General features: G+C 70.7%; 184 protein-coding genes, 1 tRNA gene and 6 pseudogenes. 80 read left to right on the forward strand and 111 right to left on the reverse strand.

Features of this window, described 5'->3' with window-relative positions:
• Positions 1-143 precede the first annotated feature (143 nt).
• Positions 144-3,200 (reverse strand): excinuclease ABC subunit UvrA, encoded by a 3,057-nt coding sequence (gene uvrA / locus ACFU95_RS08935; protein WP_383823866.1) that lies wholly within the window; start codon positions 3,198-3,200, stop codon positions 144-146.
• A gap of 248 nt (positions 3,201-3,448) precedes the next feature.
• On the opposite strand from uvrA, the gene ACFU95_RS08940 reads away from it, so the two are divergent.
• The 5 genes and pseudogenes from ACFU95_RS08940 to ACFU95_RS08960 all read left to right on the forward strand — a co-directional run bounded on the left by ACFU95_RS08940 (position 3,449) and on the right by ACFU95_RS08960 (position 7,780).
• A complete protein-coding gene (locus tag ACFU95_RS08940; RefSeq protein ID WP_383823869.1) occupies positions 3,449-4,135 on the forward strand; it encodes a maleylpyruvate isomerase family mycothiol-dependent enzyme in 687 nt (228 codons plus the stop codon).
• 104 nt (positions 4,136-4,239) lie between these two features.
• Positions 4,240-4,896: an MBL fold metallo-hydrolase gene (locus tag ACFU95_RS08945; protein WP_383823872.1), complete on the forward strand. Its 657-nt coding sequence runs from the start codon at positions 4,240-4,242 to the stop codon at positions 4,894-4,896.
• Positions 4,897-5,234: 338 nt separating this feature from the next.
• On the forward strand, positions 5,235-6,119 hold the full coding sequence (locus ACFU95_RS08950) for an ABC transporter substrate-binding protein (protein WP_383823874.1): 885 nt from the start codon (positions 5,235-5,237) through the stop codon (positions 6,117-6,119).
• Positions 6,116-7,032, forward strand: a pseudogene (locus ACFU95_RS08955) (amino acid ABC transporter permease). The gene ACFU95_RS08950 and the pseudogene ACFU95_RS08955 overlap by 4 nt, the downstream one beginning before the upstream one ends.
• A gap of 20 nt (positions 7,033-7,052) precedes the next feature.
• Positions 7,053-7,780: pseudogene (locus tag ACFU95_RS08960) on the forward strand (amino acid ABC transporter ATP-binding protein).
• Between the two features lie 54 nt (positions 7,781-7,834).
• On the opposite strand, the gene aroQ reads toward ACFU95_RS08960, so the two are convergent.
• Entirely contained in the window at positions 7,835-8,308 is a 474-nt protein-coding gene (gene aroQ / locus ACFU95_RS08965) for a type II 3-dehydroquinate dehydratase (protein ID WP_048585210.1), read from the reverse strand.
• Positions 8,309-8,410: 102 nt separating this feature from the next.
• On the opposite strand from aroQ, the gene ACFU95_RS08970 reads away from it, so the two are divergent.
• The gene (locus ACFU95_RS08970) at positions 8,411-9,457 is read left to right on the forward strand and encodes a S66 peptidase family protein (protein WP_383823878.1); all 1,047 of its coding nucleotides are present in this window, start codon (positions 8,411-8,413) and stop codon (positions 9,455-9,457) included.
• Between the two features lie 62 nt (positions 9,458-9,519).
• Entirely contained in the window at positions 9,520-10,824 is a 1,305-nt protein-coding gene (locus tag ACFU95_RS08975) for an MFS transporter (protein WP_383823881.1), read from the forward strand.
• Positions 10,825-10,910: 86 nt separating this feature from the next.
• Here ACFU95_RS08975 and ACFU95_RS08980 read toward each other — a convergent pair whose 3' ends face one another.
• The 7 genes from ACFU95_RS08980 to ACFU95_RS09010 all read right to left on the reverse strand — a co-directional run bounded on the left by ACFU95_RS08980 (position 10,911) and on the right by ACFU95_RS09010 (position 19,690).
• The gene (locus tag ACFU95_RS08980; RefSeq protein ID WP_383823884.1) at positions 10,911-12,011 is read right to left on the reverse strand and encodes a calcium:proton antiporter; all 1,101 of its coding nucleotides are present in this window, start codon (positions 12,009-12,011) and stop codon (positions 10,911-10,913) included.
• Between the two features lie 106 nt (positions 12,012-12,117).
• A complete protein-coding gene (locus ACFU95_RS08985; RefSeq protein ID WP_383824342.1) occupies positions 12,118-12,420 on the reverse strand; it encodes a hypothetical protein in 303 nt (100 codons plus the stop codon).
• Between the two features lie 141 nt (positions 12,421-12,561).
• The gene (locus ACFU95_RS08990; protein WP_383823887.1) at positions 12,562-13,563 is read right to left on the reverse strand and encodes a TerC family protein; all 1,002 of its coding nucleotides are present in this window, start codon (positions 13,561-13,563) and stop codon (positions 12,562-12,564) included.
• Between the two features lie 224 nt (positions 13,564-13,787).
• The gene (locus tag ACFU95_RS08995; protein ID WP_383823890.1) at positions 13,788-15,842 is read right to left on the reverse strand and encodes a TerD family protein; all 2,055 of its coding nucleotides are present in this window, start codon (positions 15,840-15,842) and stop codon (positions 13,788-13,790) included.
• Positions 15,843-15,905: 63 nt separating this feature from the next.
• Complete coding sequence (locus ACFU95_RS09000; RefSeq protein ID WP_383823892.1) at positions 15,906-16,484, reverse strand: TerD family protein; 579 nt, start codon at positions 16,482-16,484, stop codon at positions 15,906-15,908.
• Between the two features lie 134 nt (positions 16,485-16,618).
• Positions 16,619-18,784 carry an excinuclease ABC subunit UvrB gene (gene uvrB / locus ACFU95_RS09005; RefSeq protein WP_383823895.1) on the reverse strand — a complete coding sequence of 722 codons (2,166 nt, stop codon included), beginning with the start codon at positions 18,782-18,784 and terminating at the stop codon, positions 16,619-16,621.
• Between the two features lie 39 nt (positions 18,785-18,823).
• Positions 18,824-19,690, reverse strand: a complete 867-nt coding sequence (locus tag ACFU95_RS09010) for an MHYT domain-containing protein (protein ID WP_383823897.1) — start codon at positions 19,688-19,690, stop codon at positions 18,824-18,826.
• A gap of 277 nt (positions 19,691-19,967) precedes the next feature.
• Between ACFU95_RS09010 and ACFU95_RS09015 the strand changes: the two genes are divergently transcribed.
• The 5 genes from ACFU95_RS09015 (at position 19,968) to ACFU95_RS09035 (ending at position 23,363) form a co-directional block, all read left to right on the forward strand.
• Positions 19,968-20,837: a glycerophosphodiester phosphodiesterase gene (locus ACFU95_RS09015; RefSeq protein ID WP_383823899.1), complete on the forward strand. Its 870-nt coding sequence runs from the start codon at positions 19,968-19,970 to the stop codon at positions 20,835-20,837.
• Positions 20,838-20,908: 71 nt separating this feature from the next.
• Complete coding sequence (locus ACFU95_RS09020) at positions 20,909-21,463, forward strand: methylated-DNA--[protein]-cysteine S-methyltransferase (protein ID WP_383823902.1); 555 nt, start codon at positions 20,909-20,911, stop codon at positions 21,461-21,463.
• Between the two features lie 150 nt (positions 21,464-21,613).
• Positions 21,614-22,900: an MFS transporter gene (locus tag ACFU95_RS09025; protein ID WP_383824345.1), complete on the forward strand. Its 1,287-nt coding sequence runs from the start codon at positions 21,614-21,616 to the stop codon at positions 22,898-22,900.
• A 157-nt stretch (positions 22,901-23,057) separates the two neighbouring features.
• Complete coding sequence (locus ACFU95_RS09030; RefSeq protein WP_383823905.1) at positions 23,058-23,210, forward strand: hypothetical protein; 153 nt, start codon at positions 23,058-23,060, stop codon at positions 23,208-23,210.
• 15 nt (positions 23,211-23,225) lie between these two features.
• Positions 23,226-23,363: a hypothetical protein gene (locus ACFU95_RS09035; RefSeq protein WP_383823908.1), complete on the forward strand. Its 138-nt coding sequence runs from the start codon at positions 23,226-23,228 to the stop codon at positions 23,361-23,363.
• On the opposite strand, the gene ACFU95_RS09040 is transcribed toward ACFU95_RS09035, so the two are convergent.
• Complete coding sequence (locus tag ACFU95_RS09040; protein WP_383823911.1) at positions 23,360-23,788, reverse strand: VOC family protein; 429 nt, start codon at positions 23,786-23,788, stop codon at positions 23,360-23,362. The two genes, ACFU95_RS09035 and ACFU95_RS09040, sit on opposite strands and share 4 nt — an antisense overlap.
• Positions 23,789-23,887: 99 nt before the next feature.
• On the opposite strand from ACFU95_RS09040, the gene ACFU95_RS09045 reads away from it, so the two are divergent.
• Together ACFU95_RS09045 and ACFU95_RS09050 are read left to right on the forward strand one after the other, a co-directional pair.
• Positions 23,888-24,796, forward strand: coding sequence for a pseudouridine-5'-phosphate glycosidase (locus ACFU95_RS09045; RefSeq protein ID WP_383823913.1), 909 nt, complete (start codon positions 23,888-23,890; stop codon positions 24,794-24,796).
• Positions 24,793-25,761 carry a carbohydrate kinase family protein gene (locus ACFU95_RS09050; protein ID WP_383823917.1) on the forward strand — a complete coding sequence of 323 codons (969 nt, stop codon included), beginning with the start codon at positions 24,793-24,795 and terminating at the stop codon, positions 25,759-25,761. The genes ACFU95_RS09045 and ACFU95_RS09050 overlap by 4 nt, the downstream gene beginning before the upstream one ends.
• 261 nt (positions 25,762-26,022) lie before the next feature.
• On the opposite strand, the pseudogene ACFU95_RS09055 reads toward ACFU95_RS09050, so the two are convergent.
• Positions 26,023-26,811: pseudogene (locus ACFU95_RS09055) on the reverse strand (methyltransferase); the annotation flags it as partial.
• 398 nt (positions 26,812-27,209) lie between these two features.
• Between ACFU95_RS09055 and corA the strand changes: the two are divergent.
• Positions 27,210-28,337: a magnesium/cobalt transporter CorA gene (gene corA, locus ACFU95_RS09060; RefSeq protein WP_383823919.1), complete on the forward strand. Its 1,128-nt coding sequence runs from the start codon at positions 27,210-27,212 to the stop codon at positions 28,335-28,337.
• 109 nt (positions 28,338-28,446) lie between these two features.
• Here the strand turns inward: corA and ACFU95_RS09065 are convergent, their stop codons facing one another.
• From ACFU95_RS09065 to ACFU95_RS09075, 3 genes are all read right to left on the reverse strand, one after another.
• Positions 28,447-28,884, reverse strand: coding sequence for a CBS domain-containing protein (locus ACFU95_RS09065; protein ID WP_383823922.1), 438 nt, complete (start codon positions 28,882-28,884; stop codon positions 28,447-28,449).
• 239 nt (positions 28,885-29,123) lie between these two features.
• Positions 29,124-29,537 carry a PPOX class F420-dependent oxidoreductase gene (locus tag ACFU95_RS09070; RefSeq protein ID WP_383823925.1) on the reverse strand — a complete coding sequence of 138 codons (414 nt, stop codon included), beginning with the start codon at positions 29,535-29,537 and terminating at the stop codon, positions 29,124-29,126.
• 48 nt (positions 29,538-29,585) lie between these two features.
• A complete protein-coding gene (locus ACFU95_RS09075; RefSeq protein WP_383823928.1) occupies positions 29,586-30,218 on the reverse strand; it encodes a uridine kinase in 633 nt (210 codons plus the stop codon).
• A 216-nt stretch (positions 30,219-30,434) separates the two neighbouring features.
• Here ACFU95_RS09075 and ACFU95_RS09080 point away from each other — a divergent pair, with 216 nt between their 5' ends.
• From ACFU95_RS09080 to ACFU95_RS09090, 3 genes are all read left to right on the forward strand, one after another.
• On the forward strand, positions 30,435-31,130 hold the full coding sequence (locus ACFU95_RS09080) for a DUF2293 domain-containing protein (RefSeq protein WP_383823931.1): 696 nt from the start codon (positions 30,435-30,437) through the stop codon (positions 31,128-31,130).
• A gap of 260 nt (positions 31,131-31,390) precedes the next feature.
• Entirely contained in the window at positions 31,391-31,870 is a 480-nt protein-coding gene (locus tag ACFU95_RS09085) for a DUF1772 domain-containing protein (RefSeq protein WP_383823934.1), read from the forward strand.
• A gap of 142 nt (positions 31,871-32,012) precedes the next feature.
• Positions 32,013-33,500, forward strand: a complete 1,488-nt coding sequence (locus tag ACFU95_RS09090; protein WP_383823937.1) for a glutamate synthase subunit beta — start codon at positions 32,013-32,015, stop codon at positions 33,498-33,500.
• A 21-nt stretch (positions 33,501-33,521) separates the two neighbouring features.
• On the opposite strand, the gene ACFU95_RS09095 is transcribed toward ACFU95_RS09090, so the two are convergent.
• A complete protein-coding gene (locus ACFU95_RS09095) occupies positions 33,522-34,043 on the reverse strand; it encodes a carboxymuconolactone decarboxylase family protein (protein ID WP_383823940.1) in 522 nt (173 codons plus the stop codon).
• Positions 34,044-34,090: 47 nt separating this feature from the next.
• On the opposite strand from ACFU95_RS09095, the gene ACFU95_RS09100 reads away from it, so the two are divergent.
• A complete protein-coding gene (locus ACFU95_RS09100) occupies positions 34,091-35,578 on the forward strand; it encodes a PLP-dependent aminotransferase family protein (protein ID WP_383823942.1) in 1,488 nt (495 codons plus the stop codon).
• A gap of 73 nt (positions 35,579-35,651) precedes the next feature.
• On the opposite strand, the gene ACFU95_RS09105 is transcribed toward ACFU95_RS09100, so the two are convergent.
• The 3 genes from ACFU95_RS09105 to ACFU95_RS09115 all read right to left on the reverse strand — a co-directional run bounded on the left by ACFU95_RS09105 (position 35,652) and on the right by ACFU95_RS09115 (position 37,633).
• Positions 35,652-36,440, reverse strand: coding sequence for an SAM-dependent methyltransferase (locus ACFU95_RS09105; RefSeq protein WP_383823944.1), 789 nt, complete (start codon positions 36,438-36,440; stop codon positions 35,652-35,654).
• Between the two features lie 77 nt (positions 36,441-36,517).
• Entirely contained in the window at positions 36,518-36,772 is a 255-nt protein-coding gene (locus tag ACFU95_RS09110; protein ID WP_030052496.1) for a DUF397 domain-containing protein, read from the reverse strand.
• A complete protein-coding gene (locus ACFU95_RS09115) occupies positions 36,773-37,633 on the reverse strand; it encodes a helix-turn-helix transcriptional regulator (RefSeq protein WP_383823948.1) in 861 nt (286 codons plus the stop codon). It abuts the gene before it with no gap.
• Positions 37,634-37,998: 365 nt separating this feature from the next.
• On the opposite strand from ACFU95_RS09115, the gene ACFU95_RS09120 reads away from it, so the two are divergent.
• The 3 genes from ACFU95_RS09120 to ACFU95_RS09130 all read left to right on the forward strand — a co-directional run bounded on the left by ACFU95_RS09120 (position 37,999) and on the right by ACFU95_RS09130 (position 41,194).
• Positions 37,999-38,637 (forward strand): ATP-binding protein, encoded by a 639-nt coding sequence (locus tag ACFU95_RS09120; RefSeq protein WP_383823951.1) that lies wholly within the window; start codon positions 37,999-38,001, stop codon positions 38,635-38,637.
• Positions 38,628-39,071, forward strand: coding sequence for a hypothetical protein (locus ACFU95_RS09125; RefSeq protein WP_383823953.1), 444 nt, complete (start codon positions 38,628-38,630; stop codon positions 39,069-39,071). The genes ACFU95_RS09120 and ACFU95_RS09125 overlap by 10 nt, the downstream gene beginning before the upstream one ends.
• A gap of 179 nt (positions 39,072-39,250) precedes the next feature.
• Positions 39,251-41,194 carry an ABC transporter ATP-binding protein gene (locus tag ACFU95_RS09130; protein WP_383823964.1) on the forward strand — a complete coding sequence of 648 codons (1,944 nt, stop codon included), beginning with the start codon at positions 39,251-39,253 and terminating at the stop codon, positions 41,192-41,194.
• A gap of 14 nt (positions 41,195-41,208) precedes the next feature.
• Here the strand turns inward: ACFU95_RS09130 and ACFU95_RS09135 are convergent, their stop codons facing one another.
• From ACFU95_RS09135 to ACFU95_RS09155, 5 genes are all read right to left on the reverse strand, one after another.
• Positions 41,209-41,394: a hypothetical protein gene (locus ACFU95_RS09135; protein ID WP_383823966.1), complete on the reverse strand. Its 186-nt coding sequence runs from the start codon at positions 41,392-41,394 to the stop codon at positions 41,209-41,211.
• A gap of 154 nt (positions 41,395-41,548) precedes the next feature.
• A complete protein-coding gene (locus ACFU95_RS09140) occupies positions 41,549-42,238 on the reverse strand; it encodes a DUF899 domain-containing protein (protein WP_383823968.1) in 690 nt (229 codons plus the stop codon).
• A gap of 90 nt (positions 42,239-42,328) precedes the next feature.
• A complete protein-coding gene (locus ACFU95_RS09145; RefSeq protein ID WP_383823970.1) occupies positions 42,329-43,693 on the reverse strand; it encodes an amidohydrolase in 1,365 nt (454 codons plus the stop codon).
• Between the two features lie 139 nt (positions 43,694-43,832).
• Positions 43,833-45,824 carry an FUSC family protein gene (locus tag ACFU95_RS09150; protein WP_383823973.1) on the reverse strand — a complete coding sequence of 664 codons (1,992 nt, stop codon included), beginning with the start codon at positions 45,822-45,824 and terminating at the stop codon, positions 43,833-43,835.
• Between the two features lie 170 nt (positions 45,825-45,994).
• Entirely contained in the window at positions 45,995-46,285 is a 291-nt protein-coding gene (locus ACFU95_RS09155; protein WP_383823976.1) for a response regulator transcription factor, read from the reverse strand.
• 234 nt (positions 46,286-46,519) lie between these two features.
• Between ACFU95_RS09155 and ACFU95_RS09160 the strand changes: the two genes are divergently transcribed.
• On the forward strand, positions 46,520-48,958 hold the full coding sequence (locus tag ACFU95_RS09160; protein ID WP_383823979.1) for a SpoIIE family protein phosphatase: 2,439 nt from the start codon (positions 46,520-46,522) through the stop codon (positions 48,956-48,958).
• A 317-nt stretch (positions 48,959-49,275) separates the two neighbouring features.
• On the opposite strand, the gene ACFU95_RS09165 is transcribed toward ACFU95_RS09160, so the two are convergent.
• From ACFU95_RS09165 to ACFU95_RS09175, 3 genes are all read right to left on the reverse strand, one after another.
• A complete protein-coding gene (locus ACFU95_RS09165) occupies positions 49,276-50,349 on the reverse strand; it encodes a hypothetical protein (protein ID WP_383823982.1) in 1,074 nt (357 codons plus the stop codon).
• A 290-nt stretch (positions 50,350-50,639) separates the two neighbouring features.
• The gene (locus ACFU95_RS09170) at positions 50,640-51,599 is read right to left on the reverse strand and encodes a serine/threonine-protein kinase (protein ID WP_383823984.1); all 960 of its coding nucleotides are present in this window, start codon (positions 51,597-51,599) and stop codon (positions 50,640-50,642) included.
• Between the two features lie 235 nt (positions 51,600-51,834).
• A complete protein-coding gene (locus ACFU95_RS09175; protein ID WP_383823987.1) occupies positions 51,835-52,635 on the reverse strand; it encodes a nucleotidyltransferase domain-containing protein in 801 nt (266 codons plus the stop codon).
• A gap of 279 nt (positions 52,636-52,914) precedes the next feature.
• Here ACFU95_RS09175 and ACFU95_RS09180 point away from each other — a divergent pair, with 279 nt between their 5' ends.
• The 3 genes and pseudogenes from ACFU95_RS09180 to ACFU95_RS09190 all read left to right on the forward strand — a co-directional run.
• Positions 52,915-53,487, forward strand: a complete 573-nt coding sequence (locus ACFU95_RS09180; RefSeq protein ID WP_383823990.1) for a hypothetical protein — start codon at positions 52,915-52,917, stop codon at positions 53,485-53,487.
• A gap of 136 nt (positions 53,488-53,623) precedes the next feature.
• Positions 53,624-54,049, forward strand: a complete 426-nt coding sequence (locus ACFU95_RS09185; RefSeq protein WP_383823993.1) for a RidA family protein — start codon at positions 53,624-53,626, stop codon at positions 54,047-54,049.
• Positions 54,046-54,492, forward strand: a pseudogene (locus ACFU95_RS09190) (GNAT family N-acetyltransferase); the annotation flags it as partial. The gene ACFU95_RS09185 and the pseudogene ACFU95_RS09190, both read left to right, overlap by 4 nt.
• A 63-nt stretch (positions 54,493-54,555) precedes the next feature.
• Here the strand turns inward: ACFU95_RS09190 and ACFU95_RS09195 are convergent.
• Together ACFU95_RS09195 and ACFU95_RS09200 are read right to left on the reverse strand one after the other, a co-directional pair.
• Positions 54,556-55,314, reverse strand: a complete 759-nt coding sequence (locus tag ACFU95_RS09195) for an aspartate/glutamate racemase family protein (protein WP_383823996.1) — start codon at positions 55,312-55,314, stop codon at positions 54,556-54,558.
• A 5-nt stretch (positions 55,315-55,319) separates the two neighbouring features.
• Positions 55,320-56,804: an NCS1 family nucleobase:cation symporter-1 gene (locus ACFU95_RS09200; RefSeq protein WP_383823999.1), complete on the reverse strand. Its 1,485-nt coding sequence runs from the start codon at positions 56,802-56,804 to the stop codon at positions 55,320-55,322.
• A 220-nt stretch (positions 56,805-57,024) separates the two neighbouring features.
• On the opposite strand from ACFU95_RS09200, the gene ACFU95_RS09205 reads away from it, so the two are divergent.
• Complete coding sequence (locus ACFU95_RS09205) at positions 57,025-57,687, forward strand: GntR family transcriptional regulator (protein ID WP_383824002.1); 663 nt, start codon at positions 57,025-57,027, stop codon at positions 57,685-57,687.
• Here ACFU95_RS09205 and ACFU95_RS09210 read toward each other — a convergent pair.
• Together ACFU95_RS09210 and ACFU95_RS09215 are read right to left on the reverse strand one after the other, a co-directional pair.
• Positions 57,684-57,923 (reverse strand): annotated as a pseudogene (locus ACFU95_RS09210) (prolyl aminopeptidase); the annotation flags it as partial. The gene ACFU95_RS09205 and the pseudogene ACFU95_RS09210 sit on opposite strands and share 4 nt — an antisense overlap.
• Positions 57,924-57,985: 62 nt before the next feature.
• Complete coding sequence (locus ACFU95_RS09215; RefSeq protein ID WP_383824004.1) at positions 57,986-58,690, reverse strand: uracil-DNA glycosylase; 705 nt, start codon at positions 58,688-58,690, stop codon at positions 57,986-57,988.
• Between the two features lie 68 nt (positions 58,691-58,758).
• On the opposite strand from ACFU95_RS09215, the gene ACFU95_RS09220 reads away from it, so the two are divergent.
• Positions 58,759-59,301, forward strand: a complete 543-nt coding sequence (locus tag ACFU95_RS09220; RefSeq protein ID WP_383824007.1) for an RNA-binding S4 domain-containing protein — start codon at positions 58,759-58,761, stop codon at positions 59,299-59,301.
• 117 nt (positions 59,302-59,418) lie between these two features.
• On the opposite strand, the gene ACFU95_RS09225 is transcribed toward ACFU95_RS09220, so the two are convergent.
• Positions 59,419-59,862, reverse strand: a complete 444-nt coding sequence (locus ACFU95_RS09225; protein WP_383824009.1) for a DoxX family protein — start codon at positions 59,860-59,862, stop codon at positions 59,419-59,421.
• An 87-nt stretch (positions 59,863-59,949) separates the two neighbouring features.
• A complete protein-coding gene (locus ACFU95_RS09230; protein WP_383824012.1) occupies positions 59,950-60,879 on the reverse strand; it encodes an acyltransferase domain-containing protein in 930 nt (309 codons plus the stop codon).
• A gap of 64 nt (positions 60,880-60,943) precedes the next feature.
• Here ACFU95_RS09230 and ACFU95_RS09235 point away from each other — a divergent pair, with 64 nt between their 5' ends.
• Positions 60,944-61,237: a DUF6343 family protein gene (locus ACFU95_RS09235; protein ID WP_383824013.1), complete on the forward strand. Its 294-nt coding sequence runs from the start codon at positions 60,944-60,946 to the stop codon at positions 61,235-61,237.
• A gap of 52 nt (positions 61,238-61,289) precedes the next feature.
• Here the strand turns inward: ACFU95_RS09235 and ACFU95_RS09240 are convergent, their stop codons facing one another.
• The 4 genes from ACFU95_RS09240 to rpsA form a co-directional block, all read right to left on the reverse strand.
• A complete protein-coding gene (locus ACFU95_RS09240) occupies positions 61,290-61,670 on the reverse strand; it encodes a tetratricopeptide repeat protein (protein ID WP_383824016.1) in 381 nt (126 codons plus the stop codon).
• Between the two features lie 50 nt (positions 61,671-61,720).
• Positions 61,721-62,356, reverse strand: coding sequence for a dephospho-CoA kinase (gene coaE / locus ACFU95_RS09245; RefSeq protein WP_383824019.1), 636 nt, complete (start codon positions 62,354-62,356; stop codon positions 61,721-61,723).
• A gap of 56 nt (positions 62,357-62,412) precedes the next feature.
• Positions 62,413-63,351: a PAC2 family protein gene (locus ACFU95_RS09250; protein WP_383824023.1), complete on the reverse strand. Its 939-nt coding sequence runs from the start codon at positions 63,349-63,351 to the stop codon at positions 62,413-62,415.
• Positions 63,352-63,546: 195 nt separating this feature from the next.
• Positions 63,547-65,046: a 30S ribosomal protein S1 gene (gene rpsA, locus ACFU95_RS09255; protein ID WP_383824026.1), complete on the reverse strand. Its 1,500-nt coding sequence runs from the start codon at positions 65,044-65,046 to the stop codon at positions 63,547-63,549.
• A gap of 403 nt (positions 65,047-65,449) precedes the next feature.
• Here rpsA and ACFU95_RS09260 point away from each other — a divergent pair, with 403 nt between their 5' ends.
• Positions 65,450-66,292, forward strand: coding sequence for a class I SAM-dependent methyltransferase (locus tag ACFU95_RS09260; RefSeq protein WP_383824347.1), 843 nt, complete (start codon positions 65,450-65,452; stop codon positions 66,290-66,292).
• A gap of 4 nt (positions 66,293-66,296) precedes the next feature.
• Positions 66,297-68,774 (forward strand): ATP-dependent helicase HrpB, encoded by a 2,478-nt coding sequence (gene hrpB / locus ACFU95_RS09265; RefSeq protein WP_383824029.1) that lies wholly within the window; start codon positions 66,297-66,299, stop codon positions 68,772-68,774.
• Here hrpB and ACFU95_RS09270 read toward each other — a convergent pair.
• From ACFU95_RS09270 to ACFU95_RS09280, 3 genes are all read right to left on the reverse strand, one after another.
• Positions 68,764-69,756 carry a DUF3068 domain-containing protein gene (locus ACFU95_RS09270; RefSeq protein ID WP_383824032.1) on the reverse strand — a complete coding sequence of 331 codons (993 nt, stop codon included), beginning with the start codon at positions 69,754-69,756 and terminating at the stop codon, positions 68,764-68,766. The two genes, hrpB and ACFU95_RS09270, sit on opposite strands and share 11 nt — an antisense overlap.
• A 25-nt stretch (positions 69,757-69,781) precedes the next feature.
• Positions 69,782-69,916, reverse strand: a complete 135-nt coding sequence (locus ACFU95_RS09275) for an SPW_0924 family protein (protein ID WP_383824035.1) — start codon at positions 69,914-69,916, stop codon at positions 69,782-69,784.
• A gap of 167 nt (positions 69,917-70,083) precedes the next feature.
• Positions 70,084-71,814, reverse strand: a complete 1,731-nt coding sequence (locus tag ACFU95_RS09280; protein WP_383824036.1) for a lytic murein transglycosylase — start codon at positions 71,812-71,814, stop codon at positions 70,084-70,086.
• 343 nt (positions 71,815-72,157) lie between these two features.
• Here ACFU95_RS09280 and ACFU95_RS09285 point away from each other — a divergent pair, with 343 nt between their 5' ends.
• Positions 72,158-73,066: a DUF4184 family protein gene (locus ACFU95_RS09285; RefSeq protein WP_383824039.1), complete on the forward strand. Its 909-nt coding sequence runs from the start codon at positions 72,158-72,160 to the stop codon at positions 73,064-73,066.
• Positions 73,067-73,580: 514 nt separating this feature from the next.
• Here the strand turns inward: ACFU95_RS09285 and polA are convergent.
• Positions 73,581-76,307: a DNA polymerase I gene (polA, locus tag ACFU95_RS09290; protein WP_383824042.1), complete on the reverse strand. Its 2,727-nt coding sequence runs from the start codon at positions 76,305-76,307 to the stop codon at positions 73,581-73,583.
• Between the two features lie 181 nt (positions 76,308-76,488).
• Here polA and ACFU95_RS09295 point away from each other — a divergent pair, with 181 nt between their 5' ends.
• The 8 genes from ACFU95_RS09295 to ACFU95_RS09330 all read left to right on the forward strand — a co-directional run bounded on the left by ACFU95_RS09295 (position 76,489) and on the right by ACFU95_RS09330 (position 86,097).
• Entirely contained in the window at positions 76,489-78,792 is a 2,304-nt protein-coding gene (locus ACFU95_RS09295; protein WP_383824045.1) for an FdhF/YdeP family oxidoreductase, read from the forward strand.
• Positions 78,793-78,861: 69 nt separating this feature from the next.
• The gene (locus ACFU95_RS09300; protein WP_383824048.1) at positions 78,862-79,353 is read left to right on the forward strand and encodes a hotdog fold thioesterase; all 492 of its coding nucleotides are present in this window, start codon (positions 78,862-78,864) and stop codon (positions 79,351-79,353) included.
• A 122-nt stretch (positions 79,354-79,475) separates the two neighbouring features.
• A complete protein-coding gene (locus ACFU95_RS09305) occupies positions 79,476-79,907 on the forward strand; it encodes a hypothetical protein (RefSeq protein WP_383824051.1) in 432 nt (143 codons plus the stop codon).
• 485 nt (positions 79,908-80,392) lie between these two features.
• Entirely contained in the window at positions 80,393-81,625 is a 1,233-nt protein-coding gene (locus ACFU95_RS09310; protein WP_383824055.1) for a branched-chain amino acid ABC transporter substrate-binding protein, read from the forward strand.
• A gap of 116 nt (positions 81,626-81,741) precedes the next feature.
• Positions 81,742-82,671 (forward strand): branched-chain amino acid ABC transporter permease, encoded by a 930-nt coding sequence (locus ACFU95_RS09315; protein ID WP_062719087.1) that lies wholly within the window; start codon positions 81,742-81,744, stop codon positions 82,669-82,671.
• Between the two features lie 23 nt (positions 82,672-82,694).
• Positions 82,695-84,506 carry a branched-chain amino acid ABC transporter permease gene (locus ACFU95_RS09320; RefSeq protein ID WP_383824350.1) on the forward strand — a complete coding sequence of 604 codons (1,812 nt, stop codon included), beginning with the start codon at positions 82,695-82,697 and terminating at the stop codon, positions 84,504-84,506.
• 5 nt (positions 84,507-84,511) lie between these two features.
• On the forward strand, positions 84,512-85,384 hold the full coding sequence (locus ACFU95_RS09325) for an ABC transporter ATP-binding protein (protein ID WP_383824058.1): 873 nt from the start codon (positions 84,512-84,514) through the stop codon (positions 85,382-85,384).
• On the forward strand, positions 85,381-86,097 hold the full coding sequence (locus ACFU95_RS09330; RefSeq protein ID WP_383824060.1) for an ABC transporter ATP-binding protein: 717 nt from the start codon (positions 85,381-85,383) through the stop codon (positions 86,095-86,097). The genes ACFU95_RS09325 and ACFU95_RS09330 overlap by 4 nt, the downstream gene beginning before the upstream one ends.
• 84 nt (positions 86,098-86,181) lie before the next feature.
• On the opposite strand, the gene ACFU95_RS09335 is transcribed toward ACFU95_RS09330, so the two are convergent.
• Positions 86,182-86,838, reverse strand: coding sequence for an ANTAR domain-containing response regulator (locus ACFU95_RS09335; RefSeq protein WP_383824063.1), 657 nt, complete (start codon positions 86,836-86,838; stop codon positions 86,182-86,184).
• A gap of 95 nt (positions 86,839-86,933) precedes the next feature.
• Here ACFU95_RS09335 and ACFU95_RS09340 point away from each other — a divergent pair.
• Positions 86,934-87,016: transfer RNA gene (locus tag ACFU95_RS09340), tRNA-Leu, on the forward strand.
• A gap of 88 nt (positions 87,017-87,104) precedes the next feature.
• Complete coding sequence (locus ACFU95_RS09345) at positions 87,105-87,890, forward strand: helix-turn-helix domain-containing protein (RefSeq protein WP_383824066.1); 786 nt, start codon at positions 87,105-87,107, stop codon at positions 87,888-87,890.
• A gap of 53 nt (positions 87,891-87,943) precedes the next feature.
• Here ACFU95_RS09345 and pyk read toward each other — a convergent pair whose 3' ends face one another.
• Both pyk and ACFU95_RS09355 read right to left on the reverse strand, forming a co-directional pair.
• Positions 87,944-89,380 (reverse strand): pyruvate kinase, encoded by a 1,437-nt coding sequence (pyk, locus tag ACFU95_RS09350; protein WP_383824068.1) that lies wholly within the window; start codon positions 89,378-89,380, stop codon positions 87,944-87,946.
• A gap of 143 nt (positions 89,381-89,523) precedes the next feature.
• On the reverse strand, positions 89,524-90,225 hold the full coding sequence (locus ACFU95_RS09355) for an SIMPL domain-containing protein (RefSeq protein WP_383824071.1): 702 nt from the start codon (positions 90,223-90,225) through the stop codon (positions 89,524-89,526).
• 138 nt (positions 90,226-90,363) lie between these two features.
• On the opposite strand from ACFU95_RS09355, the gene ACFU95_RS09360 reads away from it, so the two are divergent.
• Positions 90,364-92,169, forward strand: a complete 1,806-nt coding sequence (locus ACFU95_RS09360) for a bifunctional metallophosphatase/5'-nucleotidase (protein ID WP_383824074.1) — start codon at positions 90,364-90,366, stop codon at positions 92,167-92,169.
• Between the two features lie 26 nt (positions 92,170-92,195).
• Here the strand turns inward: ACFU95_RS09360 and ACFU95_RS09365 are convergent, their stop codons facing one another.
• From ACFU95_RS09365 to ACFU95_RS09395, 7 genes are all read right to left on the reverse strand, one after another.
• A complete protein-coding gene (locus tag ACFU95_RS09365) occupies positions 92,196-93,881 on the reverse strand; it encodes a SidA/IucD/PvdA family monooxygenase (protein ID WP_383824077.1) in 1,686 nt (561 codons plus the stop codon).
• Positions 93,878-95,278, reverse strand: coding sequence for a pyridoxal phosphate-dependent decarboxylase family protein (locus ACFU95_RS09370; protein WP_383824080.1), 1,401 nt, complete (start codon positions 95,276-95,278; stop codon positions 93,878-93,880). The genes ACFU95_RS09365 and ACFU95_RS09370 overlap by 4 nt, the downstream gene beginning before the upstream one ends.
• Before the next feature lie 202 nt (positions 95,279-95,480).
• Entirely contained in the window at positions 95,481-96,323 is an 843-nt protein-coding gene (locus ACFU95_RS09375) for an NAD(P)H-binding protein (RefSeq protein WP_383824082.1), read from the reverse strand.
• A 111-nt stretch (positions 96,324-96,434) separates the two neighbouring features.
• Entirely contained in the window at positions 96,435-98,930 is a 2,496-nt protein-coding gene (gene pepN, locus ACFU95_RS09380) for an aminopeptidase N (protein ID WP_383824085.1), read from the reverse strand.
• Positions 98,931-98,986: 56 nt separating this feature from the next.
• Positions 98,987-99,529, reverse strand: a complete 543-nt coding sequence (locus tag ACFU95_RS09385) for a two-component system response regulator (protein WP_383824089.1) — start codon at positions 99,527-99,529, stop codon at positions 98,987-98,989.
• A 233-nt stretch (positions 99,530-99,762) separates the two neighbouring features.
• Entirely contained in the window at positions 99,763-100,116 is a 354-nt protein-coding gene (locus ACFU95_RS09390; RefSeq protein ID WP_383824092.1) for a chorismate mutase, read from the reverse strand.
• A gap of 24 nt (positions 100,117-100,140) precedes the next feature.
• Entirely contained in the window at positions 100,141-101,028 is an 888-nt protein-coding gene (locus tag ACFU95_RS09395; RefSeq protein WP_383824095.1) for a helix-turn-helix domain-containing protein, read from the reverse strand.
• A 93-nt stretch (positions 101,029-101,121) separates the two neighbouring features.
• Between ACFU95_RS09395 and ACFU95_RS09400 the strand changes: the two genes are divergently transcribed.
• On the forward strand, positions 101,122-102,897 hold the full coding sequence (locus ACFU95_RS09400; RefSeq protein ID WP_383824098.1) for a beta-galactosidase family protein: 1,776 nt from the start codon (positions 101,122-101,124) through the stop codon (positions 102,895-102,897).
• 23 nt (positions 102,898-102,920) lie between these two features.
• Here ACFU95_RS09400 and ACFU95_RS09405 read toward each other — a convergent pair whose 3' ends face one another.
• Positions 102,921-103,685, reverse strand: coding sequence for a S1 family peptidase (locus tag ACFU95_RS09405; RefSeq protein ID WP_383824101.1), 765 nt, complete (start codon positions 103,683-103,685; stop codon positions 102,921-102,923).
• Positions 103,686-103,878: 193 nt separating this feature from the next.
• Between ACFU95_RS09405 and ACFU95_RS09410 the strand changes: the two genes are divergently transcribed.
• Positions 103,879-104,793: a hypothetical protein gene (locus ACFU95_RS09410; protein WP_383824104.1), complete on the forward strand. Its 915-nt coding sequence runs from the start codon at positions 103,879-103,881 to the stop codon at positions 104,791-104,793.
• Positions 104,794-104,927: 134 nt separating this feature from the next.
• Here ACFU95_RS09410 and ACFU95_RS09415 read toward each other — a convergent pair whose 3' ends face one another.
• Positions 104,928-105,833 carry an SDR family oxidoreductase gene (locus tag ACFU95_RS09415; protein WP_383824107.1) on the reverse strand — a complete coding sequence of 302 codons (906 nt, stop codon included), beginning with the start codon at positions 105,831-105,833 and terminating at the stop codon, positions 104,928-104,930.
• 1 nt (position 105,834) lies between these two features.
• Positions 105,835-106,575: an SDR family oxidoreductase gene (locus tag ACFU95_RS09420; RefSeq protein WP_383824110.1), complete on the reverse strand. Its 741-nt coding sequence runs from the start codon at positions 106,573-106,575 to the stop codon at positions 105,835-105,837.
• 54 nt (positions 106,576-106,629) lie between these two features.
• On the opposite strand from ACFU95_RS09420, the gene ACFU95_RS09425 reads away from it, so the two are divergent.
• Genes ACFU95_RS09425 through ACFU95_RS09440 form a run of 4 tightly spaced genes read left to right on the forward strand, consistent with a single transcriptional unit; the run spans position 106,630 to position 110,013 of the window.
• On the forward strand, positions 106,630-107,394 hold the full coding sequence (locus ACFU95_RS09425; protein WP_383824112.1) for an enoyl-CoA hydratase family protein: 765 nt from the start codon (positions 106,630-106,632) through the stop codon (positions 107,392-107,394).
• Positions 107,391-108,227 (forward strand): CoA transferase subunit A, encoded by an 837-nt coding sequence (locus ACFU95_RS09430; protein WP_383824115.1) that lies wholly within the window; start codon positions 107,391-107,393, stop codon positions 108,225-108,227. Before ACFU95_RS09425 ends, ACFU95_RS09430 begins: the two co-directional genes overlap by 4 nt.
• Positions 108,224-108,967: a CoA-transferase subunit beta gene (locus tag ACFU95_RS09435; protein ID WP_383824118.1), complete on the forward strand. Its 744-nt coding sequence runs from the start codon at positions 108,224-108,226 to the stop codon at positions 108,965-108,967. Before ACFU95_RS09430 ends, ACFU95_RS09435 begins: the two co-directional genes overlap by 4 nt.
• The gene (locus ACFU95_RS09440) at positions 108,967-110,013 is read left to right on the forward strand and encodes an NAD(P)H-dependent flavin oxidoreductase (RefSeq protein WP_383824121.1); all 1,047 of its coding nucleotides are present in this window, start codon (positions 108,967-108,969) and stop codon (positions 110,011-110,013) included. Before ACFU95_RS09435 ends, ACFU95_RS09440 begins: the two co-directional genes overlap by 1 nt.
• A 33-nt stretch (positions 110,014-110,046) precedes the next feature.
• Here the strand turns inward: ACFU95_RS09440 and ACFU95_RS09445 are convergent, their stop codons facing one another.
• The 3 genes from ACFU95_RS09445 to ACFU95_RS09455 are packed head-to-tail and all read right to left on the reverse strand — an operon-like array spanning position 110,047 to position 112,666.
• The gene (locus tag ACFU95_RS09445) at positions 110,047-111,204 is read right to left on the reverse strand and encodes an acetyl-CoA C-acetyltransferase (protein WP_383824123.1); all 1,158 of its coding nucleotides are present in this window, start codon (positions 111,202-111,204) and stop codon (positions 110,047-110,049) included.
• 49 nt (positions 111,205-111,253) lie between these two features.
• The gene (locus ACFU95_RS09450; protein ID WP_383824125.1) at positions 111,254-111,865 is read right to left on the reverse strand and encodes a TetR/AcrR family transcriptional regulator; all 612 of its coding nucleotides are present in this window, start codon (positions 111,863-111,865) and stop codon (positions 111,254-111,256) included.
• A gap of 15 nt (positions 111,866-111,880) precedes the next feature.
• Positions 111,881-112,666 carry an SDR family oxidoreductase gene (locus ACFU95_RS09455; protein ID WP_383824128.1) on the reverse strand — a complete coding sequence of 262 codons (786 nt, stop codon included), beginning with the start codon at positions 112,664-112,666 and terminating at the stop codon, positions 111,881-111,883.
• A gap of 62 nt (positions 112,667-112,728) precedes the next feature.
• Between ACFU95_RS09455 and ACFU95_RS09460 the strand changes: the two genes are divergently transcribed.
• The gene (locus tag ACFU95_RS09460) at positions 112,729-113,868 is read left to right on the forward strand and encodes an acyl-CoA dehydrogenase family protein (RefSeq protein ID WP_383824131.1); all 1,140 of its coding nucleotides are present in this window, start codon (positions 112,729-112,731) and stop codon (positions 113,866-113,868) included.
• Between the two features lie 148 nt (positions 113,869-114,016).
• Positions 114,017-114,997 carry an acyl-CoA dehydrogenase family protein gene (locus tag ACFU95_RS09465; protein WP_383824134.1) on the forward strand — a complete coding sequence of 327 codons (981 nt, stop codon included), beginning with the start codon at positions 114,017-114,019 and terminating at the stop codon, positions 114,995-114,997.
• Here ACFU95_RS09465 and ACFU95_RS09470 read toward each other — a convergent pair.
• Both ACFU95_RS09470 and ACFU95_RS09475 read right to left on the reverse strand, forming a co-directional pair.
• A complete protein-coding gene (locus tag ACFU95_RS09470) occupies positions 114,975-116,621 on the reverse strand; it encodes a cytochrome bc complex cytochrome b subunit (RefSeq protein WP_383824137.1) in 1,647 nt (548 codons plus the stop codon). The genes ACFU95_RS09465 and ACFU95_RS09470 overlap by 23 nt on opposite strands.
• 85 nt (positions 116,622-116,706) lie before the next feature.
• The gene (locus ACFU95_RS09475) at positions 116,707-117,432 is read right to left on the reverse strand and encodes a vWA domain-containing protein (protein ID WP_383824139.1); all 726 of its coding nucleotides are present in this window, start codon (positions 117,430-117,432) and stop codon (positions 116,707-116,709) included.
• A gap of 146 nt (positions 117,433-117,578) precedes the next feature.
• Between ACFU95_RS09475 and ACFU95_RS09480 the strand changes: the two genes are divergently transcribed.
• The 5 genes from ACFU95_RS09480 (at position 117,579) to ACFU95_RS09500 (ending at position 125,416) form a co-directional block, all read left to right on the forward strand.
• On the forward strand, positions 117,579-118,526 hold the full coding sequence (locus ACFU95_RS09480) for a rhomboid family intramembrane serine protease (RefSeq protein WP_383824142.1): 948 nt from the start codon (positions 117,579-117,581) through the stop codon (positions 118,524-118,526).
• On the forward strand, positions 118,523-119,431 hold the full coding sequence (locus ACFU95_RS09485) for a chitosanase (protein WP_383824145.1): 909 nt from the start codon (positions 118,523-118,525) through the stop codon (positions 119,429-119,431). The genes ACFU95_RS09480 and ACFU95_RS09485 overlap by 4 nt, the downstream gene beginning before the upstream one ends.
• A gap of 80 nt (positions 119,432-119,511) precedes the next feature.
• Positions 119,512-124,644 carry a caspase family protein gene (locus tag ACFU95_RS09490; protein WP_383824148.1) on the forward strand — a complete coding sequence of 1,711 codons (5,133 nt, stop codon included), beginning with the start codon at positions 119,512-119,514 and terminating at the stop codon, positions 124,642-124,644.
• Positions 124,641-124,970, forward strand: a complete 330-nt coding sequence (locus ACFU95_RS09495; RefSeq protein WP_383824151.1) for a hypothetical protein — start codon at positions 124,641-124,643, stop codon at positions 124,968-124,970. Before ACFU95_RS09490 ends, ACFU95_RS09495 begins: the two co-directional genes overlap by 4 nt.
• Positions 124,967-125,416, forward strand: coding sequence for a hypothetical protein (locus ACFU95_RS09500; RefSeq protein WP_383824153.1), 450 nt, complete (start codon positions 124,967-124,969; stop codon positions 125,414-125,416). The genes ACFU95_RS09495 and ACFU95_RS09500 overlap by 4 nt, the downstream gene beginning before the upstream one ends.
• A 139-nt stretch (positions 125,417-125,555) precedes the next feature.
• Here ACFU95_RS09500 and ACFU95_RS09505 read toward each other — a convergent pair whose 3' ends face one another.
• The 3 genes from ACFU95_RS09505 to ACFU95_RS09515 all read right to left on the reverse strand — a co-directional run bounded on the left by ACFU95_RS09505 (position 125,556) and on the right by ACFU95_RS09515 (position 132,709).
• Positions 125,556-127,016: a glutamate synthase subunit beta gene (locus ACFU95_RS09505; protein ID WP_383824156.1), complete on the reverse strand. Its 1,461-nt coding sequence runs from the start codon at positions 127,014-127,016 to the stop codon at positions 125,556-125,558.
• Complete coding sequence (gltB, locus tag ACFU95_RS09510) at positions 127,009-131,607, reverse strand: glutamate synthase large subunit (RefSeq protein WP_383824353.1); 4,599 nt, start codon at positions 131,605-131,607, stop codon at positions 127,009-127,011. Before gltB ends, ACFU95_RS09505 begins: the two co-directional genes overlap by 8 nt.
• Before the next feature lie 370 nt (positions 131,608-131,977).
• Entirely contained in the window at positions 131,978-132,709 is a 732-nt protein-coding gene (locus tag ACFU95_RS09515; RefSeq protein ID WP_383824159.1) for a VIT1/CCC1 transporter family protein, read from the reverse strand.
• 271 nt (positions 132,710-132,980) lie between these two features.
• Here ACFU95_RS09515 and ACFU95_RS09520 point away from each other — a divergent pair, with 271 nt between their 5' ends.
• From ACFU95_RS09520 to ACFU95_RS09550, 7 genes are read left to right on the forward strand one after another with little or no spacing between them, the layout of a single operon-like run.
• Complete coding sequence (locus ACFU95_RS09520; RefSeq protein WP_383824161.1) at positions 132,981-134,048, forward strand: ADP-ribosylglycohydrolase family protein; 1,068 nt, start codon at positions 132,981-132,983, stop codon at positions 134,046-134,048.
• Entirely contained in the window at positions 134,045-135,418 is a 1,374-nt protein-coding gene (locus ACFU95_RS09525) for an ADP-ribosylglycohydrolase family protein (protein ID WP_383824164.1), read from the forward strand. Before ACFU95_RS09520 ends, ACFU95_RS09525 begins: the two co-directional genes overlap by 4 nt.
• A 7-nt stretch (positions 135,419-135,425) precedes the next feature.
• Positions 135,426-136,601, forward strand: coding sequence for an ADP-ribosylglycohydrolase family protein (locus ACFU95_RS09530; RefSeq protein ID WP_383824167.1), 1,176 nt, complete (start codon positions 135,426-135,428; stop codon positions 136,599-136,601).
• The gene (locus tag ACFU95_RS09535) at positions 136,589-137,974 is read left to right on the forward strand and encodes an ADP-ribosylglycohydrolase family protein (protein ID WP_383824169.1); all 1,386 of its coding nucleotides are present in this window, start codon (positions 136,589-136,591) and stop codon (positions 137,972-137,974) included. The genes ACFU95_RS09530 and ACFU95_RS09535 overlap by 13 nt, the downstream gene beginning before the upstream one ends.
• Complete coding sequence (rbsK, locus tag ACFU95_RS09540; RefSeq protein ID WP_383824172.1) at positions 137,971-138,864, forward strand: ribokinase; 894 nt, start codon at positions 137,971-137,973, stop codon at positions 138,862-138,864. Before ACFU95_RS09535 ends, rbsK begins: the two co-directional genes overlap by 4 nt.
• The gene (locus ACFU95_RS09545) at positions 138,861-140,060 is read left to right on the forward strand and encodes a CaiB/BaiF CoA transferase family protein (protein ID WP_383824175.1); all 1,200 of its coding nucleotides are present in this window, start codon (positions 138,861-138,863) and stop codon (positions 140,058-140,060) included. Before rbsK ends, ACFU95_RS09545 begins: the two co-directional genes overlap by 4 nt.
• Entirely contained in the window at positions 140,057-140,893 is an 837-nt protein-coding gene (locus tag ACFU95_RS09550) for an HpcH/HpaI aldolase/citrate lyase family protein (protein WP_383824178.1), read from the forward strand. Before ACFU95_RS09545 ends, ACFU95_RS09550 begins: the two co-directional genes overlap by 4 nt.
• A gap of 56 nt (positions 140,894-140,949) precedes the next feature.
• Here ACFU95_RS09550 and lgt read toward each other — a convergent pair whose 3' ends face one another.
• The 11 genes from lgt to hisI all read right to left on the reverse strand — a co-directional run bounded on the left by lgt (position 140,950) and on the right by hisI (position 149,819).
• On the reverse strand, positions 140,950-141,930 hold the full coding sequence (gene lgt / locus ACFU95_RS09555) for a prolipoprotein diacylglyceryl transferase (protein WP_383824181.1): 981 nt from the start codon (positions 141,928-141,930) through the stop codon (positions 140,950-140,952).
• A 97-nt stretch (positions 141,931-142,027) separates the two neighbouring features.
• The gene (locus ACFU95_RS09560) at positions 142,028-142,804 is read right to left on the reverse strand and encodes a DsbA family protein (RefSeq protein WP_383824183.1); all 777 of its coding nucleotides are present in this window, start codon (positions 142,802-142,804) and stop codon (positions 142,028-142,030) included.
• Between the two features lie 117 nt (positions 142,805-142,921).
• Entirely contained in the window at positions 142,922-143,740 is an 819-nt protein-coding gene (trpA, locus tag ACFU95_RS09565; protein ID WP_383824186.1) for a tryptophan synthase subunit alpha, read from the reverse strand.
• Positions 143,737-145,023, reverse strand: coding sequence for a tryptophan synthase subunit beta (gene trpB / locus ACFU95_RS09570; protein WP_383824189.1), 1,287 nt, complete (start codon positions 145,021-145,023; stop codon positions 143,737-143,739). The genes trpA and trpB overlap by 4 nt, the downstream gene beginning before the upstream one ends.
• 108 nt (positions 145,024-145,131) lie before the next feature.
• Positions 145,132-145,299 carry a tryptophan biosynthesis modulator TrpM gene (gene trpM, locus ACFU95_RS09575; protein ID WP_369122750.1) on the reverse strand — a complete coding sequence of 56 codons (168 nt, stop codon included), beginning with the start codon at positions 145,297-145,299 and terminating at the stop codon, positions 145,132-145,134.
• Positions 145,300-145,320: 21 nt separating this feature from the next.
• Positions 145,321-146,130, reverse strand: coding sequence for an indole-3-glycerol phosphate synthase TrpC (gene trpC, locus ACFU95_RS09580; RefSeq protein WP_383824192.1), 810 nt, complete (start codon positions 146,128-146,130; stop codon positions 145,321-145,323).
• A gap of 152 nt (positions 146,131-146,282) precedes the next feature.
• Positions 146,283-146,735 carry a DUF2752 domain-containing protein gene (locus tag ACFU95_RS09585; RefSeq protein WP_383824195.1) on the reverse strand — a complete coding sequence of 151 codons (453 nt, stop codon included), beginning with the start codon at positions 146,733-146,735 and terminating at the stop codon, positions 146,283-146,285.
• A gap of 78 nt (positions 146,736-146,813) precedes the next feature.
• Entirely contained in the window at positions 146,814-147,062 is a 249-nt protein-coding gene (locus ACFU95_RS09590) for an HGxxPAAW family protein (protein WP_383824198.1), read from the reverse strand.
• A gap of 113 nt (positions 147,063-147,175) precedes the next feature.
• Positions 147,176-147,817, reverse strand: coding sequence for a TIGR02234 family membrane protein (locus ACFU95_RS09595; protein WP_383824356.1), 642 nt, complete (start codon positions 147,815-147,817; stop codon positions 147,176-147,178).
• A gap of 104 nt (positions 147,818-147,921) precedes the next feature.
• Positions 147,922-149,409: an anthranilate synthase component I gene (locus ACFU95_RS09600; protein WP_383824200.1), complete on the reverse strand. Its 1,488-nt coding sequence runs from the start codon at positions 149,407-149,409 to the stop codon at positions 147,922-147,924.
• Positions 149,410-149,420: 11 nt separating this feature from the next.
• Entirely contained in the window at positions 149,421-149,819 is a 399-nt protein-coding gene (gene hisI, locus ACFU95_RS09605) for a phosphoribosyl-AMP cyclohydrolase (RefSeq protein WP_383824203.1), read from the reverse strand.
• Between the two features lie 104 nt (positions 149,820-149,923).
• Between hisI and ACFU95_RS09610 the strand changes: the two genes are divergently transcribed.
• Positions 149,924-150,559, forward strand: a complete 636-nt coding sequence (locus ACFU95_RS09610) for a TIGR03085 family metal-binding protein (RefSeq protein ID WP_383824206.1) — start codon at positions 149,924-149,926, stop codon at positions 150,557-150,559.
• Positions 150,560-150,562: 3 nt separating this feature from the next.
• Here the strand turns inward: ACFU95_RS09610 and ACFU95_RS09615 are convergent, their stop codons facing one another.
• The 10 genes from ACFU95_RS09615 to hisD all read right to left on the reverse strand — a co-directional run bounded on the left by ACFU95_RS09615 (position 150,563) and on the right by hisD (position 158,280).
• On the reverse strand, positions 150,563-151,819 hold the full coding sequence (locus tag ACFU95_RS09615; RefSeq protein WP_383824208.1) for an MFS transporter: 1,257 nt from the start codon (positions 151,817-151,819) through the stop codon (positions 150,563-150,565).
• A 10-nt stretch (positions 151,820-151,829) separates the two neighbouring features.
• Complete coding sequence (locus ACFU95_RS09620; protein ID WP_383824211.1) at positions 151,830-152,420, reverse strand: ArsR/SmtB family transcription factor; 591 nt, start codon at positions 152,418-152,420, stop codon at positions 151,830-151,832.
• Positions 152,421-152,538: 118 nt separating this feature from the next.
• Entirely contained in the window at positions 152,539-153,294 is a 756-nt protein-coding gene (gene hisF / locus ACFU95_RS09625; protein WP_383824213.1) for an imidazole glycerol phosphate synthase subunit HisF, read from the reverse strand.
• Positions 153,291-153,695 carry a RidA family protein gene (locus tag ACFU95_RS09630; RefSeq protein ID WP_383824216.1) on the reverse strand — a complete coding sequence of 135 codons (405 nt, stop codon included), beginning with the start codon at positions 153,693-153,695 and terminating at the stop codon, positions 153,291-153,293. The genes hisF and ACFU95_RS09630 overlap by 4 nt, the downstream gene beginning before the upstream one ends.
• Entirely contained in the window at positions 153,692-154,417 is a 726-nt protein-coding gene (priA, locus tag ACFU95_RS09635; RefSeq protein ID WP_383824221.1) for a bifunctional 1-(5-phosphoribosyl)-5-((5-phosphoribosylamino)methylideneamino)imidazole-4-carboxamide isomerase/phosphoribosylanthranilate isomerase PriA, read from the reverse strand. The genes ACFU95_RS09630 and priA overlap by 4 nt, the downstream gene beginning before the upstream one ends.
• A gap of 4 nt (positions 154,418-154,421) precedes the next feature.
• On the reverse strand, positions 154,422-155,072 hold the full coding sequence (gene hisH, locus ACFU95_RS09640; protein WP_383824224.1) for an imidazole glycerol phosphate synthase subunit HisH: 651 nt from the start codon (positions 155,070-155,072) through the stop codon (positions 154,422-154,424).
• On the reverse strand, positions 155,063-155,227 hold the full coding sequence (locus tag ACFU95_RS09645; RefSeq protein ID WP_062719039.1) for a hypothetical protein: 165 nt from the start codon (positions 155,225-155,227) through the stop codon (positions 155,063-155,065). The genes hisH and ACFU95_RS09645 overlap by 10 nt, the downstream gene beginning before the upstream one ends.
• A 4-nt stretch (positions 155,228-155,231) precedes the next feature.
• A complete protein-coding gene (gene hisB, locus ACFU95_RS09650) occupies positions 155,232-155,825 on the reverse strand; it encodes an imidazoleglycerol-phosphate dehydratase HisB (protein WP_030951295.1) in 594 nt (197 codons plus the stop codon).
• Positions 155,822-156,958 carry a histidinol-phosphate transaminase gene (locus ACFU95_RS09655; protein ID WP_383824228.1) on the reverse strand — a complete coding sequence of 379 codons (1,137 nt, stop codon included), beginning with the start codon at positions 156,956-156,958 and terminating at the stop codon, positions 155,822-155,824. Before ACFU95_RS09655 ends, hisB begins: the two co-directional genes overlap by 4 nt.
• Complete coding sequence (gene hisD / locus ACFU95_RS09660; protein ID WP_383824231.1) at positions 156,955-158,280, reverse strand: histidinol dehydrogenase; 1,326 nt, start codon at positions 158,278-158,280, stop codon at positions 156,955-156,957. Before hisD ends, ACFU95_RS09655 begins: the two co-directional genes overlap by 4 nt.
• Before the next feature lie 210 nt (positions 158,281-158,490).
• On the opposite strand from hisD, the gene ACFU95_RS09665 reads away from it, so the two are divergent.
• From ACFU95_RS09665 to ybaK, 4 genes are all read left to right on the forward strand, one after another.
• A complete protein-coding gene (locus tag ACFU95_RS09665) occupies positions 158,491-160,080 on the forward strand; it encodes an oxidoreductase (protein ID WP_383824234.1) in 1,590 nt (529 codons plus the stop codon).
• 171 nt (positions 160,081-160,251) lie between these two features.
• Entirely contained in the window at positions 160,252-161,298 is a 1,047-nt protein-coding gene (locus ACFU95_RS09670) for a hypothetical protein (RefSeq protein WP_383824359.1), read from the forward strand.
• 11 nt (positions 161,299-161,309) lie between these two features.
• The gene (locus ACFU95_RS09675; RefSeq protein WP_383824237.1) at positions 161,310-162,047 is read left to right on the forward strand and encodes an LON peptidase substrate-binding domain-containing protein; all 738 of its coding nucleotides are present in this window, start codon (positions 161,310-161,312) and stop codon (positions 162,045-162,047) included.
• 10 nt (positions 162,048-162,057) lie between these two features.
• Positions 162,058-162,567 carry a Cys-tRNA(Pro) deacylase gene (gene ybaK / locus ACFU95_RS09680; RefSeq protein WP_383824239.1) on the forward strand — a complete coding sequence of 170 codons (510 nt, stop codon included), beginning with the start codon at positions 162,058-162,060 and terminating at the stop codon, positions 162,565-162,567.
• A 157-nt stretch (positions 162,568-162,724) separates the two neighbouring features.
• On the opposite strand, the gene ACFU95_RS09685 is transcribed toward ybaK, so the two are convergent.
• The 4 genes from ACFU95_RS09685 to ACFU95_RS09700 all read right to left on the reverse strand — a co-directional run bounded on the left by ACFU95_RS09685 (position 162,725) and on the right by ACFU95_RS09700 (position 166,868).
• A complete protein-coding gene (locus ACFU95_RS09685; RefSeq protein WP_383824242.1) occupies positions 162,725-163,489 on the reverse strand; it encodes an AAA family ATPase in 765 nt (254 codons plus the stop codon).
• 34 nt (positions 163,490-163,523) lie between these two features.
• Positions 163,524-164,348 carry an ABC transporter permease gene (locus tag ACFU95_RS09690; RefSeq protein WP_383824244.1) on the reverse strand — a complete coding sequence of 275 codons (825 nt, stop codon included), beginning with the start codon at positions 164,346-164,348 and terminating at the stop codon, positions 163,524-163,526.
• A gap of 112 nt (positions 164,349-164,460) precedes the next feature.
• On the reverse strand, positions 164,461-165,435 hold the full coding sequence (locus ACFU95_RS09695) for an ABC transporter ATP-binding protein (protein ID WP_048583425.1): 975 nt from the start codon (positions 165,433-165,435) through the stop codon (positions 164,461-164,463).
• Between the two features lie 215 nt (positions 165,436-165,650).
• Positions 165,651-166,868, reverse strand: a complete 1,218-nt coding sequence (locus tag ACFU95_RS09700; RefSeq protein WP_383824246.1) for an NYN domain-containing protein — start codon at positions 166,866-166,868, stop codon at positions 165,651-165,653.
• A 246-nt stretch (positions 166,869-167,114) separates the two neighbouring features.
• On the opposite strand from ACFU95_RS09700, the gene ACFU95_RS09705 reads away from it, so the two are divergent.
• Complete coding sequence (locus ACFU95_RS09705; RefSeq protein WP_383824248.1) at positions 167,115-167,279, forward strand: hypothetical protein; 165 nt, start codon at positions 167,115-167,117, stop codon at positions 167,277-167,279.
• A gap of 122 nt (positions 167,280-167,401) precedes the next feature.
• On the opposite strand, the gene dnaE is transcribed toward ACFU95_RS09705, so the two are convergent.
• Complete coding sequence (dnaE, locus tag ACFU95_RS09710; protein WP_383824250.1) at positions 167,402-170,941, reverse strand: DNA polymerase III subunit alpha; 3,540 nt, start codon at positions 170,939-170,941, stop codon at positions 167,402-167,404.
• 201 nt (positions 170,942-171,142) lie between these two features.
• Here dnaE and ACFU95_RS09715 point away from each other — a divergent pair, with 201 nt between their 5' ends.
• Complete coding sequence (locus tag ACFU95_RS09715) at positions 171,143-172,468, forward strand: DUF2252 domain-containing protein (RefSeq protein WP_383824253.1); 1,326 nt, start codon at positions 171,143-171,145, stop codon at positions 172,466-172,468.
• A gap of 37 nt (positions 172,469-172,505) precedes the next feature.
• On the opposite strand, the gene ACFU95_RS09720 is transcribed toward ACFU95_RS09715, so the two are convergent.
• Positions 172,506-173,708: an RNA-guided endonuclease InsQ/TnpB family protein gene (locus ACFU95_RS09720; protein ID WP_383824256.1), complete on the reverse strand. Its 1,203-nt coding sequence runs from the start codon at positions 173,706-173,708 to the stop codon at positions 172,506-172,508.
• Between the two features lie 291 nt (positions 173,709-173,999).
• Here ACFU95_RS09720 and ACFU95_RS09725 point away from each other — a divergent pair, with 291 nt between their 5' ends.
• The 4 genes and pseudogenes from ACFU95_RS09725 (at position 174,000) to ACFU95_RS09740 (ending at position 179,023) form a co-directional block, all read left to right on the forward strand.
• A complete protein-coding gene (locus tag ACFU95_RS09725) occupies positions 174,000-174,695 on the forward strand; it encodes a hypothetical protein (RefSeq protein ID WP_383824259.1) in 696 nt (231 codons plus the stop codon).
• Positions 174,696-174,776: 81 nt separating this feature from the next.
• Positions 174,777-175,625, forward strand: a complete 849-nt coding sequence (locus ACFU95_RS09730) for a thioredoxin domain-containing protein (RefSeq protein ID WP_383824362.1) — start codon at positions 174,777-174,779, stop codon at positions 175,623-175,625.
• A gap of 1,426 nt (positions 175,626-177,051) precedes the next feature.
• Positions 177,052-177,261 (forward strand): annotated as a pseudogene (locus ACFU95_RS09735) (thioredoxin domain-containing protein); the annotation flags it as partial.
• A gap of 91 nt (positions 177,262-177,352) precedes the next feature.
• Complete coding sequence (locus ACFU95_RS09740) at positions 177,353-179,023, forward strand: alkaline phosphatase D family protein (protein WP_383824261.1); 1,671 nt, start codon at positions 177,353-177,355, stop codon at positions 179,021-179,023.
• Positions 179,024-179,063: 40 nt separating this feature from the next.
• Here ACFU95_RS09740 and ACFU95_RS09745 read toward each other — a convergent pair whose 3' ends face one another.
• A complete protein-coding gene (locus ACFU95_RS09745; protein WP_383824264.1) occupies positions 179,064-179,633 on the reverse strand; it encodes a dienelactone hydrolase family protein in 570 nt (189 codons plus the stop codon).
• Positions 179,634-179,728: 95 nt separating this feature from the next.
• Here ACFU95_RS09745 and ACFU95_RS09750 point away from each other — a divergent pair, with 95 nt between their 5' ends.
• Positions 179,729-180,859 (forward strand): mechanosensitive ion channel family protein, encoded by a 1,131-nt coding sequence (locus ACFU95_RS09750; protein WP_383824267.1) that lies wholly within the window; start codon positions 179,729-179,731, stop codon positions 180,857-180,859.
• 25 nt (positions 180,860-180,884) lie between these two features.
• On the opposite strand, the gene ACFU95_RS09755 is transcribed toward ACFU95_RS09750, so the two are convergent.
• From ACFU95_RS09755 to ACFU95_RS09780, 6 genes are all read right to left on the reverse strand, one after another.
• The gene (locus ACFU95_RS09755) at positions 180,885-181,625 is read right to left on the reverse strand and encodes an SDR family NAD(P)-dependent oxidoreductase (RefSeq protein ID WP_383824270.1); all 741 of its coding nucleotides are present in this window, start codon (positions 181,623-181,625) and stop codon (positions 180,885-180,887) included.
• Positions 181,626-181,663: 38 nt separating this feature from the next.
• The gene (locus tag ACFU95_RS09760) at positions 181,664-183,250 is read right to left on the reverse strand and encodes a Na+/H+ antiporter (protein WP_383824365.1); all 1,587 of its coding nucleotides are present in this window, start codon (positions 183,248-183,250) and stop codon (positions 181,664-181,666) included.
• An 87-nt stretch (positions 183,251-183,337) separates the two neighbouring features.
• The gene (locus tag ACFU95_RS09765) at positions 183,338-183,754 is read right to left on the reverse strand and encodes a GNAT family N-acetyltransferase (RefSeq protein ID WP_383824368.1); all 417 of its coding nucleotides are present in this window, start codon (positions 183,752-183,754) and stop codon (positions 183,338-183,340) included.
• Between the two features lie 62 nt (positions 183,755-183,816).
• Positions 183,817-184,761: an RluA family pseudouridine synthase gene (locus ACFU95_RS09770; RefSeq protein WP_383824272.1), complete on the reverse strand. Its 945-nt coding sequence runs from the start codon at positions 184,759-184,761 to the stop codon at positions 183,817-183,819.
• Between the two features lie 61 nt (positions 184,762-184,822).
• Positions 184,823-185,419, reverse strand: coding sequence for a signal peptidase II (gene lspA / locus ACFU95_RS09775; protein WP_383824275.1), 597 nt, complete (start codon positions 185,417-185,419; stop codon positions 184,823-184,825).
• Between the two features lie 70 nt (positions 185,420-185,489).
• A complete protein-coding gene (locus tag ACFU95_RS09780; protein WP_383824278.1) occupies positions 185,490-186,827 on the reverse strand; it encodes a TraR/DksA C4-type zinc finger protein in 1,338 nt (445 codons plus the stop codon).
• A 593-nt stretch (positions 186,828-187,420) separates the two neighbouring features.
• On the opposite strand from ACFU95_RS09780, the gene ileS reads away from it, so the two are divergent.
• A complete protein-coding gene (gene ileS, locus ACFU95_RS09785; RefSeq protein ID WP_383824281.1) occupies positions 187,421-190,564 on the forward strand; it encodes an isoleucine--tRNA ligase in 3,144 nt (1,047 codons plus the stop codon).
• A 210-nt stretch (positions 190,565-190,774) separates the two neighbouring features.
• Here ileS and ACFU95_RS09790 read toward each other — a convergent pair whose 3' ends face one another.
• From ACFU95_RS09790 to rsmH, 16 genes are all read right to left on the reverse strand, one after another.
• The gene (locus tag ACFU95_RS09790) at positions 190,775-191,947 is read right to left on the reverse strand and encodes a DivIVA domain-containing protein (RefSeq protein ID WP_383824284.1); all 1,173 of its coding nucleotides are present in this window, start codon (positions 191,945-191,947) and stop codon (positions 190,775-190,777) included.
• 55 nt (positions 191,948-192,002) lie between these two features.
• Positions 192,003-192,290: a YggT family protein gene (locus tag ACFU95_RS09795; protein WP_004001943.1), complete on the reverse strand. Its 288-nt coding sequence runs from the start codon at positions 192,288-192,290 to the stop codon at positions 192,003-192,005.
• 59 nt (positions 192,291-192,349) lie between these two features.
• A complete protein-coding gene (locus ACFU95_RS09800) occupies positions 192,350-192,991 on the reverse strand; it encodes a cell division protein SepF (RefSeq protein WP_328428365.1) in 642 nt (213 codons plus the stop codon).
• Between the two features lie 122 nt (positions 192,992-193,113).
• Entirely contained in the window at positions 193,114-193,833 is a 720-nt protein-coding gene (locus ACFU95_RS09805; protein WP_383824287.1) for a YggS family pyridoxal phosphate-dependent enzyme, read from the reverse strand.
• Between the two features lie 6 nt (positions 193,834-193,839).
• Positions 193,840-194,568, reverse strand: a complete 729-nt coding sequence (gene pgeF / locus ACFU95_RS09810; protein ID WP_383824290.1) for a peptidoglycan editing factor PgeF — start codon at positions 194,566-194,568, stop codon at positions 193,840-193,842.
• A gap of 10 nt (positions 194,569-194,578) precedes the next feature.
• A complete protein-coding gene (ftsZ, locus tag ACFU95_RS09815; RefSeq protein ID WP_383824293.1) occupies positions 194,579-195,793 on the reverse strand; it encodes a cell division protein FtsZ in 1,215 nt (404 codons plus the stop codon).
• A 284-nt stretch (positions 195,794-196,077) separates the two neighbouring features.
• Positions 196,078-196,875 (reverse strand): cell division protein FtsQ/DivIB, encoded by a 798-nt coding sequence (locus tag ACFU95_RS09820; protein WP_383824296.1) that lies wholly within the window; start codon positions 196,873-196,875, stop codon positions 196,078-196,080.
• 25 nt (positions 196,876-196,900) lie between these two features.
• On the reverse strand, positions 196,901-197,992 hold the full coding sequence (gene murG / locus ACFU95_RS09825) for an undecaprenyldiphospho-muramoylpentapeptide beta-N-acetylglucosaminyltransferase (RefSeq protein WP_370256707.1): 1,092 nt from the start codon (positions 197,990-197,992) through the stop codon (positions 196,901-196,903).
• A 6-nt stretch (positions 197,993-197,998) separates the two neighbouring features.
• Positions 197,999-199,363 (reverse strand): putative lipid II flippase FtsW, encoded by a 1,365-nt coding sequence (gene ftsW / locus ACFU95_RS09830; protein WP_383824299.1) that lies wholly within the window; start codon positions 199,361-199,363, stop codon positions 197,999-198,001.
• Positions 199,364-199,466: 103 nt separating this feature from the next.
• Complete coding sequence (murD, locus tag ACFU95_RS09835) at positions 199,467-200,891, reverse strand: UDP-N-acetylmuramoyl-L-alanine--D-glutamate ligase (protein ID WP_383824302.1); 1,425 nt, start codon at positions 200,889-200,891, stop codon at positions 199,467-199,469.
• A complete protein-coding gene (gene mraY / locus ACFU95_RS09840; RefSeq protein ID WP_048583442.1) occupies positions 200,873-201,946 on the reverse strand; it encodes a phospho-N-acetylmuramoyl-pentapeptide-transferase in 1,074 nt (357 codons plus the stop codon). Before mraY ends, murD begins: the two co-directional genes overlap by 19 nt.
• Positions 201,943-203,349, reverse strand: coding sequence for a UDP-N-acetylmuramoyl-tripeptide--D-alanyl-D-alanine ligase (murF, locus tag ACFU95_RS09845; RefSeq protein ID WP_383824306.1), 1,407 nt, complete (start codon positions 203,347-203,349; stop codon positions 201,943-201,945). Before murF ends, mraY begins: the two co-directional genes overlap by 4 nt.
• 4 nt (positions 203,350-203,353) lie before the next feature.
• Complete coding sequence (locus tag ACFU95_RS09850) at positions 203,354-204,883, reverse strand: UDP-N-acetylmuramoyl-L-alanyl-D-glutamate--2,6-diaminopimelate ligase (protein WP_383824309.1); 1,530 nt, start codon at positions 204,881-204,883, stop codon at positions 203,354-203,356.
• Between the two features lie 186 nt (positions 204,884-205,069).
• The gene (locus tag ACFU95_RS09855) at positions 205,070-207,028 is read right to left on the reverse strand and encodes a peptidoglycan D,D-transpeptidase FtsI family protein (RefSeq protein ID WP_383824312.1); all 1,959 of its coding nucleotides are present in this window, start codon (positions 207,026-207,028) and stop codon (positions 205,070-205,072) included.
• A 5-nt stretch (positions 207,029-207,033) separates the two neighbouring features.
• A complete protein-coding gene (locus ACFU95_RS09860) occupies positions 207,034-207,588 on the reverse strand; it encodes a septum formation initiator family protein (protein WP_383824315.1) in 555 nt (184 codons plus the stop codon).
• 78 nt (positions 207,589-207,666) lie between these two features.
• Complete coding sequence (gene rsmH, locus ACFU95_RS09865; protein ID WP_383824317.1) at positions 207,667-208,623, reverse strand: 16S rRNA (cytosine(1402)-N(4))-methyltransferase RsmH; 957 nt, start codon at positions 208,621-208,623, stop codon at positions 207,667-207,669.
• Positions 208,624-209,000: 377 nt separating this feature from the next.
• On the opposite strand from rsmH, the gene ACFU95_RS09870 reads away from it, so the two are divergent.
• The 4 genes from ACFU95_RS09870 to ACFU95_RS09885 form a co-directional block, all read left to right on the forward strand.
• Positions 209,001-209,612 (forward strand): beta-class carbonic anhydrase, encoded by a 612-nt coding sequence (locus ACFU95_RS09870; protein ID WP_383824320.1) that lies wholly within the window; start codon positions 209,001-209,003, stop codon positions 209,610-209,612.
• Between the two features lie 232 nt (positions 209,613-209,844).
• A complete protein-coding gene (locus tag ACFU95_RS09875; protein ID WP_383824323.1) occupies positions 209,845-210,888 on the forward strand; it encodes an AAA family ATPase in 1,044 nt (347 codons plus the stop codon).
• Positions 210,885-212,258: a DUF58 domain-containing protein gene (locus tag ACFU95_RS09880; protein WP_383824326.1), complete on the forward strand. Its 1,374-nt coding sequence runs from the start codon at positions 210,885-210,887 to the stop codon at positions 212,256-212,258. The genes ACFU95_RS09875 and ACFU95_RS09880 overlap by 4 nt, the downstream gene beginning before the upstream one ends.
• Positions 212,255-213,544, forward strand: a 1,290-nt coding sequence (locus tag ACFU95_RS09885) for a DUF3488 domain-containing protein (protein WP_383824329.1), incomplete at its 3' end; no start/stop codon positions are given. The genes ACFU95_RS09880 and ACFU95_RS09885, both read left to right, overlap by 4 nt.

Consider the following 213,544-nt stretch of genomic DNA (forward strand, 5'->3'; position numbering starts at 1 on the left):
CGCTTCCACGCGTGTCGGGCGGGGGGGTTTTTGCCGGAGGCGGGGGGGAGAGGGGGGGCGGAAGATCGCTTTCCCGCCGTCCGCGGCCCCCCCTTCCCCCCCCCCCCACTTCCTGGTTCTGATCGGGCTCGTGCCCGCGGGCATCAGGCCTTGCGGGCCCGTGTCGTCTTCTTCGCGGGTGTCGCCTTCTTCGCGGCCGCAGCCTTCTTGGTGACTCCGGCCGTCTTGTCGGTGGCCTTGCTGTTGGCCGTCTTCGTGGTCCTGGCCGTGGCCGTCTTCTTCGCCGTCGACCCTGCCGCGACCGTCTTCCTGGCCGCTGTCCTGCGCGGGGCCTTCACCGGGGCCGCGTCGCTGATGCGGTCGGCGCCGAGGATCTCCCGCAGGAACTTGCCGGTGTGGCTGGCGGGGACCGCGGCAACCTCCTCTGGCGTGCCCTCGGCGATGACGAGACCACCGCCGGCGCCGCCCTCGGGGCCCATGTCCACTACCCAGTCGGCGGTCTTGATCACGTCGAGGTTGTGCTCGATGACGATGACCGTGTTGCCCTTGTCGACCAGGCCGGAGAGGACCCTCAGCAGCTTGCTGATGTCCTCGAAGTGCAGACCGGTGGTCGGCTCGTCGAGGACGTAGACCGTGCGGCCGGTGGAGCGCTTCTGGAGCTCGCTGGCGAGCTTCACCCGCTGGGCCTCACCACCGGACAGGGTGGTCGCGGACTGGCCGAGCCGGACGTAGCCGAGGCCGACGTCGTTCAGCGTCTTGAGGTGACGGTTGATCGCCGGAACGGCCTCGAAGAAGTCCATGGCTTCCTCGATCGGCATGCTCAGGACCTCGGAGATGGACTTGCCCTTGTAGTGGACCTCCAGGGTCTCCCGGTTGTACCGGGCGCCGTGGCAGACCTCGCACGGGACGTAGACGTCCGGGAGGAAGTTCATCTCGATCTTGATCGTGCCGTCGCCCGCGCAGTTCTCGCAGCGGCCGCCCTTGACGTTGAAGGAGAAGCGGCCCGGCATGTAGCCGCGGACCTTCGCCTCGGTCGTCTCGGCGAACAGCTTGCGGATGTGGTCGAAGACCCCGGTGTACGTCGCCGGGTTCGAGCGCGGTGTGCGGCCGATGGGCGACTGGTCGACGTGCACGACCTTGTCGACGAGGTCGTCGCCGTCCACGCGCGTGTGCCGCCCGGGGACGCTGCGGGCACCGTTGAGCTCGCGGGCCAGGTGCGTGTACAGAATGTCGTTGACCAGCGTCGACTTGCCGGAGCCGGACACGCCGGTGACCGCGGTGAACACACCCAGCGGGAAGGAGACGTCGATGTCCTGGAGGTTGTTCTCACGTGCGCCGTGCACCGTGAGCCGGCGGGACGGGTCCTGCGGGCGACGGATGTCGGGCAGCGGGATGAACTTCTTGCCCGACAGGTACTGACCGGTCTGCGACTCGGCGTTGGCGAGCAGCTCCTTCAAGGAGCCGCTGTGCACGACCTTGCCGCCGTGCTCACCGGCACCGGGGCCGATGTCGACGACCCAGTCGGCGGTCTTGATGGTGTCCTCGTCGTGCTCGACGACGATCAAGGTGTTACCCATGTCGCGCAGCCGGACGAGGGTCTCGATCAGCCGGTGATTGTCACGCTGGTGCAGACCGATGGACGGCTCGTCGAGGACGTACAGCACGCCGACGAGTCCGGAGCCGATCTGGGTGGCCAGGCGAATGCGCTGGGCCTCGCCGCCGGAGAGCGTGCCCGCCGCGCGGTTCAGCGAGAGGTAGTCCAGGCCGACGTCGACCAGGAACCGCAGCCGCTCGTTGACCTCCTTCAGCACGCGCTCGGCGATCTTCTTGTCGCGGGCGTTGAGCTTTAGCTTGCCCAGGAAGTCCGCGCAGTCGCTGATGGACATCGCCGCGACCTCGGCGATCGACTTCTCCATGATCGTGACCGCGAGAACGATCGGCTTCAGGCGGGTGCCCTCACAGGTGGGGCAGGGCACCTCGCGCATGTAGCCCTCGAAGCGCTCGCGGCTGGCGTCGCTCTCGGCCTCGCTGTGCCGGCGCTTCACGAAGGGGACGGCCCCTTCGAACGGCGTCGTGTAGACACGCTCGCGGCCGTACCGGTTGCGGTAGCGGACCTCGATCTGGGTCTTGTGGCCGTGGAGCAGGGCCTTCTTGGCGCGCTGCGGCAGACCCGCGAAGGGGATGTCCGTCCGGAAGCCGAGCGCGTCGGCGAGAGCGCCGATCAGACGGCCGAAGTAGTCCTTGGTGTGGCCGTGCGACCAAGGGTGGACGGCGCCCTCGTCGAGGGACTTGTCCTCGTCCGGGACGATCAGCTCGGGGTCGACCTCCATGCGCGTGCCGATACCGGTGCAGTCGGGGCAGGCGCCGAAGGGCGAGTTGAAGGAGAAGGAGCGGGGCTCCAGCTCCTCGAAGGAGAGGTCGTCGTACGGGCAGTACAGATGCTCCGAGTACATGCGCTCGCGCTCGGGGTCGTCCTCCGGGAGGTCGACGAAGTCGAGCACGACCATGCCGCCGGACAGACCGAGGGCGGTCTCCACGGAGTCGGTGAGCCGGCGCTTGGCGGAGTCCTTCACCGTGAGGCGGTCGACGACCACCTCGATGGTGTGCTTCTCCTGCTTCTTCAGCGTGGGCGGATCGGACAGCTGGATCGTCTCGCCGTCCACACGCGCGCGGGAGTAGCCCTTGGTCTGGAGGTCGGCGAAGAGATCGACGAACTCGCCCTTGCGCTCGCGCACCAGCGGCGACAGCACCTGGAAGCGGCTCCCCTCCGGCAGCTCCAGGACCCTGTCGACGATGGCCTGCGGGGACTGGCGCGAGATCGGGCGAGCGCACTCGGGGCAGTGCGGCTTGCCGATACGTGCGAAGAGCAGACGCAGATAGTCGTAGACCTCGGTGATGGTGCCGACCGTCGAGCGCGGGTTGCGCGAGGTCGACTTCTGGTCGATGGAGACCGCCGGGGACAGTCCCTCGATGAAGTCGACGTCCGGCTTGTCCATCTGGCCGAGGAACTGCCGGGCGTACGACGACAGTGACTCCACGTAGCGCCGCTGTCCCTCGGCGAAGATGGTGTCGAAGGCCAGCGAGGACTTGCCCGACCCCGACAGGCCCGTGAAGACGATGAGCGAGTCGCGCGGCAGGTCGAGCGAGACATTCTTCAGGTTGTGCTCGCGCGCGCCACGGACGATGAGACGGTCGGCCACGCCGGTCCGCACCTTTCTTGAGAGAAGCGACAGGGGTGAGGCCCCCGTGTGTTCTCGGCTTCGAGGTCCCCCTGCTTTCTCAGACTAGGGGGAGCCACTGACAACGCCGGTCGGATTCCGGGATGCATAACAATCCGCGGCCATCCAGCATGCCCGACGCCACGAACGACCCTATAGCACGTGCATTCGATTTACGGCACTCGTTCACCACCTTCACCCAAAGGTGTGGCGGGGCTAATGTCAGCACCATGATTGATCACGCTCGTGACCTGGTGTCTGTACGTGAGGCGACCGAGCGGCTGCTCACCGCAGCAGCCAAGCTGGACAACGCGTCGGTGACCGAGCCGTCACGGCTTCCCGGTTGGAGCCGCGGCCACGTACTCGCCCATCTTGCCCGTAACGCGGACGCCCTGGTGAACGTCCTCCAAGGGCGCCCCATGTACGTCTCCTCCACGGCCCGGGACGCCGACATCGAGCGGGACGCCCCACGCTCCCTCGACGTCCAGCTCCTCGACGTGCGCGAGAGCTCGGCACGCCTCCAGGAGACGGGAGCGACGCCCGCGGACTGGTCCCGCACCGTGGAGCTGTGCAACGGGGTCACCGACGCTGCGGCCCGGGTGCCGTTCCGGCGGTGGGTCGAGGTGGAGCTGCACCACGTGGATCTCGGAATCGGGTACGAGCTGGAGGACGTACCGACGGAGTTCGCCGAGCGGGAGATCGACTTCCTCGCGGAGCGGTTCACCGGGCACCCGGATGTGCCGCCGACCCGTCTCACGGACAGCACGCGCGCGTGGAGCACGGGCCGGGAGGCGGGTGCTCCCGAGATCACCGTCCGAGGCCCTGCGGCCGACCTGCTCGGCTGGCTCGCCGGGCGCCGCGACGGGGCAGCGCTGACCGTGGAAGGCGGCACACTGCCGTCGCTTCCTCCGCTGTAGCCGCCGGACGGCCCCCTGGGGCCTTCTACCGGACGTCCCTGGGTCGTTCTGCCGCGGTGCGCCTGGCCGGCCCCTGGGCCGCTCTCCCGCTATAGGCTGCCGCCATGACGTACAGCGGACAGGTGACGGTCGGTGGCCCCGCCGACGTGCACGAGCTCAAGGACCTGATGATCACCAAGATCGCGGTCGGCCCGATGGACAACAACGCCTATCTGCTGCGCTGCCGGGCCACGGACGAGCAGCTGCTGATCGACGCCGCCAACGACGCGGACACGCTGATCGGCATGATCGGTGACGACGGCATCGCGTCCGTCGTCACCACGCACCAGCACGGCGACCACTGGCAGGCCCTCGCCGCGGTCGTCGAGGCCACAGGCGCGCGCACATACGCCGGCCGGGACGACGCCGACGGCATCCCGGTGCCGACCGATGTCCTGGTCGACGACGGCGACACCATCCGGGTGGGGCACGTCGAGCTGACCGCGCGCCATCTGGTCGGGCACACTCCCGGCTCCATCGCCCTCGTCTACGACGACCCGCACGGACATCCTCATGTGTTCACCGGGGACTGCCTGTTCCCCGGTGGCGTGGGCAACACCCGCAAGGACCCGAAGGCGTTCGCCAGCCTGATCCACGACGTCGAGACGAAGATCTTCGACGCCCTGCCGGACGAGACATGGGTCTACCCGGGGCACGGCAACGACACGTCGCTGGGCGCTGAGCGGCCGCAGCTGCCGGAGTGGCACGCGCGGGGCTGGTGACCGCGGTGCCGTTCACGGCGAAGTCGGTGAACCGCGGACCGGTGAGCACGCGCGCCCTGTGCGCGCCGCGCACGCGCCCCGTGTGAACCCTTCACACGCGCTGGTGCCATGCGCGCGCTCCCGGCGTGCGTAGTTGCGCAGTCAACTGGAAGCAGCCCCGCACAGGATGACGGCTCCTGAGCGGTACGGGCCGCCGGTCTCTCCATCCCCGCCCTCGACCGGCGGCCCCGGCGGCTGCCCGGGCAAGTGTTCACAAAACCGCAACACCCGTTCCCACTATGCGGAAAACGACGGGCGTGACCTCGACAAACACGACGGCGTCCTGTCAATCTCCGGCCATGCCTCTTGCCGCTCGCGCGCTGCGCCACGCCGTCGCCCTCACCACGACAGCTCTGCTCGCCACCGCTCTCGGCTGTGCTCCACAGCCGGAGGAGAACGCCGCCGACACACCGCCGGGGTCGGCCGGAAACAACTGCGCCAAGGGCGAGTTGGCCACCGAGACCTCCGGCAAGCTGACCATCGCCACCGACGAACCGGCGTACGAGCCCTGGTTCAAGGACGACGAACCGGCCAACGGCAAGGGCTTCGAGTCGGCGGTCGCATATGCCGTGGCGAAGCAGCTCGGCTATGACAAGAGCGCCGTCGTCTGGCAGAGCATGCCGTTCAACAAGGCCTTCGCCCCCGGCGAGAAGACCTTCGACTTCGACATCAACCAGGTGTCGATCAGCGACGAGCGCAAGAAGGCCGTGGACTTCTCCTCCGGCTACTACGACGTCCGCCAGGCCGTCGTCGCGCTGAAGGACAGCAAGGCCGCCAAGGCGAAGAGCGTCGCGGACCTGAAGGGCCTCAAGCTCGGCGCCCAGGTCGGCACGACCAGCCTCGCTTACATCGACGACGTGGTGAAGCCGACGCAGGAAGCCGCCGCGTACGCCAAGAACGACCAAGCCAAGTCCGCACTGAAGAACGGCCAGGTCGACGCCATCGTGGTCGACCTGCCGACCGCCTTCTACATCACCGCGGCCGAGGTGACGGACGCGACGATCGTCGGGCAGTTCGAGAACCAGGGCGGCGACGCAGAGCAGTTCGGGCTCGTGCTCGACAAGGGCAGCGCGCTCACCGCGTGCGTGACGGACGCCGTGGACACCCTGCGTGAGGACGGCACCCTGGCCGAGCTGGAGCAGCAGTGGCTGCAGGACGCCGTCGACGCCCCGGTGCTCAAGTGACGGTCACCAAGGAGGAGTCCGGCCACGAAGGCGCCGACGGCAAGGGCAGCATGTCCGGCGGGGTGACGGATACATCCCCTCGCAGCGACGTCTCGACCGCGAGCGCCACCAGCGGGCACGCGCGCGCCGCGCCACGGCGATCGCGGCCCTCTCCACCCTGGTCACGGTCGTCGTTCTCTACCTGGTCGTGGTGAACGCGCCGGGCTGGTCGCGCACCAAGGAGACGTTCTTCAACGCGCAGTACGCGCGCGAGGCGTTCCCCAAGGTCCTCGAAGGGCTCTGGCTCAACGTCCGGCTGCTGCTGATCTGCGGTGCGGCCGTGCTGGTCCTCGGAATGCTGATCGCCGTCGCGCGTACGCTGCGCGGCCCGGTGTTCTTCCCGCTACGGGCGCTGGCGGCGGCGTACACGGACTTCTTCCGGGGCCTGCCGCTCATCATTAACCTCATGATCGTCGTCCTCGGCGTCCCCGCGCTGCGGCTCCAGGGGGTGACCGTCGACCCGGTGCTGCTGGGTGGGACGGCGCTTACGCTGACGTACTCGGCGTACGTCGCCGAGGTGTTCCGCGCGGGCATCGAGTCCGTCCACCCCTCGCAGCGCGCCGCGGCCCGCTCGCTCGGACTCACCAACCGGCAGGCCCTGCGGCATGTCGTCCTGCCCCAGGCCGTTCGCCGTCAGGTGCCGCCCCTGCTGAACGACCTGGTGTCGCTGCAGAAGGACACCGGTCTGGTGTCCATCGGCGGTGCGGTGGACGCCGTGCGGGCCGCGGACATCATCGTGGGCCGCAGCCTCAACTACACGCCGTACATCGTGGCGGGCCTGGTCTTCGTGGCGCTGACCATCCCCATGACCCGCTTCACGGACTGGGTGACGGCCCGGATGGACCGTCGGCGCGCCCAAGGAGGAGCCCTGTGAGCGACGCACCTGTGCTGCGGATGGAGTCCGTCCGCAAGACCTTCGGCGGTTCGGTCGTGCTGCGGGACGTAGACCTGGAGGTCGCCCCGCACACGGTGACCGCGCTGATCGGCGCCTCCGGTTCCGGCAAGTCCACGCTGCTGCGGTGCACGAACCTCCTGGAGGACATCGACGACGGTGCGATCTGGCTGGACGGCGAGGAGATCACCGATCCACGCGTCGACCAGGACGCCGTACGCCGCCGTATCGGCGTGGTGTTCCAGGCGTACAACCTCTTCCCGCACATGACGGTCCTGGAGAACATCACCCTGGCCCCGCGCCGGGTGCACGGCGTGTCCCGTGCGGAGGCCGAGGCACACGCGCGTGAGCTGCTGGAGCGGCTCGGGCTGGCCGAGAAGGCGGGCGAGTACCCCGACCGGCTGAGCGGAGGCCAGCAGCAGCGGGCCGCGATCGTGCGTGCCCTGGCCGTGCGTCCCCGGTTGCTGCTGCTCGACGAGATCACCGCCGCCCTCGACCCGGAGCTGGTGGGCGAGGTCCTCACCGTCGTCCGGGACTTGAAGGCGGACGGAATGACGATGGTGCTGGCCACCCAGAGATGGGGTTCGCGCGCGAGGTCGCCGACCAGGTTTGTTTTCTGGACGGAGGCGTGGTGCTGGAGCGCGGTACGGCCGAGCAGGTCTTCGGCGATCCGCAGCAGGAACGCACGCAGCGCTTCCTGCGGCGGATCGTGGAGGCAGGGCGCCTGTAAGGACCGCTCGCCACGGCGGGCGGTCCTTACACAGGTCAGCCCCTCACCCCCATGTCATGTGTCGGCCTGCCCCGTCCCCGCCAGCGCCGCGACCCGCTCCACTCCGAACGCGTACCCCTGCACACCGCACCCCGCGATGACCCCGTCGGCGCGCAGGGAGACATACGAGTGGTGCCGGAACGACTCACGCTTGTGGATGTTGGAGATGTGGACCTCCAACACCGGAAGGCCGTCACAGGTGTTGAGCGCATCCAGGATCGCCACCGAGGTGTGCGAGTAGGCGCCGGGATTGATCACGATCCCGCAGTGATTCAGCCGCGCCTCGTGGATCCAGTCGACCAACTCACCCTCGTGGTTGGACTGCCGGAAGTCGATCGTGCCGCCGTGCGCGGCCGCCGCCTTGGCGCACAGGGCCTCCACGTCGGCCAGGGTCTCGGAGCCGTAGATCTCCGGCTGGCGCTGGCCGAGCAGGTTCAGGTTGGGGCCGTTGAGGATCATGATCGGGGCGTTGGCCAGGGTGCGGGGCACGGTTCCTCCGGTCCGTTCGGGGTGGGCGGTCCGTCGATGACCGCTGCTCAGACCCGGTTTATCACGGTGCGCAGACCACACCACGCGTCATAGCCTCCGCCCATGACCCTCATCTCGTATCCTCCCAAGCCCTCTCCTGGCGACCGCATCGCCGTCATCTCCCCCGGCGCGGGTCTGCCCGGACTCTTCCCGCGCCCCCACGAACTGGGCCTGGAGCGGCTGCGCAAGGAATACGAGCTCGAACCGGTCGAGTATCCGGCGACCCGCAAGATGGGCTCGACGCCGCAGGAGCGGGCCGACGACATCCACGCCGCGTTCGCGGACCCCGGCATCAAGGCGGTCATCGCGTCCATCGGCGGCGACGACCAGATCACCGTGCTGCCGCTACTGGACCGGGAGTTGATCCGGGCGAACCCCAAGCCGTTCTTCGGGATGAGCGACAACACGAACCTGCTCATGTTCCTGCGCAACACCGGAATCGTCGCCTACCACGGCGCGAGTGTGATGTGCGAGCTGGGCCGTCCCGGTGCCATGAACCCGCGGACCGCCGACTCGCTGCGGGCCGCGCTGTTCACCTCGGGCGAGTACGAGCTGCAGCCGGCCGAGCGCTGGAACGACATCAGCCGCGACTGGGCCGACCCGGCCACCTTCGACGCGGAGCCGCAGATGCGACCCGCCGACGGATGGACCTGGACGAACGCCGACCGGGTGGTCGAAGGCCGCAGTTGGGGCGGTTGTCTGGAGATCGTCGGCTGGCTCCTGATGGCCGACCGCGAGATCGCGCGCGATCTGGCTGAGTACGACGGCGGAGTGCTGCTCCTGGAGACGTCGGAGGAGTTGCCGAGCGCCAACGAGGTCTTCTGGACCCTGCGCAACATGGGCGAGCGCGGGCTGCTTCAGCGGTTCTCGGCGCTGCTGATGGGCCGCGCGAGGACATGGTCCTTCGAGCGCCCCAACGGCCCGGAGGAGGCCGCTCGTTATGCTGCCGAGCAGCGCGAGGCCGTACTGCGGGCCATGAGTGTGTATGCCCCCCACACCACGATCGTCTTCGACGTGGACCTCGGGCACACCGACCCGCAGCTCGTGATCCCCTACGGCGGCACCGTGCGCGTCGACGGTCCCGCCCGGCGCATCACCGTCACGTACTGACAGGGGCCGACCGCCTCCGTGCGCCCCCGTAACCCGTGATCACCGTGGGTAGTTGACGCGGCATGCACGACGTACGCACCGTAAGGGCGCCCTCCATGCTGCGGCTCGCGGCGGCTTCACTCGCCGGCACGGCCATCGAGTTCTACGACTTCTTCGTCTACGGGACCGCGGCCGCGCTGGTCCTGGGACCGCTGTTCTTTCCGACGTTCTCGCCGGTGGCGGGGACCCTGGCCGCCTTCGCGACGTTCGGCGTGGGATTCGTGGCGCGCCCTCTGGGGTCGGTGCTGTTCGGGCACATCGGGGACCGGCACGGACGTCGGCCGGTCCTCGTCGCCTCGCTGCTGCTGACCGGCGCCTCCACGGTCGCGGTCGGCTGCGTACCGACGTACGACACGATCGGTGTGACCGCTCCCCTGCTGCTGCTCGTGCTGCGCTTCCTCCAGGGGCTGGGGCTCGGCGGCGAGTGGGGCGGGGCCGTCCTGCTGACCCTGGAACACGCGCCCGCCGGGCGGCGCGGTCTGTGGTCGAGCTTCCCGCAAGTCGGGCCCGCGCTGGGCTTCCTGCTCGCCAACGGTGTGGTGCTGGGGCTGTCGGCGACACTGTCCGAGGCGCAGTTCGCCGCGTGGGGATGGCGGGTGCCCTTCTGGGCGGCGGGGGTGCTCGCGTTGGTGGGGTTGTGGCTGCGGTCGTCGCTCGCCGAGAGCCCCAGCTTCCTCAAGATCGACGACCACGCGCGCGTGCCGCTCGCCGAGGTTGCCCGCGACCACTGGCGGCTCGTGCTGTTGACGGCCGGCGCGCTGTCGATCGGCTACGCGGTCTTCTACGCCGTGACCACCTGGTCCCTGGCGTACGCCACGGAGCGACTCGGTGTCAGCCGCAGCGTCATGCTGATCTGCATCATGGGCGCGGTGCTGGTGAAAGGCTCGCTCACCCCGGTCGCGGCGCTGCTCGGCGACCGGTACGGGCGGCGGCCGCTGTGCCTGATCGGGTGCACTGCCACCGCCCTGTGGATGTTCCCGATGGTCGCGCTCCTCGCCACGGCCGAGCCGCTGCTGATGTTCCTCGGCTTCCTCGGGGCGATGCTCGCGTTCATCACGATGTTCGCGGTGATCGCCGCGTATCTGCCGGAGCTGTACGAGCCCCGGGTGCGCTGCACCGGCGCCGCGGTGGGCTACAACCTCGGCGGCGTCCTCGGGGGCGCGCTCACGCCGATCGTGGCGACGGCGCTCGTCGAGCAGGGCGGTCGGGTGCCCTGGGGCGTCGGGGCGTATCTGACCGGAGTTGCCCTGCTCAGCCTGGGGTGTTTCGCGCTGCTGCCGGAGACGCGTCCGGTGCCCACCGTGGCGGCGGAGCCCGCCACCGGGTGACGGGCTCCGGAACGCGCAGGGGTCGGCTGCGAATCGACCGTCTACGGATCGGTCGGCTATGGATCGGTCGGCTACAGATCGGTCGGCTACGGATTGATCGCGAGCTCCAGGTACGCCGCGAACAGCACCAGATGGACGCCTCCTTGGAGCGGCGTCGCCCGCCCCGGCACCACCGTCAGCGAGCTCACCACCACCGTCAGGGCGAGCAGCACCATGTGGGTGGGGCCCAGGCCGAGGACGAGCGGGCCCGAGAGCCACAGGGATGCCAGTGCCACCGCCGGGATGGTCAGGCCGATGCTGGCCATCGCCGAGCCGAGCGCGAGGTTCAGACTGGTCTGCACGCGGTCGCGGCGCGCGGAGCGCAGTGCGGCGATCGTCTCGGGGAGCAGTACCAGCAGCGCGATGATCACGCCGACGACGGCTTGGGGCAGGTCGGCGGCCGCCACTCCGGACTCGATGGTGGGCGACACCCCCTTGGCCAGGCCGACCACGCCGATCAGGGCCAGGCCCAGCAACCCCAGACTGATCATCGCGGTGCGGGCGGAGGGCGCGTGGGCGTGGTCGTCCACGGTGATCACCTCGCCCTGCCTGGTGACGGGGAGAAAGTAGTCGCGGTGCCGCACGGTCTGGGTCGTCACGAACAGGCCGTACAGAACCAGCGAGGAGAGCGCGGCGAACGTCAGCTGCACGGTGGAGAACTCCGGGCCGGGCTTGCTGGTGGTGAACGTCGGCAGCACCAGGCTGAGCGTGGCCAGGGTGGCGACGGTCGCGAGCGCTGCGCCGGTGCCCTCGGGGTTGAAGACGGCGGTACGGTGCCGCAGGGAGGCGACAAGGAGGCACAGGCCGACGATGCCGTTGCAGGTGATCATCACGGCCGCGAAGACCGTGTCCCGCGCGAGGGTGGAGCTCTTGTCGCCGCCGTCGGCCATCAGGGTCACGATCAGGGCGACCTCGATGATCGTGACCGCGACCGCCAGGACGAGGGAGCCGAAGGGTTCTCCGACCCGGTGGGCGACCACTTCGGCATGGTGTACGGCGGCCAGGACGGCACCCGCGAGGACCAGCGTGACCAGCGCGACGACCGCGCCGGGCAGGTCTCGTCCCCAGGTGAAGACCAGCAGGACGACCGCCAGCACCGGCACGACGTACGTCCACTGGGTCGTGAGCGGTATGAGCCTGGCGATCATGGAGCGATCGTCGCAGAGGGGTTGGGGGTTCGCATTCCGGTCGTCGGTGTGGTGGTCAGGCGGCCCCGCACCCTCGGGTTGCGGGGCCCCTGTGGGTCGTGTGTCGCTACGCGAAATCGGTCGTCTCCTGAACGTCGCAGTCCGTGAAGGACGGCGGCCTGGTGCACAGCGCGGCCATCTGCTCCGCGAACTTGGTGGTCTCCGGGTCATCGCTGTTGCGCACGGCGTCTTCGTGGGAATCGAACTCGATCACTACGAGATAGCGGTTGGGCAGGCCTCGGTCCTTGAGGACGAGCCGGCGCGTGGGGCCTCCGCTGCGCCCTGACAGCCGTTGTTCCGTCTCGTGGGCCAGCTCGCGCATCTCGTCGATGCGCTCGGTCTCGAAGTCGATGATCTGCACGAACTTCATGGGTGCGTCCACAGGTGCCTCCACCCCCGGCCGTGGTGTCCCCGGCCGGGGACACCCAGCACCCAACGAAGCACCGGGAGCGGTGCTCGGCAATTCGCTGGGCACCACTCCCGGTGTTGGTTCTTCCTACGTCCGACGTGGTCAGACGTCGATGCTGTCCTTCGGAGCGCCTTCGCTCTTGTCCTGCGCCGCCTCGGCCGCCGCCTGCTTCTTGGAGGCCCTCAGGCTGGTGATCGTGGTGACGATCAGGACCGAGCAGATCACGCCGAGCGAGACCGGGATGCTGATCTCGGGGACATGGACGCCGGACTCGTGCAGCGCGTGCAGCACCAGCTTGACGCCGATGAAGCCCAGGATGATCGACAGGCCGTAGCTGAGGTGAACCAGCTTCTTCAGCAGGCCGCCGATGAGGAAGTACAGCTGCCGCAGACCCATCAGCGCGAAGGCGTTGGCCGTGAACACGATGTACGGGTCCTGCGTCAGGCCGAAGATCGCCGGGATGGAGTCGAGCGCGAACAGCACGTCGGTGGTACCGATGGCCAGCATCACGACCAGCATCGGGGTCATGACCCGCTTGCCGTTCTCCTGGATCCACAGCTTGGTGCCGTGGTAGCGGTCGGCGACACCGAACCTGCGCTCGGCCGCCTTCAGCAGCTTGTTCTCCTCGAACTCCTCGTCCTCGTCGCCGGACCGGGCCTCCTGGATGAGCTTCCAGGCGGTCCAGATCAGGAAGGCACCGAAGAGGTAGAACACCCACGCGAAGCTGGCGAGGATGGCGGCACCCGCGGCGATGAAGATGGCCCGCAGCACCAGGGCTATGAGGACACCGACGAGAAGGACTCGCTGCTGGTACTGGGTCGGCACCGCGAACTTCGCCATGATCAGGACGAAGACGAAGAGGTTGTCGACACTCAGCGACTTCTCGGTGATGAAGCCCGCGAAGAACTCTCCGCCGGCTTGTCCGCCGCCGAAGATCAACAGGCCGAGCCCGAAGAGGCCGGCCAGAACGATCCAGACGACCGTCCAGATTCCGGCTTCCTTGATCGATACGTCATGCGGCTTTCGGCCGATGAAGAAATCGACCGCGATCAGGGCGGCAAGGCCCACGATGGTCAGGACCCAAAGGGTCGTCGAGACTTCCACTGCGCCTCCGGCAGTCGTAACGGCAAATGTCAGCGTCGTCGCGCGCCGGAGGTCTCTTCCACCCACGATGGGCCGACGCCCCGGGATCTGGCCTGATCCGTATTGACGGGTACGCCGCAGCAGACAGGGAGTACTCCCCTCCGTGGGACAAACAGTACCCCAATCACCAAGGATTGGTAAAGCGCTTGGCAAAAGAGACGCCAAGTCTGCTGGTCAGAGGGGTTTTACCTGTACTTGGCCCGGGCCGCTGCGACCTGCGCCAGCACCTGCTGGAGGACCTCGCTGCCGGGCGGCACGAGCGAGGGCTCGTAGGTCCAGGCATGCCCCACCCAGGGGTCGGCCAGGTGATCGTCCGGCACCGGCGTCAGTCGCAACAGCGAACGCCACAGCGGGTCGAGCAACGGGCCGTAGGCGGCCGCTTCCTCGCGGTCGGCGACCATCATCAGGTGGACGCCGACGGACGGCCCCTCGTCCGCCAGGTAGCGCAGCTGGTTCACGGCCCGATCGTCGAAGCCGTGCGGGAAGTCGTTGACGATCAGCAGTTGCTGCGAGGTGTCGAAACCGGGCGGCAGGGAATCGGGCGCACCGGCGCGCAGCGCCATCTGCACCAGGTCGACGCGCTGGGTCAGCCGCGCGAGGAAATCCGCGACACCGGCCGCGCCCACCGCGGGCGGGGCCGCGAGCACGCCGGTCTGCACCAGCGGTACAAGTGCCTGACCGCCCGAACCGGCCGGATCGATCACGTGCACGGTGAACTCGCCCGCCGGATAGACGGCGAGCAGCCGGGCCGCGTGCGCCACCGCCGTATCCATCGCGAGGCGCCGCAGGTCATGGGAGTCCGTGAACGAGCCGTCGATCGATGCGCTGCCTCCGCTGTCGATCCACAGACCGCGCTCCAGCGGCAGCCGGACCAGCATCGGGATGCGCACCTCGGCGCTCTCGGGCAGGTGAAGGTCGCCCAGGCGCAGGGCCATGGGGATCTCCATCGGTACGCGGTAGCCGTGCCAGACCGGGTTGTCCCAACCCGCGTAGGCGGGCGGCAGCGCGGGCTCGACGACCTCGACTTCGGCGGTGAGCTGGGAGAGATCGCGATCGAGCGTCGCCCTGGCCTGGTTGACGAGCTGGGCGCGCTTGGTCTGGGCGGCTTCGCGTGCGGCATCGCCCTGTCCGCCGATCCGGCTGCGCGGGTCCGACAGGACCTGGTCGAGCTCCTTCTCCATGCGGGAGTCGGCGAAATCGACCGCGCTACGGTAGGCGGCTGTCGTGCGGGCCAGGTCCTCGAACATGCCCCACACCTGGTTGTAGAGCCGCTCGTCCATGGACCAGCCGGTGGCATCGCCCGCGACGGGCTGAGCGGGCTGTCCGGGCTGGGCCGGGGGTGCGGTCGGCGGGGGCGGCGGCGGAGCCGCGTTCTGCCGGCCCGGGTGGCTGTAGTTGATCGGGCCACCGGGCGTGGGGGCCGACGGCTGGGCGGGATCCGCCGCGCCGCTTCCGCCTTGATACGACGGCTGCGGCGCGGGCTGGCCCGCCATGCCCGGCGTCTGGGTGCCGTAGGGCGACGTGGGCTGCGGTGCTGCGGAGCCGGAACCGCCCTGCGGGGCGGAAGAGCCCTGGGGTGCGGAAGAGCCCTGCGGTGCGGAGCCGCCCTGGTCCGGGCCGAGTGCCGGCGCGGCCGTCTGCCGTGAACGGTCGCCGTCCGTCCGTGTCGGGGGTGCCGGCACCGAGCGGGCCATCCCCTGGCCCACCGCTTCGTTGATGCCGCCGGCGAGTTGGTGGGCCTGGGGCAGGCCCTGGTCGGTGAGGAGGTCGGCGAGACCGCCGGCGTACCCCTGGCCCATCGCGCGTACCTTCCAGGCGCCCTGGCGGCGGTAGAGCTCCAGGGCGACGACGGCCGACTCGGCCTCCAGCCCCGCGATGGTGTAGCTGGCGACCTCGGTGCCGTCGAGGCCAGTGACCGCGACGAAGGGGGTCGCTACGGCGCCGAACCGGGTCGGGCCGCCCCCGGTCGGCAGGGCGAGCAGCACGCTGACGCGGTGGACGGCTTCCGGCATGGCGTCCAGGTCCACCGCGAGGCGATGCTCGGCGGCCGCCTGCCGGGAGACCTCCAGGCCGGGCAGGGTGGGGGCGCCGGGGTGGGCCACCCATTCGACGCCGTGGATCCTGCCCTGCTCGTCGCCGAGCGTGGCGGCGGCCACGACCGGCGTGCCGGCCGAGACCCGGATCTCCAGACGGGCCTGGGAGAGCGGGTGATTCTGCCCCCGCACCAGCTCGGCCGTCATGCCTTCGTCCCCCTGTGTCGCATGTCGTGTCGTGCGCCGCTCCGCCCGGCCGTCCGATCGGTCCTACAGGTGCGGCAGGATCGCCGGCATCAGGTCCTGGAACGTACGGCCGTTGGCCGGGTTACCGAGGGCCGTCATCGTCCAGCTCGCACCCGTGCGGTGCACCTTCGCCATGATCTGGGCGGTGTAGGCGCCGCCGCCCGCGAGCGTGTAGCGGGCGAGCTCCTGGCCGTTGGTCTCGTCGACCAGGCGGCAGAACGCGTTCTGCACCTCCTGGAAGGTCTGGCCCGTGAAGGAGTTCACGGTGAAGACGATCTGGTCGATGTGGACCGGGATGCGCGCGAGGTCGACGAGGATCGCCTCGTCGTCGCCGCCCTGGCCGACACCGCCGACGAGGTTGTCACCGGTGTGGCGCACCGAGCCGTCGTCGCTCACCAGGTGGCGGAAGAAGACGACGTCGACCGGCTGCTTGTCCGCGAACAGAACGGCGGAGGCGTCGAGGTCGACCTCCCGCGTGCGCGTGCCGAACAGGCCCCGCCGGGGAGCCGCCTGCCAGCCGAGACCCATGCGCACCGCCGTCAGGCTGCCGCCGTCGTCCTTCTGCAGACTGATGGCCTGACCCTTGGTCATGTTGACGGTCACGTGCTGTTTCCCCTCTCGAACTGTCCCCTGTTGGCCGCGGACTCCGCGGATGACCAGAACCCTACGCAGGGGCACTGACAGTGCCGTACCCCGGTCCCCACTTTGTGTCGGTCTTGCAACACAGCGAGTGCCCGTCAGGCCAGGCCCGCCTCCTTCATCTGACGCAGCTCCTTCTTCATCTCGGACACCTCGTCACGCAACCGGGCCGCGATCTCGAACTGCAGATCGGCGGCGGCTGCGCGCATACGCTCCGTCAGCTCCTCGATCTGCTCGGCGAGATCCGCCGCCGGACGGTCGGTCGGCACCGTCTCCTTGGCCTTGCCCTTGGCCGCCTTGCCCGCCTTCGCGCCCTTGGCCGCCTTCGCGCCCTTGGCCGCCTTGTCTCCGAGGGAGGGCACGGGGGCCTTGGTGCCCCGGCCGTCCTTCTTCGCGCGGTAGCCCGTGCCGAGCAGCTGCTCCGTGTCGACGTCCTCGCGGGCGATCTGCGCGACGATGTCGTTGATCTTCTTGCGCAGCGGCTGGGGGTCGATGCCGTTCGCCTTGTTGTACGCGACCTGCTTCTCGCGGCGGCGGTTGGTCTCGTCGATGGCCTTCTCCATCGCCGGGGTGATCTTGTCGGCGTACATGTGGACCTGGCCGGAGACATTGCGCGCCGCACGGCCGATGGTCTGGATGAGGGAGGTGCCGGAGCGCAGGAAGCCTTCCTTGTCGGCGTCGAGGATCGCCACCAGGGACACCTCGGGCAGGTCGAGACCCTCACGGAGCAGGTTGATGCCGACGAGGACGTCGAACTCGCCGGCGCGCAGCTCTCGCAGCAGCTCGACCCGGCGCAGGGTGTCGACATCGCTGTGCAGATAGCGCACCTGGATGCCGAGCTCCAGGAAGTAGTCCGTGAGGTCCTCGGCCATCTTCTTGGTGAGGGTGGTGACCAGGACGCGTTCGTCCTTCTCCACCCGCTCCCGGATCTCGTGCACCAGGTCGTCGATCTGGCCCTCGGTCGGCTTGACGACGACCTCCGGATCGACGAGGCCGGTCGGGCGGATGATCTGCTCGACCTGGCCGTCCCCGCGGGAGAGCTCGTACTTGCCGGGGGTCGCGGACAGATAGACCGTCTGCCCGATGCGTCCCTGGAACTCCTCCCACTTCAGGGGCCGGTTGTCGAGGGCCGAGGGCAGACGGAAGCCGTGGTCGACGAGGGTTCGCTTGCGGGAGGCGTCGCCCTCGTACATGGCCCCGATCTGGGGCACCGTGACATGCGACTCGTCGATGACGAGCAGGAAGTCCTCCGGGAAGTAGTCGAGCAGGGTGTTCGGCGCGGAGCCGGGCGAGCGGCCGTCGAAGTGCATCGAGTAGTTCTCGACACCGGAGCAGCTGCCGATCTGACGGAGCATCTCGAGGTCGTACGTCGTACGCATCCGCAGGCGCTGGGCTTCCAGCAGCTTGCCCTGCTTCTCCAGCTCGGCGAGGCGCTCGCCCAGCTCCTTCTCGATGTCGTTGACGGCGCGCTCCATGCGCTCCGGGCCGGCGACGTAGTGGGAGGCCGGGAACACGTACAGCTGCTGGTCGTCGCTGATGATCTCGCCGGTGAGCGGGTGCAGGGTGGACAGCGCCTCGATCTCGTCACCGAACATCTCGATGCGGACGGCGAGCTCCTCGTAGACCGGGAAGATCTCGATGGTGTCGCCCCGCACCCGGAAGGTGCCGCGGGTGAAGGCCAGGTCGTTGCGCGTGTACTGGATGTCGACGAATCGGCGCAGCAGTTGGTCCCGGTCGATCTCGTCGCCGACCCTGAGGGGGACCATGCGGTCCACGTATTCCTGGGGAGTACCGAGGCCGTAGATGCAGGAGACCGAGGCGACCACGACGACGTCACGGCGGGTGAGCAGCGAGTTCGTCGCGGAGTGACGCAACCGCTCGACCTCCTCGTTGATCGAGGAGTCCTTCTCGATGTAGGTGTCCGACTGCGGGACGTAGGCCTCGGGCTGGTAGTAGTCGTAGTACGAGACGAAGTACTCGACCGCGTTGTTCGGCAGGAGCTCGCGGAACTCGTTCGCCAGCTGGGCGGCAAGCGTCTTGTTCGGTGCCATCACCAGGGTGGGCCGCTGGAGCTTCTCGATCATCCACGCGGTGGTCGCGGACTTGCCTGTGCCGGTCGCGCCGAGCAGGACGACGTCCTTCTCGCCGGCCTCGATGCGCCGGGCGAGGTCGGCGATGGCCTGGGGCTGATCGCCGTTGGGCTGGTACGGGCTGACGACCTCGAAAGGCGCCACCGTGCGTTCGATGCTGGAAACGGGCCGCATGGATCCACCGTACGACCCCCCACTGACAACGCGGTCCGATCAGTGGTTCTGCGGGGTGCGGGAAGCCCGCTGGTCCTGGTTGCGGCGCACCCGCAGCTGGGGGCGGCGGGCCTGGTGCGGGACAGAGGTGTGTGCCGGGACGCCCGGCTTGTGCTCGACGGGGGCGGTCGCGGGCTTCCCCATGACCATGTGCGGGTCGAACATCACGACGGCACCGGCGAGGAGCAGGAAGGCGAGCGGGCCGATCAGCATCGGCGCGAGCAGGGTGGCGGGCGAGTCACCCGCGGAGGGGGCCTCGGTGCCGTGGAGATGGACGCTGAGGGCGGCCATGCCGGTGTAGTGCATGCCGCTGACGGCGAGGCCCATGACGAGGCTCGCGCCCACGCTCCACATGAGCCCTCTGACCTGTCCGGCGGCCCACAGGGCCGCGGTGGCCGCCACCATGGCTATGGCGACGGAGGCGGCGACCGTGAACGTGTTGTACTCCAGCTTGCCGTCGAGCCGCAGGCCGGCCATGCCCAGGTAGTGCATCGACGCTATGCCCAGACCGGTGATCGTGCCGCCGGTGAACAGCGCCGTACCGCTGGCGCCCTTGTAGCCGACGATGAAGATCCCCACGCCCACCATGACGATGGCGACGGCCAGGCTCGCGAACGTCATGGGTTTGTCGTAGTGGGTCGGTGTCTCCGCGACCGTGAACCCCATCATCGCGACGAAGTGCATGGTCCATATGCCGGAGCCGATGGCCGCCGATCCCAGGGCGAGCCAGCCGGGGCGCCAGGAGTGCGAGACGAGCATCGATCTTGTGGTGCAGCGCAGGCCCAGCGCACCTCCGAGGCAGGCCATGAGGTAGGCCACCAGCGGTGTGACGAGTCCATAACTGAATCCGTCGATCGTGCCCTGCATGCGCGGCCACCCTTCCCGCCCTCTTACGTCCCGGAATGCTGTGAATGCGCCCCCTCCCAGCACCGCCCGAGCGGTCAGGGTTGAGGCAGAGAGTAACTCCCACCGGAATGGTCGAACGATTCTCCGGCAAAGAAACACGGCCTTGCCCCAGTTGTGCGGCACGAGTGAGCGGGCCCGGGCAACTCCATTCAATCTGTGGCCATTCTGTACTCCCCCGCCGTTGACCCTCTGCTGTCACAGTTGATCTGTCTGTGATCGTTCGACGCGAGGAGTACGCATGCACGCGCGCGCCGTAGCCGCCACGACGACCGCACTCCTGGGAACCGCCGCTCTTCTGCTGCCCGCCTCCCAGGCCCGGGCCGGCGCCGAGCGGCCCACGGTCATCGCTCACCGAGGGGCCTCCACCTATGCCCCCGAGAACACGCTGGCCGCCGTCGACAGGGCCGCCGAACTGGGCATCAGCTGGGTCGAGAACGATGTGCAGCGCACCAAGGACGGCGAGCTCGTCGTCCTGCACGACGACAACCTGCAGCGGACGACCGACGTGGAGAAGGTCTTCCCCGGCCGGGCTCCCTGGAAGGTGAAGGACTTCACCGCCGCCGAGATCGCCCTCCTGGACGCGGGCAGTTGGTTCGCTCCCTCATACGCGGGCGCGCGCGTGCCGACGCTGGAGCAGTACATGGACCGCGTGGAGCTGCACCACCAGAAGCTCCTCCTGGAGATCAAGAATCCCGACCTGTACCCGGGCATCGAGGGGCAGACCCTCAAGACCCTGGCCAATGAGGGCTGGCTCGACCCGGACCACGTGGCGAGCCGACTGATCGTGCAGAGCTTCAGCGCCGACAGCGTACGGACCGTCCACGAGCTGAGGCCGGCCGTGAAGACCGGTTTCCTGGGCACGCCGTCCACGGCGGACCTGTCCGGTTACGCGGCCTTCGCCGACCAGATCAACCCCTCGTACAGCTCCATCTCCACGGACTATGTCGACTCCGTCCACGAGCTGGAGGGACCGCACGGCAGGCCGATGGAGATCTTCACCTGGACCGTGAACGACGCGGACACCGCCCGGCTGGTCGCCGGCTACGGCGTGGACGGCATCATCACCAACAGCCCCGACGTGGTGCGGGACGCCCTGCCCGAGGAGTGAGGCCCGCTCCGGCGGGCGGCGCCGGAGCACACTCACGGGGCGTTGTCAGTGGTGGGTCGTACGGTGGGCGCATGGACAGCCATGGGCAGTACGAGCAGCAGGTCGTGTGGGCCGTCATCGGGACCGACATCGGTCCGCTGATGCTGGCCGCGACCCGCGACGGCCTGGTCAGCGTCGTGTTCCACGTCACGGAGACGGTGCGCGCGACGATGCTCGACCGACTGGCGTCCCGGCTGGGCACCGAGCCGGTCGAGGCGCCCGACTCACCGCTGCTGGCCGAGGCGATACGTCAGATGGAGGAGTACTTCGCGGGCACGCGGCACGACTTCGAGCTGCCGCTGGACTGGTCCCTGATCTCCGGCTTCAACCGGCAGGTGCTGCGCGAACTGGCGTCGGGTGTGCCGTACGGCTCGGTCGTGGGGTACGGCGATCTCGCGGGGCGGGTCGGGCAGCCGGGCGCGGCCCAGGCGGTGGGGACGGCGATGGGCGCCAATCCGCTGCCGGTCGTCGTCCCCTGCCACCGGGTCGTGGAGCGCGACGGCGGCATCGGTGGGTTCGGGGGCGGACTGGAGACCAAGCGGAAGCTGCTCGCGCTGGAAGGAGTCCTGCCGGAGCCGCTGTTCTGAGGGCGTCTTGGCCTGTCCAGGGGTTGGGCAGGCGAGAGATGAGGGGGAGACTGCGCCTGTGACGACACTTTTCACCCACCTGTACGCGGCCGGTCCGGTGTGTTGTCTTCTCTCGGCCGGTCGGACAGACCGTACAGCCGGGTGCGCGTCGTGACCGCCGTGGAGCGGCATGCCGCCTTGTCCGTCCCGCCCGATCGGTTGCCGGCCCTGCGGCGCCGTATCTCGGCCGTGCTGATCACGACGCAGATCCTGGGCGGCCTCGGCGTCGCCACCGGCATCGCGCTCGCGGCCGTTCTGGCCAAGGAGGTCAGCGGAACCGAGTCGCTGTCCGGGCTCGCGCCCACCGCGACCGTCACCGGCACAGCGTTGCTGTCGATGCCGCTGGCCGCGCTGATGACCGCGAGAGGCCGCCGGCCCGGACTGGTCCTGGCCTATCTCATCGGGGCCCTCGGCGCCGGTGTCACGGTGGTGGCCGCCGACATCGGCAGCTTTCCGCTGCTGCTGTGCGGCATGGCCGCGTTCGGCGCGGCGTCGGCGGCGAATCTCCAGGCCCGGTTCGCGGCCGCGGATCTGGCCGAGCCGGAGCGGCGCGCCCGGGCCATCTCGCTCGTCGTGTGGGCGACCACCATCGGCGCGGTCCTCGGCCCGAACATCGCCGCGCCCGCCGGTCGCAGCGTCACGGGCCTCGGGATACCCGCCACCGCGGGTCCGTTCCTGTGGGCGGCGGGGATCTTCCTGATATCCGCGGTCGTGGTGGCCGTACTACTGCGGCCGGATCCGCTGCTGACGGCGCGCGCGCTCGCGCCGGCCGAGGAGCAGTCACCCGCGGCCCGTTCGCTGCGCGCCGGGGTGGCCGCCGTGGCCGCCTCACCGCGGGCGCGGCTCGCGGTGGTGACCGTTGCCGTGGCACACACGGCGATGGTCTCGGTGATGTCGATGACTCCGGTCGACCTCGCGCACCACGGCGCGGGCATCGATCTGATCGGCCTGGTCATCAGCGGGCACATCGCCGGCATGTACGCGTTCGCGCCGCTCATGGGGCGGTTGTCGGACCGGCTGGGGCGGTTGTCCGGGATCGGGCTCGCCGTCGGGCTGCTGGCGTGCGCGGTGTTCGTCGCCGGTACGGCGGGCGGCAGTCACGGGCAGACGGCCATCGGGCTCTTCGTGCTGGGGCTCGGCTGGTCGGCGGGGCTCGTGTCCGGTTCCGCGCTGCTCACGGACTCCGTGCCGCAGCCGGCGCGGGCTGCCGCACAGGGGCTCTCGGACCTGGTCATGAACGCCTGTGCCGGCGTCGGCGGCGCGGTGGCCGGGCTCGTGGTCGCCCAGGCGAGCTATGCCTGGCTGAACTTCACCGCCGCCTGCCTGCTGATCCCGTTGGCGGCGCTGGCGCTGTTCACGCGGCGCGGGCGGGCGAAGGGCGTTCCGGCGGACGGCTGACGCTCCGCCCTCCCTTGCTCGCCCGGTACTGAGGGGGCCGGGTGTTTTCCGGTGCCCGCGCGAGGGCTGGCCGGAGCGCGGTGGCTGGTAGCAGACTCGGCCGTGCGCACAGCCGCTGGCAGGTGTTCGACTCGCTGATGGGCACACGCGCGCGGGCGTGGCCCTCGGCACCCCCGGCCTGTATGGCACGGGCGATCCGGCAAGGATCGACCAGGCCACGAAGTCGGGGACGCTGAAGGTGCGGCTCGGTCTCGGCCGGGCCAAGAGCCACCGCTGCACGACCGGACAGTGCCCGGCGGTCATGCGGTAGTACCACCGGGCCCTGATGGGGGCGATCCTGCACGAGCGCCTGCACATCGCCCAGGTGGTCAACGCGACGGTGATCGGCATCGAGGACGCACCACGGAGCTACGCCGGGTTCGACCGGAGCCACGCGTGCGTGGTCCTCTTCCCGGCGCGCTAGTCGTAGTGCCGGGCCTCGAAGACGTTGCCGTCGGGGTCGCGGAAGTAGAAGCTGCGCTTGGCCTTGCCACGGGCGCCGAAGGAGTCGTACGAGTAGTCCGACACGGGCACGTCCTGCTCCTCCAGGTGGCTGCGCAGCCCGTGGAAGTCGGCGTCCGGCAGGGACAGACAGACGTGATTGACGGGGTGTCCCGCGCTCTCGGCGGCACCGGGGAGCATCTTCATGCGTTCCACCATGGTCATCGGCATGAGGTCGAGGATGGTCTCGTCGTTGACGCGCACGGAGGGGAAAGGCGCCTCGCCCGCGATGAACTCGGTGAGCCTGACGGGCGCCAGGCCGAGTGTCTCCTGGTAGAACGCTGCCGATGCGGCCGGGTCGCGTACCCAGAGGACCACGTGGTCGAGACGGGTCGAGTTGTCGGTCATGCATTCAAGGCTGGTGTCCTCTTCCACAGGCCGCAAGGGTTTGACCCGGTGCGCCGCCCGCCAGAGATGAGGGAAGACCGAACGACAGGAGGCGGGCGCGTGGTGCTGGTGGTGTCGGAAGAGGTGCGGGAGGCGATCAACGCGCGTCGCCCGGTGGTGGCCCTGGAGTCCACGATCATCGCGCACGGGTTGCCCCGCCCGCGCAATCTTCAGGTGGCGCTGGAGCTGGAGGATGTCGTACGGCAGGAGGGTGCCGTTCCGGCGACGATCGCCGTGCTGGACGGGCGGCCCCATGTCGGACTGGACAAGGAGCAGCTGGAGCGGATCGCGAACGAGGACGGGATCCGCAAGCTGGGGCACCGGGATCTGCCGCTCGCGGTGGCCTCCGGGGCGAGCGGAGCGACCACGGTGTCGGCGACGGCTCTGCTGGCGAGCCTCGGGGGCGTACGGGTGTTCGCGACGGGCGGGCTCGGGGGTGTGCACCGGGAGTGGACGGTGACGCAGGACGAGTCGGCCGACCTGGGGCTGCTGGCGCGCACGCGGATCACGGTGGTGTGCGCCGGTGTGAAGTCGATCCTGGACGTCCCGGCCACCCTTCAGCGACTGGAGACGCTCGGTGTCGCCGTCGCCGGCTACCGCACGGAAAGCTTCCCCGGCTTCTACCTGTCCGACTCCGGGCATCCGGTGGACTGGACGCTTCGGTCGCCGGCGGAGGCGGCCGAGGTGATGCGCGCCCAGGACGCGCTGGACGGGCCCGAGTCCGCGCTGATCGTCGCCAATCCGGTGCCGGAGGCGGAACAGCTGGATCCCGAGCTGCACGCGCGTGTGCTCGCCGACGCGCTGCACGCGTGCGAGGAGCAGGAAGTCACCGGTCAGGCGGTCACACCGTTCCTGCTGGACTATCTGGTACGGCACACGGACGGTGCCTCGCTGAGCGCCAATCTCGCGGCGGTGCGCGGCAACGTACGGCTGGCTGGGCGGATCGCGGCGGCCTGGGCCGAGGCGTGAGCGAGCCCGACAAGGGGACGGGGCGTGACGCTGACGGGAACGGGCCCGCCCCGGCCGGCGCGCGCGACGGCGCACTGCTGGTCGTCGGGGACGTGATCACGGACGTCATCGCCCGCCACCGGGGGCCCCTCGCCTCCGGTACGGACACGGCTGCGGCCATCCGGACGGTGCCGGGTGGCGCGGGCGCCAATGTGGCCTGCTGGGCGGCGCGTTGGGGTGCTGCGGAGGTGCGGCTGCTGGGGCGCGTGGGGGCGGACACGGTCAGGTGGCACGAGCGGGAGCTGACCGACAGCGGAGTACAGCCTCTCCTCGTCGTCGATCCGCAGGCGCCGACCGGGACGGTGATCTGCCTGGTCGACACGGGTGCCAACGCCGAGCGGACGTTCCTCACCGACAGCGGTGCGGCCGTGCGGCTCGATCCCGGTGACTGGTCGGACGCGCTGCTCGACGGCGTCGTGTGGCTGCACCTGTCGGGCTACCTGCTGTTCTCCGAGCCGAGCCGGGCCTTGGTGGCGAGGGCTCTCGCGTCGGCACGCGCGCGTGGAGTGCCGGTGAGTCTGGATCCGGCGTCGGCGGGGTTCCTGGTGGAGCTGGGCGTGGACCGTTTCCTCGCGCTGGTGGAGGGATTGGACGTCCTGCTGCCGAGCCGCGACGAGGCATGCCTGCTGACGGGGCTGCCCGATGCCGCTGACGCGGCGGCCAAGTTGAGCCGCCATGTTCCGCTGGTGGTCGCCAAGCAGGGCGCGGACGGTGCGCTGGTGGCCCGGTCGGGCGCGGTGCGGGCCCATGTCCCCGCCGTGCCGACCGCGCCGAGGGACACGACCGGGGCGGGTGACGCCTTCAGCGGCGCCTTTCTCGCGGCCCTGCTCGCGGGCGCCCGGCCCGAGGACGCGGCGCGGGAAGGGTGCCGGGCAGGTGCGCTGGCGGTGGAACGAGTGGGTGGAAGGCCGCCCGCACCGGAGTGACGGGGCGGCGTCGGATCCCGGCCCCCGGGCCCCGGCCCCGGTCCCCTGTCGGCTCCGGACGGCGGGCGTACGGCTCCAGGCGGCACTGCAACCGCGACGCGGACGGCAGCTGATTCGACGTCAGCTCCCGTTCTCCTCGCGCGCCTCAGTCGCCTCCGGCCCCTCAGTCGCCTCCAGCTCTTCCGGCTCTTCCGGCTCTTCCGGCTCCTCAGGCTCTTCCAGTACTTCCCGCACTTCCCGTACTTCCGGCTCCTCCGGCGCCTTGCGGCCCCACGCGGAGATCATCGGGGCGGTGGCCAGGTCCATGCCACCGGCGGCGACGTTGGCGAGGTGGCGGTCGATCTCCTGGTCGGTGGCGATGCCCTCGGCGACAAGCTGATCGCGGATCTGGCGCACGGTGGCGGACTCCAGGGCGTCGCAGGCGGGCGAGGCGAGCGGGAAGTACGCGTCGGCCTCCACTCGGTGCAGCCCTGCCTCACGGAGCAGACGGGGGAGCCTGCGGCCGTAGGAGAGGTCGGCGCCGCGGCCGGCGAGCAGCTTGCGGAAGCCGTGGCGAAGGCGGTTCGCGAGCTGCTGTTCGGGACCGTGCTCGTCAGGGCAGAGCAGGGGTTGCAGAGCGGGGTCGGCGTCCTCGATCAGGAGTCGGCCGCCGGGGCGCAGGGCCTCGATCATCGACCGCAACGCCCGTTCGCGGTCCGGCACATGTACGAGCACGAGCCGGGCGTGCACCAGGTCGAACCCCTCCCCCGGCGGCTCGTCCGCACCCACGTCGTGGACGCGTACCTCGACCGGCGGGCGGGCGGCCGGGGGGAGCAGTGAGGTGTCGATGTCGGTCGCCACAACCCGTCCCGTCGGGCCGACCTTCTTGGCCAGCCAGGACACCACCGAGGTGCCGCCGGCGCCCACCTCCCAGCAGCGCCAGCCTGGTCCGATGCCGAACCGCTCGAGGTGCCGGAACGTCGTGGGGTCGAAGAGGTGGGCGAAGGCGTCGAAGCGCTCGCCCGCCTCGGCCTGCCGGTTGTCGAGGAGATAGCCCTGGGTTCGCGTCATGATGCGATCTTCCCAGTTGCCCGCCTTGTCCGAAGGGGGCGACGCTCGGCGGGGCGGCCATGAAACTCATACGGTCCCCCTCGGTCCGCACCCTGTACGGCGACCTGCTCGCCACCGCGGCGGCGCGTTCGTACGGCCGCCCCCACCCGGCTTCGTAGCCGCCCCCACCCGGCTTCGTACAGCCGCCCCCACTCGGCCCGGCGATGTGACGGCATCCTTCGTCCACAGGCGGGAACCAAGCGGAACCCCCTGTTCCCACAGGCTTACCCACCTCTCACGCCCACCTGGCAAACTGGCGGCCACGGCACAGAGAGCGACGCACCGTGAGCGAGCCGAAGGGGCTGCGACACCCCTGAGGTGAGCGGCGCGTCCAGGGTGATCCACGCAAGGAGATCCAGATGTCCATGGCAGGGAATCTGCGGAAGGTCACGGGCCTAGGCAGGGTCGGCGGCCTCCGCAAGGTGGCACGGCTGGCTCGTCGGCGCCCCCGCGTCGACCTCAGCCATCCCGCCCGGTCCCCGCTGGGCTCCTCGGTGGTGAACTGCGTGACCTACCGTGACGGCGTGCGGGTCCCGGAGGCCGGCGATCTGGTCGACGTGGTGCAGCGGGTACGCAAGCGTGGTGGCGGATTCGTCTGGCTCGGCCTCCATGAACCGACGGACCAGGAGTTCGCGGGCATCGCCGAGTTGTTCGCCCTGCATCCGCTGGCGGTCGAGGACGCGGTCGAAGCGCATCAGCGGCCGAAGCTGGAGCGCTACGACGAGACTCTCTTCGCTGTGTTCAAGACCGTCTGCTATGTCGAGCACGAGGAGCTCACGGCGACGAGCGAGGTCGTGAACACCGGCGAGATCATGGTGTTCGTCGGTCAGGACTTCGTGATCACGGTCCGGCACGGTCGGCACGGCTCGCTGGGCCCGTTGCGCGAGGAGCTGGAGTCGAGCCCCGAGCAGCTCTCCAAGGGGCCCGCGGCGGTGCTGCACGCGATCGCGGACCACGTCGTCGACGACTATCTGAACGTCATCGACTCGGTGCAGGAGGACATCGACGAGGTCGAGACGGAAGTGTTCGCGGAGAACGGCGCACGGGCCGACCCTGGGCGGATCTACCAGCTCAAGCGGGAACTGCTGGAGCTGAAGCGGGCCGTGGTTCCGCTGAGCCGTCCGCTCGAGGAGCTAGCCTCGCTGCCCATCCGGGTCGTCGAGCAGGAGATACAGGCCTACTTCCGCGACGTATCCGACCATCTGCTGCGAGCCAAGGAACAGATATCGGCCTTCGACGAACTGCTGAACTCGATCCTTCAGGCGCACCTGGCACAGGTGACCGTCTCGCAGAACGAGGACATGCGGAAGATCACGGCTTGGGCCGCGATCATCGCCGTGCCGACGATGGTGTGCGGGGTGTACGGGATGAACTTCGAGCACATGCCGGAGTTGCGTTGGACGTTCGGATATCCGTTGGTCCTGGGCGTGATATCCGTCGCGTGCGTGGTGCTGTACCGCGGCTTCCGGCGCAACGGATGGCTCTGACGCGATCTGCCGACGATGGTGCGCCCCCGCCCGGCACGGTGAGCCGGACGAGGACGTCAGAAGGGGCGGAAGGAGTGGAAGGAGTGAGCGGTGGAGCCGATCACCCGGGTCAGTGCGTCGTCGGCGTCCCGGTCCTGGCGTAGACGCTCTCGGCCCACTGGCCGATCTCGTTCTCCCTCAGGTTCAGGGCCAGATCGGCCTCACTGATCATGCCGACCAGGCGCTTGTTCTCGATCACGGGTAGCCGGCGGATCTGGTGCTCCTTCATCTCCCGGAGCACGTCACTGATGTCGGCGTTCGCGTCGATCCAGCGCGGGGTGCCCTGGGCCATCTCGCCGGCGGTGACCTTGCTCGGGTCGCGGCCCATGGCCACGCAGCCGATGACGATGTCGCGGTCGGTGAGGATGCCGCAGAGCCGCTCGTTCTCGTCGCTGATGGGCAGGGCTCCGACGCCCAGTTCGCGCATCAGCTGAGCGGCGCGGTCGAGGGTCTCGTGGGCGGGGATCCACTGGGCGCCACGGTGCATGATGTCTCCGGCAGTGGTCATGAAGTACCTCCCGGTGCCGGACGGCCGGCGCGGCGCGGGACACACCGCTAGTCCCGGCGCCCTTCATTCTCGCCGCGCCACCCGGCCGACGCACCCGGAGCGGGGTGGTAGCGGCCACGGGCTGCGGGCGTGACGTCCACGGGCTGCGAGCGCGACGTCCACGGGCTGGCCGGCGTGACGGCGACTGGCTGCCCGCCTGATCACCACGCGCCCACCCACCCACCCGCAGCGGGCGGCGGTCAGGCTGAGAAGCCCACGATCTTCCGTGGGACGACACGGATGATCACTCGGGTCTCGTCCTCCTTCTCGGCGGGCGGGTCGATGCCCAGGTACTTGTGGGCGAGCTCGAACGGCAACCGCTTGGCCTCGTCCGGGACGATCTCGGCGGTACCGCGGATCTCGACGGAGGTGTACGGGTTGGCGAGGTCGTAGACAGAGACGCTGATGCGGGGGTCACGCCGGAGGTTGCGCACCTTCTGGCGGGCGTCGACGGAGGAGAAGAGCACGGTGTCGCCCTCGCGTTTGATCCAGACCACGGAGTTCTGTGGGGCGCCGTCGGGACCGAGGGTGGCGACGCTGGCGAAGTTCCTGCCGTCGAGCAGCGAGCGGACGGAGTCGTCGAAGGAGATCGGATCACTCGTGGAGGTCGTCATGGCATCAGAGTAATTAAATGCACGCGCATATAAAAGGGGTTTGCCGGATCATCCGCTCCACGCCGGATGCCGTGGGTCGTCCGCGCGCACCAGGACGTCCGCCGTGGCGGCCGGGTCGGCCTCGTGCTCGTAGCGCTCGAAGGCGGGGAGGGTCCAGTGCTCGGCCTCGGGGGTACGGCGGCGCAGCGCACCGGGCGAGAGGAGGACGTGGACGGTCAGGTCGAAGGGGAACCAGTGGCGCAGCAGGAGGGGGCCATGCAGCAACAGGACGCCATCGGGCGGGAGTTGGGCGTAGGGGCTGCGGGTGGCTCGGTCGGTGACCGGGTCCCACAGGTCCGGCAGGACGCGGCCGTCGCCGTCCGGTTCGAGGGGGCCGAAGACCTCGCGCCACAGAGCGCCGGTGTCGAACCAGCCGTCGTAGTAGGCCTCCACGTCCCGGTGGCCGTACTCCAGGCGGACCGAGGCCGGGCGCAGGAAGCCCTGGGTGCCGACGGCGAGGGAGGGGCGGCCACGTATGCGCAGCGCCTCTCCGACCCGCTCGGCGAGATCTCCTGGGCGGGCCGCCGGGGCGCCGTCGAAGGCGACGCGGGGCCACGGGCCGCCGTCGGCCGGCTTCAGGTCGAGGAGTCGCTCCGCCAGCAGGTCGGCGAGACGTTCCCAGGTGATCGCTTCGAGTCGCACACGGCCCATGATGCGCCAGGGCACGGTCAGGGGTGTCGCCCGCCGGGGGCGGGAGGCTCTGCCACGGCCGGAAGGCGTAAGGCGTGCGGGCGCCCGCACGCTGCGGAACTCCCTGCCCCGGGCCTGGTCAGGCGACGTCCCCGCCCCTGCCGGGTGGTTCCCCCAGTTGTTTCCCGGATTGTTCCCCGGACCCGCCCGGAAGGGAATGAACCGCCTATGGCACCTCTCGCAACTCCCCCGCCCCGTACCGGCCTTCTCGTCATCCAGCCCCTCCGGCGGCAGCACTGCGCGGAGTGCCATGCGGGACCGTTGCAGATGCTCGTGCTGGAGGAGGGCGCGCCGCGGTGTCTCGACTGTGCCGACCTCGCGCATCTGGTGTTCCTGCCGCGTGGCGACACGGCGTTGACGCGGCGGTCCCGGGAGGAGAGTGCGCTGTCGGCGGTGGTCGTTCGGTTCAACCGGCGCCGGGGCCGTTACGAGCGGCAGGGCGTCCTGGTGGAGGAGCCTGGGCTGACCCGGGCGGAGCAGCGGTGCCTGGCGGACGCGGAGGCCCGGCGGCGGCGCAGAGAGCGGGACGCGCGGCGGCGGGCACAGGAGGATGTGCGGTTCGCGGAGGCGTTCGCGACGGAGATACGACGGCTGTTTCCGGGGTGTCCGGTGGACCGGGCGCGGGACGTCGCCGCGCATGCGTCGGTGCGGGGCAGCGGGCGGGTGGGGCGCAGTGCCGCGGGGCGGGCGCTGTCCGAGGGGGCGGTGACTTCGGCGGTTGTGGCGTCCGTACGGCACATGGACACGCCGTACGACCAGTTGCTGATGAGCGGCGTGCCGCGACACGAGGCACGGCGACGGATCGCGGAGGCCGTGGAGACGACGTTGCGGGCGTGGCGCGCGCAGGTGTCGGGGGTCGGCTGATGAACGACGGCCGGCGGTGGTCGAGGGACAGCGGTGGTCGAGGGACAGCGGCGGCCGGCGGGAGCGGCCCGGGGCCGATGCAGGACCTAGGCCCGGCTCAGGTCGGCCTGTGCCCGGCCGAGGCGCCCTTCGCCCCCGTGGACGTTCGAGTATGTGCTCGCGCCGCTCGGCCATGGTCACGGTTCTCGTACAGGATTTGACTTGTAGTGACGGATGGGGGCCGGGCAGGGGCTCGGCGGGATGCGGGAGTTGACGTTGACATGATCGATGGGCCGTACTTCGTACTGGTCGTGATCGGTGTGGTCGGGACCGGCCTGGTGGCCGGGGTCTTCTGCGCCTTCTCGACCTTCGTGATGCGCGGGCTGGCCGCGCTGCCGCCCGCGCAGGGCGTCGCCGCGATGAAGGCGATCAATGTGACCGCGCTGATGCCGGCGTTCATGCTGGTGTTCATCGGGTCGGCGGTGCTGTGCACGGTGATCGCCGTGGTGACGTTCGTGCTCTGGCCGGACGAGGGCACGGTGGAGCTGCTGCTGGGCAGCGCGCTGTATCTGTTCGGCTCGTTCGGGGTGACCATGGTGGCGAACGTGCCCCGCAACGAGGCGCTGGCCAAGCTGGAACCGGGCACGCGGGACGCGGCCGCCTACTGGCCGGCGTACGTGCGCGAGTGGACGGCGTGGAACCACGTCCGCACGGTCGCCTCGGCCGCCGCGGCGGTGTCGTATGTGCTGGCCCTCAGCTGACCCGTCACCCCTGGGTCGAGCCGGGGGAGGGCGCTGTCCGCCGCTCTGCGCGGGTGGCCGGTGGGACGTATCGTGGCCGGAAGAGTGCCGCCCGCTGACGCACGGCTCCAGCACGTCACACGCGCACGCGAGGAAGACGGCCATGGCCGATCCCAAGGGTTTCATGACCACCCCCCGCCAGGACTGGCCGCGCCGGCCCGTCGAGGAGCGGGTCGGGGACTGGGACGAGGTGTACGTCCCCGGGGCGCTGCTGCCCATCATCAGCAAGCAGGCGGACCGCTGTATGGACTGCGGCGTACCGTTCTGCCACGACGCCTGCCCGCTGGGCAATCTGATCCCCGAGTGGAACGACCTGGCGTCGCGGGAGGACTGGCGGGCGGCCTCGGACCGTTTGCACGCGACGAACAACTTCCCCGAGTTCACCGGGCGGTTGTGTCCGGCGCCGTGCGAGGCGGGGTGCGTGCTGGCGATCAATCAGCCCGCCGTCACCATAAAGAACGTCGAGTGTGCCATCGCGGACCGTGCCTGGGAGGACGGCTTCACACCGCCGCGGCCGCCGGACCGGCTCTCCGGGCGGACGGTCGCGGTGATCGGGTCGGGGCCCACCGGGCTCGCCGCGGCGCAGCAGCTGACCCGGGCGGGGCACACGGTCGCGGTGTACGAGAAGGACGACCGGATCGGCGGGCTGATGCGGTACGGCATCCCCGCGTTCAAGATGGAGAAGCACCATCTGGAGCGCCGGATCGAGCAGATGCGGGCCGAGGGGACCAGGTTCCGTACGTCGACGGCGGTCGGGCGGGACGTCGGGGCGGCCGAGCTGCGCTCGCGCTACGACGCCGTCGTGATCGCGACCGGGGCGACGGCCTGGCGTGAACTGCCCGTCGCCGGGCGGGAGTTGAGCGGAATCCAGCAGGCGATGGAGTACCTTCCGCTGTCCAACCGGGTGGGTGAGGGGGACCTGGAGGCGTCCCCCATGTCCGCCGCCGGGAAGCACGTCGTGATCGTCGGCGGCGGGGACACGGGGGCCGACTGTCTGGGCACCGCCGTCCGGGAGGGGGCGGCGTCCGTGACCCAACTGGACATCTACGCCCGGCCGGGCGCCGCGCGGGACGAGGACGCCGAGCCCTGGCCGACGTACCCGAAGATCTACCGTCTGTCGGCCGCGCACGAGGAGGCGGGCGAGCTGGAGACGGCGCCCGCGGCGGACGCGGACGCGCGGCTGTTCGCGGCGTCGACGCTCCGCTTCACGGGCGACGCCGACGGGCACGTACGGTCGCTGCACCTGACCGAGGTGGACGCACGGCGCCGCCCCCTGCCGGACACGGGGAGGGAACTGCCGGCCGACCTGGTGCTGCTCGCCCTCGGCTTCTCCGGGCCCGACCGCGGCGACGGGCTGATCGACCAGCTGGGGCTGGGGATGGAGCAGCGCGGCACGATCACGCGCGATGCCGGGTTCGCCACCAACGTCCCGGGTGTCTTCGCCGCCGGGGACGCCGCCCGGGGGCAGTCACTCATCGTGTGGGCGATCGCCGAGGGGCGGGCGGTGGCGGCGGCCGTCGACGGTTATCTGACGGGGAGTTCGCGGTTGCCGGCACCGATATCGCCGTACGACCGGCCCATGACCGTCTGACGGGCGTGGGCACGGGCACCCCTAGCGGCGCTCGTCCGTTCCCGCCACCTTCCCCGTCGCCAACGCCACCCTGTTCCACGTGTTGATCGTGAGGATCAGAGCCAGCACATGCGCGAGCTCCTGATCGTCGAAGTGGGCTGCGGCCTGGGCGTAGACCTCGTCGGGGACCCCTCCGTCGGACACCAGGGTCACCGCCTCCGTCAGGGCCAGGGCCGCCTGTTCCTTCTCGGTGAAGAAGTGCCGGGCCTCGCGCCAGACAGCGACCATGTGGAGCCGGTCCTCGTTCTCGCCGGCCTTGCGGGCGTCGTTGGTGTGCATGTGGAGGCAGTAGGCGCAGTGGTTGAGGTGCGAGGCGCGGATCTGGATCAGTTCGACGAGCGCCGGCTCCAGGCCCTCGCGGGCGGCGGCGTCGAAGCCGACGATGGCGCGGAAGACCTTGGGGGCGGACTTCGCGAAGTCGAGGCGGGTGCGGGCGGCCTCGGCCTCGTTGATGGAGTCGTTGATGGATCCGGCGCGCTCGGTGTCGATCGTGTTCGTCGTCATGTGGATCAATCTACGTGTCGAAAAGACCGGCTGTAGGGTGCATTCCCATGGGGAAATCGTGGGTCAATTCCTGGGTCGACTCCGCGGAGCGGATCGGCGCCGACCTGCATCTGGACCTGTCCGATTCCACCGGGGCATCCGGGGCATCCGGTCCCGGTGGGCGGCGGGCCGCGCTGACCCGTGCGCTGCGTGACGCGGTGCGCGAGGGGCGGCTCGCGCCCGGCACCCGGCTGCCGCCGTACCGCTCGCTCGCCGCCGACCTCGGGGTCGCCCGCAACACCGTGGCCGACGCTTACGCGGAACTGGTCGCCGAGGGCTGGCTCACCGCCCGCCAGGGCTCGGGGACGAGGGTGTCCGAGCGCGCCGAGCCGCTGCGCCGCACCGAGCGAGTGCCCCGCAAGGCGCCGCCACGCACGCGTGGACCCCGCCACGACCTGCGGCAGGGCACGCCGGACGCGTCGGCGTTCCCGCGTGCGGCCTGGCTGGCGTCCTATCGGCGGGCCCTCCAGCAGGCGCCGAACGAGGTCTTCGGGCCAGGTGATCCCGCCGGGCGGGTGGAACTGCGGGAGGCGCTCACCGAGTATCTGGCACGCGCGCGTGGCGTGCGCACCGAGCCGGGCCGGATCGTGATCTGCTCCGGCTTCGCACACGCCCTGCGGCTGCTGTTCGGCCAGGACAAGAGCCGAGGCGGGGCCGCCGTGCTGCGCGGTCCGCTGGCCGTGGAGGCGTACGGGCTCGGCTTCCATCGGGAACTGCTCGCCGCCACGGGCGTACGGACCGTACCGCTCCCCCTCGACGAGGACGGCGTGCGCGGCGACCGGCTGGGGCGCGAGCGGGCCGTACTGCTCACGCCGGCGCACCAGTTCCCGACCGGCGGCCCGCTGCACCCCGAGCGCCGGGCCGCCGTGCTCGACTGGGCACGCGCGCGTGGGAGCGTGATCCTGGAGGACGACTACGACGGGGAGTTCCGCTACGACCGCAAGCCCGTCGGCGCCGTCCAGGGGCTCGACCCCGCGCGGGTGATCTTCATCGGCTCGGTCAGCAAGAGCCTGTCGCCGGCCGTGCGGCTCGGCTGGATGGTGCTACCGGAGCGGTACGTCGACGACGTACTCGCGGCCAAGGGCGAGCGCGAGGCGTGGGCGAGCGTCCTCGATCAGCTGAGCCTCGCCGACCTCATCGCCTCCGGGGCGTACGACCGTCACGTACGGCGGATGCGGCAGCGGTACCGGAGCCGCCGCGACCGCCTGGTGGCCGCTCTCGCCACGCACGCGCCGCACATCGAGGTCACCGGTGTCGCCGCCGGACTCCACGCGGTGCTGCGGCTGCCGCCCGGCACCGAGCGTTCGACGGTCAAGGCGGCCACCTGGCAGGGCATCGCCCTGGACGGCCTCGCCGAGTTCCGGCACCCGGAGGCGACGGAGCCGGAGATGCCGGCCCACGACGGCATCGTCGTCGGCTACGCGACGCCCTCGGAGCATGCGTACGGGGCGGCGCTGGAGGCACTGTGCGGGGTGCTGCCGCCACCGGGTGAGTGACGGGGCGCCCCGCCGCACCGGGGGGGGTGTTCGTGCGCTGCCGCGGACCGAACCTCGGACCGCGGCCGTAGGGCTACGGCTTGCGCCCCACCGCCCCGTAGCCGGGAATGACCCCGTCGTCCTGCCCGGGAACCGGCTCCCCCAGTTCGGGGTGCCAGCGGTGCGGCACCTCGACGCCGGGCTCGACGAGTTCCAGGCCGTCGAAGAAGCGGGTGAACTCCTCGCGGGAGCGCAGGGCCAGCGTGACGCCGGCCGCCTTGAGCTTCTCGGTCGCCGCCTTCGACTCCTCGGGAGTGAAGTCGGCGGTCGCGTGGGTCATCACCAGGTGGCTGCCCGAGGGGAGTTCGGACAGCAGCCGGCGGACCAGTTCGTGCGCGGCGTCCGCGTCCGAGACGAAGTGCAGCAGCGCGATCAGGGACAGGGCAACCGGCCGGTCGAAGTCCAGGACCTTCCTGGCGCCTTCGACGATGGCCTCGGGGCTGCGCACGTCGGCCTGTAGGTACTCCGTCACGCCCTCCTCGGTGCCGCGCAACAGAGCCGCCGCGTGGGCCAGCACGATGGGGTCGTTGTCGCAGTAGACGACGCGTGCGTCGGGGGCGATCTGCTGGGCGATCTGATGGAGGTTCGGCTCGGTCGGGATTCCGGTGCCGATGTCCAGGAACTGGCGTACGCCGTTCTTGGCGAGCCAGCGGGTGGCGCGGTGCATGAACGCGCGGTTGACCCGTGCCATCACCGGGACACGCGGGTCGAGGGCGAGCATCTGCTGCCCCATGGCCTCGTCGACGGGGTAGTTGTCCTTGCCGCCGAGATACCAGTCGTACATCCGCGCGGGGTGGGGCTTGCTGGTGTCGATCTCGGTCACGAGGCACTCCGTAAGACGCAATGGATTATCAAGTAAGCACCAATTCAAGGAAGTTGTACGAGCGGCACGCAAGTGGCTCAGGAAAGGAGGAAGTCCGCCTCCCCCGCCTTGGCGCCCTCGATGAACGCCGTCATCTCGTCCGAGGTGTAGATCAGCGCCGGACCGTCCGGGTCGGTCGACTGACGGACGGCGATCCGGCCGTCGGCGAGCTTCATCGCCTCCAGGCAGTTGCCCCCGTTGCCGCCGCTCCACGGCTTGTGCCAGCCTTCGCTGCCCAAGTCCCGCGCGGGCATGCCGTTGTAGACGTGTATGCGCGGCTTGATGCGATCCATTCACAGCTCCTTGCGGAGATCCCGGAGGATCCCCTTCGTGCGATGTGCCGTAGCGGCGTGCGCCGCCATGCGGTCCATGACCTCCAGGTGGGTCGCCACCTCGGTGCGCGCGTCGAGGTAGACGGCGCCGGTCAGGTACTCGCTGTAGACCATGTCCGGCAGTTCTGACATGGCGAATCGGAACAGCACGAAGGGCCCGTACGTGCCGGGGTGCGGCCCGTTCTCGAAGGGCGCCACCTGAAGGGTCACGTTGGGCAGCTTCGTGGCCTCGAGGAGCCGGTCGATCTGGGCACGCATCACCTCCGGTCCGCCGACCTGGCGGCGCAGCACGGTCTCGTCCATCACGACCCACAGCCGGGGCGCGTCCTCACGGGTGAGCAGTCGCTGGCGCTGCATGCGCAGGGCGACATGGCCCTCGATGTCATCGGGGCTGGTCTGGCCGATGGCGCCCGACCTCAGCACTCCGCGCGCGTAGTCCTCGGTCTGGAGCAGACCGGGCACGAAATGGGGCTCGTACGACCGGATGAGGGCGGCGGCGCCCTCCAGGCTGACGTACATCGAGAACCAGCCAGGCAGGATGTCGTGGAACCGCTGCCACCAACCGGGTTTGTTGGCCTCCTCGGCCAGTTGCACGAAGGCGTCCGCCTCGTCGTCGGAGATGCCGTACGCCTTCAGGAGCAGTTGGAGGTACGGGATCTTGAGCCCGACCTCGGCCATCTCCATGCGGCGGACGGTGGCGGGGGCGACGCGCAGGACGCGGGCGGCCTCCTCACGCTTGAGCCCCGCGCTTTCACGCAGGTCCAGCAGGCGCCGGCCGAGGACGACCTGGCCGACCGTAGGCGCGGACCGCGGCTCGCTCACGCCCCACCTCCACGAAATCAATCCCGATGAATCCCGACAGGCCACCGCACCCGACAGGCCACTGCACCTGGCAGATCACTGAACCCGACAGATCACTGAATCTGGCAGACCACTGGGCCTGATGGGTCGCTGAACCCACCCGACAGGCCGACTGAATCCTGACGGGCTGGCTGAATCCTGACAGGCCGACGGCGCCATTCGAAGACCTATTCGAGAACCTCGGCTGAACCGGCCGATCCTCGGTGATCCCAACTGGCGCCGTTCGACATGCTGTTGCGAGCAGTGTGCCACGGCCTTCCAGAGAGTCACACAGCACTCTGCAATTTCCAGAGTGACACTTGCCAAGTGTTCACGGCGGGGAGATAGTGGCAAGCGTGATTCCGTCCCCGCCCTTAGGAACAGACGCCACCGCGGCCCCCCACGGCCTCGGTGCCGCCCCGGCAGTCGGGCCCCAGCGGGGCGCCGTCGCCGAGCGCCGGTTCCGCTTCGAACTGGCCGCGCATCCGGGTTCTCCCGCGCAGGCCAGACGCCTGACCAGGGCGCGACTGAACGGCTGGGCGGTGTGCGAGGACACCTGCGAGACAGCGGCTCTGGTCGTGACCGAACTCGTCACCAACGCGATCGTGCACACCGCCAGCGAGCACATAGTGTGCGAGCTGCACGATGGCGGCGACCTGGTGCGCATAGCCGTGCGCGACGAGGGGTGCGCGCCCGGTGAACCGCATCCGCTGGCGGCACGCCCCGAGGACGAGCACGGGAGGGGGCTGCTTCTCATCGACGCCCTCTGCCATGCCTGGGGGGCCCATGAGCAGGGGGCCGGACTGGTGGTCTGGGCCGATCTGGCGCGCGCGGCCGGATTCTCCGCCGCTTCCGGCGCCGGCAGCGGGCCGTACAACGACCTCGGATGGGGGTCCCGGCCCAAACCGGGGCCGTCCGGGGGTTCGGGTGACGAGGACGAAGCGCAGACGCGGTACGGCAGGGGAACGGGGTCCGCATGGTGGTAAAGGGCGCGTCCGGCGGCGGTCAGGTACTGAACCTCGACACGCTGGTCCGCCTGCGCAGAGCCCTGCCCGGCCTGCCCACCTCGGCCGCCCCTCGGCGGCTGCCCGTTCCCGACGGGATGACCGCGCCGCTGGGCTGTGACGCGGTGGCGGTGCCCGCGCGTTTCGGGCCGCTGATCATGCCTCGGCTGCCCCGGGTGGGGTGTGTGTACGCCGATGAGGCGCACTGGTGGTGGATCGTGCCCTCCGATTCCGACTACGCGCTGGAATGGCCGGCGGCCGCGCGGTACTCGACGGGGGCTGTGGTCCTGGATACGCCCCGGCTGATCTATCGGCCGGACGGGACGGTGCCGTACACGCCGCCGATTCCCTTGTACCTGGCGTTGTGCCGGGTGATGGGGATTACGCCTTCCTGGTCGCGGCAGATCAGCGCGTAGGGCTCCGCCGGTGGGCCGGTGGATGCGGTGCCGTGGCTGAAGGGTGCCGTCCCTCTGCGTCCCGTACGTAAAAACGCCGGACGGGCTGACAGGACCAGTGGCCGCGTACGCCCGCGCGCATCCCTCCACCTCACTCACGCCCTCCCCGCGGCGCCCCCGCCCCGCCATAGTGGCCCTCCGTGGGGAAGAAGCGTGGTGCCTGTGAGGGCGGGGTTTCCGAGTCGGAGCGGCTGCTCTTCGGAGGGCCGCTGCGGTACGACATGGGGTGGAACCAGCATCGGGACGCGTTTTTGGAGCTGAACTTCCGGGCCATGGTCACGCGGCTGCCCTCGCTGTTGACGTCGAGCTTCCGGCTCGCCTGGCAGGCCGACCGAAGGGCCGCTCGGACGGTGCTGGTGGCCGAGGTGGGGCGCGGACTGGGGCAGGCGGTCGGACTGCTCGCCGTGAACAGTGTGCTGGGGCGGTTGATCGGCGACGGCGCGCTGGAGGAGCGGTTACGGGGCGCCCTCCCCGCTCTCGTCGCGATGGCCGCCGTGATGGTGGTCTCCACACTGCTGCGGGCCGCGTCCACGTATGCCACCGGGCGGCTGGAGCCCAAGGTGGAGCGGGTGGCGACCGAGCTGTACCTGGAGCGGGCCGCGGCGGTGGAGCTGGCCGCGATCGAGGATCACGCCTTCCACAAACTGCTGGACACCGCGCAGTACGGTGCCGGATCCGCCCGTCGCATGATCGCGTACAGCACACGGGTCGTGAACGCGGCCATCTCACTGATCGCCGCGGCGGGCGTGCTCACCGTGCTGCACCCCGCCCTGCTGCCCCTCCTCGCCACGATGACGCTGCCCAGCGCCTGGAGCGCCCTGACCAACGCCCGGCGCCGCTACGAGTCCTTCCACACCTGGGTGCAGCACTCCCGGGCCGGCCATCTGATCAGCGGGCTGCTGACCGAGCCCGCAGCCGCGCCCGAGATCCGCGTCCACGGCGTCGGGCCCTTCCTCCTGCGGCACTACCGGGCGATGTCGGAGACGGCGGAGGCGGAGCAGGCGCGGCTGGCCAGGCTGGCAGCGCGTACCGGGCTCATCGCGGCGGCGTGGACGGGGCTCGCGACCGTCGCGACGTACGCCACGCTGGGCGGGCTGCTGCTGGCCGGGGCCATGGCGCTGTCCGTGGCGGGAACGGCCGTCATCGCGATCCGCACCGGCTCCTCGAGCCTCGACAGCCTCGTCCTGGAGGTCAACGCGCTGCATGAGGAGGCCCTGTTCGTGGGCGATCTCCAGCGGCTGTACGTCGAGGCAGCCGAGCGGGCGATTCCGGTGGGCGGCGCCGCGCTGCCCGAGGATCCGCGGGAGATCCGCTTCGAGAACGTCAGCTTCAGCTACCCCGGTGAATCCGCTCGTCCCGCCCTCGACGACGTCACCCTCACCCTCCCCCTCGGCCGGATCGTCGCGCTGGTCGGCGAGAACGGCTCGGGCAAGACCACGCTGGTGAAGCTGCTGGCGGGGCTCTACACCCCGGACCGGGGCCGCGTCCTCTGGGACGACGTCGACGCGGCGACCGCCGACCGGCACCAGCTCGCCGAGCGGATCGCCATGGTGGCCCAGGACTTCAAGCGCTGGCCGTTCACCGCCCGGGTCAACGTCGCCGTCGGCCGCTCGTCCGCGCCGCTCACCGAGGAACGGCTGGCCTCCTCGGTCACCGAGGCCGGGGCCGAGGAGGTGGTGGCCGATCTGCCGCACGGTCTGGACACCCTGCTGGCCCGGCAGTTCAGCGGCGGGCACGAGCTGTCCGGCGGTCAGTGGCAGCGGCTGGGGATCGCGCGGGCCGCGTACCGGCGCGGTCGCATCCTGATCGTGGACGAACCGACGGCGGCCCTGGACGCACGGGCCGAGCTGGAGGTCTTCGAGAAGATCCGCGCGCTGGCCTCCAGCGGCCAGACGGTCGTCCTCATCACGCACCGGCTGGCGTCCGTACGCCACGCCGATCTGGTGCACGTCCTCGACCAGGGCAGACTCGTGGAGTCCGGCACACCCGACGAACTGCTGGCCACGGGCGGCGTCTACGCGGAGCTGTACTCGCTCCAGGCGGAGCAGTTCACCGCGCGGGTGCCCGCACCGAAGGCGGGCTGATCCTCACCCGCGGCTCACGCGGCCGCGTCTGCCCTGAGGTCACCGCGGACAATCACCAGGAAGGCGTCCGTCGCGAGGTCCATGACGACCTCGGCGGGCAGGCCCTCCATCCGCCGCGCGTGGGCGAACTCCTCCGCCGGCCACGAACCTCGCGGCCCGCCCGCGGGAAAGCGTTCGAGCACTGTTCGCCCGTTCACCATCCTGCACCTCCGATCAGCGTCGTACTTGTAGGAGTTAACGCCTGCCGGAGGTGAAACGCCTCGCTCGGTGACGGGACTGAGACGTAGTTGACACTCGTTCACCGCGATGTGTGAGCGCCCGCTCACTCTCGATCATCCACTGCCACGTTCCGTGTCAGTCCTCGTACTCGTCGTGATAGCGGACGCGCTCACTGCCCGCGGGCGCCCCGAGAACCGACGCGCGTCCCTTGGGCTCCTCCCACTCCTCCTGCCGGCCCAGCGCGGTGAGGTCCAGGAAGCCGGTGGTCGAGCCCAGCCCGTCGAGACCGCGCTCATACGTCGAGTACGTGTGGAAGACGCGGTCCCGCTCGCGCAGGAAGCAGCTGACGCCGGGCCGTTCCACCGGCTCGCCCTCGTGCTCCAGGGTCACCTCGAAGTCATGGTTGAAGTCGCTGCCGTACGACGAGTACCAGGGCACCGTCCAGCCCATGCGCGCCTTGAACGGCAGGATCTTCGTGTACGGCGCCCTGGAGACGGCGACGAGCGTCGTCCCGCGCGCCTTGAGGTGCGCCGGATGCCCGATCTGGTCCAGGAACCCCGAACAGCTGCGGCACCCCGCGTCCCATTCGGGGGCGAACATGAAGTGGTGGACGACGAGTTGGTGCCGCCCCTCGAAGAGGTCGAGCAGGGTGGCCTTGCCGTCGCCGCCCTCGAAGACGTACTCCTCATCGACCTCGACCATGGGCAGTCTGCGCCGCTCGGCGTTGAGCGCGTCACGCGCGCGCGTGGCCGCCTTCTCCTTGACCAGCAGTTCCTCGCGTGCCGCGCGCCACCGCTCGCGCGAGACGATCTCCGGAAGCGACATGGGGCACCCTCCTGTGCAACGGTCCGTTCCAGGTGGTGACCGGCGCGAGGGGCGCAACTCATCGCCCGCCCGGAGAATTTCAGGAGATTTCTATGTGTCGTATTCCTGGATCCGCCGGCCGTGGCCGCGGTCCAGGAGCTCCGGCATGCGTTCCGCCAACTCCCCTACGACAGCGGGCACATCGATCGTCAGCAGTTGCCGGTCGCGCATCAGGACCCGCCCGTCCACGATCGTCGTGCGGACGTCGCAGGAGCGGGCGCTGTGGACCAGGGTGGCGGCGAGGTCGTGGACGGGCTGGGTGTGCGGGCCGGTGAGGTCGACCAGGATGATGTCGGCGCGCCGGCCGGGCGCGATGCTGCCGACCACCTCACCGAGCCCGACGGCGCGGGCGCTCTGGAGCGTGGCGTGGTGCAGGGCCTGACGTGCTGTCAGCCAGCGGGGATCGCCGGTGGTGGACTTCTGGATGAGGGCGGTGAGTGCCATCGACTCCCAGACGTCGAGGGAGTTGTTGGAGGCGGCGCCGTCCGTGGCGAGGCCGACGGGGATGCCGATGTCGTGCAGGGCGCGGACGGGTGTGGTGGTGGGCCAGGCGAACTTGAGGTAGCCGCGGGGCGCGGTGGCGACGGCCGTACGGCCGGAGGCGTTCCGCAGGACCGGCAGGTCGCGGTCGAGGATGCCCGTGCCGTGCGCGATGAGGACGTCGACGTCGAGGATCCCGGTGCGCTGGAGCACCTCGACGGGGGTGACGCCGTGGCGGGCGAGGCTGGTCTCGGCCTGGTCGCGGTTCTCGGAGGCGTGGAGGTGGACGGGCAGGCCGTGCTCGGCGGCGAGCCGGGCGGTCGCGGCCAGGTCCGCGTCGTCGACGGTGTACGGGGCGTGCGGGGCGAGGGTGGTGGTGATACGGCCGCCGGCGCCGCCGCGATGCCGTAGCGCGAACTCCAGTGACTTCTCCCGCCCTTGGGGGCCCTGGGAGGAGAAGTAGGCCTCCCCCAGGTGTGCCCGGATCCCGCACTCCTCCACGACCGTGGCGACGGCGTCCATCGAGAAGTAGTGGTCCGCGAAGCAGGTGACGCCGCCGCGGATCATCTCGGCGCAGGCGAGCCGCGCCCCCAGCTCCACGTGCTTCTCGGTGAGGTTGGACTCGACGGGCCAGACGACGTCGTTGAACCACTCCTCGGTGGGCAGGTCCTCGGCGACCCCGCGCAGGGCCACCATGGGGGCGTGGGTATGGCAGTTGACGAGGCCGGGGAGGGCGACCTGGCCCGGCGCGTGGAGGCGCTCGACGGCGGGCCGGTCGCGTACGGCGGCGGCGGTCGTGACCGTCTCGACGACTCCCCCTCGCAGGACGATGGCGGCGTTCTCCTCGAACCCGATCCGCTCCTGATCGTCGTGCACGAGGACGGTGCATCCGGTGATGATGAGGTCGGCGGGAGCTTCTGCGGGAGAAGGCGTCATCACGCCAACCTACGACGCGGTCGTAGGAGATCGCCGGGAAAGTGGCGGCCGTGGTGACGTCGCAGGGGTTCGCGACGGACGTGCGGACAGCGGCGACCGGCACGGGGGCGGCCTGGTCCGTGTACGGGCCCTGCCGGTCTCAGCCGGCGAGCGGCACCTCGGGGGCCCCGGGACCGCGTAGCCCGACCCGGTCGCGCTCCTGCGCGAGCTCTTGCAGCAACTCGGTGAGCCGGGCGGTGTGCCAGGGCGTGAGCCGGCCCGAGTCGTCGAGGTGCACGGCGCACGCGGTGGTCGTGTCGACGAGCCGTTCGAGCGTGTCGACGACGTCGTCCGCGCCCTCCGTGTGCCGGGCGAGCGCGGGGAGTTCCGCGGCGCCGAGGGCGATGGCGGTACGGGCCTCGGCGAGCGCACGGTAGGCCTCGCGGCGCAGGGTCCAGCGCAGGGCACGGGCGTCGGAGCGGCCCGGGTCATGACCGTTCGGCACGTCATGGACGGGGGATTCGCGCGGGGCCCGGGTGTCGCCGCGGTCGCTGCCCCAGCCGCGCGCGGCCGACGCGTCGTTGTCGGCGCCCGACTCGCGCAGCACATGGGCGAGATAGGCGTACGCGGCCCGGTTGGCCGCGGTGAGCCGCGCCCGTACGCCTCCGCCGCGCTGCCCCGGCATCGGAAGATGCCCCACGACCAGCACGATCGCGCAGGCCAGCAGCGTCTCCCCGATCCGGCTCGCGGAGGCCTGCGGCTCGCCGCCCACCATCACCAGGGCGAGCACGAGCACGGTCACCACGGCCGTCTGGGCGGCGAAGTGCCGGGTGGCCACGGGGATGAGGGCGCCGCTGAGGGCGACGAGCGCGATGAGCCCTTCGGGCCGGGGCAGTACGGCCGCGAACCCGGCGAAGAGCAGGGCTCCCAGCACGGTGCCGGCGGCCCGGCACAGTACCCGCGACACGAGCGGTCCGAGGTCGGGCTTGACGAGGAAGACGGCGGTGGCGGGGAGCCAGTACCAGTGCTCGTGCTGCCCGTACCACTGGGCGTGGTGCAGGGCCTGGGCGATGGCGGCGCTGGCTCCGAACCCGAGGGCGACACGCAGCCCGTACTCCCGCCCGCCGGTCCCGAAGACGGCCCGGACCCGGTCCCTGGCCGTACGGCGCCGGGTGTGCAGGTCGCTGTTGCCCGTCCCCCGGTCGAACGCCTCGGCGGCATGCAGCAGGGCGTCGTCGAGCGCGCGCAGGGCCGGCGCGGAGCGGGAGGGCGCGGGGAGGGGGCCGGTGTGGGTGTTGCCGCGTACGGCCGCGGCGAGCCGGCGCGGCCCTTCGGAAGCCCGCTCGGCCGCGCCCTCCCCCGCCCAGGCCAGCGCGGTGGCGGCCTCGGCGAGGGGCAGGGCGGCGGCGTACTGCGCGTGCAGCCGTCGCTCGGCGGACGAGGAGGCGTACCGCCGCAGCCGGGGCCCGGTCAGGGCGTCCTGCGCGTGGTCGAGGGCTGCGGTGAGCGCGATGCGGCGGGCGGTGGCATGGGGTGTGCCGACGGCATCGAGGAGGTCCGCGACGGCGTCGTACACGTCGCCGACGGCGGCGCGCTCGCCGTCGAACCGGAAGTCTCCGACGAGGGAGCCGGGGGTGGGGAGGGCCAGCCGAAGCCCGAGCAGCCAGGCGGCACCGGCGAGATAGACGAGCGCCCGCTGCCACCCGCTCTCCGGCAACGGCATCCCGGCCCCGATGGCGGCGGCGACGAGGAGCTGCGTACCGGCACCGGAGGCGACGGACCCGACGGCACTGATGCCGCCCGCGATGAGCCCGAGGCCGGTGAGGAGGAGGGTGAGGGGGACGGCACCGAGGTGCTCCCCGGCGTACGTCCCGACCGACAGCCCGGCCGCCCCCGCCAGCGCGGGCACCCCGATCCGCGTGACGGAGACACGGCGGCTGCCGGGGCGGTCGTTGATGCCGGCGAGCATGGCGGCGATGGCGGCCACCACGCCGAGGGAGGTGCGGTCGGCGAGGACCGCGGCGAGGAGGAGGGGCCCGGCGGCCAGGGCTCCTCGGACGACCGCGCTCCAGGGGACGGGTCCGCGCTGGGTGCGCAGGGCGTGACCGAGCCAGGGCGGGAGAGAGAGGGCCGGGAGTGCGGGGCGGGACACGGGGCTCCTGTCGGGGCGAGGGCGGGGGTGTGCCTTCGGGCGACGGTGGCCGGGCGGCGGGCTGTGCTGCCCACCGTAGGTCCAAGTCCTGGAGGGGATGGGACGGTCGTATTTCGAGGATGTGACGATGCCGGGAAAGGCCGCGTTCTTTATGAACGCAAGTGCGGGTGCTACAGACCGAGGGCCATCGCGAGGCGGGTGAGTTCCGCGGTGGTGTTGGCGTCGAACTTGGCTCGGATGCGGCGCAGGTAGGCATCGACGGTGTGCTGGGAGAGCCCCATGTGGCGAGCTGTCTGGAGGTAGGTGCGGCCGGCGGCGATATGGCGCAGGGTCTCCCGCTCGCGGGGGGTGAGGCCGCGGGTCCCGGTGGTGCTCCTGGTGGTGGTCGTGGTGGGGGTTGCGGTGAGGGTGGGATACATGGGGGTGTTCTCCGGCGGGTCGGCGCGGTCGTTTCTGCTCACTCCCTTGGAAGCAGCGGGCAATTCCTGGATGCCTGGATGCCTGTATTCCTGAATGGTTAGGTTTGCCCCTTGTAAAGAGAGTGTTCGGGCTAAGTCATGGCCCGGTCCGCCCGGTGTCACAGGCGGGTCACAGGCCGGGTTCCGTGCCGACGCCGTCTCCGGTTGTGGTTGGTGTGCGCCGGGATCATGCTGGTCAGGGGGCGGTGCCGGATGTGAACGGCGAGAGGAGCGGTGATGGCGCGACCTTCCTCCCCCTCCGGCGAGTGGGCACGGGCGGGTGTCGCGCCGCAGGGTCCGTGCACGGCCACGGTGGATGAGCGCGGCATCGTGACGGGGTGGAGCGAGGAGGCCGGGCGCCTCCTGGGCTACGGGCCGGCGGAGGTGGTGGGGCGCCCGGCGGCGCGGCTGCTGGCCGACGACGTCGGGGAGCGGGTACGACGGGTCGCGGCCGGGGGCCAGGAGTGGAGCGGCTCGGCGGTGCTGCGCCATCGGGACGGTCGGCACCTCCCACGGCGGCTGCTGGCACACCGGCGGCCTTCCGACGGCACGGCCGCCGAGTGGCTGGTGGTGGCGGGCGCGGCCCAGGGGCCGTCGTCACCGGGGACGGATCTGCCGACGGACGGGATGTTCGGGGCATGGGTGTTGCGCCAACTGCCGTGCAGCGTTGGGGTTTTCGACGGGGAACTGCGGCTGGTGGAGGCGAATGCCGGCCTTGAGTCGGCGCTGTCGCTGAGCGCGGAGGAGATGCGCGGGTGGCGCCTGACGGAACTCGCACCGCATCCGTCGAGTGACCGCGCCGAGGCGGCGATGCGACGGGTGCTGGAAAGGGGCGAGGTGCAGCATGTCGCGGATCTGCCGGGCCCTGGAGGTGCGGGTGCGGAGGAGGGCCGGCCGGCGTCGCTGGCCCCACTGAAGGACGCGGAGGGCCAGGTACGTGCGGTGTGCCTGGTCGCGCACCACACGCCGGACGGGGATCCGGTCCGGCAGCGGGTACTGCTCCAGGCCCAGCCCCGCATCGGCACCACCGACGACGCCGAGCGCACGGCACAGGAGCTGACCGAGGTCGCCGTGCCCGCCGTGGCGGACTTCGTCGCCGTCGAGGTACTGGACACCTTTCGACGCGGCGGCGAGACGGACCCCGTCCTGCCGGCCGAGTCGGCGGGGCGGGTGACCTTGAACCGTGTCGCGGTGCGCTCCGTCCTCGACGACGGCGGTGTTCTCCTCGCGCCGGGGGAATCGGTGCGCCACTCGGCCCTCTCGCCGGTGACCCGGTGCCTGGTCGAAGGACAGTCAGCCGTGTACGGGGTGGGTGAGCCGGCCGTCGCCCGGTGGGTCGGGGAGGATCCTCGGGCCGCCTGGATCGGCCGGGCGGGGATGCGTTCGGTGATGGTGGTGCCGTTGCGCACCCGGAGCGGCCTGCTCGGTGCGGTGCTGCTGGGCCGTCACCGCCGCCGAGAGGACTTCACGGCGGACGACGTGTGGCTGGCCGAGCAGCTGGCGGGCACGGCGGCCGAGGCCATTCGCCGAGCCCGGCAGCGCGGCCGGGACCGCACCACCACCATGACCCTCCAGCGCAGCCTGCTACCGCAGACCCTGCCCGACCAGCAGGCCCTGGACATCGCCACCCGTTACCTGCCGGCCGGCGGCCGGGCCGGGGTGGGCGGCGACTGGTTCGACGTGATCCCTCTGTCGGGCGCCCGGGTGGCGCTGGTGGTGGGCGACGTGGTCGGTCACGGCGTGCGCGCGTCGGCCACCATGGGCAGAGTACGTACCGCGGTACGCACCCTGGCCGACGTCGATCTGCCGCCCGACGAACTGCTGACCCACCTCGACGATCTCGTGGTGCACCTGTCCGCCGAGGAGGCCGGGCCGCAGGAGGCCGCCGAGGGTGCCGCGGGGATCGGCACCACCTGTCTGTACGCGGTCTACGACCCCATCTCCCGCCGTCTGGCGCTGGCCCGGGCCGGTCACCCCCCGCCCGCCGTGGTCGCCCCCGACGGTGCCGTGCGCTTTCTCGACGTGCCGCCGGGCCCGCCCCTTGGTCTTGGCGGCCTGCCGTTCGAGACCGTCGAGACCGAGCTGGAGGAGGGCAGCCTGGTCGCGCTGTACACCGACGGTCTGCTCGCGGCGCGCGACCAGGACATCGACGAGGCCCTGGACAAGATGTTCGCCACCCTCGCCCGACCCGCACCGACGCCGGACACGGTCTGCGACCGCCTCCTCGCCGCCATGCTGACGCACCCGCCGGACGACGACATCGCCCTGCTCACCGCCCGCACCCGCTGCCTCGGTGCCGACCGGGTCGCCACCTGGGAGCTGGACTTCGATCCCACGGTCGTCGCCCGGGCCCGCCGGCTGGCCGCCGAGCAGTTGACCGCCTGGAACCTGGAGGAGGCCGGGTTCGTCACCGAACTCGTCGTCAGCGAGCTGGTCACCAACGCCCTGCGTTACGGCCGCCGGCCCGTCCGGCTGCGCCTGATCCACGAAGGCCGCACCCTCATCTGCGAGGTCTTCGACTCCAGCAGCACCGCCCCGCACCTGCGCCGCGCCCGGATCTTCGACGAGGGAGGGCGGGGCCTGCTGCTGGTCGGCCAGCTCGCCCAGCGCTGGGGCACCCGGCACGAGGCGACCGGCAAGACCGTCTGGGCCGAACAGTTCCTCACCCTGAGCTGAGGGGCCCGTCGTCACGCCCGGACGAAAGCCCACGTCAGGGGGGTCACGGGGGTGATGACCAGGTGCGGTGTCCAGGTCGTGCGGGCGTCGGGTCGCGGGCGCCGCGTGGGGGCGGGCGGGGGCAGCGGCCGCACCGGGGGCAGCTGTGCGGGGGGCGACCGTGCGGGGGTGTGCTGTCTGAGCGAGGGAACGCTGCCAGGTCAAGGTGGACATGAGCGCCGGTTCCTTTCGGAGGGGGACGAAGGGCAAAGGGTGACGGGGTGAAGGCTGCTGCCTTCACCCCGTCGTGGTGGGTGTTGTGGCCCACCGTCCGCGACTCACACGGCCGGGGCCGGCTCCTCGGCCGGAGCCTCCGGCGCGAGCTGCTCCGCGGGATCGGGCTGCGCCGGCTCGGCGCCTTCCTCGGTCCCGGTGCCTTCCTCGGTCCCAGTGCCCTCCTCGGTCCCAGTGCCCTCCTCGGTCCCGGTGCCCTCCTCGGTCCCGGTGCCCTCCTCGGTCCCGGTACCTTCCTCGGTCCCGGTGCCTTCCTCGGTCCCAGTGCCTTCCTCGGTCCCGGTGCCCTCCTCGGTCCCAGTGCCTTCCTCGGTCCCGGTGCCTTCCTCGGTCTCCGTACCCTCCTCGGTGCCTTCCTCAGTGCCGTCCTCAGTGCCCTCCTCAGTGCCGTCCTCAGTGCCCTCCTCGGTGCCTTCCTCGGTCCCCTCCTCGGTGCCTTCCTCGGTCCCCTCCTCGGTGCCTTCCTCGGTCCCCTCCTCGGTCCCCTCCTCGGTCCCCTCCTCGGTCTCAGTGCCCTTCTCGTGCTCGTCCTTGACCTCGTCCTCGTCCTTCCAGTGGTCCTCGTCCTCCCAGAAGTCGTCGTGGTGCTTGACCTTCCAGTCGCTGTAGTGCTTCTCGAAGTAGTAGTAGTCCTTATGGCTGTCCCAGAAGTACCGCTTGACGTGCTTGATTACTACGAAGTAGCACTCGTACTTCTGCTCCCAGTAGAACTTCTTGCCGCCCGCCCAGCAGTAGTACTCCTTCTCCCACTTGTCCTTGCCCTTGTGGTCCTTGCCCTTGTGCTTGTCCTTGTCCTTGTGGTCCTTGTCCTTGTCGTCCTTGTGACCCCTGAAGCCCTTGCCGCCCTTGTCGCCCTTGTGGTCCTTGTAGTCCTTGAGACGCTTCTTGTGCTGGTCGCTCCAGCAGTAGTTCTTCTTGTCCTTGTCCTTGTCCTTGTGCTTGTCCTCGCCCTGGGGCGCCATGGTCCCCGCCGACTGGGAGGACATCGGGGCCGCCGTTGCGGCGGTGGCCGGGAGGATGACGCCTCCGGCGACGACCGCGGCCGACACCGCTGCCGTGGCCAGACCCAGCCGGCGCTTGGGGCGGACGTTCTCGCGAGTGCGGGTGGCAGAGTTCATGATTCCTCCTGAAGTGATCGGCACTTGTTGGTGCCCGTCTGCCTCATTTCGTTCCGGTTTGTCCGGTGAGGCGCACTTCCAGTAGGCCCTCCCTGGCCGGCCGGGTCACGTTCCGAGAGCTCGGGACTTGACGGACCTGAAACCGTCAGGTAAAAGCACGGCACCCCCACCCGGGGAGTCACGAGCCCGCCCACCCTCGCAGGACGTACGTAGCGACCGTGCACGGAACTGACAAACCGTCAGATAGCTTTGGCCTACGCCTTGTTCAGCACACGACGCCACACGCCCCGTCAGCGACCGGGACGGCGTTCGAAGACCGGCCGGGCCCACAGGGGCGGATGCGGGAGCGCCCCCACAGCCCGGTCCACCTGGGTCGGCGGATGGGCCGCCGGCTCCGGCACGGGACCCTGCGCCGTGGTGCGCAACGCCGCCACGAACTCCAGGCAGGAGTCGTAACGGTCCTCGGGGACCTTGGCCAGGGCTCGCGCCACGACCTCGTCCATCGCCGGTGGCGCGTCCGGCCGCCTCTCGCTCAGGGCAGGCGGCTGGTCGTACTGGTGCGCCCAGAGCAGTTCCATGCTGTCGTCCCGCTGAAAGGGCGGCCGGCCCGCGATCGTTTCGTAGACGACACAGGCAAGGCTGTACAGATCGCACCGGCCGTCCACCGGGCGGCCCGCGATCTGCTCCGGTGCCACATAGTCGAGGGTGCCGACGAACTCGCCCACGGACGTGAGCCCGGTCAGCGACAGCGACTTCTTCGTCAGCCCGAAATCCGTGAGATAGACATGCTCGGGGTGGTCACTGTCCGTACCCCGGGCCACCAGCACGTTGCCGGGTTTGACGTCCCGGTGCACCAGATCGTGTTCATGAGCCGCGTCCAGGGCGGACGCCACCTGTGCGGCGATACGCAGCGCGGTCTTGACCGGCAGGGGACCGTCCCGGTCGAGCAGGGCCCGCAGATCCAGCCCCGGGACGTACCGCATGGCGATGTACAGGACACCGTTCGTCTCACCGGCCTCGAAGATCGGCACGATGTGCGGATGGTCGAGCGCCGCCGCCGCCCGCTGCTCGTGGGCGAAACGACGGCGGAAGGTGTCGTTGCGGACCATGTCCGGGGTCAGCAGCTTCAACGCCACCGTACGTTCCAGACGCAGATCCCTCGCCCGGTAGACCACGGCCATCCCGCCGCGACCGAGCTCGCACTCCACCTGGTAGCCAGCGATCCGCTCCCCGACCAGTCCCGCGCCCATCACCTACCCCCATCCGCACCTCACCGGCCACCACGCCGCCGACGCCCCACGGGCACCGCATCACTCGATCGACAAAACACCCCATACATACGCAATTGTCCTGCTGATCCACTGGACCGGCCACACCCCTCAAGGGACGGCAGGGACGGCAGGTCAGGGCGGGTGCGGGACGAGTGCGGGACGGGAGCGCGCGGATACGGTGGCCAAGGCGGACCACGGAGTGGCCGCCCGGACGTCACTCGCGCGGCGCCGCCGCCCCCTCGGTCACCCGCTCGAAGAGCCTCTCCGCTTCGGCGACCGCCGAGCTCATCCCATCTCGGCGGGTGCCCAGAGTCCCGATGACGCCATCGATGCCCCGCAGCCCTGCCCGCTCCAGCAGCCGCTTCTCGTTCGTCACCCATTCCCCGCGCGCCGCCAGCACGGCATGCCCGGTCTGTACGGCGGCCACGGCGAGGGAACCCGCGACCTCGGTGAGGCGGTCCGCCGGAGCGTGGTTGGCTCGCGCATAGGCGAGGGTGGCCCGGGCCGTGCCGTACCAGCGCTCACTCGCCGTGCGCCGCAGCCTCTCGGGATAGGCGGCCGGTCTCGGCAGCTCGCCCCGCAGCACCCGGTTGATCGCCAACTCCGCCACCACCAGGTAGCTGGGAATCCCCGCGAGATGGAACAGCAACGGCTCCACCCGGTACCGCCCCTCCTCCGCTTCCGCCAACTCCCGCTCCACCACGTCGAGATCGCGATAGTGGACGTCCACCCGCCGCCCCTCGATCGTCAGCCACGCTCCCCCGTTGAAGACACCGCCACCCCAGCCGCCGACCTCCGACACCTCTCCCTCCCAGCCGAGGGCACGCAGGTCGTCCGGCTCGAAGGGACCTCGGTAGTAGACGGCCAGGTCCCAGTCACTGTCCGGCCTGTGGGTGCCCTGCACCCTGGAGCCGCCGAGGGCGACGGCCCGGACGGCGGGGAGGGAGGCCAGGCGGTCGGCGGTGGCAGCGAGGAAGACGGGATCCGGGAGGGCGGGCTCAGGATGGGCAGGCATACGTGCAGCATATGGAGCCGCGCGCCGTCTCTCCACGCGATTACGAAGGTCGACTCCGCCCGCCCATGGCCCTGACCTGCCGTTTCGTCGCATTGTCAGTGGCGCAGGTTATCAATGAACTCGTCACTCAGCGTAACAGCGACGGGGGAAGCACTGATGGCGACGCACGAGAAGAATCCAGAGCCGGGGAACCGCGACCAGGCGCCACCTCGACCTCCCCAACCACCCCGCACGCACCTCTCCGCAGCCGGACTGCGGTCCCGTGGCTGGACGCCCGGCATGGTGCGCCAACTACTCGGCGAACCCGACCTGTTGCGCACCAACCCGCACCTGCGTTCCGCCCCTCGGACCCGCCTCTACAGCATCGAGCGCGTACAAGCCGTCGAGCGGAGCGAGGAGTTCCGCGCCGCTGCGGCGGTTGCCGCGCGGCGGTCGGCTGCCGCGCGGACCGCCGCTCTGCGCAGGCGGCGCGAGGTGCTGGCACGGATCGCGGCGGAGCCCATCGAGGTGCCGGGACCGGCCCCGGACAGGCTGGCGGCACTGGCGGTCGAGCACCACAACCGCCTGGACGAGGAGCGGGCGTTGTGGCGTGGGGGCCATGTCGCGGATCCCGCCACGGTCGAGGGTGCCGAGCCCCGCGCGCTCGACCGCTGGAAGGTCGATTACCTACGCCATCGAATGGCCCGGTACGACGAGATCCTCGCCGAGTTGTCCGGCCGTACCGGTCGCGCGGCAGCCGAGGAACTGCTGCGCCGCCGCGTCTACGCGGCCATCTCCCAGGCACACCCGGCTCTCGCCCGGGAGTGCGAACGCCGGCTGCGTGAACGCAAGCGCGGTCGACCGCCCGGATGACACCCCCGGGCACGGTCCCCCGGGCACGGTCCGCTGTCACCTCCGAAATTCGGATGCGCGCGCGGGCCGGGGCCCGGATGATCGGCGGGTTGTCGCCGTGCGACACAAGAAGTCTCGGACAGCCCCAGGAGCCCCCATGATCCGGCGCGTCACCTCCCCCGCTCTCTTTCCTCCCCCCACCTACTCCCACGCCTCCGTCGTCGAGGCCGGTACGAGACTCGCCTTCCTCGCCGGTTCCGTGCCCCTGGACGGCGACGGGAACCTCGTCGGCGAAGGCGACCCCGTGCGGCAGGCCGAGCAGGTGATCGCCAACCTCGAGGAGCAACTGCGGGTCGTCGGCAGCGACTTGGCGCACGTCCTGTCGACCGAGGTGTACGTCGTGAGCGGTGACACCGCGGTGCTGTCCGCCGTCTGGGAGGTCGTCGAGGCGTCGGGGCTGAGCACCGGTCCGCACTCGTCGACGCTGCTGGGCGTGGCCTGCCTCGGCTACACGGGGCAGTTGGTGGAGATCACGGCCACCGCCGTCGTTCCCGAGGAGCCGGTGCGAGGGGCACGGCCGTGACCTCTGTCGCGCTCCGCCGCGCCACCGCATCCGACGCCGGGGCCGCCGCCGACGTGTGGCTGCGGTCCTTCGCCGCCGCCCTGCCGACGGTCGTGCGGCCGCGCTCCGACGACGACGTGCGGACCTACTTCCGGGAGGTGGTGGTCCTGCTCAGGGAGACCTGGGTCGCCGAGGCCGCCGACCGCGTCGTCGGCGTCATGGTGCTCGACCGCGACCAGCTGTCCCAGCTCTACCTCGCCCCCGACTGGCGGGGCCGCGGCATAGGCGACCGCTTCGTCGACCTCGCCAAGCAACGCAGACCCGGCGGACTGAGCCTGTGGACCTTCCAGGTCAACAAGCCCGCGCACCGCTTCTACGAGCGCCACGGCTTCGTCGCCGTCGAGTACACGGACGGCAGCGGCAACGAGGAGCGGGAGCCGGACGTGCGGTACGTCTGGCACCCCTCCGTCGTCACCCCGGACCAGACCCTGGTCACCCCGGACCACATCCCGGTCACCCCGGTCAGCTCACGCGCCGCCCCGGACCACACCCTCGTCGCCCCGACCGTCCCCTGACCCCGGCCCCCACACCCGCCGCTTCGGCAGCGGCTTCGCGTAGGTCCCCGCCCGGCTCGTCGTCAGCCCCAACCCCACCAGCGACTCGGCGAGTTTGACGGCCGCCCCCACTCCGTCGACCACCGGAACCCCGAGCTTCTCCCCCACCGTGCGCTGCAACCCGGTCATCCCCGCACAGCCCAGCACCAGGACCTCGGCGCCCGCGTCCCGCGCCCGTTCGGCGGCCGCCAGGAAGGCGGACTCGGTACGCTCGCCGTCCTCCAGCTCCAGCACGCCGAGCCCGGTACCGACCACGGCGACGCAGTTACGGCCCACACCGGCGGTCTCCAGGCTGTCCTCGATCTGCCCGCAGGACCGTTCCAGCGTGGTCACCACGCCGTACCGACGCCCGAGCAGACAGGCCAGGTGCGCGGCCGCCTCCGTGATGTCGACGACCGGTACGTCCACCAGCTCCCGGACGCCCTCCCGCCCGTGCTCCCCGAAGCCGGCCATGACGACCGCGTCGTACTCGGGTCCCTCGTACGTCCGCAGCGCGTCCATCACGGCCGCCGCCGAGAGGTAGCTGTCGAGCCAGCCCTCCGCCGACTCCGGCCCCCACGCGGGGGTCAGTCCGCGCACGGTGGTGCCCGGGCCTGCGGCGGCCCGGGCACCTCGTACGATCTCCTCGGTCATCTCCTGCGTGGTGTTGCAGTTGGTGACGACGATCCGCACGTCCTTCAGACCTCCTGCGTCTTGGAATCGGTACCGGTCTCGATGGCGGCCTCGGCACGCTCACCGCGGCACAGCACCAGGTACAGCCCCGCCGCCATCGCCGTCCCGATGAACCACGAGTACGGCGCCACGTCGCTGAACTTCTTCACCAGCGCCAGCACCCCCGCGACCCCCGCCGCCGGCAGGAACGCCCACAGCGCCTTGGGGTTGACGCCCTTGCGGTAGTAGTAGCGCGAGCCCGGCTCGGCGGAGAACAGCTCGTCGACGTCGACCCGGCCGCGCTTGACGAGGTAGTAGTCGACCATGATCACACCGAACAGCGGGCCCAGGAAGGCACCCAGGCCACCCAGGAAGTAGTTCACGACCGCCGGGTTCTTGAAGAGGTTCCAGGGGGTCACGACGAGCGCCGCCACGGTGCTGATCATGCCGCCGACCTTGAAGGTGATCTTCTGCGGCCAGACGTTGGCCAGGTCGTACGCCGGTGAGACGAAGTTGGCGACGATGTTGACGCCCATCGTGGCGATGGCGAACGTCAGGGCGGCCAGGACCAGGATCCAGGTGTTGCCGACCTTCGCCACCAGCTCCGCTGGATCCGTGAATGCCTCGCCGAACACCTCCAGCGAACCGGCCGTGACGATCACCGAGACGACCACGAACGCCGTCGAGTTGATGGGCAGACCCCAGAAGTTGCCCTTGCGGACCGTGCGGTAGTCGGGCGCGAAGCGCGAGAAGTCGCAGAAGTTGAGCATCAGCGTGCCGTACGTGGCGAGGATCAGGCCGATCGCGCCGAACCACTGCCGCCACTGCTCACCGACGGAGACCGGGTGCGGGGTGCTGGTGAGCGAGATCGTCCAGCCGGCCTTGGCGAGGATCCAGACCGCCAGCGCGATCATCACCACCCAGATCGCGGGACCGCAGAAGTCCTGGAACTTCCGCACCGACTCCATGCCCTGGCTGATGATCAACGCCTGGATGAACCAGAGCGAGAGGAAGGAGACCCAGCCGAGCGCGTGCAGGCCCAGGAAGGAGCTGTGGGTCCAGGACTCCAGGCCCGGCCAGGCGGCCAGCAGCATCACGTTCACGGCGACCGAGGCCAGGTACGTCTGGATGCCGTACCACATGATGGCGATCACGGCCCTGATCAGCGCCGGGATGTTGGCGCCCCAGACGCCGAAGCTGATGCGGCTGACGACGGGGAACGGGACGCCGTGGCGCTGGCCGATCTTCCCCATCCAGTTCATGCCGATGTAGATCAGCACGAAGCCGACCAGCAACGACGTGAAGACCTGCCACACGTTCATGCCGAGGACCAGCAGGCCGGCCGCGAACGTGTAGTTGCCGAGGTTGTGGACGTCGGACATCCACAGGGCGAAGAGGTCGAAGACCTTCCAGTTGCGCTTGCCCGCGGGCGCGAGGTCTTCGTTGGTGAGCCTGGGATCGGGGACGAACGCTGCTGTGCCGGTGACTTCGGCACGGTCGGCGAGGGACACGTGGCCTCCAGGAGCCAGGGGACGGAGGACTGCTTGTGGAGGGGACTGCTTGTGGGGGCCTCCTCGCGGGGGGTGGTCGCGGGGGGACTGCTCGCGAGGGGTGCTCGCGGATTGTTTGGTATACCAAACTGCGGACATGGTCCTCCCGTCAACAGTTCTGACCGATGTCGCTCTTGTTAACGCTCCGTAAAACACACCCCGAGTCGGCCAAAATGGCCCCATGAGCTCCACGACGAAGATCGAACCCATCGGCGCGGTACGGGAACGCGTCCTGGCGACCCTGCGGCAGGACATCATCGCCGGGCGCCTGCGGCCCGGTGACCGGCTGGTCGAGCGCGAACTGGCCGAACGCCTCGGGGTCTCGCGCGTGCCGGTCCGCGAGGCGATCCGGGCGCTGGTCGTCGAGGGTTTCGTCCACTTCGAGTCGGCACGCCGTACGGTCGTACGCCGACTGACCCCGGCCGACGTCAGGGAGCTCTTCGAACTGCGCGAGGCGCTGGAGGTGTACGCGGCCGGACTCGCCGCGTCACGGGCGACACCGCAGGACCTGGCCGAGGTCGAGCGGCTCCTCGACCAGGCGGCCGCCGCGACCGAGGCGCAGGACGCCGAGAGCATCACGGACGTCAACAGCCGACTGCACGACCGCATCATCGCCATGGCCGGCAACAACCTGTTGATCGAGGCCCTGGAACCGGTCGCCGGGCGCCTGCGCTGGATGACCCGACGCAACGAGGAGTGGCCCCAACTCCTCGTGGAACACCGGGAGTTGTACGAGGCGATAGCGTCCGGTGACCCGGCACGGGCGCGGGCGCACGCGCTGGCCCATGTGCAGACCAACTACCGGTCGACGATGCGCCAGCTGTTCGGGGAGGAGGCCGGTTAGCGTCCCGCGTACTTGTCCGTCGCCGCCACCAGCGCGTCCGCCACACCCGGCGCTCCGGCGTTGTGGCCCACGTCGTCGATGACGATCAGCTCACTGCCCGGCCAGGCGTGGTGCAGGCGCCAGACGACGCCGAGGAGATTGCCGGGGTCGAGGCTGCCCTGGACGAGCGTGCCCGGAACACCCGCGAGCAGGGGCGCGTCCCGCAGGACGACGCCCTCCTCATTGCCTTCGCCGAGTAACGAGGCATCCGGGCACCGTAGCGTCCGTACGGCCGCCCGGTCGCCTCATTCGACCCGCCTCAGGTGAGGGAGGCCGCCCGCGCCGCCTCGCTGAGCACCTGCCGCAGCATCACGGGCGTGAGCCTGCCGGTGAAGGTGTTGCGCTGGCTGACGTGAAAGCACCCGAAGAGGTCGAGCCCGCCGCGAGCGTCGACGCCGTCCAGCACGACGTGCGCCCCGTGCCCGAACGCGGGCCGCGGCCGGGGCACGCTCCACCCCGCCTGCGCCAGCGCGGGCAGCGTCGCCTGCCAGCCGAAGGCGCCGAGTACGACGATCGCCCGCACTGTCGGCCGCAGCAGTCCGAGTTCCGCCACGAGCCAGGACCGGCAGGTCTCCCGCTCACCCGGGGTGGGCTTGTTCGCGGGCGGAGCACAGTGCACGGGAGCCGTGACGCGTACGCCGTACAGCTCCAGGCCGTCATCGACGGCGACCGAGGTGGGCTGCGAGGCGAGACCCACGTCGTACAGGGCCTGGTACAGCACGTCACCGGAGCGGTCACCGGTGAACATCCGGCCCGTCCGGTTGCCGCCGTGGGCCGCCGGGGCGAGCCCCACGATCAGCAGCCGGGCGTCCGGCGGGCCGAAGCCAGGCACCGGGCGGCCCCAGTACGTCTGGTCGGCGAAGGCGGCGCGCTTGGTGCGGGCCACCTCCTCACGCCAGTCGACCAGCCGCGGGCAGGCCCGGCAGCCCGCGATCCGCCGGTCGAGGTCAGTGAGGGCATCCACCACTCCACCGTAGTCACCGTCGCACCGGTACAGCCGTCGCGGCCCGGTTCGCGGGCTAAGGTCGAGGCATGGCTTCCGAGGATGACAACGGGGACGACAGGGAGACGGGCGGCGGCACGGCCGAGGGGCAGCCGGGCACGGCCGACACGGAACAGACCGTCGACCCGAGCGTCGCCGCGGCCGTGGCCGCCGCCGAGGCCGCCGGTCCGCGGAGCGGCGAAAGCGTACGCGTCGACAGCTGGATCTGGTCCGTACGCCTGGTCAAGACCCGCTCCATGGGCGCCACCGCCTGCAAGGGCGGGCACGTGCGCGTGAACGGGCACAACGTGAAGCCCTCCCACTCCGTGCGCGTCGGCGACGAGGTACGACTGCGCCAGGAGAACCGGGAGCGGATCGTCGTCGTCAAGCGACTCATCAGCAAGCGGGTCGGCGCACCGGTGGCGGCCCAGTGCTACGTCGACAACTCGCCCCCTCCCCCGCCGCGCGAGGCCGTCGCCCCGGCCGGCCTCCGCGACCGCGGCACGGGCCGACCGACCAAGCGGGACCGGCGCGAGATGGAACGGCTGCGCGGGCTCATGGACGGCGGGGCGGGAGAACCCCGCGGGCGCTGACATACGGCGCTGACATACGGCGATGGCGTCCGGCCCGGGCACTCGGCCCGCCGGACGCCACATTGCCGTACGTCCCCGTCGTCGGTCCTCCCGGTCTCGTCGGTCCCGTCGGTCCCGTCAGTCCCGTCGTCGCACCAACCGCAGCAGCTCCGCGTTCGAGCCTCGCCGCGCCCACGCGATGAGGGCGAGGGGCAGGATCAGGATGACCGGTGTGAGGGCGTACTCACCGCCGAAATAGGCCAGCTGGACGACGAAGGCGCCCACCATCAGTGCGCTCAGCGCGATCGCGGCCACCGACTGGAGCACCGGGATCAACAGGGCGACGGCACCGGCCAGTTCGAGGACGCCGACGGCGTACATGCCCGCGCTGCCCCAGCCCATCTCCTCGAAGCTCTCCAGGGCCGAGGGGTGCGCGATCAGCTTGGGCAGCGCGCTCGCGACCGCGTAGAAGAGAGCGAGCACTATCTGAAGGCCGCGCAGGGCGATACGGGCCCGGCGGCCGCGAGGGGTCGCGGACTCGGCGATGGCGGAGGCAGGTGCGGAGGCGGTGGTCTCGGACATGGGGTCTCCTGTGTGAAGCGGTCCGTCGTGCTGTCACAGAGATAGACCGGGGGTCGCCCCAGAACTCATCGGCGTACGAACGGAGTTTCACACCCTTGCGTCGAACGGGGCGAACGGTTCGAACGGCAGCCACCCGTGCCCGATGTACCAGTGCCCGCCCGCCCGCAGATGGTCCCCGACGGCCCGCTCCACGGCCGTGCGGCGCGGCAGTCCCTCGACGGGCAGCCCAGGGTCGCCGAAGACGAATTGGACCGGCTCGGTGTCGGCCGGCTCCCGTTCCTCGCGGGCGACGCCGAAGCGCTCCTGGAACCGGACGATGTTGGAGTCCCCGGGAAGGTACTTCCTGAGCTGCGGGTCCAGCAGCCAGGAGTGGCAGGTCACCGCCCGGTACCGCTCCCGCGGAAAGTGCAGGGCGAAGAACTCCCGGGCGAGCGCCAGGGACCGGTCGACCGCGGCCGGGGACAGCGGCCCGCGGAAGTCGGGGATGTGCAGGTTGAGGCAGCGCGAGTCCGGCCCCACGTCGAGTCCGGCCGCCGCGAGCCGCGTCCCGGTCCGCTGCCCGAGCCGCGCCCGCTCGAACTGGAGCCGCCCCAGCTGGTACAGCTCGCCGCGGAAGTGATGGACGAGCCACCACGGAGCCTGCACGCCCGCCCGGCCGTACCGCCTGCGGTGCACGGCCATGTTCCGCCCGAGGTCGGCGAGGGTGCGCAGGGTGACGTCGGCCGGAATGCCGTGCTCACGGTGGTACGCGCGCGTGGCCGGCAGCGCCGCGACGAACACGTACACGGGGAAACAGCGCTGCAGGGCGCCCGAGGGCCAGTCCAGGTCGGGCAGGTCGACCGGCCCGCCGACTTCCCCCATCCCCCGGACGAGCTCGCCGACGGTCCGCTCCAGGACCTGGCGCAGCTCCGGGTCGTCCGTCACCCGCCGGGCCATGCGTACGAGGTCGTTGATGTCCTCGTGGGGTACCCCGAGGTCGAGCAGAACTTCGGGCAGTTCATCGGTGTCCGGCAGCACGAGGCCCCCTGCGAGGAGAACACGGAATACGAGGAGTACGTTTCAAGGAGGAGCGGTGATTCCGATGCGTACGGGCAGTGAGCCGACGACGGCGCGCAGTGCACTGCGGGCCCGCCTGTGGCTGTGCGTGTGGGGCCTGGTGTGGGCGATCTTCGGGACCGCGGCCTTCGCGCTGGTGGGACGCCCCGGCTGGGCGGTGGCCTGCGGGGTCCTGTGGCTGGTGATCACGATCGACACGGCCATGGTCCTCCGGCACATCCACCAGGGCCCGCACTACCAGCCCGGCCGCGACATACCGCCGTATCCCCCACCCGAGAACCGTCCCTTCGGGCCGCGCCCGCGGAACCGCCACCCCTAGTCGCACCAGCAGCATCAGCCGCACCGGAGCACCATCACCCCCTGGTCACCGCTCACGCGTCGAACCGAGCCGCCTTCAGGTACTGCGGGTTCGGATCGAGCGCCGCCGCCAGCCGGAAGTGGCGCTTGGCCTGGTCGCCCCGGCCTTGCCGCTCGTAGGTCCGGGCGAGCGCGAAGTGCGCGAACGCGTTGTCCGGCTCACGCTCCAGGACGATGGTGAACTCCAGCTCGGCGGGCCGCAGTTGCGCGGCGGCGAAGAAGGCTCGCGCGCGCAGCAGCCGGGCGGCGGTGTTCTCCGGGTGCACGGCGATGACCCCGTCGAGCAGTTTCACCGCGCCCCGCGGATCCCGCGCGGCGAGCAGCTGCTCGGCGGCGCGGAAGTCGATGACATGCGTCTCCGGAGTACGTCCGGTCGAACCGCTGGTCTCGGGCACGGCAAAGTCCTTCCCTCACTGGACGACTTCAACGCGCAAACGGGCAGCGGCTATTCCTGAGGCACCCGGGACTGCCGGTTCCCCTGTGCCCCATGGGATCGACGCACCAGCTCGTCCCACACCTCGGTCACGCGACGCCGCAGCTCATCCAGCGGTACGTCGTTGTCGATGACGATGTCCGCGATCTCCCGGCGCTTCTCACGCGTCGCCTGCGCGGCCATACGCGCGCGTGCGTCCGCCTCGGTCATGCCGCGCAGCCGGACGAGCCGGTCGAGCTGGGTTGCGGGGGCGGCGTCGACGACCACCACGACGTCGTACAGCGGCGCGAGAGCGTTCTCCGTGAGGAGCGGGACGTCATGCACGACGACGGCGTCCTCGGCGGCGGCCTCTTCGAGCTCACGGGAGCGGGCGCCGACGAGGGGGTGAACGATCGAGTTCAGTACGGTGAGCCGGTCCGGGTCCGCGAAGACGATCGAGCCCAGTTTGGGCCGGTCGAGGCTGCCGTCCTCGGCGAGCACATCCGCGCCGAACGCCTCGACGACGGCGGCGAGACCGGGCGTACCGGGCGCCACGACCTCGCGTGCGATGCGGTCCGCGTCGATCAGCACGGCCCCGTGCTCCACGAGCAGCCGCGACACCTCGCTCTTGCCGGCACCGATGCCGCCGGTCAGTCCCACCTTCAACATGACCGGCAGCTTAGGGCCTGCCGCTGACATCAACACCCGGCAGGCCCGGTCGGCCCTCAGTTGTCGCCCTCCCGCTCCGCGAGGAACCGCTCGAACTCGAGGCCGATCTCGTCGGCCGACGGGATGTCCACCGGCTCGGCGAGCATGTTGCCGCGGGACTCGGCGCCGGCGACGGCGTCGTACTGGTGCTCCAGGCCCTCGACGAGGTTGGTGAGCTCGTCGTCGCCCTCGCGGATCTGGCGGTCGATCTCGTTCTGCGTGCGGTGCGCCTCCGTGCGCAGGGAATGCGCGATGGCGGGCAGGACGAGCCCGGTGGCCCCCGTCACCGCCTCCAGGACGGTCAGCGCCGCGTCCGGGTACGGGGACCGCGCGATGTAGTGCGGGACGTGCGCGGCGATGCCGAGGACGTCGTGCCCGGCCTCCATCAGCCGGTACTCGACCAGGGACTCGGCGCTGCCGGGCACCTGCGCCTCGTCGAAGGGGCTGGTGTGGCCCGGGACGAGGTCGGTGCGGTTGCCGTGCGGGGTGATGCCGACCGGGCGGGTGTGCGGGACGCCCATGGGGATGCCGTGGAAGTTCACCGACATGCGCACGCCGAGCCGCTCCACGATCTCCTGGACGGCCGCGGCGAAGCGCTCCCACTCCACGTCCGGCTCGGGCCCCGACAGCAGCAGGAAGGGCGCCCCGGTGGCGTCCTGCACCAGCCGCACCTCGATGCCGGGCACCTCGTACCCGGCCCAGCGGTCGCGCTTGAACGTCAGCAGCGGGCGGCGGGCGCGGTAGTCCACCAGCCGGTCGTGGTCGAAGCGGGCGACGACCTGGTGGGGCAGCGAGTCCAGGACCCGTTCGACGATCTGGTCGCCGGTCTCCCCCGCGTCGATGTATCCGTCGAAGTGGTAGAGCATGACAAGACCGGCCGACTCCTGCGCAAGCGCCATGTCGACGACAGCCAGGCCCTTCGGCTCCCATGCGTACAAACCCTGCGGATCAAGCACTGTGACCGCTCCTCCTCGTGTCCGTAAGTGACAACACCCTTACGGGCACGGGCATTCCCGAAGGAGAGACCCATGATCATGAGAACGGTCCCACCACGCCGCGCCGTCAGCCGAAGACAACCCACAAAACACTGAGGGGCCGCACCTCGAAAGGTACGGCCCCTCAGTCAAGGGCTAAGCCTCAGCGGCAGGCGTTCAGCTCTGGCCGCCGGCCAGCTTCTCGCGCAGCGCGGCAAGCGCCTCGTCGGACGCCAGCGCACCGGAGGTGTCCGCACCCTCGGAGGAGTACGAACCGCCACCCGCGGCCGGAGCAGCGCCACCCGCAGCGTCGCCACCCTCGGCGGCAGCGGCAGCGTCGGCCTCGCGGCTCTTGATGACCTGCTGCTGGTGCTGCTCGAAGCGCTGCTGCGCCTCGGCGTACTGGTTCTCCCACACCTCACGCTGGGACTCGAAGCCCTCGAGCCAGTCGTTGGTCTCGGGGTCGAAGCCCTCGGGGTAGATGTAGTTGCCCTGGTCGTCGTACGACGCGGCCATGCCGTACAGGGTCGGGTCGAACTCGACCGTGGCCGGGTCGGCACCGAAGGCCTCGTTGGCCTGCTTCAGCGAGAGGCTGATGCGACGACGCTCGAGGTCGATGTCGATGACCTTGACGAAGATCTCGTCGTTGACCTGGACGACCTGCTCCGGGATCTCCACGTGGCGCTCGGCCAGCTCGGAGATGTGGACCAGACCCTCGATGCCCTCGTCCACGCGGACGAACGCACCGAACGGAACCAGCTTCGTGACCTTGCCGGGCACGACCTGACCGATCTGGTGCGTGCGGGCGAACTGCTGCCACGGGTCTTCCTGCGTCGCCTTCAGCGACAGGGAGACACGCTCGCGGTCCATGTCGACGTCGAGGACCTCGACGGTGACTTCCTGGCCGACCTCGACAACCTCGGACGGGTGGTCGATGTGCTTCCAGGAGAGCTCGGAGACGTGGACCAGACCGTCGACGCCACCCAGGTCCACGAAGGCACCGAAGTTGACGATCGAGGAGACGACGCCGGAACGGACCTGACCCTTCTGGAGGGTGGTGAGGAACGTCTGGCGGACCTCGGACTGGGTCTGCTCCAGCCAGGCACGGCGGGACAGGACCACGTTGTTGCGGTTCTTGTCCAGCTCGATGATCTTGGCCTCGAGCTCCTTGCCCACGTAGGGCTGGAGGTCGCGAACGCGGCGCATCTCGACCAGGGAGGCCGGGAGGAAGCCACGGAGGCCGATGTCGAGGATGAGACCACCCTTGACGACCTCGATGACGGTACCGGTGACGATCCCGTCCTCTTCCTTGATCTTCTCGATGGTGCCCCAGGCACGCTCGTACTGGGCGCGCTTCTTCGAGAGGATCAGACGGCCTTCCTTGTCCTCCTTCTGGAGAACAAGGGCTTCGATCTCGTCACCGACGGCGACGACCTCGTTGGGGTCGACGTCGTGCTTGATCGAGAGCTCGCGGCTCGGGATAACGCCTTCGGTCTTGTAACCGATGTCGAGCAGGACCTCGTCCCGGTCGACCTTCACGATGACGCCGTCGACGATGTCGCCGTCGTTGAAGTACTTGATCGTCTCGTCGATCGCGGCGAGGAAGGCTTCCTCGTTACCGATGTCGTTGACCGCTACCTGCGGGGTGGTGGCGGTGGTCTCGGTGCTGCTCGTCATGTGGGAAAGGGCTCCGGTACGGACATTGAAGTCGTAGGTACTGCTACGCCGGGAGCCCGTATCGCTCTGAAGAAGCCGGACAGCCAAGGAAGCGCCCCACGAAATCCGTGGTGGCGCCTCGAAAACCGAGGGGACATACAACAGATGCGAGCGCAGCCTGCTACGTCTGAGGTGCGCAGGCCCGCAGCGCAACTTGTAGCATACGGGGGCAGCCGGACAGGGTCAATGCGCGAAGCCGCACACCCGGGGCGGATCGCCGCATACCCGGCACAAAAGCTGTCTCCTGAGGCCACGCAGGCCCAGGAACACCCCTCACGTGACACCACCGTGAGGGTCCGCGCCATTCAGGTGACGGAAGAGTACGACGAGGGAGCCGATCATCCAAGAGCCCGTATCGTCCGAGATCGCGTCCGGTGCAACACCCGACGTGTCGCCCGACGCCGCCCTCGATCCGGAGGCCACCCGGCGCGACGCCGGTGTCGCGGAGAGTTCCCGCGCCAACCGTGGCTGGTGGGACCGCAACGCGGACGAGTACCAGATCGAGCACGGCACCTTCCTCGGCGACGACCGCTTCGTATGGGGCCCCGAGGGCCTGGACGAGGTGGAGGCCGAGCTGCTCGGCCCGCCGGAGGACCTCAAGGCCAAGGACGTCCTGGAGATCGGTGCCGGCGCGGCCCAGTGCTCGCGCTGGCTGACCGCGCAGGGGGCCCGCCCGGTCGCCCTGGACATCTCCCACCGGCAGCTCCAGCACGCCCTGCGCATCGGGGGCACGTTCCCCCTGGTGTGTGCCGACGCGGGCGCTCTGCCCTTCGCCGACGCCTCCTTCGACCTGGCGTGCTCGGCGTACGGGGCGCTGCCGTTCGTCGCCGACCCGGTGCGGGTGCTGCGGGAGGTGCGGCGGGTGCTGCGTCCGGGCGGGCGCTTCGTCTTCTCCGTCACCCACCCCATCCGCTGGGCGTTCCCGGACGAGCCCGGCCCGGAGGGCCTGTCCGTCTCCGCCTCGTACTTCGACCGCACCCCGTACGTCGAGCAGTACATCGAGAACGGGGAGGGCCGCGCGGTCTACGTCGAGCATCACCGGACGGTCGGCGACCGGGTGCGGGACGTGGTGGCCGCGGGGCTGCGGCTGGTGGACCTGGTCGAGCCGGAGTGGCCGGCCTGGAACTCCTCGGAGTGGGGAGGCTGGTCGCCGCTGCGCGGGAACCTGATCCCGGGGACGGCGATCTTCGTGTGCGTACGGGACTGAGAACGTGATCCGTCACGACGCCCTGGACGCATTGCCCGTACGCGGCGCCCTGCCCGGCCTGAACGACGCCCTGGACGCGCACGGCACCGCGGTGCTCGTCGCGCCGCCCGGCACCGGCAAGACGACCCTGGTGCCGCTGGTCCTGGCAGGGCTGCTCGGCGGGGGACCGGCGCGGCGGGTCGTCGTCGCCGAGCCGCGGCGGATCGCCGCTCGGGCCGCCGCGCGGCGGATGGCGTGGCTGCTGGGCGAGAAGGCCGGCGAGAGCGTCGGCCACACCGTGCGCGGGGAGCGGGTCGTCGGGCCACGCGCGCGTGTGGAGGTCGTCACGACCGGTGTGCTGCTCCAGCGGCTGCAACGCGACCAGGAGCTGGCGGGCGTGGACGTGGTGGTGCTCGACGAGTGCCATGAACGGCATCTGGACGCGGACACGGTGGCGGCGTTCCTGTGGGACGTACGGCAGACGCTGCGGCCGGAGCTGCGGCTGGTGGCCGCGTCGGCGACGACGGACGCGGCGGGCTGGGCGCGGCTGCTGGGCGGCGCGCCCGTGGTCGAGGCCGAGGGCGTCTCGCACCCCGTGGAGGTGGTCTGGTCGCCGCCGGCACGTCCCGTGCGGCCCCCGCACGGCATGCGCGTCGACCCCGTGCTGCTGACGCATGTGGCGTCGGTGGTGCGCCGGGCGCTGGCCGAGCGGGCCGGGGACGTGCTGTGTTTCCTGCCGGGTGTGGGCGAGATCGCGCGCGTGGCCGGGCAGCTGAGGGAGCTCGGGGACGTCGAGGTGCTCCAGGTGCACGGGCGGGCGTCGGCGGCCGTGCAGGACGCGGTGCTGGCCGGCGGGGAGCGGCGCCGGGTGGTCCTGGCGACATCGGTGGCGGAGTCGTCGCTGACGGTTCCCGGGGTGCGGGTGGTCGTCGACTCCGGGCTGGCGCGGGAGCCGCGGGTCGACCACGCGCGCGGGCTGAGCGCGTTGACGACGGTGCGGGCCTCGCAGGCGGCCGGGCGGCAGCGGGCGGGGCGTGCCGGGCGTGAGGCGCCGGGCGCGGTGTACCGCTGCTGGGCGCAGGCCGAGGACGCACGGCTCCCCCGCTTCCCGTCGCCGGAGATCAAGGTGGCCGACCTGACGGCGTTCGCGTTGCAGGTGTCGTGCTGGGGCGATCCGGAGGCGACCGGGCTGGCGTTGCTGGATCCGCCGCCGGGCGGGGCGATGGCGGCGGCGAGGAGCGTACTGACGGCCATCGGCGCGGTGGACTCCCGCGGGCGGGCCACGGCACGAGGCACCGCCTTGGCCCGGCTGGGGTTGCATCCCCGGTTGGGGCGGGCGCTGCTGGACGCGTCCGGTGCGGGCGCCGAGGTGGTCGCGCTGCTGAGCGAGGAGGCTCCGCGGGAGTACGGCGACGACCTGGCCGCCGCGCTGCGGGCGGCTCGGCGGGGTGGTGACGCCTATGCGGGGCGGTGGCGTGCGGAGGTGCGGCGGCTGCGTTCGAGCGGCCAGAGCGCGCCCGCGGGTGACGCGGACGACCGCACCGTGGGCCTGATCGCCGCCCTCGCCTTCCCCGAGCGCGTCGCCAGGGCCGACGGCGGCTCCTACCTCATGGCCTCCGGTACCCGCGCCGAACTCACGGACGGCAGCCCCCTGCGGGGTGCTCGGTGGATCGCCGTGGCCGTCGCGGACCGCCCCGTGGGCAAGGGGCACGCGCGCGTACAGCTCGCCGCGGCGGTGGACGAGGACATGGCCCGGTCGGCGGCGGCCTCGCTGCACCGCGAGAGCCAGGAGGTCCACTGGGCCGACGGGGACGTCGTCGCCCGGCAGGTGGAGCGGCTGGGGGCGATCGAGCTCGCGGTGCGGCCGTTGCGCGACGCCGACCCCGGCCTCGTACGGAACGCGCTGCTCGAAGGGTTGCGGCAGGAGGGGTTCGGCCTGTTGCGCTGGTCCCCCGACGCCGACGTACTGCGCCGGCGGCTCGCTTTTGTGCGTCTGCACCTCGGTGATCCCTGGCCCGACGTCGGCGACGACGCGCTCCACGCGCGCGTGGACGAGTGGCTGGAGCCCGAGCTGGGGCGTGCCCGGCGGCGGAGTGACCTCGGCCGGATCGACGCGGGGCAGGCACTCGCCCGGTTGATGCCGTGGGCCTCCGGTGAGGCGGGGCGGCTCGACGTGTTGGCGCCCGAGCGCATGACCGTACCGAGCGGGTCCAGCATCCGGATCGACTACGGCAACCCCGAACAGCCCGTCCTCGCCGTGAAGTTGCAGGAGATGTTCGGCCTCCACGAGTCGCCGTCCGTCGCCGGGGTGCCGCTGCTGGTCCATCTGCTCTCCCCCGCCGGGCGCCCCGCCGCCGTCACCGCGGACCTGGCCTCGTTCTGGAAGGACGGCTACAAGGGCGTACGGGCGGAGCTGCGCGGTCGCTATCCGAAGCATCCGTGGCCCGAGGACCCCGCCGCCGCCGAACCGACCCGGCACACCAACGCCCGGCTCAGGCGTTGACCGGCTCCGGCTCGGTGTCCTTCGTCGGCCTGGGCTCGCCGGGGCGGCGACCCCGTGCCTCCAGGTAGAGGGAGAGCGCGAGGAGCAGCAGGCCGAGGGCCAGGAAGCCCCACGGGAGGTATGACGTCATCAGCAGGACCAGGGTGCGGTTGGACTTGACCAGGTCCACCGTGGAGTCGATGTAGTCCTCGCGCATCTTCACGTGCCCGGCGAACGCCGTCACCTTGTCTCGGCCGCCGAGCAGGGTGCCGCCGCGGAGTTCCTCCTGGTGGATCTCCTCACCGTAGACGGGCGCCCCGGTGAGGGGTTCGACCCAGAACTTGCGGACGGTGGTGTACCAGCGGGTCGTGCCGGTCTCGGCGACCGACTCCGGGGTGATGCCCTCCACCGGCATGGTCCTGGGGAACTTCACCTTGGTCCACGGGATGGTCTGCTCGAAGTAGTAGACCTCGACGCCGCGGAAGTTCTGCGTCCCCTTGTAGTGGATGGGGGCGGTGACGCGTGCCTGGGCGTCGAAGTACTCGTAGTCCCGTTTCTCCGTCAGGAAGGGCCACTTGAACTCGATGCCCTCCCGTTTCACCGGGTCGCCGTCGACCATCTCGCCGGTGGCATGGACGGGTTCCTGGGTGTGGGCGTCGAAGACGTAGCGCTCGGGGATCTTGGAGACCATCTTGCCGTCGGGGCCGACGACGTACGACAGGCCGTCCCAGACGACGACGTCGCGCCCGGCCGTCTCCTCGATCTTCTCGGACTCCTCGACGTTGCCCTTCAGTGTCTGCACGATGGTGACCTTGGGAACCTTGCGGGCCTTCATCGTGCCGTAGTCGAGGAGGGTCGCGTCTTTCGCCTCCAGGACCATGTCCTGGTACTGGTTCGCCGGGATCTTGGCCAGCCGCGGGAAGGCGTACCAGCGCAGCAGCGGGGACAGCGCCGTGAAGAACACGGCGAGGGCGAGCAGGACCAGGCCGGCCTTGCGGCGCATCTCGGCCTCCCTCCCGGAGGGGCGGTTACGGGTGTGCGGGCACCGTCGTCAGCAGCGGCTCGGGGGATGTTCCGCCGGCCGGGCTGCCGAGCGCGGTGAGGGTGAACACCAGGGCGAGCGCGAGGGCGAGACCGGTCGCGGCGGCGATCAGGGCGCGCATGCGGGCCTCCCGGGATCCCGGAGCGGATACGTCCGATACATCTGATACATCGTCAGGTTTGGCACGGTAGCAACGGGCGGGCGAGATGAGAACACGTTGCGCACACGGACGAGGGGCGCCTGCCCGCCGTGGCGGAAGGGCGCCCCTCGTCCGGATCCCGCGGGGCCTTAAGGGGTCGGGCTCGCCGACGCCGACCCGGATGCCGACTCCGACGGGGCCGGAACGGGCGAGGTGTCGGCCGCGACCGTCAGCTGGACGTTCAGCGTCGCGCCGCCCGCGGTGTTGATGCGGAGCATGAACGTGCCACTGGTGTCGTCGGCGTACAGCTTCGGCAGCTTGAGCAGACCCTTCTCGTCCGTCGTCAGACCGGTCAGGGTGCGGACGGCCTTGCCGTCGGCGTCCTTGAAGTAGGGGCCCTTGTCGTTCTCGGTCGGGTCGAGCACCGACTTGATGAGCGTGGCGGTGGCCGCCACCTTGTCCGCCACGGCGCCGTCGTACGTCGCCTTCACCTCGACCTGGTCGGCGAACTCGCCGCCCGGTGTGCAGGTCAGCGCGGTGTCGGTGGTGCGGGTCAGGGTGTCGGCGGCGCGTTCGGTGACGGTGGCGGTGTAGTCGAGCCCGGTGATGGCACGGCCGACGACGGTGGCGCGGACCACGAACTCGCCGGTGTCCTCGCCCGCCTTCAGCGCGGGCGCCACGACCTCGCCTGCGCTGTCGGTGAGGGCGCTGGCGTACTTCTCGCCGGTACTGAAGGTGGCGTCGGTCTTCCCGGTGATCGTGAAACGGATCCGGACCTTGGCGACGGCCTCGCCCGTCTTGGTCTCGGCGCGGGTGCTGATCTTCTCGGTGAAGGTGTCGCCCGCCATCGCGGTGAGCTTCGCGGTGTCCGCGTCCTCCAGGTGGTGCACCGTGTCGGTGGCGGTGGGCGGAGTCGTGCTCGGCGGGGTGGTGCTGGGCGGGGTGGGGCCCGGCGGAGTCGGCTTGGGGCTGCTCGGCGTCGTCGGTGTGGTGGGAGCGCTGGGCGTGCCGGGGGTGCTGGGCGCCGTCGGTGTCGGGCTCGCGCCCGCCGAGTCGTCGCTGCGGTCGGACGGGAGGGTGCCGGTGCCGTCCGGGATCTCGTGAGTGCCCTTGCGGTAGTAGTCCAGCCACCTCATGACGAGGTTCAGGTAGTCCTGCGAGTTGTTGTAGCTGAGGATCGCGCGGTCGAGGTCGCCCTGGGTGGACAGGTCCCAGCCGAAGCGGCACAGGTAGTGGCCGGCGGCGAGGGCGGCGTCGTAGACGTTGTTGGGGTCCTTCTTGCCGTCGCCGTTGCCGTCGCGGCCGGCCCATTCCCAGGTGGAGGGGATGAACTGCATCGGGCCTACGGCACGGTCGTACGAGCTGTCCCCGTCGTAGACACCGTTGTCGGTGTCACCGATGTTCGCGAAGCCGTTGCCGTTGAGCTGCGGGCCGAGGATCCGGGAGAGCGTGTTGCCGTCCACGTCGACGCGGCCGCCGCGGGCCTGGCCCGACTCGACCTTGCCGATGGCGGCGAGGAGTTCCCAGGGCAGGTTGCAGCCGGGCTTGGCCTGCTGGAGCGCGGTCGCGGCCTTCTTGTAGGCGTCGAGGACGGTCGCGGGGATGCCCGCCTCGCCGGTGCCCGGGGTGACGGGGGTACTGGCGGACGGCGAGGGGTTGGGGCTGTTCAGCGGCGGCAGGTCCGTGTAGTACGGCGAGTTGCCGGTCGCGCTGTCCTCGGCGGCCGCGTCCGGTGCGGGCTGGGTTCCGGTGGCGATCCGTCTGCCGGCGTCGTCGGTGGTCACTCCCGGAGCCTGGGACGCGGCCAGCGCCGCGACCGCGACCGCGGCCACGGTGGTGTTCAGCGCCCCCTTGCGCAGCCTGCCGAATTGCGCCGCCATGTAATGAACCCCTCCTGCGGACGCCCGAGCGCCCGACGCTGTCTGCGGGGCTCGCCATGCCGAGCCCGCCCCTGTTGTGACGATCGACTCGCCGCGACAGTTGCCCTCGCGGCACGATTTCCGCTTCCGTTCACGCGTTCGACCGCATCCCCCGGCGCGGCGACCCAGGCGACCCTACGGCAACTTCCTTTGCAGGGGCACCCGTTGGTGCCCGATTTTTACCGGTTGGCCACATGGGGTCCATCGCGGTCCGCTCCCCGGACCGGCCGGCGCCGTCCCGCATACTGAACTTTCCCGACACCCGGGCCGTGCGGCCCGTCAACCTCCCGCGCAAGGAGCCCCGTTGCCGTTCACGCTCAGCCACGCGGCGGCCGTACTGCCCGCCGTACGCACCGACGGAACCGGCCGAAAGGGGCTCATACCGGCCGTGTTGGTGGCGGGTTCCTTCTCTCCCGACATGACCTACTACGTGGCGAGTGTGCTGCCGGAGGCGATGGAGTTCGGCGAGGTCACGCACTCGCTCGCGGGGGTGTTCACCGTCGACGTGGTGGTCGCCTGGGCGCTGGTGGGCCTGTGGCTCCTGCTGCGCGAGCCCCTGGTGGCGCTCCTGCCGGTGCGACGGCAGGGGCGGCTCGCCACACTGCTGCGCTGCGGGTCGCCACGCGCGCGTGTAGGGCCGTCACTGGCGGCGCGCTGGTACGTGTCGGCCGCGCTCGGCGCGCTGACACATGTCGTGTGGGACGCGTTCACGCATCTCGACCGCTGGGGGATGCGGCTGTTTCCCGTCCTGGGCGAGGAGATCGCGGGGTCGCCGCTCTACTGGTACCTCCAGTACGGCGGCTCGGCGGTCGCCGCGGTCGTCATCGCCGCGTTCGTGACCGTGGCGCTGCGGCGGTCCCCCGCCGTGGCGCCGGCCGGAGTTCCGGTCCTGTCGGGACGGGACCGGTGGCTGGCCGGAGCGGTGATCGGCGGGTTGGCCGTGGTGGCGGCGGTGCAGCGGGCGGCGCGCTGGTGGGCCTACTGGGGGTCCACCGCGAAGTACTGGGAGCTGATTCCGACCCTGTGCTTCGGGGCGGGCGCGGGGCTCGTCCTGGGGCTGCCGCTGTACGCCGTGGGCGTCAGGGTGTGGCGTCCGGTCCGGGCCCCTGGCAGTGCGGGTGCGGATGGCCATCCGGATGCGGATGCGGATGCGGATGCGGATGGGGATGTGGACGGGGCCGGTCGGGAGCCGAGTCGTCCGGCGGCTCGGTGACGGCCCCTGCGGGATCGGGCCGGGAGAGCAGCGCGCGGGCGAGGGCCAGGTAGCCGCGGGCGAGCTCGGCCCACTCAGGTGTCCGGTGGGCGAGGCGGCGGCGCAGGGTGGTCGCCGTCTGGCGCGGGGTGCTCATCAGGTCGGCCGGGATGCGGGCGGTGCTTGCGTCGATGGCGACGACCGGGACCGGCGGATGCGCTGTGAGCGGGGCCTTGCCGTGGTTCGCGTTCGCCTGCGCCGGGGAGTGAACCGTCCGGCGGCGGAGCATGCGTATACCCATGTCCGCATCCTTACGGGCGCGGGTCCGCGGGGGCGCTTCTGCGGGGGCCACGTGGGTGACGGGTCCCTCCGGGGGTGGGGCGGATTCTGGCGTTGTGACCGGTTACGGTGGGTTCGGGAGTGCGGGCGGGTCTGTGCTGGTCACGGGGTTCCCCACGCCCCGCGCCCCTCGGCCGGATGCCGGGGCGGGTGGATGCCCACCCCGGCGTCCGGATGCGGCCCTGCCGCCGGGAGGCTAGTGAGCCGCAGATTCCCAGTCCGGGCCCGCCCCCACCGAGACGCCGAGCGGGACGCTCAGCTGGACGGCGTCGGACATCTCGCGGCGGACCAGTTCCTCTGCGGCCGCTCGTTCGCCCGGGGCGATCTCCAGGACGATTTCGTCGTGGACCTGGAGGAGCATGCGGGAGGTGAGGTTCTCCTCGCGCAGGGCGCGGTCCACGTTGAGCATGGCGATCTTGACGATGTCCGCCGCCGTGCCCTGGATCGGGGCGTTGAGAGCCATGCGCTCGGCCGCCTCGCGGCGCTGGCGGTTGTCGCTGTTGAGGTCGGGGAGGTAGCGGCGGCGGCCGAAGAGCGTCGCCGTGTAGCCCGTCGCCCGGGCCTCGTCGACCGCGCGGCGCAGGTAGTCCCGGACGCCGCCGAAGCGCTCGAAGTAGGCGTCCATCAGGGCGCGGGCTTCTCCCGCGTCGATGTTCAGCTGCTGGGAGAGGCCGAAGGCCGACAGACCGTAGGCCAGGCCGTACGACATCGCCTTGATCTTGCGGCGCATCTCCGCGTCCACCGCGGCGGGTTCCACGGCGAACACCTGTGAGGCGGCCGTGGTGTGCAGGTCCTCACCCGAGGTGAAGGCCTCGATCAGGCCCTCGTCCTCGGACAGGTGGGCCATCACGCGCAGCTCGATCTGGCTGTAGTCCGCGGTCATCAGGGACTCGAAGCCCTCGCCGACCACGAAGCCCCGGCGGATCGCCCTGCCCTCGTCGGTGCGGACCGGGATGTTCTGCAGGTTCGGGTCGGTCGAGGAGAGGCGGCCGGTCGCCGCGACCGTCTGGTTGAAGGTCGTGTGGATACGGCCGTCCGCCGCGATCGTCTTGATCAGGCCCTCGACGGTGACGCGGAGCTTCGCCTGCTCGCGGTGGCGGAGCATGATGACCGGCAGTTCGTTGTCGGTCTGGGTGGCGAGCCAGGCCAGGGCGTCGGCGTCCGTGGTGTACCCGGTCTTCGTCTTCTTCGTCCTGGGCAGGGCGAGTTCGCCGAAGAGGACCTCCTGGAGCTGCTTGGGCGAGCCCAGGTTGAACTCGTGCCCGGCGGCCGCGTGCGCCTCCTTCACGGCCTGCTGCACCGCGCCCGCGAACATCTGCTCCATGGCCTCCAGATGGGCCCGGTCGGCCGCGATGCCGTGCCGCTCCATCCGGGCCAGCAGGGCCGACGTCGGCAGCTCCATGTCACGGAGCAGGTCCGCGGCGCCGACCTCCTCCAGCCGGCTCTCGAAGGCCTCGCCCAGGTCGAGGACCGCGCGGGCCTGGATCATCAGCGCCTCGGCCTCGGCACCGTCGTCCGCGCCGAAGGCCAGCTGGCCGTCGGCCGCGGCGGCGGGCGCCAGCTCACGGTGGAGGTACTCCAGGGACAGCGCGTCCAGGTCGAAGGAGCGGCGGCCCGGCTTGACCAGGTAGGCGGCGAGCGCGGTGTCCATGCGGACGCCGGCGATGCTCCAGCCGTGCTTGGCGAAGACCCGCATCGCGCCCTTGGCGTTGTGGAAGACCTTCGGCCGGTCGGCGTCGGCCAGCCAGGCCGCGAACGCCTTCTCGTCGGCCTCGTCCAGCTGCGACGGGTCGAACCAGCCGGCCGCACCGTCGGCCGCGGCGAGGGCGACCTCGGCGACCGAGCCGGTGCCGAGCGCCCAGGTGTCGACGGTCGCCACGCCGAGCAGCTCCCCGCCGCGCTCGGCCAGCCAGGGGGCCAGCTCGCCGGTGCCGAGCACCGTGCCGTCCAGCTCCACGCCCTCGGTGGCGACCGGGGTCGTCTCGGCCTCCTCGGCTCCGGGGTCGACGCCGAAGAGCCGCTCGCGCAGGGACGGGTTCCGGATCTCCAGGGTGTCCAGGATCATCGCGACGGCCTTGCGGTCGTACGGCACGCGCGCGACCTCGGTGACGGTCTTGGGCAGCTCGACGTTGCGCTCCAGCTCGGTGAGCCGGCGGTTGAGCTTGACCGACTCCAGGTGGTCGCGGAGGTTCTGGCCCGCCTTGCCCTTGACCTCCTCGACGCGCTCGACCAGCTCGGCGAACGAGCCGAACTGGTTGATCCACTTCGCGGCCGTCTTCTCACCGACGCCCGGGATGCCCGGCAGGTTGTCGGACGGGTCGCCGCGCAGGGCCGCGAAGTCGGGGTACTGGGCCGGCGTCAGTCCGTACTTCTCGAGGACCTTCTCCGGGGTGAAGCGGGTCAGCTCGGAGACGCCCTTGGTCGGGTACAGCACCGTCGTGTGCTCACTGACCAACTGGAAGGAGTCCCGGTCGCCGGTGACGATCAGCACGTCGAAGCCGGCGGCCTCGGCCTGGGTGGCGAGCGTGGCGATCACGTCGTCGGCCTCGAAGCCGTCGATCGCGAACCGCGAGACGCGCATGGCGTCGAGCAGCTCGCCGATCAGCTCGACCTGGCCCTTGAACTCGTCCGGGGTCTTGGAGCGGTTCGCCTTGTACTCGGTGAACTCCGCGGAGCGCCAGGTCTTGCGGGACACGTCGAAGGCCACCGCGAAGTGCGTGGGCGCCTCGTCGCGCAGCGTGTTGGCCAGCATCGACGCGAAGCCGTAGATCGCGTTCGTCGGCTGGCCCGTCGCGGTCGTGAAGTTCTCCGCGGGCAGCGCGAAGAACGCACGGTAGGCCAGCGAGTGCCCGTCCATGAGCATCAGGCGCGGCCGGCCGCCGCCGGGGTTGTTGTCGGTCTGCTTCGCTGCTGTCTCTGCCACGCCCCCGATCCTGCCACGCCCCACTGACAGTCGGTCCCCACCGGGGTACGGCCTCGGGGAGGGGGTCGCGGGACGGGGGCGGGCAGGGCCGGACAAGGTCCGGGGCTCCCGCCCGTGTTGTCGGTCCCCCGTGCGAGGATCGGAGACCTAGCTCACACGTGTACACGAAGGAGAGTGCGCGATGGCCACCAAGCCGCCCAAGGGTGATCCGGTCCAGGACGCGCCCCAGGTCGCGGAGCCGCAGCACGCGGCGGCGGGGCTGCCGGCCATCGGGCACACCCTGCGCGTCGCCCAGCGGCAGATGGGCGTGAAGCGGACCATGCTGACGCTGCTGAGCGTCAACCAGAAGAACGGCTTCGACTGCCCGGGATGCGCCTGGCCGGAGCCGGAGCACCGGCACAAGGCGGAGTTCTGTGAGAACGGCGCGAAGGCGGTGGCCGAGGAGGCCACCCTGCGCCGGGTCACCCCGGAGTTCTTCGCCGCGCACCCCGTCGCCGACCTCGCGACGCGCAGCGGGTACTGGCTGGGTCAGCAGGGTCGGCTCACCCACCCAATGTTCCTCCCCGAAGGGGGCACGCACTACGAGCCGGTGAGCTGGGAGCGCGCCTTCGACATCATCGGCGAGGAGATCGCCGCCTGTGACTCCCCCGACGAGTCCGTCTTCTACACCTCCGGCCGCACCAGCAACGAGGCCGCGTTCCTGTACCAGCTCTTCGCGCGCGAGCTCGGCACCAACAACCTGCCGGACTGCTCGAACATGTGCCACGAGTCCTCGGGGTCGGCGCTCTCCGAGACCATCGGCATCGGCAAGGGCAGCGTCCTGCTGGAGGACCTGCACAAGGCCGACCTGATCATCGTCGCCGGCCAGAACCCGGGCACGAACCACCCCCGCATGCTCTCCGCGCTGGAGAAGGCCAAGGCCGGCGGCGCGAAGATCATCAGCGTCAATCCGCTGCCCGAGGCCGGCCTGGAGAAGTTCAAGAACCCGCAGACCCCGCAGGGCATGATCAAGGGCGCCGCGCTCACCGACCTGTTCCTGCAGATCCGCATCGGCGGCGACCAGGCCCTCTTCCGCCTCCTCAACAAGCTGATCCTCGCCGCGCACAACAGCGCCTCCGGCGCGGGCCGGGGCGCGGTCGACGAGGATTTCATCGCCGAACACACCCACGGCTACGAGGAGTTCGCCGCGGCCGCCCGCGCCGCCGACTGGGACGAGACCCTGACGGCGACCGGCCTCACGCGCGCGGACATCGAACAGGCCCTGGATATGGTCCTGGCCTCGCGGCGCACCATCGTCTGCTGGGCCATGGGCCTCACCCAGCACAAGCACTCCGTGCCGACCATCCGCGAGGTCGTCAACTTCCTGCTGCTGCGCGGCAACATCGGCCGCCCGGGCGCGGGCGTGTGCCCGGTGCGCGGTCACTCCAACGTGCAGGGCGACCGCACGATGGGCATCTTCGAGCGGCCCGCCCCGGCCTTCCTGGACGCCCTGGAGAAGGAGTTCGGCTTCGCCCCGCCGCGCGAGCACGGCTACGACGTCGTCCGGGCCATCCACGCGCTGCGCGACGGCAGGGCGAAGGTCTTCTTCGCGATGGGCGGCAACTTCGTGGCCGCCACGCCCGACACGGACGTCACCGAGGCGGCCATGCGGCGGGCCCGGCTCACCGTGCACGTGTCGACCAAGCTCAACCGCAGCCACGCGGTCACCGGGGCCCGCGCGCTGATCCTGCCCACCCTCGGCCGCACCGAGCGCGACCTCCAGGGCGCCGGTGAGCAGTTCGTGACCGTCGAGGACTCCATGGGCATGGTGCACGCCTCCCGGGGCCGTCTGGAGCCCGCGAGCGCGCACCTGCTGTCGGAACCGGCGATCGTGTGCCGACTGGCACGCCGCGTGCTGGGCGAGAACAGCGTCACGCCCTGGGAGGAGTTCGAGAAGGACTACGCGACGATCCGCGACCGCATCGCGCGGGTGATCCCGGGCTTCGAGGACTTCAACGCGCGCGTGGCCCACCCCGGCGGTTTCACACTCCCCCACGCACCGCGCGACGAGCGCCGTTTCCCGACGGCGACGGGCAAGGCCAACTTCACGGCGGCCCCCGTCGAGTACCCGCGGCTGCCGGAGGGCCGGCTGCTGCTCCAGACCCTGCGGTCGCACGACCAGTACAACACCACGATCTACGGCCTCGACGACCGCTACCGGGGGATCAGGAACGGCCGCCGGGTCGTCATGATCAACCCCGCGGACGGGCGGCGCCTCGGCATCGCCGACGGGTCGTACGTCGACCTGGTGAGCGAGTGGAAGGACGGCGTCGAGCGGCGAGCGCCCGGCTTCCGGGTCGCGCACTACCCGACGGCGCCGGGCTGCGCGGCCGCCTACTACCCGGAGACCAACGTCCTCGTCCCGCTGGACGCCACCGCGGACACCAGCAACACCCCGGCCAGCAAGTCCGTCGTCGTACGTCTGGAACAATCGGCCACCGACTGAGCGTTTGCTCAGTCGATGTCACACCGCTGATCACAACACCGACTGATCACGACGAACGGAGCCGGGCCGATGGGCGAGCAGCAGCACGTGAAGTTCCCGCAAGGGGTCATCGACGAGTACGCCGCGCTCGGCGTCGACCTGCCGGCCCTGTTCTCCGCCGGGCACCTCGGGACGCGCATGGGCGTCGAGATCGTGGAGGCGTCCGCGGAGCGGGTCGTGGGGACCATGCCGGTGGAGGGGAACACCCAGCCGTACGGACTGCTGCACGGCGGCGCGTCCGCGGTGCTCGCCGAGACGCTCGGGTCGGTGGGTTCGATGCTGCACGCGGGCAGCTCCAAGATCGCGGTCGGCGTCGATCTCAACTGCACGCACCACCGCGGCGTGCGCGCCGGCCTCGTCACCGGTGTGGCCACGCCCCTGCACCAGGGCCGCTCGACGGCGACGTACGAGATCGTGATCAGTGACGAGGCGGGGCGGCGGGTGTGCAGCGCGCGGCTGACCTGTCTGCTGCGGGACGTGAACCCGGGCGACGGCGAGCACATCCGGACGGCAGCGGGCTGACACCGACGCCGGCCCCTGCGCGTCGGCATCACGACAACTCCCTTACGACGCACGCTCCTTGTGAACAACGCCCGCACCCTCCCGCCGTTGAACCCGGGCGCCCGGCGGCATAACGTCGGGGCATGACGTCGGGAGGAGCCCTCGGGAAGGGGGGAGCGCTCGGACTCGCGCTGCTGGCCGCCGGGTTGGCGGCCGGATGCGGGCACGCGGGCGCCAGGGGCGACGCGACCGGACCCCGGGCCCGCGCCGAATCGCCCTCCCCTGCCCCCTCCCCATCCCCTTCTCCGGAGGCCACCGCGCCCGCGCGGCTGTGCACGCGGATCATCGGGTACTGGTCGCGCCGGACGCTCACCGAGGACACCTACGGGGACTACCAGTCGATGGGCCTGTCCGACGGGCAGTACGAGATCCTCCGCGAGGTCGTGGACGCCGCCCGGGCGGAGCGCGAGCGCTCGGACGCGCGGGCGGCCGACCGGCTGATCGACCGCCGGGCGCGCGAACTGTGCGAGGAGCGGTACCGAAACGGCGAGCCGACCGGAGGGCCATGGGGCTGAGTGACCAAATCCTGGATTCCGCTTTTTCGTGCCCCATACACGAAAATACCGAGGGGTGCCGGACGTCCATTTCCCGGCAGTAACTCTGCGTAATACAACTGCAATACAGGCCCAGAGATCTCCCGCCGTGAGCACCCTCCCCACAAGACCGCGGAGACCCTCGGGTAACGTTCGACAACGATCCGAGTCATCACCAAAACCGGTGAACACTCGTGAAGAAGCTACGCGCGAACGCTGCAAGTTCTCACTATGTGGACAGGGCGAATCGGCTGGAAATCCGCTCTTCCCCCCACGGAGTACCGCTCAGAGTTACCCCGTGTCATAACAAGAGCGTCACAGCCTTGGTCAGAGCCTCCTCCATGTTCCCCGCACGCGCTTAGAGTCACCGCCAGTCACCGAGCTACAGGATTCGAAGTCACTTCGGCCCAGCGCTCGACTCGGCGCGTTCCACGGGGAGCCGCCGTGCCAGGGAAAGGACCTGATTCGTGCGTCAACGTTCGATCATCGCCATAACCGCCGCGCTCGCGGCGGGATCGCTGACACTCACGGCTTGTGGGTCGCGTGACGACAACGGCGGCAGCAGCAGCAACGGCGACAAGACCACTGTGGTGATCGGTGTCGACGCTCCGCTGACCGGCGACCTGTCGGCCCTCGGCCTCGGCATCAAGAACTCCGCCGACCTGGCCGCCAAGACGGCCAACAAGCAGGAGTTCGTCAAGGGCGTCGAGTTCAAGATCGAGGCCCTCGACGACCAGGCGCAGCCCACCGTCGGCCAGCAGAACGCCCAGACGTTCATCAACAACAAGGACATCCTCGGCGTCGTCGGCCCGCTGAACTCCAGCGTCTCGCAGCAGATGCAGAAGCCGTTCAACGACAACGGCCTCACCCAGGTCTCCCCGGCCAACACCGGCACCGAGCTGACCCAGGGCGACGGCTGGAAGACCGGCAAGTCGGTCCGCCAGTTCAAGACGTTCTTCCGCACGGCCACCACGGACGAGATCCAGGGCGCCTTCGCCGCCGACTACCTGTACAACCAGGCGAAGCTCAAGAAGGTCTACCTGATCGACGACCAGAAGACCTACGGCGCGGGCCTGGCAGCCTCCTTCAAGGCGAACTTCACCAAGTTCGGCGGCCAGATCGTCGGCAGCGACCACATCAACCCCGACGACCGTGACTTCAACGCCGTCGTCGCCAAGATCAAGAAGACCGGCGCCCAGGCCCTGTACTACGGCGGCGAGTACCCGGCGGCCGGCCCGCTGAGCCAGCAGCTCAAGGACAGCGGCCAGAACATCCCGCTCATGGGCGGCGACGGCATCTACTCCGGCGAGTTCCCGAAGCTGAACAAGAAGGCCGAGGGCGACCTCGCCACCTCCGTGGGCAAGCCGGTCGAGCAGCTCGACTCCGCCAAGACGTTCATCAAGAACTACAAGGACGCGGGCTACGAGGACGACTACGAGGCCTACGGCGGCCTCACCTACGACGCCACCTGGGCCATCATCGAGGCCGTCAAGATCGCGGTCGAGGGCAACGACGGCAAGGTCCCGTCCGACGGCCGCAAGGCAGTCCTGGACGCCATGGCCAAGGTCAAGTTCGACGGCGTCACCGGCACCATCTCCTTCGACGAGTTCGGTGACACCACGAACCACACGATGACCGCGTACAAGGTCAAGAACAACGCCTGGACGCCCGAGTTCAGCGGCGAACCCAAGCTCGGCTGACGAAGGACGAGTCAGAGAACCCTCCCCACCTCGCACATTGATCCAGGCCGCGCGGGAAGCGCCCACCAGCGCTCCCGCGCGGCGCCATATCCGAACCACTCCACGGAGGCCCTGCGGTGCACGAACTGCCGCAACAGCTGGCCAATGGACTCATCCTCGGCGCGATGTACGGACTCATCGCGATCGGCTACACGATGGTCTACGGCATCGTCCAGCTCATCAACTTCGCCCACGGCGAGATATTCATGGTCGGGGGCTTCGGAGCCCTCACCGTCTGGTTGGTCCTCCCCGAAGGCTTCGGCCTCGGCGCCGCCGTCCCGCTCATGATCATCGGCGGCGTCCTCGTATCGGTCGCCGTCGGTACGGCGGCGGAACGCTTCGCCTACCGGCCACTGCGCTCAGCGCCACGGCTGGCCCCCCTCATCACCGCCATCGGCCTGTCCATCGTCCTCCAGCAGGCCGTGTGGATGTGGTACCCGGACGCGAAGAAGGACCACCCCTTCCCGCAGTTCCACGGCGGCCCCATCGAAATACTCGGCGCCAACATCCAGCGCGGTGACCTCTTCGTCCTCATAGCCGCCCCGCTGTGCATGATCGCCCTCGGCCTGTTCGTCACCAAGACGCGCTCCGGCCGCGGCATGCAGGCCACCGCACAGGACCCCGACACCGCCAAGCTGATGGGCATCAACACCGACCGCATCATCGTCATGGCGTTCGCCATCGGTGCCGCGTTCGCCGCCATCGCCGCGGTCGCCTACGGCCTGAAGAACGGCCAGGTCGGCTTCCGCATGGGCTTCCTGATGGGCCTCAAGGCCTTCACCGCCGCCGTACTCGGCGGCATCGGCAACATCTACGGCGCCATGCTCGGAGGCATCGTCCTCGGCCTGGCCGAGTCCCTCGCCACCGGCTACATCGGCGAGGTCCCCGGCATGGACCTCTTCGGCGGCGGCGCCTGGAAGGACGTATGGGCGTTCGCACTGCTCATCCTCGTCCTCCTGTTCAGGCCACAAGGCCTGCTCGGCGAACGCGTCGCGGATCGGGCGTGATACCCATGACCACCGACATCCCCATGGACAAGAACACCGACACCACCAAGGTGTCCACCGCTGAAGCCACCCCGATCATCCCGCTGCCGCAAGCCGCGGCACGCGGACTGACGGTCGCCGGCTCCGCCTTCGCCTTCATAGGCACCTTCCTCGCCTGGACCTGGACCGACGAGTTCCCCGGCAAACTGACCATCACCGGCTACCCCGGCGGCCTTCAGGTCCTCACCCTCGTCGGCTCCCTGCTGACCCTGGCGTTCGCCCTCTCCGGCTACGGCATCCGCGGCCTCGGCTGGCTCACCCCCGGCGGCAAGAACAGCCCCGTCCTGCTCGCCGCCCTCGGCGTGTTCGGCACCACGGGCTACGCCATGGGCGCCATCAGCCAGGAACTCGGCGGCCTGGTCAACCTGGAGCCCGGCGCCTGGGTCTCCGGCATCGGCGCGCTCGTCGCCGTGATCGGCGCCCTCGGCCTCCCGGTCGACCAGCCCTACGGCGCGGGCGAACCGACCCCGAACCTCTGGGGCCGGATCCGCCACTCGCTCACCGCCCCCGACCCCGGCCGGGCCAAGGAACTGCCCTCCTGGGCGGAGATCCTGATCATCGCCGGAGGCTTCGGCGTCGGCCTGTACGTCTTCGCGTACGGCATCGGCACCGAGTACTCCGAGCTGTTCATCGGCTTCCTGATCGTCGCCGCGTTCGGCTTCACCGCCATCACCCGCGCCGGTCTCCTGAAGCGGCTGTCGGCTCTGACCGCCAAGCACCGCAACGTCACCCTCGGTGCCGCGTTCGCGGCGGCGATCTGCTTCCCCTTCACCCAGACCAACGACCAGTTCGCCCTCATCGGCGCGAACATCCTCATCTTCGCCACGGTCGCCCTGGGCCTCAACGTCGTCGTCGGCCTCGCCGGCCTCCTCGACCTCGGATACGTCGCCTTCCTCGGCGTCGGCGCCTACGCCGCCGCCCTGGTCTCCGGCTCCCCCGCGTCGACCATCGGCGTGGAGTTCCCCTTCTGGGCGGCCGTCCTCACCGGTGCCGCAGCCTCGCTGATCTTCGGCGTGGTCATCGGCGCCCCGACCCTGCGACTGCGCGGCGACTACCTCGCCATCGTGACGCTCGGCTTCGGTGAGATCTTCCGCATCACCATGAACAACCTGAACGGCAACAGCGGCCCAGACGTCACCAACGGCTCCAACGGCATCCCCCAGATCCCCGACCTGGAGATCTTCGGGTTCAACCTCGGAGTCCCGCACGACGTCCTCGGCCACGAACTGACCCGTTCGGCCAACTACTACCTGCTGATGCTGGTGTTCACGGCAGTCGTCGTCATGGTCTTCCGCCGCTCGGCGGAATCCCGCATCGGCCGCGCCTGGGTCGCCATCCGCGAGGACGAGACCGCCGCCACCGCCATGGGCATCAACGGCTTCCGCCTCAAGCTCCTCGCCTTCGCGCTCGGCGCCTCCCTCGCCGGTCTCGCGGGCACCGTGCAGTCCCACGTGTCCTACAGCGTCACCCCCGAGCAGTACCAGTTCGCCGGGTCCGTCCCGCCGAACTCGGCCTTCCTGCTCGCCGCCGTCATCCTCGGCGGCATGGGCACCATCAGCGGCCCCCTCATCGGCGCCGCACTGCTCTACCTCATCCCGGCCAAACTCCAGTTCATGGCGGAATACCAACTGCTCCTCTTCGGCATCGCCCTGATGCTGCTGATGCGCTTCCGCCCCGAAGGCCTGGTCGCCGACCGCAGGAAGCAGCTCGAATTCCACGAGACCGGACAGCTCGACGTACCGGAGGACAAGCCATTGCCCGAAGGCGCGACCGGCGTCGCCAAGGCAGGGGCGTGACCGCCATGACCACCACAACGACCGCACCCACCAGCACCACGGTGCTCGACGCCACCGGCGTCACGATGCGCTTCGGCGGACTCACCGCCGTACGCGACGTGGACCTCACCGTCAACAGCGGCGAGATCGTCGGCCTCATCGGCCCCAACGGCGCCGGCAAGACGACCTTCTTCAACTGCCTCACCGGCCTGTACATCCCCACCGAGGGCAAGGTCTCCTACAAGGGCACCGTCCTGCCGCCCAAGCCGCACCTGGTCACCCAGGCCGGCATCGCCCGTACCTTCCAGAACATCCGGCTCTTCGCCAACATGACCGTTCTGGAGAACGTACTGGTCGGCCGGCACACCCGCACCAAGGAGGGCCTCTGGTCCGCCCTCCTGCGCCTGCCCGGCTTCAAGAAGGCCGAAGAGGCGTCCCGGGCCCGGGCCATGGAACTCCTGGAGTTCACCGGTCTCGCCGCCAAGGCCGACCACCTCGCCCGCAACCTGCCCTACGGCGAGCAGCGCAAGCTGGAGATCGCCCGGGCACTCGCGAGCGAGCCCGGCCTGCTCCTCCTCGACGAGCCCACCGCCGGCATGAACCCGCAGGAGACCCGGGCGGCCGAGGAACTCATCTTCGCCATCCGGGACCAGGGCATCGCCGTCCTCGTCATCGAGCACGACATCCGGTTCATCATGAACCTCTGCGACCGGGTCGCCGTGCTGGTCCAGGGCGAGAAGATCGTCGAGGGCCCCGCCGAAGTCGTCCAGGCCGACGAGCGCGTCATCGCCGCCTACCTGGGTGAGCCCTTCGAGGGCGCGCCCGGCAAGGAGGAAGCCGCCGAAGTCGAGGCTGCGGAGGCCGACGCGCAAAGCACCACGGAAGGGGACGACAAGTGACCGCACTGCTCGAGGTCGAAGACCTCAGGGTCGCTTACGGCAAGATCGAGGCCGTCAAGGGCATCTCGTTCAAGGTGAACGCGGGCGAGGTCGTCACCCTCATCGGCACCAACGGCGCCGGCAAGACCACCACCCTGCGCACCCTCTCCGGTCTCCTCCAGCCCGTCTCCGGCGACATCCGGTTCGACGGCAAATCGCTGAAGAAGATCCCCGCCCACAAGGTCGTCTCACTGGGACTCGCCCACTCCCCCGAGGGGCGGCACATCTTCCCCCGCATGACGATCGAGGACAACCTCCGCCTCGGCGCGTTCCTGCGCAACGACAAGGAGACCATCGAGAAGGACATCCAGCGCGCCTACGACCTGTTCCCCATCCTCGGAGAGCGCAGGAAGCAGGCCGCGGGCACCCTCTCCGGCGGTGAGCAGCAGATGCTCGCCATGGGACGGGCGCTGATGTCCCGGCCCAAGCTGCTCATGCTCGACGAGCCCAGCATGGGCCTCTCCCCGATCATGATGCAGAAGATCATGGCGACCATCCAGGAGCTCAAGTCCCAGGGCACCACCATCCTGCTCATCGAGCAGAACGCCCAGGCCGCGCTCTCCCTGGCCGACCACGGCCATGTCATGGAAGTCGGCAAGATCGTCCTCTCCGGAACCGGACAGGACCTCATGCACGACGAGTCCGTACGCAAGGCGTACCTGGGCGAGGACTGACCGCTCACGCGGTTCCACGCGTACGACGAGGCCCGCGTCCCCTGCTCGGGGGGCGCGGGCCTCGTCGTACGCGCTTCAGACGGGTCAGCCCTTGGCGGACTTCTTCTCGTCGGCGTCCTGGATGACGGCCTCGGCGACCTGCTGCATCGACATCCGGCGGTCCATGGAGGTCTTCTGAATCCAGCGGAACGCGGCCGGCTCGGTCAGCCCGTACTCGGTCTGGAGGATGGACTTCGCCCGGTCCACCAGCTTCCGCGTCTCCAGGCGCAGGGTGAGGTCGGCGACCTCCTTCTCCAGCTCCTTCAGCTCCGTGAAGCGGGACACGGCCATCTCGATCGCCGGCACGACGTCGCTCTTGCTGAACGGCTTGACCAGGTACGCCATGGCACCGGCGTCCCGAGCCCGCTCGACGAGGTCGCGCTGCGAGAACGCGGTCAGCATCAGCACCGGGGCGATGCTCTCCTCGGCGATCTTCTCGGCCGCGGAAATTCCGTCCAGCTTCGGCATCTTCACATCGAGGATGACGAGGTCGGGCCGGTGCTCGCGGGCCAGCTCCACGGCCTGCTCACCGTCACCGGCCTCACCGACGACGCTGTACCCCTCTTCCTCGAGCATCTCTTTGAGGTCGAGCCGGATCAATGCCTCGTCCTCGGCGATGACGACACGGGTCGTCAGCGGAGGCACGTGCGACTTGTCGTCGTCGGGCGCGTCTACGGGCTGGGGCGACTCGGGGGCGGTCACGGGGGCTCCTCGTTCAGGGGCAGGGGTGCTGCTCCCAAGAGCCTACCTAGCTGCGGCTAACGATGATGACCCGGTACACTCCTCGGAAGTACCGAGCCGGGTTGGTGGAACGGTATACACGGAGGTCTCAAACACCTCTGCCTGTGAGGGCTTGCGGGTTCGAATCCCGCACCCGGCACTGCTTGATCAGGAAGCGGATGTCCACGTTCTCGTGAACATCCGCTTTTTGCTGCGCGGTGTCGCGATCACTCACTCAGAGTATCCGTATGTATTTTCACGGTACTGAGGTTCGACAGAGGGTACTCACGCTGTTGCGCGACGGGGCACGGAACGCTGACGTGGCTCGCCAGTTCAATATCCCGCTCGGCACGATCAGTTACTGGAAGCACGCGGACCGGGCGAAACGCGGCGAGTGTCCAGGACGCACTCCCCCGCCCTGCCCCCGATGCGACGGTGTACTGGACTCCCCGGCGTACGCCTACCTGCTCGGCCTCTACCTGGGCGACGGCTACATCATCCAGAACCGCGCGATGCGATCACCCAGCCTGTCCATCACTTGCGACGAGTCACACCCGGGGCTTATGGATGAGTGCGAAACCGCCATGCGATCGGTGTTCCCCAACAATTCGGTCTGCAGGGTCCGCCGAAAGGGCTGCCGAGACCTGAAGCTGTACTCCATGCACTTGTGGTGCCTCTTCCCTCAGCACGGCGCCGGCAAGAAGCACGAGCGCAGGATCGTCCTCGAAGCCTGGCAGCAAGCCATCGTCGACGCGCACCCTTGGGAGTTCATCCGCGGCCTCATCCACTCCGACGGCTGCCGCATCACCAACTGGACGACACGCCTCGTGGCTGGTGAGCGCAAGCGCTATGAGTACCCTCGCTACTTCTTCACCAACAAGTCGGACGACATCAGGAAGCTGTTCACGGACGCGCTCGACAAGGTCGGCGTCGAGTGGACCACCCTCGCCCGCCGCAGCGACCCGTTCAACATCTCCATCGCCCGCAAAGCCTCCGTAGCCCTCATGGACACCCACGTAGGCCCCAAGCACTGACCACACACAACAAAGGGCCCCTCCTCAGGAACTGAAAAGGGGCCCTCCGCCACCTACTTCGGGCTGTCGTCCTCCCCGATGTGATGCACCCGCACCATGTTCGTCGACCCGGAGACCCCCGGAGGCGACCCCGCCGTGATGACCACGACGTCGCCCTTCTTGCAGCGGCCGTACTTCAGCAACAGCTCGTCCACCTGGTCGACCATCGCGTCAGTCGAGTCGACATGCGGACCCAGGAACGTCTCCACACCCCACGTCAGACTCAGCTGCGACCGCGTCGCGGGCTCCGGCGTGAACGCCAGCAGCGGGATCGGCGAGCGGTAGCGGGAGAGGCGGCGGACGGTGTCGCCGGACTGGGTGAAGGCGACCAGGAACTTCGCGCCCAGGAAGTCGCCGATCTCGGCCGCCGCGCGGGCGACCGCGCCGGGCTGGGTGCGGGGCTTGTTGCGTTCGGTCAGGGGCGGGAGGCCCTTGGCGAGGATGTCCTCCTCGGCGGCCTCGACGATCTTCGCCATCGTCCGGACCGTCTCGATCGGGTATTTGCCGACGCTCGTCTCGCCGGACAGCATCACGGCGTCCGTGCCGTCGATGACGGCGTTCGCCACGTCCGACGCCTCCGCCCTGGTCGGGCGCGAGTTGTCGATCATCGAGTCGAGCATCTGGGTGGCTACGATCACTGGCTTGGCGTTGCGCTTGGCCAGCTTGATCGCGCGCTTCTGGACGATCGGGACCTGCTCCAGCGGCATCTCCACGCCGAGGTCGCCGCGGGCGACCATGATGCCGTCGAACGCGGCCACGATGTCGTCGATCGCCTCGACCGCCTGCGGCTTCTCCACCTTGGCGATCACGGGCAGGCGGCGGCCTTCCTCGTCCATGATGCGGTGGACGTCCTCGATGTCGCGGCCGGAGCGGACGAAGGACAGCGCGATGACGTCGAAGCCGGTGCGCAGGGCCCAGCGCAGGTCGTCCTCGTCCTTCTCGGAGAGGGCGGGGACCGAGACGGCGACGCCGGGGAGGTTGAGGCCCTTGTTGTCGGAGACCATGCCGCCTTCGACCACGGTCGTGTGGACGCGCGGGCCGTCGACGGAGGTGACCTCCAGGCAGACCTTGCCGTCGTCGACGAGGATGCGTTCGCCGGGGGTGACGTCGTCGGCGAGGCCGGAGTAGGTGGTGCCGCACTGCTGGCGGTCGCCGTCCGCGCCCTCCTCGACGGTGATGGTGAAGGTGTCGCCGCGTTCAAGGAGTACGGGTCCTTCGGTGAAGCGGCCGAGGCGAATCTTCGGGCCTTGAAGGTCGGCGAGGAGGCCGACGCTGCGGCCGGTTTCGTCGGATGCCTTCCGCACGCGCTCGTAGCGCTCCTCGTGGTCGGGGTGACCGCCGTGGCTGAGGTTGAATCGGGCGACGTCCATTCCGGCGTCGACCAGTGCCTTTATCTGGTCGTACGAGTCGGTGGCGGGGCCCAGGGTGCAGACGATTTTCGCTCGGCGCATGTTTCGACTCTATGACTTACCGGCGGGTAGTGAATTGGTGCCGTATGACTACTCAACAACCTTTGCGTGAAGGGCTATTGACAAGTGTTGAATTGTGCGGCGGGGTGCTCCGATGAGCGTTCGATGCGCCCCTGAAGGGTTATTCACAGGCGCGGCGGTGCCATGGTGAATCGCGCGTTGACCTCGGCGTGGACGTGCTGCCGCTGGGGTTCGAGGTCGAGGGGGGCGGCGGAGTCCTCTTCGGCGGCGTAGGCCATGGAGCGCATACGGCCGCCGCGGGTCTGCGGGGCGTTCTCTGCGCCGATGTCGGCGAGCTCCAGCAGTGCGGTCAAGGAGGTCCCCAGCGCCTCGGCGTATTCCCGTGCGCGCTGCACGGCTTCTCGTACCGCCTGCTGTCGGGCCTCCCGGTGGGCCGGCGAGTCGGGGCGCAGGGCCCACCAGGGGCCGTCCACGCGGGTGAGGTCCAAGTCGGCCAGGCGGGTGGTGAGTTCGCCGAGGGCGGTGAAGTCCGTGAGTTCGGCGGTGATGTGGACGCGGCCGTGGTAGGCGTGGATGCGTTCGCCGCGGCCCTTTTCCTTCAGTTCGGGGCTGATGGAGAAGGCGCCGGTCTCCAGTCGCTCGACCGCGTCGCCGTAGGTCTTGATGAGGTCGAGGACGCCGGTGTTGCGGCGGGTGAGGTCGTCCAGGGCGGCGCGGCGGTCCTTGCCGCGGGAGGCCACGGTGACGCCGATGCGGGCGATCTCGGGGTCGACTTCGAGGTGGGCCTCGCCGCGGACGGCGATGCGGGGGGCTTCGGGGGTGCCGTAGGGGACGGCGGGCTGAAGTTCCTCTGAAGGGGCGGTCATACGTCCCACTCTGTCATCGCTTGCTGGGTTACGGCCCTCGTGGGTCATCAGATCGAAACCTGCGGGGTCTGTTGCTGCTCGCCATGGCCAGGTCAGAATCTACGCGCGTTGTTGACCAATTCGCCGGGAGAAGCACTCATGCCGTTGAACCGCCGGAAGTTTCTGACCAAGTCCGCCGTGACCGGAGCGGGGGTGGCGGTTGCCGGTGCGGTGGCCGCCCCGGCGGCGCAGGCCGCTCAGACGGCGAAGGGCGCCCGGCCGAAGAAGCGGTACGCGCTGACGGTGATGGGCACGACCGACCTGCACGGCAACATCTTCAACTGGGACTACTTCAAGGACGCGCAGTACGCGGACGCGCAGGGCAACGCCAAGGGCCTGGCGCGTGTCTCGACGCTGGTGAACCAGGTCCGTGCGGAGAAGGGCCGCCGGAACACGCTGCTCATCGACGCGGGCGACACGATCCAGGGCACTCCGCTGACGTACTACTACGCGAAGGTCGACCCGATCACCGCGAAGGGTGGGCCGGTCCACCCGATGGCGGCGGCGATGAACGCGATCGGGTACGACGCGGTGGCCCTCGGCAACCACGAGTTCAACTACGGCATCGAGACGCTGCGCAAGTTCGAGGACCAGTGCCACTTCCCGCTGCTGGGTGCGAACGCGCTGGACGCGAAGACGCTGAAGCCCGCCTTCCCGCCGTACTTCGTCAAGAGGTTCTGTGTGCCGGGCGCCCCTGATGTGAAGGTCGCGGTCCTCGGTCTGACCAACCCCGGCATCGCGATCTGGGACAAGGCGTACGTCGAGGGCAGGATGGTGTTCCCGGGGCTGGAGGAGCAGGCCGCGAAGTGGGTGCCGAAGCTGCGCTCGATGGGTGCGGACGTGGTGGTCGTGTCCGCGCACTCCGGTTCGTCGGGGACGTCGTCGTACGGTGATCAGCTGCCGTACATCGAGAACTCGGCGGCGCTGGTGGCGCAGCAGGTGCCGGGCATCGACGCGATTCTCGTCGGGCACGCGCACACGGAGATCGCGGAGCTGCTGGTCAAGAACGAGAAGACGGGCAGGACGGTCGTGCTGTCGGAGCCGCTGTGCTACGCGCAGCGGCTGTCCCTGTTCGACTTCGAGCTGGTCTTCGACAAGGGCCGCTGGTCGGTCGAGTCGGTGAAGGCGACGGTGCGCGACTCGAAGACGGTCGCCGACGACCCGAAGATCACCAAGCTGCTGAAGGACGACCACGACATCGTGGTGGAGTACGTCAACCAGGTGGTCGGCACGGCCACCGAGAAGCTGACGACGGTCGAGGCGCGCTACAAGGACGCCCCGATCATCGACCTGATCACCAAGGTGCAGGAGGACGTCGTCAGGGCGGCGCTGGAGGGCACGGAGCACGCCTCGCTGCCTGTCATCTCGCAGGCCTCCCCCTTCTCCCGCACCTCGGAGATCCCGGCCGGCGACGTGACGATCCGGGATCTGTCGAGCCTGTACGTCTACGACAACACGCTGGTCGCCAAGCTGCTGACGGGCGCGCAGATCAAGGCGTACCTGGAGTACTCGGCGCAGTACTTCGTGCAGACCGCCGCCGACGCGGTCGTCGACGTGGAGAAGCTGACGAACGCGGGCAACCGTCCCGACTACAACTACGACTACGTGTCGGGGCTGTCGTACGAGATCGACATCGCGCAGGCGGCGGGTTCGCGGATCAGGAACCTGGCCTACGACGGTGCCGCGCTGGATGACGCGCAGCAGTTCGTGTTCGCGGTGAACAACTACCGGGCCAACGGCGGCGGGGCGTTCCCGCATGTGGCGTCGGCTCCGGAGCTGTGGTCGGAGTCGACGGAGATCCGCACCCGGATCGCGGAGTGGGTGACCGCGAAGGGTGTGCTGGACCCGAAGGGCTTCGCGTCGGTGGACTGGAAGCTCACGCGGAACGGTACGCCGGTGTTCTAGGTCCGCGGTCGTTCTCGTCAGGAGCCTCAGATCCCGTCCAGGAGCGGTGTCAGCGTCTTCGGCTGACGCGCCCGCGGGATCCGGGGCTCCTGCTGTTCGAGGCCGAAGGTGGTGAACGCCGTCCGGGTGGGGAGGGGGTAGGTCTCCTGGCCGGTGACGGAGTTGAGGATGCTGGCGCTGCGCCAGGCCGCGAGGCCGAGGTCGGGGGTGCCGACGCCGTGGGTGTGGCGTTCGGCGTTCTGGACGTAGACGTGGCAGCCGGCGCCTGTGACGGACGGGTCCATGACCAGGCGGTACTGGTCGTCGATGCGTGGGCGTTCCTGGCTGTCGCGGCGCAGGTAGGGGTCGAGGCCGGCGAGGATGCGGCCCAGGGGGCGTTCGCGGTAGCCGGTGGCGAGGACGACCGCGTCGGTGGTCAGGCGCGAGCGGGTGTTCTGGTGGATGTGCTCCAGGTGCAGTTCGACCTTGGTGGTGGCGATCCGGCCGGCGGTGCGGACCTGGACGCCCGGGGTGAGGACGGTGTCGGGCCAGCCGCCGTCCAGGGTGCGGCGGTAGAGCTCGTCGTGGATGGCGGCCAGGGTGTCGGCGTCGATGCCTTTGTGCAGCTGCCACTGGGAGGTGACGAGCTTGTCGCGGACGGGTTCGGCGAGGGCCTGGAAGTAGCGGGTGTAGTCGGGGGTGAAGTGCTCCAGGCCGAGCTTGGAGTACTCCATGGGTGCGAAGGCCTCGGTGCGGCCGAGCCAGTGCAGCCGCTCGCGTCCGGTGGGGCGGCGGCGGAGCAGGTCGAGGAAGATCTCGGCGCCTGACTGTCCGGAGCCGATGACGGTGATGTGCTCGGCGGCGAGGAGTGTCTCGCGGTGGTCGAGGTAGTCGGCGGCGTGGATGACGGGGACGGTGGGTGCGTCGACGAGGGGCCTGAGCGGGTCGGGGACGTCCGGTTCGGTGCCGATGCCGAGGACGATGTTCTTCGCGTACGTACGGCCGAGGGCTTCGGCGTCCCCGCCGGGGTCGAGCTGGGTGAAGTCGACCTCGAACACGTCGCGTTCGGGGTTGAAGCGGATCGCGTCGACCTGGTGGCCGAAGGACAGGCCGGGGAGGTTCTCGCAGACCCAGCGGCAGTAGGCGTCGTACTCGGCGCGCTGGATGTGGAAGCGCTCGGCGAAGTAGAAGGGGAAGAGCCTCTCGCGGGTCTTGAGGTAGCTGAGGAACGACCACGGGCTGGCGGGGTCGGCGAGTGTCACCAGGTCGGCGAGGAACGGGACCTGGATGCGGGAGCCGTCGATGAGGAGCCCGGGGTGCCAGGCGAAGGCGGGGCGCTGCTCGTAGAAGACGGTGTCGAGCTCGGTGAGGGGGTGGGCCAGGGCGGCGAGGGAGAGGTTGAAGGGGCCGATGCCGATGCCGACGAGGTCGCGGGGTGTGTCGGGGTCGGGGTGCGGCGGGTCGGGGTGCGCGTGGGTGTGGTGCGAAGGGGCGGTGTGTGCGGGGTCGGGGTGCGGGGGCGGCGTCCCGAGGGCCGGGTGGGGGGTGGTGTCGGGAGCTGGGCGGGGGCTCGGGTGGAGGTCCGCTCGAGGGGCGGTGTCGGGGGCTTCCTTGAGGCTCGTGGGAGGGCTCGTGCGGGGGCTCGGGTGGCCGCCCGAGTGGGCGCCGGCGCGGGGGGCGGTGAGACGGGGGGTGGGGTGGGGGCCGGTGCGGGGGTTGGTCTGCGAGCTCATCCGGGGGTGTTTCCTTCCACCAGTTTCAGGAGGGCGGCCAGGTCGTCCGGGCGCGTGTGGGGGTTGAGGAGGGTGGTCTTGAGCCACAGGCGTCCGTCTATGCGGGCCCGGCCCAGGACCGCGCGGCCGTCGGTGAGGAGCCTTCGGCGTACGGCGGCGACGGCGGCGTCGCAGGCGTGTGCGGGCCGGAACAGGACCGTGCTGATGGTGGGCGGGTCGTAGAGCTCGAACGCGGGGTGACCGTGGACGAGGTCGGCGAACTCACTGGCCCTGGCGCAGACCTGCTCGACGAGCCGGCCGAGTCCGGTGCGGCCGAGGGCCTTGAGAGTGACGGCGATCTTGAGGACGTCGGGCCTGCGACTGGTGCGCAGCGATCGGCCGAGCAGGTCGGGCAGGCCCGCCTCGATGTCGTCGTCGGCGTTGAGGTAGCCGGCGTGGTGGTGGAGCACCGCGAGGGCCCGCCGGTCCCGTACGGCGAGAAGCCCGGCGGCGACGGGCTGCCAGCCCAGCTTGTGCAGGTCGAGGGTGACGGTGTCGGCGGCGTCGAGTCCGCGGAGCCGGTCACGGTAGCGGTCGCTGAACAGCAGGCCTCCGCCGTAGGCGGCGTCGACGTGCAGTCGGGCGCCGTGGGCGGCGCACAGCGCGGCGATCTCGGGAAGGGGGTCGATGAGCCCGGCGTCGGTGGTCCCGGCGGTGGCGGCGACGAGATGCGGACCGGGCAGCTGTGTGAGGGCCTCGTCGAGTGCGGCGGGGTCGAGGACGCCGGCGGGGGCGGGCACGACGACGGGCTCGGACAGCCCGAGCAGCCAGGCGGCTCGTGGCAGGGAGTGATGTGCGTTGGCTCCGTGGACGAGCCTGACGCCGGCGCCGCGCGCTTCTCGGGCGAGGAGGAGGGCGAGTTGGTTGGATTCGGAGCCGCCGGTGGTCATGAGGGCGGAGGGGGTGGCACCGGGTGGGGTCGGGGCGGTGGCGGTCTCGGTGCTGAAGACCTCCCGGGTGAGAGCTCCGGTCACCAGGGCCTCCAACTCCGAGGCGCCGGGCGCTTGGTCCCAGGAGTCCAGCGAGGGGTTGAGGGTGGAGGCGGCGAGGTCTGCGGCGGCGGCGACTGCGAGGGGCGGGCAGTGGAGGTGGGCGGTGCACAGGGGGTCGGCGGGGTCGGCGGCGGTCTCCGCGAGGGCGCGGACGACGGTGTGGAGGGCGTTCGGGTCGCCCTCGGCCGGCAGTACGTCGCCGACGGCGTCCCGCATGCGCGCGGCCACCGCTTCCGGGCCGCCCCGTGGCAGTGCGCCCGCGCGTGCCCCGGCGCCCTCGCTCAGCGCGTCGAGCACGATGTCGAGCAACGGCCGCAGGGCGTGGGGGCCTTCCGGGCCTGAAGCGAGCGACTGCGGTGTGCTCATCGTGTCCTCCCGGGCGCTGGGCAAGAAGGACTTCCAGCTTGTACGCCGATGCGCGTTCGCGTCCGAAAAGCCCAATGATCGGAACCCGAAAGGGGGTATTTCCGTACGGGGAACGCGTGTCGGATGATGCGTGCCGCGGATCGCGGAGTAGGGGGCTCGGGCGGGGCGCCTCAGGCGGCTCGGGCGGGACGGCTCGGGCTTCTCAGTTCCGGAAGTCGTCGGCGTGGTCCTCGGCCCACCGGGCGAAGGTGCGGGCGGGGTCGCCGGTGATCTTCTGCACCGTGTCGGTGATCTCCGGCGTCACACCGACCGTGGCCGCGAAGGCCTTGAGCAGGGGCTGGAGCATGTGCGGCGGCAGGGACGGGAACAGCTCCGGGCCCGCCTGGTCCGGCGGTGTCTCCACGAACTCCAGGGCGCGGCCGAGGGCCCGGCCGATCTCCTCGACCTGGCCGGCGTTGGAGATGGCCTCGGGCCCGGTGAGCCGGTGGACGGCGCCCTCGTGGCCGTCCTCGACGAGGGTGCGTTCGGCGACGGCGGCGATGTCGTCCTCGTGGATCGGCGCGCCCAGCCCGTCGGGGAACACGCCCCTGACGCGGTGGCCGGCACGGATCTGAGGGGCCCAGTGCAGGGCGTTCACCGCGAAGGCGTTCGGGCGCAGGAAGGTCCACGCGAGGCCGCTGTCGCGGATCTGCCGCTCGGCGGTGGCGTGCATGACGTGGATCGGGTGGGACGCGCGGGCGTCGTCGGCGCCTTCCTCGATGATCCCGGAGGAGAGGAGGACGACATGCTGGACGCCCGCGGCGCGAGCGGCCTCCAGCAGGGCCCCGGTCCGCCCGCCGAGTGCCTGGACGTACAGGAACAGCCTGGTCGCGCCCTCGAACAGCGCGGCGGGCCGGTCGGGGTCGAACCGGACCGCCTCGGCGGGCGCGGGCAGTCCGGCCCGCCGGGGATCACGGGTGAGCGCCCGCACGGGCCGGTTCGCGTCGACGAGACGCTCGACGAGGGCACGTCCGACGTTGCCGGTGGCGCCGGTCACGACGATCACAGGGTTCCTCCGCGGCTGAGGGCTGATCTTCCTTGGGCTCGTCGAGCCTAGGAAGGAAGGTCAGCCCACCGCATCGGCCGTGGGAACCAGTACGGGCCTACGTCGGAAGGACTAGCCCTCCCTCACCCGCAACGCCCGTGCCAGGTCGTCGAGTTGGTCGGCGAGCCTGCGTCGCAGCGCCGGGACCGGCCGGCCGTCGCGCAGGCACTCCTCGCCCAGTTGCAGGGCGTCGGCGTCGACGGCGTGCACCGGAAAGGCGTGGCGGCCGGCGGCGTCGGCGATGGCGGGGCCGCGGCGGGCGCCGACAGCGACCGCGTCCTTGTAGTAGCGCGGCACGTACTGGCGGAGCAGGTCGGCCTGTTCGGGCTGCCAGAAGCCCTGGGCCGTGGCGATGAAGAGGTAGTTGGACAGGTCGGCGCGGCCGTCGCCGCCGAACATGGCCTCCCATGCCTTCGTCTTGGCGTCCTCGTCCGGCAGGGCGGCCCGGCAGCGCGCCGCGCCCTCCTGGCCGGTGGCGCTCGGGTCGCGCTCCAGTTCGGCGGCGATGGCCGCCTCGTCGACGGCGCCGAGGACGGCCAGCCGGGCCAGGACGCGCCAGCGCAGGTCGGGGTCGAGTTCGGGTCCGCCGGGCACGGTGCCGTCGGCGAGCCAGGCGGCGATGGTGTCGGGGTGGGCGGCGACGTCGATGAAGTGGCGTACGGCGATCAGGCGCAGGCCGGGGTTGTCGCCGTCCTCGGTGCGGCGGATGAGGTCGCGGCACAGGGCGGAGAGGGTGGCCAGGGCGGCGGGCCGCTCCTCGGGGGCGAGGTAGCAGTCGGTGACCTGGGCGGCGGCGAAGGCGACGACGGCCTGGACGACGGCGAGTTCGCTCTCGCGCGGGAGGTGGGCGCGGGCGGCGGCCAGGTAGGCGGTGGGGGCCAGTTCGCCGTCGCGGACGGCGTCGCGCAGCGCGTTCCATACGACCGCGCGGGTGAGCGGGTCGGGCAGGCCGGCGAGGCCGGCACGGACGGTCTCGAAGGATTCGGCATCGAAGCGGACCTTGGCGTAGGTCAAATCGCCGTCGTTGAGCAGCAGTAGCGCCGGGCGCTTGCCGATGGGCTGCGGCGCGGCCTGCGGGACGTCGAGGTCGAGGCGTTCGCGCAGGGTGAGGTGGCCCTCGCCGTCGCCGAGGTCCTGGTCGTACAGGCCGACGGCGATGCGGTGGGTGCGGCTGCCGAGGTGGTCGACGGCGAGCGTGTAGGTGCCGTTGTCGCCGCGGGTGACGGCCGGGACGAGGGTGTCGACGCCGGTGGTGCGCAGCCAGGCGTCGGCCCAGGCGTGGACGTCTCGTTCGGTGGCCGCGGCGAGGGAGTCGATGAAGTCGGCGAGGGTGGCGTTGCCGAACCTGTGGCGCGCGAAGTGGGTGTTGATGCCGGTGAGGAAGTCCTTCTCGCCGAGCCAGGTCACCAGCTGCCGCAGCGCGGAGGCGCCCTTGGCGTACGAGATGCCGTCGAAGTTGAGCATGGCGGAGGCGGTGTCGTCGACGTTCTCGGGGGCGACGGGGTGGGTGGAGGGGCGATGGTCGGCGTCGTAGCCCCAGGCCTTGCGGGCGGTGCCGAAGTCGGTCCAGGTGTCGGTGAAGCGGGTGGCCTCGGCGCAGGTCTGGTAGCCCATGTACTCGGCGAAGGACTCGTTGAGCCAGATGTCGTCCCACCAGCGCAGGGTGACGAGGTCGCCGAACCACATGTGGGCCATCTCGTGGGCGATGACCACGGCGCGGGTCTGCCGCTCGGTGTCCGGGACGGCGGAGCGGTACACGAACTCGTCGCGGAAGGTGACCAGCCCGGGGTTCTCCATGGCGCCGGCGTTGAACTCGGGGACGAACGCCTGGTCGTAGGAGTCGAAGGGGTAGGGCTCGTCGAACTTCTCGTGGTAGCGGTCGAAGCACGCGCGTGTGATCTGGAAGAGCTCGTCGGTGTCGGTGTCGAGGTAGGGGGCGAGCGAGCGGCGGCAGTGCAGGCCGAAGGGCAGGCCGCGGTGTTCGGTGCGCACGGAGTGCCAGGGGCCGGCGGCGAGGGCGGCGAGGTAGGTGGAGATCCGCGGGGTGGGTGCGGCCTGCCAGCGGCCCTGCCCGAGGTGTTCGGTGATGCCGTTGGCCAGGACGGTCCAGCCTTCGGGCGCCTTGGCGGACAGGTGGAATACGGCCTTGAGGTCCGGCTGGTCGAAGGCGGCGAAGACGCGCTGGGCGTCGTCCATGCACAACTGCGTGTAGAGGTAGGTCTCGCCGTCGACGGGGTCGGTGAAGCGGTGCATGCCCTCGCCGGTGCGGGAGTAGTCCATGGCCGCTTCGACGCGCAGTTCGTGCTCGCCGGCGGTGAGGTCCTTCAGGGGCAGCCGGTTGTCGTCCAGGGTCGCGGGGTCGAGGGGGTGTCCGTCCAGGGTGACGGAGCGCAACTCGGCCGGCTTGATCTCGACGAACGTGTCCGCGTCGGCGCGCGTGGAGAACCTGATGACGGTATGCGACTCGAAGGTCTCGTCCCCGGTGGTCAGATCGAGTTCGATCGTGTAGCGGTGAACGTCGAGTAGCTGGGCACGGGTCTGCGCTTCGTCGCGCGTGAGTACGGACATGCAGGACATGCTGCCTGATGCCGCTGACAAGGCACAGAGGCGGATCGGTACGTGCGTTATGTCCGGTCCTGGGCCGTGGCCGCCGGGCTGTCCCGCTGGGGCGGGACACGGGCTTCGGGGTGGGGCAGGGCGGGGCGCGGCCCGGGCTGTGCGAGCGTGGTGTCGTCCTTGACCAGGGCCCGTAACGCGCGGACCTCCCGCTCCAGGGCGCGTTGGCGCTCGTGGGCGTCGTACAGGTAGCGGACCTTGGTGCGCAGCGCCCAGGGGTCGATGGGTTTCATGACCAGGTCGGCGACGCCGAGCCCGAAGGCGGCGGCCACCAGCTCCTGGTCCGCGCCGAAGCCGGTGAGGAGGATGACCGGTATGTGCTGGGTCTGTTCCACTCGCCGCATGTAGCGCACCACGTCCAGCCCGCTGACGCCGGGCATGCGGACGTCCAGGAGCAGCAGGCCGACCTGCCCGCGGAGCACCTGCTTGAGCGCGTCGTCACCGTTGGTGGCACGGGCCAGTCGGTAGCCCAGCGGGGCGAGGGCGCTCTCCAGCGCGTACAGCGTGTCCTCGTGGTCGTCGACGATGAGGATCTTGGCATCCGACGGCATGGCCCGACGTCCCTCCCGCGTGGACATGCAGGGTATGTCCGGGGGCGCTGACGGGGAGTGCGTGTCAGCTGGCATGCGGTGCACAGCGCAGCATGCCCCGCCCGGGCCGCCGTGTCACTCCCTCGGGAGGGTCTGTCTACGTCCTGTCGTCACCTTTGCGTCGTTCGTGCCGCGGGCGGGGGCGGGGGCCGCCCCTCGGCCGGGAATATGGCGACATGCCGGGCTGAGGGTCCCTAGGGGTGGTGCGTCGTCGGCTCGGTGCCGTTGAGGGCGTCCTCGGCGATGCTCTCGTGGTGCCTGATCACTTCGGCGATGATGAAGTTGAGGAACTTCTCCGCGAACGCGGGGTCCAGCTTGGCGTTTTCGGCCAGGGTGCGCAGGCGCGCGATCTGGCTGGCCTCGCGGGTGGGGTCGGCGGGCGGGAGCTGGTGCCTGGCCTTGAGATGACCGACCTGCTGGGTGCATTTGAAGCGTTCGGCGAGCATGTGGACGACGGCCGCGTCGATGTTGTCGATGCTGTCGCGCAGCCGGGCGAGCTCCTCGCGGACGGCGGGGTCGACGCCGCTGGGGGACGTGTTGCTGGTCATGAGCGCCCAGCCTACGGGGCGGCTTCAGTCGATCGTTCGTCCGATCACGGGTGGATCGTCGGGGTCGGGGACCTGGTTGCTCCAGCCGCCGGGGACGGTGCGGCCCTGCTGGGCGCGGAAGCGGACCGGGGCCATGCCGACGCGGCGGGTGAACAGCCGGGAGAAGTAGGCGGGGTCGTCGTAGCCGACGCGGCGGGCGACGGCGGCGACGGGCAGCTCGGTGGCGGCGAGCAGTTCCTTGGCCCGGCCCAGGCGGATGCCGAGCAGATAGTCCTTGGGGCTGCATCCGGCGCCGCGCCGTACGGCGGTGCGCAGTTCGGCGAGGGTCATGCCGTGCCGGGCGGCGTGGTCGGCGACCGTCAGGGGCAGACACGCGTCGCGGGCGAGGGCCTTGAGGACCTGGTCGCCGTCGGGGGCGAGGTCGGCACGCGCGCGGCGCAGGGCGACGAGGAGTTCGTGGACGGCGGCGCCGGTCTCGACCTCCAGGAGGGGGTTGTCCCGGCGGGCGGCGCGCGCCATGCGTCCGATGACGGCCCGCGGGCCGGAGGCGTCGGACAGGGGCACGACGGGGCGGTCCGGCTCGATGTAGCCGAGTTCGCTGTACGACGCGGTGGCGGGACCGCCGAAGTCGACGAAGCCCTCGTCCCAGCCGGTGCCCGGATCGGGCGCGTAGTGGTGCGGGACGCCGGGGGTGAGCCACAGCAGCGTGGGTGCGGTGACGGTCGTACGGCGGCCGTGGGGGTCGGCGTACCACCCGCCGCCGGAACTGATGACGACGGCGACATGATGGTCCAGGATCCTGGGCCCGACGGTGGGCAGGGCGCCGTACTGGAGGCCGACGCCGAGGCAGACCAGGCCGAGCCGGTGATGGGCCGGGCCGGGCGTGAAGAACCGCATCCAGGTGTGGTACATCCGCGGCCCCTTGCACTGCGTGCGGTTTCCGTCCAAGCAGCGCCGATCTTTGTCCATGGACCCTGACCTGCGCCAGGGGCGAGGGTGGGGCGTATGAGCGAGTTCACGGTGGGGGACGAAGACTTCCTGCTGGACGGGCGGCCGGTGCGGCTGCTGTCCGGCGCGCTGCACTACTTCCGGGTGCACGAGGCGCAGTGGGGGCACCGGCTGGCGATGCTGCGGGCGATGGGCCTCAACTGCGTGGAGACGTATGTGCCGTGGAACCTGCACGAGCCGGCGCCGGGGCACGGCCGGGACGTGCGGGCGCTCGGCCGGTTCCTGGACGCGGCCCGGGAGGCGGGGCTGTGGGCGATCGTGCGGCCGGGTCCGTACATCTGCGCCGAGTGGGAGAACGGCGGGCTGCCGCACTGGCTGACGGCCGAGGTGGGCGCACGCGCGCGTACCCGTGACGAGCGCTGGCTGGGGTACGTGGCGAGCTGGTTCCGGCGGCTGGGAGACGAGATCGTGCCCCGGCAGATCGACCGCGGCGGTCCGGTGATCATGGTGCAGGTCGAGAACGAGTACGGCAGCTACGGCTCGGACGCGGAGTATCTGCGTCGTCTGGCGGACCTGCTGCGCGAGTACGGCGTCACGGTCCCGCTGTTCACCTCGGACGGCCCCGAGGACCACATGCTCTCCGGCGGCTCCGTCCCGGGGATCCTGGCGACGGTGAACTTCGGCTCCCACGCGCACGAGGCGTTCGAGGCGCTGCGCCGGCACCGCCCGGACGGCCCGCTGATGTGCATGGAGTTCTGGTGCGGCTGGTTCGACCACTGGGGCGGCGAGCATGTCGTGCGCGATCCGCGGGACGCGGCGGCGGCCCTGCGGGAGATCCTTGAGTGCGGTGCGTCGGTCAACCTGTACATGGCGCACGGCGGTACGAACTTCGCCGGCTGGGCGGGCGCCAACCGGGGCGGCGGGGCGCTGCACGACGGGCCGCTGGAGCCCGACGTGACGTCGTACGACTACGACGCCCCGATCGACGAGTACGGCCGCCCCACGGCGAAGTTCTGGGCCTTCCGCGAGGTCCTCGCCGAGTACGCCGACGGTGACCTGCCCGAAGTCCCGCCCGCGCCCGCGCCGTTGGGTACCGCGGCCGGGGCGGACCTGACCGACTGGGCGTCCCTGGGTGACGTGCTGGAGACGCTGGGCGGCGCGCAGACGTCCGGGCCCGTCCCGCCCACGTTCGAGGAACTGGGCGTCGGGCGGGGCCTGGTGCGGTACGAGGTGACGGTGCCGGGGCCGCGGCGGCCGTATCCGCTGACGGTGCGCGGGCTGCGGGATCTCGCCGTGGTGTACGTCGACGGGGAGCGGGCCGGGGTGCTGACCGAGGACGACGCGGGCCTGAAGGAGCCGGTCGCCGGGTACGCGCGCGTGGAGCTGTGGGTGGAGTCCCTGGGGAGGGTCAACTACGGGCCGCGGCTGGGCGAGCCCAAGGGGATCACGGGGGGCGTCCTGCACGAGCGGCAGTACCTGCACGACGTACGCGCGCGTGGGCTGCGGCTGGAGGCGCTGGACGACTTCGAGAAGGTCCGGGCGGTGCCCTCACGGGAGCTGCCCGAGGACGGCTCGCCGGGTCTCTACCGGGGCACGGTCACGGTGCGGGGTGCGGGTGACGCCCGTCTGGAGCTGCCGGGCTGGACCCGCGGATTCGTGTGGATCAACGGCTTCGGCCTCGGCCGCTACTGGTGCGCCGGCCCGCAGCGCTCGCTGTATGTCCCCGGTCCCGTCCTGCGGGAGGGCGGCAACGAGGTGTGGGTCCTGGAGCTGGAGGGGACGGCCCGGTCGGGGTCCGGCGAGGCGGGTGCCCCGGTGCTCCGGGCCGTCTGACGCACTCCTGGTGCGGCGACCGCCTAGAGGGCGTTCGCCGCCCGGGCTATGTCCTTGGCGAAGGTGCTGACCTCGGTGTAGACGCCGGGCACGCCGGTGCGGGCGCAGCCGTCGCCCCAGCTGACGATGCCGACCTGGATCCACTTGTTCGCGTCGTCCTTGCGGAACATGGGGCCGCCCGAGTCGCCCTGGCAGGTGTCGATGCCGCCGCTCTGCCAGCCGGCGCACAGTTCCTCCTTCGACACCAGCCGGTTCCCGTAGTGGCGCTTGCACACGCGGTCGGCGACGAAGGGAACGGTGGCCTTGCGGAGCTTGGTCGTGCCCGTGCCGCCTCCCTCGACGGTGTCGCCCCATCCGGCGATCGTGAACATGCCGCGGTTGTAGCGGTCCGTGGTGGCGATCTTCAGCGTCGGCTTGTCGATGGGCCGGGCGAGCTTGATCAGCGCCCAGTCCTTGCCGTTGCCGTCGTAGCCGGTGGCCACCTTGACCTTCGTCGACTTGACCTTGATCGCCGCCGAGGAGTCGAGGTCGTTGACCCCCGCGGTGACGGTGATGCTGGTGTCGTTGCCGGAGCCGTTCATGCAGTGGGCCGCGGTCAGGACGACGTCCTTCTTGTAGAGCGCCCCGCCGCAGCCCATGGAGAGATGGACCATGAACGGGAACTCGTTCTGCGCGGCGGGCGTTCCACCGACGACGCGGGTGGACGCGGCGTTCGCGCTGAGGGGCTGGAGGGAGGCGACCGTGAGCGCGACGGCAGCTACCGCGGCGGCTCTCTTGGCCAGGGTCATGCCGCTTCTCTTCGGCGAGCTGTGGGTCAACAGACGTCCTTTCATGGCGTGTTGGGCGGCCCGCAGTATGAAGATCAGGTGGCATGTTTGACAAGGACGGATCTCACGTCCCGGATGTGGAACCTCGCCGGGGAAAAAGCCCTCACATCCCCGTAGAGTGGAATCGGGTTCCAGGCGTCTTGGGGGTACGGGCGTGGCGAACGGCGGACCGGTCCAGCACGGCTTCCCACACCTGGAGACGGTGCGGGCCTCGATCACCGCGCTCTACAAGCGGCTGTCGTACGACACCGTCCAGACGTTCGCGACCAGCGTGGCTCCGGCCGACGTGGCGTTCTGCGACACGGACGACCTGTATCTGGGGGCGCAGCGGGTGGCCCACGAGCTCGTGCGGCACTATCGCCTCCCGGACGCCCGTCTGATCGTCGGCTTCCGCGAGATGTCCCATGCCGCGAACGTCGAACTCGCCGCCGGGCCGGAGTACTTCGTCGAGTTGAACGACCGCTTCCGTACGCATCGGCGGGACATCGGGGCGGCTCTCGCCCACGAGGTGGCGCACGTGTACCTGCACCGCCTGGGCCTGTCCTTCCCCGGCACGCGCGACAACGAGATCCTCACGGACACGGCGACGACGTATCTCGGCGCGGGCTGGCTGCTCCTCGACGCGTACCGGGAGGACGCGGCGTCCTCGCAGAAGCTGGGGTATCTGACGCCGGAGGAGTTCGGGTACGTCCTCGCCAAGCGGGCGCTGGTCTTCGCCGAGGATCCGTCGGTGTGGTTCACCAGTCCACAGGCGTACACGGCGTATGCGAAGGGCCTCGCCGAGGCCCGGCGCGACGAACAGCAGCCTCCGCTGACGGGGGCGGGGTGGGTGGGGCGCCGCCGGTACGCGCGCGATCGGCGGCATGCGCAGAACGACGACGGGGCCGGGGCCGGGGCCGGGGCCGGCGTCCTGCCCGGGGTGCCGTACGCGTTCACGCCGGAGGGGCGGGGGCCGCTGCGGGTGTCGTTCCCGTGTCCGACGTGTCAGCAGCGGATTCGGGTGCCGGTGCGGGGGCGGGTTCGGGCGCGGTGTGGGTTGTGCCGGACGGTACTGGAGTGCGACACGTAGGGTTCTCGCCCCCGCCGCCCCTACCCGTCCCATCCCTGGGGGCTGCGCCCCCAGACCCCCGCCATCGGCCCTTCGGGCCTCGTCCTCAAACGCCGGACGGGCTGAAAGATCCAGGTGTCCGGGGCGGAGCCCCCTCACGCGCCGTACACCGGTCCCGGCTCTCCCGCCTCCCCCAACAGCTTCACCACCGCCTCACCCGCCCCGCCCGGCGTCCACCGCGCCCCCTTGTCGACCGTCGGACCCGCCCGCCACCCCTCCATCACCGTGATCCGGCCGCCCTCCGCCTCGAAGACCCGCCCCGTCACCCCTTCGCTTGCCGCCGAGCCCAGCCAGACGACCAGCGGGGACACGTTCTCCGTGGCCATGGCGTCGAAGCCCGCACCCGGGGCCGTCATCGTCTCGGCGAAGGTCCGTTCCGTCATGCGCGTGCGGGCCGCCGGGGCGATCGCGTTGACCTGGACGCCGTAGCGGGCGAGCTCAGCCGCGGCGACCAGGGTCAGGCCGACGATGCCGGCCTTAGCGGCGCTGTAGTTGCCCTGGCCGAGCGAGCCCAACAGCCCGGCGCCGCTGCTCGTGTTGACGATCCGGGCGACCGGCGTGCGCCCCGCCTTCGCCTCCGCCCGCCAGTGGGCGGCCGCGTGCCTCAGCGGAAGGAAGTGGCCCTTGAGGTGGACACGTACGACGGCGTCCCAGTCGTCCTCGTCGAGGTTGACCAGCATCCGGTCGCGCAGAAAGCCGGCGTTGTTGACGAGGGTGTCGAGACGGCCGTACGTCTCCAGCGCCAGCGCCACCAGGGACGCGGCCCCGGCCCCGGTCGCCACGTCAGCGCCGTGCGCGACCGCGTCGCCGCCCGCCGCGCGGATCTCGTCGACCACCTGCCGGGCAGGGCTGTCGGCGGCAGGTGCGCCGTCGAGACCGACACCGAGGTCGTTGACGACGACCCGCGCCCCCTCGGCGGCGAACGCGAGCGCGTGCGCGCGCCCGAGACCCCGGCCCGCGCCGGTGACGGCCACGACCCGCCCCTCACACATCCGGCCCATGTCATGCCTCCTTGTTGACCGTTGCGGCGTCCAGGAACGCGGGCCGCTCACCCCCGCCGTGCACGAGCAGGCTCGCCCCGCTGATGTAGGCGGCGGCGTCGGAGGCGAGGAAGACGGCGGCCGCGCCGACGTCGGCCGGTTCCGCGAGGCGGCCGAGCGGGACGGTGCGGGAGACGTGCGCGATGCCGTCCGCACCTCCGTAGTGGAGGTGGGCGAGCTCGGTGCGGACCATGCCGACGACCAGCGTGTTGACCCGGACGTCCGGCGCCCACTCCACCGCCATCGAGCGGGCCAGGCTCTCCAGTCCGGCCTTCGCCGCCCCGTACGCGGCCGACCCGGGCGACGGGCGGCCGCCGCTGACACTGCCGATCATCACCACCGACCCCCGCGCGCGCTTCAGGTGTTCGTACGCGGCCAGGGACGCCGTCAGCGGGGCCACGAGGTTCAGCTCGATCACGCGCGCGTGCCGCTCGGCCTCCGCGTCCGTCAATCGCCGGTGCGGTGTGCCACCCGCGTTGTTGACGAGGACGTCCAGGCGGGGCAGGGCGGTGAAGAAGGCACGTACGGCGTCCGGGTCACGGAGGTCGAGCGGTCTGAACTCGGCCTCTGGCAAGGGCACTTCGGGCTGTCTGCGGGCACAGACGACGACGTCCGCACCGGCCTCGGCGAAGGCTCTCGCCGTCCCTGCGCCGACCCCGCGCGTGCCGCCCGTGACGACCACGACCTTCCCGTCCAGCCTCATCCCCGGCTACCCTTCACCTAACAAACGTTTGGTGGAAAGGTAGCTGATGCGGCCATGGGTGTCTCCACCTCGTCCCCGGAAAAGGGACCCGAGAAGGATGGGATCGCCGTCGTCACGGTCGACTTCCCCCCGGTCAACGCCCTGCCGGTGCACGGCTGGTTCGCACTGGCGGACGCCGTGCGGGCAGCCGGCCGGGATCCGGAGGTCCGGTGCGTCGTCCTCATGGCCGAGGGGCGCGGGTTCAACGCGGGCGTGGACATCAAGGAGATCCAGCGGGACGGGCACAGTGCGCTGATCGGCGTCAACCAGGCCTGCGCCGACGCCTTCGCCGCGGTGTACGACTGCGAGGTGCCCGTGGTGGCGGCCGTGCACGGGTTCTGTCTGGGCGGCGGTATCGGCCTGGTGGGGAACGCGGACGCGATCGTGGCGAGCGAGGACGCCACCTTCGGGCTGCCGGAGCTGGACCGGGGAGCGCTGGGCGCGGCCACGCACCTGGCCCGGCTGGTCCCCCAGCACCTGATGCGCGCCCTGTACTACACCTCGCGCACGGCGACCGCGGCCGAGCTGCACGCGCACGGCTCGGTGTGGCGGGTGGTGCCGGGCGAGCGGTTACGGGCCGCGGCACTGGAGCTGGCCCATGAGATCGCCGCCAAGGACGGGCAGTTGCTGCGCCTGGCCAAGGCGGCCATCAACGGCATCGACCCCGTCGACGTGCGCCGCAGCTACCGCTTCGAACAGGGCTTCACCTTCGAGGCCGGTCTCAGCGGGGTGGCCGAGCGGGTCCGTGACAGTTTCGGCGAGAAGGGGGCCGCAGGGTGAGTGACAAGACGATGACCGCCGACGAGGTCGTCTCCCGGCTGCACAGCGGCATGACCCTCGGCATCGGCGGCTGGGGCTCGCGCCGCAAACCGATGGCCCTGGTCAGGGCCCTGCTCCGGTCCGACCTCACCGACCTCACCGTCGTCTCGTACGGCGGCCCGGACGTCGGGATGCTGGCCGCGGCCGGGCGGATCCGCAAGCTTGTCGCCGCCTTCGCCACGCTGGACTCCATCCCCCTCGAACCGCACTATCGCGCGGCCCGCGAACGCGGCGCCTTCGAGCTGATGGAGGTCGACGAGGCGATGTTCATGTGGGGACTGCACGCCGCCGCGCACCGGCTGCCGTTCCTGCCGGTGCGGGCCGGGATCGGATCGGACGTGATGCGGGTCAACCCCGGCCTGCGGACGGTGACTTCGCCGTACGACGACGGGGAGACGTTCGTGGCCATGCCCGCCCTGCGGCTCGACGCGGCCCTGGTCCACGTCAACCGTGCCGACCGGCTGGGCAACGGGCGGTATCTGGGCCCCGACCCCTACTTCGACGACCTGTTCTGCGAGGCGGCGGACGCGGCGTACGTGTCGTGCGAACGGGTCGTCGACACCGCCGAGTTGACGAAGGACGCGGCACCGCAGTCGCTGCTGATCAAGCGGCACACGGTGACAGGGGTCGTCGAGGCCCCGAACGGCGCGCATTTCACGTCCTGCGCCCCCGACTACGGCCGGGACGAGGCCTTCCAGAAGACGTATGCGACGACGCCCTGGCCTCAGTTCGCGGCGCGGTTCCTCGGCGGGGACGAGCAGGCGTACCAGTCGGCGGTCGGGGAGGGGTCATGACGGAGGTCACCGGCACACCCCATCTCCCGCCCACCCGCGCCGAGTACTGCGTGATCGCCTGCGCCGAGGCATGGCGCGGAGCCGGTGAGATCCTTGCGAGCCCAATGGGCCTGATCCCGTCGGTGGGGGCCCGGCTGGCGCGGCTCACCTTCTCGCCGGACCTGCTGCTGACCGACGGTGAGGCGATGGTCGTCCGCCCGGACGGGACGGCCGAGGGCTGGCTGCCGTACCGGCAGCACCTGGCCCTCGTCACCGGCGGCCGGCGGCACGTCATGATGGGCGCGAGCCAGATCGATCGCTTCGGCAACCAGAACATCTCGTGCATCGGCGACTGGGAACGGCCGAAGCGGCAGTTGCTGGGGGTGCGGGGCGCGCCCGTCAACACGCTCAACAATCCGACCAGCTACTGGGTCCCGAGGCATTCCCGGCGGGTGTTCGTCGAGAAGGTCGACATGGTGTGCGGGGTGGGCTACGACCACGCGGGCGACGCCCGGTACCACCGCATCCCCCGTGTCGTCTCCGACCTCGGCGTCTTCGACTTCGCCACGCCCGACCACGCGATGCGTGCCGCCTCGCTCCATCCGGGCGTCACGCCGGAGCAGGTCAGGGAGGCGACCGCGTTCGACCTTCTCGTCCCGGACGACGTGCCGCCGACCCGCGAACCCACCGCCGACGAGCTGCTCCTCATCCGCGAGGTCATCGACCCGGCGAACCTGCGCGCCCGGGAGGTCGGTGCGTGATGGAGACGCCGCTGACCCGGCTGGTCGGGGTCCGCCACCCGATCGTGCAGACCGGGATGGGCTGGGTGGCGGGACCGCGGCTGGTCTCGGCGACGGCGAACGCGGGTGCGCTGGGCATCCTGGCCTCGGCGACGATGACCGTCGACCGGCTGCGTGCGGCGGTTCGCGAGGTCAGGTCGCGTACGGACGCGCCGTTCGGCGTGAATCTGCGCGCGGACGCCTCGGACGCCGGCGACCGGGTCCGCGTCCTGATCGACGAGGGTGTGCGGGTCGCGTCCTTCGCCCTCGCGCCCTCCCCCGGGCTGATCACCGAGCTCAAGGAGGCGGGCGTGATCGTCATCCCCTCGGTCGGCGCCCGGCGGCACGCCGAGAAGGTCGCTGCCTGGGGCGCGGACGCGGTGATCGTGCAGGGCGGCGAGGGCGGCGGGCACACCGGCGAGGTGGCGACGACGGTGCTGCTGCCGCAGGTGGTGGACGCCGTGGACATACCGGTCGTGGCGGCGGGCGGCTTCTTCGACGGCCGGGGGCTGGTCGCGGCCCTGGCCTACGGGGCGGCGGGGGTCGCGATGGGCACGCGGTTCCTGCTCACCTCGGACTCGACGGTGCCGGACGCGGTCAAGGCGCGGTATCTGGCGGCGACGGTCAGGGACGTGACGGTGACCCGGGCGGTCGACGGCCTGCCGCACCGCATGCTCCGCACGGACCTGGTGGCGGCGCTGGAGCACTCCGGCCGGACGAGGTCCCTGGTCCACGCGGTCCGTCGGGCGGCCCGCTTCCGGAAGCTGTCGGGGCTGACCTGGCGGCGACTGATCCACGACGGCCTGGCCATGAGACACGGCAAGGACCTCACCTGGAGCCAGGTCCTGCTCGCCGCGAACACCCCGATGCTGCTCAGGTCGGCGATGGTGGACGGCCGTACGGATCTGGGGGTGATGGCGTCCGGGCAGGTCGCCGGGGTGATCGACGACCTGCCGTCGTGCGGGGAGCTGGTGGAGCGGATCATGAAGGACGCGGAGGAGGCACGGGAGCGGCTGACGGGCTTCTAGCAGCAGGCGAAGGGCCGGTCGGCGCGGCGGCCGTCACAACCTCTCGATGATCGTCACGTTGGCCTGTCCGCCGCCCTCGCACATCGTCTGGAGCCCGAACCGGCCCCCGGTCCGCTCCAGTTCATGCAGCAGGGTCGTCATCAGTTTGACCCCCGTCGCCCCCAGCGGATGCCCCAGGGCGATCGCACCGCCGTTGACGTTGACCTTGTCGGGATCCGCGCCGGTCTCCTTCAGCCAGGCCAGGACGACCGGGGCGAAGGCCTCGTTGATCTCTACGAGGTCGATGTCGTCGATCGACAGGCCGGTCTTCTTCAGGGCGTGGGCGGTGGCCGGTATGGGTGCGGTGAGCATGCGGATGGGGTCCTCGCCGCGCACCGAGAGATGGTGCACCCGGGCCCGCGGCGTGAGCCCGTGTTCGCGCAGTGCCCGCTCCGAGGCCAGCAGCATCGCCGCCGCGCCGTCGGAGACCTGGGAGGAGCAGGCGGCCGTGACCGTGCCGCCGTCGATGACCGGCTTCAGCCCGGCCATCTTCTCCAGCGAGGTGTCCCGGCGCGGTCCCTCGTCGACGCCGACCCGGCCGTACGCCACCACCTCCCGCTCGAAGCGCCCCTCGTCGATCGCCCGCAACGCCCGCCGGTGCGAGCGCAGCGCGAACTCCTCCTGGTCCTGCCGGCTGATCCCCCACTTCGCGGCGATCATCTCGGCGCCGGCGAACTGGTTCACCGGCTTCTTCCCGTACCGCGCCCGCCAGCCCTCGCTGCCCGCGAAGGGGCCCGCCGTGAGGCCGAGCGGTTCGGCGGCCTGCCGGGTGGCGAAGGCGATGGGGATCATGGACATGTTCTGCACGCCGCCCGCGACCACGAGGTCCTGGGTGCCGGACAGCACGCCCTGCGCCGCGAAGTGCACGGCCTGCTGCGAGGAACCGCACTGCCGGTCCACGGTCACGCCCGGCACCTCCTCGGGCAGCCCCGCCGCCAGCCAGCAGGTCCGCGCGATGTCCCCGGCCTGCGGCCCGACGGCGTCCAGGCAGCCGAAGACGACGTCCTCGACGGCGGCCGGGTCCATGCCCGCGCGCGAGACGAGTTCCTTGAGCACATGAGCGCCCAGGTCGGCCGGATGGACCGCGCTGAGCCCTCCTCCGCGCCGCCCGACGGGCGTACGGACCGCTTCGACGACATAGGCCTCGGCCATGGCGACGCAACTCCCTCACAGATCAGGGCACAGCAACGGCTGCTGACGGCTATTCACGTACGGCGATCCCGTCCAGCACCATCGACAGGTACTGCCGGGCGATCTCCTCCGGGCTGTGCTGTCCGCCGGGCCGGTACCAGGACGCGGCGACCCACACCGTGTCCCGCACGAACCGGTAGGTGAGCCGGACGTCGAGGTCGGACCGGAACACCCCGGCCGCCACCCCGCGCTCCAGCGTGGACAGCCACGCCTTCTCGAACCTGCGCTGCGACTCGGCGAGGAACGCGAACCGCTCCTGCGCCACGAGCTGCCTGTTCTCCTTCTGGTAGATCGCGACGGCGGCACGGTGCCGGTCGATCTCCCGGAACGACTCGGTGACCAGCGCCTCCAGCGTCTCCCGCGGGCCCAGCTCGGCCTCCAGGACGGCGTCGTAGCCGCCCCACAGCTCGTCGAGAAAGGAGCGCAGGATCTCTTCCAGCATCGACTCCTTGGAGTCGAAGTGGTAGTAGAGGCTGCCCGCGAGCATGCCCGCGTGGTCGGCGATCTTGCGTACGGTGGTGGCGTTGTAGCCCTGCTCGGCGAAGACCTCGGCGGCGGTGTCGAGGAGTTCGCGGCGCCTGGCGGCCGCGGCGGTCACCTGGGGCTTCTTCTTGGTCGGCACGGGTCCATTGTCGTCCTAGGCATGCTGGCTGCTGACGGAGACGATCTCTCCCGTCATGTACGAGGAGTAGTCCGAGGCCAGGAAGACGATCACGTTGGCCACCTCCCAGGGCTGGGCGTACCTCCCGAAGGCCTCCCGCGCGGTCAGTTCCTCCAGCAGTCCGGGGGTCGTCACCTTCGCGAGGTGGGGATGCATGGCGAGGCTCGGGGAGACGGCGTTGACCCGCACCCCGTACTCGGCCGCCTCGATCGCCGCGCACCTGGTCAGCGCCATCACGCCCGCCTTGGCGGCGGCGTAGTGCGCCTGTCCGGCCTGGGCGCGCCAGCCGACCACGGAGGCGTTGTTGACGATCACCCCGCCGCCGGTGTCGCGCATCCGGCGCAGGGCGGCCCGGGTGCACCGGAAGGTGCCGTTCAAGGTCACGTCGAGGACCTTCGACCACTGTTCGTCGGTCATGCCGACGAGGGGTGAGGTCCCGCCGAGGCCCGCGTTGTTGACGACGACGTCGAGTCGGCCGTGCTCCCGCACGGCGACGTCGAACAGGGCGTGCACCTGCGTCTCGTCGGTGACGTCACAGACCACTGACATCACCGCGCCCTCGAACTCCCGGGCCAGCTCCGCCTCGTACTCCTTCAGCCGCCGCGCGTGCGCGTCGCTGATCAGCACGCGCGCGCCCTCTTCGAGGAAGCGGCGGGCGGTCGCGCCGCCGATGCCGGCGCCGGCCGCCGCGGTGATGACGGCGGTGCGCCCGCGGAGGAGTCCGTGACCGGGAACGTACGCCGGCGCCTCGACGTTTGTCATGGCAGCACGCTAACCTACCAAACACTTGTTAGGGAAGAACGGGGAAGGGAAGGACGGTGGCGGTGGACCTCACGCACTCCCCGGCCGACGAGGCGTTCCGCGCCGAGGCCCGCGCCTGGTTGCGCGCGCATGTGCCGCCCGATCCGCTCCCTTCGCTGGAGACCGGGGAGGGCTTCGCGGCCCACCGCGCGTGGGAGGCCGAACTCGCCGCCGACCGCTGGTCGGTGGTGACCTGGCCGGCGGAGTACGGCGGCCGGGACGCCACGCTGGCGCAGTGGCTGCTGTTCGAGGAGGAGTACTACGCGGCGGACGCACCGGGCCGCGTCAACCAGAACGGCGTCAGCCTGCTCGCCCCGACCCTCTTCGACCACGGCACGGCAGAGCAACGCACGCGGGTGCTGCCGTCCATGGCCACCGGCGAGGTGATCTGGGCGCAGGCGTGGTCGGAGCCGGAGGCGGGCTCAGACCTGGCCTCCCTGCGGTCGAGGGCCGTTCGCGCGGACGGCGGCTGGCTGCTGTCCGGCCAGAAGACCTGGTCGTCGCGGGCCGCCTTCGCCGACCGCGCGTTCGGCCTGTTCCGCACCGACCCGGACGCCCCGAAGCCCCACCAGGGCCTGACGTACCTGATGTTCGACCTGCGCGCCCCCGGTGTCACGGTCCGTCCCGTCGCTCGCCTCGACGGCAAGCCCGCCTTCGCCGAGTTGTTCCTGGACGATGTCTTCGTACCGGACGAGGACGTGATCGGCGAGCCGGGGCAGGGCTGGCGGATCGCGATGTCCACCGCGGGCAACGAACGTGGCCTCATGCTCCGCTCCCCCGGCCGTTTCCTCGCGGGCGCCGACCGGCTGCACCGGCTGTGGCAGGCCCAGGGCAGCCCGGAGAGCGCGAGGAACCGCGTGGCGGACGCCCTGATCGGGGCCCGGGCGTATCAGCTCTTCACCTTGGCCGCGGCCTCCCGCTTTCTCGACGGCGAGTCGATCGGCCCGGAGTCCAGCCTGAACAAGGTCTTCTGGTCGGAGTACGACATCGCGCTGCACGAGACGGCCCTCGATCTGCTGGGCGCCGAGGGCGAACTGGCCGACACCGACTGGTCCGAGCGGTACGTCTTCTCCCTCGCGGGCCCCATCTACGCCGGGACGAACGAGATCCAGCGCGACATCATCGCCGAACGGCTACTCGGCCTGCCGAAGGGACGCCGCTGATGAGAGGGGGCTCCGCCACCGAGAGGAACGCGCCGGGCACCCCGCCGACGCCCGGACACCCCACCCACGCCACAGGGAACCCGTCGAACGCCGGGAGCCCCGCGTCGATGCCGGAAGGGTCACCCCGGCTGCCGAAGGGACATCGCTGATGCGCTTCCTCCTCGATGTCGAGCAGCGGGCGTTCGCCGACTCGCTGAGCTCCATGCTGGGGGCCGCGGACACCTGCTCGGCCGTACGGGAGTGGAGCCGGGGCGAGCATGCGAGGGGCCGGGCGCTGTGGTCTCGTATCGCCGAGGCCGGGGTGTTCGCGCTGGCGGTTCCGGAGAGGTTCGAGGGGCTGGGACCCCGGCCCCTCGAACTCGCCGTCGCCTTCGTCGAGTTGGGGCGCCATGCCGTGCCAGGGCCACTGGTGGAGACGGTCGCGGCGGCGATCCTGCTCACCGATCTCCCGGATCCCGGCCCGGCCAAGCGGCTCCTACCGGCGCTGGCGAGGGGCGAGGCGATGACGACGCTGGCGTGGAGCGATCCGTACGCCCTGGACGGCGACGTGGCCACCACCCGTCTGGCCCTCACCTCCCGAGGTCTGCGCCTCTCCCCTGGCCACGGCCCCGTACGCCCCTCCCTGGACCCGGCCCGCCGCCTGACCTCCCTCGAACCAGGCGGCGAACTCCTCGGCCCCGCCCCGGTCACCGCCCCCGCCCTCGCCTACGCCCGCGTCGCCACCGCCGCCCAGGCCCTCGGCGTCGGTCACGCCCTGCTCGACCGGACGGTCGCCCACGTCCGGCAGCGCACCCAGTTCGGCGTCTCCATAGGCTCGTTCCAGGCCGTCAAGCACCGTCTGGCCGACGTGAGGATCGGCCTGGAGTTCGCCCGGCCGCTTCTCTTCGGCGCCGCGCTCACGATGGCCCCCGCCGACGTAGCCGCCGCCAAGGTCACCGCCTGCGAGGCCGCGTACGCCGCCGCCCGTGCCGCCCTCCAACTGCACGGGGCGATCGGCTACACGGCGGAGTACGACCTGTCGCTCTGGCTGACCAAGGCCCGCGCTCTGCGCACCGCCTGGGGCACCCCGGACGTATGCAGAGCCGACGTGCTCCGTGCCCACGCCCTCAGTGGTGATCGCCGCTGGTGACCTCGCGGTACTCCTCCGCCGTCGGCTTGGCGATCCGGGTCTGCGGCCCGAACATCGCCCGCGCCAGCCGGGCCCGCACCCGCTGCGTGGCGGAGACCCGGCGCCGGACGCCGTTCGCGTCGACGAGCGGGCCGATCTCGTACGGCGGGTCCTGCTCGTGCTGGGTGAGGGTGAACAGCTGCGCCTGCGCGAGCGGCTCGTGGACCTCGACGTACGCGCCGTGCGGCAGCCGTTTGATGGTGCCCGTCTCCCTGCCGTGCAGCACCTTGTCCCGGTCCCGGCGCTGCAGCCCGAGACAGATCCGCCTGGTCACGTAGTAGGTGAGGACCGGCACGACGAAGACCGAGATCCGCACGAACCAGGTGATCACGTTGATGGACAGATGCAGATGCGTGGCCACGATGTCGTTGCCGCCGCCGATCAGCAGCACCGTGTACAGGCTCAGCCAGGCCGCGCCGAGGCCGGTGCGCACGGGCATGTTGCGCGGCCGGTCGAGGATGTGGTGCTCGCGTCTGTCACCGGTGATCCACGCCTCGACGAAGGGATACACGCCGAGCGCGAGCAGGATCAGCGGGAAGAGGGAGAAGGGGATGAAGACGCCCGGTTCCAGGGTGTGGCCCCAGAAGTTGATCTCCCATCCCGGCATCACCCGGATCAGGCCCTCGGAGAAGCCCAGGTACCAGTCGGGCTGGGCGCCCGTGGTGACCAGGTCCGGGCGGTAGGGCCCGAAGGCCCAGACCGGGTTGATGCCGGCGATGCCGCCCATGATCGTCAGCACGCCGAAGACCAGGAAGAAGAAGCCGCCCGCCTTGGCCATGTACACCGGCAGGAAGGGCATCCCGACGACCGACTTCTGGTTACGGCCGGGCCCCGGGTACTGCGTGTGCTTGTGGTAGAAGACCAGGATCAGATGGGCGACCACCAGGCCGAGCATGATCCCGGGCAGCAGCAGGATGTGCATCGGGTAGAGGCGTGCGATGAAGTCCTCGCCGGGGAACTCCCCGCCGAAGAGGAAGAACGCCACGTACGTCCCCACGATCGGGATGGACAGGATCGCGCCGTGGGCGAACCGCAGGCCGGTGCCGGAGAGCAGGTCGTCGGGGAGGGAGTAGCCGGTCAGGCCGGTGATGATGCCGAGCATCAGCAGGGTCCAGCCGAACACCCAGTTGATCTCGCGGGGCTTGCGGAAGGCGCCGGTGAAGAACACCCGCATCATGTGCACGAGCATGCCGGTGACGAAGACCAGTGCCGCCCAGTGGTGGATCTGCCGGATGAGCAGCCCGCCGCGCACGTCGAAGCTGATGTCGATCGTGGACTCGTACGCCCTGGTCATCAGGACGCCGTTGAGGGGCTCGTAGGAGCCGTTGTAGACGACCTCGGCGGTGCTCGGCTCGAAGAACAGGGTGAGATAGACGCCGGTGAGGATCAGGACCAGGAAGCTGTAGAGGCAGACCTCGCCCAGCATGAAGGACCAGTGGTCCGGAAAGACCTTGCGCATGTTGGCCTTGGCCAGCGCGTAGAGCCCGAGCCGCCCGTCGGCCCAGTCGGCGATCTTCTCGCCCTTCCCGGGCGGGGCGGACCCGCGCGCCGCAGCGCCTTCGTCGCCCGATCGTGCGCCGTCCATACGTCGTCGCCTCCCCGCCGGATCAACCACAGGGTTACACGGCCGCACGGGCCCCGCCAACGGGGCGGACAGCCCCGGTCACGCTTCAGGACGGCCGTACGATCCCCTGCGCCCGCGCCGCCACGAGCCACTTCGGGAACTCCCCGACCAGGCGGTCGTACAGCTCGGTGTCGGACACGGTCCGCGGATCCGCGCCGGCGTGGAAGAACCCCGCGTTGTCGACGACCCGCTTGGCCGGCACCGCCAGTTCGTCGAGCTTGCGCAGGAAGTCGAACTGCTTGCTGCCGGGGTCCCCGAAGCCGATGAACTGCCAGAACAGCGGGAGCGGGGCAGCCTTGCACAGGTACCGTTCGGCGGCGAGCTTGTTGACGGGGCCGCCGTCGGTCTGGAAGACGACCAGGGCGGGATTCCTCGACCCGCTCTCCAGGTAGTGGTCGATGACGGCGTCCATCGCCAGGTGGTAGCTGGTCTTGCCCATGTGCCCCAGCCCGGCCACGATCCGCTCGATCCGCCCCTGGTGGTCGGCCAGCGCGATCTCGGTCTCGGCGTCGACGTCGGTGGAGAAGAACACCACCGGCACGGTCCCGTCGTCGTCGAAGTGCGCCGACAGCCCGAGCACGCGGTCGGCGAGCGCCTGCACGCTGCCGTCCTGGTAGTACGGCTTCATCGAACCGGAGTAGTCGACCACCAGATAGACCGCCGCCCGCACCCCGTCCAGCCCGTGCTTGCGGAGCGACACACCGGCGCTCTTGTACAGGCTGACCAGCGCGGGCGCGGCCTCCTCGACCTTGCTGAGACTGATCGCGGCCATATGCTCTCCCCCTGATGCGCCTGGCTGGTTGCCGAGGCTACGGCACACCCGCCCCGCCTCTCCCTCCGTCCACAGGTGTTCGCTATTTTGTTCGCCGCCGCCCCCACCGGCTCACCGTTCGTCCCGTCCCCATCGAGGAGCCGGCTGTGGAGCCCGAGTCCACCCCGTCCACCGAGTCCGCCGTCACCACCTGCTACCGCCACCCCAAGGTCGAGTCCCACGTCCGCTGCACCCGCTGCGAGCGGTACATCTGCCCGGACTGCATGCGGGAGGCGTCCGTCGGCCACCAGTGCGTGGAGTGCGTGAAGGAGGGCGCGCGGTCGGTGCGGCAGGCGCGGACGGTCGTCGGAGGCCGGATCGCCGCGACGCCGCTCGTGACCTCCGTGCTCATCGGGCTCAACGTCCTGGCCTACCTGGCCGAGGTGGTGCGCCCGGAGATCCTGGACCGGTTCGCGATGGTCAGCGCCCGCCTGATCGGCCCGGACGGCGGCTACTACGTCTACGAGCCCGGGTACCCGTCGGGCTTCCATGCCGAGGGAGTGGTCGCCGGTCAGTGGGATCGGCTGCTGACCAGCGGTTTCCTCCATCTGCCGCCGACCGAGGGCACCTTCGGGCTGCTGCACATCGTGATGAACATGCTCTCGCTCTGGCAGCTCGGCCGGATCGTGGAGCCCATGCTGGGCCGGGTCCGCTACATCGCGCTCTACCTGCTGTCGACGCTGGGCGGTTCGGTGTTCGAGCTGCTGCTGACCGACGTGAACGTGGAGTCGGTCGGCGCGTCCGGGGCGATCTTCGGCCTCGGCGCCGCGTACTACGTCCTGGCCCGCCGCGTCGGCGCTGACATGCGGGGCGTCAACCGGTTCATGGCGTTTCTGCTCCTGTGGCTGCTGCTCTCCGCCGGCCTCACCTCCTGGCAGGGCCACCTCGGCGGCCTGCTGACGGGAGCCGCGGTGACGCTCGCCTACGCCTATGCCCCGCGCGGCCCGCGCCGGGTCCTCATCCAGGCGGCGGTCTGCGTGGGCGTACTCGCGCTGTTGGCGGTGGTCGCGGTCGCGAAGGTCTCGGAACTGACCGGCGGAGGGGTGGCCCCGTGAGACGTATCGGCGTCCTGCTCTTCGCGGCGGTCCCCGTGGCCGTCACCGCGGCCGTCTACTTCCTCGTCCCCACGGACTCCGCCGACAGCCCGGGCGATCCAAGCGTCGCCACCGCGCAGCAGGCGTCCCGGCAGGATGCCAGGAGCCGGGCCGAGCAGGAGCGGTCGGCGGACGACGAGCTGATCGCGCAGTTGCCGCCGGGCCTGGCGGCCCCGGCGAAGAAGGAGCTGGCCCAGCGGCTCGTGTCCACCGCGGAGAGCTCGACCCTGGACTGGCGCCGCACCTACGGCGACATCGAGGACCTCGACGACGGCCAGGGCTACACGGCCGGCACGATCGGCTTCTGCACCGGCACCGACGACCTGCTCGCCCTGGTCGAGAACTACACCAAGGAGCACCCGGACAACGGACTCGCCACCTACCTGCCGGCCCTGCGCGCGGTCGACGGCACCGACTCCCACGAGGGCCTGGATCCCGGTTTCCCGGCCGCCTGGAAGGCGGAGGCCGAGGTGGCGGCCTTCCGCGAGGCCCAGGACACCGAGCGCGACCGCGCCTACTTCGACCCCGCGGTCCGCCTCGCCAAGCTGGACGGCCTCGGCACGCTGGGCCAGTTCGTCTACTACGACGCCATGGTCTTCCACGGCCCGGGCATCGACGAGGACGGCTTCTACGTCCTGCGCGAACGCGCCCTGCGCAAGGCGGACTCCCCCTCCCGGGGCGGCTCCGAGAGGGCCTACCTGGACGGCTTCCTCGACATCCGCCGCGCTGCCATGCGGGAGAGGCGACCGAACGCCGACACCAGCCGGATCGACACCGCCCAGCGGCGGTTCCTCGACGACGGGAACCTTCGGCTGAGCACGCCCTTGGAGTGGCGGGTGTACGGGGAGACGTACCGGGTCCCCTGAGTCGTCGGTAACCGTCCGTTCCCTTCCTCGACTTCTGGGATTATGTGCCGGGGCACGGAATCGTTCGGGGGAGGCTTCACTTGGGTTCCGTTGGCAACGCACGGGCCACTGCAGGGCGTCGACGAGCACTGCTCGTCGGCATCACGGACACGCCCGATCTCCACGCGGTCCCGGACCTCGCCGAGCGGTACCCGCGTCTCGACTGCGCTCCGCAGGACGTCGAGCTCATCGGCTCGGCACTCAAGCGGTCCGGCTACGAGATCACCACCCGCCTCGACGACATCGGGCTCGCCCGGCTGCAGGGCGCGCTCAACGCGTTCTTCACCTCGTGCGAGCCCGGGGACACCGCCTTCGTCTACGTGTCCTGCCACGGCACGTCCGTCGGGGACCACGACTACCTGCTTCCGTACGACGCCCAGCCGGGCGGGCTCCGCGAGGACGGCACCCAGGGCCTGCTCACCGCCACGCTGGTCGAGGCGGAGCCCGGGACGATGCTGCGCGGGCTGCGCCCCGGGGTGACCGCCGTGGTCTGCGTCGACGCCTGCCGGGCGGCGGAAGAGGACCCCGGCCCGGAGAACCCGCAGGAGCGGTGGGCTTCGTACGAGCTGGACGCGCTGTGGCTGTACGGCTGCGGACCGGGCCAGTACGCGTACGCCGACCCCGTGGAGGGAAGCCTGTTCGCCCGGTTCCTGGCCGAGGCGCTCCAGCCGAACAGCCCGCCGACGACCTTCGCGGACGTCGTCGAGTACACGGGCCAGGCGCTGCGCCGGCAGGCCGGGAGCGCTCCTGCCCCGCAGGTCCCCGCCCCGTATGTGCCCTCTCGCCTCCGGGACCGTACGGGGGAGATCGTCCTCTGCGACGGCTCCGAGGACACCCTCCGCTGGACCGACGCGGTCAGGAGCTGTGAGCTGTGGGAGCACACCGCCGGCAGCCCCGCGGTGCACGAGCGGGTGAAACAGCAGCTGGGTGAGCTGATCCGCTATGTGGTGGACAGCTGTGCCGGCGCGGGGGCCCACGCGGACGATCCCTGGAACGACCCGGCCTATCCCGAGCGCGTCGTGCGTCGCCTAGACGACCTCGTCCGCCGCGCGGGGCTGCGGCCCGGCGACTTCCTGTCCCCCGCGGAGACCGCCTGTCTGCTGGCGGGCCCCTTCGTCCACGAGGGCCTGGTCGCGGTGGCGCTGCAGGATCTGCGGGTCCACCAGCCCCTCCACCTGGGCGCGTCGGCGGATGACGAGGGCAGCGACAGCGACCCGCACGGGCGACAGGTGCGCGGCGCCGCCCAGGACGTGTGCCGGGCGCACTCCCAGGTACAGCGCACCGCCGGAACGCTGCGGGCCCGTGGCCTCGACGACGCCGCCCGCGCCGCCGACCACTGGCTGCGGCACCGCTTCATCGCCGACTGGGACGCGCTGTGGGAGCGGGACGGGGCCTATCCGGCGGTGGACGCGATCGTCGCCAGGGCGGTCGACGCCGTGGTCGCGGCCGCCGAGGATGCTACGGCGGGCCCGCGCACGGACGAGGCCCGGGACGAGGTCGACGACCAGGTGCGGCAGGTGCTCGGCCATGTCACGGTGAACCCGGGCGGCGCCGACAACGGCCCCCGGGTCAACGTCCCGGGCCGGGGCGACCGTTGGAACATCCGCCAGCCGGTACGCGACAACACCTGGCGCGCTCCCTGGCTCGCCCGCCTGCTGTGGACCGCGGCCCTGCTCGCCGCCGACCCCCGCCGTCTGTCCAGCGTGCTCGTCGACCATCTCGGTGCCCACGCCCCGCTGCGGCCGCAGGACGTCGTCACGGCCCTGGCGTACGACTTCGACTATGCCCAGACCGAGGGCCGCACCGCCGCCACCCACGGCCTCGACGTGCGTTTCAGCTGCCCCCATCCGGCCCTGCACGCGGCGGTCGAGGAACTGGTCGGACATGCGGACGCCACCGTACGGACGGTCCACCGCGAGTGGAACTCGACGGGTCTGCCGCCTCTCCTCAAGGGGTTGCCCGACCGGGTCACGGCCGAGAACCTGACTCCGCGCAACCAGCTCTACCGACGGCCGCTGGAGCGCTTCCGGCTCGCCGAGGACGAGATCCGGCCGCTGCTGATGGGCACGCAGCTGTACGGCGACCGCATGCTGGCCATCCGCGAGCTCTACCAGAACGCCCTCGACGCCTGCCGTTACCGCCATATGCGCCGCCAGTACGGCGCGACCCAGGCCGACTGCGGCTACCGCGTCAACTGGACCCCGCGGATCTATTTCACCCAGGGCCAGGACTCCGACGGGCGGCCCTACATCGAGTGCGAGGACAACGGCACCGGAATGAGCCGGGCCAAGCTGACCTCGATGTTCGCCCGGGCGGGCAAGCGCTACGAGCAGGACCCCGAGTTCGTGCAGGAGCGGCGCAACTGGCGCCGGGCCGGGCTCGCGGACATCGGGATGAACTCCCGTTTCGGCATCGGGGTGTTCTCGTACTTCATGCTGGCCGACGAGGTGGTCGTGTGGACGCGGCCGGTGGACCGGCACGGCCGGCCCGGCGCGGAGCAGCCGCTGCGCGCCGACATCCAGTCCGGCTCCGGGCTGCTGCGGGTCAGCGACACGGCGGACGCACCGGAACTGGGCGGGACACGGGTGCGGCTGTACCTCGCGGCACACGAGGAGAAGCAGCCCTCCCTGGTGGAGACGCTGCGGTCGATCCTTTGGGTGAGCGACTTCGAGGTGACCGCCCAGGAGCTGGACCGGGAGGATCCCGGCCAGGTCGTACGGAGCGCGACCTGGGCACCGCACACGCTGACGGCCGACGGGCCCTGGGGCGGGGAACCCGCTCAGGCGGGCCGTGACGCCTGGCTCGTGCAGGGCGAGGGGCAGCTGCTGCTGGACGGTGTGGTCGTCAAGAACGCACCCGCGGTCCACGGCAGGGTGTTCAACCTCCGTGAGCGGCACTGCCCGGAACCGAGCGTCGACCGGAACAAGATGCTCTCGTACGACGAGGAACTCGTCATGCGCGAGCTGCTGGCCGGCGTGCCGGAGGGAGTGGTCCACTGGCCGGAGGTTCCGCTGCGCTGGCTGTGGGAGCTGGCCCACGACGCGCCGCGGCTGGCGGTGGCGGTGCTGGCGGCGCTGCCCGGGGACACGACGGCCGTGCTGGAGAGCGGGCCGGGTGATCACACCCTGGTGCTGGAGCGGTTGCGGCTCGCCGAGGTGGGTTGTCTGCCCGTGGACCGGGCGCTGCTGCGGGAGCGACAGGGATCGCTGTCACTCGGGCACGACCGCCAGTACGAGACGGAACTGCTCCGCGACTGGCAGGCGACCCGGCTCGCACTCACCGACCACAGCGGGCGGGTGTTCCGGCCCGAGGGATATCCGGATCCCGCTCCGCTGGACGCGCTGCTGTTCCTGACGGACCGGACAGACGCGAAGGACTGGGCGACCCCCCTGGGAGCCGCGGCGGCGAACCGGCTCCCCGTGCGCGCGTCGGTGCGGGCGCTGCGCCGGTACGCCGTCATGGGATGGCCCGTACCCACCATCGACGACGTTCGCCGCCTCGATGACCTGATGCCCGACCGGACCGACGCGCTCCTCTACGCCCTTTACCGGCACCACGGGTATTCTCAGTCCCATACCGCCGTGCACGCGCCCATGGTGCTGCTCTCCGCGCACACCGGCCTCACCTACGGGGAACTGTCGGCCCGGCTGGAAAGGTTGCGTGCCTTCGACTCCGACCTGCCGCGGTCGCCGGAGTTGACCACGGAACTCGCGGCCGAACGCGCCTCGAACGAAGCCTCGGGGCTGGCGGCCGACTCGTTCGAGACGTACGGCCCGTGGAGCGTCAGGGTCGGCTGGCTACCCGGCGCGGTGGCGCCCATCGACCTGCTGAACTACGCGGAACCGACGTTCCCGATCGACGAAGTGATCCGGCTGATCCGCCACCTGGCCCCGTTCGGATTCTCGCTCTCCTGCGAGCCGACCAGGGCGACGTTGGACCACGGTGCGCTCAAGGCTTCCGAACGCCATCTTCTCTCCGGCAGGTACAGCTCCTCGCTGTTTCGGGGCAAGCTCTCCATGACGCGGGTGTTCGAGATCTCGCACAGCCTGCAGAAGCCACTCGCCGAGGTCGCCCAGCGGATCAACGACATCACGTCGGCCACTGGTGTGGAGGCGCCCATGGTGCCCTCCGAAGCCGCCGACTTCGTCGTGCCCAGGTGGGTCGCCAAAGCCTTGGAAAGCCCGGGGCGAGCAGCGCTTGGGCCCTGGTCGCTGGTGATGGCCGCCTTCTCGGCCTCGGGGCGCGCCGCCGAGAGGGCGTCGATGCTGCGTGCGGCGCTGCCGATCCTCCAGACGTGCGGTCTCCTCCGCAGCGATGTCGACTGGGACCATGAGGTGGTCGTCCGCGAGGCGGAACTCCCACGTCCCCTCACCGAACTGCTCAGGCGCCGGGCCACCGCTCTCGACGACCATGGGCTCACGATCCCGATGGCACTCACCATGGCCCGTACCGTCCGCGAGGAACTGGACCGGCTGAGCGGGGCGCGAGGAGAACTCCCCCTCACGGCGATCGCGAGCATCACGACCCCGGAGGCGGGGAACCTTCGCCTGGAAAGGGGCGACCATGTGCTCTTCGCCGGCCAGACCATGGGCTTCGACCACGCCTTCTGCAAGGAGTTGAGCATCCAGCGCATCCTGAAGCGCTGCCGTGCCGTCGACACCCCCCTGGGCCCCTCCCTCCGTCATCTCTCCCGCTTCACCGTCCTCGGCGCCCCCGCACCGCCGGGCGACTTCACCGGCCCCGACGCCGAGAAGCTGGAGGGCTTCCGCCCCACCCACTTCGACATGGCCGCCTTCGACACCGGCCTGCTCGGCCCCGGCACCCTCGGCCCCCTCGAACTCGTCCTCGTGGCAGGCCGCTTCGGCCAGACCCTCGGCGAGGTGTACGAACGCTACGCCCCCTTCCGCTGCCTGGGGCTGGAGGTGACCGTGCCCGAGCCGAACGCCGAGGAGGCCGAACTGGCCCCGGGTTGGCAGGAGGTCATCGTCCTGACCGCGCAGCTGACCGGCCGGGCCCCGGCGTTGACCGGCCCCGTGGACCCCGACCACATCGTGCTCTGCGCCGAGGAGACCGACCTCACCGAACCGCAGGTCCGCAAGCTCCTGGGGGCCTACAGCCGCCTGTTCGAATTCCGACTCCCGGACGAGCCCGACAGACAGGACCCCATCACGTGACCGCGATCCCCTACGACGCCGGAGCGTCCCATCCGTCGCCGCTCACCTTCCGGTGGACGGTGGACGAGGCCGCCGGAGAAGCGACGGCCACCGGGCGCTGCCCCGTCTGCGGCTGCGCGATGACGCGCACCTGGGCGTCCGGCCAGCCCCTGCTGTCCAAGGGCGGATACCTCGGCCGCCGCGGGAAGCCGGGGCCGATGCCGTATCACACGCTCTGCCAGTGCCAGACGGTGCACATGGGGCGCCCCGCGGCGGAGCGCCTCGGCTGTGGCGCGCTGCTCGTCATCGCGCCCCCGCTGACCACGGCGAGCGGTCCGACACCATGAACTTCAGCGCGGAGCAACTGCGCGACGCCGACCGCAGGGTGCGCGAGATGTCGTCGCCCGAGCGCCAGTTGCAGGCCGCCCTCCACCAGGCCGAGGGCTACCGCAACTTCCTCGCCTCCCTCACCGGCCTGCTCACCGCCGTCTTCGTGCTCAAGGGCCAGGAGGATCTCAGCAAGCTCGCGCACACCCCGCGCTGTCTCGTGATCGGCCTGCTGGTCACGGGGTTCCTCGCGCTGATCGCGGCTTCGTGGCTGGGGGTGCTCGCCGTGCACGGGCGGCCCGGCGAGGAGATCATGCTGGAGGCGGGACGACTGCTCGAATACGAGAAGCGGCGCACCCGCGTCATCTGGCGGCTCGTGGAGTGGGCCCGTTGGCTGGCTCTCGTCGGCGTCCTCGCCGTCGCGTCCGCCGTCATCGTGACCTGGGTGTGGCCGGGCGGGAACTAGAGGCGCGGGAAGCAGCGGCGCGCATGCGACGGCGCCTGCCCAGTCGTCCGGTCGGGGACTGTGGGGCAGGCGCCGTCAGTGTTCCGTACGCCGTTGTACGGGACGTATATGAGTGACCGTCAGGTCACTGGTCGAGCCGTCAGACCATCAGCGAGCGGTCCGTCGGCCGGATCGGGGCCGGCAGTTCGCTGGCGCCGGTCAGGAAGCGGTCGCAGCCGCGGGCGGCCGAGCGGCCCTCCGCGATGGCCCAGACGATGAGCGACTGGCCGCGGCCCGCGTCACCGGCGACGAAGACACCGGGGACGTTGGTCTGGAAGTCGGCGTCGCGGGCGACGTTGCCGCGCTCGTCGAGGTCCAGGCCGAACTGGTCCACGAGGCCGTTCTCACGGTCGGTGCCCGTGAAGCCCATCGCCAGCGTCACCAGCTGGGCGGGGATCTTGCGCTCCGTGCCCGGCTTCGGGGTCAGCTTGCCGTCGATGAACTCGACCTCGGTGAGGTGCAGCCACTGGACGTTGCCGTCCTCGTCGCCCTCGAAGTGGGTGGTGGAGACGGAGTAGACCCGCTCGCCGCCCTCCTCGTGCGCGGACGTGACCTTGTACAGCATCGGGAAGGTCGGCCACGGCTGGTGCGCGGCACGGTCCTCGCCCGGCTGCGGCATGATCTCCAGCTGCGTCACCGAGGCCGCGCCCTGGCGGTGGGCGGTGCCCACGCAGTCGGCGCCGGTGTCGCCGCCGCCGATGACGACCACGTGCTTGCCCTCGGCGGTGATGGGGGGCGCCACGAAGTCGCCCTCCTGCACCTTGTTCGCCAGCGGCAGGTACTCCATGGCCTGGTGGATGCCCTGGAGCTCGCGGCCGGGGACCGGGAGGTCACGGGCGGTCGTGGCGCCGGCGGCGATGACGACGGCGTCGTACCGCTTCTTCAGGTCGGTCGCCTTGAGGTCGCGGCCGATCTCGATGCCGGTGCGGAAGCGGGTGCCCTCCGCGCGCATCTGCTCGATGCGGCGGTTGATGTGCCGCTTCTCCATCTTGAACTCGGGGATGCCGTAGCGGAGCAGGCCGCCGATGCGGTCGGCGCGCTCGTAGACGGCGACGGTGTGACCGGCCCGGGTCAGCTGCTGGGCGGCGGCCAGGCCCGCCGGGCCCGAGCCGATGACGGCGACGGTCTTGCCGGACAGGCGCTCCGGGGCCTGCGGCGCGACGTCACCGCTGTCCCACGCCTTGTCGATGATCGAGACCTCGACGTTCTTGATGGTCACGGCCGGCTGGTTGATGCCGAGCACACACGCCGACTCGCACGGGGCCGGGCACAGGCGGCCCGTGAACTCCGGGAAGTTGTTCGTGGCGTGCAGGCGCTCGGACGCGGCGGTCCAGTCCTCGCGGTAGGCGTAGTCGTTCCACTCGGGGATGAGGTTCCCGAGCGGACAGCCGTTGTGGCAGAACGGGATGCCGCAGTCCATGCAGCGGCTGGCCTGCTTGCTGATGATCGGCAGCAGGGAGCCGGGGACGTAGACCTCGTTCCAGTCCTTCAGACGTACGTCGACCGGGCGGGACTTGGCGACCTCGCGGCCGTGGTTCAGAAAGCCCTTCGGGTCAGCCATTGATCGCCGCCTCCATCATCTTCTCGGTGATCTCGGTCTCGGACAGACCGGCTCGCTCGGCGGCGTCCTTGGCGGCGAGCACTGCCTTGTACGTGCTGGGGATGATCTTGCTGAAGCGCTCGACCGCATTGTCCCACTCGGCCAGGAGCTTCTCGGCGACCGTGGATCCGGTCTCCTCCTGGTGGCGGCGGACCACGTCGTGCAGCCACTTCTTGTCGGTGTCGTCGAGGGCCTCGACGGCGCTGACGTTGCCGACGTTGACGTTGTCGCGGTCGAGGTCGATGACGTACGCGATACCGCCGGACATGCCGGCCGCGAAGTTACGGCCCGTCTCGCCGAGGACCACCGCGTGGCCACCGGTCATGTACTCGCAGCCGTGGTCGCCCACGCCCTCGGAGACGACCGTCGCGCCGGAGTTGCGGACACAGAACCGCTCGCCGGTGCGGCCGCGCAGGAACAGCTCGCCGCCGGTCGCGCCGTAGGCGATGGTGTTGCCCGCGATCGTCGAGTACTCGGCGAGGTGGTCGGCGCCCCGGTCGGGGCGGACGACGACACGGCCGCCGGAGAGGCCCTTGCCGACGTAGTCGTTGGCGTCGCCCTCCAGGCGCAGCGTGACACCGCGCGGGAGGAAGGCGCCGAAGGACTGGCCCGCCGAGCCGGTGAAGGTGATGTCGATGGTGTCGTCGGGCAGACCGGCACCGCCGAACTTCTTCGTCACCTCGTGGCCGAGCATGGTGCCGACCGTGCGGTTGATGTTGCGGACCTTGACCTGGGCGCGCACCGGCTGGGCGTCGGTCGCGGAGTCCGCGGCGAGCGCGTCGGCGGCGAGCTTGATCAGCTCGTTGTCGAGCGCCTTCGCCAGCCCGTGGTCCTGCTCGATCAGCTGGTGGCGCACCGCGCCCTCGGGCAGCTCGGGCACGTGGAACAGCGGCTCCAGGTTCAGGCCCTGCGCCTTCCAGTGGTCGACGGCACGCGTGACGTCCAGCGTCTCGGCGTGGCCGACGGCCTCCTCGATGGTGCGGAAGCCCAGCTCGGCGAGGATCTCGCGGACCTCTTCGGCGATGTACTGGAAGAAGTTCACGACGTACTCGGCCTTGCCGGAGAACCGGTCCCTGAGGGTCGGGTTCTGGGTGGCGATGCCGACCGGGCAGGTGTCCAGGTGGCAGACGCGCATCATGACGCAGCCGGAGACGACGAGCGGCGCGGTCGCGAAACCGAACTCCTCGGCGCCGAGCAGCGCGGCGATGACCACGTCACGGCCGGTCTTCAGCTGGCCGTCGGTCTGCACGACGATGCGGTCGCGCAGGCCGTTGAGCAGCAGCGTCTGCTGGGTCTCGGCGAGACCCAGCTCCCAGGGGCCGCCCGCGTGCTTGAGCGAGGTGAGCGGCGAGGCACCCGTGCCGCCGTCGTGACCGGAGATCAGGACGACGTCCGCGTGCGCCTTGGAGACACCCGCGGCGACCGTGCCGACGCCGACCTCGGAGACCAGCTTCACGTGGATGCGGGCCTGCGGGTTGGCGTTCTTCAGGTCGTGGATCAGCTGGGCCAGGTCCTCGATGGAGTAGATGTCGTGGTGCGGCGGCGGGGAGATCAGGCCCACGCCCGGCGTCGAGTGACGCGTCTTGGCGACCCACGGGTAGACCTTGTGGCCGGGCAGCTGGCCGCCCTCGCCGGGCTTGGCGCCCTGGGCCATCTTGATCTGGATGTCGTCGGCGTTGACCAGGTACTCGGAGGTCACACCGAAGCGGCCGGAGGCGACCTGCTTGATGGACGAGCGCCGCGCCGGGTCGTACAGACGGTCCGGGTCCTCGCCGCCCTCACCGGTGTTGGACTTGCCGCCCAGCTGGTTCATGGCGATGGCGAGGGTCTCGTGCGCCTCCTTGGAGATGGAGCCGTACGACATGGCGCCGGTGGAGAAGCGCTTGACGATCTCGCTGGCCGGCTCGACCTCGTCGATGGAGATCGGCTGCCGGTCCGACTTGAAGCCGAAGAGCCCGCGGAGCGTCATGAGGCGCTCGGACTGCTCGTTCACGCGCTCGGTGTACTTCTTGAAGATGTCGTAGCGACCGGTGCGCGTGGAGTGCTGGAGGCGGAAGACCGTCTCCGGGTCGAACAGGTGCGGCTCGCCCTCACGGCGCCACTGGTACTCGCCGCCTATCTCCAGGGCGCGGTGCGCCGGAGCGATGCCGGAGGCGGGGTACGCCTTGGCGTGCCGGGCGGCGACCTCCTTGGCGATGACGTCGATGCCGACGCCGCCGATCTTGGTGGCGGTGCCGTTGAAGTACTTCTCGACGAAGGCGTCGTCGAGGCCGACAGCCTCGAAGACCTGGGCGCCTCGGTAGGAGGCGACGGTCGAGATGCCCATCTTGGACATGACCTTCAGGACGCCCTTGCCGAGGGCGTAGATCAGGTTGCGGATGGCCTTCTCGGCCTCGATGTCCGAGAGGAAGGTGCCCGCACGGACGAGGTCCTCGACGGACTCCATCGCCAGGTACGGGTTGACCGCGGCGGCGCCGAAGCCGATCAGCAGGGCGACGTGGTGGACCTCGCGGACGTCACCGGCCTCGACCAGCAGGCCCACGTGGGTGCGCTGCTTGGTGCGGATGAGGTGGTGGTGGACGGCCGCGGTGAGCAGCAGCGACGGGATCGGCGCGTGCTCGGCGTCGGAGTGGCGGTCCGACAGGACGATCAGCCGGGCGCCGTTGTCGATGGCGGCGTCGGCCTCGGCGCAGATCTCCTCGATGCGCGCGGCGAGGGAGTCACCGCCGCCGTGCACCCGGTACAGGCCGGAGAGGGTCGCGGCCTTGAAGCCGGGCATGTCGCCGTCGGCGTTGATGTGGATGAGCTTGGCCAGCTCGTCGTTGTCGATCACCGGGAAGGGCAGGGTGACCGAGCGGCAGGAGGCGGCCGTCGGGTCGAGCAGGTTGCCCTGCGGGCCCAGCGAGGAGTTCAGCGAGGTGACGAGCTCCTCGCGGATGGCGTCCAGCGGCGGGTTGGTGACCTGCGCGAACAGCTGGGTGAAGTAGTCGAAGAGCAGGCGCGGACGCTCGCTCAGCGCGGCGATGGGCGAGTCGGTGCCCATGGAGCCGAGCGGCTCACCGCCGGTCTTGGCCATCGGCGCGAGGATGACGCGCAGCTCTTCCTCGGTGTAGCCGAAGGTCTGCTGGCGGCGGGTGACCGAGGCGTGCGTGTGCACGATGTGCTCGCGCTCGGGCAGGTCGGACAGCTCGATCTCGCCGGCTTCCAGCCACTCGGCGTACGGCTTCTCCGCCGCGAGCTGGGCCTTGATCTCGTCGTCCTCGATGATGCGGTGCTCGGCGGTGTCCACGAGGAACATGCGGCCGGGCTGCAGGCGGCCCTTGCGGACGACCTTCGCGGGGTCGATGTCGAGGACGCCGACCTCGGAGCCGAGGACGACGAGGCCGTCGTCGGTGACCCAGTAGCGGCCGGGGCGCAGACCGTTGCGGTCGAGTACGGCGCCGACCTGGGTGCCGTCGGTGAAGGTGACACAGGCCGGGCCGTCCCAGGGCTCCATCATCGTGGAGTGGAACTGGTAGAAGGCGCGCCGGGCCGGGTCCATGGAGTCGTGGTTCTCCCACGCCTCCGGGATCATCATCAGCACGGAGTGCGGCAGCGAACGGCCACCGAGGTGGAGCAGCTCCAGCACCTCGTCGAAGGACGCCGAGTCGGAGGCGTCGGGCGTACACACCGGGAAGATGCGGTCCAGGGCCTTGTCGTCCGAGCCGAACAGATCCGACACCAGCTGCGACTCGCGGGCGACCATCCAGTTGCGGTTGCCCTTGACGGTGTTGATCTCACCGTTGTGCGCGACGAAGCGGTACGGGTGCGCCAGCGGCCACGACGGGAAGGTGTTCGTCGAGAAGCGCGAGTGGACGAGGGCGACGGCCGAGCCGAAGCGGCGGTCGGACAGGTCCGGGAAGAAGGGCTCCAGCTGGCCGGTGGTCAGCATGCCCTTGTAGACGATCGTGCGGGCCGAGAGCGACGGGAAGTAGACACCGGCCTCGCGCTCGGCGCGCTTGCGCAGCACGAAGGCCTTGCGGTCGAGGGCGATGTCCTTCGAGGCGCCGTCCGCGACGAAGACCTGGCGGAAGGCGGGCATCGTCGAGCGGGCGGTGGCACCCAGCAGCTCGGGGGCGACGGGAACCTCACGCCAGCCGAGAACGGTGAGCCCCTCCTCGGACGCGATCGTCTCGATCTGCGAGACGAAGTCCTCGGTCCCGTCCTCCGGCAGGAAGGCGATACCGACGGCGTACGCACCGGCCTCGGGCAGCTCGAATCCGGCCACCTCACGGAAGAAGGCGTCCGGCACCTGGGAGAGGATGCCCGCGCCGTCACCCGAGTCGGGCTCGGAGCCGGTGGCACCACGGTGTTCGAGATTGCGCAGAACGGTGAGCGCCTGCTCGACCAGCGTGTGGCTCGCCTCGCCGGTGAGGGTGGCCACGAAGCCGACGCCACAGGCGTCGCGCTCGTTGCGGGGGTCGTACATACCCTGCGCAGCAGGGCGAGCATCCATGAAGGACCAGTTCTGGCCATTCGTGGAGTGCTGGGACGGCTGGCGCGGCGTACGCATCGGCTCTCCCGTCGTCGTCATCTGGCATATGCAAATTGCCGAGGGACGACGTTGGCCCTCTGCGTGAGTGCAAAATTTCGTGCAGGTTACATGATGGGGCGGTTCTCGGGAAGCGGGATAATCCGTTCCATCATGCGGACACCATGGGCTGCGACAAGGGTTCCGCGCCCATGGCTTGAAAGTGTGTGGAGACCGAACGAGACAGGTCCATGTCCGTCGATCCGAGGCGGAGGGGGCGTCGTCGCCCACCCCGCGCGTACGCCGAAGGCTTCATTGCCCACAGCGCTTACGGCTCATGCCCGGTGGTCACGCATCCGAAACCAGCGAGTAACGGCTACTTATGCGGCCCAACGCATAAGATTCAGCCGAGCTATCCTACGGCCGTTCCGAACCAACTGCCCAGGGCGTACGTCACACCGGCCGCGGCCCCACCGAGCGCGAGCTGCCGCAGCCCGCTGTACCACCAGGTCCGCGCCGTCACCTTGGCCACGACCGCCCCGCACAGGAACAACCCGACGAGTGCGAGCAGCAAGGCCGGCCACAGCGAGGTCGCACCGAGCAGATACGGCAGCACGGGCAGCAGGGCGCCCAGCGCGAACGAACCGAACGACGACACGGCCGCGACCAGTGGCGACGGCAGATCGCCGGGGTCGATACCGAGTTCCTCGCGCGCATGTATCTCCAGGGCCACCTCGGGATCGCGGGAGAGCTGCTCGGCGACGGCCTTGGCGAGCCGAGGCTCCACGCCCCGCGCCTCGTAGAGCGCCGCGAGCTCGGCCTCCTCGTCCTTCGGGTGCTTTCTCAGCTCCCGACGCTCGACGTCCAGCTCGGCCTCGACCAGCTCCCGCTGCGAGGCGACGGAGGTGTACTCACCGGCGGCCATGGAGAAGGCGCCGGCCGCCAGCCCGGCCAGCCCGCTCAGCACGATGGTCTGATGACCGACCGCCCCGCCCGCGACACCGGTCATCAGGGCGAGGTTGGAGACCAGACCGTCCATCGCGCCGAAGACGGCGGGGCGCAGCCAGCCGCCGTTCACATCGCGGTGCGTGTGGTTGTCACGGTGCGCCTCGTGCAGCGGCGCCTCGGTCTCGATGATGGCCATGAAGGTCCCCCAGAAACTCAGGTAAGGCCGGCTTTAGACAAGTTCTATTCTTTGACAACACTAAATCTATGCCCGGTAATCCCTGCCCGCCAGCAAGGAAAGGCTCGGCTAACCTGCGGTTTTCCCATAGAACGCTCATTCGTGCCAGGGGGTGCACAAATGTCGACCGGGTGACTCTGAGGTTTCCGAGGCTCAGGTCAACCGCCGACGGTGGGACATATCCGCAAAGGGCTCCGCGCCCTGGGCGGAGCCCCCGGAGGAGAGGCCGCGCATGCCATCCATCGCCTGCATCCCCTCGGTCCCGGCGCCCGGGAACGCCGCCGAACTCCGCGAACGGGCGCGCGGCGCACTGCTGGGCCTGGCGGTCGGCGACGCGCTGGGCGCCCCCGCGGAGAACATGAAGCCCTCCGAGATCCGCGCCCGCTGGGGCCGCATCACCGGGTTCGTCACCGACAACCCCTCCGGCACGGACGACACCGAGTACGCGATCTTCTCGGGCCTCCTCCTCGCCCGCCACGGCTCGGCTCTCACCCCGGCCCATGTGGAGTCGGCCTGGCACGAGTGGATCGCGGACCGGGCGGAGGGCCCTTTCCGGGGCGCCGGCTTCAGTGAGCGCGGCACGCTGGAGAACCTCCGCCGGGGCCTCGCGGCCCCCATCTCGGCCCAGCACCGCCACGCCTGGAGCGACGGCCTCGCCATGCGGGCGGCCCCCTTCGGCGTCTTCGCGGCGGGCCGCCCGGCGGAGGCGGCCCGCCTGGTGGCGATCGACGGCTCGGTGAGCCATGACGGCGAGGGCATCTACGGCGGCCAGGCGGTGGCGGCCGGGGTGGCGGCGGCGATGGCGGGCGCGGCGACGATCGCGGTGGTGGCCTCGGCCCTCGCCGTGGTCCCGGACGACTCCTGGACGGCCCGCTCCCTGCGCCGCGCCGTGACGGTGGCCCACCGCGGCGAACGCGCGGTCCGATCCGCGGTCGTGATCGGCGGCTACCCCTGGACCGACCTGGCCCCCGAAGCCGTCGCGCTGGCCTTCGGGGCGTACGCGGCGGCGGACGGCGACTTCGCCCAGGCGGTCCTCACGGCCGTGAACATGGGCCGGGACGCGGACACGACGGCGGCGGTGGCGGGGGCCCTGGCCGGGGCGACGCGAGGGGCGTCGGCGATCCCGGCCGAGTGGGCGGCGGCGATCGGCCCGGCGAGGGGCAGCTGTCTGCCGTCGATGGCCGGGCATCACGTGCTGGACGTGGCGGAGTTGCTGGTGCCGGGGGAGGACAGGAAATGGGTGACGGGGGGACTCGCGACGGCTGAGGCGCCGACGCCCCGCGCCGGAGCCCGACGGTGAACCCGCCCACCCCATGGGACGAGGGCGCCCCGACCATGACACCCCCCGAAGCCGAACCCACCCTGCTCGTACAGCCGGCCGAGCCGGCGATCACGGACGGCACACCCGTGACACAGCCGAACGAACCCGCGGCCGCCGACGGCGGGCACGCCCCACCGGGGCCACCCGCACCCGACGACGAGAGCCGCACGCGCGGTGCGGGTGGGAGACAACCGGCCGAAGGCGAAGCCGAGGCCATCAGACCCCACCCCCCGGAGGGCAACCGCGTCGAGGGCCTCCTGCTCGGCCTGGCCGCAGGCGACGCGGCCGGCTGGCCCGCCGCCCGCCACAGAGCCGCCCGCATGCCCGACTGGACCCGCCGCCTCACCCGCGAACTCGACACCTTCGCCGAACACAACGCGACGACCACCCTCCCCGTCCCCATCGCCCTGAACCAACCCCCCGAGCCCCTCCGCCTCGGCCCCTCCGACGACGCGGAATGGGCGGCCTTCGCGGCAGAGGCGCTCCTGCGCGCCGGCGACGACACCGCCCTCGGCGACCTCAGCCGAGAACGCCGCACCAGAGCCGCGATCGACCTCACCTGGAACGCCGTAGCCAGCGAGGTCGCCGCGGCAGCGGACCGCGCCCCCGAGATCGAGTCGGCGATCCTCCCCCTGCGCGCCCGTATCTCCGTCCGCGCCGGCCTCGGCAACCTCGCCGCCGGCCTGCGCCCGCCCGCCACCGGTCACGACAACCCGCACTACTTCGACGACGCGGCCTGCGTACGGGCATGCGTCCTCGCCGTGGCCCACCCCGGCGACCCCCACCGCGCGGCCGACCTCGCCGAGTTCGACGCCCGCTACACCCAGGACGGCGACGGCGTACACGGCGCGAGGGCGATGGCGGCGGCCCTCGCGCTGGCCCTGACCGGCGCGACGACCGAGACCTGCGTGGCCGCGGCGCTCGCCGAGCTCCCCGAGGAGACGGAGATCGGCCGCAACGCCCGGCACGCCCTGAGGCTCGCGCGGGACGCCGACAGCGCCTTCGCCCTGATCCCTCTCCTGGAACACCAGATCGTCGACCACGTCTACAGCTACGGCATCGCCGCGGCCGAGACGGTCCCGGTCGCGCTGGCCCTCGCGGTCGCCGCGGGCGGCCGTATCGCCGAGGCGGTCCCCGCCGCGGCGTGCCTCAGCCGGGTAGCGGATTCGGCACCGGCCCTGGCCGGCGCGCTGACGGGCGCGTTGGGCGGCGGCGCGTCGGTCCCGGCGACCTGGCGCGACGCCTGCCGCACCCTCTCCGGCTGCGTACTCCCCCGGCTCACCGGCACCGACCTGGTGGAACTCGCCGAACTCCTGGAAGCCACGCAACCGGCCCCACCAGGGGGATGATTCGGGAATGACGCCCAAAACAGAAGAAAGCAGTGGTCCGTGTCTCGCCGAGCGGATCACCGGCGCCCTGGTCGGCGCGGCGGTCGGCGACGCCCTCGGCGGCCCGGTGGAGGGCTACTCCCCCGACCAGATCCTTCAGCGCCACGGCGGCCGCGTCCACGGCATCGTCGGCCCCTGGAACGGCGACGCCTGGCGCACGGCCCGTCCCATCGCTCCGTACCACAAGGGCGACGGGCACGTCACCGACGACACGTTGCTGACCCACGCGCTGGTCCGCGTCTACGAGCGGGTCCGCGACCACCTCGACGCGTACGCCATCGCCGACCACCTGGTCCCGGACCTGATGACCAACCCGCGCTGGATCCCGGAGCTGGAGGCGGACGCCCTCCCCCTGCAACGCGTCTTCCTCGCGGAGAAGTGGCTGGTGGCCCGCCTCCACTACGGCCACGTGGACCCGCGGGAAGCCGGCGTCGGCAACATCGTCAACTGCGGTGCCGCGATGTACATGGCCCCGGTCGGCCTGGTCAACGCGGCCGACCCGAGGGCCGCGTACACCGAGGCGCTGGACGTCGCGGGCGCCCACCAGTCGTCGTACGGCCGTGAGGCGGCGGGCGTCCTCGCCGCGGCGGTGGCGTCGGCGTGCGCTCCCGGCGCCACCCCGGACTCGGTCGTCTCGACCTGTCTGTCCCTGGCGAAGGACGGCACGAGGGTGGCGATCGAGAGGGTCTGCGAAGTGGCGGCCCGGTACACGGACTTCGAGTCGGCGCTCTCCCCGCTCCGCGAGGCGGTCACCCCGTACGACACGGTGGGCCCCGACTACCGACAGCCCTCCCTCGGCGCCCGCCGCCCCTCCCGGCTGCACGCCATCGAGGAACTCCCGGTCGCCCTCGGCATGGTGCTGGTCGCGAGGGGCGACTACCGCCAGGCGGTCCTGGGCGCGGTGAACTACGGCCGCGACTGCGACTCGATCGCGACGATGGCCGGCGCCCTGGCCGGCGCCCTGGGCTCACCGGTCCCCGAGGACTGGTCGAAGGCGGTCGCGGAGGCCAGCCGCCTGGACCTGTGGGCGCCGCCCCGCGCCCTGACCGAGGTGACGAGGGAGATCCACGCCCGGGACGTACACCGCCGCCGGGCCCACGAAGCGGCGTTCACCGCACTGGAGGGCCGACCATGCTCCGACTGACCTGGGTCCAGCCGGAGGACCTGCTCGGCCACGAGCTCCGCCAGGCAGCCCTGGACGGCCGGGAGCCGTCGAGGATCGCGGCGCGGTGGAGGGCGGCGGGCGGCAGTGAGGCTCCGCTGCGGGCGGGGGCCTCGACGGAGCCGGCGTCGCGGTATCTGCGGACGCTGGCCGAGGACCTGCTGGACGAACTGGCGGACCTGCCCAGCAGGTTGGAGGACGACGAGCCGACGGACCTGGCGAAGATCAGGTCCCTGTGCCCGGACTGGCCGAGCGAGGGCGGCACCGCCCACGCACCCCCCACACCCGTCCGCCACGAAGCCGCCTGGCTGGGCAGAGCCGTCGGCTGCCTCCTGGGCAAACCCGTGGAGAAGCTCCCCCTCGAAGCCATCCGCCACCTGGCCGGATCCACCGGCAACTGGCCCCTGGCCACGTACTTCACCGCTCGTGGCGTCCCCGCCGACCTCCTCGCCGCCCACCCCTGGAACCGCCGCTCGGCGACCACCTCCCTCGCCGAGAACATCGACGGCATGCCCGAGGACGACGACCTCAACTACCCCCTGCTCAACCTTCTCCTGCTCAGGCGCCACGGCAGGACCTTCACCACCACCGACGTGGCCCGCCTCTGGCTGGACGAACTCCCACCCGGCCGCACCTTCACCGCCGAACGCATCGCCCACCGCAACCTCCTCCTCGGCATCGAGCCCCCGCACACGGCCCGCCACCGCAACCCCTTCCGCGAGTGGATCGGCGCCCTCATCCGCGCGGACGTCCACGGCTGGACCAACCCCGGCGACCCGGCTGCCGCCGCCGAACAGGCCCATCGGGACGCCACCCTCACCCACACCGCCAACGGCGTCTACGCGGCGATGTTCACGGCGGCCGTCATCGCGCGGGCGGCGACGGCGACCGGCCCCCACGACATCCACGCCTGCCTGCGCACCGGCCTCACGGTGATCCCCCCGAACTCCCGGCTGGCAAGGGCCGTCCACCACGCGATCCGACTCGCCGCGTCCATCCCCGACTTCGACACGGTCGTCGACGAACTCCACGCCACCCACGCGCCCACCCACCACTGGGTCCACGCCATCCCGAACACCGCCCTGATCGCCGCCGCCCTCACCCACGCGAACGGCGACTTCACCGGGTCCATCTGCCGTGCCGTGTCAGGAGGCTGGGACACCGACTCCAACGGCGCGACCGCGGGCAGCGTCGCCGCCCTCCTCGCCGGCACCCCCGCCGCCCTCCCCGACCGCTGGACGGCCCCCCTCAAGAACCGCCTCGCCACCTCCGTCGCCGACTTCGACGGCACCGGCTTCGACGCACTGGCGCACCTCACCTGCGCACTCACCCCCTCGGAGGCCACTCGCCCATGACCGACATCGTCGTGCTCGGCAGCACGAACATGGACCTCGTCACGTACGTCGAAAAGGCTCCGCAGCGCGGCGAGACCGTGAGCGGACGGGAGTTCCGTACGATCCCCGGCGGCAAGGGCGCCAACCAGGCGATCGCGGCGGCCCGCGCGGGCGGCCTCGTCTCGATGATCGGCGCTGTCGGCAACGACGGCTTCGGCACCCGGCTGCGCTCCACCCTGGAACACTCCGGCGTGGACACCGACGACCTCCGCACGGTCGAAGGCCCCTCCGGCACCGCGCACATCGTCGTGGACGACGAGGGCGGCAACGCGATCGTCGTGATCCCCGGCGCGAACGGCACGCTGGACCACCTGAGCCCCGGCGACGAGGGCGTCATCGCCGCCGCCGGCACCCTGCTGCTCCAGCTGGAGATCCCTCTGGCCGCGGTGCTGGCCGGCGCCCAGGCGGCCCGCCGCCACGACGTCCGTACGATCCTCACCCCGGCCCCCGCCCAGCCGCTGCCGGACGAACTCCTCGGCGCCATCGACCTGTTGGTGCCCAACGAGCACGAGGCCACCACCCTCACCGGCCGCACCGACCCCCGTGAGGCGGCCACCGCGCTGCTCGACCAGGTACGGGAAGTCGTCGTCACCCTGGGCGCGGCCGGCAGCCTCTACGCCGCCCGCGGCGCCGAACCCCTGGCCGTCCCCGCCCCGAAGGTCACCGCCGTCGACTCCACCGGCGCCGGCGACGTCTTCGTCGGCGCCCTCGCGGTGGCGCTCGGCGAGGGCCGCCCGATGCCGGACGCGCTGAAGTGGGCGGCCGCGGCGGCCGCGCTGTCGGTGCAGCGCGAGGGCGCCACCGAATCGATGCCGTACCGCCCGGAGATCGAGGAACGGTACGCGTCATGACCGAAGCAGCCAACGCCCCGCTGGCCGGCCTGCGCGTCCTCGATGTGGCCACCCTCTTCGCCGGCCCGCTGGCCGCCACGATGCTCGGCGACTTCGGCGCGGAGGTCATCAAGGTCGAGCACCCCGGGAAACCGGACCCCTCCCGCGGCCACGGCCCGTCGAAGGACGGCGTGGGCCTGTGGTGGAAGGTGCTCGGCCGCAACAAGCGCACCATCGCCCTGAACCTGTCCAGGCCCGGTGGCCGCGCCGCCCTGCTCCGGCTGGCCGCGACCGCGGACGTCGTCATCGAGAACTTCCGCCCGGGCACCCTGGAGAAATGGGACCTCGGCTGGCCGGAGCTCTGCGCCGCCAACCCCCGCCTGGTCCTCACCCGCGTCACCGGCTTCGGCCAGTTCGGCCCCGCCGCCCACCGCCCCGGCTTCGGCACGCTCGCCGAGGCGATGAGCGGCTTCGCCGCGCTCACCGGGGAGCCCGACGCGCCCCCGACGCTCCCGCCCTTCGGCCTGGCCGACTCCATCGCGGGCCTCGCCACCGCGTACGCCGTGATGACGGCACTGGCCGCGCGCGAGCGCACCGGCGAGGGACAGGTCGTCGACATGGCCCTCATCGAGCCGATGCTGCTGGCCCTCGGCCCCCAGCCCACCTGGTACGACCAGCTCGGCTACGTCCAGGAACGCACCGGCAACCGCTCCGCCAACAACGCCCCGCGCAACACCTACCGCACGGCGGACGGCACCTGGGTCGCCGTCTCCACCTCCGCCCAGTCGATCGCCGAGCGCGTGATGCACCTGGTGGGACGCCCCGAGCTGATCGACGAGCCGTGGTTCGCGACGGGCGCCGACCGGGCCCGCCACGCGGACGTCCTCGACCGGGCGGTCGGCGACTGGATCGCCCGCCACACCCGTGCCGACGTCCTCGCCGCCTTCGAGAAGGCGGAGGCGGCCGTGGCCCCGATCCAGGACGTACGGGACGTGATGACCGACCCTCAGTACGCGGCCCTCGACACGATCACCACCGTCGACGACCCCGAGCTGGGCCCCCTGCGCATGCAGAACGTCCTCTTCCGCCTCTCCGCCACCCCCGGCACGATCCGCTGGGCGGGCCGCCCGCACGGCGCGGACTCCGCCGAGATCCTCGCCGGCCTGGGCCTGACCCCCGCCGAACGGGCGGCCCTGCGTGAGGAGGGCACCCTGTGACGCGCTTCCCGCTGACCTGGCTGTACGCCCCCGGCGACCGCCCCCATGTGGTCGCCAAGGCCCTGACGTCCGGAGCCGACATCGTCATCGTCGACCTGGAGGACGCGGTGGCCCCGGACCGCAAGGACTACGCCCGCGCGGCCACGGCCGACCTGCTCGGCGAACCGGAGCATCCTGTTCCGGTCCACGTCCGGGTGAACGCCCTGGACACCCAGGCGGCGGCGAAGGACCTGGAGGCCCTGGCCACGCGCCCCGGCCTGTCCGGCATCCGCCTGCCCAAGGTGCGCTCCGCCGACCAGATCGTCCGCCTCGCGGAGACCACCCCGCCGAGCGCGGGGGGTGCCCCGCCGCTCCACGCCCTGCTGGAGTCGGCCCTGGGCATCGAGCGGGCCTACGCGATCGCCTCCGCCCACCCGTCGCTGCGCGGCATCGCTCTCGGCGAGGCGGATCTACGGGCCGATCTGGGCATCCGGGGCGACGCCGGCCTCGACTGGTCCCGCTCCCGCGTCATCGTGGCGGCCAGGGCGGCGGGCCTGCCTCCCCCGCCCCAGACGGTCCACCCCGACATCCGCGACCTGGACGGCCTGGCGGCGACCTGCGCCCACGGCCGCACCCTGGGCTTCCTCGGCCGGGCGGCCATCCACCCCCGCCAGCTCCCGGTGATCGAGCGGGCCTACCTCCCCACGCAGGAGGAGCTGGAACAAGCGGAGACGATCATCAAGGCAGCGGCGACGAACCAGGGCGCCCAGGCCCTCCCGGACGGCAGCTTCATCGACGCGGCGGTGGTGGCGACGGCACAGCGAACCCTGTCCCTGATCCGTCGTCGCGCCTGAGACACGCGGAGGGCGCCCGGCAGACCCGGGCGCCCTCGTCCACGTACGACCAGCTGTCAGCTCTTCTTCGCCGACTCGGCCCCGTCGCTCACTTCTTCCTCGACTTCGTCTCGTGCGTCGTCGTCCTTCTTCTCCGTGCCGGAGGAGTCCTCGACGTCCTTCTTCACGTCATCCTCGGCCTCACCGTCGGAAGCCTTGGCCTCACCGTCGGCGCCTTCGACCGCACCGGGTTCGACGATCTCCTCCCGGCCCGGCCGCTTCTTCGCCGACACCACGAGGTACGTCACGGCCAGCAGGAACACGATCAGCGCGGTCCAGACGTTCAGCCGCACGCCCAGGATGTGGTGGGCGTCGTCGACGCGCATGTACTCGATCCACGCGCGGCCCGTGCAGTACGCGGCGACGTAGAGCGCGAACGCGCGCCCGTGTCCCAGCTTGAAGCGGCGGTCGGCCCAGATCACCAGCAGCGCGACGCCGATGCACCACAGCGACTCGTACAGGAACGTCGGGTGGTAGGTGCCCGGCACCCGTCCGTCCGTGGAGGAGGTGATCTCCAGCGCCCACGGGAGGTCGGTCCGCCGGCCGTACAGCTCCTGGTTGAACCAGTTGCCCCAGCGCCCGATCGCCTGTGCGAGGGCGATGCCGGGCGCCACGGCGTCGGCGTAGGCGGGCAACGGGATCCCACGACGGCGGCAGCCGATCCACGCGCCGAGCGCGCCCAGCGCGATCGCGCCCCAGATGCCGAGGCCGCCCTCCCAGATCTTGAAGGCGTCCACCCAGTCACGGCCCTCGCTGAAGTACAGCTCGTAGTCCGTGATCACGTGGTAGAGGCGCCCGCCGACCAGGCCGAATGGCACGGCCCAGACCGCGATGTCGGCCACCGTGCCGGTCCGCCCGCCCCGGGCGACCCAGCGTTTGTTGCCGAGCCAGACGGCTACGAAGACACCGATGATGATGCAGAAGGCGTAGCCGCGCAGCGGGATGGGACCGAGGTGGATCACCCCGCGCGACGGGCTGGGAATGTAGGCAAGTTCCATGGCATGGTCGACGCTACCCTGCCGGGCGGCAGCGATGGCAGGCGGCCCGGCTACGGCTCCATAACGGGCAGCGACCGGAGCGGGCCCCGGGCGGGGCTCATCCCTTGTCGGCCGCCTCCACCATCTGCTTCAGCTTGGCCGGTGTCATCGTCTGGTCCTGGTAGATGTTCTTGCCGTTCAGCAGGACCGTGGGCGTGCCGCTGAAGCCGCCCTTCTTGAACGCCTCGTTGGACTTGTTGACCCAGCTGTTGTGCGTGCCGTCCTCGACGCACTTGCGGAAGGCGGGCGTGTCCAGGCCCTTGACCTTGGCCGCGAGCTCCAGGAGCTTGCTGTTCTCGGCGAAGGCGTCGTCGGACTCCGGAGGCTGGTTCTGGTACAGCACGTCGTGGTACGGCGTGAACTTCCCGGCGTCCTGGGCGCAGGCCGCGGCGTTGGCTGCGTTGCGCGAGCCGGTGCCGCCCATGCCGCCGTCGATGATCGTCGCCAGGTGGTAGTCGACTCTGAGCTTGCCGGAGTCCGTGAGCTCATGAATCGTCGGTCGGTACGCTTCCTCGAAGGACTTGCAGGCCGGGCAGCGGAAGTCCTCCCAGACCGTGAGCGTCGACTTGGCGCTCTCCTCGCCCACCGGGATCGCGAGGCCGTCCTTGCCCTGCGCCCCCGAGGGCCCCACGACCGGCCCCGCGGTGTCGCTGCCGTCGTCCTTGCCGGCGTTCGCCGCGACGACCCCGATCACCGCCGCGAGTCCCAGGACGCAGACGACGCTCGCGCCCACGATCAGCGCGCGGCGCCGCTTGTCGGCGGCCTTCTGCTTGTCACGCTCGGCCGCCAGCCGCTCCCGGGCGGTCCGCTTTCCCTCACGATTCTGTTCGCTCACACCCGCAGAACGAACCGGGGAGGCGCAGCGCGCCTCCCCGGCCTCAGGTCCACCCGTTCGAGCGAGTCGTGCGGAAGGCTCTTCTTCTGTTTAGATCCTCACCCCTGAGGGGGGGTGCTACGCCTGTCGGCGCACGCCCTTCGCCAGGTCACCGGCGAGCGCGCGGACGGCCTCGACCCCGGCCGCGTCGTCCGGCGCGTCCAGCATCCGCTTGACGAAGGCCGAGCCGACGATCACGCCGTCGGCGAAGCCGGCGACCTCGGCGGCCTGCTCGGCGTTGGAGACGCCGAGGCCGACGCAGACGGGCAGTGCGGTGCCGGTGGCCCGGGTGCGTTCGACCAGGTCCTTCGCCTGCGCGCCCACGGACGCGCGGGTGCCGGTGACGCCCATCAGCGAGGCGGCGTAGACGAAGCCGCTGCCCGCCGCGGTGATCTGCGCGAGCCGCTCGTCCTTGCTGCTGGGCGCCACGACGAAGACCGTCGCGAGCCCGTGCTTCTCGGCGTGCTCCCTCCACAGGGACGCCTCCTGGACGGGCAGGTCGGGCAGGATGCAGCCCGCACCGCCCGCTTCCGCCAGCTCGGCGGTGAAGCGCTCGACGCCGTAGCGGTCGATGGGGTTCCAGTACGTCATCACGAGGATCGGCTTGCCGGTGGCCTCGTGCGCCTCGCGGACCGTGCGCATGACGTCCGCGATCTTCACGCCGCCGCGCAGGGCGATGTCGTCGGCGGTCTGGATGACGGGGCCGTCGAGGACGGGGTCGCTGTGCGGCAGCCCGACCTCCACGACGTCGGCGCCCCCGTCGAGGGCGGCCTTGATCGCCTCGATGCCGCCGTCCACGGTCGGGAACCCGGCCGGGAGGTAGGCGATGAGCGCGGAGCGACCCTCGGCCCTGGCGGCGGCGAGGGTGTCCGACAGCAGTTGGATGTTCCCGCTCACTTGGCGTCCCCCTGGATCTCGGCGGCGCCACCGTTCGCGTCGGCGGCGACCTCGGCGTCGGTGTCGTACAGGCCGAAGTAGCGTGCGGCCGTGTCCATGTCCTTGTCACCGCGGCCGGACAGGTTGACGACGATCAGGCCGTCCTTGCCCAGCTCCTTGCCGACTTCCAGGGCCCCGGCGAGCGCGTGGGCGCTCTCGATCGCCGGGATGATGCCCTCGGTGCGCGACAGCAGGCGCAGGGCCTGCATCGCCGCGTCGTCGGTGACCGCGCGGTACTCGCCGCGGCCGCTGTCCTTGAGGTAGGAGTGCTCCGGGCCGATGCCGGGGTAGTCCAGGCCGGCCGAGATCGAGTACGGCTCGGTGATCTGGCCCTCCTCGTCCTGGAGGACGTAGGAGCGGGAGCCGTGCAGGATGCCGGGCTCGCCGGCGGTCAGGGTCGCCGCGTGCTCACCGGTCTCGATGCCGTGCCCGGCGGGCTCGCAGCCGATGAGGCGTACGTCCGTGTCGGGGATGAAGGCGTGGAAGAGGCCGATGGCGTTGGAGCCGCCGCCGACGCAGGCGACGGCGGCGTCGGGGAGGCGTCCGGCCCGTTCCAGGAGCTGGCGGCGGGCCTCCACGCCGATGACGCGGTGGAAGTCGCGGACCATGGCGGGGAAGGGGTGCGGGCCGGCGACCGTGCCGAACAGGTAGTGCGTGCGGTCGACGTTGGCGACCCAGTCACGGAACGCCTCGTTGATGGCGTCCTTCAGGGTGCGGCTGCCGGACTTCACGGCGATGACCTCGGCGCCGAGCATGCGCATGCGGGCCACGTTGAGGGCCTGGCGCTGGGTGTCGATCTCGCCCATGTAGATGGTGCAGTCGAGGCCGAACAGGGCGCAGGCCGTCGCCGTCGCGACGCCGTGCTGGCCGGCGCCGGTCTCCGCGATCACCCGGGTCTTGCCCATGCGCTTGGTGAGCAGGGCCTGGCCGAGCACGTTGTTGATCTTGTGGGAGCCGGTGTGGTTGAGGTCTTCCCGCTTCAGGAAGATCCGGGCGCCACCGGCGTGTTCGGCGAACCTCGGCACCTCGGTGAGGGAGCTGGGGCGGCCGGTGTAGTTGACCAGCAGGTCGTCGAGCTCGCGGGCGAACTCGGGGTCGTGCTTGGCCTTGTCGTACTCGACGGCCACCTCGTCCACGGCGGCGACGAGGGCCTCCGGGATGAACTTGCCGCCGAACGCGCCGAAGTAGCCCTCGGCGCTGGGGACTTGACCCTCCGGGTCGGGGATGAAGAAGTCGCTGGGCATGCGGATACCTCACGGTGAGTGCGTGGAAAAGACACTGATCGCCGTGGGGGCGGGGTTTGTCCGACGGCGAAAGGCCGCGTGTGGCTTGTCGCGCAGTTCCCCGCGCCCCTAAGGGGCGCGCTGCCATCGACGGCCGTTTACCTGCCCGGGTTCGTCACCGATGACGTACCGCACTCGACGACCGTGGACACGCCTCGCCGGGGCTCGGCAGCCCCTCGGGCGGCAGCCGCGCGCGAGGCGGGCGTACCGGTCCACGGTGGTCACAGTGCGATTCATCGGGGTCAGCCTAGCCGGTGATCAGCCGCGCCCGTGGCGCAGTGCCGGGTGCTCGCCCGCCGCCACCAGGTCGGACACCGCGGACTTGGGGTCCTTGCCGGTCACCAGGGACTCGCCGACCAGGACCGCGTCGGCGCCGGCGTTGGCGTAGGCGATGAGGTCGTGGGGGCCGCGGACGCCCGATTCGGCGATCTTGACGAGGTTGGCCGGGATCTCGGGCGCGATGCGCTCGAACGTTCCGCGGTCGACCTCCAGGGTCTTCAGGTTCCGCGCGTTGACGCCGATGATCTTCGCGCCCGCGTCCACGGCACGCTCGACCTCGTCCTCGTCGTGCACCTCGACCAGCGGGGTCAGGCCGATGGACACGGCCCGCTCGATCAGCGACTCCAGCGCCGGCTGGTCGAGGGCGGCGACGATCAGGAGCGCGAGGTCGGCGCCGTACGCGCGGGCCTCCCACAGCTGGTACGACGTGACGATGAAGTCCTTGCGCAGGACCGGGATGTCCACGCGAGCGCGGACCGCCTCCAGGTCGGCCAGCGAGCCGCCGAAGCGGCGCTGCTCCGTGAGCACGGAGATGACGGCCGCGCCGCCCGCCTCGTAGTCCGCGGCGAGTCCGGCCGGGTCGGCGATCGCGGCCAGCGCGCCCTTGGAGGGGCTGGAGCGCTTGACCTCGCAGATGACCTTGACGCCGTCGCCCTTCAGTGCGGCGACCCCGTCCTTCGCCGCGGGAGCCTTGGCCGCGCGCTCCTTGAGCTCGTCGAGGCTGACGCGCGCCTGCCGCTCCGCGAGGTCGGCACGGACTCCGTCGATGATCTCGTCGAGCACACTCACGCGAGCGGCCCCCTTCCAGACGGTCGGACTGTGAAAACGGTGGACTGTGAAAGCGGTACGAAACCTATGGTCACTGTGATGGTATCCGGAGGAGGGCGAAGGCTTCGCATCCGGTTGACGCCGGTCCCAGTACCTGGACGTTCCCCAGTTGATCAAGGGTGTAGCCAGCCACCGAACGGCAGGTTCCGGACAACGGTGAAGACCAGCAGCAACGCCCCCGCGGCCCACAGCTGCACCGGCCCGAGATCGATCCTCAGCGGCCGTCCGCGCGCCGCACGGACCACCCAGACGGTCCACACCACGGCGAAGAGCACATAGCCGACGACGGCCAGCGCGTTGTCCTGGAGCGCCGCCGGGAGGTCCCCGTGGACCACGGCGTGCGCACTGCGCAGTCCGCCGCAGCCGGGGCAGTAGACGCCGGTGTACCGGAGCAGCGGACAGGCGGGGTAGTGGCCGGGCTCGTTGGGGTCCACGGCCCCCACGTACGCGAAGGCCCCGGCGACGGCCGCGAGCAGCCCGGCGGGGACGGCCAGCCGCCCCAGCGCGGCGGCGGCGCTCGCCCGTGGTCGCGTCGCTCTCCGGCTGTCGGCGTTCACACGTCGCATTGTGCCCCGCACGCGCGTGAGGGGCGCCCTCCGCGCCCTGTCGGCGCCCGGTCGCCCCTCAGCGAAGTCGTACGCGTGTCAGCTCTTGACGCCCGCCGGCTCGCGCTGCTGCTCGACGAGCGCCTTGTGCGCCTCCTTGGGCTGGCCGAGGCCCATGCCGCGCATGACCCAGCCGACGACGCCGCCGAGGACCACGACAGCCATGCCGGCCCAGAAGCCCGCGGGCTGGGCCATCACCATGAAGGCGCCCGAGACGCAGAAACCGATGAAGGCGATCGTGACACCGGTCCAGGCGGCCGGGGTGTGACCGTGGCTGCTGCCCGCCATTGCTTGCTCCTCTTGCTGTGTACGTGTTGTACGTGGGTGAGCCGGTCGCTCGCTGTCATTGTCCCGCACGCGCCCGCGTGCGGTGATCGGGGGTCACGGCGCGCTCGCCCCGGTCAGGTGCCGGTGGGGTCCTCACCGCGGTCGAGGGCCTTCCAGAGTTCCTCGGGGCGGTCGGGGTCGGCGGCCGGAGACCTGCGGCGGGGCCGGGGGACGCCACCGCGCTCGTAGCGGCCGGACATGCCGGGCCACAGCCGGCCGTAGCGCAGGGCCAGCAGTCCGGCGAGCAGGATCAGTACGCCGCCGACGGCAGCGACGTAGGGCCAGGCGGTGTGGGTGAGGGTCTGGACGGTGGCCGAGGTGTCGCCGGACGCCTGGGCGGCCTTCTCGTCCAGCGCGGAGCTGTCGGAGACGCCGAGCAGGGCGGCGGCCACGGTGCCGGCGCCGGAGAGCGCGAGCAGGGCGGCGACCATGAACCGGCCGGCCCGGCGGACGGCGAAGACGGCGACGAGCGCGGCGAGCCCCACTATGGCCAGGGCCGCGGGGACGCCCGTGACGTCGCTGCCCTTGGCGATCAGGGGGAACGGGCCGCCGGCCACCGTCACGGTGCCCTCCGACCAGCGCTGCCGGGTCGAGAGCAGCGCGACGGCCGCGCCGAGGGCACCGCACAGCAGGGCGACGGCGAGGCTCATACGGCCGGCCCGGGCGGAACCGGGGGCTTCGGAACGGGGGTGAGGAACAGCAGTCACGTACTCCACTATCACCCGAACCCCGAGCGAACGGTCACCCGGGGTTCGGCTGGAGCGGCCGCCGGGGCCCGATGCAGCGTCCACCGGGGCTCATGTGCGGCGGCCCGCCGGGTTCACTGGAGCCGGTTCGCGGTGTGGACCGCCCGCAGGACCGCCGCCGCCTTGTTGCGGCACTCGGTGTCCTCGGCGACCGGGTCCGAGTCGGCGACGATGCCCGCGCCGGCCTGGACGTACGCCGTGCCGCCGCGCAGCAGGGCCGTTCGGATCGCGATGGCGGTGTCGGAGTCGCCCGCGAAGTCGAGGTAGCCGACGCAGCCGCCGTACAAGCCCCGCCTGGACGGTTCGAGTTCGTCGATGATCTGCATCGCGCGGGGCTTGGGGGCGCCGGAGAGGGTGCCGGCCGGGAAGCAGGCCGTCAGGACGTCGAAGGCGGTGCGGCCGGGGGCCACGCGTCCCGTCACCGTCGAGACGATGTGCATCACGTGCGAGTACCGCTCGATGGACATGAAGTCGACGACCTCGACCGAGCCCGGCTCGCAGACCCGCCCCAGGTCGTTGCGGCCCAGGTCGACCAGCATGAGGTGCTCGGCGCGCTCCTTGGGGTCGGCGAGCAGCTCGTCGGCGAGGGCCTGGTCCTCCTGCGGGGTGGCCCCGCGCCACCGGGTGCCGGCGATGGGGTGGACCATCGCCTGTCCGTCCTCGACCTTCACCAGGGCTTCGGGGGACGATCCGACGACGTCGAAGCCCTCGAAGCGGAAGAGGTACATGTACGGCGACGGGTTGGTGGCCCTGAGCACCCGGTAGACGTCCAACGCGGTTGCCGTGCACGGCGTTTCGAAGCGCTGGGAGGGGACCACCTGGAAGGCCTCGCCGGCCCGGATGCGCTCCTTGACGTCCTCGACGGCCTCCTGGAAGTCCTCGCCGCCCCACAGGGCCGTGTACTCGGGGAGTTCGGAGGGCGGGAGCACGGCCGGCGGCTGGGCGACCGGGCGCGTCAGGTCGGCCTGCATGGCGTCGAGGCGGGCGACCGCGTCGGCGTAGGCCTCGTCGACGCCCGTATCGAGGTCGTTGTGGTTGATCGCGTTGGCGATCAGCAGGACGGAGCCCTCCCAGTGGTCCATGACGGCGAGGTCGCTGGTGAGCAGCATGGTCAGCTCGGGCAGCTTCAGGTCGTCCCGCTCGCCGGGGCCGATCTTCTCCAGGCGGCGCACGATGTCGTAGCCGAGGTAGCCGACCATGCCGCCGGTGAAGGGCGGCAGGCCCAGGTCGTGGGCGAGGTCGCGGGGGGTGTGCAGGGCCTCGATGGTGGCGCGCAGGGCGGCGAGCGGGTCGCCCTCGGCGGGGACGCCGACAGGCGGGGCGCCGAGCCAGTGGGCCTGTCCGTCGCGCTCGGTGAGAGTCCCGGCGGACCGGACGCCCACGAACGAGTAGCGGGACCAGGAGCGGCCGTTCTCCGCGGACTCCAGCAGGAAGGTGCCCGGGCGCTCGGCGGCGAGCTTGCGGTAGAGGGCGACCGGGGTGTCGCCGTCGGCGAGGAGCTTGCGGGTGACCGGGATGACGCGGCGGTCGGAGGCCAGCTTGCGGAAGGTCTCGAGGTCCATGGCGGCTGACCTTACTGATCCGAGCCGGGTACGCCGGAATCGGCGTCCTTGAGCAGCACGTCCACGTCGAAGCAGGTGCGCGCGCCCGTGTGGCAGGCCGCGCCGACCTGGTCGACCTTGACGAGCACGGTGTCGGCGTCGCAGTCGAGGGCGACGGACCTGACCCACTGGAAGTGGCCGGAGGTGTCGCCCTTGACCCAGTACTCCCGGCGGCTGCGCGACCAGTAGGTGCAGCGGCCGGTGGTGAGCGTCCGGTGCAGCGCCTCGTCGTCCATCCAGCCGAGCATCAGCACCTCTCCGGTGTCGTACTGCTGGGCGATGGCAGGCAGGAGCCCGTCGGCGCTGCGCTTGAGGCGTGCGGCGATCTCGGGGTCCAGCCGACTGGGCTGACGGGGCGTACTGGTGGTCATGCATGCCATTGTGCCGCCTGCCACTGACAGTGACGGTCCGGTGTCCACCGAGTGGATGGGGGCGACGGGTGGGCGGACCTGATACGTGGTCGTAGGCTGACTGCATGTCGACCTTCGCCAAGCGTGAACGACTTCTCATGGCCGACCTCTTGGAGGCCGAGGGCCCGGACGCCCCCACCCTCTGCGAGGGCTGGACGACCCGTGACCTGGCGGCGCACGTGGTGGTGCGCGAGCGCCGGCCCGACGCCGCCGCGGGCCTCCTGATCAAGCCGCTCGCCCCGCGTCTGGACAAGGCGATGGACGAGTTCGCGGCGAAGCCGTACGAGGAGCTGATCCAGCTCATCCGCACCGGCCCGCCGCGCTTCTCGCCCTTCCAGCTCAAGCAGATCGACGAGGCGTCGAACACGGTCGAGTTCTACGTCCACACGGAGGACGTCCGCCGCGCCCAGCCGGACTGGACGCCGCGCGAACTCGACCCGGTCTTCCAGGACGCGCTGTGGTCCCGTCTGGAGCGCTCCGCCCGGCTGGTGGGCCGCTCCGCCCCCACGGGCCTGGTGCTGCGCCGTCCCGACGGCCGGACGGCGGTCGCCCACAAGGGCACGCCCGTCGTCACGGTGACGGGCGAGCCGTCGGAACTGCTCCTGTTCGCCTACGGCCGCCAGAACGCCGCCAAGGTCGAGCTGGACGGCGACAAGGACGCGATCACCAAGCTGCACGAGGGGAAGCAGCTGGGGATCTGACGGTCACTTCGGCAGTTCGGCGCGGCGCAGGCCGGGCACGCACAGGGCGATCACTCCGCCCAGCGCGCACACCGCCGCGCTGGTCACGAAGACCGGGCCGGTGCCCCAGACACCGATGGCGGCGGCGGACAGGGGCATGCTCAGCGGCGCGAAACCGAGGCTGACCAGCCCGGAGACAGCGGTGACGCGTCCGAGGTAGGCGGCGTCGGCCTGGGTCTGCAGCAGTGCGCCGCACATGGCGCCGCTGAGCCCGGCGAGCAGTCCGATGAGCAGGGCGACCCCGACGGCCGCGACCACGCCGGACACGAAGGCCAGCGCGCCGATCGCGAACGACCCGGCGAGGATCGTGCACCCCGCCACCCGCCCGGCGTGCGGCAGGCGGCCGCGCACGGTCAGCAGCAGGGACGCGGCGCCCGCGCCGACGCCGAAGCCGGCGAGGATCCAGCCCATCCCCGAGGCGCCCCAGCCCCGCTCGTCGGCGAGCAGCGTCAGGCCGACGTTGAGCGGGCCGACGAAGCCGAGGTCGCCGAGGGCGATGGCCAGCATGAGCGGCCCGAGCACCCGGTGGCGGCGTATGTAGGCGAGACCGGCCACCAGATCACGCCAGGCGGTGTCGCCCCGCGCGGCGGCCTTGTCGTCGGCGGGCAGCTCCCGCACCCGCACGGAGAGCAGCAGTGGCACCGACACGGCGATCAGCAGGCCGGCGAGGCCGAACGCGGCCGCCGCGCCCCCGAGGGCGACCCCGAGTCCGCCGAGCGGGGCACCCACGACGCTCGCGAAGCGGATTCCCAGGCCCCGCATGCCCTGCACGCGCGCGAGCTGGTCGCGGGTCGTCACGCGCGCGGGGAGGGCGCCCACGGCCGGCATGAACACGGCGTCGACCGTGCCGAAGACCAGGGCGAGCGCGGCGAGCGCCCACAGGCCCGGGGCGGCGAAGAACAGCAGCCCCGCCACCGCGAGGACCGCCGCGCACCGCACCACGTCGCTTCCGATGACGACCCTGCGCGGCCCGAGCCGGTCGGCGATCACTCCCCCGGCCAGCATCAGCAGCGCCCGGGGCAGGGCGCTCACCGCCATGACCACCCCGGCCTGGGACGGGGAGCCGGCCTGTACGGCCGCCCAGGAGAGGGCGATGTAGTAGACGCTGTCGCCGATCATCGAGGAGGTGTAGGCGCCGAGCCAGCGCAGGACGTTGGGGTCCCGGTGGGCGGGGCGCTCGGTGACGGGTGCGGTCTGTGTTGCCGTGAGCGTCGTAGGCACGTCGGTCCTCTCAGGGGCGGAAGGGGAAGTCGTACGTGTGCACCGCGACGTTCTCGCGGCCCTCGCTGTCTCCTGCGGCTTCGGCGGCCCGGCCGCGCTCGTCGTACCGGCGGATCAGGGCGAGCAACTCCCTGTTCAACTCGGTCAGTTCGTCCGCGGTGAGACGGAGGCTGGACTCGGAGGACTCGGCCGCCCGGTTCCACTCGGGGCCCCAGTGGGCGCGCTCGTCGAGCCAGCGTCGGTACATGTCCGTGCGCTGTTCGGCGAAGAGCCTGCTCGCCGCCGTGTGCGCGGCCGCCTTCTCGGGGGCGTCGCGGAAGTCCTCGTCGCGGATGCTCACGCCATCCGAGGCGGGCCGCCACCAGCGCTCACGGCCGTCCGCGCTCTGCGGCTCGGCCTCCTCGATGAGCCCGTGCTCGGCGAGCTTGCGCAGGTGGTAGCTGACCAGCGAGACGGCCTCGTCGACCTGCTCGGCGAGCTGTGAGGCGGTGGCGACCTGAGCGATCGTCAGCGCCCGGAGAAGGTTCATCCGCAGCGGATGGGCGAGCGCCTTGAGGGTGCCCAGATCCGTGATCCGACGGCCTCTTTCCTTACCTGTCATGCCCTCACCGTAGATGCGAAAGAAAAATTGCACAACAGTTTTTGCGCAACTTCTCTTTCGCGTCCGGGCATGAGGAAGCCCCGGCCACCCGCGAGGGCGACCGGGGCTCAGCCCGGTGTCAGCGGACGGGGTGACCCGCCCCGCGCAACGCGTCCTTCACCTCGCCGATCCGCAGATCGCCGAAGTGGAACACCGACGCGGCGAGCACCGCGTCCGCCCCCGACTCGATGGCCGGCGGGAAGTCGGCGAGCTTGCCCGCGCCGCCGGACGCGATCACCGGGACCGTCACGTGCTTTCGCACGGCCTGGATCATCTCCAGGTCGTAGCCGTCCTTGGTGCCGTCCGCGTCCATCGAGTTGAGCAGGATCTCCCCCGCGCCCAGCTCGGCGGCCCGGTGGGCCCACTCGACGGCGTCCATGCCGGTGCCGCGACGGCCGCCGTGGGTGGTGACCTCGAAGGTGCCCTCGGGAGTGCGCCGCGCGTCGACCGACAGCACCAGCACCTGCCGCCCGAAGCGCTCGGCGATCTCACGGATCAGCTCGGGCCGCGCGATGGCTGCGGTGTTGACGCCCACCTTGTCGGCGCCCGCGCGCAGCAGCTTGTCCACGTCCTCGGCCGTACGGACACCGCCGCCGACCGTCAGCGGGATGAAGACCTGCTCGGCCGTGCGGCGCACGACGTCGTACGTCGTCTCGCGGTTGCCGGACGACGCGGTGATGTCCAGGAACGTCAGCTCGTCGGCGCCCTCGGCGTCGTACACCTTGGCCATCTCGACGGGGTCGCCCGCGTCGCGCAGGTTCTGGAAGTTGACGCCCTTGACGACCCGGCCGTTGTCCACGTCCAGGCAGGGGATGACTCGGACCGCCAGGGTCATGAATCCACGGCTCCTCTGTATGCCTCTAGCTCTACTTCGACCAGGATGCGCGAGTCCACGAAGCCCTCCACGACGAGCAACGTCGAGACCGGGCGCACCGTGTCGAAGAACTCCTTGTGGGCCCGGCCCACCGCGTCCACGTCCCGTGCGTGGGTCAGGTACATCCGGGTCCGGATGACGGACTCGACGCCGATCCCGAACGCGCCGAGCGCCTCGACCGCGCTGGTGAAGGCCACCTTGGCCTGCTCGTACGGATCGCCCTCGCCGTACAGCACGTCGCCCTTGAAGGAGGTCGTGCCGCCCACCAGGACGCGGTCACCCGCCGCCACGGCGCGTGCGAAACCGAAGGACTCTTCCCAGGGACTCCCGCTCTGCACGCGCCGTACGGCATCGGACGTCATGACGAGACAACCTCCAGGGCCTCTTCCAGGGTGAACGCCTTCGCGTACAGCGCCTTCCCGACGATGGAGCCCTCGACACCGAGGGGTACCAGCTCGGCGATGGCCCGCAGGTCGTCCAGGGACGAGACGCCGCCGGAGGCGACCACCGGGCGGTCCGTCGCCGCGCAGACGTTCTTCAGCAGCTCCAGGTTCGGGCCCTGGAGCGTGCCGTCCTTGGCGATGTCCGTGACGACGTAGCGGGCGCAGCCCTCGTTGTTGAGGCGCTCCAGCGTCTCGTAGAGGTCCCCACCGTCGCGGGTCCAGCCACGGCCGCGCAGGGTCGTGCCGCGTACGTCGAGGCCGACGGCGATCTTGTTGCCGTGCTCGGCGATGACCTTGGCGACCCACTCGGGGGTCTCCAGGGCGGCCGTACCGAGGTTCACACGCGTGCAGCCGGTGGCGAGCGCGGCCGCCAGGGAGGCGTCGTCGCGGATGCCGCCGGACAGCTCGACCTTGATGTCCATCGCCTTCGCGACCTCGGCGATCAGCTCGCGGTTGTCGCCGGTGCCGAAGGCGGCGTCCAGGTCGACCAGGTGCAGCCACTCGGCACCGGAGCGCTGCCAGGCCAGGGCGGCCTCCAGCGGGGAGCCGTAGGACGTCTCGGTGCCGGACTCGCCGTGCACGAGGCGGACGGCCTGGCCGTCGCGGACGTCGACGGCGGGGAGGAGTTCGAGCTTGGCCATGTCTCTACAGGGTTCCGATCCAGTTGGTGAGCAGCTGCGCTCCGGCGTCGCCGGACTTCTCGGGGTGGAACTGCGTGGCCCACAGGGCGCCGTTCTCCACGGCGGCCACGAAGGGCTTGCCGTGCGTCGACCAGGTGACCAGCGGTGCGGTCATCAGCGGGTTCCCGGTCTCCAGGGTCCAGTCGTGGACGGCGTAGGAGTGCACGAAGTAGTAGCGCGCGTCCGTGTCCAGGCCGGCGAACAGCTCGGAGCCGGCCGCCGCGTCGACGGTGTTCCAGCCCATGTGGGGCACGATGTCGGCCTGCAGCGGCTCGACCGAGCCGGGCCACTCGCCCATGCCCTCGGTCTCCACGCCGTGCTCGATGCCGCGCGCGAACAGGATCTGCATGCCGACGCAGATGCCCATCACCGGGCGCCCGCCGGACAGCCGCCGCTCGACGATCCAGTCGCCGCGGGCCTCCTTCAGGCCCTGCATGCAGGAGGCGAAGGCGCCGACGCCCGGCACCAGCAGCCCGTCGGCGTTCATGGCCTTGTCGTAGTCACGGGTGATCTCGACGTCGGCTCCCGCGCGCGCGAGGGCGCGTTCGGCGGAGCGCACGTTGCCGAAGCCGTAGTCGAAGACGACGACCTTCTTCACAGCGCTGCTCAATTCCACACCTCCAGCCTCACGACACCGGCCACGAGACACATCGCGGCGCCTATGGAGAGCAGCACGATGAGGTTCTTCGGCATCTGCTGCTTGACGAAGGAGATGATCCCGCCGATCAGGAAGAGACCGACGACGATCAGTACGGTGGACAGCCCGTTCATGGGTTTACAGCGCACCCTTCGTGGAGGGAAGGATGCCCGCCGCGCGCGGGTCCCGCTCGGAGGCGTACCGCAGGGCCCGCGCCAGCGCCTTGAACTGGCACTCGACGATGTGGTGGGCGTTGCGCCCGTACGGCACGTGCACGTGCAGCGCGATCTGTGCCTGGGCCACGAAGGACTCCAGGATGTGCCGGGTCATCGTGGTGTCGTACTCGCCGATCATCGGCGCCATCTTCTCGGGCTCGGTGTGCACGAGGTACGGGCGGCCGGAGAGGTCGACGGTGACCTGGGCGAGGGACTCGTCCAGCGGGACCGTGCAGTTGCCGAAGCGGTAGATCCCCACCTTGTCGCCGAGGGCCTGTTTGAAGGCGGCGCCCAGCGCGAGGGCGGTGTCCTCGATGGTGTGGTGGGAGTCGATGTGCAGGTCGCCCTCGGTCTTGACCGTGAGGTCGAAGAGGCCGTGGCGGCCGAGCTGGTCGAGCATGTGGTCGTAGAAGCCGACGCCGGTCGACACATCGACCTTGCCGGATCCGTCGAGGTCGATCTCGACGAGGACCGAGGTCTCCTTCGTCACCCGCTCTATGCGTCCTACGCGGTTCATGCGCTCTGCTCCTTCGGGGGCGTGGGGGTGTCCCCCACAAGACACTGCAACTCACGGACCGCGTCGAGGAACGCGTCGTTCTCTTCGGGGGTTCCGGCGGTGACCCGCAACCAGCCCGGCACGCCGTTGTCCCGGACCAGAACGCCCCGGTCGAGGATCTTCTGCCAGGTGGCGTGGCTGTCGTCGAACCGCCCGAACTGCACGAAGTTGGCGTCCGACGCGGTGACCTCGTAGCCGATCGCCAGCAGCTCGGTGACCAGCCGGTCCCGCTCCGTCTTCAGTTGCTCGACGTACTTCAGCAGCGTGTCGGTGTGCTCCAGGGCCGCCAGCGCGGTCGCCTGGGTGACGGCCGAGAGGTGGTACGGCAGCCGTACGAGCTGGACGGCGTCCACCACCGCCGGGTGCGCCGCGAGATAGCCGAGGCGCAGGCCGGCGGCGCCGAAGGCCTTGGACATCGTCCGGGAGACGACGAGATTCGGCCGGCCGTCGAGCAGCGGCAGCAGCGAGTCGCCGTGGCTGAACTCGATGTACGCCTCGTCGACCACGACCATCGACGGCTTCGCCGCCTGCGCGGCCTCGTACAGCGCGAGGACGGTCTCGGGCGGGACCGCGGTGCCCGTGGGGTTGTTGGGGGTGGTGATGAAGACGACGTCGGGCCGGTGCTCGGCGATGGCCTTCTCGGCGGCCGCGAGGTCGATCGTGAAGTCGTCGTTGCGGGGGCCGGAGATCCAGCCGGTGCCGGTGCCGCGCGAGATGAGCCCGTGCATCGAGTACGACGGCTCGAAGCCGATCGCCGTACGGCCCGGTCCGCCGAAGGTCTGGAGCAACTGCTGGATGACCTCGTTGGAGCCGTTGGCCGCCCAGACGTTCGCGAGACCGACCGCGTGGCCGGACGTGTCCGTCAGGTACTTGGCGAGCTGGGTGCGCAACTCGACCGCGTCCCGGTCGGGGTAGCGGTTGAGGTTGCGGGCCGCCTCACGCACCCGCTCGGCGATCCGCTCGACCAGCGGCTCGGGCAGCGGGTAGGGGTTCTCGTTGGTGTTCAGCCGTACGGGGACGTCCAGCTGGGGCGCGCCGTAGGGGGACTTGCCGCGCAGCTCGTCCCGTACGGGGAGATCGTCGATGCCTGTCACTTGCTCTCGGGTACCTTCCAGCCGAACCTGGCCTTGATCGCCGCGCCGTGCGCCGGCAGGTCCTCCGCCTCCGCCAGCGTGACCACGTGATGCGCGACCTCGGCCAGCGCGTCCTTCGTGTAGTCGACGATGTGGATGCCGCGCAGGAAGGACTGGACCGACAGGCCCGAGGAGTGGCAGGCGCAGCCGCCGGTGGGCAGCACGTGGTTGGAGCCGGCGGCGTAGTCGCCGAGCGAGACCGGGGCCCAGGGGCCGATGAAGATCGCGCCGGCGTTGCGCACCCGGTCGGCCACGGCGGCGGCGTCGGCCGTCTGGATCTCCAGGTGCTCGGCGCCGTACGCGTCCACGACCTTCAGGCCCTCGTCGACGCCGTCGACCAGGACGATCGCGGACTGCCTGCCCTTCAGGGCGGGCACGATCCGGTCGTCGATGTGCCTGGTGCCCGCGACCTGTGGCTCCAGCTCCCTCTCCACGGCGTCCGCGAGCTCCACGGAGTCCGTGACGAGGACGGCGGCGGCCAGCGGGTCGTGCTCGGCCTGGCTGATCAGGTCGGAGGCCACGTGCACCGGGTCGGCGGTGGCGTCGGCCAGGACCGCGATCTCGGTCGGGCCCGCCTCGGCGTCGATGCCGATCTTGCCGGTGAAGTAGCGCTTGGCGGCGGCGACCCAGATGTTGCCGGGGCCGGTGACCATGTTGGCGGGCGGGCAGGACTCGGTGCCGTACGCGAACATCGCGACGGCGGTGGCACCACCGGCGGCGTACACCTCGTCGACGCCGAGCAGCGCGCACGCGGCGAGGATCGTCGGGTGCGGCAGGCCGTCGAACTCGGCCTGTGCCGGGGAGGCGAGCGCGATCGACTCGACACCGGCCTCCTGGGCGGGCACCACGTTCATGATCACGGAGGACGGGTAGACGGAGCGGCCGCCGGGCGCGTACAGCCCGACGCGGTCGACCGGCACCCACTTCTCGGTGACCGAGCCGCCGGGCACGACCTGCGTGGTGTGCGTCGTACGGCGCTGCGCGCGGTGGACGAGCCGGGCGCGGCGGATGGACTCCTCCAGGGCCGCGCGCACGGCCGGGTCGAGCTCCTCCAGCGCGCGCGTGAGCGCCTCGGCGGGCACCCGCACCTGGTCGAGCCTGACCCCGTCGAACTTCTCGGCGAAGTCGATCAGCGCCGCGTCGCCCCGATGATGCACGGCCTCGCAGATCGGACGCACCTTCTCCAGGGCGGCCGAGACGTCGAAGTCGGCTCGGGGCAGCAGGTCGCGCAGGGCGGGTCCCTCGGGGAGGGCGTCGCCGCGCAGATCGATTCGGGAGATCACGGGCTCAATTCTCTCAGACCCTGCTTCGGCGTCGTTCGCGCGTATCAATGGCTGATACAGATCCCTTCCAAGATCCCACGGGAACCCGGAAGATCACGGGGGTGTGGGGGTGTCCCCCACAAAGCACAGCACGTCTTGCGTTCGGAGCGTCACCCAGCGGGCATGAACAGTTGTACGAACCCATGAGTAGATGAGGGGGATGGGCGAAACGTGACCGATGGTGCCGGCCTCCGCGACGGAGACCTGCCGGACGACCTGCCGAACGACCTGACCGCCGCCGAACTCGGCATGTGGCAGGCCTTCCGCAACGGCAGCGTGTACGACCTGAGCAGCGGCGACAGCGTCGTCGACGATCCGCACGGCGGACATCCCTGGGGAGCCGAGCGCACCGTCCGCGCACGGATCATCTGCTGGCTGCTGCTGGACGGCCCGCCCGCCCTCGCCGGCCGCGTGTCGTCACTGAAGCTCGTCGGCGTGCGGATCAGCGACACGATGGACCTCGCGGGCGGCACGGTGGTGCCGTACGTCGAGCTGCGCGGCTGCCGCTTCGACCGGGAGATCCGGCTGCCGGAGGCCCACTTCACGACCGTACGACTGGTGGACTGCGCGGTGCCGCGGCTGGAGGCCGCCCGGGTGCACACCGAGGGCGATCTGCACCTGCCGCGCTGCCGGTTCCACAACGGCATCCGGCTCACCGACGCCCAGATCGGCACGGATCTGCTGCTCAACCAGGCCATCGTCTACCGCGACCGCAGCGGCCGCTCCATCGCCGCGGACGGCATGACCATCGGCCAGGACCTCCAGGCCGAGATGCTGGAGTCGCACGGCGAGCTGAGCCTGCGCGGCGCCACCATCGGCGTGTCGCTGAGCCTGCGGGGCGCCCGGCTGGTCAACCCGTACACGCGGCTCGCGCTGAACGCCCCCCAGCTGACCGTCGGGCGCACGCTGTACCTGACCCCGGCGGGCGTCGGCAGCCCGCTGCTGAGCGGCCGTACCCCCGCGCGCGGGACCCGCATCCAGCGGTTCCGGTGCCAGGGCGGGGTACGGCTGGACGACGGGCGGTTCGGGGACGCGGTCGACCTGGAGCGGGCCCGGTTCACCTTCACCGACGAGCAGGAGCTGTCGCTGCGCCGCATCCAGACACCCGAGCTGCGCTTCCTGGGCGAGCACCCGGAGCGCGGCGGGGTGGTGCTGTCGGGGGCGCGGGTCGTCAACCTGATGGACCGGGCGGACGCCTGGCCGGGTCCCGGGCTGCTGCACATGGGCGGCTTCACCTACGAGAACCTCGTGCCGCGCGGCCCGTTCCCGCTGGAACGGCGACTGGAGTGGGTGACCGCGGCGACGGCCGAGTACAACCCGGAGCCGTACGAGCGGCTGGCCGCCGTGCTGCGGGCCGGCGGTGAGGACGAGGACGCGCGCGAGGTGCTGCTCGCCAAGCAGCGCCGCCGCCGCGAGACACTGCCGCCGGCGGCCAAGCTGTGGGGGTACGCGCAGGACTGGATGGTCGCCTACGGCTATCGGCCGGGTCGCGCGGCGGTGTGGATGGCGGTGCTGTGGGCGGCGAGCTCGGTGGCCTTCACCTACGCCGACCATCCGCCGATCAAGGGCGGCGAACACCCGGCCTGGAACCCTCCCCTCTTCGCCCTCGACCTGCTCCTGCCGGTCATCGACCTGGGCCAGGTGGGGTTCTGGCAGCTGCGGGGCGCCTGGCAGTGGCTGGCCGCGGCGATGATTCTGCTGGGCTGGATCCTGGCGACGACGGTGGCGACGGGCGCGACGCGCATGCTGCGCAGGAGCTGAGGGTCTGGTGCGGCCGGTGGGGTCAGTGGTGCCGGTGGGGCTGCTGAGCCGAACTCATAGCGGCAGAACAGTTGTTGAACAGTTGACCTTTACCGGTTCTTGACCTGGCCGCGTACAACTTTCCACCTGTTACCCGATCCCTATGGCGCGGGCGTGAGCAGCCGACTTTCAATGGTCGACACCATGGCTCTGCTGCCCTCGTTCGGCCGTGCGTCCCGAACGCCAAGGACCGTAGGACACCCCGCCGTCGGACTCCCCACCGACGACGAGGTGCTTCTCGACGCGCCCGACGACCGCCTCGGACCCGCGCTGGTCGCGGCCGGGCGGGGCGCGTACGAGACCGCCGCGGAACTGCTCGCCGCCACCCGCCACGGCGCGCTGTGGGAGTGCCGCGACGGGTACACGCTGCGCCTGGCCGCCTTCGCGCGCTCGCGGCCGGAGTGGCTGGAGGCCTGGCACGCGGCCGCCCCGCACGATGCGGACATGCTCCTGGTCCGGGCCCAGCTCGCGGTGGACCACGCCTGGCAGTCCCCGGCCCGGGCCGAACTGCTGCGCGGGGTCAGCCCGCTGATCACCGCCGCCGCCCGCGCCGACGACCGCGACCCGGTGCCATGGCGGATCGCGCTGGACCACGCACGCGGCTCACGCGCCGGGCACACCTACTTCGGAGAGCTGTGGGAGGCGGCCCTGCGCCGGGCCCCGCTCCACTACGGCTGCCATGTGGCGGCCCTGCGCTACCTCGCCTCGTCCTGGCACGGCTCGCACCGGGAGTGCCTCGACTTCGCCGACCGGGCCGCGCAGGACGCCCCGGCCGACTCCCTCGTCCAGGCGCTGCCGGCCCGGGCCGTCCTCGCCTATCTGAACGACGGCTGCGGTCCCGGCGTGCCCCCCGAGCGGCTGGCCGCGGCGGCCGACCGCGCGATCGCGCTCTCCGCCCGTTTCCCGGCCGCCGACCTCTGGCCGGCCGCGATCCGCAACAAGCTGACGTACGTCCTGGTACGGCTGGGCCGCTGGGAGGACGCCCTGGAGCAACTGCGCCTGATCGGCCCGTACGCCACCTCCTACCCCTGGAGCCGGTTCTCGGAGGACCCGCTGGGCCGGTTCCTGGAGGTGCGCGACGAAGTGCGGCTGCGGACGACGGCCACTCCCGCGCCGAGCGCCCGTAGCGGACATCCACTGGGTGGGCACGCCGGACGCGTTCACTCCCGCGACCACTAGGCTTTGGCGCCGTGACCGTCCGTCTTCCGCTCTTCCCCCTGAACTCGGTGCTGTTCCCGGGACTGGTGCTGCCGCTCAACATCTTCGAGGAGCGCTATCGCGCGTTGATGCGCGACCTCCTGAAGACCCCTGAGGAGGAGCCGCGCCGTTTCGCCGTCGTGGCGATCCGCGACGGCCACGAGGTGGCCCAGAGCGCCCCCGGCATGCCGGACCCCACCTCCGTCCCCGAGCGCGGCCCCGCGGCGGGCTTCGGCCCGGAGCCGGTCAAGGCCTTCCACGGGGTGGGCTGTGTGGCGGACGCGGCGACGATCCGGGAGCGGGCCGACGGCACCTTCGAGGTACTGGCGACCGGAACCAGCCGGGTACGCCTGCTCTCGGTGGACGCGTCGGGCCCGTTCCTGACGGCGGAGCTGGAGGAACTGCCCGACGAACAGGGCGACGAGGCCGGGGCGCTCGCGGAAGGGGTGCTGCGCGCGTTCCGCCAGTACCAGAAGCGCCTGGCGGGCGCCCGCGAACGGAGCCTGTCCGCCACGGCCGACCTCCCGGACCAGCCCTCGGTCGTCTCCTACCTGGTCGCGGCCGCGATGATGCTGGACACCCCGACGAAGCAGCGCCTGCTCCAGTCCCCCGACATCGCCTCCCGCCTGCGCGACGAGCTGAAACTCCTTCGCGCCGAGACCTCGATCATCCGTACGCTGCCGTCGCTCCCGGCGTCGGACCTGACGCGCGGCCCGACGAGCCTCAACTGAGCGGAACGACATGGCGAAGAAGCCGAAGAAGACCCAGCAGCAATCGGGCGGCGGCACACCCGCGACGGTGGCGCTCTCGGCCGCGGGCGTCGAGTACACGATCCACGCCTACGACCACGACCCCTCCCACCCCTCGTACGGCGAAGAGGCCGCCGAGGCGATGGGCGTCTCCCCCGACCGGGTCTTCAAGACCCTCGTGGCGGACGTGGACGGCACCCTGACCGTGGCCGTGGTCCCGGTGGCCGGCCAGCTCGACCTCAAGGCCCTGGCGTCGGCGGTCCGCGGCAAGCGCGCCGCGATGGCCGACCCGGCCCTGGCGGAACGCACCACGGGCTACGTCCGGGGCGGCATCTCCCCGCTCGGCCAGCGCAAGAAGCTCCCCACGGTGCTGGACGCCTCGGCCTCGGCCCACCCCACCATCTGCGTCTCGGCGGGCCGCCGCGGCCTGGAGGTCGAACTCTCCCCCGACGACCTGACCGCGCTCACGAACGCGACCCTGGCGCCCATCGGACGCGCCTGAGCCCTGGACGGTCCAGGCATTTCAGCCCGTCCGGCGTTTGAGGACGAGGCCCTTCGGGCCGAAGCGGGGGTCCAGGGGGCGGCAGCCCCATGGACGGGGTCGAAGGGGCAGCGCCCCTTCAAGGGATGGGACGGGTAGGGGCGGCGGGGGCGAAACCCTACGCCGGCGGCGGCCCGTACGGCCCCTGCTGCCCCACCGAAGGCTGCGGCAGCTGATACGGATCCGGATCCCGAGGCCCGAACATCGCCGTCAGCCCGAGATGAACCAGCAACGCCCCCAGCGGCCAGGCCAGCAACGCGCCCTTCGCCCCCAACTTCAGCGGCGCCGAGAACGCAACCCCCTTGCCCACTTCCTTCGCGTGCCCGATCACATCCTCCGTGGGTCCGAGCCACACCCCGACCCGCCAGGCCAGCAACGCTCCGAGAAACCCTCCGACGGCGAGCGCCACCACCAGGGGCACACCCCCACGCCGCCGCCACAGAAACACGGCGACCGCGCTCACCAGCCCGAACGCGAGCGCAAGCAGAGTGAACGTTCCGTCCACCCCGATGGCCTGCTCCCCCTCGGAATCCTTGAAGTAGACGACCCAGCTCTTGTCGACGACATCCCCGACCAGCGGCACACTCGGCGCCAGCCGCCACCACAGCACCCCGAGCAACGCCCCGAAGAGCGCCACCACGACCGCCACCACGGCGGCCTCTCGCACCTCGGTCTTCATTCCAGGACCGTCCTGTCCGTACAAGCCGGATATGCCGTGCGGGTCCAGGGGGTAGTGGGGGCCGTGGGGACCTTGTCCCCCGGGCGGGGCGCCGTACACGGCGTCATGCGGGGCGGAACCCGCCTGCCCGGCAGCGGGCGGCTGCCAGGCCTGGTTCGGGGACTGGTCACGCGGTGGCGGCGGCGGAGTCAGCGGAGCGGTCACTCTGCCATCGTGCCAGGCCGCCCTGTGCGGCGCGTCACCGGACGGCCGCCCGGCGGTACGCCCAGGTGGCGACGGCCAGCGAGATGACGCCGACCGCCCCGCACACGGCGAGGTCGCCCAGCACGAAGGCCCAGTCGGGGTCCGGTCCGAAGGTCCGCGCGAAGGCCTCCACGCCGTACGTCGAGGGCAGCAGATCCCGCGCGAACCGGACCACCTCGGGCATCCGGTCGGCGGGCAGCACGCCCAGCAGCAGAGCCGCGGACATCCCCAACTGCCCCAACAGCGTGGCCAGTTCGGGCCGCGGCGCGAGCAGCCCGAGCGCGGCCCCGAGGCCGGCGAGCGCGGCGCCCGCCAGCGGGATCACCGCGACCAGCACCCACAGATGCGTCACCGGCAGCCCGAACAGCACGCACCCGAAGAGCGCCGTGACCACGGTCCCCGGCACGGTGAAGGAGGCGTACGCCCCCGCCGCCCCCAGCACCACCGCGGCGGGCGGCACCGGCAGTGTGGCGTAGTGGTCGAGGCCGCCGCTGGCCCGCAGCTGCCCGAAGTACTGCGCGAGCAGGTTCAGCGCGACGAAGGCCACGACGAGCACCGACGACCCGGCCACCACGGCCTGTGCCTCGGCCCCGCCGTCCACGACCCCGCGCATCAGGATCATGATCCCGATCGACTGGAAGGTCGCCACGAACAGCAGCGGGATGCGCGCGACCCGGGCACGGGACAGCTGCGCCCGGTACACGGCGCCCAGCGACGGCCACAGCCGCGCCCGCGGCCCGAGCTCGGCCTCGGCCGGGCGGGCCGTCTCGTCCACGGCCAGGGCGCTGCCCGGCAGAACCTCGGCGGGTACGACACTCACGTGGCGCTGCTCCCTTTCACACGGGGGTCCACCGGGGAGGTGCCCCTGTTCCGTCCGGTGGTCCTGTTCCGCACGAATACGCATACGGATACGGAAACGACAGTCTGCGTGCTCAAGCCTTCACCAGCCCCTGCTGCGCGGCCCCGCCCAGCGCCAGGTAGACGTCCTCCAGGCTCGGCGTGGCGAGCGTGAAGTCGTCCAGCGCGGCGAAGGCGGCCCCGCCGGTGACGGTGGCGACGACCGCGCGGGCCTCCTCGGGGGCGAGCCGCAGTGTCCAGCGCCGCCCGGACTCCACGACCCGGTCCTGGAGGGCCGCGACCTCGGGCACCTCCAGGGGAGCCCGGTCGCGCCACAGCAGTTCGACCCGTACCTCGCCCGCGACGCGTTCCTTGAGCCCGGACGGTGTGTCACAGGCGATGACGCGGCCCCGGTCGAGCACCGCGACCCGGTCGAGCACGGTCTCGGCCTCGATGACGTTGTGGGTGACGAGCAGCACGGTCGTCGCACGCTCGGCCCGCCGCCGGTCCACGGCCGACCACACGGCCCGCCGGGCCACCGGGTCCATCGCGGTGGTCGGCTCGTCGAGCACGAGCAGTGGGCGTTCGCCGACCAGCGCGGCGGCGAAGCAGGCCAGCCGCCGCTGTCCGCCGGACAGCTTCTTGATCGGCCGCCCGGCGAGCGGCCCGAGGCCCAGCTCGTCGAGCACGGCGTCCCGTTCCGCCCGCGCCTGCCGCACGTCCAGGCCGCGCAGTCGCCCGGTCGTCTCGGCGGCGAGCGAGACGGTCAGTTCGTCGAGGGCGGTCGACTCCTGTCCGAGGTAGGCGAGGATCCGCGCGGCCCGCTCCGGGTGCCGCACGATGTCGTGCCCGAGGATCTCCACGCTGCCGCGGTCGGGCCGCATCAGCCCGGTGAGCTGTCGTACGAGGGTCGTCTTGCCGGCGCCGTTCGGGCCGAGCAGTCCGAAGATCTCGCCGCGCCGGATGTCCAGGCGTACGTCGTCGGTGGCCCGCACCTCGGGTGTGCCGGGCGCTCCGCGCCGTCCTCGGACGGCCGGGTAGGTCTTGGTCAGCCCGCGCACCGCGCACACGACATCACCACTGTGCCGAAGTGCCTGTGCCGCGCGCGTACTCACAAGGGACGAGCCTAAGGGGTCCGGAACCCCGATCCGCCCTCGGGTCGGCCAGTCGTCACAAACCGCCTGCTCGCCGCCCGAAATCCACCGGCCGCCGCAAATCCGCCGCAACGCCGCTCAACGCCGACGCCGGGGCCCGGCCGGGCCGGACCGACCGTCACCCGTGTGGCTCACTCGCCGGCAGGTGCGTGTTCCGCGGCCGTCCGCACGTCGATCTCCCGCCAGAACCCGGCCCGGATCGCGTACCGGTCGTGCTCGTCGATCTGGTCGTCCTTGTGCGCGAGCAGCCCGAACCGGGCCGCGTACCTGAGCAGCTCCCCGTCGATCCGGTGCGGGATCCGCGGGTACATGCCGGACAGCTTCTGGAGATGGCCCTGCTCCCCGAGCCGCGCCATCCACCGCCGCGCGAAGACCTGCCCCACCTCGTACGGATCGCCGCCGACCGTGGTGATGTCCTCCTCCCGGTCGGCCCAGCGCTGCTCCGCGGTGGTCAGCTGCGCGAGCGTCGGCATCGAGGCGACGTCGGGTGACTCGGCAGCGACGCCGGGCCGGTCGACCCACCCCTTGTCGGAGGACCAGCGCAGCGTCGCGCTGGTCGGATTCTGGGCGGGCGGCACACCGGGCGCGCGCAGGGCGGCGAGGTCCTTCGGCGTGGGCACGCCCTTGGGGGCCGGCACCCGCTCCTGGGTGCCGTTCTCCGAGGCGGCGGCCGGGGCGTGCTCGCTCTCCTCGACGGTCCGCTCGGCCGTCGCGCCGAGCGCGGAGTCGGGCAGCGGCGCGGACAGGATCGCGGCGATCTCGGGCCGGGGCACGGGCGGTGGCGCGCACACCCCGGTGAGTTCCTTGGCGCGTACGGCCTTGGTGATCCACGTACGGTCGAGCACGCGCCGCTCGTCGGCCTCGGCGACCAGGTCCTCGGACTGGTTGTAGTCGCCGTCGGCGGCCTGCACGGCCCACAGGTGTACGGCGACTCCGTGCTCCTTGGCCGCCATCATCCCCGGCAGCAGATCGCCGTCGCCGGTGACCAGGACGATGTCGGAGCAGGCGCGGTTGCGGGCCAACTCGGTGAGTTCGGCGTGCATCGCGGCGTCCACGCCCTTCTGCGCCCAGCGGCCGTCGCTTCTGGTCAGGGCACCGAGCCGGACGGTGACCCGGGGCATCACCCGCAACCGGCGGTGCTCGGGCTGCGGGACGCGGTCGGGGGCGCCGTCGAACCAGTAGATGCGCAGCAGGGGCCGTTCCGTGTCGGACTCGGCGCGCTCGCGCAACCCCTGGATGAGGGCGGTGTGATCGACGGTGATCCGGGACCGGGAGGGTTCCCCGGCGAGCAGGCTGGCGGCGGCCCCCAGCAGATACCCGGCGTCCACCAGGACGATGCAGCGGTCCACACGACTCACCCTCTTTCCGGGAGGTTTGCTTTGGGCTTCCTTCGAGTCTGCCCGACCGCGCGGGGGTTAACGGGTCGAACTCGATCTTCGGCGTGGCGTTTCGGGGCATCGGATCCACGCGCGCCTCGCCTCACGCCCCGACAACCGCTGTCACACACGGTAATTATCCGAAATGCGTTCTTTGTAAGCCTATGTGAATCTGATCCCGGCCCTGGCCCCTAGACCCCCCACAGGAGGCAGATCACCATGGCCAAGAACAAGAAGCAGGACCGGAAGCAGCCGCAGTCCGAGCGTGGTCAGCAGGAGGCCCAGCAGTCGTCGATGGAGACGCAGGCCGAGCAGCGCATCGCGCAGGTGACCCCGGGCGACATGGCCCGCAAGGGTCGGCAGAAGCGCTTCGGCCACAACTGACATCTGCATAAGGGTTGTTGAGACCCAGGCACAGGTAGAGGGGCGCACCCCGTGCGGGGTGCGCCCCTCTCATGTCCCCTGCGGGGGGGGCGGGCGCTGTGGCGCGCTCGCGTTCGTGCCGCTCAGCCCGCCAGGCAGGACGGTCCGAGCAGCACCTTCAGGTCACCGAACAGCGCCGGGTCGGGCTTCACCCGGTGCCGGTCCAGCCGGAGCACCGTCGTCTTGGTCGGGCCCTGGAGCTTGATGCGGACCTCGCTGTCGCCCTTGTGATGGGTGAGGATCTCGCCGAGCCGGTTGATCATCGGCGGGGTGACCCTGGTGGCCGGGATGGTGAGGATCACGGGGGCGTTGGTGCCCGCGTTGGACAGGTCGGGGACCTGCAGTTCCATCGCGACCAGCCGCGGCACGTCCTCACGCTTGTCGAGGCGGCCCTTGACGAACACCACGGCGTCCTCGACGAGTTGGGTCGACACGAGCTGGTACGTGGCCGGGAAGAACATGCACTCGATGGAACCGGCGAGGTCCTCGACGGTGGCGATCGCCCACGCGTTGCCCTGCTTGGTCATCTTGCGCTGGAGGCCCGAGATGATGCCGCCGATGGTCACCACGGCCCCGTCGGAGTGCTCGCCGCCGGTCAGCTGGGCGATGCCCGCGTCGGCCTTGTCGGACAGCACGTGCTCCAGACCGAAGAGAGGGTGGTCGGAGACGTACAGACCGAGCATCTCCCGCTCCTGGGCGAGCAGATAGGTCTTGTCCCATTCCTCGTCGGTGAAGACGACGTCGAGTCCGAACCCGGGCTCGTTGCTCTCCTCCTCGCCCATGCCGCCGAAGAGGTCGAACTGGCCCTCGGCCTCCTTGCGCTTGACCGCGACCACGTTGTCGATCATCGGCTCGAAGTGCGCGGTGAGGCCCTTGCGGGTGTGCCCCAGCGTGTCGAACGCGCCCGCCTTGATCAGCGACTCGGTGGTGCGCTTGTTGCAGGCGACCGCCTCCACCTTGTCGAGGTAGTCGGGGAAGGAGCCGTACTTGCCCTTGGCCTTACGGCTCCTGATGATCGACTCGACCACGTTCGTACCGACGTTGCGCACGGCCTCCAGGCCGAACAGGATCACGTCGTCGCCCTGGGCGGCGAAGTTGTGCACCGACTCGTTGACGTCCGGCGGGAGCACCTTGATGCCCATGCGGCGGCACTCGTTGAGGTAGACCGCCGACTTGTCCTTGTCGTCCTTGACGGACGTCAGCAGCGCGGCCATGTACTCGGCGGGGTGGTTCGCCTTGAGGTAGGCGGTCCAGTACGAGACCAGGCCGTACGCGGCCGAGTGCGCCTTGTTGAACGCGTAGCCGGCGAAGGGGACCAGCACGTCCCACAGGGCCTGGATGGCCTCGTCGCTGTAGCCCTTGTCGCGGGCGCCCTTCTGGAAGAGGACGAAGTTCTTCGCCAGTTCGTCGGGCTTCTTCTTGCCCATCACGCGGCGCAGGATGTCGGCCTCGCCGAGCGAGTACCCGGCGATGATCTGGGCGGCCTTCTGCACCTGCTCCTGGTAGACGATCAGGCCGTAGGTGACGGCCAGGACCTCCTCGAGGGGCTCCTCAAGCTCCTTGTGGATCGGGGTGATCTCCTGGAGCTTGTTCTTGCGCAGGGCGTAGTTGGTGTGCGAGTCCATGCCCATCGGGCCCGGACGGTACAGCGCGGAGACGGCGGAGATGTCTTCGAAGTTGTCGGGCTTCATCAGCCGCAGCAGCGAACGCATCGGCCCGCCGTCGAACTGGAACACGCCCAGGGTGTCGCCGCGCTGGAGCAGTTCGAAGGTCGTCGGGTCGTCGAGCGGCAGGGAGAGCAGGTCGAGGTCGATGCCCTTGTTGGACTTCACCATCTTGTTGGCGTCGTCCATGATCGTCAGGTTGCGCAGGCCGAGGAAGTCCATCTTCAACAGGCCGAGCGATTCGCACTGCGGGTAGTCCCACTGCGTGATGGTCACGCCGTCCGTGTGCCGCACCCAGATCGGGGCGTGGTCGACGATGGGCTCGCTGGACATGATCACGCCGGCGGCGTGCACGCCCATCTGCCGCACCAGGCCCTCGACGCCCTTCGCGGTGTCGATGACCTTCTTGACGTCCGGCTCGTTCTCGTACATCCCGCGGATCTCGCCCGCCTCGCCGTAGCGCGGGTGCGAGGGGTTGGTGATGCCGTCGAGGTCGATGCCCTTGCCGAGGACGTCGGCGGGCATCGCCTTGGTGAGGCGGTCGCCCATCGCGTACGGGTAGCCCAGCACGCGCGCGGAGTCCTTGATGGCGTTCTTCGCTTTGATCTTGCCGTAGGTGCCGATCATGGCGACCTTGTCGGCGCCGTACTTCTCCGTCACGTACCTGATCACCTCGACGCGCCGGCGCTCGTCGAAGTCGATGTCGACATCGGGCATGGAGACGCGCTCGGGGTTGAGGAACCGCTCGAAGATCAGGCCGTGCGGGATCGGGTCGAGGTCGGTGATGCCCATGGCGTAGGCGACGATCGAGCCGGCCGCGGAGCCTCGGCCGGGGCCGACCGCGATGCCGTTGTTCTTGGCCCACATGATGAAGTCGGCGACGACGAGGAAGTAGCCCGGGAACCCCATCTGGATGATGACGTCCATCTCGTACTCGGCCTGCTTCTGCCGGTCCTCGGGGACACCGCCCGGGAAACGGCGCTCCATGCCGACCCGGACCTCCTCCTTGAACCAGGTGACCTCGGTGTAGCCGTCGGGGATGTCGAACTTCGGCATGAGGTTCTTCGCCTCGAACATGCCGTCGGTGTCGACCATCTCGGCCACGAGGAGCGTGTTGGCGCAGCCCTCCTGCCAGGCGTCCGAGGAGTCGATGGCGTACATCTCGTCCGTGGACTTCAGGTAGTAGCCGGTGCCGTCGAACTTGAAGCGGTCCGGGTCGGAGAGGTTCTTGCCGGTCTGGATGCACAGCAGGGCGTCGTGGGCGGTCGCCTCGTGCGCGTACGTGTAGTGCGAGTCGTTGGTGACCAGCGGGGGGATGCCGAGCTTCTTGCCGATCTCCAGGAGGCCGTCGCGGACCCGGTGCTCGATCTCGATGCCGTGGTCCATCAGCTCCAGGAAGTAGCGGTCCTTGCCGAAGATGTCCTGGTAGTCGGCCGCCGCCTTGAGGGCCTCGTCGTACTGGCCGAGGCGCAGCCGGGTCTGGAGCTCGCCGGAGGGGCAGCCGGTGGAGGCGACGATCCCCTCGGACCACTGGGAGATCGTCTCCTTGTCCATCCGGGGCCACTTCTGGAGCCAGCCCTCGGCGTACGCGTCCGAGGAGAGCTTGAAGAGGTTGTGCAGGCCGGTCGAGTTCACGGCCCACATCGTCTTGTGGGTGTAACCGCCGGAACCGGACACATCGTCGCGCTTCTGGTGCGGCTGGCCCCACTGGATCTTGCGCTTGTTGCGCCGGGACTCGGGGGCGACATACGCCTCGATCCCGATGATCGGGGTGACCCCGGCCTTCTTCGCGGTGTGGAAGAAGTCGTACGCCCCGTGGAGGTTGCCGTGGTCGGACATGGCGATGTGCGTCATGCCCATCTCGTTGCACGCGTCGAACATGTCCTTCAGCCGCGCGGCACCGTCCAGCAGCGAGTACTGGGTGTGGACGTGCAGGTGCGTGAACGGCGGCTTTGACACGGCTTGGCCTCCATGGAAAACACTCGGTGACAGGCGGACGGACACTTCTGGGGACAGCGTCGAAGTCTATGCCTCGGGACTGACACTCACGGGGCTGCCCCGCGTACCTTCACAGCGAGGACCGCGGGCACTTTCCCGTCGGCCCGCACGTTGGATACGACAGAAACGCTGTCGTACACATGCACCAGGAGGCACCCAGCGATGTCGGTCCCCCAGCTCAGCGACGAGCAGCGCGGCGACGAGATCCTCGCCGTCTTCGACACCGCCTTCGGCGAGCTCCTGGCCGCCGACCCGGCCGCGTTCCGCGTGAAGTTCCGGAAGATGGCGGCCTCGGCCTTCGCGTTCTACCGCGGCACGGCGTGCCTCTTCTACCACGACCTGGACCCCGAGAAGCGGGGCGGCCGCTACCTCGACGAGCGCACCTCGCGCGTGTGGATCCACGGCGATCTGCACGCGGAGAACTTCGGCACGTACATGGACGCCAACGGCCGACTGATCTTCAACGTCAACGACTTCGACGAGGCGTACGTCGGCCCCTTCACCTGGGACCTCAAGCGCTTCTCCGCCTCCGTCGCCCTCATCGGGTACGCCAAGGCGCTCGGCGACGAGCAGATCACCGAGCTGGTGCGGATCTACGCGGGCGCGTACCGCGAGCGCGTGCACGCCCTGGCGACCGGCGCCAAGAGCGACGAGGTGCCGCCCTTCACCCTGGACAGCGCGCAGGGCCCGCTGCTGGACGCGCTGCGCGACGCCCGCGCGCTGACCCGCTTCGGGCTGCTGGAGTCGATGACCGAGATCCGCGACTTCGAGCGCCGCTTCGCCGGGGGCGGCGGCGCCATCGAGCTGGACGCGGCCACCCGCTACAAGGTGCTCGCGGCCTTCGACGGCTATCTGGAGACGCTGCCGGACGCCTCGCTGGCCCGCCCGGACTCGTACCGGGTGAAGGACGTGGTCGGCCGCCGCGGCATCGGCATCGGGTCGGCCGGGCTGCCGTCGTACAACATCCTGCTGGAGGGCCACAGCGACGCCCTGGAGAACGACGTCGTGATCTACATCAAGCAGGCCCAGACCCCGGCCGTCTCCCGCCACATCACGGACCCCGCGATCCGCGAGTACTTCCAGCACGAGGGCCACCGCACGGTGATCTCCCAGCGCGCCCTCCAGCAGCACGCCGACCCCTGGCTGGGCTGGACCGAGCTGGACGGCGCGGGCCAGCTGGTCGCCGAGGTCTCGCCGTACGCGGTGGACCTGGACTGGGGCGACATCGACGACCCGGAGGAGATCGCGGCGGTCGTCGCCGACCTCGGCCGGGCCACGGCCACGATGCACGCGGCGGCGGACGACACCTCCGGCGAGTCCCTGGTGCCGTTCTCCACCGAGCGGGCCATCGACGCGGCGATCGCGGCCGACGAGGAGGGCTTCGCGGAGCTCCTGGTCGACTTCGCGCACGGCTACGGCGCACGCGCGCGTGCCGACCACCAGATCTTCGTGGACCTGTTCCGCAACGGCCGGATTCCGGGTCTTTGACTGCTCCCTTCCCTTTCCTGAAGGGGGGATTCCTGGCTCAGGCGGCCTCCTGGAGCAGCGCTCCAGGAGGTCTTACGCCGTCAGCACCAACCGGGTCCAGCCCAGCCCGGACGAGCATCACGCGCGCGGAGTTCTTGTCCCGAGAAGATGTTGCTCCGCACGCGGTGCAAGCGTAGGTACGTTCCGACAACGGAAGCGCGTGCTTGGTTCTCGCTCCGCACCGCCCGCAGTCCATGGTGGTGTGCGCAGGATGGACGAGGTACACGTCCCGCCCATGCTTGTGGCCCATCTCGATCAGGGCCTTCTTTGTCGCGCCGATCGCAGCGTCCGCCACCTTGCGGGCCATCGGTGTCTTCGCGAGAAACTTCGGGCGGAAGTCTTCCACCGCGATCGCGTCATGATCCCGCACAACTTTCTTGGCCCACTTGCGGGCCGCGTCCTGCCGCCGCCGGGCGGCCTTCTGATAGGTCTTCGCTCGCCACTTCCTTGCCTCGCGGTAGCCCTTCGAAGCAGCCTGCCCTTTCTTCGGCTTGCGGCGTGCCATCATCCGGTCGTATCGCGACAGCTTCGCCTTCGCCTTCTTGCCGTGTTCAGCATGGGGGAGGTCGTAGGCGTCGGAGGTAGTGGTCGCGGTCTCCTTCACGCCCCAGTCAATACCGATCACCCGGCCAGTCCCGGGGAGTTGCTCGATCTGGGCAGGCACAACGAACGAGGCGTACCAGTCGCCGACACTGTCCTGGTACACCCGCACAGACGACGGCTCGGCGGGTAGGGCACGGGACCACACGACGGTCAGCACGATCCGGCCCGCCAGGTGCAGGCGCCCGCCCTTCAGCCGAAAGCCGCGCCGCGTGTAGTTCATGCTCGGATCCGTCTCGCGCTTCTTCTTATGGCGCGGCATTCCTGCCCGTTGCCCGACCGGCAGGCGGTTCTTGATGTCCTTCAGTGCCTTGGCCCGAGACTTTGCGAAGTCGCGGATGAGCTGCTGCTGCGGAACCGACGCGCCCGCCGCCAGCCACGGGGTGATTGCGCGCGCAGCGGTCAGCATCCGATCCAACCCGGCCGGTCCACACTCTTCCCTTTGCGTGTGGGCCTTCTTGGAGCGTGCGACGCACTCATTCCACACCCACCGACACCGGTCCCACTCCGTGAGGAGCTTCGCCCGGGCTGTGGACGACACACGCAACCGGTAAGTGAACCTGACCTGCCCGGCCCCGTCTGCCTTCTGCAGCGCCACCATGTCGTCACCCCGCCCTCGCGATCGTCCCTGCTCCCACCCGGCCCTACCCGGATTCCACGACAAGACCGTAAGTACGAGACTCGTTCGTATGCACCCAATCGCGTTAGCGTCATCCCAACGAGCGAATACGCAAACACGCCTTCGATCCTTGATCCCCTCCGGGCAGGCCGCACGGAACAAGTTCATCCCTCGCGGCACACAGCACCCCTTCGAGAACCCCTGGCGCGGAGGCGGCCCGCAGTGCTCCTTTAGGAGTGCCTTACAGCTGCGCATGCCAGACTGTCTTTCACTATGGACATATCCGGGACCCATCTCAGAGCCGTACGCGCGGCGCTGTTCACGGCACTCGTCGTGTCGCTCAGCACCGCGTCGCACGTGCTGCTGTCCCGGGCTCCACTGCCGTTGAACACGGTGGCCTCGCTCAGCGCGACCGTCTGCGTCCTCGCGTATGCCTTGTGCGGCCGCGAGCGGAGCTTCGGACGTATTGCCGCACTCCTCATCCCCTTGGAACTGACCGCCGACACGATCCTCACAACCGGCCAGCACGTCTGTTACGGCACTGCGGGCGGACCAATCACCGGGCCACTGCGGTCCGTCGGCTTCGACGTGCTGTGCGGCGAGAACACCGCCGTGGGCATTCCCCTGGCCGGGGTGATGGGTACCGACCCGCACCACTTGGCCACCTTCCTGCCTCACGCCGACCCGAGAACGCCCTGGCTCCTGCTCGGCGCGCACATCGGCGTCGGCCTCCTCGCCGCCGCCTGGCTACGCCGCGGCGAGCGGGCACTGGCCCAGCTGGCACGCGCAGTGGCGGCGACCACCTTCCGCCCACTGCTACTGGCGGTCGAGGTGGTGACGGTGTGCCGGACTATGTCGGAACGCCGCCTTCCACGCCACACCCGCGCTACGGCCACCGCCCGCGACCGCATGCTTGTGCACTCCTTGGGGCGGCGTGGACCGCCGTGCTCGGTCTCCACGTACTCGTGAACCTGACCAACTGAGCACTCGCAGTACCCCCATACACACCCCGCACACGACGTGCGCTCGCCCCCCATGGAGATCACCAACATGAGCAAGCGGAACAGTCAGACATCGAAGTCGGCGGCCCGTGAACGCCTGCGCGCTGAGCGCGAGCGCGAGGCGAAGCGGGCGAAGGTCAGGCGGCAGATCATCGTTGCCTGTTCGGTCATCGGTGTCCTGGCAGCGGCTGGCGGCATAGGCTACGCCGTCGTTCAGGCCAATAAGCCCAGCCAGTGGGAGGCCGTGCTGGACAAGCAGGTCGTCGCGCCGGCCAACACCACGGGGAAGAACGGCACCACCGTGGTCGTCGGTAAGAGCAGTGCGAAGAAGACCCTGAAGCTTTACGAGGACCCACGCTGCCCCGTCTGTGCCGCGTTCGAACAGACCGTCGGCTCGACGGTCAAGAAGGACTACGCCGAGGGCAAGTACAAGATCCAGTTCATCGGCGGAACCTTCCTGGACGGCGATAACGACAAGGACGGCAAGCTGGAGATCGGTTCCCGGGGTGAGGGCTCCAAGAACGCGATGAGCGCCCTCGGTGCAGCGCTGAACGTCAGCCCTGACGCCTTCCTGGAGTACAAGGAGGCGCTCTACTCGGCCAAACACCACCCCGCCGAGTCCGACGACAAGTTCAAGAGCGACGACTACCTGATCGAGGTGGCGAACTCGGTCGACGCCCTTAAGAACAACAAGAAGTTCCAGAACGCCGTCAACAGCGGCACGTACGACGCGTGGGCACTGGCCATGTCACAGACGTTCAACACGAACAAGGATGAAGTTAAAGGCACGCCGAGCCTCGTAATGGACGGAAAAAAGCTCACAGGATCGGACGGCCAGAACGCCCCCATGACAGTCAGCGAATTCGACACCGCCATTCAGAAGGCTCTGGCTTCATAATCCCCGAATCTACCCTGAAGTAACGCCGAGTGTGTTCCGGAACAGCTTCAGATCCGGAACACACTGGCGCAGCACAGTCCCACATTGATTAGTCAGGACCGAACCCTGAGGGTCATTGCAGCGCAGTTGCGGCTAACTGGAACACACACGGCAGCAGCGGGTGACCATCACCGAGGCCCGGTGGCGTCCACCCTGATTTTCCATCCAGTGATGCACGGGCAATCCCCTCCACCAGGCCCCGCCGCTCAGGCCGACTAACTCTGAAAGCACACTCTAGAGAGCGCAACTCATCCATCCCACCCTTTCGCCAGGCACGCGCAGATAACTTCAACCCGGCAGCGAACATTTCGGCAGCCTTGAAAAGACACTCACCCCCATTGAACCCGCTGCCTCTTGGTCAGGCCGCCCTCATCGGGATACCTCATGCCAGCCGACTACGCCCAGGCACGAGTTCCGCATCACACCGAAGCGAAAGGGTCCGGTTGACTATCCGTCTGGCGTCGAAGTGTCCAGCCCCGACCTCCGCTCCCTGTTCGTATGGCTGCGCGAACGCCGCCATACCCTCGGCTGCCGGGGCCAGCCTGAGTACTGGCCAGCACACCCTTCCCACCCGCTCCCACCTGCGCTGCGGACTCACCTAGTACAACTAACGGCCAGTTCCGAGTCGGTACGACGACCGCCCATCGGTACGCCATCGGCGCTGACCGACCTCGCACCGATACTCCGCGCAAACTACGTTGCCCCTGGACCTCTATCAGCAGCCTCACGGTAAGCGGGGCTGACCCCCGCTTACCAGCTCCACCCGAGGCTGAAAAGGGATCAATATCAGCCATTTGGCCACCGTGACTGCACTCGACACTCAACTTGTTGCGCCCAATTCGCTCTCTACGTGAGATCCATCATGCTCATTGAGCACGGGGTGTCGCACACCCAGACCAGAGACCACGAAATAGGGGGCTGAACCCAATGAAGAATTGGGGCAAGAACGTAAAGCGCGCACTGACGGGGGCGGGCGCCACCGCTGCAGCTTTGACGCTTAGTGCTGCGCCTGCCTTCGCAGGAACAAACCTTCACTTGAAGGGCTACAGCGAAAGCTGCGGTGCGCTCGGCTGCATAACTATCGAACACGCTGACGGGTACTTTTACCACGACGGCGACAGCTGGAAGGTCTGCGACAGCTATCCGGACGGCGACCGAGCCGTATTGAAGATCGTCTGGTCCGATTCCTCGGGGAGTTGGACCAAAACAATCGCAGACACAAACGGTTCCGGGAACTCCTGCGCAACGGGGAGCCAGAACATCGTCGAAGGCACGACAGTCCACGTCAGCGTGTGGCACCAGGACGGTGCAAGTGGGACTGCGCAGCACAGGAGGAATGGGGATGCCACGGCATAGCCGCCACGGCATCGAACCGCTCGTTTACCTGAACAACACCAAGTTCCAGAACGCGGTGAAGAAGGGCACCTACGACGCCTGGGCGCTGGCCATGTCGAAGACCTTCGACACCAACAAGGACGACGTGTCGGGCACCCCGAGCTTCGTCATGGACGGCAAGAAGCTCGAGACCTCCAACCCCAACACGGGCTGGACGGCGGCCGAGTTCACCAAGGCGGTGGACGCGGCCCTCAAGGGCTGACGCCGGCCGAAGGCGGCCTTCGCACGAAGAGCGGGCGAACTTTCACCGGTTCGCCCGCTCTCGTTCATACCGATCAGTAACCTGATCGCTCGTGACCAATCGACACAGATCATCCGAGCGACTCAACTCCCCTGCCCCGCGTCGCCGTACGGTCGTCAAGGCCGCGGCGGCGACGGCCGGCGCCGCCGTAGTCGCAGCTCCGCTCGCCGCCGCGCTGCCCGCCCGCGCCGCCGAAGCGGCCCCCGCCTTCCTGCACGGCGTCGCCTCCGGCGACCCGCTGCCCGACGGCGTCCTGCTGTGGACGCGGGTGACGCCGATACCCGAGGCGGCGCCCGGCTCCGGGCTCGGTCCGGACACCGAGGTCAGCTGGATCGTCGCCCGCGACAAAGCGCTGACGAACATCGTCGCCAAGGGCTCGACCACCGCGCGCGCCGCCTCCGACCACACCGTCAAGGCGGACATACGCGGCCTGGAGCCGGCCACCGACTACTGGTTCCGCTTCTCGGCCGGCGGCACGGACTCCCCGGCGGCGCGTACCCGCACCGCGCCGGCGGCGACCGCGGCCGTCGCGGGCCTCCGCTTCGGCGTCGTCTCCTGTGCCAACTGGGAGGGCGGCTACTTCTCGTCGTACCGCCATCTCGCGGCCCGTGGCGACCTGGACGCCTGGCTCCACCTGGGCGACTACATCTACGAGTACGGCACCGGCGAGTACGGCACGCGCGGCACGGTCGTACGGCAGACCCTGCCCACCCACGAGATCCTCACGCTCGCCGACTACCGCGTCCGGCACGGCTGGTACAAGACGGATCCGGACCTTCAGGCCCTGCACACCAAGGCGCCCGTCATCGCCATCTGGGACGACCACGAGATCGCCAACGACGCCTGGTCGGGGGGTGCCGAGAACCACACCGAGGGCGCCGAGGGCAGCTGGGCCGCGCGCCGGGCCGCCGCCAAGCAGGCCTACTTCGAGTGGATGCCGGTGCGCCCGGCCATCGCCGGCACCACCTACCGCCGTCTGCGCTTCGGCAAGCTCGCCGACCTCTCCCTCCTCGACCTGCGCTCCTTCCGCTCGCAGCAGGTCTCGGTCGGCAACGGCGAGGTCGACGACCCGGACCGTACGCTCACCGGGCGCGCCCAACTGGACTGGCTGAAGGCGGGGCTGAAGTCCTCCGACACCACCTGGCGGCTGGTCGGCAACTCGGTGATGATCTCGCCGTTCGCGATCGGCTCCCTCACCGCGGACCTGCTGAAGCCCCTCGCCAAGCTGATGGGCCTGCCGCAGGAGGGCCTCGCCCTCAACCCCGACCAGTGGGACGGCTACACGGACGACCGCCGCGAACTCCTCGCCCACCTGCGCTCGAACGCGATCCGCAACACGGTGTTCCTGACCGGCGACATCCACATGGCGTGGGCCAACGACGTCCCGGTGGACGCCGGTACGTACCCGCTGTCCGCCTCCGCCGCCACCGAGTTCGTCGTCACGTCCGTCACCTCCGACAACCTCGACGACATCGTGAAGGTCCCCGAGGGCACGGTCTCCGCGATCGCCTCGCCGATCATCAGGGCCGCCAACCGGCACGTCCACTGGGTCGACACCGACCGCCACGGCTACGGCGTCCTGGACATCACGGCCGAACGCGCGCAGATGGACTACTACGTCCTGTCCGACAAGACGAAGCAGGACGCGACCGCCGCCTGGACGCGGTCGTACCGCACGCGCAGCGGGACGCAGAAGGTCGAGCGGACGTACGACCCTGTGTGACGGCGCCTGAAAGCTGTACGGAGGCGTCCCGGAGGACGTCCTAGAGGGTCTCGATGAAGCCGAGCGCCACCCGCCAGGTGGCCTCGGCGGCCTCCTCGTCGTAGTCCGGCAGCTCCGGGTCGGTGTAGAGGTGTCCGGCCCCGGCGTATCTGTACACCTCTACGTCCGCACCCGCTCTGCCCATCTGGAGATACCAGGCGCTCAGCCAGTCGTCCGTCTCGAACGGGTCCGGCTCGGCGACATGCAACTGCACCGGCAGATCGTCCACCGAGGCGTTCGCCGCGATGTCCGACGTGCCGTGCAGGAGCAGCAGCCCGCGCGCCTTCTCGTCGCCGAGCGCGAGGGTCTGGGCGACGGAGGCGCCGAACGAGAACCCGGCGTACACCAGGCCGCGCTCCGAGTAGGGCGCGGCGGCGAGCACGGCGCGCTTCAGCAGCTCGTCCTTGCCGATCCCGTCGTTGAACTCCATGCCCTCCTCGACCGTCTCGAACGTACGCCCCTCGAAGAGGTCCGGCGTCCACACCTCGTGTCCGGCGGCGCGCAGCCGGTCCGCGGCCTGGCGCACCGCAGGCCTGAGGCCGTAGGTCGAGTGAAAGAGGATGATGTTCATGAGGCCATGGTGCCAGCCGGGTACGACAACGCCGTGACCACCGCCTCACCGGCCCGCATGTTCACAACCGCCCTCAGGTGGTTACCTTCGACGGCATGGAGAACATACTCCGCCCGCTGATCGTGATCGGCGGCTCGGTCCTGCTCACCCTGATCATCGGGTGGGCGACCGACCGTCTGATGCGCAAGGCCGACGAACGGCACAGTGAGACTCCGCTGTGGGGTCAGCTGCGCCGCGCCCGCGTCCCCTACCAGCTGGTCCTGTGCGCCGCCCTGCTCAGAGGGGCCTACGACGAGTCGAAGCTGCTGGAGGAGCACAGGGTCGCCGTCGGCCGGGTGCTGACGCTGGTGCTCATCGGGGCGGCGGCCTGGCTGGCGATCCGTATCGCGGCGGCGGTCGTGGAGACCACGTACAGCCGCTACGCGCGCGTCCACCGCGATCCGGCCCGGGTCCGGCGGGTGCGCACCCAGGTGACGTTGATCATGCGCGTGGTGTCGGCGGTGGTCGGCGTGGTGGCCGTGGCGGCCATGCTGCTGACGTTCCCGGCGATGCGCGCGGCCGGCGCCTCGCTGCTGGCCTCGGCCGGCATCCTCGGCATCGTCGCCGGTGTCGCCGCCCAGTCCACGCTGAGCAACATGTTCGCCGGGTTCCAGATCGCCTTCGGGGACATGGTGCGGCTGGGCGACACCGTGGTGGTGGACGGTGAGTGGGGCACCGTCGAGGAGATCACCCTGACGTTCCTGACGGTGCGGACCTGGGACGAGCGTCGGATCACGATGCCGGTGTCGTACTTCACCGGGAAGGCCTTCGAGAACTGGTCGCGCGGCGGCGCCCAGATGACCGGCACCGTCTTCCTGCACGTCGACCACTCGGCGCCGATGGAGAAGATGCGCGAGAAGCTGCGCGACATCCTGCGCGCCTGCCCGGCGTGGGACGGCCGCGACTACGGCCTCGTCGTCACGGACTCGACGCCGAGCACCATGGAAGTGCGGGCGCTGGTGACGGCGAAGGACGCGGACGACCTGTGGACGGTGCGCGTCGCGGTGCGCGAGCAGCTGATCCGCTGGCTGGCCGACGAGCACCCGTACGCGCTGCCGCGCGTCAACGCGACGGACGCGGCCCTGCCGCCCGGCTTCCCGGTGCCCGGCGCGGTCCCCGGCCGTATCCCGGCCCGCCGCGCCCACCAGCACGACCACCAGCCGACGGCGCGCCCGGACCGTCCCTGACCGGCACCGACCGCTCGGGGCCCTCTCAGTGACCGCGCTCGGCCCCGCCGTTGACCTGGATGATCTGTGAGGTGATGTGCCCGGCGGCGTGGGAGGCCAGCCAGTGCAGGGTCGCGGCCACGTCCCCGGGCGTGGCCGCCCGCCCGGTCGAGGTCTCGGCCACGAGCCGCTCACGCCGCTCGGCGTCCATCGCGTCGCCGAAGAAGTCGGTGTCCTCGACATATCCGGGTGCGACCACGTTCACGGTGATCCCGCGCGGCCCCAACTGCCGGGCCAGGTCGTGGGCGTACGGATGCAGCGCGGCCTTCGACGCCGCGTACGCCACGCTGCCGGATCCCCGGAAGGCGGCGATGGAGCCGATGAACAGCACCCGGCCACCGGGGTCGGCGAGCCGGTCCTTCAGGGCCTCGGTGAGCAGGGCCGCGGTCAGGGTGTTGAGGCCGAAGTTGAGCGTCCAGCTGTGCAGCACGACGTCGAGGGGCTCGTCGCTGTCCACCTCGGGCTCCAGATGGCCGGCGCCCCCGGCACTGTGGATCAGCACGTCCACGGTGCCGAGCTCCGACGCCACGAACCGCTCCACGCCCCGTACGGCGCGCGTCCTGCTCAGGTCCGCCGCGTAGGTGAGGGCGCCGGGCACGCCGGCCCGCTCCAGCACCTCGGCGCGCCGCCCGAGCAGCAGCACCTGATCCCCGTCCGCCGCGAACAGCTGCGCCGTCGCGAGCCCGATTCCCGTACCGCCACCACTGATCACCACGTTGCGAGCCATGGTCAGAGCGTACGAAGTCAGGGTCGCCGAAGGCGGGATCACCGCAGGCTGCGCACGTCCAAATGCCGCAGCACCCGGTCGACCACCTCCGGATCGGCCCCCGGCTCACTGCGCGCGGCCAGCACCTCGTGCCGCGCCGCGCTCAGCAGCTCGTTCTGGATCCGCCGCACCCGCTTCAGCCGGCGCACCCGATGCTGATGCGCCTCCCTGCGCTCCTCCTCGCCCATGTCCGGGCTGATCCGCACCCCGATCTCGAACGCCCGCCGCAGCATCTGCTCGGACAGCTCCTCGGGCAGGTCCTCGACCTCCTCGATCTCCTTCAGCCGCCGCTTCGCCGCCCGCGCCGCGCGCACCGCCAGCTGCTTCTCGAACTCCTTCTCCCGCTCGCTGTCGGCCCGCACCCCGAGCCGCTTCACCAGCCAGGGCAGGGTCAGCCCCTGAAGCACCAGCGTCGCCATGATCACGCCGAACGCGATGAAGATGATCTCGTCCCGGTCGGGGAACGGAGCGCCCGAGTCCGTCTCCAGCGGAACGGCCAGCGCCAGCGCCACCGAGGCGACCCCTCGCATCCCCGACCACCACATCACCACGGTCTCGCGCCAGCTCGTCGGGATCTCCTCGTCGACGTCCCGCTTGGCGTGCATCCGCTTGGTGAGCCAGGTCGCCGGCAGCAGATACAGCAGCCGCACCAGTACGACGACGCAGACCACCGCCGCCGCCCAGCCGAGCATCTCGTCCCACCGCCCGGACGCCGTCCGCACCGCGTTGTGCAGTTCGAGCCCGATCAGCCCGAACGCGACGCCGGTGACCAGCGTGTCGACGATGTCCCAGAAGGTGTGCCCGGCGAGCCGTGTCATCACGTCGTCGGCGTCGGTGGCGTACTCGGCCAGGAACAGGGCGGTGATGAGCACGGCGAGCACGCCGGAGCCGTGGAGTTCCTCGGCCATCACGTACGAGGCGTACGGCACGAGCAGCGAGAGCCCGATCTGCAGGGTCGGGTCCCCCAGCAGATCCATCAGCTTGTTGGCGCCCCACCCCAGCGCGAGCCCGACGGCGAGCGCGACCACGGCGGAGAGCACCAGATCGAGTCCGGCCTGCCACGGGGAGAACGTGCCGCTCACCGCGGCCGCGATCGCCACGTGGTACAGCACGATGGCCGTCACGTCGTTGAAGAGCCCCTCGCCCTCCAGGATGGACACCAGCCGCCGCGGCAGCCCGAGTTGGCCTGCGACGGCGGTCGCCGCGACCGGATCGGGCGGTGCGACGAGCGCGCCCAGCGCCACGGCGGCGGCCAGCGGCAGCCCCGGCACGATCGCGTGGGCGACCGCGGCCACACACAGCGTCGTGACGAACACCAGCGCCACGGCCAGCAGGAGGATGGGCCGAACGTTCGCCGCGAACTGCCGCCACGAGGTCCGTCGTACGGCGGCATAGAGCAGGGGCGGCAGGAGCAGGGGCAGGATCAGATCCGGCGGAACCTCGACGTTCGGCACGAACTCGAGCAGCGCGAGCACGATCCCGAGCAGCGTCATCAGCACCGGCGCGGGCAGCCCGAGCCGGTCCCCCACCGGGACACTCACCACGGCCCCGAGCAACAGCACGAACAACAGGGCCAACTGATCCACGGTCAGCGCTCCGGGAGGGTCGACGTCCACACAACAGACCTCAAGCCTGCCACGTCGGACTTTTCACCAGCGCCTACGGGTCCTCGGCTACAGAGCGCGCCGCATCGCCCGGTGCGGTATCCCCGCGTCCGGGAACTCCGGCCCGTACGCCACGTACCCCAGCCGCTCGTAGAACCCCAGCGCATGCGTCTGCGCGTGCAGATCCACCGCCGCGAGCCCACGCGCGCGGGCCGCCTCCTCGATGGCCCGCACCAGGGCCACCCCGACGCCGAGGCCACGCGCCTCCCGCGTCACGGCGAGCCGCCCCAGCGAGCCCACCGAGAGATCACCGTCGACCTTGGCCGCGGCCGCCTCGCCGTACAGCAGCCGCCCGGTGCCGAGCGGCACCCCGTCCTCCCGGACCGCCAGCACATGCACGGCGACGGTGTCGTACGCGTCGTACTCCAGGTCCTCGGGAACGCCCTGCTCCCCGACGAAGACCTCCTTGCGGACCGCGAAGCACATCTCGCGGTCGGCGGGGTCCTCGGCGACCCGCACCGCGTACGACGGCGACGGCGACGGCAGACTCACCCGTACGTCTCCTCACGGACCTGGTCCAGGGCCTTCTGCAGGTCGGCCGGGTAGTCGCTCTCGAACTCGGCCCACCGCCCGTCCCCCGGGTGCTCGAAGCCGAGCCGCACGGCGTGCAGCCACTGACGGGTCAGGTGCAGCCGCTTCGCGAGCGTGGGGTCGGCGCCGTACGTCAGGTCGCCGACGCAGGGGTGCCGGTGCGCGGCCATGTGGACGCGGATCTGGTGAGTGCGGCCGGTCTCCAGCTTCACGTCGAGCAGGGAGGCCGCGCGGAACGCCTCGATCAGGTCGTAGTGCGTGACCGACGGCTTGCCCTCGGCCGTGACCGCCCACTTGTAGTCGTGGTGGGGGTGGCGGCCGATGGGCGCGTCGATGGTGCCGCTGGTCGGGTCGGGGTGGCCCTGGACCAGCGTGTGGTACCGCTTGTCGACCGTGCGCTCCTTGAACTGGCGCTTGAGCGAGGTGTACGCCCGCTCCGACTTGGCCACGGCCATCAGCCCCGAGGTGCCCACGTCGAGCCGGTGCACGATGCCCTGCCGCTCGGCGGCGCCGGACGTCGAGATCCGGTACCCGGCGGCGGCGAGCCCACCGATGACGGTCGGGCCGGACCAGCCCGGCGACGGATGAGCGGCAACGCCCACCGGCTTGACGATCACGACCACGTCATCGTCGTCGTGCACGATCTCCATGCCCTCGACCGGCTCGGCGACGATCTGCACCGGCGCGGGGGCCTGCGGCATCTCGACCTCCAGCCAGGCCCCGCCGTGCACCCGCTCGGACTTCCCGACCACCGACCCGTCGACCGTGACCTTCCCCGCCGCGGCAAGCTCGGCCGCCTTCGTACGGGAGAAGCCGAACATGCGGGAGATGGCGGCGTCGACGCGCTCGCCCTCCAGGCCGTCGGGCACGGGCAGGGTACGGATCTCGGGAATCGTGCTCACCCGACGAGTATGCCGGACCGGGCCGACACCCCCGTACGGAGCCTGTGGATAACTCCGGTGCTCAGTCCTTGTGCACGGTTCCGTCGGGGTCCAGACCGCGGAACGACAGCAGCACGATCAGGATGCCGCCGCACACGATCGCCGAGTCGGCCAGGTTGAACACGGCGAAGTGCTTGGGCGCGATGAAGTCCACCACCGCGCCCTCGAAGACGCCCGGCGAACGGAAGATGCGGTCGGTGAGGTTGCCCAGCGCACCGCCGAGCAGCAGGCCGAGCGCGATCGCCCAGGGCAGGCTGTAGAGCTTGCGGGCGAGCCGGGCGATCACCACGATCACGGCCGCCGCGATCACCGTGAAGATCACGGTGAAGGCCTCGCCGACGCCGAAGGCCGCGCCCGCGTTGCGGATCGCCTCGAACTGCAGCCAGTCACCGATGATCTCGATCGGCGGGTGGTGCTCCAGCTTGGCGACCACGATCATCTTGCTGACCAGGTCGAGGGCGTACGCGAACGCGGCGACGCCGAACAGCACCGCGATCCGGCGCTTGCCCCGGGGCCGCTCGCCCGCGGTGTCCTTCACGCCCTCGTCGGCCTGCTCCGGCTCGGCTCCCGCCGCCTCTGGGGTATCCGGCGTACCGATGATGCGCTCCGCCTCTGCCACGTGAGTCCCTCAACCTAGGTACCTGACTGAGGACGAGAGTACGACACGTCCAGCGGCACCCGCCTACCGGTCAGTACCGGCGCTCCTGCTTCTGCTTGCACTCCACGCACAGGGTCGCGCGCGGGAAGGCCTGCATCCGCGCCTTGCCGATCGGGTTGCCGCAGTTCTCGCACAGGCCGTACGTGCCCGCGTCGAGCCGCTCCAGGGCGCGCTCGGTCTGGATGAGCATCTCGCGCGCGTTGGCGGCCAGCGCCAGCTCGTGCTCGCGTGTGATGTTCTTGGCGCCGGTGTCCGCCTGGTCGTCGCCGGCGCCGTCCCCGGAGTCCCGCATCAGACCGACGAGGGACTGCTCGGACGACGTGATCTCGTCGCTCAGCCGCCGGTCCTCGGCCATCAGCTCGGCCCGTGCCTCCTCGACCTCCTCTGGGGTCCAGGGGTCCTCGCCGGGGCGTACCGCGAGCTCGCCGGGCTCCGCCCCGGCGATGCGCGCCTTGGGAAGGGCGGTCTTGGCCGCCGTGGCCGTGCCAGGAGTCTTCTTCGCAACCACCGTCGTGGCTCCCGTCTGCTCCGCGGCCTGCGCCGCGCCCGCCTTCTTGGCCCTGCTCTTGGCGCCCACACTCTTCCCGGCCGCCCGCTCCGCAACCGCGTCCGCGCTCTCCTCGACCGCGGACGACCTGGCCGCGCGCTCCTTGGCCGTCCCCTTCGCGGCCGCACCCTTCACGGCGGCGCTCTTCCTGGCGGTGCCCTTCTTCGCACCGGCGCCCTCCTCGGCGCCCACGTCCCCACCAGCCCCCTTCTTCCGGGAAGCCTTCTGACCAGCGGCGTCCTTCCCGACGGCCACCTTCACGGCCGCCTTCCCGGCAGCGCTCCCCCTGGCCGCGCCTTCCCGGGTCGCGCCCTTCGTTGGGGCGTCTTCCTCAGCTACGGACGTCCTGGCCGCGGCCTTGGCCGGCGGCGCCGCTTCCGCGGCCCCCGCCCTGGCCGCCTTGCCCCGGGCAGTGCTCTTCCTGGCCACCGCCTTCTTCGCCGCGGTCCTGTCGTCGGCGCCCTTCTTGGCGGCGGTCTTCGACACGGCCGCCTTCGCGCCACCCGCCTTGGGTGTCGCCGTCCTGCCCGGCGCCTTGGGTGATGCCGTCTTCCCATCGGCCTTCTTCATGGCGTCCTCCGGCGCTGCCTCGTCCGCCCGCCCCTTCGAGCCCCGCCCCTTCGCCGTCGAGGCCGCCTCCGACACCGCCCCGCCCCCGACAGCCCCCCGCACCGACTTCACCGGCTTCCCGTCCCGCGCCCCCGCGCCACCCCCTTGCGCGCTCTTCCTCCCACCCACGTCCTTGGCCGCTCCGCCGGAGGCACCCGCATGGATGGATCTGCTCGACGCCGACTGCTGTACGGCGGTCTTCTTCGCCACCATGCCGCGGCCCCTTCACATATTGTGATCTTGCTCGCGAATCGTGCTGGGACGATAAATCGACTTGAGTCCCGCGGCAACGGGGCACACCGCCCGATTCGCCCGCCTCGCGCATGCGGCGCGGCCGACCTGCAACCGTTGTGCCCAGCTCCCCGCCGGGTATGCAATCGAGCCGGACGTCCCAGAATCCGAACACGCGTACCGCTCCATTCGGGTCACCCCGGCCGGTACGACGCGGCCGCCCCCGCTGCCGGAAAATCCTGTCGGCCACTGTCCCCGCGGCGCCGTACACTGGGCGGAGCGAAAAGCGTGGATGGGGACGAGTAGCGACGTACGCAGCCCAGAGCGACCCGGGGACGGTGGAAGCCCGGGGGCGAGCGCGACGTGAAGATCACCCCGGAGCCGCCGGAGGAAAGCCCAGCGAGGCGAGTAGAACCGGCATCGCGACCCCAATGAGGGGGCTCGCCGACGCACACTCCGCGTCGGAGGGCCAAGGAGGGTGGTACCGCGGGAGCGCGCCGACACCGGCGTACGGAAAGACACGGCTCTCGTCCCTCCGGACGGAAGGCAGCAAGTCCGCCGGAGGAAGCCCGCTGATGACAACGCCGACGTACCGCCAGGTACCCGCCCAGGTCGACCTGCCCGCGCTCGAGCACGCGATGCTCGACTTCTGGCGCGAGCAGAAGATCTTCGCCAAGAGCCTGGAGCAGTCCGAGGGCCGCCCCGAGTGGGTGTTCTACGAGGGCCCGCCCACCGCCAACGGCATGCCCGGCGCCCACCACATCGAGGCCCGCGTTTTCAAGGACGTCTTCCCCCGCTTCCGCACCATGCGCGGCTACCACGTGGCGCGCAAGGCCGGCTGGGACTGCCACGGCCTCCCGGTGGAGCTGGCGGTCGAGAAGGAGCTCGGCTTCGCCGGCAAGAAGGACATCGAGGCGTACGGCATCGCCGAGTTCAACGACAAGTGCCGCGAGTCCGTGCTGCGCCACACCGACGCCTTCTCCGACCTGACGACCCGCATGGGCTACTGGGTCGACCTGGACGACGCCTACGTCACGATGGAACCCGAGTACATCGAGTCCGTCTGGTGGTCGCTCAAGGAGATCTTCAACAAGGGCCTGCTGGTCCAGGACCACCGCGTCGCCCCCTGGTGCCCGCGCTGCGGCACCGGCCTGTCCGACCACGAGCTGGCGCAGGGCTACGAGACGGTCGTCGACCCCTCGGTGTACGTCCGTTTCCCGCTCACCTCCGGTCCGCTCGCCGGCGAGGCCGCGCTCCTGGTGTGGACGACCACACCCTGGACCCTCGTCTCCAACACGGCCGTGGCCGCGCACCCGGACGTCACCTATGTCGTCGCGACGGACGGCGAGGAGAAGCTCGTCGTCGCCGAACCGCTCGTCGCCAAGGCCCTCGGCGAGGGCTGGGAGGCCACCGGCCAGACCTTCACCGGCGCCGAGATGGAGCGCTGGACGTATCAGCGCCCGTTCGAGCTGGTCGAGTTCCCGGAGCCGGCCCACTACGTGGTCAACGCCGAGTACGTCACGACCGAGGACGGTACGGGTCTGGTCCACCAGTCCCCCGCCTTCGGTGAGGACGACCTCAAGGTCTGCCGCGCGTACGGCCTGCCCGTCGTCAACCCCGTCCGCGCGGACGGCACCTTCGAGGAGGACGTCCCACTGGTCGGCGGCGTCTTCTTCAAGAAGGCGGACGAAAAGCTCACCGAGGACCTCCAGCAGCGCGGCCGGCTCTTCAAGCACATCCCGTACGAGCACAGCTACCCCCACTGCTGGCGCTGTCACACCGCGCTCCTCTACTACGCGCAGCCCTCCTGGTACATCCGCACCACGGCCGTCAAGGACCGTCTCCTCCAGGAGAACGAGAACACCAACTGGTTCCCCGACACGGTCAAGCACGGCCGCTTCGGAGACTGGCTGAACAACAACATCGACTGGGCGCTGTCCCGCAACCGCTACTGGGGCACCCCGCTGCCGATCTGGCGCTGCGAGGACGACCACCTCACCTGCGTCGGCTCCCGCGCGGAGCTGTCCGAGCTGACGGGCGCCGACCAGTCCGAGCTGGACCCGCACCGTCCGTTCATCGACGACGTCACGTTCGCCTGCCAGAAGGACGGCTGCGGCAAGACGGCCACGCGCGTGCCGGAGGTCATCGACGCCTGGTACGACTCGGGCTCGATGCCGTTCGCGCAGTGGGGCTACCCGCACAAGAACAAGGAGCTCTTCGAGAGCCGCTACCCGGCGCAGTTCATCAGCGAGGCCATCGACCAGACCCGCGGCTGGTTCTACACGCTGATGGCGGTCGGCACGCTCGTCTTCGACAAGTCGTCGTACGAGAACGTCGTCTGCCTCGGCCACATCCTCGCCGAGGACGGCCGCAAGATGTCCAAGCACCTGGGCAACACCCTGGACCCGATCCCGCTGATGGACCGGCACGGCGCCGACGCGGTGCGCTGGTTCATGGCGGCCGGCGGTTCCCCGTGGGCGGCACGCCGCGTGGGCCACGGCACGATCCAGGAGGTGGTGCGCAAGACCCTGCTCACCTACTGGAACACCGTCGCCTTCCAGGCCCTGTACGCCCGCACCTCGAACTGGGCGCCGTCCGCCGCGGACCCGGCCCCGGCCGACCGCCCGGTCCTGGACCGCTGGCTGCTCTCCGAGCTGCACGCGCTGACCGACCAGGTGACCCAGTCCCTGGAGGCGTACGACACCCAGCGCGCCGGAAAGCTGCTCTCGGCGTTCGTCGACGACCTGTCCAACTGGTACGTCCGCCGCTCGCGGCGCCGCTTCTGGCAGGGCGACAAGGCGGCGCTGCGCACCCTGCACGAGGTCGTCGAGACGGTCACGAAGCTGATGGCCCCGCTGACCCCGTTCATCACCGAGCGGGTCTGGCAGGACCTGATCGTGCCGGTGACCCCGGACGCGCCGGAGTCGGTGCATCTGGCGTCCTGGCCGGAGGCGGACCTGTCGGCGATCGACCCGGAGCTGTCCAGGCAGATGGTCCTGGTCCGCCGACTGGTCGAGCTGGGCCGTGCCACGCGCGCGGAGTCGGGCGTGAAGACCCGCCAGCCGCTGAAGCGCGCGCTGGTGGCGGCGACCGGCTTCGAGGCGCTCAACCCCGAACTGCACGCGCAGATCACGGAGGAGCTGAACGTCGAGTCCCTGGCGTCCCTCTCCGAGGTCGGCGGCAGCCTGGTGGACACCACCGCCAAGGCCAACTTCCGCGCCCTGGGCAAGCGTTTCGGCAAGCGTGTCCAGGACGTGGCGAAGGCCGTCGCGAACGCGGACGCGGCGGCACTGTCCCTGGCCCTGCGCCAGGGCACGGCGTCGGTGGAAGTCGACGGCGAGACCGTCAGCCTCGCTCCGGACGAGGTGATCATCACGGAGACCCCGCGCGAGGGCTGGTCGGTGGCGTCCGACTCGGGCGCGACGGTCGCCCTGGACCTGGAGATCACGGAGGAGCTGCGCCGCGCGGGCCTGGCCCGTGACGCGATCCGCCTGATCCAGGAGGCCCGCAAGAACAGTGGTCTCGACGTGGCCGACCGGATCGCCCTGCGCTGGACCGCCACGGACGCCGCGACGGTCGCGGCGCTGGGCGAGCACGCCGAGCTCATCGCCGACGAGGTCCTCGCGACGGACTTCGCCCAGGGCGGGGCGGACGACAGCTACGGCTCCCCGTTCGAGGACGAGGGTCTGACCCTGACGTTCCGCCTGCGCAAGGTGTAGCGAGACCCGTCCGGACATCCGAAGGCCCGGGACCCCCAAAGAATCTTGGTGGTCCCGGGCCTTCGGCGTTGTGTACGTCGGACACCGCACCCAACTGCCGAACAAACACCGCAAACCCCGTGAACACGCGTAGCAAAAGGGCGGGGCCCCGGATCAAAATCCGGGGCCCCGCCCTGAACGCTGCCGACGCCTACGGCGTACTACCAACCGTCAGTTGTCGTCCTCGTCGATGAGGAACCCGCGCATCGGCGACGGGGCCTGGCCCATGGGACCCGGACCCTGCGGCCGGACCGGAGCCATCGGCTGGGTCATCGCCGGGGACATCTGCTGCTGACCGCCGTAGGACGGAGCAGCCGGAGACGGGGCGCCGCCCATCGTCTGGTTGCCGCCGTACGACGGGGCGCTCGCGCCGGCCGGTGCCATGGAGGGCGCCGGGGACGGCGGAAGCGACGCTGCGGCCGGGTTCCGCGGCGGGGCGAGCGAGTCGTCCGCCTGGGTCTCCAGCTGGCGCAGCTGCGACTCGAGGTAGGACTTCAGCCGCGTGCGGTACTCGCGCTCGAAGCCACGCAGGTCCTCGACCTTGCGCTCCAGCGTGGCGCGGGCGGACTCCAGGGAGCCCATCGCGACGCGGTGCTTCTCCTGCGCGTCCCGCTCCAGGGCGTCCGCCTTGGCACGGGCGTCACGCTCAAGACCCTCGGCACGCGAACGCGCCTCGCCGACGATCTTGTTGGCCTCGGAACGAGCCTCGGCGATCGCCTGGTCGGCGGTCTGCTGGGCCAGCGAGAGGACACGGGCGGCGCTGTCGCCACCGGGGCCGCCCTGACCCGGGCCGCCCATGGGGCCGGGGCCACCCATAGGACCGCCCATCGGGCCACCCATCTGCTGCTGCATCGGGGGCTGGCCCATCGGCCCTGGACCCTGGCCCATCGGACCGGGACCCTGCGGGCCACCCTGACCGCCGGGACCGGCGGGCAGCTGCGGAGCACCGCTGGGCAGCTGGGGCGGGCCTCCCATGGGGCCACCCATCTGCTGCTGCGGCGGGCCCGATATGCCGGCGGGTACAGGAGCCCCGGGACCGCGCATGCCCTGCTGGGGCATACCGCCTTGCTGGGGCATTCCGCCCTGCTGAGGCATGCCGCCCTGCTGCTGGTCCTGCGGACCGCCGGGACCCTCCGGGGGCTTGCGCATGTTCTGCTGGTTCTGAGCAGCAGCACGCGTGGCCGCGGCCAGCTTGGCGCGCAGGTCCTCGTTCTCGCGGAGCAGTCGCGTCAGTTCGGCTTCGACCTCATCGAGGAAGGCATCGACCTCGTCCTCGTCATAGCCTTCTCGGAGGCGGACGGTCGTGAACTGCTTGTTCCGCACGTCCTCGGGGGTCAACGGCATCTCTTCACCTCAACGTTGTCGTCGGCAGTCGGCAAGACCGTATCTGTCACATCGCTCACATCGCGCTCCGCACGAGCGTGATCAGGATGTAGACGATGATCATCAGTACGAAGAAGGACAGGTCGAGCGCCACGCCCCCGAGACGCAGCGGCGGGATGACCCGCCGCAGAAGCTTGAGCGGTGGATCAGTGACAGTGTAGGTGGCCTCCAGAACGACCACCATCGCCTTGCCGGGTTGCCACGAGCGGGCGAACTGGAAGACGTAGTCCATGACCAACCGGAAGATGAGCACGATGAGGAAGACCATCAGCGCGATGTAGAGAACCTGCAAGACCACGCTCATGACTGGTGCTTCCCTCTCCCCTGTTCCCTGTTCCGTGCGGGTGTCCCCGGTGGTGCGTCTCAGCTCTGGTTGAAGAACCCGCCCTCTGCGATACGGGCCTTGTCCTCCGCCGTGACATCGACGTTAGCAGGCGACAACAGGAACACCTTCTGCGTCACCCGCTCGATGCTGCCGTGAAGACCAAACACCAAACCAGCCGCAAAGTCGACAAGTCGCTTCGCGTCTGTGTCATCCATCTCAGTCAGATTCATGATCACCGGGGTGCCTTCACGGAAGTGTTCCCCGATGGTACGGGCCTCGTTGTAGGTCCGCGGGTGAAGTGTGGTGATCCGGTACGGCTCTCGTTCCGACACGACCTTGGGCATGATCACCGGTGCGTTCTTCTCCAGGCTTGCGCGTTCTTGTGTGATGGACGCCACGGGCGCGATGCGCGCCGGGCGGCCGGATTCCGCGGGTAGCGAAGTCGATCGGGCCACGGGTTCACGCGGCGCGGGCGGCTGCACGATTCGCACCTCTTCGTCCCTTTGGGACGAATGTGCACTGTGGGACTGGTGGGACGGCTCATGCCGTCGGTGGTCCCGCTCGGGCTCCGGGTCCAGTTCGGGCTCGAAGTCGTCGTCGGGGTCGAACCCCCGGCCGTCGTACCCATCGTCCTCCACGAGGCCGAGGTAGACCGCCATCTTGCGCATCGCGCCGGCCATGCTCTGAGTCCTCCGCTCTGTGGTGGATCGACTGCCAAGTGCCCGCGATCCACGCGGTCGTTACGCCCGCCTTCCGGCGACATTGACCATATTTTCTGCTGTGGTCCGACTTCCTGGCGACGTTACCCGAGCCTGGGGCGGACTCCGAGTACCGCAGTGCCGACGCGCACATGTGTCGCACCGGCCGCCACGGCCTCTTCGAGGTCTGCACTCATCCCTGCCGAGACCATGTTCGCAGCCGGATGGGCCTGCCGCAGGTCGGTCGACAAATCCATCAACCGCTCGAACGCCGCCTGCTGGCGCCCCTCGTACTCCCCGCTGAGCGGGGCGACGGTCATGAGTCCGTCGAAGCGGAGCCCCGGGGCCTTCGCGACGAGGACGGCCAACTCTTCGATCCCGCCCGGCGCCACACCACCCCTCTCTCCCCTCGCACCCTCTCCCGCGTCCAGCGCCACCTGGATGAGGCAGCCGACCTCACGCTCCTGCCGTACAGCCTCCTTCGAGAGGGCCGTCACCAGCTTGGAACGATCGACGGACTGCACGAGATCCGCGTAACCGACCACAGATCGCACCTTGTTGGTCTGCAACTGGCCGACAAAATGCCATGCAAGGGGCAGATCCGAGCATTCGGCAGCCTTCGGGGCCGCGTCCTGGTCGCGGTTCTCGGCGACATGGCGCACACCTAGTTCCGACAGCATCCGCACATCGCTCGCGGGGTACGTCTTGGTGACCACGATCAAGGTCACCTCCTCGCGTGCGCGCCCGGCGGCCGCGCAGGCCGCGGCGATGCGGTCCTCCACCTTCGCCAGGTTCGCGGCGAGTTCGTCCTTACGGTCCGTCATGTCCATTCAGTCCAGCCATACATAGCCCGCGAGCCGACCCGTGGTGCGGTCGCGGCGGTACGAGAAGTGGTCGTCCGACTCCAGCGTGCAGACCGGCGACTGCTCCCGGTCGCGCACCCCGAGGCGCCCGAGCTGGGCGTGCACGCCGGCGGCCACGTCCACCGCGGGCGTCCCCCAACTCGTCTCGGCGTGCGCCGTCGGCTCCACGGCGGACACCTCGGCGCGCATCGCCTCCGGCACCTCGTAACACCGTCCGCAGACGGCGGGGCCGGTGCGGACGACGATCCGGGACGGCTCGGCGCCCAGGTCCGTCATCGCGCGTAGCACGGCCGGGACGACCCCGGCGATCATGCCGGGGCGCCCCGCGTGGGCCGCTCCGGCGATCCCGGCGACCGGGTCGGCCAGCAGGACCGGCACGCAGTCGGCGGTGAGGACGGCGAGGGCGAGACCTCGCTGTGCCGTGACGATCGCGTCGACGTCGGGAACCGGACGGTCGCGCCATGGCCCGTCGACCTCGACGACGTCGGCCCCGTGCACCTGGTTCATCCAGACGACCTCGCCCGGCCCGAGCCCGAGGGACTTGGCGGCGAGCTCGCGGTTGGTCAGTACGGCTTCGGGGTCGTCGCCGACCGCGCCGCCGAGATTGAGCTGCTCATACGGAGCGGCGCTCACCCCACCCCACCGGTCGGTGAAGGCGAAGTGCGCGCCGCTCACGGTGTCGCGCTGTCCTATCACGGCAGAAGGATCACTTAAGGAAGTCCGGGACGTCCAGCTCCTCCGCCGCACTGTCGGCGTAGGTCCGGGACGGCGGGACCGGCGGGGCGACCGGGATGTCGTTCACCGGCTCCGGCGACGTGGGCTCGGGCTCCTCCTTCGGCGTGACACTGCCGAGCGAGCCGAAGGACGGGCGGCTCTCGGCCTGCCGTACCGGAGTGGGCTCCTCGCGGCGGGCCGGGGACGAGGAAGAGGAGGACGAGGTCGAGCCGAGGACGTTGTCCCGGCGGGCCGGCGGCTGGCCTCCGTCGAAGCCGGCCGCGATCACGGTGACCCGGACCTCGTCGCCGAGGGCGTCGTCGATGACCGCGCCGAAGATGATGTTGGCCTCGGGGTGGGCGGCCTCGCTGACCAGCTGGGCGGCCTCGTTGATCTCGAACAGGCCGAGGTCGGAGCCACCGGAGATGGAGAGCAGCACGCCCCGGGCGCCGTCGATGGACGCCTCGAGCAGCGGCGAGGAGATCGCCATCTCGGCCGCGGCCACCGCGCGGTCGTCCCCGCGGGCCGAGCCGATGCCCATGAGGGCCGAACCGGCCTCGGACATGACCGACTTGACGTCGGCGAAGTCGAGGTTGATCAGACCCGGGGTGGTGATGAGGTCGGTGATGCCCTGGACACCGGAGAGCAGGACCTGGTCGGCCGACTTGAACGCGTCGAGCACCGAGACCTGGCGGTCCGAGATGGACAGCAGCCGGTCGTTCGGGATGACGATGAGGGTGTCGACCTCTTCGCGGAGTTCGGCGATGCCGTCCTCGGCCTGGTTGGCCCGGCGCCGTCCCTCGAAGGTGAACGGGCGGGTGACCACACCGATGGTGAGGGCGCCGAGCGAGCGGGCGATGTTGGCCACGACCGGCGCGCCGCCGGTGCCGGTGCCGCCGCCTTCACCGGCCGTCACGAAGACCATGTCGGCCCCCTTGAGGACCTCTTCGATCTCCTCGCGGTGGTCCTCGGCGGCCTTGCGGCCGACGGCCGGGTTGGCTCCGGCGCCGAGTCCGCGGGTGAGTTCACGGCCGACGTCGAGCTTGACGTCGGCGTCGCTCATCAACAGAGCTTGCGCGTCGGTGTTGATGGCGATGAACTCGACGCCCTTGAGACCGACCTCGATCATCCGGTTGATGGCATTGACACCACCGCCGCCGACACCGATGACTTTGATGACTGCGAGGTAGTTCTGCGGTGCTGCCACGTCGAAGGCCTCTCGCCTCGAGTTACGGGTCGTCGGATCACGAGAGGCTGTGCTTCGTGAACCGCGACTGATGCCGAATGGGACGGTCCGTAGCGCCGACCCGAACCCTAACCCTGAAGTTTAGGGTTACCAGTGTGTCTGTTCCTTGAAGTCTTCTGAACAGGACACTAAGTCGACAAGTGGCGCACGTTCAACGAACACGCCGAACCTCCCGTTTTTCTTTTCACCCTATGTGATCAGCCGTGTCGCTGCCCAACCAGGGTGCTGGCCTGCGCTGATGTGCGTCAACTCCCTGCTGACGCAGGGGCGGTGGGAACGCTGACGTCGAAGTACCGCGCATCCGGCGAGGCTTTCATGAGAGCGGTGAGTGTGCGGGCCTTCGCGCCCCCCTTCTCACCGCTCCCCCAGGCCACGGTCCGCCCGCCCACCAAAGCCAGCGAGATGTCGTCGTAGGAACGGACCTTGACGACCTGGGTGTCACGCGTGACGGCGTCCGGAAGAGCACCGGCGACACGCACCGCTTCCCGGACCAGACGGCTCTCCCCGAAGCGGCGCAGACTCGCGGCGGCGGAGCTCGACCGGGTCACGGTCAATTCCAGCGCGGGAACGCCTTTCGGAGCCTGAGAAACCGTGGCGAAACGGACGCCTTCCTTGTCCACTTCGACGAACTTTCCGTCCTTTTGGACAATCAGAACCGGAGTACGCTCCGTCACTTTAAGGCTGATTCCATGCGGCCAGGAGCGAACCACGTCAACCACGTCAATTCGGGGCAATTCCCGGCGCAGTCGTGCCTCAATCGCATCGGTGTCGACGGAAATCAGCGGCGCGCCCACCGGGACGTCGGCCACCTCCTGGACCTGTGCGGGCGTCAGAACGCGGGTCCCGGAGACGGATACCCGCTCGACGCGCAGCCACTTGGAGCCATAGAGCAGCCAGACGGAGCCCGCGCCGAGGAGGACGAGCGCAACGAGAAGAATGATGATCGTACGAAGTCTCGGAGTTGGCCTCAATCGCCGGGCGAGGGGCGGGTCGGACGACTCCTGCTGGCGTTCACCGCGCTCGGCGGTGGTCGGTCCGGCCACGCTCCCTGCCCTCCGTCATACGTTCCTAGCGGCGATGCGAGGCGATCGCCTCGTACACCATGCCGACGAGCAGGTCGTCGGCGTCCCGGCGGCCGAACTCGCTCGCGGCACGGGACATCTCGTACAGCCGGTGCGGGTCGGCGAGCACGGGCAGGACGTTCTGCTGCACCCACTCGGGCGTGAGTTCCGCGTCGTCGACCAGCAGTCCGCCGCCGGCCTTGACCACCGGCTGGGCGTTGAGCCGCTGCTCCCCGTTGCCGATGGGCAGCGGGACGTAGGCGGCCGGGAGTCCGACGGCGGAGAGTTCGGCGACGGTCATCGCGCCCGCACGGCAGAGCATCATGTCGGCCGCGGCGTACGCGAGGTCCATCCGATCCACGTACGGTACCGGGATGTACGGGGGCATTCCCGGCATCTGGTGCACCTGCGGCAGTTCGTTCTTCGGGCCGACCGCGTGCAGGATCTGGATCCCGGCCTGCTGGAGCCAGGGCGCGACCTGCTGGACGACCTCGTTGAGACGGCGGGCGCCCTGCGAGCCGCCGGAGACCAGCAGCGTGGGCAGGTTCGGGTCGAGGCCGAACGCGGCGCGGGCCTCGGGGCGGACGGCGGCCCGGTCGAGGGTGGCGATGGTCCGGCGCAGCGGGATCCCGATGTACCGAGAGTTGCGGAGCTTGCTGTCCGGGGTGGAGACGGCGACCTGGGCGGCGTACCGCGAACCGATCTTGTTCGCGAGGCCCGGGCGGGCGTTGGCCTCGTGGATGATGATCGGCACACCGAGGCGCTTGGCGGCGAGATAGCCGGGCAGCGCGACATAGCCCCCGAAGCCGACGACGGCGTCGGCCTTGGTGCGCTCCAGGATCTGCTCGGTCGCCTTGATCGTGCCGCGCAGTCGGCCCGGGACGGTGATCAGCTCGGGCGTGGGCTTGCGGGGCAGCGGCACGGCAGGGATGAGCGCGAGCTCATAGCCCCGCTGCGGAACGAGCTTGGTCTCCAGGCCGCGCTCCGTGCCCAGGGCCGTGATCCCCACGCTCGGGTCCTGCCTGCGCAGGGCGTCCGCGAGGGCGAGCGCGGGCTCGATGTGGCCGGCGGTCCCCCCACCGGCGAGTACGACATGCACCGAAATTCACCGCTCTCCGGACGAACGCGCCGCCGAGGCACGCCGTCGCATCGTGTTCCATCTCCGAGGCGCCCGGCCAGAGCCGGCGCCTCCCGCACGCTTTCTACCAAAGCGGGGTTGCCGCACGGAAAGCGCTGCCCGCGCAGCGGGCTCGTCGCGCGCGAACGCGATCAACAGCCCGATGGCGAACATGGTCGGCAGCAGGGCGGATCCTCCGTAGGAGAACAGCGGAAGGGGGACTCCGGCGATCGGCAGCAGACCGAGCACCGCACCGATGTTGATCACGGCTTGCGCGGTGATCCAGGTGGTCACGCCTCCCGCGGCATACCTGACGAAGCGGTCCTCCGTGCGTCCGGCCACGCGGATACCCGCATAGCCTAGAGCCGCGAACAGGGCGAGCACCGACAGCGTCCCTGCCAGGCCCAGTTCCTCACCGGTGACGGCGAAGATGAAGTCGGTGTGGGCTTCGGGGAGTTGGCCCCATTTCTCCACGCTCGCACCGAGCCCGGAGCCGAAGATTCCGCCCGAGGCGAGCGCGTAGATGCCGTGCACGGCCTGCCAGCAGTCGACGGGCCCGGCCTGGGGCTCGGTGGCGCCCAGGCACTGCAGGCGGGCCATGCGGTTCTCGCTGGTCTTGATCAGGAGCAGCCCGATCAGGCCGGCCACCGACAGGACCCCCACGAACAGCCGGGTCGGCGCTCCGGCCAGCCACAGCAGGCCGAACAGGATCGCCGACAGGATGATCGCCGTACCCATGTCACCGCCGAGCATGATCAGCCCGAGCAGCATGAAGGCGACCGGCACGAGCGGCACCAGCATGTGCTTCCACTGCGTGAGCAGCTTCCGGTCCTCCTTGCGGGCGATCAGGTCCGCGCCCCACAGCACCAGCGCGAGCTTGCCGAACTCGCTGGGCTGGATCTGGAAGGACCCGCCGAGGGCGATCCAGTTCTGGTTGCCGTTGACCGCGACTCCTATCCCGGGGACCTGGACGAGCGCCATCAGGAAGACGGCGCCCGCGAGGATCGGGTAGGCCAGCGCCCGGTGCAGCTTCACGGGCATCCGCGAGGCGGCGAACAGCAGCCCGGCGCCGATCACCGCGGCCAGCAGCTGCTTGCGGAAGAAGTACGACCCCGGCAGCGACATCTGCAGGGCGGTGATCTGGGAGGCCGAGTAGACCATCACCAGACCCAGCACGGTGATCAGCAGGCTGCCGCCGAAGATCAGGTAGTACGCGGTCAGCGGCCGGTCCCAGGCCCGGTTCAGCCGGATGTAGAGCCGCCGTACCGCGTTGTCGTGCGGCGACGGCCGAGGAGCGACGGGGCGCCCGACGGCCCGCTGCACGGGGGGTCGTCCCGTACGGCTACCGGGCATCGGCGCCCACCGCCTCGTCGTGGGAGTACGTACCGTCCGGCCACATCCGAGTCACGCGTCCCTCCAAGGGTCCCGAAGCACCCGCAGTGGCCGAGACCCGGCGTCAGGCGCCCGCGCCGAGTTCGCGAACGGCCTCCGCGAACACGTCACCGCGCTGGTTGTAGTTGGCGAACATGTCCATCGAGGCACAGGCCGGGGCGAGCAGCACCGTGTCGCCTGGCTGGGCGAGCCGCCGCGCTTCGCGGACCGCCGCGAGCATCGCCCCAGTGTCGGTCCGGTCGAGGTCGACGACGGGTACTTCCGGCGCGTGTCGCGCCAGGGCTTCACGGATCAGGCCCCGATCCGCGCCGATGAGCACGACTCCGCGCAGCCGCTCGGCCGCCCTGGTCACCAGTTCCTCGAAGACGGCGCCCTTGGCGAGCCCGCCCGCGATCCACACGATGGACTCGTAGGCCGCCAACGAGGCTTCCGCCGCGTGGGTGTTGGTGGCCTTGGAGTCGTCGATGTAGGCGACGTCGTCCACGTCCGCCACGTGCGCGATGCGGTGGGCGTCCGGGGTGAAGGCGCGCAGGCCGTCCCGTACGGCCTGGGGAGGCACGCCGTACGCCCGGGCGAGGGCCGCCGCCGCCAGGGCGTTGGCGATGTTGTGCGGAACCGGCGGGTTGACGTCGGTGACCTCGGCGAGCTCCTGGGCGTTCTTCTGCCGGTTCTCGACGAAGGCGCGGTCGACCAGGACCCCCTCGACGACGCCGAGTTGGGACGGGGCCGGGGTGCCGAGGGTGAAGCCGATGGCCCGGCAGCCCTCCTCGACGTCCGCGTCGCGCACCAGGTCCTCGGTGGCCTTGTCGGCGACGTTGTAGACACAGGCGACGCGATTGCCCTCGTAGATGCGGCCCTTGTCGGCGGCGTACGCCTCCATGGAGCCGTGCCAGTCGAGGTGGTCGGGGGCGAGGTTCAGCACGGCCGCCGAGTGCGCCCGCAGCGAGGGCGCCCAGTGGAGCTGGTAGCTGGACAACTCCACGGCCAGGACGTCGTACTGCTCCTCGCCGAGCACCGCGTCGAGGAGCGAGACGCCGATGTTGCCCACGGCGGCGGTGCGCAGGCCCGCCGCCCTGAGGATGGAGGCGAGCATCTGGACGGTCGTGGTCTTGCCGTTGGTGCCGGTGACGGCGAGCCAGGGCGCGGCGTCCGGACCGCGCAGCCGCCAGGCGAGCTCGACGTCGCCCCAGACCGGGACGCCCGCCTCATGAGCCGCCGCGAACAGCGGCTTGTCCGGCTTCCAGCCGGGCGCGGTGACGATGAGTTCGGTGCCTTCGGGCAGGGTCGCCCCGTCGCCGAGGCGGACGGTGATGCCCAGGGCCTCCAGCTCGGCGGCCTGGGCACGCGCGCGTGCGTCGTCACCGTCGTTGACGACGGTGATCTTCGCGCCGAGGCCGTGCAGCACCTTGGCCGCCGGGATCCCGGAGACACCGAGTCCCGCGACGGTGACGTTCTTCCCCTGCCAGTCGGTCACTTGTCCGCTGCCCATCCCGCGTAGAAGAGGCCCAGTCCGACAATCACACAGATGCCCTGAATGATCCAGAAGCGGACCACGATGAGTACTTCGGACCAGCCCTGCAGTTCGAAGTGGTGCTGGAGTGGCGCCATCCGGAAGACGCGCTTGCCGGTGAGGCGGAAGGAGCCGACCTGGATGACCACCGACATGGTGATCAGCACGAACAGGCCGCCGAGGAGGGCGACCAGCAGCTCGGTGCGGGAGCAGATGGCGAGGCCCGCCAGCGCGCCGCCCAGGGCGAGCGAACCGGTGTCCCCCATGAAGATCTTGGCCGGCGAGGTGTTCCACCACAGGAAGCCGAGGCAGGCGCCCATCAGCGCGGAGGAGACGACGGCGAGGTCCAGTGGATCGCGTACCTCGTAGCAGGCGCCCGGGTTGGTGAGGGTCTGCGCGTTGGCGCAGGACTCCTGGAACTGCCAGACACCGATGAAGGTGTAGGCGCCGAAGACCAGCACGGAGGCGCCGGTGGCGAGGCCGTCCAGACCGTCCGTCAGGTTCACGCCGTTCGACATGGCGAGGATCATGAACAGCGCCCAGACGACGAACAGCACCGGGCCGATGGACCAGCCGAAGTCCTGCACGAAGGAGAGCTTGGTGGAGGCCGGGGTGTTGCCCCGGTTGTCCGCGAACTGGAGCGAGAGCACCGCGAAGGCGATACCGCCGAGCAGCTGGCCCGCCATCTTGGCCTTGGCCCGCAGGCCCAGCGACCGCCGCTTGACGATCTTGATGTAGTCGTCCAGGAAGCCGACCAGACCCATGCCGGCCATCAGACCGATCACCAGGATGCCGGAGAAGGTCGGCGGCTTGCCCGTGATCAGCTTGGACAGGAAGTACGCGACGATCGTCGCCAGGATGAAGGCGATACCGCCCATGGTCGGCGTACCGCGCTTGCTGTGGTGCTCGCGCGGGCCGTCGTCACGGATGTACTGGCCGTAGCCCTTGCGGGCCAGCAGCTTGATCAGCAGCGGGGTGCCGACCAGGGTCAGGAAGAGGCCAATGACTCCTGAGAACAGGATCTGATTCATCATCGGGCGGCAACCTCACCCTCGGTACCGCCCGCGAGCAGCGCCTCGGCGACACTCTCCAGACCTACCGAACGGGACGCCTTCACGAGTACGACGTCCCCCGGGCGCAACTCGCTGCGCAACAGGTCGACCGCCGCCTGTGCGTCGGACACGTGCACCGACTCCTCACCCCACGAACCCTCGTTATATGCGCCCAGTTGCAGCCAGGACGCTTCCCTGCCCCCGACTGCGACGAGCTTGCTGACGTTGAGCCGGACGGCGAGCCGTCCGACCGCGTCGTGCTCGGCGAGCGCCTCGTCCCCGAGCTCGGCCATCTCACCGAGCACCGCCCACGTACGGCGTCCTCTGCCCATGGCCGCGAGCGCGCGCAGAGCGGCTCGCATGGACTCGGGGTTCGCGTTGTAGGCGTCGTTGACGACCGTCACGCCGTCCGGGCGCTCGGTGACCTCCATCCGCCAGCGGGAGAGGGAGCCCGCCTCGGAGAGCGCGGTGGCGATCTCTTCCGCGGACATGCCCAGCTCATGGGCGACGGCGGCCGCGGCGAGCGCGTTCGACACGTGGTGCTCACCGTACAGGCGCATGGTCACATCGCTGCACCCGGAGGGTGTGTGAAGCATGAAGGAAGGCTGTCCGGTGTCCGTGAGTCGCACGTTCTCGGCGCGTACGTCCGCTTCGCCGGACTCTCCGAAAAGGATCACCTTCGCCTTCGTACGTGATGCCATGGCCCGTACGAGGGGATCGTCGGCGTTGAGGATCGCCGCGCCGTCCTCCGGGAGGCTCTCCACCAACTCGCCCTTGGCCTGCGCGATCTGCTCACGGCCGCCGAACTCGCCGATGTGGGCGGTGCCGACGTTGAGCACGAGGCCGATCTTCGGGGGCGTCAGATCGGTGAGATAGCGGATGTGGCCGATGCCGCGGGCGCCCATCTCCAGGACGAGGAACCTCGTCTCCTCGGTGGCACTGAGCGCGGTCAGCGGCAGCCCGATCTCGTTGTTGAGCGAGCCCGGCGTCCACACCGTGGGCGCCTCGCGCTGGAGCACCTGGGCGATCAGGTCCTTGGTGCTGGTCTTGCCCGCCGAGCCGGTCAGGGCCACGAGGGTCGCACCCAGCCGTCGTACGACATGACGGGCGAGGGCGCCGAGCGCCGTCTGGACGTCGGCCACGACGATCGCGGGAGCGTCGACCGGCCGCGACGCCAGTACGGCGACCGCCCCCGCTTCGACGACCTGCCGGGCGAAGTCGTGGCCGTCCACGCGCTCACCGGCGAAGGCGGCGAAGAGGGTGCCGGGCCCCACCTCACGGGAGTCCCGGACGACCGGTCCGGTGACCTGGACGGACGGATCCGGTATGTCGTGCGTCTGCCCGCCGACGACTTCTGCGATCTCGGCGAGAGAGAGGGCGATCACAAGTTCATCCCTGGGTCTTCTGGATAGCTTCGCGCAGCACCTGGCGGTCGTCGAAGGGACGGACCACTCCGGCGATGTCCTGGCCCTGCTCATGGCCCTTGCCGGCGACCAGCACGGTGTCGCCGGGCCGGGCGCGGGCGACGGCCGCGGCGATGGCGGCGGCCCGGTCCTCGAAGACCTGGACCTCGCCACGCTCGTGTGCCGGTACGGACGCCGCGCCCTGGAGCATGGTCGCGAGGATCGCGAGGGGGTCTTCGGAACGGGGGTTGTCGGAGGTCAGTACGGCGGTGTCGGAGAGCCGGGCGGCGGCGGCGCCCATCGGCTCGCGCTTGGTCACGTCACGGTCCCCGCCGCAGCCGAGCACGACGTGCAGGCTGCCCTCGGTGACCTTGCGGAGCGCCTTGAGCACCGATTCGACGGCGTCGGTCTTGTGGGCGTAGTCCACGACCGCGAGATACGGCTGCCCGGCGTCCACGCGTTCCAGCCGGCCCGGCACGCCCGGTACCGCGGCGATGCCGTCGGCGGCGGCCTGGACGTCGAGCCCGGCGGCCGCCAGGGCGGTGATGGCGGCGAGGGTGTTCGCCACGTTGAAGGGGCCCGCGATCGGCGACCTGGCGGCGATCCGCTCGCCCCCCGGGCCGATCACGGTGAACGTCGAGTCCATGGGCCCGATCGTCACGTCCTCGGCGCGCCAGTCGGCGTCGGGGTGACCCTCGGCGGAGAAGGTGACGACCGGGACGGTGGCTTCCTTGGCCAGCCGGCGGCCGTACTCGTCGTCGAGGTTGACGACGCCGAGCCTGCTGCGTTTCGGGGTGAACAGCTGCGCCTTGGCCTGGAAGTAGTCCTCCATGTCGGAGTGGAACTCCATGTGCTCCGGGCTGAGGTTGGTGAAGACGGCGATGTCGAAGACGCAGGCGTCGACCCGGCCGAGGACCAGCGCGTGGCTGGAGACCTCCATGGCGACCGCCTCGACACCGCGTTCGCGCATGACGGCGAACAGGGCCTGGAGGTCGGTGGCCTCGGGCGTGGTGCGCTCGGACTTGATGCGCTCGTCGCCGATGCGCATCTCGACCGTGCCGATGAGTCCGGTGGTGCGGGCGGCCTTGAGGGCGCCCTCGACGAGATACGCCGTCGTGGTCTTGCCGGAGGTGCCGGTGATGCCGATCTGGAGGAGATCGCGGCCGGGATGGCCGTAGATCGTGGCCGCCAGTTCACCCATCTGCCCGCGCGGCTCGTCGACGACCAGGACCGGCAGGCCGGTCGCGGCCGCGCGCTCGGCGCCGGTCGGGTCGGTCAGCACGGCGACCGCGCCGAGGCCCGCGGCCTGCGTGACGAAGTCGGCGCCGTGCAGGCGGGCGCCCGGGAGGGCGGCGTACAGATCGCCGGGGCGGACGGCGCGCGAGTCATGGGTGATGCCCGTGACCTCCACGGCGGCGTCCGCGCGGTCCGGCGCGGTGGCACCCAGCTGATCGGCGAGTTCCGCGAGGGGTGTGGCGGAGAGCTGCACCGGCCTGGGCGGCCCGGGGTACGTCACGGGATGCCCCTTCTGGGTGGTTTGGGACTGATCAGCGTGTGGCACGGCGGTGAGCGTACCGGGCGCACCCGCCCGGGAGCGAAGTGAGGGGCGGGGGGCGCCTGGGTTCCCGGAGTCGGGAGTGATCGTTGTCACGAGGTGTTTCCTGGCTGCTCGGTGCTGATCAGGGTGGTCGGTCGTCAGTGGTCAGTTGAAGGCGACCGGGAGCTTGGCGGCCTTGGCCCCGGTCGGCGGGACCTGGAGGGTCTTCAGGGCGAACTCCATCACCTGCTTGTAGATGGGGCCGCAGATCTGGCCGCCGAAGTAGTTGCCCTGGGTGGCGTTCTGGATGGCGCAGTAGACCGTGACACGGGGCTTGTCCGCGGGCGCGAACCCGGCGAACGACGACGTGTAGCCGCGGTACTTGCCGGTGGCCGGATCCACTCGGTTCGCCGTACCCGTCTTGCCCGCGACCCGGTAGCCGGGGATGCGCGCCTTGGTGCCGGTGCCCTCCCTGTCGTCCACGACCGACTCCAGCATCTGGGCGAGGGTCTTCGCCGTCTTGGCGCTGATGACCCGGCTCTTCTCGGGCTTCGGCGCCTCGGTGAACTTCCCGTCGGGCCCCTCGGTGCCGCGCACGAGGGTGGGTTCGACGCGTACGCCGCCGTTGGCGATCGTGGAGTAGATCGAGGCCGCCTGCATCGCGTTGAGGGACAGACCCTGGCCGAAAGGAATCGTGTACTGCTGCGACGTCGACCACTTGTCCGGCGCCGCCAGGATGCCCGGGGTCTCGCCGGGGAAGCCGAGCCCGGTGTAGCTGCCGAGGCCGAACTTGCGCAGGTAGTCGTAGAGGACCTTGTTGGCCGCCCGCTGGGTCTTGCCGAGCTGGCCGGTGGCGAGGATGGTGCCGATGTTGCTGGACTTGGCGAGCACGCCGTTGAGCGTCAGGAACCAGGTGTCGTGGTCGATGTCGTCCTTGAAGAGCCGGTCACCGCGGTGCAGCCGGTTGGGCACGATGACATGCGTGCCGGGTGTGGCCACACCCTCTTGCAGTACGGCGGCCATCGACATGATCTTGGCGGTGGAACCGGGCTCGAAGGCGTCCTGGAGGGCCGCGTTGCCCATGTTCGCGCTGCTGGCCTCGGAGAGGTCGTTCGGGTCGAAGCCGGGGGAGTTGGCCATGGCGAGGATCTCGCCGGTGCGGGTGTCCTGGACGATCACATAGCCGCGGTCCGCCTTGGACTCCCGCACCTGCTTGGTGATCGCGTTCTGCGCGGCCCATTGGATGTCGCGGTCGATGGTGAGCTCGACGTCGCTGCCGGGCACCGCGGGCGTCTCGGTGGAGCCCACGGTGGGGACCTGGCGGCCGCCGGACTGGGCGTAGCGGATCTCGCCGTCCGTGCCGGACAACTGCTTGTTCAGCTGCTGCTCGATCCCGCCGCCGCCCTTGCCGTCGGCGTTGACCCAGCCCAGTATCCCGGCGGCGAGGTCGCCGTTCGGGTAGACGCGCTTGCTGCTGGCGACCGAGAGGACGCCGGCGAGGACGTTGACCGTGCTCTTGTCGTTCTCGGCCTTGGTGGCCAGAGCGCTCTTCAGATCCTTGATCTGCTTCCAGACCTGCGGGGTCTGGCGGTTCGCCAGCAGGGTGTAGCGCAGGTTCGTGTTCGCCGGCCGGAGCTTCCTGACGATCTTCTCCGGCTCCTGGCCGAGGATCGGCGCGAGGAGGGCGGCCGCCTGCTCGGGGCCGTCGTCGATCTTCAGCTGCTCACGGGAGAACAGCGTGGGGTCGGCCGTGATGTCGTACGCGTCCACACTGGCCGCCAGGGCGACACCGTTGCGGTCGGTGATGCCGCCGCGCTCGGCGGCCAGCGTGTAGCCCACATACCGGTTCTTCTCGGCCTTGGCGGCGTAGGTGCCGGCGTCGACCCCCTGCACCTGGAGCAGCCGTACGACGAAGGCGGCCAGGACCAGAGTCAGGGCCAGACCGACCATGCGCAGCCGGGGGCGGGGGCTGCCGAGCCGGATCTTGCCGGAGGGCATGGGGCGGGGCCGTGCCGGGCGGCGGGCCGGGCGGGCGCCGGGGCCCGGGCGGCGCTGGGCGCCGGCGGAGCGAGCGGGCTTCGCGGGGCCGGGCACGCGCCGCCGGGGCGGTTCCCTGTCGGACACTTCCGTCACCTGCCGGGGGTCGGGTACGTGGAGGGCTGGGCGGAGGGCGCGTACTGGGGTACGGCGTAGCTGGCCGGGGCCGGCGTGGTGAGGGTGGCCTCGGGAGAGGGCGTGGTGGGCGCCGGGGGCGTCCCGGGCTCGCCGCCGAGGGCCTCGGGGGCGAGCACGAGGGGGTTGTACGCGGCGCCCTGCCCACCGGCCGCGGGGCTGGGAACGCCCTTGACCGTGCCGTCGGGGTTGAGGAAGGCGGGGTCGCCGCCGGGCACCATGCCCAGTTCGAGTGCGCGGCGTTGTAGGGCGTCGGGGGCGGAGTAGGCGTCGATGTCCCGCTGGAGGGACTGTTCCTCGTCGGTGAGGGCCTTCGTCTCCTTCTGGATGTCGTCGAGTCTGAAGGCGCCTTCGCTGAGGGCGGAGTTCAGTACGAGGAGCCCGATCAGGCCGCCACCGAGCAGGAGGACGACGAGGAGGACGAAGGGGGCGCGGGCGGCCTGTCTGGCCCCCGCGGGGAAGAGCCGCGCGAGCCGGGCGGCCCGCCCCCTCAGTTCGGGTTTCCTACTCACTCGCCCTCCCCCGAGTCCGGTTCTCCAACTCATGGGTTTGAATCCTGGACCCGGACACCCGCCCCGGCCTCCCGCCCGTCATTCGATGGACTCCCTGATGCGCTCGGCGCCCCGCAGACGCGCCGGTGCGGCGCGCCGGTTCTCGGCGACCTCTTCCTCGGTGGGAAGTTCGGCACCGCGCGTCAGCAGCTTGAGTCGCGGCTGGTACTGCTCGGGGACGACGGGCAGCCCTGGCGGGGCGGTGTTGGCGGCGCCGGCCGCGAACACCTGCTTGACCAGCCGGTCCTCCAGCGAGTGGTACGACAGGACGGCGATGCGTCCGCCGACGGCGAGAGCCTGCACCGCGGCCGGGATCGCCCGCTCCAGGACCGAGAGCTCGCCGTTGACCTCGATGCGCAGCGCCTGGAAGGTGCGCTTGGCCGGGTTGCCGCCGGTGCGCTTGGCGGCCTGCGGCAGCGCGTCCCGGATGAGCTCCACGAGCCGGGCGCTGTTGCTGAACGGCTCCTTGTCGCGCTCGCGCACGACGGCGGCCACGATCCGCTTGGCCTGCTTCTCCTCGCCGTACGCCCGCAGGATCCGGACCAGTTCGCCGGGCGGGTAGGTGTTGAGGACCTCGGCGGCACTGACGCCGGTCGTCTGGTCCATGCGCATGTCGAGGGGGGCGTCCTGAGCGTAGGCGAAGCCGCGGTCGGCCTCGTCCAGCTGCATCGAGGAGACACCGAGGTCGAACAGCACGCCCTGCACGCGCGCGATGCCGAGCCTGTCCAGGACCTCGGGGAGCTCGTCGTAGACGGCGTGCACGAGGGTCGCGCGCTCGCCGTGGGGCGCGAGCCGCTCGCCGGACAGGCGCAGGGCCTCCTTGTCCCGGTCGAGGGCGACGAGCCGGGCCTCGGGGAACCGCTGGAGGAGCGCCTCGCTGTGGCCGCCGAGCCCGAGCGTGCAGTCGACGACCACCGCTCCGGGCCGCTCCAGGGCGGGGGCCAACAGGTCCAGGCACCGCTGGAGCATCACCGGGACATGTCGACTCTGGCTCAAGGGGCCCTCTCAGATCCGACGGGCTCGCACGCACCGCCGGGTCCCCGTCCTCCCCCAGCGAGCTGGAGGACCCCCGGTGAAGAGGAGGCCCGCCGGCGCCGGAAGCGTCAGCCGACCGGGAGCGGGAGGAGGCCGAGCCGTACGTACGCGCCGCGCACGCGGGGAGATCTCCGGAAAGTCGCCGGGATCTCCGGGGAATTCAGTCCAGCAGGGAGTCTCGCCTCCCGCTTCGCGTCACTTTAGTCCACGGTGTCTCGCGGTCAATCAACCGGCCTGCGCGTCGCCACTTCGGGTTCCGCCTCAGCCGCACCATGCGCGAAATCGCTCGTATGGGCGCACGCACGCCACCCCTGTGGGTTAGCTCACCACAAGACGCAATGGCGTTCTTTGTCCCCTCTCACAGCAGGACCGTTTCAGACGTGACCAGTAACGTCATGGGTATGACGACTTCTGCATCGGTACCCGCCCGCCCCGAGAGTGCGATAGTCCACCGCGGCACGGTCACCGACCGTCTGGTCGAGGCCAACGAGCGCTACGCCTCCGCGTTCAGCGACCCTGGCATGGACGCCCGCCCCGTACTCCAGGTCGCCATCGTCGCCTGTATGGACGCCCGGCTCGACCTGCATGCCGCGCTCGGTCTGGAACTCGGCGACTGTCACACCATCCGCAACGCCGGTGGCGTCGTCACGGACGACGTGATCCGCTCGCTCACCATCAGCCAGCGCAAGCTCGGCACCCGCAGCATCGTCCTGATCCACCACACCGGCTGCGGCCTGGAGTCCCTCACCGAGGACTTCCGCACCGAGCTGGAGCTGGAGGTCGGCCAGCGGCCCGCCTGGGCGGTGGAGTCCTTCCGGGACGTCGACCAGGACGTGCGGCAGTCGATGCAGCGCGTGCGCACCTCGCCGTTCCTGGTGAACACCGACGACGTGCGCGGCTTCGTCTTCGACGTGAGGACGGGTCTGCTGCGCGAGGTCGACCCCGCGTAACCCGCTGTCGCAGCTGTCGTTTCGCTGTCAATCCAGCCTCCGGGCCGCACAAAAGGCCCTAAGCCCTGACATATCGCGGACAGTTGTCCACAGTCGAGTGACACGAATCGGTAACGGCAGCAAGAATGCGAGTGTGGCGGCACGCGAAACGTTTCCCGCGTGGTGTCCGTGTTCAAGGGGTGGGCCGGTCCGCATCGCGTCGGCCCGGAAAGAACGGGCCGAGGAGGGCCGGGTGACGACCTATGACGATCGAGCGAGCCTCACTGATCTGACCGCCACTGTGGAGCGTGTCCGCAGTTCGGTGGAGGGTGTGATCGAGGGCAAGCCCGAGGTCGTACGGCTTTCGCTGACCGTGCTGCTCGCCGAGGGACATCTTCTGATCGAAGACGTCCCCGGCGTGGGCAAGACGATGCTGGCCAAGGCGCTGGCACGGTCCATCGACTGTTCGGTCAGGCGTATCCAGTTCACGCCCGACCTGCTGCCGTCCGACATCACCGGTGTGTCCATCTGGGACCAGCAGCGCAAGGACTTCGAGTTCAAGCCCGGCGCGATCTTCGCCCAGATCGTGATCGGCGACGAGATCAACCGCGCCTCGCCGAAGACGCAGTCCGCGCTGCTGGAGTCCATGGAGGAGCGCCAGGTCACCATCGACGGCCAGACCTACGAGCTGCCGAGCCCCTTCATGGTGGTGGCCACGCAGAACCCGGTCGAGATGGAGGGCACCTATCCGCTGCCCGAGGCCCAGCGCGACCGCTTCATGGCCCGCGTCTCCGTCGGCTACCCGAGCGTGGAGGCCGAGCTCCAGATGCTGGACGTGCACGGCGGGGCCTCCCCGCTGGAGGACCTCCAGCCGGTGGCGCACGCGCACGACATCGTGAAGCTGATCGACGCGGTCCGCGGCGTCCACGTCGCCGAGCCGGTGCGGCGGTACGCGGTGGAGCTGGTCGCCGCCACGCGCACCCACCCGGACCTCAGACTCGGCGCCTCCCCGCGCGCGACGCTGCATCTGCTGCGCGCGGCGAAGGCGTCGGCGGCCCTGAGCGGCCGGGAGTACGCGCTGCCGGACGACGTGCAGGCCCTCGCCGTGGCCGTCCTGGCCCACCGCCTGCTGCCCACCGCGCAGGCCCAGCTGAACCGCCGTTCCTCCGAGCAGGTCGTCCAGGAGATCCTGCAACGCACCCCGGTGCCCGCCGCGCCGCACCAGCAGAGCGGCTTCGGCGGCCTGGGCCGCGGCACTCAGGCGTACGGCCAGCAGCCGCCGCGGAGGCTCGGATGACCTCCGGTGGGACCGGGCAGGCGGAGGCGGACCGCGGCGAGAAGAGCGGGATCCGCACCGCGCTGGCCGGTCTGACCACACGTGGCCGCTCCTTCCTGGCCGCCGGCATCGCGGCCGCCGTCTGCGCCTACGTCCTCGGCCAGAGCGACCTGCTGCGTGTCGGTCTGCTGCTGGCGGTGCTCCCGCTGGTGTGCGCGACCGTGCTGTACCGCACGCGCTACCGGGTCGCGGGCAGTCGCCGGCTCTCCCCCGCGCGCGTGCCCGCCGGCAGCGAGGCCCGAGTGCATCTGCGGATGGACAACGTCTCCCGGCTGCCCACGGGCCTGCTGATGCTCCAGGACCGGGTGCCGTACGTCCTCGGGCCGCGCCCGCGCTTCGTACTGGACCGGGTGGAGGCGGGCGGCCGCCGCGAGGTGTCCTACCGCGTGCGCTCCGACCTGCGCGGCCGCTATCCGCTGGGCCCGCTGCAGCTGCGCCTGAGCGACCCGTTCGGCATGTGCGAGCTGACCCGCTCCTTCTCGACGTACGACACCCTGACGGTCATCCCGCGCGTGGAGCCGCTGCCACCGGTGCGCTTCAGCGGGGAGGCCAAGGGGTACGGCGACGGGCGGCAGCGGTCGCTCGCCCTGGCCGGCGAGGACGACGTGATCCCGCGCGGGTACCGCTACGGCGACGACCTGCGCCGCGTGCACTGGCGCTCGACCGCGCGCTACGGCGAGCTGATGGTGCGCCGTGAGGAGCAGCCGCAGCGCTCCCGCTGCACGGTGCTGCTGGACACCCGGGGCCTTGCCTTCCGGGGCGCGGGCCCGGACTCGGCCTTCGAGTGGGCCGTCTCGGGCACCGCGTCCACGCTGGTCCACATGCTCGAACGGGGCTTCTCCGTCCGGCTGTTGACCGACACCGGCAGCTCGGTGCCCGGCGAGGGCGCCGACGGGTTCGCGGGCGCGAGCCAGGAGTCGGCGGACGCGGCCGGGCTGATGATGGACACCCTCGCGGTGATCGACCACTCGGACGGTACGGGGCTGTCGCGGGCGTACGACGTGCTGCGCGGCGGCAACGAGGGGCTGTTGGTCGCCTTCTTCGGCGACCTCGACGAGGAGCAGGCGGCGGTGGCCGCCAAGATGCGCCAGCGCAGCGGTGGCGCGGTGGCCTTCGTGCTGGACAGCGGGGCGTGGGTGCGGGAACCGGCCGATGGGCCCGGCGCGTTGGACAGGAGCGAGGAGCGGCTGCGGATGCTGCGGGAGGCGGGCTGGACGGCCCTGAGCGTGCCGCGGGGCGCTTCACTGGACGAGCTGTGGCGTCAGGCGGACCGAGCGCGTACGGACGCGGTCTCGGCGAGTGGGGCGCGGGGCGAGGGGGGACGGGCATGAGCGGACGGACGCGGATGGCGCTGTGCGCCGCGGCGGCCACACTGATGGCGTCCTGCGCCCTGCTGCCGCTGGTCTCCCCGGTCACCTGGCTGATTCAGGCGATCTTCCTGTTGGCGGTCCAGACGGGTGTGGGCATGGCGACCCGGCGCGTGCCGCTGGCCCGCCCTTTGACGGTGGTGGCGCAGGTTCTCGTCGCCCTGATGCTGCTGACCATGACCTTCGCCAACCAGCAGGCGATCATCGGAGTGATCCCCGGCCCGGAGGCCTTCCGCCACTTCGGCGAGCTGTTGCAGACGGGCGCGGACGACGTCAGCCGGTACTCGATCCCGGCGCCCCTGTCGGACGGCATCCGGCTGATGCTCATCGGCGGCGTCCTGATCATCGGCCTGGCGGTGGACACCCTCGCGGTGACCTTCCGCAGCGCCGCCCCGGCCGGGCTGCCGCTGCTGGCGCTGTACTCGGTGGCCGCGGGGCTGTCCGACGGCGGTGCGGACTGGCTGTGGTTCCTGGTCGCCGCCGTGGGCTATCTGATGCTGCTCCTGGCCGAGGGGCGCGACCGGCTCTCGCAGTGGGGCCGGGTCTTCGGCGGGGCCCCGCGCAGACCCGGCGGGGAGCCGACCGACGCGGTGGCGCCGGTCCGTACCGGGCGGCGCATCGGCGTGGTCGCCCTGGGCATCGCCCTGGTGGTACCGCTCGGGCTGCCCGCGATGAACGGCGGCCTGCTGGACGCCGCGGGCACCGGTGTCGGGTCCGGCAGCGGCAGGGGCGGCACGATCTCCGCGGTGAACCCGCTGGTGTCCCTGCGCGACAGCCTGAACGTGGACGAGGACCGCGAAGTCCTGTCCCTGAAGACCAACACGAGCGACCTCTCGAACCTGTACCTGCGGATCGTGTCCCTGGACGACTTCGACGGCACCACCTGGCAGCCGTCCAAGCGCAACATCCAGGCCATGCCCGACCAGTTCCCCACCCCCTTCGGCCTCGGCCCCGACGTGCGGCGCACGGAGGTCGAGACGACCGTCTCGGCCGCGGACTGGTACGCCCAGAACTGGCTGCCGATGCCGTACCCGCCCAGCGGTGTGAACATCTCGGGCGACTGGCGGTACGAGCCGCTGGGCATGACGGTCGTCGGCGACCGCCGCCAGACCACCCGCGGGGCGACGTACACCGTGCGCAGCCTCGACGTCCAGCCGACGGCGGACCAGCTGGCGAACGCGCCAAAGCCGCCCGCCGCCCTGAAGCGCGAGTTCACCGAGCTCCCCGACTCGCTGCCGTCGGTGGTCGCC

Origin of the sequence: Streptomyces sp. NPDC057623, from assembly GCF_042800355.1 — a bacterium.
Lineage (GTDB): Bacteria > Actinomycetota > Actinomycetes > Streptomycetales > Streptomycetaceae > Streptomyces.

What these genes read in the sequence shown, in the direction of transcription:
- ACFU95_RS08940 (WP_383823869.1), top strand. Translation starts at nt 3,449, where the DNA reads ATGATTGATCACGCTCGTGACCTGGTGTCTGTACGTGAGGCGACCGAG.
- ACFU95_RS08945 (WP_383823872.1), top strand. Translation starts at nt 4,240, where the DNA reads ATGACGTACAGCGGACAGGTGACGGTCGGTGGCCCCGCCGACGTGCAC.
- ACFU95_RS08950 (WP_383823874.1), top strand. Translation starts at nt 5,235, where the DNA reads ATGCCTCTTGCCGCTCGCGCGCTGCGCCACGCCGTCGCCCTCACCACG.
- ACFU95_RS08970 (WP_383823878.1), top strand. Translation starts at nt 8,411, where the DNA reads ATGACCCTCATCTCGTATCCTCCCAAGCCCTCTCCTGGCGACCGCATC.
- ACFU95_RS08975 (WP_383823881.1), top strand. Translation starts at nt 9,520, where the DNA reads ATGCACGACGTACGCACCGTAAGGGCGCCCTCCATGCTGCGGCTCGCG.
- ACFU95_RS08980 (WP_383823884.1), bottom strand. Translation starts at nt 12,011, where the DNA reads ATGATCGCCAGGCTCATACCGCTCACGACCCAGTGGACGTACGTCGTG.
- ACFU95_RS08985 (WP_383824342.1), bottom strand. Translation starts at nt 12,420, where the DNA reads ATGAAGTTCGTGCAGATCATCGACTTCGAGACCGAGCGCATCGACGAG.
- ACFU95_RS08995 (WP_383823890.1), bottom strand. Translation starts at nt 15,842, where the DNA reads ATGACGGCCGAGCTGGTGCGGGGGCAGAATCACCCGCTCTCCCAGGCC.
- uvrB (WP_383823895.1), bottom strand. Translation starts at nt 18,784, where the DNA reads ATGCGGCCCGTTTCCAGCATCGAACGCACGGTGGCGCCTTTCGAGGTC.
- ACFU95_RS09010 (WP_383823897.1), bottom strand. Translation starts at nt 19,690, where the DNA reads ATGCAGGGCACGATCGACGGATTCAGTTATGGACTCGTCACACCGCTG.
- ACFU95_RS09015 (WP_383823899.1), top strand. Translation starts at nt 19,968, where the DNA reads ATGCACGCGCGCGCCGTAGCCGCCACGACGACCGCACTCCTGGGAACC.
- ACFU95_RS09020 (WP_383823902.1), top strand. Translation starts at nt 20,909, where the DNA reads ATGGACAGCCATGGGCAGTACGAGCAGCAGGTCGTGTGGGCCGTCATC.
- ACFU95_RS09035 (WP_383823908.1), top strand. Translation starts at nt 23,226, where the DNA reads ATGGGGGCGATCCTGCACGAGCGCCTGCACATCGCCCAGGTGGTCAAC.
- ACFU95_RS09040 (WP_383823911.1), bottom strand. Translation starts at nt 23,788, where the DNA reads ATGACCGACAACTCGACCCGTCTCGACCACGTGGTCCTCTGGGTACGC.
- corA (WP_383823919.1), top strand. Translation starts at nt 27,210, where the DNA reads ATGTCCATGGCAGGGAATCTGCGGAAGGTCACGGGCCTAGGCAGGGTC.
- ACFU95_RS09065 (WP_383823922.1), bottom strand. Translation starts at nt 28,884, where the DNA reads ATGACCACTGCCGGAGACATCATGCACCGTGGCGCCCAGTGGATCCCC.
- ACFU95_RS09070 (WP_383823925.1), bottom strand. Translation starts at nt 29,537, where the DNA reads ATGACGACCTCCACGAGTGATCCGATCTCCTTCGACGACTCCGTCCGC.
- ACFU95_RS09080 (WP_383823931.1), top strand. Translation starts at nt 30,435, where the DNA reads ATGGCACCTCTCGCAACTCCCCCGCCCCGTACCGGCCTTCTCGTCATC.
- ACFU95_RS09085 (WP_383823934.1), top strand. Translation starts at nt 31,391, where the DNA reads ATGATCGATGGGCCGTACTTCGTACTGGTCGTGATCGGTGTGGTCGGG.
- ACFU95_RS09090 (WP_383823937.1), top strand. Translation starts at nt 32,013, where the DNA reads ATGGCCGATCCCAAGGGTTTCATGACCACCCCCCGCCAGGACTGGCCG.
- ACFU95_RS09095 (WP_383823940.1), bottom strand. Translation starts at nt 34,043, where the DNA reads ATGACGACGAACACGATCGACACCGAGCGCGCCGGATCCATCAACGAC.
- ACFU95_RS09100 (WP_383823942.1), top strand. Translation starts at nt 34,091, where the DNA reads ATGGGGAAATCGTGGGTCAATTCCTGGGTCGACTCCGCGGAGCGGATC.
- ACFU95_RS09110 (WP_030052496.1), bottom strand. Translation starts at nt 36,772, where the DNA reads ATGGATCGCATCAAGCCGCGCATACACGTCTACAACGGCATGCCCGCG.
- ACFU95_RS09125 (WP_383823953.1), top strand. Translation starts at nt 38,628, where the DNA reads ATGGTGGTAAAGGGCGCGTCCGGCGGCGGTCAGGTACTGAACCTCGAC.
- ACFU95_RS09135 (WP_383823966.1), bottom strand. Translation starts at nt 41,394, where the DNA reads ATGGTGAACGGGCGAACAGTGCTCGAACGCTTTCCCGCGGGCGGGCCG.
- ACFU95_RS09140 (WP_383823968.1), bottom strand. Translation starts at nt 42,238, where the DNA reads ATGTCGCTTCCGGAGATCGTCTCGCGCGAGCGGTGGCGCGCGGCACGC.
- ACFU95_RS09145 (WP_383823970.1), bottom strand. Translation starts at nt 43,693, where the DNA reads ATGACGCCTTCTCCCGCAGAAGCTCCCGCCGACCTCATCATCACCGGA.
- ACFU95_RS09160 (WP_383823979.1), top strand. Translation starts at nt 46,520, where the DNA reads ATGGCGCGACCTTCCTCCCCCTCCGGCGAGTGGGCACGGGCGGGTGTC.
- ACFU95_RS09165 (WP_383823982.1), bottom strand. Translation starts at nt 50,349, where the DNA reads ATGAACTCTGCCACCCGCACTCGCGAGAACGTCCGCCCCAAGCGCCGG.
- ACFU95_RS09170 (WP_383823984.1), bottom strand. Translation starts at nt 51,599, where the DNA reads ATGGGCGCGGGACTGGTCGGGGAGCGGATCGCTGGCTACCAGGTGGAG.
- ACFU95_RS09175 (WP_383823987.1), bottom strand. Translation starts at nt 52,635, where the DNA reads ATGCCTGCCCATCCTGAGCCCGCCCTCCCGGATCCCGTCTTCCTCGCT.
- ACFU95_RS09180 (WP_383823990.1), top strand. Translation starts at nt 52,915, where the DNA reads ATGGTGCGCCAACTACTCGGCGAACCCGACCTGTTGCGCACCAACCCG.
- ACFU95_RS09185 (WP_383823993.1), top strand. Translation starts at nt 53,624, where the DNA reads ATGATCCGGCGCGTCACCTCCCCCGCTCTCTTTCCTCCCCCCACCTAC.
- ACFU95_RS09205 (WP_383824002.1), top strand. Translation starts at nt 57,025, where the DNA reads ATGAGCTCCACGACGAAGATCGAACCCATCGGCGCGGTACGGGAACGC.
- ACFU95_RS09220 (WP_383824007.1), top strand. Translation starts at nt 58,759, where the DNA reads ATGGCTTCCGAGGATGACAACGGGGACGACAGGGAGACGGGCGGCGGC.
- ACFU95_RS09225 (WP_383824009.1), bottom strand. Translation starts at nt 59,862, where the DNA reads ATGTCCGAGACCACCGCCTCCGCACCTGCCTCCGCCATCGCCGAGTCC.
- ACFU95_RS09235 (WP_383824013.1), top strand. Translation starts at nt 60,944, where the DNA reads ATGCGTACGGGCAGTGAGCCGACGACGGCGCGCAGTGCACTGCGGGCC.
- coaE (WP_383824019.1), bottom strand. Translation starts at nt 62,356, where the DNA reads ATGTTGAAGGTGGGACTGACCGGCGGCATCGGTGCCGGCAAGAGCGAG.
- rpsA (WP_383824026.1), bottom strand. Translation starts at nt 65,046, where the DNA reads ATGACGAGCAGCACCGAGACCACCGCCACCACCCCGCAGGTAGCGGTC.
- ACFU95_RS09270 (WP_383824032.1), bottom strand. Translation starts at nt 69,756, where the DNA reads ATGCGCCGCAAGGCCGGCCTGGTCCTGCTCGCCCTCGCCGTGTTCTTC.
- ACFU95_RS09275 (WP_383824035.1), bottom strand. Translation starts at nt 69,916, where the DNA reads ATGCGCGCCCTGATCGCCGCCGCGACCGGTCTCGCCCTCGCGCTCGCC.
- ACFU95_RS09280 (WP_383824036.1), bottom strand. Translation starts at nt 71,814, where the DNA reads ATGGCGGCGCAATTCGGCAGGCTGCGCAAGGGGGCGCTGAACACCACC.
- ACFU95_RS09295 (WP_383824045.1), top strand. Translation starts at nt 76,489, where the DNA reads ATGGCCACCAAGCCGCCCAAGGGTGATCCGGTCCAGGACGCGCCCCAG.
- ACFU95_RS09300 (WP_383824048.1), top strand. Translation starts at nt 78,862, where the DNA reads ATGGGCGAGCAGCAGCACGTGAAGTTCCCGCAAGGGGTCATCGACGAG.
- ACFU95_RS09305 (WP_383824051.1), top strand. Translation starts at nt 79,476, where the DNA reads ATGACGTCGGGAGGAGCCCTCGGGAAGGGGGGAGCGCTCGGACTCGCG.
- ACFU95_RS09320 (WP_383824350.1), top strand. Translation starts at nt 82,695, where the DNA reads ATGGACAAGAACACCGACACCACCAAGGTGTCCACCGCTGAAGCCACC.
- ACFU95_RS09325 (WP_383824058.1), top strand. Translation starts at nt 84,512, where the DNA reads ATGACCACCACAACGACCGCACCCACCAGCACCACGGTGCTCGACGCC.
- ACFU95_RS09345 (WP_383824066.1), top strand. Translation starts at nt 87,105, where the DNA reads ATGTATTTTCACGGTACTGAGGTTCGACAGAGGGTACTCACGCTGTTG.
- pyk (WP_383824068.1), bottom strand. Translation starts at nt 89,380, where the DNA reads ATGCGCCGAGCGAAAATCGTCTGCACCCTGGGCCCCGCCACCGACTCG.
- ACFU95_RS09355 (WP_383824071.1), bottom strand. Translation starts at nt 90,225, where the DNA reads ATGACCGCCCCTTCAGAGGAACTTCAGCCCGCCGTCCCCTACGGCACC.
- ACFU95_RS09360 (WP_383824074.1), top strand. Translation starts at nt 90,364, where the DNA reads ATGCCGTTGAACCGCCGGAAGTTTCTGACCAAGTCCGCCGTGACCGGA.
- ACFU95_RS09365 (WP_383824077.1), bottom strand. Translation starts at nt 93,881, where the DNA reads ATGAGCTCGCAGACCAACCCCCGCACCGGCCCCCACCCCACCCCCCGT.
- ACFU95_RS09370 (WP_383824080.1), bottom strand. Translation starts at nt 95,278, where the DNA reads ATGAGCACACCGCAGTCGCTCGCTTCAGGCCCGGAAGGCCCCCACGCC.
- pepN (WP_383824085.1), bottom strand. Translation starts at nt 98,930, where the DNA reads ATGTCCGTACTCACGCGCGACGAAGCGCAGACCCGTGCCCAGCTACTC.
- ACFU95_RS09385 (WP_383824089.1), bottom strand. Translation starts at nt 99,529, where the DNA reads ATGCCGTCGGATGCCAAGATCCTCATCGTCGACGACCACGAGGACACG.
- ACFU95_RS09390 (WP_383824092.1), bottom strand. Translation starts at nt 100,116, where the DNA reads ATGACCAGCAACACGTCCCCCAGCGGCGTCGACCCCGCCGTCCGCGAG.
- ACFU95_RS09395 (WP_383824095.1), bottom strand. Translation starts at nt 101,028, where the DNA reads ATGTACCACACCTGGATGCGGTTCTTCACGCCCGGCCCGGCCCATCAC.
- ACFU95_RS09400 (WP_383824098.1), top strand. Translation starts at nt 101,122, where the DNA reads ATGAGCGAGTTCACGGTGGGGGACGAAGACTTCCTGCTGGACGGGCGG.
- ACFU95_RS09405 (WP_383824101.1), bottom strand. Translation starts at nt 103,685, where the DNA reads ATGACCCTGGCCAAGAGAGCCGCCGCGGTAGCTGCCGTCGCGCTCACG.
- ACFU95_RS09415 (WP_383824107.1), bottom strand. Translation starts at nt 105,833, where the DNA reads ATGGGCCGGATGTGTGAGGGGCGGGTCGTGGCCGTCACCGGCGCGGGC.
- ACFU95_RS09420 (WP_383824110.1), bottom strand. Translation starts at nt 106,575, where the DNA reads ATGAGGCTGGACGGGAAGGTCGTGGTCGTCACGGGCGGCACGCGCGGG.
- ACFU95_RS09425 (WP_383824112.1), top strand. Translation starts at nt 106,630, where the DNA reads ATGGGTGTCTCCACCTCGTCCCCGGAAAAGGGACCCGAGAAGGATGGG.
- ACFU95_RS09435 (WP_383824118.1), top strand. Translation starts at nt 108,224, where the DNA reads ATGACGGAGGTCACCGGCACACCCCATCTCCCGCCCACCCGCGCCGAG.
- ACFU95_RS09440 (WP_383824121.1), top strand. Translation starts at nt 108,967, where the DNA reads ATGGAGACGCCGCTGACCCGGCTGGTCGGGGTCCGCCACCCGATCGTG.
- ACFU95_RS09445 (WP_383824123.1), bottom strand. Translation starts at nt 111,204, where the DNA reads ATGGCCGAGGCCTATGTCGTCGAAGCGGTCCGTACGCCCGTCGGGCGG.
- ACFU95_RS09455 (WP_383824128.1), bottom strand. Translation starts at nt 112,666, where the DNA reads ATGACAAACGTCGAGGCGCCGGCGTACGTTCCCGGTCACGGACTCCTC.
- ACFU95_RS09465 (WP_383824134.1), top strand. Translation starts at nt 114,017, where the DNA reads ATGCGCTTCCTCCTCGATGTCGAGCAGCGGGCGTTCGCCGACTCGCTG.
- ACFU95_RS09470 (WP_383824137.1), bottom strand. Translation starts at nt 116,621, where the DNA reads ATGGACGGCGCACGATCGGGCGACGAAGGCGCTGCGGCGCGCGGGTCC.
- ACFU95_RS09475 (WP_383824139.1), bottom strand. Translation starts at nt 117,432, where the DNA reads ATGGCCGCGATCAGTCTCAGCAAGGTCGAGGAGGCCGCGCCCGCGCTG.
- ACFU95_RS09500 (WP_383824153.1), top strand. Translation starts at nt 124,967, where the DNA reads ATGAACTTCAGCGCGGAGCAACTGCGCGACGCCGACCGCAGGGTGCGC.
- ACFU95_RS09505 (WP_383824156.1), bottom strand. Translation starts at nt 127,016, where the DNA reads ATGGCTGACCCGAAGGGCTTTCTGAACCACGGCCGCGAGGTCGCCAAG.
- gltB (WP_383824353.1), bottom strand. Translation starts at nt 131,607, where the DNA reads ATGCGTACGCCGCGCCAGCCGTCCCAGCACTCCACGAATGGCCAGAAC.
- ACFU95_RS09515 (WP_383824159.1), bottom strand. Translation starts at nt 132,709, where the DNA reads ATGGCCATCATCGAGACCGAGGCGCCGCTGCACGAGGCGCACCGTGAC.
- ACFU95_RS09520 (WP_383824161.1), top strand. Translation starts at nt 132,981, where the DNA reads ATGCCATCCATCGCCTGCATCCCCTCGGTCCCGGCGCCCGGGAACGCC.
- ACFU95_RS09530 (WP_383824167.1), top strand. Translation starts at nt 135,426, where the DNA reads ATGACGCCCAAAACAGAAGAAAGCAGTGGTCCGTGTCTCGCCGAGCGG.
- ACFU95_RS09535 (WP_383824169.1), top strand. Translation starts at nt 136,589, where the DNA reads ATGCTCCGACTGACCTGGGTCCAGCCGGAGGACCTGCTCGGCCACGAG.
- rbsK (WP_383824172.1), top strand. Translation starts at nt 137,971, where the DNA reads ATGACCGACATCGTCGTGCTCGGCAGCACGAACATGGACCTCGTCACG.
- ACFU95_RS09545 (WP_383824175.1), top strand. Translation starts at nt 138,861, where the DNA reads ATGACCGAAGCAGCCAACGCCCCGCTGGCCGGCCTGCGCGTCCTCGAT.
- lgt (WP_383824181.1), bottom strand. Translation starts at nt 141,930, where the DNA reads ATGGAACTTGCCTACATTCCCAGCCCGTCGCGCGGGGTGATCCACCTC.
- trpB (WP_383824189.1), bottom strand. Translation starts at nt 145,023, where the DNA reads ATGCCCAGCGACTTCTTCATCCCCGACCCGGAGGGTCAAGTCCCCAGC.
- trpM (WP_369122750.1), bottom strand. Translation starts at nt 145,299, where the DNA reads ATGAATCGCACTGTGACCACCGTGGACCGGTACGCCCGCCTCGCGCGC.
- ACFU95_RS09585 (WP_383824195.1), bottom strand. Translation starts at nt 146,735, where the DNA reads ATGCGACGTGTGAACGCCGACAGCCGGAGAGCGACGCGACCACGGGCG.
- ACFU95_RS09590 (WP_383824198.1), bottom strand. Translation starts at nt 147,062, where the DNA reads ATGGCGGGCAGCAGCCACGGTCACACCCCGGCCGCCTGGACCGGTGTC.
- ACFU95_RS09600 (WP_383824200.1), bottom strand. Translation starts at nt 149,409, where the DNA reads ATGGACCTCGAGACCTTCCGCAAGCTGGCCTCCGACCGCCGCGTCATC.
- hisI (WP_383824203.1), bottom strand. Translation starts at nt 149,819, where the DNA reads ATGACCACCAGTACGCCCCGTCAGCCCAGTCGGCTGGACCCCGAGATC.
- ACFU95_RS09610 (WP_383824206.1), top strand. Translation starts at nt 149,924, where the DNA reads ATGTCGACCTTCGCCAAGCGTGAACGACTTCTCATGGCCGACCTCTTG.
- ACFU95_RS09620 (WP_383824211.1), bottom strand. Translation starts at nt 152,420, where the DNA reads ATGACAGGTAAGGAAAGAGGCCGTCGGATCACGGATCTGGGCACCCTC.
- hisF (WP_383824213.1), bottom strand. Translation starts at nt 153,294, where the DNA reads ATGACCCTGGCGGTCCGAGTCATCCCCTGCCTGGACGTGGACAACGGC.
- ACFU95_RS09630 (WP_383824216.1), bottom strand. Translation starts at nt 153,695, where the DNA reads ATGACGTCCGATGCCGTACGGCGCGTGCAGAGCGGGAGTCCCTGGGAA.
- priA (WP_383824221.1), bottom strand. Translation starts at nt 154,417, where the DNA reads ATGGCCAAGCTCGAACTCCTCCCCGCCGTCGACGTCCGCGACGGCCAG.
- ACFU95_RS09645 (WP_062719039.1), bottom strand. Translation starts at nt 155,227, where the DNA reads ATGAACGGGCTGTCCACCGTACTGATCGTCGTCGGTCTCTTCCTGATC.
- hisB (WP_030951295.1), bottom strand. Translation starts at nt 155,825, where the DNA reads ATGAACCGCGTAGGACGCATAGAGCGGGTGACGAAGGAGACCTCGGTC.
- ACFU95_RS09670 (WP_383824359.1), top strand. Translation starts at nt 160,252, where the DNA reads ATGGTCGACACCATGGCTCTGCTGCCCTCGTTCGGCCGTGCGTCCCGA.
- ybaK (WP_383824239.1), top strand. Translation starts at nt 162,058, where the DNA reads ATGGCGAAGAAGCCGAAGAAGACCCAGCAGCAATCGGGCGGCGGCACA.
- ACFU95_RS09705 (WP_383824248.1), top strand. Translation starts at nt 167,115, where the DNA reads ATGGCCAAGAACAAGAAGCAGGACCGGAAGCAGCCGCAGTCCGAGCGT.
- ACFU95_RS09715 (WP_383824253.1), top strand. Translation starts at nt 171,143, where the DNA reads ATGTCGGTCCCCCAGCTCAGCGACGAGCAGCGCGGCGACGAGATCCTC.
- ACFU95_RS09720 (WP_383824256.1), bottom strand. Translation starts at nt 173,708, where the DNA reads ATGGTGGCGCTGCAGAAGGCAGACGGGGCCGGGCAGGTCAGGTTCACT.
- ACFU95_RS09725 (WP_383824259.1), top strand. Translation starts at nt 174,000, where the DNA reads ATGGACATATCCGGGACCCATCTCAGAGCCGTACGCGCGGCGCTGTTC.
- ACFU95_RS09730 (WP_383824362.1), top strand. Translation starts at nt 174,777, where the DNA reads ATGAGCAAGCGGAACAGTCAGACATCGAAGTCGGCGGCCCGTGAACGC.
- ACFU95_RS09745 (WP_383824264.1), bottom strand. Translation starts at nt 179,633, where the DNA reads ATGAACATCATCCTCTTTCACTCGACCTACGGCCTCAGGCCTGCGGTG.
- ACFU95_RS09750 (WP_383824267.1), top strand. Translation starts at nt 179,729, where the DNA reads ATGGAGAACATACTCCGCCCGCTGATCGTGATCGGCGGCTCGGTCCTG.
- ACFU95_RS09755 (WP_383824270.1), bottom strand. Translation starts at nt 181,625, where the DNA reads ATGGCTCGCAACGTGGTGATCAGTGGTGGCGGTACGGGAATCGGGCTC.
- ACFU95_RS09765 (WP_383824368.1), bottom strand. Translation starts at nt 183,754, where the DNA reads ATGTGCTTCGCGGTCCGCAAGGAGGTCTTCGTCGGGGAGCAGGGCGTT.
- ACFU95_RS09780 (WP_383824278.1), bottom strand. Translation starts at nt 186,827, where the DNA reads ATGGTGGCGAAGAAGACCGCCGTACAGCAGTCGGCGTCGAGCAGATCC.
- ileS (WP_383824281.1), top strand. Translation starts at nt 187,421, where the DNA reads ATGACAACGCCGACGTACCGCCAGGTACCCGCCCAGGTCGACCTGCCC.
- ACFU95_RS09790 (WP_383824284.1), bottom strand. Translation starts at nt 191,947, where the DNA reads ATGCCGTTGACCCCCGAGGACGTGCGGAACAAGCAGTTCACGACCGTC.
- ACFU95_RS09795 (WP_004001943.1), bottom strand. Translation starts at nt 192,290, where the DNA reads ATGAGCGTGGTCTTGCAGGTTCTCTACATCGCGCTGATGGTCTTCCTC.
- ACFU95_RS09800 (WP_328428365.1), bottom strand. Translation starts at nt 192,991, where the DNA reads ATGGCCGGCGCGATGCGCAAGATGGCGGTCTACCTCGGCCTCGTGGAG.
- ACFU95_RS09805 (WP_383824287.1), bottom strand. Translation starts at nt 193,833, where the DNA reads ATGACGGACCGTAAGGACGAACTCGCCGCGAACCTGGCGAAGGTGGAG.
- ftsW (WP_383824299.1), bottom strand. Translation starts at nt 199,363, where the DNA reads ATGCCCGGTAGCCGTACGGGACGACCCCCCGTGCAGCGGGCCGTCGGG.
- murD (WP_383824302.1), bottom strand. Translation starts at nt 200,891, where the DNA reads ATGGGCAGCGGACAAGTGACCGACTGGCAGGGGAAGAACGTCACCGTC.
- mraY (WP_048583442.1), bottom strand. Translation starts at nt 201,946, where the DNA reads ATGATGAATCAGATCCTGTTCTCAGGAGTCATTGGCCTCTTCCTGACC.
- ACFU95_RS09870 (WP_383824320.1), top strand. Translation starts at nt 209,001, where the DNA reads ATGGCGTTCTTTGTCCCCTCTCACAGCAGGACCGTTTCAGACGTGACC.
- ACFU95_RS09880 (WP_383824326.1), top strand. Translation starts at nt 210,885, where the DNA reads ATGACCTCCGGTGGGACCGGGCAGGCGGAGGCGGACCGCGGCGAGAAG.